This is a genomic window from Streptomyces sp. NPDC048278, assembly GCF_040652195.1.
GTDB lineage: Bacteria > Actinomycetota > Actinomycetes > Streptomycetales > Streptomycetaceae > Streptomyces.
On sequence record NZ_JBEZLP010000002.1, the window covers coordinates 284689 to 511515 of the forward strand.

The window sequence follows — 226827 nt, forward strand, 5'->3', positions numbered from 1 at the left end:
AGGGCTCAGGTGAGGCGCGGGCCAGGGCTCAGGTGAGCTGTGCGGTCCGGACGACCGTGATGACCACGGCCGCGACCAGCACCAGCGCACACGTGCCGTACTGGATCAGGTTCCGCCGCTCGCGCGGGGCGTGCACCATCGCGTAGCCGGTGACGACACCGGCGACCAGGCCGCCGATGTGGGCCTGCCAGGCGATGCCGCCGCTGAAGGAGAAGATCAGGTTGATGACGAGCAGGGCGATGACCGGCCGCATGTCGTAGCGCAGCCGGCGCACCAGGACAGCGGTGGCACCGAAGAGGCCGAAGATCGCGCCGGACGCACCGAGCGAGGCAGAGGTCGGGGAGACCAGCAGATAGGTGAGCGCACCGCCCGCGAGGCCGGAGACGAAGTAGAGCGTGAGGTAGCGGACCCGGCCGAGGGCCGCTTCCAGAGGACCGCCGAGCCACCACAGGCTCATCATGTTGAACGCGATATGCCAGACGGCCTGGTGCGCGAACATCGACGTCACCATGCGGTACCACTCGCCGTCGACCAGCCCCATGGTCGGGGCGTACGGCTTCGGCGGCCACTCGCCGATGAGGACGAGGTGGTCGGCGAGCGACGGCTTCACCTGGATGGCCAGGAACACCGCCAGGTTGATCCCGATGAGGATCTTGGTGACCAGCCGGGGGTCCGCGGTGACTGTGCCGCCCGCGATGGTGCGGGGGCGGGACGCGGCCGACGGCGGGCCGGTGTGACCCTCCGTGGTGCCACGGACGCAGTCGGGGCACTGGAAGCCCACGGAGGCGCTGACCATGCACTCGGGGCAGATGGGGCGCTCGCAGCGGGTGCAGCGCACGCCGGTCTCCCGGTCCGGGTGCCGGTAGCACTTGGGCAGGCTGTGGGCGTCGCGCGCGCTGCCTGTCGCCTGGTCCTCCATGGGGTCCCCTCGCTCGTCGTGGGCAGTGTTCCGCCCCGCCCATCCTTACGGACGAGCGGGGCGTTTGGTTCCCTTCGGGTGCTTCCCTTTCGTACCCGGTCAGCCGGCGCGCTGGGTGACGACGACCGTGTCGATGACGACGTCGTTGACCGGCCGCTTGTTGGGTCCGCTGACGGGGACGGCGGCGATGCTGTCCACGACCTTCTGGCCGGCCGGATCGGCCACCTCGCCGAAGATGGTGTGCTTGCGGTTGAGGTGGGGAGCGGGGTTGACCGTGATGAAGAACTGGGAGCCGTTGGTGCGCGGACCCGCGTTGGCCATGGCGAGCAGGTAGGGGCGGTCGAAGCGCAGGTCGGGGTGGAACTCGTCCTCGAACTTGTAGCCCGGGCCGCCGATGCCGGTGCCGAGCGGGTCGCCGCCCTGGATCATGAAGCCGCTGATCACCCGGTGGAAGACGGTGCCGTCGTAGAGCGGGTCGGTGGAGACGGCGCCGGTGGCCGGGTGGGTCCACTCACGCTCACCCTGCGCCAGTTCGACGAAGTTCCTGACCGTCTTGGGCGCGTGGTTCGGGAAGAGCCGGACCTCGATGTCGCCGAGGCTGGTCTTCAGGGTGGCGTAGAGCTGCTCGGCCACGATCCGCCTTCCGTTGTGCTCGGATTCAGTGCCCCCGATCCTCGCACGGTACGGCGGGTCCGATGCCCGGCCGGAGCCTCCCGGTCCAGATCCTCACGAATCACTTGCGGAACCCCTTCTGCCATGCGGGGGCGCACAGCGCCGATCCGTGGCATTGTCGTCGACAAGCCCCCCTTAGCTCTGGTTGCACCCGTATGCCCGTCCTCGCGCGCCTCCCGGCCTGCGGACAGGCATGATCCGTAAAAGGGTGGAAAGTCGAAATACCGTACGCCACCGAGGAGGAGGAAACCCGTGACCCGCAAAGACAGCGTGCGCGCCGCGACCAGTTCGGCGAAGGACAGCGTGCGGCACGCCGCGGAAGCGGTGGCGCCCTACGCCGACACGGCCAAGGAGCGTGCCGCGTACTACGCACAAGAGGCACGCGTACGGCTCGCGCCCGTGGTGTCGCAGGCCGCCGAGCAGGCCCGCGTCCAGTACGACGCCCGTCTCGTGCCGCGCCTGGAGCAGGCCCTCACCCATGTGCCGCCGAAGATGGACCAGGCCGCGCACGACGCCGCCGACCTGACGCGCAAGGCGGCCCGGCAGGCCGCCGACTACTCGCGTCCGAGGATCGAGCAGGCGGTCGCGGCGGCCGGTCCGGTCCGTGAGGAGGCGACCGCGCGGGGTGCCGCGGCGCTGGCCGCGCTGCGTGGCAACGTGTCGGCCGAGGACATCGAGAAGCTGGCCCGCCGGAATCAGCGGCGCTCGACGTGCGGCCGTGCGTTCAAGGCGTTCGCGGTGTTCGGCGTGCTGGCCGGTGCGGCCTTCGCCACCTGGAAGTGGTGGGACAAGCAGGCCAACCCCGACTGGCTGGTCGAGCCGCCGGCCGCCACGGAGGTCCCGGACGCGGGCCGTCTCAGCTCGGTGGACGGCACGTCTCCCCTGGACCCCGAGGTCCAGGCAAAGGAGGCGGAGGAGCACGGTTCCCGCTCCCGGGACGACAAGAACCGCTGAGCCCGCCGGACCGCTCTTCGCCCGGCCCCCGTTTCACGTGAAACCAGACGTCCGCCCGCCCCGATGGGCACAGCGCCCCTCTGACCGTGCTTGACGCAGGTCAGGGGGGTTTCCCATGGGCTGAGCGACCGACCCGAACTCCGTGTCCCGCCGGACGACTTCACGGCCGTCTTCGCGCGGCTGCCCGGCACAAAAGAACCCCCCTGACCGCGTTTCCGCAGGTCAGGGGGGCTGTACGAGTGGAGCCTAGGGGAGTCGAACCCCTGACATCCGCCATGCAAAGACGGCGCTCTACCAACTGAGCTAAGGCCCCGTACGGGAAGCGACCGGCCAGCGGAAGATCCGCGGAGTCGGTGCCGCAGACCAGAGTACCGGGTCACCCCCCGAACCTCGCAAAAAGATTGGGGGTCCCCGCAGATGACCACTCTCCGTAAGATGCTCGACGGGGTTCGCTGTAGCGAACCGTGGTTTTTTTGGGGAAGCGATGGGGAGACGCAATGGACGCCGCACAGCAGGAAGCCACCGCCAGAGCGCGGGAGCTGCAGCGGAACTGGTACGGAGAGCCGTTGGGGGCGCTCTTCCGTAAGCTCATCGACGACCTGGGGCTCAACCAGGCACGTCTCGCGGCGGTCCTCGGACTGTCCGCGCCCATGCTGTCGCAGCTGATGAGCGGACAGCGGGCGAAGATCGGCAACCCGGCCGTGGTCCAGCGGGTGCAGCTGCTCCAGGACCTCTCGGCCCAGGTCGCGGACGGCAGCGTGAGCGCGGCCGAGGCGACCGAGCGCATGGACGAGATCAAGAAGTCCCAGGGGGGCTCGGTGCTCAGCAACACCACGCAGACGACGAGCGGTTCGGGGGCACCGACCGTCAAGCGCGTGGTCCGTGAGATCCAGTCGCTGCTGCGCTCGGTGGCCGCCGCCGGCGACATCATCGACGCGGCGGACACGCTCGCTCCGACCCACCCGGAGCTGGCGGAGTTCCTCCGGGTCTACGGTGCCGGCCGCACGTCGGACGCGGTCACGCACTACCAGTCGCACCAGAGCTGAGCCACGGCCCGGCGCACCGGAGGGGGTCCGGTGAACCGGGCGGGGCCAGGCTCTGGCAGCGGGGGTCACGCGAGAGGGGTCGTATCGCTCATCCGGGGGAAGCAAGGGGGGTAACAGGCAGGGGGTGGCAGGGGAACCCGAGGGGGAGGGGTACGGGCAGTCATGGGTGAGGTCTTCGCGGGCCGGTACGAACTGGCCGACCCGATCGGTCATGGCGGAGTGGGCGCCGTCTGGCGTGCCTGGGACCACCGGCGCAAGCGCTACGTGGCGGCCAAGGTGCTCCAGCAGAGCGACGCCCACGCGCTCCTGCGCTTCGTGCGGGAGCAGGCGCTGCGCATCGACCATCCCCATGTGCTGGCTCCGGCCAGCTGGGCCGCCGACGACGACAAGGTCCTGTTCACGATGGACCTGGTCGCCGGCGGCTCGCTGGTCCACCTCGTCGGGGACTACGGTCCCCTGCCCCCGCTGTTCGTCTGCACCCTCCTCGACCAGCTCCTCGCCGGCCTCGCCGCGGTGCACGCCGAGGGCGTGGTCCACCGGGACATCAAGCCCGCCAACATCCTGCTGGAAGCGACCGGCACCGCCCGTCCCCGGCTGCGCCTGTCCGACTTCGGCATCGCCATGCGGTTCGGCGAGGCCCGGCTGACCGAGACCAACCTCGTGGTCGGTACGCCGGGTTACATCGCCCCCGAACAACTTCTGGGCGCCGAGCCCGACTTCACGGCCGACCTGTTCGCCGTCGGCCTGGTCGCCCTGTACCTCCTGGAGGGCGCCAAGCCCGACGCCAAGGCGCTCGTCCAGCACTTCGCCGAACACGGCACCCCAGGAGCGCCCAAGGGCATCCCGGACCCGCTCTGGCAGGTCGTCGCCAGTCTTCTCCAGCCGGACCCACGTGCCCGGTTCCGCACGGCCACGGGAGCCCGCAGGGCCCTCGCCGAGGCCCGCGAGCTCCTCCCGGAGACGGACGCCGACAACGAGTCGATCGAGATCTTCGACCAACTGGGCCCGCTGCCCACGGGGTTCGGGCCGACAGGTCCGCTGCGGGTGGCTTCGGGGGTCGACACGGCGCACGGGGCGCACGGGACTTCGACGGGGTCTGACGCGCAGGGGACATGGACGGGTTCAGGAACGGGTCCAGGGACGGGTCCAGGAACGAGTTCTGGGACAGGTCAAGGGACGGGGACCGCTCGGGGAGCGGTGGCACCGGGTCCGGACACGACGACTGTGACGGGGGCGCGGGCGGCAGGTGCCGCCCCGGGCCGGCAGACCGCAGCGGAATGGGCCGCTCAGGAATCGCCCGCCGCGGCGGGCACGGCGGCAGGTACGGGTACGGGCTCGGGTATGGGCTCGGCACCCGGGTCGGGCACGGGCCCGGATGCGAGACCGGCCGCGCCGGCCGGAGCGGGGCAGGGCCCGGCGTCGGGTGCGGGCCCGGCCACCGCGGCACCCGAGGCCGCAGACGGGACGGGGACGGGGGCCCCGGCGGGAGCGACGGGCGTCGACAGGTCGGCCCCCGGCTCCATGTCCGACACCGGCAGTTTCCGGCTTCCCCCGCCCGGGTCACCGGTCACCCCGACCTCCACCGCCGGACGGCCCGGCCCGGCCGCGCCCTACCCGTCGTACGCCCAGCCACAGGCCGCCCCGGTCGCGCAGCCCCACACGCCCTGGCCGCCCGCGCAGCCGCTCCCCCCGGTCCAGCCGCCGCACACGGACACCCCCACCCCCACCGCCACGTACACCGCGCGGGACGCGCAGACCGCGACGCCGTCGGTCCGTACCCACGGCCGGCGTCGGCGGCGGGCGCCCCGGCCCGGTCCGCCCGCCAGAGCGGCCGTGCCCATCCTTCTCCTCGCGCTGGCCTGTTACGCCGTCGGTTTCTGGGCGCTGACCCGGCTCTGAGCGCGCCGTGCGGTCAGGGTCCACACGCCGAGGACGAGCAGCAGGGCGGTGCCCGTGCCGATGCCGCCCGCCGCGAGCGCCCGCATCGCCGTGTCGTCGTCGCCTCCCGCGGTCAACAGGCCCCCTCGGTCCCAGGACACGCCGAAGATCCCTTTCGGGACGGATGAACCGGCGTACCCGGGACCGGAGTTCGGGGTGCCGTCGACACGGACCCGGAGGGTGACGCCGTACGGCCCCTGCCCGAAGGTGTCCGCGGTCTGCCCGGTGAGGTGGACGACGAGGTAGTAGGCGCCGGCGAAGCGGACGGCGTTCTCCGTGCCGGAGGCCGCGTACCGGTTGGCGTAGGCGACGGGCGGCAGGGGGTCGAGGGAGGACGACTTCTGGGTGCCGTCGTAGCCGAGGGAGACGTCGTCGACGGGGCCGCGGACGGGGTTGTAGAGGGAGAGGTTGAGCGCGGCGCTGACATAGCCATGGGCGTCGCCGCCGGAGCTGCCGAGGTCGACGGTGGCGTGGAGTTGCTGGCCCCAGTCGACCGGGACGGCGTAGTAGAGGGTCTGGCCGGGCGTGATGCCGGTCTGCCAGACGCCCTGTTCCAGGGTGCGGGCCGCGCTGAAGCCGGCGCCCCCGGTGCGGTGGCGGGGGTCCGAGGTGAGCGGCTCGGGTGACGCGGAGTTCCAGGCCTCGGGGGCGGTGGTGGCGCCTGCCTTGGCCAGGGCCGGTTCGGTGACGGGGGCGATCTCCAGGTCCCAGCTGCCCGGGGTGGTCGTCCGTGAGCCGGACACGATCCGCTCGACGACCACGTAGAAGGTGCCGGCGCCCTGGCACAGCGCCCTGCCCGCGTCCCGCCGCCCCACCGCGGTGACCGGCCGGGGGCTGAGCCCGGCGCCGAAGCGGGCGCTGTCGTAGTCGCAGGCGGTGCCGTTGGCGTCCTCGATCGAGACCTCGATGCCGTCGCTGGCCGAGACCGTGGCGGCGGCGGGCGGAACGGCGGTGACGGGGACGTAGGCCGTGGTGCCGGCGGTGAGTTCGAGGCGGAAGTACCGCTCGCCCTTGTCGGGGAGGGTGCTGCGGTAGGTCGTGCCGGGATCCAGCGGTACGGCGTCCGTGGTGCTCGCCGCTCCGGTGACGGTACGGGCGTCAGGGGCGAAGGCGTAACCGCCGACACCGTCCGCCGAGGAGGCCGCGGCGGCCTCGGCGGCGGCCGAGGCACCGGAGGCCGGCAGCAGTGCCGTCAGCACGAGGACGGCCGGCACGCAGATGCCCCGCCATGCCGCCGTACGCCACCGCCGTGTCACGCGCGCCCCCAGTCGTCGTCCGCCGACCACCGCCGCCGACATCACGGCCCGGCCGGGCCCCATACTGCCCCGCCCGCCTCCGCGCCACCCGACGATCCGCACGACCGTCCGAAACGCCCCTCCTGAAACGTCCTTCTCGGAAGGCCCCCCGCGAAACCCCCGCATCGCGCCGCGCGGCCGTCCCGGAAACGCAAAACCCCGACCGCGTCGGCGGCCGGGGTCTCAGTGTCGTCTGTTGTCGGTACTCACGAACCCGTGGGCACGGAGTCAGTCGCCTCCGTCCACAGATCCTGCTCGGCGCGATCCGCCTGGATCTGGCGGTACACGAGGAGCCCGCCGATGGCGGCCAGTGCGACCAGGAGAAGCTTCTTCACCGCGCGACCTCGTCTCTTCCTTGACGTAGGGGACCTCTGGCGCCCGACTATACACACCGACCGATATCGATCGGTGACCTGGCATCCGACCCCCAACTCCGGCCTGCCGCAAGGCGTTGGACGCGGTCGGACCGCTCCGATCGGAGGGTGATCACACCCCCACGGACGGTTACTTTGCTCCCCCTCGACTGCGTTCATGACCCTTTCTTGGGATTTTTCCCACGCCATGCGCCCATCCGTGCGGTGTTCATCAGAACATCGACGCGCCACAGGCCGACGTCCCCCACTTCGCGACCCCCATACACATCATGAGGAAAGTACGCAAATCGCCCAACCCGAAAGTGAGGGGCCATGGCCCGGAACTCCAAGGTCATGAAGCTGTGGACCGCCATCGTCACCGCCTTCCTCGCGCTGTGCACGGCGCTCGGATTCGTCTCCGCCACCACCGCCGCCGCGGTACCGCAGACCGAGACCCCGCGCAACAGCACGGGCGAGGAGCACGGCACGGACCGGGTGACGATCCCGGCACAGACCCACTGGCTCTGGTCCCAGGCAAGGTCCCTCCCGCCCACGATGAAGCAGCGGATCCGGGCCGAGGCCCACGGCAAGACCCCCAGCTGCCGCCAGCGCCCCCTGGACACCACCGAGTCGGAAACCCCGGCCGAACCCCCCGCGGCACCGCTGGACTGCTGAGCCACCCCGGCTGAAGACGGATCGGACGCAACGGCGCAGGGCGACTTGCGTACGTACCAGCGCCTACTGCGACACAGACCCGCGACCGGCATCGATCCGGCCGCGGGCCTCCGCACGTCCACGGACGGGATCTCCCGACTCCTTCCCGGCTCCCTCACTACCTTCCCGGCTCCCTCACGACCCTCCCGGCTCGCTCTCCCGACCTCCCGGCTCTCTCGACTCCTCAACTCCTCTTCAGGAGTCGTACGCTGATCACGTGCCCAAGGCCTACGAGGAGATCGCCGACGATCTCCGCCGCTCCATCCGGCAGGGCGAGCCCAAGCCCGGTGCCCGGCTCCCCTCGGAGTCAGAGCTGGCCCGCCGCTACGGCCGCAGCGTGCCGACGGTCCAGAACGCACTGCGGCTGCTGAGCGCCGAGGGCCTGATCGACAAGCGGCACGGCAGCGGCACCTTCGTGCGCCGCCCCCGCACCCGCGCGATCCGCGACAACGGACGGCACCAGTGGGAGAAGGACCGCGCCCGGATGCCGGAGGCCACCCGGGCCGAGACCGGCGCGACCGAGCGCGACACCGGCCTGGTCATCGACGACCTGGTGTTCTTCGCCCGCTACCGCGAGCTGATCGCGCCCAGCGACCTCGCCGACGCGTTCGGGGTGCCCGAGGGCACCGTGCTCCTGGAGCGCACCTACCGGACCCGGCACGCCGCCGAGTCCGCCCCCTTCAGCCTGGTCACCTCCTACCTCGTCCGCGACCTGATCGCGGCCAACCCTGACCTGCTGGACGAGGCCAACGAACCCTGGCCGGGCGGCACCCAGAACCAGCTGCACACCGTCGGCATCGAGGTCGACCGCGTCGAGGAGCGCTTCACCGCCCGGCCGCCGACGCCGGAGGAGGCCCGGGAGCTGGACCTGCCGGCCGGCACCTCGGTGATCCTGCTGCGCAAGACGTCGTACGACGTCCGCGACCGCATCGTCGACATCACCGCCGTCACGCTCCCCGGCGACCGTACCGAGCTGCTTTTCACCACACACCTGGAGAGGTGGTGAGCGCTGCCGTGACCCGGCGCGTCACCGTCGTCACCGCGGTCCACGCGCCGTCGGCCCGCTTCCTGCCCGAGGCGTACCGGTCGCTGTGCGAGCAGCGCCTGCCGGACGGGTGGGAGTGGGAATGGCTGGTCCAGGAGGACGGACACGGCGAGGAGGTCCGCACCCACGTCCCCGACGACCCGCGCGTGTCGTTCCGGCAGGGCCGCGCCGGTGGCCCCGGGGTCGCCCGCACCATGGCGCTGGCCCGGGCGCAGGGGTCGTACGTCAGGGTCCTCGACGCCGACGACCAGCTGCCGCCCGGCGCGCTGGGCCGTGACCTGGCCGCGCTGGAGACCCGTCCCGACCTCGGCTGGGCCACCTCACGGGCCCTGGACCTGCTGCCGGACGGCTCCACGGCCGGTTTCCCCGGCGACCCGGAGGAGGGCCCGATCGAGCGCGGGACGGTGCTCGGCCACTGGTCGGCGAACGACTTCCGCGCCCAGGTGCACCCGGCTACCCTCTGCGTCCGCCGCGAGCTGCTGCTGGCCCTCGGCGGCTGGATGGCGCTGCCCGCCTCCGAGGACACCGGGCTGCTGCTCGCCCTGGACGCCGTCAGCCGGGGCTGGTTCTCGGCGGAGGTCGGGCTGCTCTACCGCAAGTGGGAGGGCCAGGTCACCGGCCGCCCCGCACACACCGACCCGGTGGAGCGGGAGGCCCGCATGACGGTCGTGGCGGCCAGGGCGCGAGCCCTGGCCGGACTCGGCTGGCGGTACGGCTGACGTCCACGCCTGCGGTACGGCTGGCGCCCACGCCTGCGGTACGGCTGGCGCCCACGCCGTTGCTACGGCTGACGTCCACGGGAGCGTGCCGCGGCGCCGCTCACAGGGTCGCCGCGTCCACCCGCGAGAACACCAGGTCGCTCTCCTCGGTCACCGGACGGTCCCAGCGGACCGGGACCACCGGTTCGCCGTACAGCGCGCGGGGGTAGCTGTCGGCCGCGTAGCTGTTGGCGAGCCGGTAGACGTGGTACCCGGCGTCGGTCATGGTGCGCAGCAGCTCGTCGGCGGAGTCGCCCAGCTGCGCCATCCGGTCGGGGGTGACCTCGACGGTGATCTCGGCGTCCGGGCGGAGCTTCTCCAGCAGCGGGGCGAGCCCGCGCACCACCGCGCCCTCGGCGCCCTCCACGTCGATCTTGACGACCCGCGCGGTCTCGATCTCCTCCGGCCTGAGCAGTTCCGGCAGCGGTACGGCCTCGATGTCGAAGCTGGACTCGGCCGGGCCGTCCCACGGGACGATGCTGTTGGCGCCCATGTTGCGGGAGCTGGCGAGCACGAAGGTCAGGGTGCGGTGGGCGTCGGAGACGGCGGCGTTGACCGCGCGGATGTTCCGGCAGCCGTTGAGCGCGCTCTGCTGTTCCAGGCGGCGGTGGAAGGCGGGGGAGGCCTCGACGGCCACCACCCGGCCCTGCTCCCCGACCAGCCGGGAGGCGAGGACGCTGAAGACGCCGATGTTGGCGCCGACGTCGACGAAGCAGTCCCCCGGTGCCAGCCGGCCGCGCAGCCAGCGGGTCATGTGCGGCTCCCACACCCCGAAGAGGTAGAGGTAGCGCTGGATGAGGTCCTGGGTGTCGACCGCGAACCGCTCACCGGAGAGCGTCTCGACGACGCGCCGGCGGGGGTGGTCGCGGAGGTACGGGTTGAGCGCGCGGGCCGCGCGGGTCTTGCCCCAGGGGCCCGGGAAGTCGCGGACGTAGCCGCGGCCGAGGGTGGCCAGGAGTTCGGTGAGTTCCGTGCCGGTGCTGCGCATCCGCTAGTCAGTGACCTTCTTGCCGTCGATCCGGATCGCCTGCGACGGGCAGCGTTCGGCGATGTCCCGGATCAGTTCGTCGTCGTCCCCGGGCTCCCCGGGCTCTCCGGGCTCCCCGGGCTCTCCGGGCCCCTCGCGTCCGGGCAGGACGAAACCGTACCCGTCCGCGAAACCGAACACGGAGGGTGCCCGGAAGGCGCACTCGCCCGACCCGTAACAGACGTCGGCATCGACGGAGACCTTCATGGAAGGTCCCCTGCCCAGCAGGGGACCCGCTGAACCGGACGCGCCGAACCGGCTCCGTGACCTAGGTGAAGGGCAGCTCCAGCATCCGGATCGCGTTGCCGCGCAGCAGCTTGTAGGCGACCTCGGGGTCCAGTCCGCCCACGTGCTCCTGGGCCACCCGCTTGGTCTCCGGCCAGGTCGAGTCGACGTGCGGGTAGTCCGTCTCGAACGTCGCGTTGTCCACGCCGATCGTCTCGATCGCCTCGATGCCGTGCCGGTCCCGGAAGAAGCAGCAGAAGATCTGCCGGTAGTAGTACGTCGAGGGCGGCTCCGGGATCAGGTCCTTCACCCCGCCCCAGGCGCGGTGCTCCTCCCAGACGTCGTCGGCGCGCTCCAGGGCGTACGGGATCCAGCCCATCTGGCCCTCGCTGTACGCGAGTTTCAGCCGGGGGAACTTCACCAGGACCCCGGAGAAGAGGAAGTCCATCATCGAGGCCATGGCGTTGTTGAAGCTGAGCGAGGCCTGGACGGCGGGCGGCGCGTCGGGCGAGGCGGCCGGCATCTGCGAGCTGCTGCCGATGTGCATGTTGACGACCGTGCCGGTCTCCTCGCAGGCCGCGAAGAACGGGTCCCAGTAGCCGGAGTGGATGGACGGCAGGCCCAGGTAGGTGGGGATCTCGCTGAAGGTGACCGCCCGGACGCCGCGCTCGGCGTTGCGCCGGATCTCGGCGACGGCCAGGTCGATGTCCCACAGCGGGATCAGGCACAGCGGGATCAGCCGGCCGCCGCTGTCCCCGCACCACTCCTCGACCATCCAGTCGTTGTAGGCGCGGACACAGGCCAGCGCGACCTCCTTGTCGTCGGCCTCGGCGAAGGTCTGCCCGCAGAAGCGGGGGAAGGTGGGGAAGCAGAGGGAGGCCTCGACATGGTTCATGTCCATGTCCTTGAGGCGTTCCTTCGGGTCCCAGCAGCCGGGCCGCATCTGCTCCCGGGTGATGCCGTCGAGCGTCATCTCGTCCCGGGAGAACCCGACGGCCGCGATGATCCGCTTGTACGGGAAGAGCAGGCCCTCGTACTCCCACCAGTCGGTGGTCTGGCCCGCGGGGTCCGTGGTGAAGCGGTACTTGCCGCCGACGTAGGCGAGTTCGCCGATGCCGGCCGTGAAGGGCTTGGGCCCCTTGTCGCGGTACTTGCCCGGCAGCCACCGCTCGAAGAGGTGGGCGGGCTCGATCACGTGGTCGTCCACGCTGATCACCCTGGGCAGATCCTGGGTGCCGGTCGCGTTCTCTGCCATGCCTACCCCCTGCTGCCTGCGGAGTTCCGAAATTATCTGACGGTCCATCAGATCAGCCGTCGGCATTCAGGCTAGGCCCAGGAGCCCGCACCAGCAAGGCCCACCGCACCCCGCGCCCCGCCTGACACCTGGAGCCTGCCGCCTGCCGCCTGACACCGTCGCCCCTCACTCCTCACCCCTCACCCCCCGCCCGGAGTTCGTCCCGCCCTCCCTCTTGCGACGCGCGCCGCCTTCCGCTGAACTGACGAACCGTCAGACAAATGCCACGGGGACGCCGGGGAGGGCGCGGGATGCGATCAGCCTTGCTGAACGGTGCCGAATGGTTCGCGGTGCTCCGCATCGGGCTCGGTCTGTGGTGGCTGGAGAGCTGGCGGCACAAGGACAAGAAGCAGTGGTTCGGCGGCGGAGGCATCCGGTGGGCGGCCGGTGTCGCGGAGAAACACCGCTGGTCGGTGGTCCGGCGGGGCTTCGACACCGTCGTCGCGCCGCGCCCCCGCCTGATGGCCTACGTCGTGGCCTACGCGGAGCTCTCCCTGGGCCTCGGACTGGTCGCCGGCTTCCTCACCCCGATCGCGCTGGCAGCCGGGTTCCTGCTCAACCTGATCTACCTGGTCCTCATGATCCACGACTGGGCGGAACAGGGGCAGAACCTGATGATGGCCCTGATCTCCGTCGTCGGCCTGTTCGCCATGAGCTGGCAGAGCTGGTCGCTGGACTCGGCACTGGGCCTCTTCGGCTAGCGGGGACGACGCTCACGCCCGAAGGGGCGCGGGGAACTGCGCGACCAGCCCCTACGTACCCGCAGTGACGCTCCGCCCCAGCACGGTATCCCTCGGCGAGGAGGCACAGATGACGACCGACCCCCCGAACTCCCCCTCCGGTCCTCCCTTGATGTCCCCCTCCGGCTCCCCTTCGGCGGAAACCCTGAGACAGCTGCACGCGGCCCGCGCCCGCAGCGCGTACGAGCGGGCGGTGGCCGCCTGCCGCCACGCGGGGATCGACCCCGACGCGGCCCAGACCGTCCCGACCGGTCCGGTGGGCCGGGCCGCGAACGCGCTGCGGCTGTCCGCCCAGTCGCTCACCGCGCTGGCCGCTACCGCACCCGACCCGGCGGCGGACGCCCGCTGCGCCCGCAACGCCGCCGCCACCGCGGCGCTGGCCGCGCAGGTGGCCGCCGCCCTGGACGACCGCGCCGAGACGGCTACGGCCCTGCGCGCGGCCCTCACCGCCTCCCAGGCCGCGGCGACGGCGGCCGGCGGTACGGCGGCGGGACAGGACGCGGCGCTGACCGCGAAGGCCGACGCCATGGAGGAACACGCGGTCGAGGCGGCACGTACGGCCGGCTGGATGTGATCCCGTGCCGTTCGGCACCGGTCCCTCCCCACGTGGGGACCGGTGCCGAACGGCGCGGGAGTGGGAGGGCCGCCGCTTGGGCCGGAGGCCGGCCCGGCGGGCGGGAGCAGCTCGCGTCGTACGGCCACTCCGGCGAAGGGCCGCCGGTCGAAGGTGACCGAGAACGTGCGGTGCCGTGAGCTGTCCCTGCGCATGCTGAGCTGGTCGGCCGGTCGGGGCGCCCCCGATCACCGCGTTGCTGCGGTGAAATCCTGCCAGTCGAGGGGCCCGAATGAGGAGGGCAGGACGTCCGGTCCAGGGCTTCGCCGCAGGTCAGCCGTATAAAGTGGGTTTTCCGGTCCGGATGGCCAGCAGCGGCGGAAGTAAGGGGTGGAGAGCCTTGGGTCCCGACGCAGGGGCACGGACAGCCTTCGCGGAACGCCTCGCGTTGCTGTACAAGGAGGCCGGCAATCCTCCGCTCAAGCGCGTCGCCGAGGCGGTGGACCGACTGCATCGCGTCGACGAGCGGGGCCGGCCCGTCCGGGTCTCCGCGCAGCGGATCAGCGACTGGCGGCGGGCGAAGAACGTGCCCGCCCAGTTCGTCGCCCTCTCCGCCGTCCTTCAGGTCCTGATCCCTCAGGCCCGTCGCGCCCAGCCGGCGCCGGTGTCCGCCGGGCTCTACGACATGGTCCAGTGGCAGAAGCTGTGGGAGCGGGCCGTGGCCGATCCGGTCGGCGACCTGCCCGCACCGGAGACCGAGGAGACGGAGCAGCCGCCGCCGGTCGACAGCGTCTGCCCGTACCGGGGCCTGGCCTCCTACCGCCGCGAGGACGCCCGCTGGTTCTTCGGACGGGAACGCAGTACCGACGCACTGGTCGCCCAGCTCCGTTCCGCGGAGACGGAGGGCGGTCTGGTGATGCTGGTCGGCGCCTCGGGCGCGGGGAAGTCCTCGCTGCTGAACGCCGGCCTCGTCACCGCGCTCCAGAGCGGCGCCCTGGCCGACGACGCGGACCGCGACCGCCCGCGCCGCATACTTCAGCTCGTCCCGGGTCCGGACCCCGTGAAGGAGCTGACCCGCCGGATACCCGAGCTGGCCGAGCCGACGGACCTTGCCGATCCCGACGCCGTACGAAGGGCGGTCACGGCTTGGGCCCGCCAGGCAGCAGCGACCGAGCGCACAGCGACCGAGCCCGCGGCGACCGGGGACACGACGGCCGGGCAGACGGCGGCCGGATCGACCGTCGATGTTTCACGTGAAACACGACCGCCCTCGCGATCCCATCCAGCCGACCCAGGCCTGCCGGCCCGTCCGATCATGATCGTCGACCAGTTCGAGGAGACCTTCACCCTCTGCGCCGACGAGGCGGACCGGCGTTCCTTCGTCCAGCTCCTGCACGCGGCCAGCACCCCCTCCGCCCCCGGAGAACCGGCCCCCGCACTGGTCGTCCTGGGTATCCGTGCCGACTTCTACGAGCAGTGCCTCGGCTACCCGGAGCTGGCCGACGCGCTCCAGCACCGGCACATGGTGCTCGGCCCGCTGACCACCGCCGAACTGCGCGAGGCCGTGACCGCGCCCGCCAAGGCCGTGGGCCTGGAGCTGGAGCCCGGTCTCGCCGAACTGATCGTCCGCGAGGTGAGCGCGGACGGCCCGCGCGGCGCCCATGACGCCGGCGTCCTCCCCCTCCTCTCCCACGCCCTGCTCGCCACCTGGCAGCGCCGCAAGGCGGGCCGGCTGACGCTGGCCGGTTACCGGGCCGCCGGCGGCATCCAGGGCGCCGTCGCGGCGACCGCGGAACGCGCCTGGTCGAGCCTGGACCCGGCCGCCCGCACCGCGGCCCGGCTGCTCCTGCTCAGGCTGGTACGGCTCGGCGAGGACACCCAGGCGACCCGCAGACGCGGCACCCGGCGCCAGCTGGCCGCGGAGTCCACCGACCCCAGCAAGACGGAGGAGTCACTGGAGGCCCTGGTCCGGGCCCGGCTGGTGACCCTCGACGCGGACACCGTGGAGATCACCCACGAGGCGCTGCTGCATGCCTGGCCCCGGCTGCGTGAGTGGCTCGACGAGGACCGCAACGGCAATCTGCTGCGCCAGCGCCTGGAGGAGGACGGCCGGTCCTGGGAGGAGTCGTCCCAGGACTCCGCGCTCCTCTACCGAGGATCCCGCCTGGAACAGGCCCACACCTGGGCGAAGTCGGCCGGCGACACCTTCCTGACCCGCAGCGCGGTGGAGTTCCTGGCGGCCTCGGTACGGCTGCGCCGGCGTACGGTCTGGCTCAGCCGGGCCGCCGTGTCGGCGCTGGTGGTGCTCGCGCTGCTGGCGGCCGGTTCCGCCGTGATCGCCCGGCAGCAGCGGGACGACGCGGTCTTCGAGCAGGTGGTGGCGGAGGCCGACCGTTTCCAGTACTCCGACCCGTCGCTCTCCGCCCAGCTCGACCTGGTGGCCCACAACCTGCGCCGGGACGACGAGGGCGCCAGCAACCGCCTGATCTCCATCGTCAACGCCCCGCTGGCCACCCCGCTGCTCGGTCACACCGGCGCCGTCTACCTCACCACCTTCAGTCCCGACGGCAAGGTCCTGGCCACCGCCGCCTACGACCGCACGGTCCGGCTGTGGGACGTGAGCGACCCGACCCGGCCGAAGGCCCTGGGCAAGCCCCTGCTCGGTCACACGAGCTGGGTCTCCAGCGCGGTCTTCAGCCCGGACGGCAAGACCCTCGCCAGCGCAGGCGACGACGGCACGGTCCGCCTGTGGGACGTCTCCGACCCGAGGCACCCGACGTCCCTGGGCTCCCCGCTGGCCGGCCACGACGGCACCGTCTACCTGGTCGCCTTCAGCCCGGACGGCAAGACGCTGGCCGCGGCCGACGAGGACCACACCGTCCGCCTGTGGGACGTGCACGACCCGCGCCGGCCCGCCGCGCTGGGCGCCCTCACCGGCCACACCGAGGCCGTGCGCTCCATCGCGTTCAGCCCCGACGGCCGCACCCTCGCGGCCGGCAGCGACGACAACTCGATCCTCCTGTACGACGTGTCCGACCCCCGCCGCCCCGAGCGCGTCGGCGCTCCGCTCACGGGACACACCGGGACCGTGCACTCGGTGGCCTTCAGCCCGGACGGCCGCACCCTCGCGAGCGGCAGCAAGGACGACACCGTACGGCTGTGGGACGTCGGCGACCGGGCGCACGCCAAGGCTCTCGGCGCGCCGCTCACCGGCCACACCGGGCCCGTCTGGTCGGTGGCCTTCAGCCCCGACGGTTCCATGCTCGCCGTGGGCAGCGCGGACTCCACGGCCAGCCTGTGGAACGTCGGCAACCCGGCCTTCCCCTCCCAGGTGGGCGAGCCGCTCGCGGGCAGCAGCGGCGAGATGTACGCCGTCGGCTGGAGCCCCGACGGGCACACCCTCGCCACCGGCAGCGGTGACGGCAAGGTGCGGCTGTGGTCGATCCCGGGCTCGGACATGATCGGCGCGGCGGGAGCGTTCAGCCCCGACGGCAAGGTCCTGGCCACCGGCGGCGGCGACAGCCGGATGCGGCTGTGGAACATCACGGATCCGGACCGGCCCACCGCGCTCGGCACGCCGTTCACGACCGGGTCGCGGGACCTGCGGTCGATGGTGTTCACCCGGGACGGCCGCACCCTGATCATCCTGACCAGTGAGAACAACCTCAGCTGGGTACAGCTGTGGAACGTCTCGGACCCCGCGCGTCCCGTCCAGTACGGTGCGCCGGTCCGGCTGGACACCCGGTACGCCGGTGCGGAGGCGCTGGCGCTGAGCCCGGACGGGCGGACCGTGGCCGCCGACTACGACGACCGCACGGTCCAGCTCGTGGACATCAGCGACCCGGCCCGTCCCAAGCGCCTCGGGGAGCCCCTCAGGGGCCACACCGGGTACGTCAACGCGCTCGTCTTCAGCCCGGACGGCAGGACCCTGGCCAGCGGCAGCGCGGACGGCACCGTCCGCCTCTGGAACGTCTCCGACCGGACCCGTGCCACGCTCCTCGGCGAGCCCTTGAAGGGCCACCTGGGGCCCATCAACACCCTCGCCTACAGCCCCGACGGCCGCACCCTGGCCAGCGGCAGCGACGACGACACGGTCCGCCTCTGGAACGTCTCCGACCCGGCCCACGCGACCCGTCTCGGCCCGGTCCTCACCGGCCACACCGAGGCGGTGGTCTCCCTGACCTTCAGCCGGGACGGCCGCACCCTGGCCAGCGGCGGCAACGACAACACGGTCCGCCTGTGGAACGTGTCGTCCCCGTCCGCGGCCCACCCCATCGGCCAGTCCATGAGCCCCAACGCCAAGACGGGCAACTTCCTCTCCTTCAGCCCGCGGAGCAACATGCTGGGCGTCTCCAGCGGCGCCGACACCGTCCGGCTGTGGAGCCTCGACGTCGACCGGGCGGTCAGCCGCATCTGCGCGGTCACCCGCAACGTCCTGACGCCCGCCAAGTGGCGCGAGTACCTCCCCCGCCTCGCCTACGACCCGCCCTGCGACACCTGATCCGCTCCCAACCCTGACCACCTTTGAGTGATCCCGATCACAACTGCTCACGACGGCCGAGAAGTTGACTCCCACCGCACAGGCCACCTTGTTAGGCTGGCCACAACCCGGTCGCTGGTGCATCCCCCGTCGCCAGCGACCGGGCTTTTCCATGCCCGCCCCCGCTACATCCCCGGGACGCCAAAGACCCCCGATCCATCCGGATCGGGGGTCTCAGTACTGGTGGGGCTAACAGGATTTGAACCTGTGGCCTCATCCTTATCAGGGATGCGCTCTAACCAACTGAGCTATAGCCCCGCCGCGCTCTGCGGTGTATGTCCCGCGCGCTGACTCCTGAAGATTAGCGCACGACCGGGGCAGTCCCAAAATCGGTTGTCGGGGGACCGACAGCCGAGGTTTGAAGTCCGGTTACTCGTCCTCGGCCAAGGTCAGCTCGATGCCGCCGACGAAGCCCGCGGAGAGGTTGTAGATGAAGGCTCCGAGGGTCGCCAGCGCCGTCGCGAGGACGACGTCGATGACCGCGATGATCGCCGTGAACGTCAGGACGTGCGGGAGGGAGAGGAAGGCCTGGAGGTCGAAGCCGTTCGACTCGTTGGAACCGGTCGCCTCCGAGATCGTGCCGCCGACCGTGGAGAACACGCCCATCGCGTCCAGGACCATCCACAGCACCGCCGCCGCCACGATCGAGCAGATGCCCAGCGCGATGGAGAGCAGGAAGCTGACCTTCATCACCGACCAGGGGTCGGCCTTGGCGACCCGCAGCCGGGCCTTGCGGGTGCGGGGCGCGGTCCGCGCCCCTGCGGCGCCCGTACGCGGCCGTCGTACGGCCGCTGCGGGCGCCTGTGCGGCCTGCTGGGCCGCCGGGTAGGCCTGCGGCGGGTGGTAGGGCCCGGCGGGCTGCTCGGCACGCCGTTCCCCGGGCAGCGGGGAAGCCCCCTGCTGCGGCTGCGCGGGCGCCGGCCGGTCGCCCGGCGCGGCCGGCCCTCGGGTGTCGGTCACAGTTCCCCCCTGCGATCCCGGTGCGTCCGGCGCGGGCGCCTTCGCGGGCGCCTTGATCGCCTTCAGCTGGGTCGTGTGCGTGTCCGCCTGCTGCGGCGCACCGCCCCCGTCGGACGCGGCGGAGCCACGGCCGCCGCCGTCCGCATCCGTACCCGTCGAGGTACCGGCCGATCCGGCGCCCGTGGCTCCGCTCACGATGACTCACTCCTCGTGCCTACTCGGCCGAGGGCGCCTCACCCTCGTCCGTGCCGCTGGTCGCGACACCCTCGGCGGTCTCGTCCACGGCGTCCTCGCCGTCGACTTCCTCCGCCTCGCTGCCGGCCTCGGCGTTACGTGCGATGCCGACGACGGCATCGCGCTTGCCCAGGTTGATCAGTTGGACGCCCATGGTGTCACGGCCCGTCTCCCTGACCCCGCTGACTCGCGTGCGAATCACACCGCCGGACAGGGTGATGGCGAGGATCTCGTCGTTCTCCTCGACGATCAGCGCGCCGACCAGTGAACCGCGGTCCTCCACGATCTTGGCGGCCTTGATGCCGAGGCCGCCGCGACCCTGGACGCGGTACTCGTCGACACGGGTCCGCTTCGCGTACCCCCCGTCGGTGGCAGTGAACACGAACGTACCGGGTCGAACAACATTCATCGACAGAAGTTCATCCCCCTCACGGAAACTCATGCCCTTGACACCGGAGGTGGCCCGGCCCATGGGTCGCAGAGTGTCGTCGGAGGCGGTGAACCTGATCGACTGCGCCTTCTTGCTGATCAGAAGCAGATCGTCGTCCGCCGAAACCAGCTCGGCACCGATCAGTTCGTCGTCGGAACCTTCCTCGCTCTCCCGCAGGTTGATCGCGATGACACCACCGGAGCGAGGCGAATCGTAATCCTTCAGAGGCGTCTTCTTGACCAGACCGGCCTTGGTGGCGAGCACCAGGTAGTCCGCCGCGTCGTAGTCGCGGATCGCGAGGATCTCGGCGATCGCCTCGTCCGGCTGGAAGGCCAGCAGGTTCGCCACGTGCTGACCACGGGCGTCCCGGCCGGCGTCCGGCAGCTCGTAGGCCTTCGCCCGGTACACCCGGCCCTTGTTCGTGAAGAACAGCAGCCAGTGGTGCGTGGTCGAGACGAAGAAGTGGTCGACGATGTCGTCTTCCTTCAGCTTCGTGCCGCGCACGCCCTTGCCGCCGCGCTTCTGCGCCCGGTAGTCGTCCGTCTTGGTCCGCTTCACATAGCCACCGCGCGAGACGGTGACCACGATGTCCTCCTCGGCGATCAGGTCCTCGATGGACATGTCACCGTCGTAGGGCACCAGCATGGTCTTGCGGTCGTCGCCGTACTTCTCGACGATCGCGGCCAGCTCCTCGCTGACGATGCCGCGCTGGCGGACCGGCGAGGCCAGGATCGCGTTGTACTCGGTGATCTTCGCCTGGAGCTCGTCGTGCTCCTGGATGATCTTCTGGCGCTCCAGGGCGGCCAGCCGGCGCAGCTGCATCTCGAGGATCGCGTTGGCCTGGATCTCGTCGATCTCCAGGAGCTGCATCAGGCCCGTGCGCGCGATCTCGACCGTGTCACTGGCCCGGATGAGCGCGATGACCTCGTCGATCGCGTCCAGCGCCTTGAGCAGACCGCGCAGGATGTGCGCCCGCTCCTCGGCCTTGCGCAGCCGGAACTTCGTCCGGCGGACGATGACCTCGATCTGGTGCGTCACCCAGTGCCGGATGAACGCGTCCAGGGAGAGGGTGCGCGGCACGCCGTCGACCAGGGCCAGCATGTTGGCGCCGAAGTTCGACTGGAGGTCGGTGTGCTTGTACAGGTTGTTCAGGACGACCTTGGCGACCGCGTCCCGCTTCAGCACGATGACGAGGCGCTGGCCGGTGCGCGAGGAGGTCTCGTCGCGGACGTCGGCGATACCGCCGACCTTGCCGTCCTTCACCAGGTCGGCGATCTTCTGCGCGAGGTTGTCGGGGTTGGTCTGGTACGGCAGCTCCGTGACCACCAGGCACTGGCGGTTCTGGATCTCCTCGACCTCGACGACCGCGCGCATGGTGATCGAGCCGCGGCCCGTGCGGTAGGCCTCCTCGATGCCCTTGCGGCCGACGACGAGGGCGCCGGTCGGGAAGTCCGGGCCCTTGATCCGCTCGATCAGCGCGTCCAGGAGCTCCTCGTGCGAGGCCTCCGGGTTCTCCAGGCACCACTGGGCGCCGGCCGCGACCTCGCGCAGGTTGTGCGGCGGGATGTTGGTCGCCATGCCGACCGCGATACCGGCGGAGCCGTTGATCAGCAGGTTCGGGAAGCGGGCCGGCAGGACGGTCGGCTCCTGGGAGCGGCCGTCGTAGTTGTCCGTGAAGTCGACGGTCTCCTCGTCGATGTCGCGGACCATCTCCATCGACAGCGGCGCCATCTTGCACTCGGTGTACCGCATGGCGGCTGCCGGGTCGTTGCCCGGGGAACCGAAGTTGCCGTTGGAGTCGACGAGCGGCATGCGCATCGACCACGGCTGGGCGAGGCGGACCAGGGCGTCGTAGATGGAGGAGTCGCCGTGCGGGTGGTAGTTGCCCATGACGTCGCCGACGACACGGGCGCACTTGTAGAAGCCGCGCTCGGGGCGGTAGCCGCCGTCGTACATCGCGTACAGGACGCGGCGGTGGACGGGCTTGAGACCGTCCCGGACGTCCGGCAGCGCACGGGACACGATGACGGACATCGCGTAGTCGAGGTACGAGCGCTGCATCTCCGTCTCGAGCCCGACGGGCTCGATGCGCATCACGACGTCGCCGCCCTCTTCAGGGGTGACGGGAGTGTTCTCGTCGGCCATTGCTGGTGAAGATCCTTCCTGGTGCGGTCAGCTGAGACCGACTCAGATGTCGAGGAAGCGGACGTCCTTGGCGTTGCGCTGGATGAACTGGCGGCGGGCCTCGACGTCCTCGCCCATCAGGACCGAGAACAGGTCGTCGGCCTGGGCGGCGTCGTCGAGGGTGACCTGGCCGAGGACCCGGTGGTCGACGTCCATGGTGGTCACGCGCAGCTCCTCGGCGTTCATCTCGCCGAGACCCTTGAAGCGCTGGATCGAGTCCTCCTTGACCCGCTTGCCGCGCTGCCGGCCCAGCTCCAGGAGGGCGTCGCGCTCGCGGTCGGAGTAGGCGTACTCGACCTCGTCCCGGCCCCACTTGATCTTGTAGAGCGGGGGACGGGACAGGTACACGTGCCCCTGCTCCACCAGGTCGCGCATGAAGCGGAACAGGAAGGTCAGCAGCAGGGTGTTGATGTGCTGGCCGTCGACGTCGGCGTCCGCCATCAGGATGATCTTGTGATAGCGGAGCTTCTCGATGTCGAAGTCCTCGTGCACACCGGTGCCGAAGGCCGAGATCAGCGCCTGGATCTCCTGGTTCTGCAGGATCTTGTCGATCCGCGCCTTCTCGACGTTGAGGATCTTGCCCCGGATCGGGAGGATCGCCTGGTACTGCGGGTTGCGGCCGGACTTGGCCGAGCCGCCGGCGGAGTCACCCTCGACGATGAAGATCTCGCACTTGGTGGGGTCGTTCGACTGGCAGTCGGAGAGCTTGCCCGGCAGGGACGCCGACTCCAGCAGGCCCTTGCGGCGGGTGAGGTCGCGGGCCTTGCGGGCCGCCACGCGCGCGGTGGCCGCCTGGATGCCCTTGCGGATGATGTCCGCGGCCTCCACCGGGTTGCGGTCCAGCCAGTCGTTCAGGTGCTCGTAGACCGCCTTCTGCACGAAGGTCTTGGCCTCCGTGTTGCCCAGCTTGGTCTTCGTCTGGCCCTCGAACTGCGGCTCGCTCAGCTTGACCGAGATGATCGCGGTCAGACCCTCGCGGATGTCGTCGCCGGTGAGGTTGTCGTCCTTCTCGCGGAGCAGCTTCTTGTCGCGCGCGTACTTGTTGATCAGCGAGGTGAGCGCCGCGCGGAAGCCCTCCTCGTGGGTGCCGCCCTCGTGCGTGTGGATGATGTTGGCGAACGAGTAGACGCCCTCGCTGTAGCCGCTGTTCCACTGCATGGCGACCTCGAGGGACAGGCTCTTGTCCTTGTCCTCGGCCTCCAGGTCGATGACGGTGGGGTGCACCACGTCTCCCTTGCGGGAGTTGAGGTACTTCACGAAGTCGACGATGCCGCCCTCGTAGTGGTACGTGACCGTCTTGACCTCGGCCTTCTCGTCCGCGCCCGCCTCGTCGGCGCCGGCGACGGCCTTCGCCGACTCGCGCTCGTCGGTGAGCCGGATCGTCAGGCCCTTGTTGAGGAACGCCATCTCCTGGAAACGCCGCGACAGCGTCTCGAAGGAGTACTCGGTGGTCTCGAAGATGTCCGGGTCGGCCCAGAACGTGACCGAGGTGCCGGTCTCACCGGTCTCCTCGTGCTTGGCCAGCGGAGCCGTGGGAACGCCCAGCTTGTAGTCCTGCGTCCAGCGGTGGCCGTCGGTCCTGATCTCGACGGACACCCTGCTCGACAGCGCGTTCACGACGGACACACCCACACCGTGCAGACCACCGGAGACGGCGTAGCCGCCGCCGCCGAACTTGCCGCCCGCGTGCAGCACGGTCAGCACGACCTCGACGGCCGGCTTGCCCTCGGACGCCACGATGCCGACGGGGATGCCACGGCCGTTGTCGACGACACGCACGCCGCCGTCGGCCAGGACCGTCACGTCGATGGTGTCCGCGTAGCCGGCCAGAGCCTCGTCGACGGAGTTGTCCACGACCTCGTACACGAGGTGGTGCAGGCCGCGCTCACCGGTCGAGCCGATGTACATACCGGGTCGCTTGCGGACCGCGTCCAGCCCTTCGAGCACGGTGATGGCGCTGGCGTCGTACGAGGCGGAGGCCGGGCCGGAACCAGCGGCCTCACCGTGCGCGCCGGCGTCGGTGGACGGGATGTTCTCGTTGGGGTTGCCGGAATCGGCCACGAAGCGCCCTTTCTGGCACAGCACGAGCCGGGCTCGTCGGCGGGTTGCCGGAGCGGCTGCGGCATGTTGCGTTGGTAAGCCTTGATCAGCGTTGCTCAGCTTTTCCCGGACGGTCCCCACGTTCGGGGCGGGATTGTCTTCCAGTCTACCGGTAGCGCCGACAGTGATGGGGGTTTGCCGGTACCTGAGTCCGCATGTGCCGCCCTGAACCCGCCTGTGCCGACTCCCGATATGCGGATGGGGGCTCCAAGAGGCTCACGGAGGCACTCAGCGCTTCCGGCTGTCAACCCTTGGCTACTCCGGCGTCAGGTCGCGATTCGCATCCGCGTGCGGTCGTACGACGATCAGCCGGGCGGGCCGTGGAACGGCCCCGCACCCGGCTGCGATCGTGACGTAAGTCACCCGTAGGTGTCCCCGGGGCCCGTGCTCCCAGGGGCCCGCAGCGGGCCGTAGCGCCGGGCAGGACCGCCGGGATTGAGCACCTTGATCAGGCGTACGGTGCCGTGCCCCAGGTCCTCGTTCAGGCGGGCGACGAGCGCGGGCGCGAGGTGGCGCAGCTGGGTCGCCCAGGCGGTGGAGTCGCACTGGACGACCAGCACCCGCTCGTCCTCGTCGTACCGCTGCGGCACACAGTGCTTGGCCAGATCGTCGCCGACGATCTCCGGCCAGCGGCCCATCACCCCGCCGACCGCGGCCGGCGTCTCCCAGCCGCGCTCGGTGATCAGCCGGTTGATGGCGGACCCGAGCGCCATGGGGTCGCGGCCGTCGGCGCGCGCGCCGGAGCGCAGGCCACCGCGGCGCGCCTGCTTCTTCTGCTGCGCCGCGTCGCCTCGCGCGCGTGCCGCCTCCTTCGCCGCCCGCAGCGCCACGCGCGCGAGGTCGACACCGGAGGGTTCGTCCTTGGGCGCGGGTCCGTCGGTGCTCATGCCCGTTCCACCGTCCCGTCGGCGACCGCGTACCGCACACCGGCGAGGACGTGCGGTACGTCGTCGTCCACGGCGGCGGTGACCAGCACCTGCTCGCCGGGCGCCACCAGCTCCGCCAGCCGCTCCCGGCGCCGGGCGTCGAGCTCGGCGAACACGTCGTCGAGCACCAGCACCGGCTCGTTCCCCTCGGCCCGCAGCAGGTCGTACGACGCCAGGCGCAGCGCCAGCGCGTACGACCAGGACTCGCCGTGCGAGGCGTACCCCTTGGCGGGCAGCTGCCCCAGCTTGAGCACCAGGTCGTCACGGTGCGGGCCGACCAGGGTCACGCCCCGCTCGATCTCCTGCTTGCGGGCGTCCGCCAGGGCCGCCATCAGCTGGGGGTACAGGTCCTCGCGCGTGTGCGCCTCGCCGGGCGCCGACGGCTTGTACTCCAGCGCGACGGGACCGCCCCCCGGCGCCAGCTGCTCGTACGCCTTGTCGGCCAGCGGCTGGATCGCGGCGACGAGGTCGAGCCGCTGGGCGAGCAGCTCGGCGCCGGCCCGCGCCAGGTGCTGGTCCCACACGTCGAGCGTGGACAGGTCCATGGACCGCCCGCCGTGCCGCCGGGCGAGGGCGGCGGTTTTCAACAGGGTGTTCCGCTGCTTGAGGACACGCTCGTAGTCCGACCGGACACCGGCCATCCGCGGCGAGCGCGCGGTGATCAGCTCGTCCAGGAAACGGCGCCGCTCACCGGGATCGCCCTTCACCAGCGCGAGGTCCTCGGGCGCGAACAGCACGGTCCGTACGATCCCCAGCACGTCACGCGGTCTGACCTGCGAGGACCTGTTGATGCGGGCCCGGTTGGCCTTGCCCGGGTTCAGCTCCAGCTCGACCAGCTGCTGCCGCTCGCCCTGCCGGACCTGCGCCCGGATGATCGCCCGGTCGGCGCCCATGCGGACCAGGGGGGCGTCGGAGGCGACCCGGTGGCTGCCGAGGGTGGCCAGATAGCCGACGGCCTCGACGAGGTTGGTCTTGCCCTGGCCGTTGGGGCCGACGAACGCGGTCACGCCCGGGTCGAGCGGGACCTCGACCCGGGCGTAGGAGCGGAAGTCGGCCAGCGACAGATGCGTGACGTGCATGGTGTTCCGCCGACCTCCCCGTGACCTGCTGTTTCGTCTCTGCTGGGTGCTGCTTCTGTGCTGTTTCCCGGTACTACTTCGCGGCTACGGCGTGGCCGCCGAACTGGTTGCGCAGCGCGGCGATCATCTTCATCTGCGGCGAGTCGTCCTGCCGGGAGGCGAACCGCGCGAACAGCGAGGCGGTGATCGCGGGCAGCGGCACCGCGTTGTCTATGGCGGCCTCCACAGTCCAGCGGCCCTCGCCGGAGTCCTGTGCAAAACCCTTCAGCCGGTCCAGGTGCTCGTCCTCGTCGAGGGCGTTCACCGCGAGGTCGAGCAGCCAGGAACGGATGACCGTCCCTTCCTGCCAGGAGCGGAAGACCTCGCGCACGTCCGTGACGGAGTCGACCTTCTCCAGGAGCTCCCAGCCCTCGGCGTAGGCCTGCATCATCGCGTACTCGATGCCGTTGTGGACCATCTTCGCGAAGTGGCCCGCGCCGACCTTGCCGGCGTGCACCGAGCCGAAGTCGCCCTCGGGCCTGAGCGCGTCGAAGACCGGCCGCACCTGCTCGACGTGCTCGGCTGCGCCGCCGTACATCAGCGCGTAGCCGTTCTCCAGGCCCCAGACGCCGCCGGAGACCCCGCAGTCGACGAAGCCGATGCCCTTGGCGGCCAGCTCCTCGGCGTGCCGCTCGTCGTCCGTCCAGCGGGAGTTGCCGCCGTCGACGACCACGTCACCGGGCTCCAGGAGCTCGGCCAGCTCGTCGATCGTGGACTGGGTCGGCGCCCCGGCCGGGACCATCACCCACACCACGCGCGGCCCGCTGAGCTTGCCCACAAGCTCTTCCAGGCTGTGGACATCGGCGAGGTCCGGGTTGCGGTCGTATCCGACGACGGTGTGGCCCGCGCGGCGGATCCGCTCGCGCATGTTGCCGCCCATCTTGCCGAGGCCGACGAGACCGAGCTCCATCAGTTGGTTCCTTAGGTTGCGGTGTGGCAGGAGAGGCACGTGCGTGCCTGCGTCCGAGCCTAATCCCGGCCCTTTGCGCACAGTTGTGGGCATAGCCGCTCACCTGGGGAAACCCACCGGACGCCGGTGCCGGATACCCACAGGGGACACCCGGCACCGTGCACAGCTGTGGACAACTCGGCCGCTGGTCAGCCGCTGAGCCGCACCGGCATGATCAGGTACTTGTACGCGTCGTCCGACTCCGCGTCGAGCGCGGGCCTGCCGCTGAGCAGCGCCGGCTTCGTGGACGTCGTGAACGACAGCTGGGCCACCGGCGAGTCGATCGCGCTCAGGCCGTCGAGCAGGAAGGTCGGGTTGAAGGCGATGGAGACGTCGTCGCCCTCCAGCTGCGCGTCGACCCGCTCCACAGCCTGTGCGTCGTCGCTGGAACCGGCCTCCAGGATCAGCACGCCCTGCTCGAAGCTGAGCCGCACCGGGGTGTTCCGCTCGGCGACCAGGGCGACGCGCTTGACGGCCTCCACGAAGGGGGCGGTCTCGATCACGGCCACGGAGTTGAACTCGGTCGGGAACAGCGACCGGTACTTCGGCAGGTCGCCCTCGAGCAGCCGCGTGGTCGTGCGGCGGCCGGCGCCCTCGAAACCGATGAGCCCCTCGCCCGCGCCCGAGCCGGAGAGCGCCAGGATGACGCTGTCGCCGCTCGTGAGGGCCTTGGCGGTGTCCAGGAGCGTCTTGGCGGGCACCAGGGCGACCGCGGAGGCCTCCGGGTTCTCCGGCTTCCACAGGAACTCGCGGACCGCGAAGCGGTAGCGGTCGGTGGAGGCCAGGGTGACCGTGTCGCCCTCGATCTCGATGCGCACACCGGTGAGCACCGGCAGCGTGTCGTCACGCCCGGCGGCGATGGCCACCTGGGAGACCGCGGAGGCGAAGACCTCGCCGGGGACCGTGCCCGTCGCGTTCGGCATCTGCGGCAGGGACGGGTACTCCTCCACCGGCAGGGTGTGCAGCGTGAACCGGGACGATCCACAGACCACCGTCGCCCGTACACCGTCTGTGGAAATCTCCACCGGCCGGTTGGGGAGCGCACGGCAGATGTCGGCGAGCAGCCGCCCGGAGACCAGGACCGTGCCCTCCTCCTCGACCTCGGTCTCGACGCTGACCCGCGCGGAGACCTCGTAGTCGAAGCTGGACAGGCTCAGCTGCCCGTCCTCGGCCTTCAGGAGCAGGCCGGCGAGGACCGGCGCCGGCGGACGGGCCGGGAGGCTGCGTGCCGCCCAGGCCACTGCCTCCGCGAGTACGTCGCGTTCCACCCGGATCTTCACCGTAAGCCCGCCTCCTGCTGTTGCCGGGGCTTCTCGCCCTGCTGCGTCTTCTTCGTCGTCTGTCTCGGTGTCGTCGGCCCCTGGGAGGGGAAGAACACCGGGGACCAGTCTGACGCACCGCACTGACAGCTGGTGCCTCTCGGGGTCAAGTCGTGACGAGGCGCGGTCAGGAGCCGAAGAGCGAGTTGTACACAGGGCCCTCTTCGAAACGGATTCCCAGCTCTCTCTAGTTGTCAGTAGTAGTAGGGGCTGTGGATACCGTGGATAACCTCGTTTGCCCAGCTCAGGGCGGAGATTTTGTCCACTGCCCCTGTGGGTGACACCGGTGGACAACTGGGTGTTGCTGTGGAGAACAGAAAGTTCTGCACACACCATGCACAGCCCGAGGGGAGTTCTCCCCAACACCGTCCCCAGCTTTACCCACCTTTCCCACAGCCCAACCCGGCACCTTTGTGTGACGCCTTTCACTCGACACGGTGAGCGGGCGCGTCACGTTGCCGAACAGTGGACAGCGGTGTGGAGAAGCTGGGGATCGCTGGGGACAACTACCCCTCAGCCTGTGGGCTACCGGTGGACAACTTCGTCCACAGTCTGTGGATCCCGCCTTCGTCCACAGACTGTGGAGATCCGTCATCCACGATTCCACAGCCCCTTGAGCTGCCCTGATGCCGTTTCAACCCCCAGCCTGTGGACGACGTTCGGGACAACTTCACAGTCCCCAGGGTGTGGACGCAAGAAAGTCGGCAAATCTGTGGAGGACGCCCGTAACCCGGCCGGAAATCGAACAGCGGACCTCGGTGCAGCGCCCCTGCAGGGGCGCGGGGAACTGCGCGACAAGCCCCCACCGGGCCGCAGCGACCCACTCCCGAACCACCCCAGGACGCCAAAAGGCGCCCCCGGGATCTCTCCCAAGGGCGCCCTGAACGCCGTAGGACTAGCCGTTCTTGATGCGGTTGGTCAGCTCCGTCACCTGGTTGTAGATCGACCGCCGCTCCGCCATCAGCGCCCGGATCTTCCGGTCGGCGTGCATCACGGTCGTATGGTCCCGGTTCCCGAACTGCGCTCCGATCTTCGGCAGCGACAGATCCGTCAGCTCCCGGCACAGGTACATCGCGATCTGCCGCGCCGTGACCAGCTGCCGCCCGCGCGAGCTCCCGCACAGGTCCTCGACGGTGAGCCCGAAGTAGTCCGCGGTCGCCGCCATGATCGCCGTCGCGCTGATCTCCGGCGTGGAGTCCTGCCCCCCGGGGATCAGATCCTTCAGCACGATCTCGGTCAGCCCGAGATCGACCGGCTGCCGGTTGAGCGACGCGAACGCCGTCACCCGGATCAGCGCGCCCTCCAGCTCGCGGATGTTGCGCGAGATGCGGGAGGCGATGAACTCCAGCACCTCCGGCGGGGCGTTGAGCTGCTCCTGGACCGCCTTCTTGCGGAGGATCGCGATCCGCGTCTCCAGCTCCGGCGGCTGGACGTCGGTGATCAGACCCCACTCGAACCGGTTCCGCAGCCGGTCCTCCAGGGTGACCAGCTGCTTGGGCGGCCGGTCGCTGGAGAGCACGATCTGCTTGTTCGCGTTGTGGAGCGTGTTGAAGGTGTGGAAGAACTCCTCCTGCGTCGACTCCTTGTCCGCGAGGAACTGGATGTCGTCGACGAGCAGGATGTCCATCTCGCGATAGCGCTTGCGGAAGCTGTCGCCCTTGCCGTCGCGGATCGAGTTGATGAACTCGTTGGTGAACTCCTCCGAGCTCACGTACCGCACGCGCGTGCCCGGGTAGAGGCTCCGCGCGTAGTGCCCGATCGCGTGCAGCAGGTGCGTCTTGCCGAGTCCCGACTCCCCGTAGATGAAGAGGGGGTTGTACGCCTTCGCCGGCGCCTCGGCGACGGCGACCGCCGCCGCGTGCGCGAAGCGGTTGGACGCGCCGATGACGAACGTGTCGAAGAGGTACTTCGGGTTCAGGCGGGCGGTCGGCTCACCGGGGCCGCCGGCCGGCGCGGGTTTCGCACCCAGCGGTCCGGGCCCACCGGCGCTCGGCAGGTCCGGCCGCCCGGGCCCGCCCCGGTGCCCCTGGCCCGGCCCGCCCGGGGACTCGGGCAGCTCACGGCGCCCGGAGTCCCGGTCGTAGTCGGGCCGGTCATGCGCGGGCCGGTCATGACCGGTCCGGTCATGCGGGGATCGGTCATGCGGGGATCGGTCATGACCGCCCCGCTCGTAGTCGGAGCGGTCGTAGTCGGGCCGGTCGTAGTCCGGGCGCGGCGGTTCGTACTCGGCACGCTGCTGCTCGTACGGCGGCCGGTCCAGCGGCTGCTGCGGGCGGTACTCCTGGGCGTACGGATCCTGGCCGCCGTAGCCGTCCGAGCGGTACGCGTCCTGCGACGGCGAGGCATAGGGATCGCGCTCCGGGAAGCCGAGCCGCGGCTGCTGCCAGCCGTACTCGTCCTGCCCGGGGCGCGGCCAGGCGCCGGGCTCGGGACGCTGGTACTCGGAGGGGTAGGCGGGACGGGCGGTGGGCAGCTGGTCGCGACCGCCCTGGTCCGGCAGCTGGTCGGCGCGGTGCCGGCCGTACCCTCCGTCGTACTGCGACGGCGCGGGCTCGGGCTCGTCGTAGCGCGGCTTCTGCACGGGGGGCGCCGGCGGGGCCGGGGGCTCGCCCGCGGACTCGTCCACGGTGATCGCGATCCGGATGGGGCGCCCGCACTCACGGCTCAGGGTCTCGCTGACGATGGGGGCGAGACGGCCCTCCAGTACGTTCTTCGCGAATTCGTTCGGTACGGCGAGCAGAGCGGTGTCCGCGACCAGCGCGAGCGGCTGGCAGCGCCTGATCCAGTGTTCGTCCTTCGCCTCCACACCCTGACCGCGGCCCTCACCGAGGAGCTGCTCCAGTACTCGTGGCCACACTGCGGCAAGATCGGCAGGTACGTCAGCCACAGGGCACGCTCTCTCACAGGTCCCACGAACGTGTGGTTCGAGGACGGGTCGGGATGAAAATCAGGTCGGGCGGGGATAAAGGAACGAATCGGAGTTCAGCCACGGTAGTCAGCGTGGCGGCTGCGGTTCAAGTTGTTGTCCCCAGGCTGTGGATAGTGTCTCTCCGTCACCGCTGGTTTGACCGAATGGCGTAGCCCCGCGTACCGTAACCAGGTCGAGTTGTCGATGGCTGCTGCCGCCTGCCTCCGATGGGCACAGATCGCTGAAGGTGATCGGGAAGCGGTGCACTCGGGCGTGATGCGAGCTACTCGTGGGCGCACGGTGACAGCCAGGACGGCACCCGCCACACCGATTTGATTTCTGGAGCCCCCGAGTGAGCAAGCGCACCTTCCAGCCGAACAACCGTCGTCGTGCCAAGACCCACGGCTTCCGCCTGCGGATGCGTACCCGTGCCGGTCGCGCGATTCTCGCGAACCGTCGTGCAAAGGGTCGCGCCAGCCTGTCCGCCTGATCCCGGTCAGGTCATGACGTCGTGCTGCCTACCGAGCATCGGCTGAGGCGGCGCGAGGACTTCGCGACCGCGGTACGACGGGGGCGCCGGGCAGGTCGCCCGTCCCTCGTCGTCCACCTTCGTAGCGGTGCCACGGACCCGCACGCGCCTGGGGAGAGCGCTCCCCCGACGCGTGCGGGTTTCGTCGTGAGCAAGGCCGTGGGTGGTGCCGTGGTGCGCAATGCCGTGAAGCGCAGACTGCGTCATCTGATGCGTGAGCGAGTCGCCCTGTTCCCCCCCGGTAGCCTGGTAGTCGTACGAGCGCTGCCCGGAGCGGGCGACGCCGACCATGCACAGCTGGCCCGAGACCTGGATGCCGCCATCGAGCGGCTGCTGGGAGGGGGCGCGCGATGAAGTACCCGCTGCTGGCTCTGATCAAGCTGTACCAGTGGACGATCAGTCCACTGCTGGGCCCGGTGTGCAAGTACTACCCGTCGTGCTCCCACTACGGCTACACGGCCATCGACCGGCACGGTGCGATCAAGGGCACGGCACTCACGGCCTGGCGCATCCTGCGGTGCAATCCGTGGTCGCTGGGCGGTGTGGACCATGTTCCGCCGCGCAAGCGCCCGCGGTGGCACGAAATGCTGCGTGACGCCTGGCGTGCACGCAGGGGCGGGCCCTCCGCCGCCGAACCGGCCACCGAGGAGAAGCCTCCCTCCGAGCTTCCTTCGAGCCCGGCCGCAGAGACTTCGTCCCATGCCCAAGGAGCATGATTAGTGGACACGATTGCCAGCCTCTTCAGCTTCATCACGACACCCGTCTCATGGGTCATCGTCCAGTTCCACTCCGTGTACGGGAAGATCTTCGGTCCCGACACGGGCTGGGCCTGGGGCTTGTCCATCGTGTCCCTGGTGATCCTGATCCGGATCTGCCTGATCCCGCTCTTCGTGAAGCAGATCAAGGCGACGCGGGCCATGCAGACGCTGCAGCCCGAGATGAAGAAGATCCAGGAGCGCTACAAGAACGACAAGCAGCGCCAGTCCGAAGAGATGATGAAGCTGTACAAGGAGTCGGGTACCAACCCGCTCTCCTCGTGCCTTCCCATCCTGGCGCAGTCCCCGTTCTTCTTCGCCCTGTACCACGTGCTCAACGGCATCGCGACGGGCTCGACGATCGGTGTCATCAACGAGTCGCTGCTCAACAGTGCTCGTAAGGCCCACATCTTCGGGGCACCGCTCGCCGCGAAGTTCACGGATGGCTCCTCGAAGGTGGAGGCGCTCGGTGCCTCCCTCACGGACGTCCGGGTCGTCACCGCGGTCATGATCGTCCTGATGTCCGCGTCGCAGTTTTACACGCAGCGCCAGCTGATGACGAAGAACGTCGACACCACGGTGAAGACGCCGTTCATGCAGCAGCAGAAGATGCTGATGTACGTCTTCCCGGTCATGTTCGCCGTCTTCGGTATCAACTTCCCGGTCGGTGTCCTCGTCTACTGGCTGACCACCAACGTGTGGACCATGGGCCAGCAGATGTACGTCATCCGCAACAACCCGACCCCGGGTTCCAAGGCCCAGGCCGCCTACCTGGAGCGCCTCACCAAGCACGTCACGCACCACGGCAAGACCCGCCGGCGCAGCGAGAAGACCATCGTCAAGGCGATCGTCGCCAAGGGCCGTGACCGCAACGAGTTCGAGCGCTCGTTCATCAACGCGCTGACCAAGTCCGGCCTCGTGGCCCAGGCCGACGGCACCGTGGTGAAGGGCGAGGCCCAGGCCGTCGCGCAGACCGAGGACGGCGTCACGACCACCGGCGCCGCCAGGCGCCAGCAGCCCAAGCGCCAGACCAAGGCCCAGCGGCAGTCCGGTACGACGAAGGCGGGCGGCGACTCCGTTTCGGCTTCTTCGGACGCGTCGGATTCCGTCGACGAGGCGGACACGACGACCTCGCTGGAGAACTCCGACGAGCCGCAGGACGCCAAGCCGGCCGCCAAGCAGGCCCCGAAGGGCGGCTCCAACGGCCGCAGCAGGGCCCAGTCCGGTCAGCGCAAGGGCGGTCCGCAGCGCCCCAAGTCCCCGTCCAAGAAGTAAGAAGGAGCCCATCCCGTGACGGAAGGCACCACCTCCGCCGCTGCCGAGGGTGCAGACACCCTGACCCGCCTGGAGCAGGAGGGCGAGATCGCGGCGGACTATCTCGAAGGTCTGCTGGACATCGCCGACCTCGACGGCGACATCGACATGGATGTCGAGGCAGACCGCGCCTCCGTGTCGATCATCAGCGACTCGAGCGGCCGGGACCTGCAGAAGCTGGTCGGCCGCGACGGCGAGGTGCTGGAGGCGCTCCAGGAGCTGACCCGCCTGGCCGTGCACCGGGAGACCGGTGACCGCAGTCGGCTGATGCTCGACATCGGGGGCTACCGCGCCAAGAAGCGCGCCGAGCTCTCCGAGCTGGGCGCCAAGGCCGCCGCCGAGGTCAAGAACACCGGCGAGCCCGTGAAGCTCAAGCCGATGACCCCGTTCGAGCGCAAGGTCGTGCACGACGCGGTCAAGTCCGCCGGACTGCGTAGCGAGTCCGAGGGCGAGGAGCCGCAGCGGTTCGTCGTCGTACTGCCCGCCTGAGCGGTCCCCCCGTTGTACCGGCCCCGTCTGTTGAGCAGGCGGGGCCGAACTTTGTCAGCCTGGTAGTTCTGGTGGCCGGTGCGCGGAGCATCGGCGCTGTACGGAAGGACGGTCCCCGTGACGGAGGCTGCGGAGCTCCCCCCGGCGCCCGAACAGGCGCGGGAAGTGTTCGGCGAGCGCTTCGCCGATGCGGTCCGCTACGCGGAGCTGCTCGCCGAGGCAGGCGTGCAGCGTGGTCTGATCGGCCCACGGGAAGTGCCCCGCCTGTGGGAGCGGCACCTGCTGAACTGCGCGGTGCTCTCGGAGGCCGTCCCCGAGGGGGTGACGGTCTGCGACGTGGGCTCCGGAGCCGGCCTGCCGGGCATTCCGCTGGCGCTGGTCCGGGAGGACCTCAACATCACCCTGCTGGAGCCGCTGCTTCGGCGCACCAACTTCCTGACCGAGGTCGTCGAGCTGCTCGGCCTGGACCATGTGACCGTGGTCCGTGGCCGCGCCGAGGAGGTCATGGGCAAGCTGCCTCCGGTGCATGTGGTCACGGCCCGTGCGGTGGCCCCGCTGGACCGCCTGGCCGCCTGGGGCGTCCCGCTGCTGCGCCCCTACGGCGAGATGCTCGCCCTCAAGGGAGACACGGCGGAGGAGGAGCTGAAGGCCGCGGCCACGGCGCTGACGAAGCTCGGTGCGGTGTCCACGTCGATCCTGCATGTGGGTGAGGGCGTGGTGGATCCGCTGTCGACCGTCGTCCGCGTGGAGGTCGGAGAGAGCCCGGGCGGCGTGCGCTTCGCGGCCAAGCGGGCGAAGGCGGCTCGTACCGGGAGGGCACGTAGGCGCCGCTGATCCGTCCTGACGACCAGACGTACTCCACACAAGCTGCCAAACCTACGCATGACGGAGTGTCGCGGCTTTTCGGTACTGCTTGCTGTGCATCGTGTTTCACGTGAAACGTCGCTCACTGCTGCACGGCATCATCGGTCGGACCCGCGCCGCGGCCGAACCACGCGACCGAAAATCTCTCGGAGCCCTCGGAGAGGGAGCCTCTGGTGACGCTCCGTCCCCCTTGAGGGGCACGGAGTTGTCCACAGAGGTGGATTTCTCCACAGAACAACAGGCCTCACTGGTTCACGACCCCGAAGACATGGGAGGCTCTGTTCATTGCGAGCCTGAAGTCGAGGAGAGTGAATCCTTGCGGTCCGACGCCAACATCGCGGGACCGATGACCGATCCGGTCCCCGGTCCCCGTACCGAGTCGATGGGGGCGGATGTTTCACGTGAAACACCGCCTCCGATGGACGACACTCCCATCGGTCGTGCTGCCCAACTTGCGGTGGAAGCTCTCGGCCGCGCCGGCGAAGGACTGCCACGTCCGGAGCAGACCAGAGTCATGGTGGTCGCCAACCAGAAGGGCGGCGTTGGCAAGACGACGACGACCGTCAACCTTGCCGCGTCGCTGGCTCTGCACGGTGCCCGTGTCCTGGTGATCGACCTCGACCCGCAGGGCAATGCCTCCACCGCGCTGGGCATCGACCACCACGCCGAGGTTCCGTCCATCTACGACGTGTTGGTCGAGAGCAAGCCGCTGGCGGAGGTTGTCCAGCCGGTGGTGGACGTCGAAGGTCTCTTCTGCGCCCCCGCCACGATCGACCTCGCCGGTGCGGAGATCGAGCTGGTGTCCCTGGTGGCACGGGAGAGCCGGCTTCAGCGGGCGATCCTGGCGTACGAGCAGCCGCTGGACTACATCCTCATCGACTGCCCGCCCTCACTCGGCCTGCTGACGGTCAACGCGCTCGTCGCGGGCGCCGAGGTGCTCATCCCGATCCAGTGCGAGTACTACGCGCTGGAGGGCCTGGGCCAGCTGCTGCGCAACGTCGACCTGGTACGGGGGCACCTCAACCCCAACCTGCATGTGTCGACCATCCTGCTCACCATGTACGACGGCCGGACGCGCCTTGCCTCCCAGGTCGCGGACGAGGTGCGCAGTCACTTCGGCGACGAGGTGCTGCGGACGAGCATTCCCCGCTCGGTCCGTATCTCCGAGGCGCCGAGCTACGGGCAGACGGTACTGACCTACGATCCTGGATCGAGCGGTGCCCTCTCGTACCTTGAGGCGGCCCGAGAAATCGCGCTGAAGGGCATCGGGGTCAGCTACGACCCGACGCAGGCCCATATCGGCGCTCAGAGCAACCCGAACATGGTGGAGGGGATCCAGTGAGCGAGCGACGGAGGGGGCTGGGTCGTGGTCTCGGTGCACTGATCCCAGCTGCCCCGACCGAGATGACCCCGGCCCAGACGGCCGTGGGGGGAACGGTAGTGCCGTCCCCCGCTGCGGCTCCGGTGCTGACGACTGACCGTGGCGTCGCCGCGGCCAAGGTGACGACGCTGCCGGCTGTTTCACATGAAACCGAGGAGCCCTCGGTATTCGGGGTGGGAGCGGAGATGCCCGCTCCTCCGATGGGCGCCCACTTCGCGGAGATCCCCCTCGACGACATCACGCCGAACCCGCGTCAGCCGCGTGAGGTCTTCGACGAGGACGCTCTGCACGAGCTGGTGACCTCCATCCAGGAGGTCGGCCTCCTCCAGCCTGTCGTCGTCAGGCAGCTGGGCCCCTCCCGCTACGAGCTCATCATGGGTGAGCGGCGCTGGCGAGCCTGCCGAGAGGCCGGCCTGGAGGCGATCCCGGCAATCGTCCGGGCGACGGACGACGAGAAGCTCCTCCTGGACGCGCTGCTGGAGAACCTGCACCGCGCTCAGCTGAACCCGCTGGAAGAGGCCGCCGCCTACGACCAGCTGCTCAAGGACTTCAACTGCACGCACGACCAGCTGGCCGACCGTATCGGGCGCTCCCGCCCCCAGGTCTCCAACACCCTGCGGCTGCTGAAGCTCTCCCCGGCGGTTCAGCGCCGGGTGGCCGCCGGAGTCCTGTCGGCCGGGCATGCCCGGGCGCTGCTCTCCGTCGACGACTCGGAGGAGCAGGACCGGCTGGCCCACCGGATCGTCGCCGAGGGACTGTCGGTGCGAGCCGTCGAGGAGATCGTGACCCTCATGGGCTCGCGGCCCCAGACGACGACCCGCGCCAAGGGACCGCGGGCGGGCGCCCGGGTCTCTCCGGCCCTCAGCGACCTTGCGACCCGGCTCTCGGACCGCTTCGAGACACGGGTGAAGGTCGACCTGGGGCAGAAGAAGGGCAAGATCACCGTCGAGTTCGCCTCGATGGAAGACCTTGAGCGGATCCTGGGCACCCTCGCCCCCGGCGAGGGACCGGTTCTGCACCAGGGCCTCCACGACGGCGACTCCACGGCCTCCGAGGACTCTGTGGAGTCCGTGGAGTCCGACGACTGACCTCCCGGGCGTTTCCCGCCCGGTCGGCGCCCTGTCGCCCAGAGAGCGGACCATGTCCGGTGTGCACCGGAACACGGTCCGCTCTTTGCTTTCAGGCGGTATCGATGGAAACGCTGTGTGGATACGATGCGTTCGGTATGGCGCATCCACCGGACAGCTGGCAGCACCTCTGAGAGAGGCGGGGGCCATGCGATCGATGAGCCGCACCGGACTGGTGAGCGCGGGTCTGGGACTGGGCGCGACCGTCGGATTCTTCGGCAGTCTGCTCAGGGAACGCAGCGCTCTGACAGCCGCCCGCGACGCTGCGGGCGAAGGAAGCGAGGAACAGCCTTCATGGGGCGTCGGCTCGTACCGCTCACGCTGGACAACCTTCAGGACCTTCCCCAGCGCTGTCGCTCGTGCGTCTTCTGGGAGCTGGATCCCGTCAGCAGCGAAGCAGCGGTGAGAGCGGGTACAGCCGCGCTGGAGAAGGAATCCTGGATCTCTGCCGTCCTGCTCGACTGGGGATCGTGCGGCCGAGTGGTCTATGTCGACGATGTACCGGTCGGCTTCGTGCTCTACGCCCCGCCCGCCTACGTCCCCCGCTCCACGGCCTTTCCCACAAGCCCGGTGTCCTCGGACGCCGTCCAGCTCATGACCGGCTTCATCATGCCCGGATATCAGGGGCAGGGGCTCGGACGCGTGATGGTGCAGACGGTTGCCAAGGATCTGCTGCGGCGGAGCTTCAAGGCGATCGAGGCGTTCGGCGACGCCCGCTACAAGGAGGCGGCCTGTCTGCTGCCTGCGGAGCACCTGCTGGCTGTGGGCTTCAAGACGGTCCGCCAGCACCCCTCGCACCCTCGGCTGCGGCTGGAGCTGCGGACGACGCTCTCCTGGAAGGAAGACGTGGAGCTGGCGCTCGACAGGCTTCTGGGGGCCGTACAGAAGGAGCCGGCGCTGCGACCGCTCTGAGCTCCTCAAAGCGAATGGGCCAACCCTCAGGGGTTGGCCCATTCGTGTTTCACGTGAAACATCACTCGGCGATGAAGTCCTCGAGGTCGCGGACGAGCGCGGCCTTCGGCTTGGCGCCGACGATGGTCTTGGCGACCTCACCACCCTGGTAGACGTTCAGGGTCGGGATCGACATGACGCCGTACTTGGCCGCCGTGTTCGGGTTCTCGTCGATGTTCAGCTTGACGATCTCGATCTTCTCGCCGTGTTCGGCGGCGATCGCCTCAAGCGACGGGGCGATCTGGCGGCACGGGCCGCACCACTCGGCCCAGAAGTCCACCAGGACGGGCTTCTCGCTCTTGAGGACGACCTCTTCGAAGTCGGCGTCGGTCACATGCTTCAGAGTGCCGGCCACGGCGGGCTCCTTTACTTGATCGTGCGGTGGTGGGGTGGAGGGGGAAAGGTCAGACGGAGGTCTTCTCGTGCGCGGCCTTCTCCTCGTCCGCGAGGGCGGAGAGGAAACGCTCGGCGTCGAGAGCGGCGGAGCAGCCGGTACCGGCCGCGGTGATCGCCTGACGGTAGGTGTGGTCCACCACGTCACCGGCGGCGAACACCCCCGTCACGTTCGTGTGCGTCGAGGGCGAGGCGACCTTGAGGTAGCCCTCCTCGTCGAGGTCCAGCTGGCCCTTGAAGAGCTCGGTGCGCGGGTCGTGGCCGATCGCGATGAACAGACCGGTTACCGGCAGGTCGGAGAGCTCGCCGGTCTTCACGTTGCGCAGCTTCAGACCGGCCAGCTTCTGCTCGCCCTGGACCTCGGCGATCTCGCTGTCCCAGGCGAACTTGATCTTCGGGTCGGCGAAGGCGCGCTCCTGCATCGCCTTGGAGGCGCGCAGGGTGTCCCGGCGGTGGACGATCGTCACGGACTTGGCGAACCGGGAGAGGAAGGTAGCCTCCTCCATCGCGGTGTCGCCACCGCCGATCACGGCGATGTCCTGGTCCTTGAAGAAGAACCCGTCACAGGTGGCGCACCAGGACACGCCGCGCCCGGAGAGCGCGTCCTCGTTCGGCAGACCGAGCTTGCGGTGCTGGGAGCCGGTGGTGACGATGACGGCCCTCGCCTGGTGGACCGTGCCGGCGGTGTCGGTGACGGTCTTGATCTCACCGGTCAGGTCGACGGAGACGACGTCGTCCGGAATCAGCTCGGCGCCGAAGCGCTCGGCCTGGGCCCGCATGTTGTCCATGAGATCCGGGCCCATGATGCCGTCGCGGAAGCCCGGGAAGTTCTCCACCTCGGTGGTGTTCATGAGGGCACCGCCCGCGGTGACGGCCCCCTCGAACACCAGGGGCTTCAGCGACGCGCGCGCGGTGTAGAGCGCCGCCGTGTAGCCGGCGGGCCCGGAGCCGATGATGATCACGTTACGGACGTCGCTCACGGCTTGATTCCTCGTCTCTGGTCTACGTCATTCGACCGGTGGGAGCTTCCGTCAGAAACTCTCACCCCACCCAACGGATCCTAAGGGGCGCGCATTCCCGGTGTGTCCGGGCACACGGGCATCCCACACCGTACGGATTTCCAGGCTGGGGCGAGACGATGCGTGGAGCCGGTCAGGCCGTCCCCGGGGGACGTTCAGGGACGGGCCAGGGACTCCGTCAGGAGAACCTTGCCGGGGGAGGCTGACCCCGTCCGGTCGCAGGACGCGTCGACGACGTAGGCCGTCACCCGGGAGGCATCGGAGGTGTCGGGGAGCACGACGAGGTAGGCGTCCTGCCCCTCGTAGGTCCCCTTCTTCGCACCGAGGACAAGATCGGTCTGGCTGATGCCCTGGCGCACGCACACCGGCACCTGTGTCGTGGGCTGGAGCTTGACCGTCGGACTTGGTGTCGAGCTCGGCTTGCCGCTGGGCTGGGACTCGACGCTGAAGGGCTTCTGGGAGCCCCGCTGCGTGCTCGGCTTCGTGCCGAGGAGATCCTTCACCTGGCCCTGAAGCGTGGTCTTGGAGAAGGCTCCGGCGGACGTCGTCGGCTTGCCCTGAGCCGTCGGGGTCCCGTCGCCGCCGAGAGACTGCAGGAAGTAGGAACCGGCGCCGAGAACGGCGGCGGTGAAGACCGCGCCGAGGACGACCGTGCGGCGGCGTCGGCCGTGATGTCCGCGGTCCTTGCGGCCGGGACCGGCGGAGGCACTCGGGCGCCCGGCAGGGCGATCCGCCGGGGACTGTGTCTCACGGGGAGATGTTTCACGTGAAACATGAGCCACGGGTGCCGTCACGTTCAACGGAGCCTCGGCAGCGAGGGCGGCGTCGATACGGCCCGCGACATCGGCCGGCATGCGCGGGGGGCTCGGCAGCGCACCCAGCAGACCCCGGATCTCCTCCAGCGAGGTGTGGACGTCGGCGCAGAGTTCGCAGCCGTCCAGGTGCTGTCGTACTTCCTCCGTCCGGGCGGGTGGGAGCAGACCCTCGGTGAGGTCGGAGATCTCCGCGACGTCCGGGTGCCCGGTCGTGTCTGTCGTCGAAGTCATGCTCGCCCACCTCCGCCCTTCACTGCGGCTGGATCACTCGGCCCGGTGTCCTGCGGGCCCCCGTCCTGAGGCCCCGCTGCGGGTGGGACGGATGTCCCCTCCGCCCGGTTCCGTGCCGGGTCCCGGTCGTTTTCGTCACCGGTGCTTTCCGGCCGTAGATGGGTGAGCAGCGGGAGGAGTCTGGCTCTGCCGCGAGCGCAACGGCTCTTCACCGTCCCGGTGGGTACATCGAGGATCCGGGCCGCCTCGGCGACCGGATAGCCCTGCATGTCGACGAGGACGAGCGCGGCACGCTGGTCGTGGGGCAGGGTGCCGAGCGCTTCCAGGAGCTGGCGGTGCAGATCGTTCCGCTCGGCCGGAGCGGAGGCCGATTCATGCGGTTCCAGCAGTTGCTCCAGCCGCTCGGTGTCGTCGACGGGAGCGGTCTTGCGGGAGGCCGCCTTGCGCGCGCGGTCGAGGCAGGCGTTGACCGTGATCCGATGCAGCCACGTTGTGACGGCCGACTGGCCCCGGAAGGTGTGCGCGGCCCTGTAGGCGGACACCAGGGCGTCCTGGACGGCGTCAGCGGCCTCCTCGCGGTCCCCCAGGGTCCGCAGGGCGACCGCCCAGAGCCGGTCCCGGTGCCGTCGCACGATCTCACCGAAGGCATCGGGGTCGCCTTCCACATGGCGGGCGAGCAGATCCTGGTCGCTCACTCCGCCGTATCCGGCGCCCTCCGCCATCTGCCCCCTCCGCCTTCGGTGCCGCCGGTGAGACGTCAGCCGGTGAACTTCACCTCGGTGACGGCCTGCTTGTAGCCGGCCTGTGCGTACGCGTCGGGATCCGCACCCGAATTCGGCACGGCGGTGATCCACATGAGCACGTACTGGCTCTTCACCTTCTTGCTGACCTTCACCGTGGCGGTGTTCCCGGTGGTGGTGACGCTGCCGATCTGCGTCATCGAGCTGATCGACCCCGGGTTCAGCGAGTCGGCGGCGTACAGCGCGACCGTTGTGTGATCGCCAGAGTAGCGAAGGGAGATGGTTCCCGTGGTGACTTCCTTGGCGGAGCCCAGGTCGTAGACGATTCCCACACCAGGCTTGTACGGAGCCAGCTCCGGGCCGCTCACGAAGGTGTTCGTCCTCCAGTACGTCGAGGTGCTGCCGTCGTACGTCTTGCCGACGTCGTTCGGATGCTGGGCATCGCCCTTGGCGACGTACTCCTGCGCGTCCTGGATCTTTATCGCGGCGGCGGGCGCCGGGCTGGCGCTGTTCTTGTCGCCGTCGTCCGTCGTCTGGGTGTTGGTGGTGTCTCCGCCGGACTTGTCGCCCTGGTCCATCAGGGCGTCCGCGAGCTGCCAGCTGCCCAGGCCCAGGGCGGCGATGAGAAGGGCCGAGACGGCCCACTTCAACGCCTTGCCGGTACGGCTCTGCAGCGGTGGCGGCGGGGCCTGGAGCGGCTGTGTCACGCCGGGCGGCGTGGGACGGCCGTAGGTGCCCTGCTGGTACGTGGTGCGCTGGTACTCGGGCGGTGCCGTGAACGCCGGCTCCGGCGGACGGATGCGGGGCATCTCGCCGATCGCCTTCACCAGCTCCTCCGGCGTGGTGCACGCGGACTCGTGGCGGGAGGCGGTGGCGCCGTCGTTGACGAGAGCCCGCATGGCGAGCTCGGACAGGCCGCGGTGGACACCGGCACGCACCTGGTCGGGTGCGATCAGGCCGACGTCCTTGGGCAGCCCGGCCAGACCGTAGGCGTCGCTCTCGTAGGGCCAGCGCTGGGTCAGCGCCGCGTACAGCAGGGCACCGATCGCCTCGGTGTCGGTGCGCTGCGGGGTGTCGGAACTGATGCCGCGCAGCGCCGCGTTCACCGCGAGGCCGCGGATGCGCCACTGCCCGGTGGAGGTGCGCAGCACCGCGTTCGGGTTCAGGCGCAGATGGGCCAGCCCCTCGCGGTGCGCGGCTGCCATGGCGGAGGCGATCTGACTGACCATCTGGTACGCGTCGTGAGGCTCCAGCGGTCCGGCCGCGAGCAGCGCGGTCAGCTCCGTCGCGTCCGGCAGCCATTCGTGGACGACGTAGACGAGGTCGTTCTCCTCGACGGCGTCCAGCACCTGCACGAAGCGCGGGTCCCCGAGGAGTGCGGCGGAGCGGGCGGCGGCCAGCACCGCACGGGTCCGTGGATGGTCGGCGGGCAGGATATGGACGCCGACGGCACGACGAAGTTTCTCGTCGACCGCGCGCCAACTGCTGAATCCGTCCAGACGGGTGACGCACTCCTCAAGACGGTAGCGTCTGGCGAGCTTGTGCCCGCTGTGCAGTTCAGGGGGCGCGGCCTGCTTCTCAGCACCCGCGGCCATGCCGTTTCCCTGTGCTTCGTCGCTGTCCGTGTCCCGCTCCGGGTTCTTGGCCACCCCGTCGGCCGTGGACTGGTCCGCCTTGGCGGTCAGCGGCTTGTCACCGCTGTTGTCTGCCACGTCGACGGCAGCCGTGCTCCGTTCCGCCACCGTCGTTCCTGCCTCCCCATCCGTTGCACGCTGTCCGACGCCGAAACCAATTGTGCCCACAGTCCCCCGCTATGCACGACACGCGGCGGCGAACGATGGTTGTGCGCTTACCCCCGCCTCAGCGCCCCAGACGCCCGCGCACCATGCCCACGAGGGAGTTGAGCTCCTCGATGCGCATGCGGCGCGCGGCGACGTAGAAGACGCCGAGCAGGACCGCCCCGCCGGCCAGCAGCGCGGCGAAGGAACCGATCACGCCCTGACCCAGAGTGTGGCCGATGCCGTAGCAGGCCGCACCACTGAGCAGCGCGGCCGGTACGGAAGCGATGCAGAGCCTGGCATACGTGCGGGTGACCCGGGAACCGTCCAGGTCGCCGCCGAGCCGCTTGCGCAGCCGCCGCCAGGCCACCCCGACACCGATCGCGTAGGCCACACCGTAGGAGGCGGCCATGCCGGCCACCGCCCAGCGGGCCGGGAGCAGCAGGTAACAGGCGACCGAGGCGCCCGCGTTGACCACCGCGACGATGACCGTGTTGTAGAAGGGGGTGCGGGTGTCTTCGTAGGCGTAGAAGGCGCGCAGGACGACGTACTGCACCGAGTAGGGGATCAGGCCGAGGGCGAAGGCCATCAGCATGAACCCCATGTTGGTGGCTTCGCTGATGCCCGAGGAACCGAAGATCAGGGTGCACATCGGGATGCCGAGGGCCAGGAAGCCGAAGGAGATGGGGACGATCGCGACGGCGGTCGTCCTGAGGCCCTGGGAGATGTCGTCGCGGACGGCGCCCGTGTCGTTCTCGGCGGCCGAGCGGGAGATGCGGGGCAGCAGGGCGGCCATCAGGGAGACCGTGATGATGGCCTGCGGCAGGCCCCAGATCAGCTGGGCGTTGGCGTAGGCGGCGAAGCCGGTGCCGTCGACCGGGGAGCTCTTGCCGGCCGAGGTCGACAGCTGGGAGACGACGAGCGCGCCCGCCTGGTTGGCGAGGACGAACAGCACGGTCCACTTGGCGAGGGTCGCGGCCTTGCCGAGGCCGTGGCCCCGCCAGTCGAAGCGCAGCCGCAGCCGGAACCCGGTCTCGCGCAGGTAGGGGATCATCGCCAGGGCCTGGACCACGAGCCCGAGGAGCACGCCGAGGCCGAGCAGCCGCTGGCCCTCCGGCGGGATGGTCGTGACCTTCATGCCGGAGTGCGCGGCCGTGCCGTACACCCAGATGAACAGGCCGAGGGTGACGATGATGACGATGTTGTTGAGGACCGGGGTCCACATCATCGCGCCGAACTTGCCGCGCGCGTTGAGGATCTGACCCATCACCACGTGGATGCCCATGAAGAAGATCGAGGGCAGGAAGTAGCGGACGAAGGTGATGCCGACCTCGTTGGCCGCCGGGTCGCTGGCGACCGAGTCGGACAGCAGGCGGATCAGGAACGGCGCGGCTGCGATGGTGGCCGCGGTGAGCAGGCCCAGCGCCACCATGACGAGGGTCAGCAGACGGTTGGCGAAGGCCTCGCCGCCGTCCTCGTCCTCCTTCATGGCCCGTACCAGCTGCGGTACGAAGACGGAGTTGAGGCCGCCGCCGACGGTCAGGATGTAGATCATCGTCGGCAGCTGGTACGCGACCTGGAAGGTGTCGCCGAGCAGACCGACGCCCAGCGCGGAGACGATCAGCGCGGAGCGGACGAAGCCGGTGAGCCGGGAGACCATCGTGCCCGCCGCCATCACGGCGCTCGACTTGAGCAGGCCCGCGGCCTTCCCGCCCTTCTTCGCGGGCGCGGACACCGTGGCGGACGCCGGGGCCCCGGCGGGTACGGCACCGAGGTTCAGGGTCTGGTCGACCGCGGCCGGCGGCGTCGGTGCCTGGTACGGCGGAACCTGCCCGGGCCCTCCCGGGGCGACCGCAGGACCCGGCACCGCCGGGGGCTCCGACGGCAGCCGGCCGCCGTCCTGCTGCGGACTCCGGTAGCCGTTCTGCTGCTGGCCCGGGTAGCCGCTCTGCTGGTCGCGGAAGAGATGGGCGAAGGCGTCCGGCTCGTGGTGCTCCTCACCGGAGTGCGAGACCAAATCGTCCACGCCCACGAACTGGGTCGTGCGGGGGTTGTCGCCGTACGGGAGGTACGGGCTCGGGGCGTCCGGCTCCGGCGCCGGGGTCTGGGCCCACACGTGCGGGTCGGGGGCGTACGGGGACTGGGCGGGCTGCCCGTACAGCGGCTGCTGCGGGTAGCTGCCCGGAGCCGGCGGGGGGTGTGCGGCACGGTCGTAGAGCGCCTCGGCGACCGGGTCCTGGGCGGAGAGGTCGCGTGCCCGGTAGGGGTCCTGGTTATAGGCGTCCTGGAGGTACATGTCAGCCGCCTGCTGCGGCGGGACCTGGCCGGGCTCCGGCGGCGGCTCGGGGTAGCCCGAACCGGCCGCGCCCTGGCCGCTTTCACCGTCGTACGGCGCGTTCATGGTTACCCCTGCCTCATCGTCCCGGGCCCACCGGCCACGACATCGCTCAACGGTCCACTCTCTCACCCGTCTCGGACGGGTCGGCGCTTTCCGGTGCGGTGTCCGGTGTCGGGTCACTCGGCTGCTCCGGGTCGTCTTCCCGGGACCGGGCGACGGACTCCTCCTGGAGACGATCCCCACGGGCAACGGGGTTCCCGGGCCCGTCGGCGCCCCCGGTGACCTCGGGGCTTCCGGCCTCCGTGACGTCGGAAGTCTCCGGGGCGTCGGGAGCCTCCGGGGCGTCGGGAGCGTCCGGGGAGTCCCCGCCCGTCTCGTCGGGGCTGTCGCCCTCCTCGGCCCGGCGGGCGGCGGCCCGCTTGCGCTGGGTGTACATCCGGAAGCCCGCGAGCACCAGCAGCAGCACGCCGCCACCGATGACCAGCATCACCGTCGGTGTGACCTCGGTGACCTTCACGTCGAACCTGACGGGCGCGCCGTACTCCTGGCCGTCCTCGGTGTAGAGCTGGGCTGTGACCTCGACCCGGCCGTTGGCATTGGCCGAGGTGGAGAACTTCACGGACTGGCTGTGGCCGCCGGAGACCTCGACCGGCTGCTCGTAGTAGGGCTTGCCGCCGATCTCCAGCCGGGTCGGCATGGTCGAGGTGAGCCGCAGGACGAGGTGGTCGACACCCTGGACCAGGTTGTTCTGCACGGTTACCGGGATGGTGGCGCTGCGCCCGGAGAGCTTGGTCTCGGACTTGTCGATCAGCTTGACCTGGCCGATGAGGTCGTCGAGCCAGGACTCCACACTCGTACGGAAGCTGTCCGCCGCGCTGCCGCGACCCCGCCACGACGTGGACATCTCGCGGTTTATGGCCCGCCCGAAGGGGGTCACCACCCGCGACTCGTCGGTGAGGATCACCTGGAAGTTGTCGAGCTTGTCCTGGGTACGGGCGATCTGCTCGAAGGCCGTCCGGGGCAGTTCCTGCTTGCGCAGCGAGGACGGGTACGCGGACGACGAGGGGATCTTCGTCGTCGCCCCGGGGTCGGGCTTGTCCTTGGCGGCTGCCTCGAGGTCCTGGGACTGCGACCAGTTGCCGTCCTGGAGGGCGGTGATCGCCGTCGCCATGGCCTGGGCCTGGCTTGCCGTGGGCATCCGCTGCGGGGCGACGACGATACTGCGCTGCTTGCCGGTCTGGGTGTTCAGCGCGAGGCTCTGGGCGAGGAACTGCTGCACCGCGAGGGTGGCCGAGTCGGCGTTCGTCAGATCGCCCTCGAACGTCGTGGACAGCCGCGCGTCGGCGACCACCGCCGTAGTGCCGCCGCCGATCGGGCGCGCCGCCGAGGGCGTGTAGGTCAGCCCGCCGGTCTCCTGGAGGCTGTCGCTGCGGGCGATCACCTTGTCGGCACCCGCCGAGGTGGCGACCTTGATGATCGAGGGGTCGACGGCGCCGTCCACGGGCCACGCGAAGTCCGTGTTCGGTGTGACATGGAGCACAGTCTTCACGGTGGTGGCGGCCACGTCGGTCGCGTCCTTGAGGTGGCTCAGCGAGCCGGTCACGCTGGTGCCGTTGTGGGCGAGGGAGGCCAGGTCCGGGTCGGCGAAGGGAAGGGCCACCACCTCCTTGTCCGTCACCGCGTCCTGCAGGTTGGCCAGGAACTGCTTGGCCACCGCCTGATGGGTGCCGGCCGTGGTGGTGTCGCCGGTGCCCTGGATCCGGTAGTTGCGGGTCATCGCGTCCACGGAGGCCAGCAGATCCGGGTCGATCACCCAGGTGACGTCGAGATCCTTGCCGAGCGCCAGCATCTGGGCCAGCCGGCCGCCGGGCGAGATCTCCTTGGCGAGGTCGTCGTTCTGGAAGACGGGCGTCTGCAGTTCGCCGGCGCCCGTCTTCGCCGTCACGTGGACGGTGGAGATCAGCGGCCAGAGATACGTCGTCTTCGTCTTGGTGTCGGCCTCGGAGGACTGCCACGGAAGGAACGTCCGCTGGATGCCGAGGACCTGGTCCCACTGCTGCGCGGCGGTCTTGCCGGACAGTGAGACGCCGAACTGGTAGACGCCGTCCTGACCGAGGTCCAGCTTGTCGACCGGCACGGAGATGCTGAAGTGCTCGGCGACCCCCGAGGGGAGCGATTCGAAGTCCTCGGTGTACTTGCCGCCGACCTCGGTGCCCAGACCCGACTGGAGGTCCTCCGAGTGCCGGGCGGCCGTGTCGATCTCGGAGCGCGTGCTGAGCAGGCCGCCCATCCGCAGGTCCACGTGCGCGTCCGTGACCGCCTGCTTGCCGTTGTTGGTCACCGTGCCGGACACCGTCAGCGTGTCCCCGTCACTGGGGGCGCTGGGGCTCAGCGAGTCCAGGGCGACGGACACCGTGTCCGAGCCGGCCGCCTGGGCCGGCTCCGCCATGGGCAGCTGCGTCAGTCCGGCCAGCAGGGGCGCACCCGCGAGCAGTGCCCCGGTGCGCCGCAGCCAGCGGCGGGCAGGTGAGGGCGTCCCCTGGAAGTCTGCCGCCTCGGCCACGCGCTCGTCCGTCCCTCGTCGTCAGTGGTCGTCGGTATGTGCGTCCACGCATGGTAACGAGGTGCGCTGAACGGAAGTGCCGCGGTCTGCTCCTCAAGATCGGGAGAGGAGGTCGGCCCGTCCCCTATATCCAGTATCGTCGCGAGACTCTGTTAAGCGCCGAACGGATGCGCTTGTGCGATTACGGAGTGAGATGTCCCACCCCTCCGCGGGGGACGCTCTATCGGGGTGCTGCCGGAATATGGAGGCGCTTCGGACCGTCGGGGGCACGTACCCTGTTCTGTTGTGCCGAACGCCAATGAAGACACTCCTACTGTCCTGAGCCAGGCGCAGCAGCGCGCCGTGAGCGAACTGCTGCGGGTGGCGCCCGTCGCCGACGACCTCGCCCGCCGATTCCAGGAGGCCGGGTTCTCCCTCGCCCTGGTCGGCGGCTCGGTTCGGGACGCGTTGCTGGGCCGGCTCGGCAACGACCTGGACTTCACGACCGATGCCCGCCCCGAGGACGTACTGAAGATCGTCCGGCCCTGGGCGGACGCCGTCTGGGAGGTCGGGATCGCCTTCGGCACGGTCGGCGCGCAGAAGCAGGGCTACCAGATCGAGGTCACCACCTACCGCTCCGAGGCATACGACCGCACTTCGCGCAAGCCTGAGGTGTCGTACGGGGACTCCATCGAGGAGGACCTCGTCCGCCGTGACTTCACGGTCAACGCGATGGCGGTGGCGCTTCCGGAGAAGGAGTTCATCGACCCCCACGGCGGTCTGGAAGACCTCGCGCTGCGGGTGCTGCGCACCCCGGGGACGCCCGAGGACTCCTTCTCGGACGACCCGCTGCGGATGATGCGGGCCGCCCGGTTCGCCGCCCAGCTCGACTTCGAGGTGGCCCCCGAGGTCGTCGCGGCGATGAAGGACATGGCCGGCCGTCTGGAGATCGTCTCGGCCGAGCGGGTCCGGGACGAGCTCAACAAGCTGATCCTCTCGGCCCACCCCCGCAAGGGGCTGACCCTGCTCGTCGACACCGGCCTCGCCGAGCATGTCCTGCCCGAGCTGCCGGCCCTGCGGCTGGAGAGCGACGAGCACCATCGGCACAAGGACGTCTACGAGCACACGCTGATCGTCCTGGAACAGGCCATGGCGCTGGAGGAGGACGGCCCCGACCTCACCCTCCGGCTCGCCGCGCTGCTGCATGACATCGGCAAGCCGCGCACCCGGCGCTTCGAGAACGACGGCAGGGTCTCGTTCCACCACCACGAGGTGGTCGGAGCGAAGATGACCAAGAAGCGCATGACGACGTTGAAGTACTCCAACGAGCTGGTGAAGGACGTCTCGCAGCTGGTCGAGCTCCATCTGCGCTTCCACGGCTACGGCACCGGGGAGTGGACGGATTCGGCGGTCCGTCGCTATGTCCGTGACGCGGGCCCCCTGCTGGGCCGTCTGCACAAGCTCACCCGGTCCGACTGCACCACCCGTAACAAGCGGAGGGCCGCGGCGCTCTCCCGCGCCTACGACGGTTTGGAGCAGCGCATCGCCGAACTCCAGGAGAAGGAGGAGCTCGACGCGATCCGCCCGGATCTCGACGGCAACCAGATCATGGAGATCCTGGGTATCCGTCCCGGCCCGGAGGTCGGCAAGGCCTACAAGCACCTGCTGGAGCTTCGGCTGGAGAACGGTCCGATGGGGCATGACGCAGCGGTGACCGCGCTCAAGGAGTGGTGGGCCGGGCAGGGCTGAGGGTGCACGGCGTGGTCATGTTTCACGTGAAACATGACCACGCCGTGATGCAACGAGGGGCGATGTTTCACGTGAAACATCGCCCCTCGCGCTCGAAGCGGGCCATGGCTGCGGCAACCGCTGCGTAGACCAGGGCGACCGTGATGACGAGGGTCGCGGAGCGGCCGTCCGGTGGAAGCATCAGCGCGGCTACAGCGGCGGCCCCGACGAAGGCGACGTTGAAGAGCACGTCGTAGACGGAGAAGATCCGGCCGCGGAAGCCGTCGTCGACGGACGACTGCACGAGGGTGTCCGTGGCGATCTTCGCGCCCTGGGTGATGAGTCCCAGGACGAAGGCGGCGACGAGCATGGGAACGGTCGTGAACGCGAGGCCCAGGGCGGGCTCCAGTACGGCGGCCGACGCGGCGCACACGACGATCCAACGGCCGGGACCGAGCCGCCCCGCGGTCCATGGCGTGATCACGGCCGCTGCGAAGAAGCCCGCGCCGGAGATGCCCAGGGCCAGCCCCAGCAACCCGAGCCCGTCGTCCGGGTCGGAGGAGAGGGCGTAGCGGCACAGCATCAGCACCAGGACGAGCAGCGCGCCGTAGCAGAAGCGCATCGCCGTCATGCTGACCAGTGCCCAGGCCGCCTCACGGCGACGCGGTGCGGCGAGATGCCGAATCGCCTCCAGGAGGTCGCGTGCCGTGGTGATCACCGCGGCCCCCAGGCTCGGCTGGGCCGGCTGCCGGTCCGGGCCGAGGAGGTCAGGGGCCATGGACAGGGACGCGAGGGCCGCGCCCAGGTACAGCGTGGCACCCAGCAGCACCACGGCGGCGTCGGAATCCGAGGCCGCCAGCCGTACGGCGAAGGCGAGGCCGCCGCCGGCGGTCGCGGCCAGGGTGCCGGCGGTCGGGGAGAGGGAGTTGGCGAGCACCAGCCGGTCGGTGTCGACCACCCGTGGCAGTGCGGCGGACAGACCGGAAAGGACGAAGCGGTTGACGGCCGTGACGCAGAGGGCGGAGGCGTAGAAGAGCCAGTCGGGGACGTGGCTGACCATGAGGACGGCGGTGGCCGCGGCCAGCAGCGCGCGCAGGAGATTGCCGTAGAGGAAGATCTGGCGGCGGCGCCAGCGGTCCAGCAGGACGCCGGCGAAGGGGCCCACGAGGGAGTACGGGAGGAGCAGGACGGCCATGGCAGAGGCGATCGCGGCCGGCGAGGTCTGCTTCTCGGGGGAGAAGACGACGTAGGCGGCGAGGGCGACCTGGTAGACGCCGTCGGCTCCCTGGGAGAGCAGGCGTATGACGAGTAGACGGCGGAAGTTCCGCAGGCTCAGCAGGACACGCAGGTCGCGGACGACGGGCATGGGGCACAGCCTCACATATGGGGCCGCAGACAGGAGAAGGGTCCCCGGATCGGATGACCCGGGGACCCTTCTGAGCCCTGGCAGGAGCGATTTTTGCGAGCTTGAGCGGTGGAGCTTCAGCGCCCGGCGGTGTGCCGGGTCAGCGCTCGACGTCGCCGCGGATGAACTTCTCCACGTTCTCGCGGGCCTCGTCGTCGAAGTACTGGACCGGCGGGGACTTCATGAAGTAGCTGGACGCGGAGAGGATCGGGCCGCCGATGCCGCGGTCCTTGGCGATCTTCGCGGCGCGCAGGGCGTCGATGATGACACCGGCGGAGTTCGGGGAGTCCCAGACCTCGAGCTTGTACTCCAGGTTCAGCGGGACGTCGCCGAAGGCGCGGCCCTCCAGGCGGACGTACGCCCACTTGCGGTCGTCGAGCCAGGCGACGTAGTCGGACGGGCCGATGTGGACGTTCTTCTCGCCGAGGTCCCGGTCGGGGATCTGGGAGGTGACGGCCTGCGTCTTGGAGATCTTCTTGGACTCCAGGCGCTCACGCTCGAGCATGTTCTTGAAGTCCATGTTGCCGCCGACGTTCAGCTGCATCGTGCGGTCCAGGATGACGCCCCGGTCCTCGAACAGCTTCGCCATGACGCGGTGCGTGATGGTGGCGCCGACCTGCGACTTGATGTCGTCACCGACGATCGGCACACCGGCCTCGGTGAACTTGTCCGCCCACTCCTTGGTGCCGGCGATGAAGACCGGGAGGGCGTTGACGAAGGCGACCTTGGCGTCGATGGCGCACTGGGCGTAGAACTTCGCCGCGGCCTCGGAACCGACGGGCAGGTAGCAGACGAGGACGTCGACCTGCTTGTCCTTGAGGATCTGGACGACGTCGACCGGCTCGGCCTCGGACTCCTCGATGGTCTGACGGTAGTACTTACCGAGACCGTCGAGGGTGTGGCCGCGCTGGACGGTGACACCGGTGTTGGGCACGTCGCAGATCTTGATGGTGTTGTTCTCGGAGGCGCCGATGGCGTCCGCCAGGTCGAGGCCGACCTTCTTGGCGTCCACGTCGAACGCGGCGACGAACTCCACGTCCTTGACGTGGTATTCGCCGAACTGCACGTGCATCAGGCCGGGGACCTTGGACGCCGGGTCGGCGTCCTTGTAGTACTCGACGCCCTGCACCAGCGATGCGGCGCAGTTGCCCACGCCGACGATGGCTACGCGAACCGAACCCATTCCGGTTGCTCCCTGTGTGTACGAGTGAGGCCCTGAACGGGTCTCACGTGGCGGTGTCGTCGGACGCATCCGGCCGGAGAGAATCTCCGGACCGGGGCAGGGCGTCCGGCGCTCCATTGGTGGTGTTCTGCTGAGCGGACCCCCCGGAGGCGGAACCCTTGAGGTCCCGTCCGGCCCGCTCGCTCTCGATGAGCTCGTTCAGCCAGCGCACTTCGCGCTCCACGGACTCCATCCCGTGGCGCTGGAGCTCAAGCGTGTAGTCGTCGAGGCGCTCCCGGGTGCGCGTCAGCGAGGCGCGCATCTTCTCCAGGCGCTCCTCCAGCCGGCTGCGGCGGCCCTCCAGCACCCGCATCCGCACATCGCGCGAGGTCTGCCCGAAGAAGGCGAACCGCGCCGCGAAGTGCTCGTCCTCGTACGCGTCGGGGCCGGTCTGGGACAGGAGCTCCTCGAAGTGCTCCTTACCTTCGGCCGTCAACCGGTAGACGATCTTGGCGCGGCGGCCGGCGAGCGGCGCGGCGAGGGCGTCCTCGGTGGTGCTGCCCGGTTCCTCGATCAACCAGCCGTTGGCGACCAGCGTCTTGAGGCAGGGGTAGAGCGTTCCGTAGCTGAAGGCACGGAACACGCCGAGGGACGTGTTGAGGCGTTTCCGCAGCTCATAGCCGTGCATCGGGGACTCGCGGAGCAGGCCGAGGACGGCGAACTCAAGGATGCCGGATCGCCGGCTCATGGTCGCCTCCTCTCGTCCGCGGTTCGCTTATCTCGCTTCGATGTATCGACTCGATACATCACGACGATAGATCGGCTTCCCTCGTGCGACAAGGGGGACGGCGGTGAACGGGATCACATCACCAATTCGTTGGAGGCAACTTGCCTGATTTGGGGTGAACTTCGGGGCTCGGCGGGTTTTGGTGGTGCGTAGTCTGTGCGGCATGCACACCACCGGGAACCAAGTGACGCCTGGGGGGCGTCCACGTCCTCGGTGCCGTACGGGTGAATGCAGGACCGACCACATCCGTATTTCGGGGGGACCGGAAATCAGCCGCCGTTCCAGGCGCCCACGGGTGCGCCTGCCCGAGGAGTAATCGTTCGATGAGCGAGCACCGTCGCAAACCGCCGCCGCCGCAGGGAGGCGGACGTGCCGCGGCCCGACGCGGCCAGTCCGGACCGTCTTCCAGCCGCCGCGCGGCTCCGCGAGGCGCCACCGGGTCTCTTTCCGACTCCTATGGGTCCAGTTCCTATGGGTCGGACTCGGGCTCGGAAGGTGAGGAGCGTCCGTACGGCAGCCGTGCCGAGGCACGCCGGGCGTCGCAGAGAAGTACGGGAAACAGCCGCCGCAGAGCGGCCGACAACGGAAGCCACGGTCCGGGTGGTCCTGCCGGGCCGGGGCGTGGCAGAGGCCGGGCGTCGACGGCGCCCGGCAAGAAGCGTCTGATCGACTACCCCAGGGCGAACAGATTCGGCTGGCGCCGCTGGGTGCCCTCCTGGAAGCTCGTCTCGGGGCTGTGCATCACCTTCTTCGGCAGCCTGGTGGCGCTGGTCGGCGTCAGCTACGCCATGGTGGGTGTCCCGAACGAGAACACGGCGGCGCAGTCCCAGAACAATGTCTACTACTGGGCCGACGGCAAGCAGATGGTCGCGACGGGCACCGGCGTCAACCGGCAGAACGTCAACATCGCCCAGATCCCCGAAGCCATGCAGAGCGCCGTGATCTCGGCGGAGAACAAGAGCTTCTACACGGACCCGGGCGTCGACTTCAAGGGCATCGCTCGCGCTCTCGTCAACATGGCCCAGGGTGGTGAGACGCAGGGTGGTTCGACGATCACCCAGCAGTTCGTCAAGAACACCTACCTGAGCCAGGACCAGACGCTCACCCGTAAGTTCAAGGAGATGTTCATCTCCATCAAGGTCGGCACGAAGTTCAGCAAGTCGCAGATCATGCAGGGCTACCTGAACACCTCGTACTTCGGCCGTGGTGCGTACGGCATCCAGGCCGCCGCCCAGACCTACTACGGCGTGGACGCGAAGGACCTCACCCCGAGCCAGTGTGCCGTCCTGGCGGCTCTGCTCAAGGGCGCGACGTACTACGACCCCGCCGGCAACCCGGACATCGACCCCGCAGCCTCCCAGAAGGCCAATTACCAGCGCTCGCACGAGCGCTGGGCCTGGATCCTCGAGGAGATGCACAAGGACCAGCGCCTGACGGACGCCGAGTACCAGACGGCCGTCAAGAAGTACCCGCTGCCCCAGGGCCGCAAGGCGGTCAAGGGCATGACCGGCCAGATCAGCTACCTCGCCGACACGGCCAAGAAGTACGTCCTCGCGCACTCCAACGTCACCGAGACGCAGTTCGACCAGGGCGGCTTCCAGATCTACACGACCTTCGACAAGGACAAGGTCAACGCGCTGACTGCGGCCGTGCAGAAGGTCCAGAAGGCGCGGCTGGACCCGAAGAACCGCGAGAAGGACAAGTACGTCCAGTTCGGTGCCGCCTCGGTGGTTCCCAAGGACGGCGCGATCGTCGCCCTGTACGGCGGTGCCGGCTACGAGAACAACCACTTCACCAACAACGCCGACACCTCCGGTGTCCCCGTGGGTTCGACGTGGAAGCCGTTCGTGCTGGCGGCTGCCATGCAGGACGGGACGTACAAGACCGACGGCGTCGGGGTGTCGCCGCTGAGCAAGTACAACGGCGACGACAACCTCAAGGTGCGCAGGCCGGACGGTACGTACTACCTGAACAAGGACAACTCGATCTTCCGTCAGCGGAACGAGAGCGAGTACCCCTGGGGCTACATCACCCTGCGCAAGGCGATGGAGCAGTCGATCAACACACCGTTCGTGCAACTGGGTGTGGATGTGGGACTCACGAAGGTACGGGACATGGCCCATGCCTCTGGGATCCTGACCGACAGCATGCTGCAGGGCTTGAACCCGTCGTTCGCCATCGGTACGTCCACCCCCAGCGCCATCCGCATGGCCGACGCCTACGCGACCTTCGCGGCGTCCGGCGAACATGTGGACCCGTACTCCGTGACCGCGGTCAAGCAGGACGGGCAGGATCTGAGCGGTTTCGACAAGCCGAAGCTGAGCAGGGCGATGGACGAGAACGTCGCGAACAACGTCACGGACGTCCTGCAGAACGTCATCCAGAACGGTACGGGTACCAACGCCAAGGCCCTGGGCCGTACGGCGGCGGGCAAGACCGGTACCACCGACAGCAACAAGTCGGCCTGGTTCGTCGGCTACACCCAGCAGCTGGCGACGTCGGTGGCGATGTTCCGGGAGAACCCGAAGGACGCCGAGCTGCTCTCCATGAACGGCACCGCCGGCGTGGCGTCCATCCACGGTGGTGACATTCCGACCTCGGTGTGGACCGAGTACATGAAGTCCGCGCTCAAGGGCAAGAACGACCCGGGCTTCCCGGACGCCACCAAGATCGGTGACATCGCCGACGAGCTGGGGATGCCCTCGCCGACGCCGAGCCCGAGCATCACGCCGAGCGAGACGCCCAGCGAGACGCCGAGCGCCACCCCGAGCGAGACGGTGACCTCTCCTTCGCCCACGGTGACGGAGACCTGCCAGTTCGCCTGGAACTGCTCGACCGACGGCGGTGACACCAGCGGCAGCACGTCGGGGACGACGTCCTCGCCGTCAGCCACGGAGACAACCGGCGAAAGCGACACCAGAGGTAATGCCAACGGCGGAAACCTCTTCGGCGGATCAACCGGCTAGCCGCGCGGTCTGCCGGCTGGTGACCATTTCGCCCGCCGAAGTCTGTTTCACGTGAAACATGGGCCGCCGCACCCGGCGAGGTGCGGCGGCCCTCGGCGTATTCCTAGGGAGGTACGGCAGGATGGGCCCCATGCCCAGTGCAGAGACGACGCCCGCAGGCGTGCGTGAGCCGGAGCCGGTGCGGCCGACCAGGGATGACGAGGTCGCCGCCGCCGGGAGTGAGCTGATCGGCGGCCCCATCGGGCGGCGTGCCCTGCTCGGCGCGTCCTGGTGGACGCCGCTACGCGTGGTCGTCATCGTGGCGGTCGGGATGTTCGCCCTCGGCATGGTGCAGAAGATGCCCTGCTACGACAGCGGCTGGTTCTTCGGCGCGAGTTCCCAGTACACCCACGCCTGCTACTCGGACATTCCGCACCTCTACCAGGGGCGTGGTTTTGCCGACGGTCTGGTGCCCTACTTCGACAAGCTCCCCGGCGACATGGACTACCTCGAATACCCGGTGCTGACCGGTGTCTTCATGGAGGTCGCCGCATGGCTCACGCCGGGCAGCGGCAGCATCCAGCTTCAGGAGCAGGTGTACTGGTTCGTCAACGCCGGGATGCTGATGCTGTGCGCCGCGGTCATCGCGGTGTGCGTGGTCCGTACGCACCGCCGACGGCCCTGGGACGGTCTGCTGGTCGCCCTGGCGCCCGCCTTCGCGCTGACCGCCACCATCAACTGGGACCTCCTGGCGGTCGCTCTGACGGCCGCGGCGATGCTGATGTGGTCCCGGAGCCGCCCCCTCGCCTTCGGCGTCCTCCTGGGGCTTGCCACGGCCGCCAAGCTGTACCCCGTCTTCCTGCTGGGGCCGCTGTTCCTGCTGTGCTGGCGCGCGGGCAAATGGCGGGAGTTCTTCGTCGCCACCGCCGGCGCGGTGGTCGCCTGGCTCGTCGTGAACCTGCCGGTGATGATCTTCGCCTTCGACGGCTGGTCGAAGTTCTACACGTTCAGCCAGGAGCGGGGCGTCGACTTCGGTTCCTTCTGGCTGATCTGGGCGCAGAACACGACCACCCCGCCGAGCACCGACTTCGTGAACACCGCGGCCACGGTCCTGGTGCTGCTCTGCTTCCTGGGCATCGCCGCCCTGGCCCTCACCGCCCCACGCCGGCCCCGCTTCGCCCAGCTGGCCTTCCTGGTGGTGGCGGCCTTCATCCTCACCAACAAGGTCTACTCCCCGCAGTACGTGCTGTGGCTGGTGCCGCTGGCCGTCCTGGCCCGGCCCAAGTGGCGGGACTTCCTGATCTGGCAGGCCTGCGAGGTGGCGTACTTCCTGGGGATCTGGATGTACCTCGCGTACACGACCAGCGGAGACGCCCACAAGGGCCTGCCGACCGACGGCTACCACTGGGCCATCGCCGTGCACCTGCTGGGCACGCTCTACCTGTGCGGCATGGTCGTGCGCGACATCCTCATGCCCGAGCGGGACGTGGTGCGCCGCACCGGGGAGGACGATCCCTCAGGCGGGGTGCTGGACGGCGCGGAGGACGTCTTCGTGCTCGGCGCGGCGGCCCGTTCCCCGCGCCATGCGGCCCACTTCGAGGGGCCGCAGGTGGAATGGGGAAGCCAGTCCCCCGAGGACAGTTCGCTCTGAGCGAACACCCCAGCTTCTGAAGGGAGAAAGGGCCGTACACGGAGTCCGTGTACGGCCCTTTCGATGTCCGGGAGACCTCAGCGGTCCACGATCCGGTCGAACTGGGTCGTGGTGTGCCGCAGATGGGCCACCAGCTCCTCGCCGACCTTCGGCTCCGGGGCGTCCGTGGGCACGAAGAGGATCGACACCTGCATGTGCGGCGGCTCCGCGAACCAGCGCTGCTTGCCGCCCCAGACGAACGGCGAAAGGTTCCGGTTCACCGTGGCCAGGCCGGCCCGTGCGACGCCCTTGGCGCGCGGCATGACGCCGTGCAGGGCCTTCGGGGCCTCCAGGCCGACCCCGTGCGACGTACCGCCCGCCACGACCACCAGATAGCCGTCCGAGGCCGCCTTCTGCTGCCGGTAGCCGAACCGGTCGCCCTTGGCGACGCGGGTGACGTCCAGGACCGCCCCGCGGTACTCGGTGGCGTCATGGTCCCCCAGCCACAGCCGGGTGCCGATCCGGGCCCGGAACCGGGTCTGCGGGAACTGCTGCTGCAGCCGGGCGAGTTCGTCGGCCTTGAGGTGGCTGACGAACATCGTGTGCAGCGGCAGCCGGGCCGCACGCAGCCGGTCCATCCAGCCGATGACCTCCTCGACGGCGTCCGAGCCGTCGGTGCGGTCCAGGGGCAGGTGGATGGCGAAGCCCTCCAGCCGCACGTTCTCTATGGCCGAGTGCAGCTGCGGCAGATCCTGCTCGCTGATGCCGTGCCGCTTCATCGTGGACATCACCTCGATGACCACGCGGGCGCCCACCAGGCCGTACACGCCGTCGATGGACGACACCGAGCGGATCACCCGGTCCGGCAGCGGCACGGGCTCCTCACCCCGCCGGTACGGGGTCAGTACCAGCAGGTCGCCGCCGAACCAGTCCTTGATGCGCGCGGCCTCGTACGTCGTGCCGACGGCGAGGATGTCCGAGCCGAGCCGTGTGGCCTCCTCCGCCAGCCGCTCGTGCCCGAAGCCGTAGCCGTTGCCCTTGCAGACCGGGACCAGGCCCGGGAACTGCTCCTGCACGTGCTTGTGGTGCGCCCGCCAGCGCGCGGTGTCGACGTAGAGCGTGAGCGCCATGGCCGGACCTGGAACCTTTCTGGGTGGCTGGGGTTGCCAGAGGACTGCGGTGTGTCAGGGCTATAGAAGCACGGAGCGTGACGTCAGCGGCGCGACATGTAGATGTCGAGCGCCTTGTGGAGCAGCTTGTTCAGCGGGAAGTCCCATTCGCCGAGATACTCCGCGGCCTGGCCGCCGGTGCCCACCTTGAACTGGATCAGGCCGAAGAGGTGATCCGTCTCGTCCAGCGAGTCGGAGATGCCGCGCAGGTCGTAGACGGTGGCGCCGAGCGCGTAGGCGTCGCGCAGCATCCGCCACTGCATGGCGTTCGAGGGCCGCACCTCACGGCCGATGTTGTCGGAGGCGCCGTAGGAGTACCAGACGTGCCCGCCGACGATCAGCATGGTCGCCGCGGACAGGTTCACCCCGTTGTGCCGGGCGAAGTACAGCCGCATCCGGTTGGGGTCCTCGGTGTTGAGGGCCGTCCACATGCGCTGGAAGTACGACAGCGGACGCGGCCGGAAGTGGTCGCGCACGGCCGTGATCTCGTACAGCCGCTGCCACTCCGCCAGATCCTGGTAGCCGCCCTGCACCACCTCGACGCCGGCCTTCTCGGCCTTCTTGATGTTGCGCCGCCACAGCTGGTTGAAGTTCTTGTGGACGTCTTCCAGGGAACGGTTCGCCAGCGGCACCTGGTAGACGTAGCGCGGCTGGACGTCGCCGAAGCCGGCGCCGCCGTCCTCGCCCTGCTGCCAGCCCATCCGGCGCAGCTTGTCGGCCACTTCGAAGGCGCGCGGCTCGATGAAGTCGGCCTCGATGTCGCGCAGCCGCTTCACATCCGGGTTCTGGATGCCGGCCTTGATGGAGTTGGCCTCCCAGCGCCGGATGATCACCGGCGGGCCCATCTTCACCGAGAACGCGCCCTGCTGCTTGAGGTGGGCCAGTATCGGCTGGAGCCATTCGTCGAGATTCGGCGCGAACCAGTTGATGACCGGGCCCTCGGGGAGGTACGCGAGGTAGCGCTTGATCTTGGGCAGCTGGCGGTACAGCACCAGGCCCGCGCCGACCATCTCGCCGGTGCGCTCGTCGAACCAGCCGAGGCTCTCCGAACGCCACTCCGCCTTGACATCGGCCCAGGCCGGGACCTGCATGTGGCTAGCCGCCGGCAGACTCTGGATGTACGCCAGATGCTGTTCGCGGCTGATGGTCCTCAGGGTCAGGCTCATGTCGGGGCGCTCCTCGGGCTGGTGTGTCCCCATGGGTACAGGGGCTCCGGCTCTCGCGCCGAAGCCTACTGCGCCTCGCCCGCGGCCTGACTGGCCGTACGGCACCTACGCCCCGGCTCCCGCCAGGCCGGGGCGCTCCACGGTTGTGCGGGGGTGCCGGCTCAGCCGAACAGGCCGCCGTGCGCCATGCCGATGAAGAAGCCGATGCCCGAGGCACCGAGACCCAGGATCAGGCCGAAACGCTCGCGTGTGGTGATCGAGACCCACTGCCCGTACAGACCGGTCATGAGGCCGATCAGGCCGGTCCAGGAGCTGAGCAGGTGCAGGCTGTGGAAGAACGACGTGATGAAGGCGATCAGCCCGAGCGCCAGCGTCACTGCCATCAGTGAGTCCTGGAGCGGATGGGTCTTGCCGTCGGTGGCGAACAGGGATCCGGCGGTGTTGGGTCGCAATGCCTGTGCCATGGGGCACCTCCTGCGGAAGGTGGCGCATCGTAGCGCCGTTCACACCCGATGTGTACAGATTGAGGGCCCTGGCCGCCGGATTTCAACCGGAAGCGGGTGTGCGGGTAGTCTGTAGCGTCTGCACCGGTGTCTGCCCAGGCCCTGCCCGGGATCCCAGAGGGAACCCCCGATTGTCAGTGGCTGCCGATACCGTTGCGTACGCATCACAACCCTCCTGCCACGGAACGACCGTGGCCGCTGAGTCCAAAGGAGGTGGGTTCCACATGCGTCACTACGAGGTGATGGTCATCCTCGACCCCGATCTGGAGGAGCGCGCTGTCGCCCCCCTGATCGAGAACTTCCTCTCCGTCGTCCGTGAGGGCAACGGAAAGGTCGAGAAGGTCGACACCTGGGGCCGTCGTCGTCTCTCGTACGAGATCAAGAAGAAGCCCGAGGGCATCTACTCGGTCATCGACCTGCAGGCCGAGCCTGTGGTCGTCAAGGAGCTCGACCGCCAGATGAACCTGAACGAGTCGGTCCTCCGGACCAAGGTCCTCCGCCCCGAGACCCACTGAGCTCTCCGCTCAGCCGATCTCGGGATTTCGAGTAGCAGCACAAGCAGCCAGCAGCAAACCCGCCGAGAGGTTCCCCCATGGCAGGCGAGACCGTCATCACGGTCGTCGGCAATCTTGTCGACGACCCCGAGCTGCGCTTCACCCCCTCCGGTGCGGCGGTCGCGAAGTTCCGTGTCGCGTCCACCCCCCGCACCTTCGACCGTCAGACCAACGAGTGGAAGGACGGCGAGAGCCTGTTCCTGACCTGCTCGGTCTGGCGTCAGGCGGCGGAGAACGTCGCGGAGTCGCTCCAGCGAGGCATGCGCGTCATCGTGCAGGGCCGGCTGAAGCAGCGGTCCTACGAGGACCGTGAGGGTGTCAAGCGCACGGTCTACGAGCTGGACGTCGAGGAAGTCGGCGCCAGTCTGCGGAGCGCCACGGCCAAGGTCACCAAGACCGCCGGTGGTGGCGGTCGCGGTGGCCAGGGTGGTTACGGCGGCGGCGGTGGTGGTGGCCAGGGTGGCGGCGGCTGGGGCGGTGGCTCCGGCGGCGGCAACCAGGGAGGCGCCCCCAACGACGACCCCTGGGCTTCCGGCGCTCCCGCCGGTGGCGGCAACCAGGGCGGTGGCGGCGGCTGGGGCGGTGGCTCCGGCTCCGGCGGCGGTGGCGGCTACTCGGACGAGCCCCCCTTCTAGAGGGCTCGTATCCCCACTTCTTGATCACACAGGAGAAACACCATGGCGAAGCCGCCTGTGCGCAAGCCTAAGAAGAAGGTCTGCGCTTTCTGCAAGGACAAGGTCACGTACGTGGACTACAAGGACACGAACATGCTGCGGAAGTTCATTTCCGACCGCGGCAAGATCCGTGCCCGCCGCGTGACCGGCAACTGCACGCAGCACCAGCGTGACGTCGCCACGGCAGTCAAGAACAGCCGTGAGATGGCGCTGCTGCCCTACACCTCCACCGCGCGCTAAGGGAAGGGTGACCGACTCATGAAGATCATCCTGACCCACGAGGTCTCTGGCCTCGGCGCCGCCGGCGACGTTGTCGACGTCAAGGACGGCTACGCACGCAACTACCTGATCCCGCGGAAGTTCGCGATCCGCTGGACCAAGGGTGGCGAGAAGGACGTCGAGCAGATCCGTCGTGCTCGCAAGATCCACGAGATCCAGACCATCGAGCAGGCCAACCAGGTGAAGGCCCAGCTCGAGGGCGTCAAGGTCCGCCTGGCCGTCCGTGCCGGCGACGCCGGTCGCCTCTTCGGTTCCGTCACCCAGGCCGACATCGCTTCGGCGATCAAGGCTGCCGGTGGCCCCGAGGTCGACAAGCGCCGCATCGAGGTCGCTTCGGCGATCAAGACGCTGGGCGCTCACGAGACGTCCGTGCGTCTGCACCCCGAGGTGGCCGCCAAGGTCAACATCGAGGTCGTCGCGGGCTGACGCTGCGCTCCGCACGAGCCGTAGCTGCATAAGGGCCGCACCCGTAACGGGTGCGGCCCTTGTCTTTTGGTCGACTCTCGTCTCTTTTGGTCGGCTCTCGCCGTCGACAGCGGTGTCGAGTCGCGGGTGTTTCACGTGAAACGTGACAGCCCGCGATGTTTCACGTGAAACCGTCGGCAGCGCGCTTCTGTCAGCGCGTCGCGCCGGTCACGATCCATCGGCCGGAGCGGGCGCGCAGCCAGAGGGTGAGCATCCTTACGGCCATCATCAGTGTCATGGCTCCCCAGAGCGCCGTGAGCCCGCCGCCTAGGGTGGGGACGAGCAGCGCCACCGGAGTGAAGACCGCGAGCGTGAGGACCATGGCCCCGGCAAGATACGGCCCGTCTCCGGCGCCCATCAGGACACCGTCGAGGATGAACACCACGCCGGAGATCGGCTGCGAGAGCGCCACGATGAGCAGTGCGGGCAGCGCAGTGCTCTTCACGGCGGGGTCGCCGGTGAACAACGGGAGGAAGAGCGGTCGGGCGGCGATCACGAGCAGGCCCAGGACCACTCCGGTGGCGATGCCCCACTGCACCATGCGTCGGCAGGCATCGCGGGCGCCGACCGCGTCACCCGCGCCGAGATAGCGGCCGATGACGGCCTGTCCGGCGATCGCGATTGCGTCCAGGGCGAAGGCCAGCAGGCTCCACAGGGACAGCACGATCTGGTGGGCGGCGATATCGGCGTCGCCCAGCCGGGCCGCCACGGCGGTGGCGATCATCAGGACGGCCCGCAGTGAGATCGTCCGGACGAGCAGGGGCACACCAGCCTGTGCCGAGGCCCGTATCCCGGCGGCATCGGGACGCAACGACGCCCCGTGCCTGCGGGCACCCCGCACGACGACGGTCAGGTACACGGCCGCCATTCCGCACTGGGCGATGACCGTGCCCCAGGCGGAGCCGGCGATGCCCAGTCCGGCCCCGTAGACGAGCGCCGCGTTGAGTCCGGCGTTGGCGATGAACCCCGCTACGGCGACGTACAGCGGTGTCCGGGTGTTCTGGAGGCCGCGCAGGACGCCGGTGGCGGCGAGCACGACCAACATGGCCGGGATGCCGAGGGAGGAGATCCTCAGATAGGTGACCGCGTAGGGAGCCGCGGTGGCCGAGGCGCCGAAGACGTCCACGATGCCGGAGGCGAAGGGCAGAACGACGGCGATGACTGCGGCACCGAGCAGCAGTGCCAGCCAGATGCCGTCCATCCCCTGGCGGACGGCCGCCTGGAGATCGCCTGCGCCGACCCGGCGGGCGACGGCGGACGTGGTGGCGTAGGCGAGGAAGACGAAGATGCTCACAGCGGTGGTGAGGAGAGCCGAGGCGATTCCGAGGCCGGCGAGTTGCGCGGTACCCAGGTGGCCGACGATCGCGCTGTCGGCCATGACGAAAAGCGGCTCGGCGACGAGTGCGCCGAAGGCCGGGACAGCCAGTGCGATGATCTCTCGGTCGTGCCCCCGTCGGGTGGCCTCGGAGGTCGCGGGAGCCTGTGACATGGGCGCTAATCTAATCGTCCACAGGTAAGTGATGCAACTGATCTGTGACCCTTACCTGCCCCGGTGTGGCCCGCGGTGTCGCGCGTTGTTCGAAGGGATCTTGGCCCGACTGGGAAAGTTTTTCTTCTGCACAGCCGGTGGATGGGAAAAGTGCAGGTCAGGCGATGTTGTGGATGACGATCGAGGGCTTGTTCACAGGGCTGTCCACCGTGTCGTGCACAGGTTTTGGCGGGTTCTCCACAGCATACGGGCGGTCGTCCACATGGCCTGTGGATAACCAGATTGGCTGACGGTGCCCGCGGGCCTAACGTGGTCCGGCACCCGCTCCTTGTCGCGGCCTCGGAAACCTCACAAAACCGACGCGTCCAGAACCGGAATGGGGCGTCCTGGTTGTCAGTGCCGTGCCGTAAAAAAGAGGGCATGGCGAGGTCCGCGGTGCGGACGGGAGGAGGTGTCTCGGTGAGCATTTCCGAGCCCTTGGACGATCCGTGGGCCGACGCCGGTCCGGGTGATCGTCTGCCCGCCTCCCGCCGGCGGGACGAGGGCGGTCGAGGCCGGGACGACCGGCACGACCGGGGCCGGGACAGTGGGGACTGGGACGGCGGGGGCGCCACTTTCGAGCGGGTTCCCCCGCAGGACCTGGACGCCGAGCAGTCCGTGCTCGGCGGCATGCTCCTCTCCAAGGACGCCATCGCCGACGTCGTCGAGATCCTCAAGGGCCACGACTTCTACAAGCCCGCGCACGAGACGATCTACCAGGCGATCCTCGACGTCTATGCGAAGGGCGAGCCGGCCGACCCCATCACCATCGCCGCCGAGCTCACCAAACGCGGCGAGATCAACAAGGTCGGCGGCGCCTCCTATCTGCACACCCTCGTCCAGACGGTACCGACGGCGGCGAACGCCGAGTACTACGCGGAGATCGTCCACGAGCGGGCCGTGCTGCGCCGCCTGGTCGAGGCCGGCACCCGCATCACGCAGATGGGATACGCGGCCGACGGCGACATCGACGAGATCGTCAACAGCGCCCAGGCCGAGATCTACGCCGTCACCGAGCAGCGGACCAGCGAGGACTACCTGCCGCTCGGCGACATCATGGAGGGCGCCCTCGACGAGATCGAGGCGATCGGCTCCCGCACCGGCGAGATGACCGGTGTGCCCACCGGCTTCACGGACCTGGACTCGCTCACCAACGGCCTGCACCCGGGCCAGATGATCGTCATCGCCGCGCGTCCCGCCATGGGCAAGTCGACCCTCGCTCTGGACTTCGCGCGGGCCGCGTCCATCAAGAACAACCTGCCCAGCGTCATCTTCTCCCTCGAAATGGGCCGCAACGAGATCGCGATGCGTCTGCTGTCCGCCGAGGCCCGGGTCGCCCTGCACCACATGCGCTCCGGCACGATGACCGACGAGGACTGGACCCGGCTGGCCCGCCGGATGCCGGACGTCTCGGCCGCCCCGCTCTACATCGACGACTCGCCGAACCTGTCGATGATGGAGATCCGCGCCAAGTGCCGTCGGCTGAAGCAGCGCAACGACATCAAGCTCGTGATCATCGACTACCTGCAGCTGATGCAGTCCGGCGGCAAGCGGTCCGAGAGCCGCCAGCAGGAGGTGTCGGACATGTCGCGAAACCTCAAGCTGCTGGCCAAGGAGCTGGAGGTGCCGGTGATCGCGCTCTCACAGCTCAACCGTGGTCCCGAGCAGCGCACGGACAAGAAGCCGATGGTCTCCGACCTGCGTGAGTCCGGCTCCATCGAGCAGGACGCCGACATGGTCATCCTGCTCCACCGCGAGGACGCCTACGAGAAGGAGTCGCCGCGCGCGGGCGAGGCCGACATCATCGTCGGCAAGCACCGAAACGGCCCGACCGCGACGATCACCGTGGCCTTCCAGGGCCACTACTCCCGCTTCGTGGACATGGCACAGACCTGAGCGGACCCATAGCGCAGACCTGCTCCGGGCCGAGCCGGCACCGACCTGGTCCGTGCCGGTGAAATGGACTCGACGTAGGTCCGTGCGCCCGATGGACTGGGCGCATGACGACATTCCAGGAAGAGCTGCTCCCCGCCACCCGACGGGCGCTGCTGCATCGGATCGCCGTGGCCCAGTCGGACGGCCGCGCGCCTTCGCTGGCGGCGGCGGTCGTGCGAGGCGGGCAGGCCGTCTGGCACGGGGCGCGGACCTCGGTGGACGGGCATGGGCCGGACGAGAACGTGCAGTACCGGATCGGCTCGATCACCAAGACGTTCACGGCCGTTCTGGTCCTCCGGCTGCGTGACGAGGGGCTGCTCGACCTCGGTGACCCGTTGGAGAAACATCTGCCGGGCACCGGCGCGGGGGAGGCGACCATCGCCGAACTTCTCGCGCACACCGGCGGCCTGGCGGCCGAGTCACCCGCACCCTGGTGGGAGCGCACCCCGGGCTCGCTGCGTCCGGAGCTCAGCGACGTCCTCGGCGAGCAGCCCCTCCTGCACCCCGTCGGCCGCCGCCATCACTACTCCAACCCCGGCTACACCCTGCTCGGTGCGCTGGCCGAGGAACTTCGCGGTGCCCCCTGGGAGGAGGTACTGCGGCAGGAGGTGCTCCAGCCTCTGGGCCTCGACCGCACGAGCGCCCAGCCGCACGCGCCGCACGCGGGTGGCTGGGCGGTGCATCCCTGGGCCGACGCCCTGCTTCCGGAGCCGTCGGAGGACCTCGGGCGGATGGCACCGGCCGGGCAACTCTGGTCCACTACCGGCGACCTGGCCCGCTTCGCGGTGTTCCTGGCGGCCGGGGACGACCGAGTGCTGAGCGCCGAGTCGGTGCGGGAGATGCGCACCCCGGCAGCTCCCGCCGAACCCGCCGACGTGCTGGACGGCGCCACCTACGGCCTCGGCCTGCAGATCCAGCGCCGTGACGGGAGGCTGCTGGTCGGGCACTCCGGCTCGCTGCCCGGCTTCCTGGCCAACCTCACTATCAGCGTGGACGACGACGTGGCGGCCGTCGTGCTGGCGAACTGCACCTCCGGCCCGCTGCTGTCCGCCACCGGTGCCGACCTCGTCCGGATCGTCGCGGAGGCCGAGCCGCGCATTCCCGAACCCTGGCGCCCTCTGTCCCAGGTCGATCCGTCCGTCCTGGAGCTGGCAGGCCCTTGGTACTGGGGCACCCATGCCTTCGTACTACGGGTGGCGGCCGACGGGCTTGTCTCACTGGGGCCGCTGACCGGCGCCGGCCGCCGAGCCCGTTTCCGTTCCAACGGGGACGGCACCTGGACCGGCCTGGAGGGCTACTACGCGGGAGAGTTGCTACGGCCCGTACGGCGCCCGGACGGCACCACAAGCCATCTGGACCTCGGATCGTTCGTGTTCACACGTCAGCCGTACGACGAGGCGGGTCCTGTGCCCGGTGGGGTGGACCCCGAGGGATGGCGGGGGATCGGCTAGCGGACGACAGAGCGGGGGCGGTGTTTCACGTGAAACACCGCCCCCGTGCGCATGCTCCGCTCGGCTGTGAGCCGTCGGGGTTCAGATTTCGAGCTTGAAGCCCGTGTGCGACGCGGTGAAACCGAGCCGCTCGTAGAAGCGATGGGCGTCGACCCGGGACGTGTCCGAGGTGAGCTGGACCAGCCGGCAGCCCTGGCGGCGCGATTCGTCGATGGCCCACTCGATGAACCGGGTGCCCAGCCCGCTGCCGCGCTCGTCGGCGTGGATACGCACGCCCTCGATGATCGACCGGGTGGCACCGCGCCTCGACAGCCCCGGTATGACCGTGAGTTGGAGGGTGCCGACGACGCGGCCTTCACGGACGGCGACGACCAGCTGTTGGTTGGGGTCGGCACTGAGCCGTTCCAGGGCGCTCAGATAGGGCGTCAGGTCGTCCGGCGTCTCCCGCTGGGCGCCCAGCGGGTCGTCGGCGAGCATGCCGACGATGTCCGGGACGTCGTCGGCGACCGCGGTGCGTATGTCAAGGTCTCCCATACCCGCAGCCTATGCGGGCACGTGCAGTGACTCCACGGCCCGGACCAGGGGAGCCAGGTCCGGGTTCCTGGCCGCCTCGTCGAGGGATTCGCGCAGTGCCGTGTCGTTGGTGGGGCGGGCCTCTTCCAGCAGCGTGAGGCCTGCCTCGGTGACGTTGGTGTAGATGCCGCGGCGGTCGGTCGGGCAGAGGTAGCGCTCCAGAAGACCGCGGTCCTCCAGACGCGTGACCAGCCGGGTGGTGGCGCTCTGGCTGAGTACGACCGCGTCGGCCACCTGCTTCATCTGCAGATGGCCCCCTTCGCCGTCGTGCTGCCGGCTGAGAACGTCGAGCAGGGAGTACTCGCGCACGCTCAGATCGTGCTTGGCCTGAAGGGCGCGCTCGATGTGCGCCTCGATCCTGCCGTGCAGCAGGGAAAGGGCACACCAGCCCTGGGCGAGGGCGGTGAGCGCGGGGTCCGTCGCTGTCATTGGCGTTTTCCTCCGTCCAGGAGCCGCTGAGACCCAGGATAGAGCAGTCGCGCAATATCCCTCGCTTGCATATAGCCCGCGTATGCAACTATTGTGGACGCACGCAAAGCGCACCTGCAATCGTCTGGGAAGGTCGTACACCCATGCCTCTCGCGCTTCTGGCCCTCGCGATCGGGGCCTTCGGAATCGGAACGACCGAATTCGGGATCATGGGCCTGCTGCCCGAGGTCGCTGGTGACTTCGGGGTCTCCATCCCGACCGCCGGCCTGCTCGTCACCGGCTACGCGCTGGGCGTGGTGATCGGCGCACCGCTGATGACCGTGCTGGGCACGAAGGTGCCTCGCAAGCGGATGCTGATGCTGCTGATGGGCTTCTTCATCGCCGGCAACCTGCTGACCGCCGTGGCCCCCGTCTTCGCCGTCATGCTGATCGGCCGGGTGGTCGCCTCCCTCGCCCACGGCGCCTTCTTCGGGATCGGCTCGGTCGTGGCGGCCGAGCTGGTCGCCCCGAGCAAGAAGGCAGGGGCCATCGCGATGATGTTCACCGGCCTCACCGTCGCCAACGTCATCGGCGTCCCGCTCGGCACCCTCGTGGGTCAGCACGCCGGCTGGCGCGTCACCTTCGGCATCATCGCCGCCCTCGGCGTCGTCGGCCTGGCCGGTATCGCCAAGCTGGTCCCCGAACTGCCCAACCCGCAGGGCGTGCACCTGCGGCACGAGCTGGCCGCGTTCAAGAACACCCAGGTCCTGCTCGCGATGGCGATGACCGTCCTCGGTTTCGGCGGGGTCTTCGCGGCCATCACCTACATCGCGCCGATGATGACCCACGTCACCGGTTTCACCGACGGCTCCGTCACCTGGCTGCTGGTCCTCTTCGGCCTGGGCATGGTCGGTGGCAACCTGGTCGGCGGCAAGTTCGCCGACCGTGCCCTGATGCCCATGCTGTACGTGTCCCTGGGCGCCCTGGCCGTCGTCCTCGCTCTCTTCACTCTCACCGCGCACAGCAAGATCGCGGCGGCCGTGACCGTCACGCTGATCGGCGCCCTCGGCTTCGCCACCGTTCCGCCACTCCAGAAGCGTGTCCTGGACCAGGCGCACGGCGCTCCCACCCTGGCCTCGGCCGTGAACATCGGGGCCTTCAACCTCGGCAACGCCCTGTCCGCCTGGCTCGGCGGCATCGTGATCGCCGCCGGCTTCGGCTACACCTCCCCCAACTGGGTCGGCGCCGCCCTCGCCGCAGCCGCTCTCGCCCTCGCCTTCCTGTCGGCCGCACTGGAGCGCCGCGACAGCGCCCCGAGCGCGGTGGTCACCGGCGGCACGCCCGCAGGACAGCGGGCCTCGGTCCACCACTGACCGCCCGCGCACTTCTCACCGCACGTCAGCACCATCCAAGGAGAACCATGAGCACCACCACCGTCGCCCCGCTCACCATCCAGGACGCCGAGTTCCTGATCACCGAGGCCGGCCGCGCCGCCGAGGCCGCAGGGGTCACCGTCAGCGTCACCGTCCTGGACGCCGGGGGCCATCTGCTGGCCTTCCGGCGGGACGACCGCGCCGTACTGATCTCCGGTGAGACCAGCACCCGCAAGGCCTACACGGCGCTCCAGCTGAACACCCCCACCGCCGACCTCGTCGACGCCGTCCAGCCCGGCGGCCTCTTCCACACCCTGCCCACGGCGCTCGACCGGCCGCTGCTGTTCATCGCGGGCGGTGTCCCCGTCCAGCGCGACGGCCGGCTCATCGGCGCGATCGGTGTCGGCGGCGGTGCGCCCGACCAGGACCACGGCTTCGCCACCGCTGCCGTAGCGGCACTCGTCTGACAGAACCCGGCTCGACGGCGGACGCCGGCTCCCCGAGGGAGGAGCCGGCGTCCGCCGTGCCGCAAGGCCGCTCAGCCCGCCGCGACCGTCAGCGGAGCGAACCGCCGTGTCCAGTCCCCCGGTGGCTCCGTGATCCCGTAGGTCATCACCGAGTTCATGGCGACGGAGGCAAGCCCGTGAGCCTTGGCCCAGGCCAGCAGTTCCTCGTGCCGGACGTCGATGTCGGTACGGAGCGGCCGGTCGGTGCGGGCGGCGAGTGAGGCGATCAGGGACTTCGCCGTCTCCTCGTCGCGGGCGATCAGCGGTCCGACGACATGCGTGTCCATGTTGGGCCAGACGGCCGCGTACCCGACGATCCGCCCGGCGTCCACGGCGACGCGCAGCAGGTCGGAGAACGCGGGCAGCCGGGTGATGAGCAGGGTGCGGTCGACACCGAACACCTCCTCGTCCAGCCGGAGGATGGAACCGAGGTCCTCGGCGGTGGCCGCCCGGGTCACCACCCGGGGCTCGGGCCCGCCCGGCGTGAAGGGGCCGCAGAGCATCTCCGAACGTCCCGTGACCTTGAATCCCAGCTCCTCGTAGAGCGGCCGGCCGTACGGCGTCGCGTACAGGGTCAGCGGAGTCGTTCCCATCGCCGAGACGATGTGCCGCATCAGCCGGCGCCCGATGCCCCGGCGGGCATGTCGTTCGGCGACCAGGACCATGCCGACCGCGCCGAGATGCGGGCGTTCCCTCGGGCCGTACTCCGTGATGACACAGGCGGCGACCAGGCCGCCTCCGGGGTCGTCGATCCCGTATCCCTTCCCGGCCGTGAGGAGCAAGCGCCACTTGTGTTCCTCACGGGGCCACCCCCGATCCTCGGACAAGTCGGCGCAGGCGCTGAGATCGCGTGGCGTCAGTCGGCGGATGGGCAGAGGGGCGTCGGAAGGAGTTGACACGCAGGTCAGGCTTACTGACCGATACCCCCGGCGTCCACCTGTTTCAGGTGGGACGCACGCGCTTTTGGCCATGTCGTGGTCCAGGGCTCAGCCCCTGGACAAGGCAGGGGGCGTTTCACGTGAAACATCGCCGTATGGCCCCTGTGCGGTGCCGCACCAAGGAGTCCTGTGCGCTGCCCGTTAGCCTCGAGCCCATGGCGAGACTTCACCTCTTCGACCTCGACGGCACGCTGCTGCACGGCACCTCCGCACCTGTCGAGATATCCCGTCAACTCGGTCTGGAAGCGGAGACCATGGAGCTTGACCGGGCGATTTCGGCGGGCCGGATCGCTCCGCCGGAGTACGCGGCGCGGGTGTACACCCTGTGGGCCGAGCTGACCGAGGCACATGTGACGGCAGCCTTCGACGGCGCGCCGTGGCTGGCCCGTATCCGGGACGTCTGGGCCGAGATCAGGGCTGTGGGGGACTACTGCGCGGTGGTCTCGCTGTCGCCCTCGTTCTTCGTGGAACGTCTGCTGGGCTGGGGAGCCCATGCGGCCTTCGGATCCCGCTTCCCGGCGGTGCCGTTCGTCGAACCGATGGATCCGGCGGGAGCCCTCACCGCCGCGGGCAAGGTGATGATCGCGGACCGGCTCTGCGAGCAGTTCGGGGTGGGCCGGGCGGACTGCGTCGCCTACGGCGACTCGATGTCGGACAGGGACCTGTTCGGCGTGGTTCCGGTGTCCGTGGCGGTCAACGCGGACGGACATCTCGCCGGTCTCGCGACGTACTCCTACACGGGCCAGGATCTGTGGGATGCCTATGAATTGGCGCGCGGCGCCCGGTAATTGAGGGAACCGATGGTTCGCCCGTTGCCAGTTTCACGGGGGAGACAGGGGGGACTTGTGTGCGCGGCGGCGGCCGGTAGGGTCGACTCCGGTTAACGTCCGGGGCCGGACGCTCCCGGCGGGAGTGATTGCGGCCCATGTCACACTCTCGCCTTACTTGTCCGTACACGGGGAATCGCGGGTTGAATGTGGTCGTGTCGGCCACGGGGCCCGACCGGGGAGAGCTAGCCGTCAACGGGGGAAAGCAAGCACCTTCCGAGTGAAGTGCGCAGACCGACCGCAAGATGTTCGAGGCGAGGGCACACCATGGACGCTCCGACCACCACGTCGGCGGGCAACGACGGGGCCGGCGGAGGCAACTGGTTCACGTCCCACGACGGGCCGGCGGTCGACCCCTCCGCCGGACCTCCGGGCGTGGCGCCGGGGGGCGGGCAGGAACCGCCCCAGGGCCGTCCTCTCGTGCCCGCAGAGCCCCGGGAGCGAATACGGCAGTCGGCGGAGCCGGCACGCCTTCAGGGAGCCTCTCAGGGCCCCTCCGCCGGGCAGCACGCGGCACCCGGCCCCTTCGCTCACGCGACCGGGCACCCCGCACCCGGCTCCTTCGAAGAGCGCGTCCCGCCACCGCGGAGCGCACAGCAGCCGCAGAGCGCCTCCCCGGACGCGGCCCGCGTCCGCGGCACCATGGCCGAGATCGGTCCGATCGCCGACAAGGTCACTTCGTACTTCTACGCGCTGCTCTTCGTCCGCCACCCCGAACTGCGCTCGCTGTTCCCGGCCGCCATGGACACCCAGCGGGACCGGCTGGTGAAGGCGCTGCTCACCGCGGCCGAGCACATCGACAACCCGCCCGTCCTGGTGGAATACCTCCAGAACCTGGGACGCGGCCACCGCAAGTACGGCACCAGGCCCGAGCACTACCCTGCCGTCGGGGAGTGCCTCATCGGCGCACTCAGCAAGTACGCCTCGGGCAGCTGGGATCCCGAGACGGAGGCGGCCTGGGTACGGGCGTACACGACGATGTCCCAGGTGATGATCGACGCGGCGGCCACGGACGAACTGCGCGCGCCGGCCTGGTGGCACGCGGAGATCGTCGCCCACGACCTCAGGACCGCGGACGTCGCGGTGCTCACCCTCCGTCCGGACCAGCCGTACCCCTTCCTCGCCGGGCAGTACGCGAGCGTGGAGACACCTTGGTGGCCGCGGGTGTGGCGGCACTACTCCTTCGCCTCAGCGCCTCGCTCGGACGGCCTGCTCACGTTCCATGTGAAGGCCGTCCCGGCAGGCTGGGTCTCCAACTCGCTGGTGCACCGTGCCCGGCCCGGTGACGTCGTCCGCCTCGGCCCGGCCGGTGGTTCGATGACCGTCGACCACAGGCGGGACAGCGGACTGCTCTGCCTGGGCGGTGGCACCGGCATCGCGCCCATCAAGGCGATGGTCGAGGACCTCGCCGAACGCGGTTCGCGCCGCCCGGTCGAGGTGTTCTACGGCGCCCGCACCGACCACGACCTGTACGACATCGACACCCTGCTCCGGCTCCAGCAGAGCCATCCCTGGCTCGCGGTCCGTGCGGTCGTCGACCAGCGGGCGCACCTCCAGCTGCCCGACGCCATCCGCGGCTACGGCCCGTGGGGCGAGTACGACGCCTATCTCTCGGGTCCGCCCGGCATGATCCGCAACGGGATCACCGCGCTACGGGCCGCCGGCATCCCCGCGCACCGCATCCGGCACGACTCGGTCGAGGAACTGGTCGTCGCCGGCGACTGACCCGTCACCCGAGATCGGGGGCGTGCATGGCCCGCACGCCCTCGATGTTGCCGTCCAGGTAGTGCCGCAGCGACAGCGGTACGAGATGGACCGAGGCGATCCCGACACGGGTGAACGGGACACGCACGATCTCGTACTCGCCGGCGGGCTCGTCGACTTCAGGACCGTGCCGAAGGGCCGGGTCCATGGACTCCAGCCGGCAGACGAAGAAGTGCTGCACCTTCACACCGGTCGCGCTGCCGCTGTCACCGATGTGCTCCACGGTATCCACGAAGCAGGGCACCACGTCGGTGATCTTGGCGCCGAGCTCCTCGTCCACCTCACGGTGCAGGGCTTCGACGACGGTGGTGTCCTCCGGCTCGACCCCGCCACCAGGCGTAACCCAGTAGGGATCGACACCGGGCTTGGTGCGCTTGATCAGAATCAGGTCGTCGCCGTCCAGGAGGACGGCACGGGCGGTGCGCTTGACCACGGGTCGGACGGTCATGGGAGAAATGTGGCCCAGCTGGTTCCACGTGAAACATCGCGAAGCGCCACCGTACGGCCGCATTGAGTCAACCCCGCAGAATGCTCAGCTCCAGTCCGCGGACGCCTGCTGGAGCCATTCGTGCGCACGCGCCACATGCGGCATGGCGAGCGTGCCGGTGCGCACCACAAGGAAGTACGTCCGAAGCGGAGGCACGGCGGGATCGTGCAGTGACACGACCTCGCCGCGGTCCAGGGCGGCCGTGCACAGATACCGGGGCAGCACGGCGAGGCCGGCACCCGCGACCGCGCAGGCGAGGACCGCGCGCAGATCCGGCACCACGACCGTGCCCGAGGCGGCCGGCCGCGTGTCGAAGACGGAGCCCCAATAGCGCGAGACGAACGGCAGTGACTCGTGGACCTCGACGACCGGGAGGTTGTCCAGGACGGCGGCGCCCTTGCCGCGCACCGTGCCGTCGCCGATTTCCTCGGCCCAGCGCGGGGCGGCGACCAGTACATGCTCCTCGTCGCAGAGCGCGGCGGCGGTGAGCAGGGCGCCGCGCGGCCGGACCGTGCTGATGGCCAGGTCGTGATGACCGGCGGACAGCCCCTCCAGGGTTTCCTCTGCGTTCCCGAACGAGGCACGCAGCGCGAAGCCCTGGCCGTCGTCCCCGGCGAGCTCCGCCAGAGCGGGGAGGGCGCGCTCGGCGGTGAACTCGGGCGGTCCGGCGAGGTGCAGGGTACGTACCGAGGAGTCGTCGTCGAGACCGCGTTCCGCTATCTCCACGAGGGCGTCGAGATGCGGGGCGGCCTTGTGGGCGAGTTCGTCGCCGATGGTCGTGGGGGTCACCCCGCGGGCCTGGCGCAGGAAGAGTGGTCGGCCCAGTTGCCGTTCCAGGGTCCGGATCTGGGAGGTCACGGCGGGCTGCGAGAGGCCGAGCAGGGCCGCGGCGCGGGTGAAGGAGCCGGCCCGGTGCACGGTGACGAAGGTGCGCAGCAAGGTCAGATCCATCGCACGCCCTTCCCTTCGGCCTGCCCTTTTCCGCCTCTGGTCAGGCCCTCAACTATAAATAAGTCGATAGGTCTCTGTCGCTACAGTGATTGGACACTGACGCAGAGTCAACTAGCCTTGGTCGCGCGGTTCTTGGCGCGAGAGAACCGGGACGGTCCGAGCCACGAGGGGGGAGGCTCGGACCGTCCGTTATGCGTAGCCGGACCTGCGGGGTCGTTCGCAATCCGGTCACCGGTCCGACTCGTCGAGGGCGCGCAGCACATCGGCCACGAGGTCCTCGGGGTCCTCGGCCCCGACCGAGAGCCGGACGAAGCCGTCCGGCACGTCGTCCCCGCCCCAGCGGCGCCGCCGCTCGGCGGTGGAACGCACCCCGCCGAAGCTCGTCGCATCGTCGACCAGCCGCAGGGACGCGAGAAAGCGCTCGGCTCGCGCGCGCGTGGGCAGCGTGAAGGAGATCACCGAGCCGTAGCGGCGCATCTGCTGCGAGGCGATCTTGTGCGCGGGGTCGTCGGGCAGTCCCGGGTAGCGCAGGGCGGTCACCTCGGGCCGCTCGCGCAGTGCCTCCGCGAGCACCAGTGCGGTCGCGTTCTGCCGGTCCACCCGCAACTGGAGGGTGGCGAGGGAGCGATGGGCCAACCAGGCTTCCATCGGCCCCGAGATCGCCCCGATGATCTTGCGCCAGCGGCGTACGGCGGCCATGGCCGCCGAGTCGCGCCCGGCGACGTACCCCAGCAGGACGTCCCCGTGGCCGGTGAGCTGCTTGGTGCCGCTGGCCATGGAGAAGTCGGCGCCCAGCGCCAGCGGTCGCTGGCCGAGCGGGGTGGCGAGGGTGTTGTCGACGGCGACCAGGGCGCCACGCGCGTGTGCCGCCTCGGCGAGCCGCCGGATGTCGCAGACGTCGAGCCCGGGGTTGCACGGCGACTCGATCAGCAGCAGCTTCGCACCGTCCAGGAGGTCGAGCTGGGCGTCGCCGGCGGTCGGTGCGGTGCGCACCTCGATGCCGTACGCCTCCAGCTGGGCGCGGACCAGCGGCAGCACCTGGTAGCCGTCGGAGGGCAGGACGACCGCATCCCCGGCGCTCAGCTGGGAGAAGAGCACCGCGGCGATCGCCGCCACGCCGGAGGCGAACACCAGCGTCTCGACGCCCGGGTCACCGGGTGCCTCCAACTCGCCGATGGCCCGCTCCAGATGGGTCCAGGTCGGGTTCTCGTCGCGGCCGTAGGCGTACGGGCCGCTCACCTCGCTCGGCAGATGGAAGTGCGCGGCGAAGACCGGCCCGGGCAGAGTCGGCTCGTTCTTGACCGGCTCGGGCAGGCCCGCGCGCACCGCGCGCGTGCCCTCGCCCGTCGTCGCGTCGCTCATGCCGCTGTTCCCTCCGCTTCGGCCCGTACCGCGGTGAGCAGACCCGTGCTCGCCGCCTCCACCATCTCAAGACACTCCTCGAAGCCGTCCAGACCGCCGTAGTACGGATCCGGTACATCGAGGTCGTCGCCTGCCGCAGGGTCGAACGAGCGCAGCAGCCGCACCTTGCGCGCGTCCTCCTCGGTGGGCGCGAGGCGGCGCAGCGCCTTGAGGTGGCCGAAGTCGAGGGCGATCACGAGGTCGAGGCGGGCGAACCAGGACGCCTGGAACCGGCGGGCGGTGTGCTCGCTGTCGTAACCGTGCTCCTCCAGGACGCGGGCGGTGCGCGGGTCGGCGCCGTCGCCCTCGTGCCAGCCGCCGGTGCCGGCGCTGTCGGCCTCCACGCGGTCGTCGAGCCCGGCCTCGGCCACGCGGGCGCGGAAGACGGATGCGGCCATCGGGGAACGGCAGATGTTGCCGGTGCAGACGAAGCAGACGCGGTAGGCCATCGGGTTCTCAGTCCGAGTCGGGAAGGATCATGTTGAGGGCCCAGGACACGATCGAGATGATCAGACCGCCGAGGACGGCCGTCCAGAAGCCCTCCACGTGGAAGCTCAGGTCGAGCTTGTCGCACACCCACGAGGTCAGCAGCAGCATCAGTGCGTTGACCACCAGGGTGATCAGGCCGAGCGTGAGGATGAACAGCGGGAAGGTCAGGATCTTCACGATCGGCTTGACCAGGAAGTTGACCAGGCCGAAGACCAGGGCGACCAGGATCAGCGTCCAGACCTTCTTGGCGGTGCTGTCGCCGGTCAGGGTGATCTTGTCGAGCAGCCATACGGCGACCGCCAGGGCGCCCGCGTTGGCGATCGTCTTGACTACGAAATTCTTCATGTGTCTGATCGTGACAGAAGAGATCGGATGCAAATAGTGAGGCGAGGGCGACAACTGCGATGAAGGCATTCCGGCTGGACGAACTGGAGGCGGAGCGCGCCGCCAACGACGGGGCCTACCTGCAGTTCCTGCGGGAGCGGAACATGTCGGTCGGCCTCTACGCCCTCGACGCGGGCTCGCACGACCCGCAGCAGCCGCACAACCAGGACGAGGTCTACTTCGTCGTCAGCGGCCGTGCCGCGATCACCGTGGGCATGGAGACCACGCAGGTGGCGCGGGGCAGCGTGGTGTACGTGCCGGCCGGGGTGGCCCACAAGTTCCATCACATCAGCGAGGATCTGCGGGTTCTGGTCGTCTTCTCTCCCCCCGAGGCCTGACCCCGGCCTCGGGGTTCCCTAGGGGAAGGGTCAGGGGAGGACAAGGGATCCCGGGCCTCCGTACGCCCCCTTCGCGGCTCTAGCATCGGGTGCAGGACATCGCATCGTGCGGGACGCACGAGACCGTACGTGCCGGAACGCACGAGAAGGCGGAGGACAGGGCAATGCGAGAGATCTTCACGGGTCTGCCGTGGTGGGTGAAGTGGATCGCGGTGCCGGTCATCGCGCTGGTGGTGTTCGGCGGTCTGATCACGGCCGTGATCAGCTGGGTGGTCTTCCTCCTCTTCAAGCTGCTGATCTTCGTGGCGCTGGTCGGCGGCCTGATCTACATCGTGCGGAAGTTCATGTCGAACTCCTCGTCGAAGAGCGACTGGTGAGGACCGCGGGAATCGGTGACCGGTAACAGGAGTCACCGGTTCCCTCGGGCGAGGGAAGTTTCCCGTACGGGCCGACCGGGAGCGTCGGTGGACGGTTAGAGTCGCTGACCCCCTCGCGCTCCGGGAGTGACTCTTGGCCACGCTTGACGCCACCTCCGCACCCACGGAACACCCTCCGCCCCCGACCCGACGCAGTTCCGGCACACCCCCCGTGCAGCGGCCGGCCTCCCCGGCCGTCCCCGCGCAGCCGCATTCGGCCACCCTCATCGGCTCCGTGCAGCGCGCGATGCGCCTGCTGGAGCGCGTCGCCGGACACGAACACGGGGCACCCGCCAAACAACTGGCCCGCGAGACGGGCCTCGCCCTGCCCACCGCCTACCACCTGTTGCGCACCCTGGTCCACGAGGGCTATCTGCGCCGTGACAAGGGGCTGTTCTTCCTCGGTGAGGCGGCGGAGCGGCTGAGCAGCAGCGGGGCGCAGCAGAAACGTCGCAGCGCGGTCGTCGACACCCTTGCCCACTGGCGGGATTCGATCGGTGTCCCGGTGTACTACGCCATGTACCGGGACGGCGAGATCGAGGTCATGAGCATCTCCGACTCCCCGGCCATCCCGGCGGTCGAGGAGTGGGCCGGCTTCCGTGAGACCGGGCACGCGCACGCCGTCGGCCAGTGCCTCCTCTCCCAGCTGGACCAGGACGTCCGCCGCGACCATCTCCGCCGCTATCCCGCGCGGCCCCTCACCCCGTACACGGTCCGTGACGACCAGACACTGCTGCGACGGCTGGAGCGGACGCGGCGGATGGAGCCGGTGGTGGAGCGCCAGGAGTACGCACTGGGGACGGTGTGTGCGGCGATTCCGCTCACCGTCGGCACGACGGCCGCCACGATCGCCATCTCCCTCCCCCTCCACCAGGCCGACCGGCTGCTGCCCGCGGTCCGCCAGTTGCAGGCCGAAGTGGGCCGGCACCTGGGGTCCCTGGCGATCGCTATCAGTATCTGAAAACTCACTCCTTGTGATCTCCCGTGTACTTTCAGCAAGATTTGACCACCATCAAAGGGATAAAACCCGGCCAGTCGGTGTCATATGACGGGGTAGGCATGCGCGAGTCCGTACAAGCAGAAGTCATGATGAGCTTTCTCGTCTCGGAGGAGCTCTCCTTCCGCATCCCCGTGGAGTTGCGCTACGAGACCTGTGATCCCTATGCCGTCCGGCTCACCTTCCATCTGCCCGGGGACGCCCCGGTGACCTGGGCCTTCGGCCGGGAGCTGCTGATCGACGGGGTGGGGAGGCCGTGCGGGGAGGGTGATGTGCACATCGCGCCCGCCGATTCCGAGGTGCTGGGAGAGGTGCTGATCCGGCTTCAGGTCGGCGGCGACCAGGCGGTGTTCCGGTCTTCCGCGCCCCCGCTGGTGGCCTTCCTCGACCGCACGGACAAGCTGGTGCCGCTCGGCCAGGAGGGCTCGCTCGCCGACTTCGACGCACACCTCGACGACGCCTTGGACCGCATCCTGGCCGAGGAGCCGAGCGCCGGCTGAAGCGTCACGGCACGGAGCCGCGCGCCGCTCGGCCGGGCCGTGTGAGGAAGCGCAGGAACGCTTCTGCGCTTCCGTGTGCGGCCTCCTGCCGGAACGCTGTTCCGCCCGTACACCGTCCGCGCCCCCACCTCGTGGACGGCCTTCTCCCGGGCCGTCCACCGCGCCTCACCGCTTGCGGCGCCGCCCTCGCCCGCCGCGCGCCGCGGCAGACGCGGCCGGTGCGGCCTCCACAGGCGCGGGCGTCCCGGTGCCCGGCCGGTCGGCCGAGACCACCAGGGCCGCGAGCAGCGTGGTGACCGGAACCGAGGCGACCAGGCCGATCGAGCCGACCAGGGTGCGCACGATCTCCTCGGCCACCAGCTCGCTGTTGGCGACCGTGGCCACACTGCTCTGCGCGATCGAGAAGAGCAGCAGCAGGGGCAGGGCGGCGCCCGCGTAGGCCAGCACGAGGGTGTTGACGACGGAGGCGATGTGGTCGCGGCCGATGCGGATGCCCGCCCGGTACAGCCCGCGCCAGCCCATCGTCGGGTTGGCCTCGTGCAGTTCCCAGACGGCCGAGGTCTGGGTCACCGTCACGTCGTCCAGGACGCCCAGCGAACCGATGATGACACCGGCGAGCAGCAGGCCGCTCATGTCGATCGAGGGGTACAGGCCGTGGATCAGGCCGGTGTTGTCGTCGGTGTTGCCGGTGAGCGCCGCCCAGTCGATGAACTCCGAGCCGAGCAGACCGATCAGGCACAGGGAGACCAGCGTGCCGAGCACCGCCACCGAGGTCCGGGCCGACAGCCCATGGCAGATGTACAGGGCGATCAGCATGATGGCGCTCGACCCGACCACCGCCATCAGCAGCGGATTCGAACCCTGCAGGATCCCCGGCAGGATGAACATGGTCAGCACCAGGAAGCTGACGGCCAGCGCGACCAGCGCCATCACACCGCGCAGCCGCCCCACCACCACGACGGCGAGCGCGAAGATCCCGGCCAGCAGGGCCATCGGGAACTTCCGGTTCACGTCGGTGACCGAGTACTGCAGGTCCCTGGGCGCGGAGGGCTCGTACGCGGCCACGACCTGCTCGCCCTCGTGCAGCTGCCGCGACTGGTCGGGCTGCACGATCTCGGTGAAGGTACGGCCCTTGTCCTTGCCGGTGTCGACCCGGACCGTGGCCTTCTTGCAGGTGCTGTCCTCCTCCTTCGAGGACGTGCCGTCGGCGGTGGAGGTGTCGCCGGTCGAGCCGCCTCCGGAGGCGTTGACCGACTTGCAGCTGACCGAGACGACCTTGGTGACCGTCGCCGCCTGCGTCTGGCGGTCGAAGCCGACGCCGGTGCGTTCGTGGGGCGGGGCGCCGCCGGGCCACAGCACCACCAGACCGACCACGACCGCCGCGGTGAAGGGGATGAGGATCGCCGCGATGACCTTGCGCAGATGCTTGGAGACGGGTGCGGCGGGGCCGTGGCTGTGGCTGTGCCCGTGCGAGTGGCCGTGACCGCCGCCGGGCCCGGAGCCGCCCTGGTCGGGGCCGGGAGCGGGCGAGTGGCCCTGGGCCTGGCCGTGGCCCCCGTTGCCCTGGGCCTCGTCGTGGCCGTGGGCATGGCCGTTGTCGTGATGGTGGGCGTGGCTGAGAGCCTGCCCGCGGTCGTACTGCTCGCCCTGCCCATGGATGTGTCCGTCACCGGCACCACGGCCCCCGTGGCCGGGTCCGCCGCCCTGCGGGGCGCCGTTGCCGCGCCGCGGGTCCGGGGGCGGATAGGGGTGCTGCTGTGTCGAGGTCACCGCCCGATCATCGCAAGAACGGCAGGGGCCCTCTGTTCACCGCGCCCGAATTGACGCTAGCGTGGAGGCACCTTTGCACACGCGGGAGCTCGGAGCACCGGGCTGAGAGGGCGCTGACCTCCGTATTCGCGATGTTTCACGTGGAACGAGTGATGTTTCACATGGAACGCCGCCCGACGGAAGCCGCTGCGTCGACCGCCGAACCTGTTACCGGGTAATGCCGGCGTAGGGAGTAGGTCTCATGACCAACAAGGACGTACGCACGCCTGCCTTCAGCCAGGACGAACAGCCCATTGCGGGCGAAAAGTCACCAGAGGCCGGGAAGTCCATCGGCTGGCACAAGGGGTATGTCGAGGGCTCTCGCCCCGACCTGCGGGTGCCGGTCCGTCAGGTGCACCTCACCAACGGGCAGTCGGTCACGCTCTACGACACCTCGGGCCCGTACACCGATCCGCTCGTCGAGACCGACGTCCGCCGGGGTCTGTCGCCGCTGCGGGAGAACTGGATCGTCGCCCGGGGCGACACCGAGGAGTACGCGGGCCGGCCCGTCCGTCCCGAGGACGACGGAATCAAGCACACCTCGCCGCGCGGTGGCCTGCGCAACCTGGACGCGGTCTTCCCGGGCCGCCCGCGCCAGCCGCGCCGCAGCCGGGGAGGCGAGGCGGTGACGCAGCTCGCCTACGCCCGCCGGGGCGAGATCACCCCGGAGATGGAGTACGTGGCCATCCGCGAGAACGTTTCTCCCGAGGTGGTCCGCGAGGAGATCGCGGCGGGCAGGGCCGTACTGCCCGCCAACGTCAACCACCCGGAGATCGAGCCGATGATCATCGGTAAGCGGTTCCTGGTGAAGGTCAACGCCAACATCGGCAACTCCGCGGTCACTTCCTCCATCGAGGAGGAGGTCGAGAAGATGACCTGGGCGACCCGCTGGGGCGCTGACACCGTCATGGACCTCTCCACCGGCCGCAACATCCACACCACCCGCGAGTGGGTGCTGCGCAACTCCCCCGTCCCCATCGGCACGGTGCCGCTCTACCAGGCGCTGGAGAAGGTCGACGGCAGGGCCGAGGAACTGACCTGGGAGATCTACAAGGACACGGTGATCGAACAGGCCGAGCAGGGCGTGGACTACATGACCGTCCACGCGGGCGTGCGCCTGCCGTACGTGCCGCTCACCGCCAACCGCAAGACCGGCATCGTCTCGCGCGGCGGCTCGATCATGGCGGCCTGGTGCCTCGCGCACCACAAGGAATCGTTCCTGTACGAGAACTTCGAGGAACTCTGCGAGATCCTCGCCGCCTACGACGTCACCTACTCACTGGGCGACGGGCTGCGCCCCGGCTCCATCGCGGACGCCAACGACGAGGCCCAGTTCGCGGAACTGCGCACGCTCGGGGAACTCAACCGGATCGCCAGGCGTTTCCACGTACAGACGATGATCGAAGGCCCGGGCCATGTCCCGATGCACAAGATCAAGGAGAACATCGACCTTCAGCAGGAGATCTGCGATGAAGCTCCGTTCTATACCCTCGGCCCGCTGACCACGGACGTCGCGCCGGCGTACGACCACATCACCTCCGGCATCGGCGCCGCGATGATCGCCTGGTGGGGCACGGCGATGCTCTGCTACGTCACGCCGAAGGAGCACCTGGGCCTGCCCAACCGGGACGACGTCAAGACCGGCGTCATCACCTACAAGATCGCGGCCCACGCGGCCGACCTCGCCAAGGGTCACCCGGGCGCGCAGGAGTGGGACGACGCGCTGTCCGACGCCCGCTTCGAGTTCCGGTGGGAGGACCAGTTCAACCTCGCCCTGGACCCGGACACGGCCCGCGAGTTCCACGACGAGACGCTTCCGGCGGAGCCGGCGAAGACGGCCCACTTCTGCTCCATGTGCGGGCCGAAGTTCTGCTCGATGAAGATCTCCCAGGACATCCGTCGCGAACACGGTGGGAGCCAGGCCGAGGTCGAGGCGGGGATGGCGCAGAAGTCGAAGGAGTTCGCGGCGGCGGGGAACCGGGTGTATCTGCCGATCGCGGACTGACGGCGGAATCGGGAGCGTGCCGGAGCCCTGGGAAGCGCGGTGTCCGGCGGCTTCCCCGACACGGTCTCGTGGACCGGGTGTCCGGCCTGCGCCCCCTCGGCGGGGGCGCAAGCCGGGCTATTCCGGCAGGTGTTCCGGGCCTCCGAAGTCCGGGCTGGTGTAGTCCGGGCTGGTGAAGCTCGGGCGGGGGGCGGGTGCGGCGCCGTCGTCGGTGCTGAAGCCGGGGCGGTCGTAGCCGAGACGCGGCATCCGGCCCACTGGGCCCGAGGGGGCGGTGCGGCGCAGTCCGGCCGTGCCGGAGTCCGCGGCCAGCGCCTCCCGCAGGAAAGGCAGGATGCCACGCTCCAGCAGGGCGTCCCGCCAGGCCTCCCGGGCCCTGGCCACCTCCCCGTCGGGTTCGCCGTAGGCTCCGGCCTCCAGTGAGGGGCTGTTGCGCAGTGCGGTGAGCAGCAGCCCCACGCCGGCCATGATGATGGCAGCCGCGGTCACGACGCCGAACACCCAGCCCGCGGTGAGCATGGTCTGGGCGAACGCCGGGGCCGGGTCCAGCATCTTCAGGACGTAGCCGACGAGCAGGAAGATCGCCGCGGCGGTGCCGGCGAGCACCGGCGCCAGGACCAGGGCGAGGGCGAAGCCCCCGGCACCGGTGGTCTCGGCGGCCTCGCCGATGGTGGTGGCGAGCCCCAGCGCACCGCCCGGGCCCGGTTCCGCGGAACCGGAGTCCTGGACGGCGGCCGGGGTGGACCGCGCGGGATTGCGCAGTTCCTCGCGGACCTTCACATAGTGCTGGTACTCGGTCGCCGCAGCCGCCGTGATCAGTGCGGTGGCGTTGAGCGCCATGGTGCGCAGCTGTTCGGTGTTCAGATGCTGGCCTATACCGGCCAGTTCGGAACGGTAAGGGGCGGAGCGCAGCGCCTCGTCGAGGATCCGCTCGTATTCCTGGCGGTCCTCGCTGTGCAGGTGCTGCGGAACGCTGTTCATGTGCATCCCCCGATGCTCCGTAGGGCTGGTGGCTCGCACGCCGGCGAGCCGTCGGGCAGAAACGGAGGGGAGCCTGCTACGGATAAACCGATGGTAGAGCCGTTACGGCACGCGGTGACAGGGGGTTGCCGGAAATTGGGGGTGGCCCGTGTGTGACGTCGGGGGGATGAAACTGCCCGCCTGACGCTCAGGCGTTCAGCGGGAGTTGCCTCACCAGCAGCTTTCCGGCCATGGTCACGCCGCCGTCCATGGCGATGGCGAGTCCGTCGGCGTAGACGTGCGGTCCCTCCACAACGGGGCCGCTGCCCTCTTCGCCCTCCTCGGAGCCGACTTCGCCCAGCAGATAGGGAATCGGGCTGTGTCCGTGAACGATACGGGTACCGCCGTACGTATCGAGGAGGGAACGGACGGCGTCTGCACCCCCCTCGTCGCGGAAGGAGAAGCGCTTGGTGAACTTGCGGAAGAGATCCCACACCTCGTCCGCGTCATTGCGCGTGATGGTCTCGCGGACCGTGTCGTTGACCGCCTCGATCGAGTCGCCGTAGTCGAGGTAGGCGGTGGTGTCGGAGTGGACCAGCAGGTACCCGTCGACCTCCTCGACGGCGTCCAGCCGGGCCATCCACTGGAGGTGGTGGTCCTGGAGCCGGTCCATGTCGGTCTTCTGGCCGCCGTTGAGCAGCCAGGCCGCCTGGAAGGTGGCGGTGCCCGCGCCGGAGTTGACCGGTGTGTCGCCGAACCGCTTGGCGCCGAGCAGCAGCAGCTCGTGGTTGCCCATGAGGGCCTTGCAGTAGCCGCCGGCCGCCGCCGCCTCGGCGGACAGCCGCATCACCAGGTCGATGACGCCGATACCGTCCGGACCCCGGTCGGTGAAGTCGCCGAGGAACCAGAGCCGGGCGACGCCCGCGCACCAGTGCCCGTCCGCGTCGATCAGGCCCTGCTCCCGCAGCGCGGCGAGCAGTTCGTCGAAGTAGCCGTGCACGTCACCGACGACGTACAGCGGGCCGGGCTCGTCCGCGGGCTGCGCGGTCGCGGCGGCGGCCGGTTCGACGGACGTCTGGAGCGTGTCGCCGCGGTTGATGACCGGCAGGTCGCGCTGGGTGGGCGTGTACCCGTCCGGATACCCCTCGGGGTACATGTCGTCGAGCGGTGGGACGACGTCACCGGGGTGGCTGCTGGCGGCGTACGGACCGGTCTCGTTGACGTACCCGGGCACCCGGAAGTCGCGCAACGTCGCCGTCCGCTCCGCCTCGGGTCCCTGACCGGCCCCCTGAGTCATCAGACCCCTCCACCATCGCGCCGCATCTGCACCGCTTCGGACTGCCTGGTCGCAGCGGCCCGCGGTGTCGTGGGCCCATCATAGGAATGCCCGTCGCGCCGTGTGATGACCCAGGGGTGGTGAATCCGGGCAGGACTCCAGTTCAGCGTGGCTTTCGCCCCGGTTGGGCAGGGGTTCGACCACCCGCCGACCGGCTGCCGGCCGCCGTCCGAGGACGCCCGGCGGCCGTGCCGCCCCGATCTCCGCGTGTCCGTGCTACTCCTCCTCCGGTGCCCGCGGCGGGCTGACCGTGGTGCGCTGCGCGCGTCGCTGGGAGGAGGTACGCACGATCAGTTCGGTCGGTATCACCTGCTCGACCGGCTGGTCCGACTCGACCCCCTCGATCGCGTCGATGAGCAGCTGCACCACCGCCGTGCCGATGCGGCGCGGCTTCAGGGAGAGCGTGGTGATGGGCGGCTCGGTGTTGGCGTACACGGTCGACTCGCTGCAGCACACCAGGAGCAGGTCGTCGGGGACGCGCAGTCCGTAGCGGCGGGCGGCGGCGAGCAGGTCGGTGCCGTTGGGGTCGAACAGTCCGTAGACGGCGTCGGGGCGGTCCGGCCGGGCCAGCAGCCGGTCGGCGGCGACGGCGCCCGCGCACGGGTCGTGGGCCGGGTAGGCCTCGTAGACCGGGTCCTGGCCGACCCGCTCGCACCAGCGCAGGTAGGCGGTGGTCGACAGGTGCGTGTACGTGTCCGTCGTGGTGCCGGTGAGCAGGCCGATGCGGCGGGCGCCGGCGTCGGCGAGGTGGTCGAGGATGCCGAGGACGGCGGCCTCGTGGTCGTTGTCCACCCAGGCGGTGACCGGGAGCGAGCCGGCCGGGCGGCCGTCGGAGACCACCGGCAGGCCCTGCCGGACCAGTTCGCTGACCACCGGGTCCTGGTCGGAGGGGTCGATGACGACCGTGCCGTCCAGGGCGACGTTCGACCACACGTCGTGGCGCGAGGTCGCGGGCAGGATCACCAGGGCGTAGCCACGGGCGAGCGCGGCCGAGGTGGCGGCCCGCGCCATCTCGGCGAAGTACGCGAACTCGGTGAAGGTGAAAGGTTCATCCCCGTACGTCGTCACGGTCAGGCCGATGAGTCCCGACTTCCCGGTACGGAGGGTGCGGGCGGCGGCCGAGGGGCGGTACCCCAGCCGGTCGGCGACCTCTCTGACGTGGCGCCGGGTGGCATCCGGGAGCCGCCCCTTGCCGTTCAGGGCGTCGGAGACGGTCGTGATGGAGACTCCGGCGGCGGCGGCCACGTCTCTGATGCCCGCCCGGCCCGGCCGGCTGCCTCGCCGAGAGGTTTCCGCGCGGCTCACCTGGTGCTTCCCTGCTGCTGTCATGGCGAGCCGATAGTAGGGCTCATGCGGTGGGGTAGTGCGGACGCATATGCACGCGTTGACAGGCACGTTTCTGCAAGGTCAAACAGGGTCAACTTCCTTAGAAAGAAAGTCAGTTGAACGATCCAATAGGGAGACGTGACTTGTCGGCACGGATGGGCCTGCCAAGTGCCCGATGTCTCGAAGAGGTCTCAACTCACCTGCACGGGTGATGCGCGCCACGGCGTGAGCCACCGGCGCGTAGATATATGTAGGGCGCGCCCCCGATAAATGCGCCTTCGTACGGTGATGCCCGTGATGCCAGTGGGACGGACGGGGTTCGCCGGTCCGGTGCTGCACCGGAACTTCCGCAGTACTCGGCGGCGCCGAATCCTCATAAGGTGAGCAGTATTGGATGCCGGCGGCGCGGACGGTCCGCCGGTGGTCGCGAGGAGGACTGCGGTGAGCGAGACGAGCCCCAAGCTGCGCGCCGAGCTGGAGGGTATCCCCACCTACAAGCCGGGCAAGCCGGCCGCGGCCGGCGGCCCGGTCGCGTACAAGCTCTCCTCCAACGAGAACCCGTACCCCCCGCTGCCCGGCGTGATGGAGTCCGTCACCGCGGCGGCCTCCTCCTTCAACCGCTACCCGGACCTGGCGTGCACCGGGCTGGTGAACGAGCTCTCGGACCGCTTCGGCGTCCCGCTCGGGCACCTGGCCACCGGCACCGGGTCGGTCGGTGTCGCCCAGCAGTTGATCCAGGCGACCAGTGGGCCGGGCGACGAGGTGATCTACGCGTGGCGGTCCTTCGAGGCTTATCCGATCATCACGCAGATCAGTGGCGCCCGGTCGGTCCAGGTGCCGCTCACCCCCGGCGATGTGCACGACCTGGACGCGATGGCCGACGCGATCACCGACCGCACCCGCCTGATCTTCGTCTGCAACCCCAACAACCCGACCGGTACGGTCGTGAAGCGGGCCGAACTGGAGCGGTTCCTTGACCGGGTGCCGGGCGACGTGCTGGTGGTCCTGGACGAGGCCTACCGGGAGTTCATCCGCGACCCCGAGGTGCCCGACGGCGTGCAGATCTACCGTGAGCGGCCGAACGTCTGCGTGCTGCGGACCTTCTCCAAGGCGTACGGCCTCGCCGGGCTGCGCGTCGGCTTCGCGATCGCGCACGAGCCGGTGGCGGCGGCGCTGCGCAAGACGGCGGTTCCCTTCGGTGTGAGCCAGCTCGCCCAGGAGGCGGCGATCGCCTCGCTGCGGGCCGAGGACGAGCTGCTGGGCCGGGTCGGCTCGCTGGTGTGCGAGCGGCAGCGCGTGGTCGAGTCGCTGCGCGGGCAGGGCTGGACGGTGCCCGAGACCCAGGCCAACTTCGTGTGGCTGCGGCTGGGGGAGCGCACGACCGGCTTCGCGCAGCTCTGCGAGGAGCACGGCGTGGTCGTCCGGCCGTTCCCGGGCGAGGGGGCGCGGGTGACGATCGGAGAGACCGAGGCGAACGACATCTTCCTGAAGGTGACGGAGGCGTTCCGCAAGGAGCTGTAGCGTCCGCGGGGCCGCGGCGGGGCACCCCGCGGTCCGGCGGTGTGGGGTGTGCGGGGTCGCACGGCCGGAACGAGGGCCGAGCGGCCCCGTTCGCATGCTCCGGTGGGGCCGGAAGGCTCAAGTGCGACCCCCCTTCGATGTTCGAGAGTGAGTGCGCCATAATGGCTTGTGAATGTGAATGCATTCACAAGCGCGTCCCGTTTGTTCCGTGATGTACGCGACAAAGGGGGCGAAGTGCCGCTGTACCACGGCGACGTAAGGAGACTGACGACGTGTACCTGGCTCTGGCGCCGGAGACACTGGCGCGCTGGCAGTTCGGCATCACCACCGTCTACCACTTCCTGTTCGTCCCGCTGACGATCTCGCTGGCCGCCCTCACGGCCGGCCTGCAGACCGCCTGGGTGCGCACGGAGAAGGAGAAGTACCTCAGGGCGACCAAGTTCTGGGGCAAGCTCTTCCTGATCAACATCGCGATGGGTGTGGTCACCGGCATCGTGCAGGAGTTCCAGTTCGGCATGAACTGGTCCGACTACTCGCGGTTCGTCGGTGACATCTTCGGTGCTCCGCTCGCCTTCGAGGCGCTGATCGCCTTCTTCTTCGAGTCCACCTTCATCGGGCTGTGGATCTTCGGCTGGGACAAGCTGCCCAAGAAGATCCACCTGGCCTGCATATGGATGGTCTCCATCGGCACGATCCTGTCCGCGTACTTCATCCTCGCGGCCAACTCGTGGATGCAGCACCCTGTCGGCTACAAGATCAACAAGGCGAAGGGGCGGGCCGAACTCACCGACTTCTGGGCCGTCCTCACCCAGAACACCGCGCTGGCCCAGGCCTTCCACACGCTGAGCGCCTGCTTCCTCACCGGCGGCGCGTTCATGGTCGGCATCGCCGCCTTCCACCTGTTCCGCAAGAAGCACATCGGCGTGATGAAGACCTCGCTGCGCCTCGGCTTGATCACCGTGGTCATCGGCGGTCTGCTCACCGCGGTCAGCGGCGACACCCTCGGCAAGGTCATGTTCAAGCAGCAGCCGATGAAGATGGCCGCCGCCGAAGCCCTGTGGGACGGCCAGAAATCGGCGCCGTTCTCGATCTTCGCCTACGGCGACGTGAGCAAGGGCCACAACACCGTGGAACTCTCCGTCCCGGGCGTGCTGTCGTTCCTCGCCGACGACGACTTCAACTCGTACGTGCCCGGCATCAACGACACCAACAAGGCCGAGCAGCAGAAGTACGGCGCCGGCGACTACCGGCCCATCGTCCCGGTCACCTTCTGGGCGTTCCGCTGGATGATCGGCTTCGGCATGGCCTCCTTCGCCATCGGCCTGGCCGGACTCTGGCTGACCCGCAAGAAGTTCATGCTGCCCCAGCACCTGCGGGTCGGTGAGGACGAGGTGCCGAACCTGGTCCTCTTCAGGAACAAGGCCCTCAGCCCCAAGCTCGGCAGGCTCTACTGGCTGGTGGCGATCTGGACGCTGGGCTTCCCGCTGATAGCCAACTCCTGGGGCTGGATCTTCACCGAGATGGGCCGCCAGCCCTGGGTCGTCTACGGCGTCCTCCAGACCCGCGACGCGGTCTCCCCCGGTGTCTCCCAGACCGAGATCCTCATCTCGATGATCACCTTCACCGCGCTCTACGCCGTCCTCGCCGTCGTCGAGGTCAAGCTGCTCGTGAAGTACGTGAAGGCGGGCCCGCCCGAGCTCACCGAGGACGACCTCAACCCGCCCACGAAGATCGGCGGCGAGGCCCGTGACGCCGACAAGCCGATGGCCTTCTCGTACTAGGCCGAGGGAGACGCAGTCATGGAACTTCACGACGTCTGGTTCGTCCTGATCGCCGTCCTGTGGACCGGCTACTTCTTCCTGGAGGGATTCGACTTCGGGGTCGGCATCCTCACCAAGCTGCTCGCCCGGGACCGCCTGGAGAAGCGGGTGCTGATCAACACGATCGGCCCGGTCTGGGACGGCAACGAGGTGTGGCTGCTCACGGCGGGCGGCGCGACCTTCGCCGCCTTCCCCGAGTGGTACGCCACGCTCTTCTCCGGCTTCTATCTGCCCCTGCTGGTCATCCTGGTCTGCCTGATCGTCCGGGGCGTCGCCTTCGAGTACCGCGCGAAGCGGCCCGAGGAGAACTGGCAGCGCAACTGGGAGACCGCGATCTTCTGGACCTCGCTGATCCCGGCGTTCCTGTGGGGCGTGGCCTTCGGGAACATCGTGCACGGGGTGAAGATCGACCGGAACTTCGAGTACGTCGGCACGGTCTGGGACCTGCTCAACCCCTACGCCCTGCTGGGCGGACTGGTGACGCTGACCCTGTTCACCTTCCACGGCTCGGTGTTCACCGCACTCAAGACGGTCGGTGACATCCGGGTACGGGCGCGGAAGCTGGCGACCAAGGTCGGGGTCCTCGCCGCCGCACTGGCGCTGGCGTTCCTGCTGTGGACCCAGGCCGACAGCGGTGACGGCAAGAGCCTGGTGGCGCTGATCGTGGCGGTCGCCGCGCTGGTGGCCGCCCTCGGGGCCAACCTGCGGGGGCGCGAGGGATGGGCGTTCGCCCTGTCCGGTGTGACCATCGTGGCCGCCGTGGCGATGCTCTTCCTCTCGCTCTTCCCGAACGTCATGCCGTCGTCGCTCAACGGGGACTGGAACCTCACGGTCACCAACGCCTCGTCGAGTCCGTACACCCTGAAGATCATGACGTGGCTCGCGGCGATCGCCACGCCGCTCGTCATGCTCTACCAGGGCTGGACCTACTGGGTGTTCCGCAAGCGGATCGGTACGCAGCACATCGCGACCGAAGCCGCGCACTGAGTCCGAGGAGTGGGTGTTTCACGTGAAACACCCACTCCGGGTCGAAGGGCATGTTTCACGTGAAACCTATTGATCCCCGTCTGCTGCGTTACGCCCGTGCCACCCGGCTCTTCCTGGTGGCCGTCGTCGGCCTCGGTGTCGTGGGCGCCGGGCTGGTCATCGCCCAGGCCATGCTGATCGCCGAGGTGGTCGTCGGTGCCTTCCAGCACGGTCACTCCGTCTCCGAACTCCGCACTCCTCTGCTGCTGTTGGTGGCTGTGGCCGTCGGCCGGGCGCTGGTCTCCTGGCTCACCGAACTCGCCGCGCACCGGGCGAGCGCGGCGGTCAAGTCCGAGCTGCGGGGCCGGCTCCTCGACCGGGCCGTGGCGCTCGGTCCCGGCTGGCTGAGCGGTCAGCGGACGGGGTCGCTGGTCACCCTCGCCACGCGCGGGGTCGACGCCCTCGACGACTACTTCTCGCGCTACCTGCCGCAGTTGGGGCTGGCGGTGGTCGTACCGGTCGCGGTGCTGGCGCGGGTCGTCACCGAGGACTGGGTGTCCGCGGCGATCATCGTCGGGACCCTGCCGCTGATCCCGCTCTTCATGGTCCTGATCGGCTGGGCGACCCAGTCCCGGACGGAACGTCAGTGGCGGCTGCTGTCCCGGCTCTCCGGCCACTTCCTGGACGTGGTCTCCGGCCTTCCCACGCTGAAGGTGTTCGGCCGGGCCAGGGCGCAGGCCGAGTCCATCCGCCGGATCACCGGCGAGTACCGGCAGGCGACCATGCGGACGCTGCGGATCGCCTTCCTCTCGTCGTTCGCGCTGGAACTGCTCGCCACGCTGTCGGTGGCGCTGGTCGCCGTGACCATCGGCATGCGGCTGGTCCACGGCGACATGGACCTGTACATCGGGCTGGTCATCCTGATCCTGGCGCCCGAGGCGTATCTGCCGTTGCGGCAGGTGGGCGCCCAGTTCCACGCGGCGGCGGAGGGGCTGGCGGCGGCGGAGGAGATCTTCGCGGTACTGGAGACGCCGGTGCCGGTGCCCGGGGCCGGTGCGGTGCCCAGCGGTGCTGCTCTGGCCTTCGACGGGGTGACGGTCCGCTACCCGGGGCGCTCGGCGGACGCGGTGACCGACGTGTCGTTCACGGTCGAGCCCGGGGAGACCGTCGCACTGGTCGGCCCGAGCGGTGTGGGCAAGTCGACGCTGCTGAACGTCCTGTTGGGGTTCGTGCGGCCGGCGCGGGGGCGGGTGCGGGTCGGGGACGCCGATCTCGCCGACGTCGACCTGGCGGAGTGGCGGTCGCGGATCGCATGGGTGCCGCAGCGACCGCATCTGTACGCCGGGACGATCGCCGAGAACGTACGGCTCGCGCGCCCCGACGCGGACGACGACGCCGTCCGGGGGGCGCTGCGGGATGCGGGGGCGCTGGAGTTCGTGGAGGCGCTGCCGGAGGGGGCGGAGACGGTGCTCGGCGAGGACGGGGCCGGTCTGTCCGCGGGGCAGCGGCAGCGGCTGGCGTTGGCGCGGGCGTTTCTGGCAGACCGGCCCGTGCTGTTGCTGGATGAGCCGACGGCTGCGTTGGACGGGGCGACCGAGGGGGAGGTCGTGGCGGCGGTACGGCGGCTCTCCGAGGGGCGGACGGTGTTGCTGGTGGTGCACCGGCCGGCGCTGCTCTCGGTGGCGGACCGGGTGGTGCGGGTCTCCGGCAGCGAGGCACCCAGGGGGCTCCGCCCCCTGGACCCCCAGAACCTTCGCCCACCCACCACCCGACTCGGTCAGTCGGAAGGCGAGGTCGCGGAGGGGCTCGGCGGGCCGGAAAGCGACGGTGTGGAGCGGCTCGGTGGGCCGGGAAGCGAGCACTCGGACCGGCTCGGGCGATCGGGACACGAGGTTGGGGAGCGACTCGGCCAGCGCGAGGGCGAGGCTGCGGAGCGGCTCGCGGGGGCGGGAAGCGAGGGTGTGGAGCGGCTCGGTGGGCCGGGAAGCGACGGTGTGGAGCGGCTTGGAGGGTGGGAAGGCCGGGGTGCGGAGCGGCCCGGAGGGTGGGAAGGCGACGGTGTGGAGCGGTTCGGAGGGGAGGAAGGGGAAGCGGCGGAACAGGGTGGGCGGGGTGTGGGTGGCTTTGTGGAGTCGGGGGGTGGGCGGCCATGGAGTGTGCTGGGCCGGGTTCGAGCCGCCTCCGGGGCCCGGCGGGGGCGGTTGCTGCTTGCGCTTCTGCTGGGGGCTCTCGCGCTCGGCAGTGCCGTCGGGCTGATGGCGACCTCCGGGTGGCTGATCTCGCGGGCCTCGCAGCAGCCGCCGGTGCTGTATCTGATGGTCGCCGTGACGGCCACGCGGGCCTTCGGCATCGGGCGGGCCGTGTTCCGGTACGGCGAGCGGCTGGTGTCGCACGACGCGGTGCTGCGGATGCTGGCCGACACGAGGGTCGCCGTGTACCGGCGGCTGGAGCGGCTTGCGCCCGCCGGGCTGCGGGCGACCAGGCGGGGCGACCTGCTCAGCCGGCTGGTCGCCGACGTGGATACCCTGCAGGACTACTGGCTGCGGTGGCTGCTGCCCGCCGGAGCCGCGGTGGCGGTGTCCGCCGGGGCCGTGGGCTTCACGGCATGGCTCCTGCCCGAGGCCGGGGCCGCGCTCGCGGCGGGGCTGCTGGCGGCCGGTGTCGGCGTTCCGCTGGTGACCTCGGCCGTGGCCCGGCGCACCGAACACCGGCTGGCACCGGCCCGCGGGCTGCTCGCCACCCGGGTCACCGACCTGCTCACCGGCACCGCCGAACTGACCGTCGCCGGTGCGCTGCCGGCCCGTACCGACGCGGCCCGGCGGGCCGACGGCACGCTCACCCGGATCGCCTCGCGCGGGGCCACGGCCACCGCACTCGGTGACGGGCTGACCGCGCTGCTGACCGGCCTGACCGTCGCGGCCACCGCGCTGCTGGGGGCCCAGGGGGTCGCCGACGGCCGGCTGAGCGGGGTGGTGATGGCGGTCGTCGTGCTCACGCCGCTGGCCGCCTTCGAGGCCGTACTGGGTCTGCCTCTGGCCGTGCGGCACCGGCAGCGGGTGCGCAGGAGCGCCGAGCGCGTCTACGAGGTGCTGGACGCGCCCGAGCCCGTGCGGGAGCCGGAGCGACCGCGTCAGGCGCCCGCCACGCCCTTCCCGGTCGTCCTCAAGGGCCTGACGGCCCGGTACCCGGGGCAGTCGCGGGACGCGCTCGCCGGGCTCGACCTCACCCTGCACGAGGGGCGCAGGGTCGCCGTGGTCGGTGCGTCCGGCGCCGGCAAGTCGACCCTCGCCCAGGTCATGCTGCGGTTCCTCGACCCGGGCGCGGGCTCCTACACGCTCGCCGGCGTCGACGCGTACGGCATGGACAGCGACGACGTACGGCGGCTCGTCGGGCTGTGCGCCCAGGACGCGCACCTCTTCGACAGCTCCGTGCGGGAGAACCTGCTGCTCGCCCGGAAGGGCGCCACCGAGGAGGAGTTGCGGGACGTGCTGGGCCGGGCCCGGCTGCTCGACTGGGTGGACGGGCTGCCCGACGGGCTCGACACCCTCGTAGGCGAGCACGGGGCGCGGCTGTCCGGCGGGCAGCGGCAGCGGCTGGCGCTCGCCCGGGCCCTGCTCGCCGACTTCCCGGTGCTGGTGCTGGACGAGCCGGCCGAGCATCTCGACCTGCCCACGGCGGACGCGCTCACCGCGGACCTGCTGGCCGCCACCGAGGGCCGTACGACACTGCTCGTCACGCACCGGCTGGCGGGCCTGGAAGCCGTGGACGAGGTGATCGTCCTCGACGCGGGTCGGGTGGTGCAGCGCGGGAGCTACGCGGAGCTTGCCGCCACGGCCGGGCCACTGCGGGACATGGCGGAGCGGGAGGCCGCGGCGGATTCGCTGGTCGGAGCCCGCTAGTGCGGTGGCCCGGCGGCCCGGTAGCGCGGTGGCCCGGTACTGCGGTGGCCGGCGCGGCGGGTGGTCTCAGGCGCGGGCGGCGAGCAGCTCCTCGATCACGACGGCCACCCCGTCCTCGTTGTTGGCGACCGTGCGGCCGGAGGCGGCGGCGACCGCGGCGGGGTGGGCGTTGCCCATGGCGTACGACTGGCCGGCCCAGGTCAGCATCTCGACGTCGTTGGGCATGTCCCCGAAGGCGACGACCTCCGCGGGCGAGATGCCGCGCTCCGCGCACTCCAGGGCGAGCGTGCTGGCCTTGGAGACGCCCGGGCCGCTGATCTCCAGCAGGGCACTGGGACTGGACCGGGTGACGGTGGCGCGCTCGCCGATGGCGAGGCGGGCGAGCGTGAGGAACGCGTCGGGGTCCAGGTCGGGGTGGTAGGCGAGGATCTTGAGCACGGGCTCGCCGGCGCTCGGACCGTCGGCCGCGAGGATCTCCTCGGCGACGAGCAGGTGGTCCGGTATCTCCAGGTGCAGCTTGGGATAGGCGGGCTCCTGGTGGAAGCCGTAGGTCTGCTCGATCGCGTACACGGTGCCGGGCGCGGCCTCGCGCAGCAGCCGTACCGCGTCCAGTGCGTTCTCCCGGGCCAGGTCGCGCACCTTCACGAAGCGGTGGGCGCCGGGGCCGCCGTGCAGGTCGACCACGGCCGCGCCGTTGCCGCAGATCGCCAGGCCGTGGCCGTGGACGTGGTCGCTGACGACGTCCATCCAGCGGGCCGGGCGGCCGGTGACGAAGAAGACCTCGACACCGGCCTCCTCGGCGGCGGCCAGCGCGGCGACCGTCCTCGGGGAGACCGACTTGTCGTCGCGCAGCAGGGTGCCGTCGAGATCGGTGGCGATCAGCCGGGGCGGGGTCGCGAAGGCAGGGGTCTCGGGCTGTCGGGTCGCTGAGGTCACCGGGCTATTCTCGCGCATATGCCCGCACGGCCGTGCGGGCGGGCGCACAGATGAGACACAGACGACTCCGCAGGGCCCTCGGCCGCGCCTCAGGCGAGTTGGGCCAGGGCCTCCATGGCGATCTGCTCGAAGACCTTCTGCTCGGCCGCGAAGTCCGAGTCGGGGATGGGCCAGTGGATCACCAGCTCGGTGAAGCCCAGCTCCTGGTGGCGGCCGGCGAAGTCCACGAAGGCGTCCAGGGATTCCAGGGGACGGCCGCGGTCCGGGGTGAACCCGGTGAGCAGGACCTTGTCCAGACCGGTCACGTCCCGGCCGATCGCCGCGCAGGCCTCGGCGAGCTTGCCCAGCTGCCCGCGGAGCGCCTCCACCGACTGCTCGGGCGTGCCGTTCTCGTACAGCTTCGGGTCGCCGGTGGTCACCCATGCCTGGCCGTGCCGCGCGGCCAGTTTCAGCCCGCGCGGGCCGGTGGCGGCGACCGCGAAGGGCAGCCGGGGCCGCTGCACGCAGCCGGGAATGTCGCGCGCCTCGTGGGCCGAGTAGAACGCGCCCTCGTACGTCACGGAGTCCTCGGTGAGCAGCCGGTCGAGCAGCGGCACGAACTCGGCGAACCGGTCGGCGCGCTCGCGCGGGGTCCACGGCTCCTGGCCGAGCGCGGTGGCGTCGAAACCGTTGCCGCCCGCGCCGATGCCGAGGGTGAACCGGCCGCCGGAGATGTCGTCGAGGGAGATCAGCTCCTTGGCGAGGGGCACCGGATGCCGGAAGTTCGGCGAGGTGACGAGCGTGCCGAGGCGCAGCCGGTCGGTGACGGCCGCGGCGGCGGTCAGCGTCGGGATCGCCCCGAACCACGGGCCGTCCCGGAAGCTGCGCCAGGACAGGTGGTCGTAGGTGTAGGCGGTGTGGAAGCCCAGTTCCTCGGCCCGCGTCCAGGCGGCGCTGCCGCCCTCGCTCCAGCGGCGGTACGGGAGGATCACGGTGCTCAGACGCAGACTCATGCGTCCGAGACTAAGGGGACCCGGTGACGGCGGACGAAACGGTCACCGTATGCGGCTGTTCAGCCACGGCGTGAGCAGGCCGACGGTGAGGTGCTCCTTGTAGGTGCGGTCCCCGGGCAGGGGCACGACCAGCCATGCGGCGGGCGGGAAGCGGCGGGTCCGGACGTGGGCCAGGCCGCCGAAGACGGAGCGCAGGAACGTGGGCACGTCGTCGCGCGGGACGTCGTGGTACTCGACGCCTTCGACGGTGATCAGCGCGTCGTCGTCGGGGTAGAGCCGTACGCTCACCCGGGGCACCCCGCCGAACTCGGCGTACGCCTCGTGCGGCAGCGAACCGTCCGGGTCCAGGGTGACGCCGAAGCCCGCCGCGCTGCGGCGCGAGGTCTGGTCGGCGCCGATGTCATGGGTCACCTCGATCTCGCGGCCGTACTCGGCGGCGATCGCGCGGACCGCGGTGACGGCCGCCTGGGTGGTCGGAAGGTGCTCCTGGCGTCCTGGTACTCCGAATGGTCCATACCACTCATGATGCCGGGGTCAGTGCGGATCGGGGAAGCGCAGGTACTTCGGCGGTACGGTCCGCGTCAGCCACACCCCGTTCGCGCTGATGTGGAAGACGTGCCCGTCCCGGTGCATCGCGCCCGTGTCGACCGACAGCACGACCGGGCGTCCGCGTCGGGCACCGACCCGTGTCGCGGTCTCCCGGTCCGCCGACAGATGCACGTCGTGCCTGTTCATCGGCTTGAGGCCCTCGCTCCGGATCGCCTCCAGGTTCCGTGCGACGGTGCCGTGGTAGAGGTACGGCGGCGGGGTCGCCGGGGGCAGTCCGAGGTCGACGTCGATGCTGTGGCCCTGGCTGGCGCGGATCCGGGTGCCCTCGATCGCGAACCGCTGCTTGTCGTTGGCGGCGACGACGTGGTCCAGTTCCTCGCGGCTGACCGGGAAACCGTGCGCCGCCACCGCCGCGAGCAGCGTGTCGATCTCCACCCAGCCCGCCTCGTCCAGGCGGAGCCCGATGCGTTCGGGCTGGTGGCGCAGGTGTTTCGAGAGGTACTTCGACACCTTCACGGTGCGCCGCTCGTCCCGCGTTCCTTCGTTGTGTCTCGCGTTCATGCCATCAGCGTGCCGGGCGAGACGCGGATCACGCAGATATTTTTTGCCGCAGGTTTGATCCACAACCAAGTGCGGTTATCCACAAGGAAATTGGCCGAGTTGTGGACAAGTACTGGGCATTTCACGGTGTTTCGTCAAGATCGTTAACAGGGCGGTGATCTGTGGCGAGGGTGTCCAACTGTCGTGCCCCGACCTCGCGTTCGGCCGCCAGTGCGATGAACTCCGCGATGCGGTCCGGGCCAACGAGGCGTCGCACGGCCTGAATCGTCCCGACGGGGAGGGACACGGGACGCGTCTCGTCCGGGGTTTTCGGCTGCTCTTCCGCGCCGAGCTGCCGGCGTACCTCGCGGGTCGCGAACAGGCGCATGGCGCGGGCCAGTTCGGCGTCCACCGTCTGCCGGGCCAGGGGGCGCAGGCGCCGTACGAGCGAGGCCGCCTCGGCCGCGCCGGCGTCGGTGCGGTGGCCGGGGTCGTCGAGGTAGCGGGCGAAGACGTGTTCGGTGGTGAACTCCAGGAAACGGGCGGCTATGTGCTCGACCTGGAGTCTCAACTCCCGCAGGTGCTCGGAGATCGCGAGGAGCGGGACGCCGGCCGCGTACAACTCGGCTGCCACGGCGAGCTCCTGGGGGCTCGGGACGAGGAAGGAGCCGGGGTCGTCGGCCACCGGTTCCAGTACGCCGAGGGCCACGGCCTCGGCCACGGCCGCGTCGTCGGGGGTGCCGCCGAAGCGGGCGTCCAGATCCGCGCGGCTCAGGCGCACCGGTTCCTCGTCGGTCCAGGGGCCCTCGGCCTCGGTGACCAGCCCGAGGACGCCGGCCAGGCCGCGGCCGGTGTCCCAGGCGTCGAGCAACTCCTTGATGGAGGCGAGGGTGTAGCCGCGGGAGAGGAGGTCGGCGATCTGGTGGAGGCGGGTGAGGTGGGCGTCGGAGTAGAGGTTGGCGCGGCCCTGGCGTTCGGGGCGGGGGAGGAGGCCCTTGTCCTGGTAGGCACGGATGGTTCGGACGGTGGTGCGGGAGAGGTGGGCGAGGTCCTCGATGCGGAGGGTGGGGGTGGCCGGGGGGTCGGTCATGTGGGGGTTCCTTGGGTGGTGCGGGTGGGGTGGGGCCGGGGGTGGGGACGCTTGCTGGCGCTGGCAGGGTGCCGCTGTGCCCACCCGTGCCGCCCCAGCGGCACGACTGCCCGCAGCTGGACAGCCCCGTAAGGGGCGCGGGGAACTGCGCGAGCGGTCCCCACCGGCCCGCAGCCGAAGCACGGCCCCCTACAACCGTGGCTCCACCCTCGCGAGCCTCCTCAACACCCCCGGCGCCACCCGCGAAAGCACCCGCATCCCCCGTGCCTCCGCCGTCACCGGTACGACCGCGCGGTTGTGTTCCACCGCGTCCAGGATCGCTGAGGCGACCTTCTCGGGCGGGTAGTTGCGCATCGCGTACAGCTTGGCCGAGCGCTGCTGACGGCGGCGCTGTTCCTCCTCGTCGACCCCGGTGAAGCGGGCCGTCGACGTGATGTTGGTGTTGATGAAGCCGGGGCAGATCGCCGTCACCCCGATGCGCCGGGAGGCCAGTTCGGCGCGCAGGCACTCGGACAGCATCAGGACCGCCGCCTTGGAGGTGCTGTAGGCCGGCAGGGCGCGGGAGGGCTGGTAGGCCGCCGCCGACGCGACGTTGACGATGTGGCCGCCCTGGGCGCGGTCCGCCATCCGGGCCCCGAAGAGGCGGCAACCGTGGATCACGCCCCAGAGGTTGACGTCGAGGACCCGCTGCCAGTCCTCCGTCGTCGTCGTGAAGAAGGAGCCCGACAGGCCGATGCCGGCGTTGTTGACCAGCACGTCCAGGACGCCGTACTCGCGGTGGACCTTCTCCGCGAGCTTCTCCATGGCCTGCTCGTCGGAGACGTCGGCCGTCTCCGCCCACGCGTCCGCCGCGCCGGCCAGCCGGGACAGCTCGGCGGTGCGGGCGGCGGCCTCCGCGTCCCGGTCCACCGCCACCACCCGCGCGCCCGCCTCCGCGAACGCGAACGCCGTCGCCCGCCCGATGCCGCTGCCCGCGCCGGTGACCAGCACCAACTGGCCGCCGAACCGCTGGGCATGGCGGTCGGCGGGCTTCGGCTCCGCCCCCGGGCCGTCCTCCACCGACCGCACGAACTCCTCGATCCAGGCCGCCACCTGGTCCGGCCGGGTGCGCGGGATCCAGTGCTTGTCGGGCAGGGTGCGCCGGGTGAGCCGGGGTACCCAGTGCTCCAGGTCGTCGTAGAGCCGCTCGGAGAGGAACGCGTCGCCGAGGGGTGTGATGAGCTGCACGGGCGCGTGCGCGTACGCGTCCTCGCGCGGGCGGCGCAGCCGGGCCCGTACGTTGTCGCGGTACAGCCAGGCGCCGTGTGCCGCGTCGGAGGGCAGGGAGGCCGTCGGGTAGTCGCCCGGCGGGAGCTTCTCGGCCCGTTGCAGGATCCTCGGCCAGGCCTTGCCGAGCGGGCCCCGCCAGGCCAGTTCGGGCAGCGCGGGGGTGTGCAGCAGGTACACGTACCAGGACTTGGCGCCCTGGCCGAGCAGCTGGCCCACCCGGCGGGGGGTCGGGCGCCGCACGCGCGCGTCGATCCAGTGCCCGAAGTGGTCCAGGGACGGCCCGGACATCGACGTGAAGGAGGCGATACGGCCCTGCGTGCGCCCCACCGTGGCGAACTCCCAGGACTGCACCGAGCCCCAGTCGTGGCCGACGAGGTGGACCGGGCGGTCCGGGCTGACCGCGTCGAGCACCGCCAGGAAGTCGTCCGTGAGCTTGGCGAGGGTGAAGCCGCCGCGCAGGGGTTGCGGGGCCGTGGAGCGGCCGTGGCCGCGGACGTCGTACAGGACGACGTGGAAGCGGCCGGCGAGCCGGGTCGCGACCTCGGACCAGACCTCCTTGCTGTCCGGGTAGCCGTGGACCAGGACGACCGTCGGGTCCGCCGGGTCGCCCAGCTCCGCCACGCACAGGTCGACGCCGCCCGTGTGTACCCGGCGCTCGCGCGCGCCTTCCAGTGCCGTCACTTGTCCTCCGCCCAGCGCCGCATGTGCGGCAGATCGTCGTCCAGCCAGAAGGCGCCCTGCTCGGGGTCCCGGGAGTCGGTGACCACGAGGATCTCCTCGAACTTGGCGCCCGTGCCGCGGAAGCCGAGGTGCGGTTCGACCGCCCACAGGCCCGGCTGCGGCGGGTGGTCGGAGAACCGGTACGGCGACCACAGGGGCGACCAGCCCTCGCGGTGGCCGTGCAGCGCGTCGGCCGCGAGCCCCTTCAGGGACTGGGTGCCGAACCCGAAGAGGTGCGGTGACCAGCGGCGCTGCCGCACCCGGTCCACCTTGTGGGCGATCACCCCGAACGGGTACGCGCGGTGCCGGTTGGCGTAGCCCTGGCGGACCATCAGACGGTCCACGTCCTCGTAGATCTCGCGCAGCGGACGCCGCTCGCGCACCTCGCGCAGGATCAGCTCCCGGTGTGCCTCCAGGTCGGCCATCAGCCGGTCCTGCACGGGGTTGGGCCCGAGGGAGCCCGAGTAGCCGATGTCGGCCGTGCAGCCCTCGAACACCGGTGCCATGTCGAGGATGAACGGCATGCCGGGCTCGAGCCGGCGGTCGGTCGGGAAGAACTGCAGCGGGATGCGGAAGTTCGTGAACGCCGTGCGGTCGCCGAACCAGGCGAAGGGGAGGTGGAACCAGTCCCGCACACCCCGCGCGCGCAGCCACTCGCGCTGCATCCGGGCCGCCTCGCGCTCGGTGATCCCCGGCTCCAGCCGGGCGGCGACCGCCTCCGCGCACTCGTACGCGAGCCGCTGCACCCGCCGGAAACCCTGGAGCTCCGTGGTGCGTTCTTCCTTCGATGCCGCTGCCGTCGTCATCCGCCCCGTCCCGTCCCCGTCTCCGTCGACTGCGGTACGTGCCCGTAACTTGACACCGATGAATGTGACAGTTGTTAGAGGCGGCGTCAATAGACGGGGAAAGGCCTGTGGACAACTCTGCGTAACTCTCAAGCAGGGGATCCCCTAGGGCCCCGTAATACTCGAGGCTGACGTCAAGACGGCTCCAAGGTCTGACGACCCCAGTGGCGCGGGTCACTACCTTCTATGGCGTGACTGTGATCGCGACCGAAAGCCTGAGCAAGCGGTTCCCCCGGGTGACCGCGCTCGACCGGCTGTCCGTGGACATCGGACCCGGTGTGACCGGGCTCGTCGGAGCCAACGGCGCCGGCAAGTCCACCCTGATCAAGATCCTGCTGGGTCTGTCCCCCGCGACCGAGGGCCGCGCCGAAGTGCTCGGCCTCGACGTCGCTACCAAGGGTGCCGCCATCCGCGAGCGCGTGGGCTACATGCCGGAGCACGACTGCCTGCCGCCCGACGTCTCGGCCACCGAGTTCGTCGTGCACATGGCCCGGATGTCCGGCCTGCCGCCCGCCGCCGCCCGCGAGCGCACCGCCGACACGCTGCGCCACGTCGGGCTCTACGAGGAGCGGTACCGCCCCATCGGCGGCTACTCGACCGGCATGAAGCAGCGCGTGAAGCTCGCCCAGGCCCTGGTGCACGACCCGCAGCTGGTCTTCCTCGACGAGCCGACCAACGGCCTCGACCCGGTCGGCCGCGACGAGATGCTCGGCCTGATCCGCCGGATCCACACCGACTTCGGCATCTCGGTCCTGGTCACCTCGCACCTGCTCGGCGAACTGGAACGCACCTGCGACCACGTGGTCGTCGTCGACGGCGGCAAGCTGCTGCGCTCCAGCTCCACCACCGACTTCACGCAGTCCACGACCACCCTCGCCATCGAGGTCACCGACAGCGACGAGCACCCGGACGGCACCCGCGCGGTGCGCGACGCGCTCCACGCGCGCGGGGTGGAGACGGACAACGAGGGCGGCGGCCTTCCCGGCGCCGGTCACATCCTGCTGCTCACCGCCGAGGGCGAGGAGACGTACGACCTGGTCCGCGACGTCGTCGCCGACCTCGGCCTCGGCCTGGTGCGCATGGAGCAGCGCCGGCACCACATCTCCGAGGTCTTCACCAGCGACGACGAGCAGCGGAAGGAGGCAACCGTCCATGGCGGTTGACCAGCCCATCGCGGGACCGGGCGACCAGTCCCGTATCCACGACATCGGCTACCGCGGCTACGACGGCCCGCGCCTGGGCCGCGCCTACGCCCGCCTGTCCCTGTACTCGCAGACCCTGCGCGGCTCCTACGGCCTCGGCCGCTCGGTGAAGTCCAAGGTGCTGCCGATGCTGCTGTTCGCGGTGATGTGCGTGCCCGCGGCCATCATGGTCGCCGTCGCCGTCGCCACCAAGGCGCACGACCTGCCGGTGTCCTACACGCGGTACGCGATCATCATGCAGGCCGTCATCAGCCTGTACGTCGCCTCGCAGGCACCCCAGGCCGTCTCCCGCGACCTGCGCTTCAAGACCATCCCGCTGTACTTCTCGCGGCCCATCGAGACCGCCGACTACGTCCAGGCCAAGTTCGCCGCCCTGGCCTCCGCGATGTTCATCCTGACCGGCGCCCCGCTGGTCGTGCTGTACCTGGGGGCCCTGCTCTCCAAGATGGACTTCGCCCATCAGACCAAGGGGTTCGGCCAGGGACTGCTCTCGGTGGCCCTGCTGTCCCTCCTCCTCGCCGGCATCGGCCTGGTCATCGCCTCCATCACCCCGCGCCGCGGCTTCGGCATCGCCGCCGTGATCGCCGTGCTGACCATCTCCTACGGTGCGGTCTCCACCCTCCAGGCCATCGCCGACTCCCAGGGCAGCACCGGGGCCATCCCGTGGATCGGCCTGTTCTCGCCGGTCACCCTGATCGGCGGCCTGAGCACGGCCCTGCTCGGCGGCACCAACACCTTCCCGGGCGGCGACGGACCCTCCCACGCCCAGGGCGCGGTGTACCTGCTCGTCGTCCTCGGCCTCATCGCCGCGTGCTACGGCCTTCTGCTGCGCCGCTACAAGAAGGTGGGACTGTGACCACGCTCTCCATCGACCACGTCTCCCGCTGGTTCGGCAACGTGGTCGCCGTCAACGACGTGACCATGACCATCGGCCCGGGCGTCACGGGCCTCCTCGGCCCCAACGGCGCCGGCAAGTCCACCCTCATCAACATGATGGGCGGCTTCCTGGCCCCCTCCACCGGCACGGTCACCCTCGACGGGCAGCCGACCTGGCGCAACGAGGCCATCTACAAGCACATCGGCATCGTCCCCGAACGCGAGGCGATGTACGACTTCCTCACCGGCCGCGAGTTCGTCGTCGCCAACGCCGAGTTGCACGGCCTCGGCGCCAAGGCCGCCCAGAAGGCCCTCGCCACGGTCGAGATGGAGTACGCGCAGGACCGCAGGATCTCGACGTACTCCAAGGGCATGCGCCAGCGCGTGAAGATGGCGTCCGCCCTGGTCCACGACCCGTCGCTGCTCCTCCTCGACGAGCCCTTCAACGGCATGGACCCGCGCCAGCGGATGCAGCTCATGGAACTGCTGCGGCGCATGGGCGACGAGGGCCGCACGGTCCTCTTCTCCTCCCACATCCTCGAAGAGGTCGAGCAACTCGCCTGGCACATCGAGGTCGTGGTCGCCGGACGGCACGCGGCCAGCGGCGACTTCCGCAAGATCCGCCGCCTGATGACCGACCGTCCGCACCGCTACCTGGTCCGCTCCAGTGACGACCGCGCCCTCGCGGCGGCCCTGATCGCCGACCCCTCCACCTCGGGCATCGAGGTCGATCTCGCCGAGGGCGCGTTGCGCATCCAGGCCGTCGACTTCGGCCGTTTCACCGCCCTGTTGCCGAAGGTCGCCCGCGACCACGGCATCCGGCTGCTCACGGTCTCGCCGTCCGACGAGTCCCTCGAATCCGTGTTCTCTTACCTGGTCGCGGCGTAGGAGGCCGAAGATGTACGACCCCACAGTCGCCCGCCTCACCTACCGGGCCCTGCTCGGCCGTCGCCGGGCCCTCATCCTGGGCGCCCTGCCCCTGCTGCTCATCGCGATCTCCGTCGTCGTCCGCGGCCTCGCCGGTGCCGACGACCAGACGGCCGCCGACCTGCTCGGCGGCCTCGGGCTCGCCACCATGGTGCCGATCATCGGCGTCATCGCCGGCACGGGCGCGATCGGCCCGGAGATCGACGACGGCTCGGTGGTGTACCTGCTGTCCAAGCCGATCAAACGGCCGACGATCATCTTCACCAAGCTGATCGTGGCGATCGCCGTGACGATGGTGTTCTCCGCCCTGCCGACGCTCGTCGCGGGCTTCATCCTCAACGGCAACGGCCAGCAGATCGCCGTCGCCTACACGGTCGCCGCGCTGGTCGCCTCCATCGCCTACGCCGCGCTCTTCCTGCTGCTCGGCACGGTGTCGCGGCACGCGGTGGTCTTCGGGCTCGTCTACGCCCTGGTCTGGGAGGCCCTGTTCGGCTCCCTGGTCCCCGGGGCGCGGACGCTGAGCGTCCAGCAGTGGTCCCTGGCGGTCGCCCACAAGGTGACCGGCGGCGAACTGGTCACGTCCGACGTGTCCCTGACGACGGGCACGGTGCTGCTGGTCGTGGTGACCGTCCTGGCCACCTGGTACGCCGGCCAGAAGCTGCGCTCGCTGAAGCTGGCGGGCGAGGAGTAGACGCCCGCCTTATTGACGGGGGCTTCACCTCTGTCCGGGCACACTGGGCAAAGGGGACGTTCTGTGGAGAGGAACGGGGATGGCAGAGGACTGGGACGGCATCGTTCTGAACGAGGACTTCATACGGTCGGCCGAGACCTCGGAGCCGTCCGCGCGGGCGCGGATGCTGGCCGCGCGCTGGCGCGCGGAGGCGCCGGAACCCCAGCCGTGGCGGTCGGACGAGCCGCCCGCCGGGTGGTTCTTCAGCAAGGGGCGGCGGCGTTGGTGGCGCCGGTAGGTGTTTCTTCGTCTGCGGGTGCGTGGGGGCTGTTCGCGCAGTTCCCCGCGCCCCTCAGGCAGGGGCGCTCACCGCACGTAAATTGAGTGGCACCCAACTCGGCTTACCGGCACAGTTGTTGTGTCACCCCATGAGCCGGGAGAGGAGCCGGACGATGTCCATGCACGACAGTACGTCCCGCTCCCGTCAGGGCAGCCGTCGGCGGATCGCCGTGTAGCTGCCCGGGGCGGCCGCTTCGAGCACGCGACGTCGCTCTCGCGTGGGCCGCCCACCCGGAGGATTGGCCGAGTGGTAAGGCACCGGCTTGCTAAGCCGTGGTCGGGCCTGAAAAGCCCGCGCACGTTCGATCCGTGCATCCTCCGCAGAACTTGTCAGCGTGCGTGAGTGTCCCTGCCTGCCTGAGGGGCGCGGGGAACTGCGCGACCAGCACCCACGCACCGGAGGTCGAAAGACGACCTCAGCCGAGCAGACGCTCCACGACCACCGCGATCCCGTCCTCCTCGTTGGAGGACGTGACCTCGTTCGCCACGGCTTTCAGTTCGTCATGTGCGTTGGCCATGGCCACCCCGTACGAAGCCCAGCCGAACATCGGCACGTCGTTCGGCATGTCGCCGAAGGCGATCGTGTCGGCGGACCTCAGCCCCAGCCGGCGCGCGGCCAGCGACAGCCCCGTCGCCTTCGACAGCCCGAGCGGGAGCAGCTCCACGATGCCCTCGCCCGCCATGGCCACCGTGACGAAGCCCCCGGCCGCCTGCCGGGCCGCTTCCGCGAGCTCGTCGTCGGACAGCTCCGGGTGCTGTATGTAGATCTTGTTCAGCGGGGCCGCCCAGAGGTCGGCGACGTCCGTGAAGGGGGTCGACGGGAGATGCCCCGTCAACGCGTACCCCGGCCCCACCAGCACGTCGCCGTCGAGGCCGTCGCGGCTCGCCGCGAGACGCAGCGGGCCGACCTCGGCCTCGATCTTCGCGAGGGCGATCGCGGCGAGCTGCCGGTCCAGCGTCACGGAGGTGAGCAGGCGGTGCGCTCCGGCGTCGTACACCTGCGCCCCCTGGCCGCACACGGCGAGGCCGTCGTAGCCGAGGTCGTCGAGGATGTACCGGGTCCACGGGACGCCGCGGCCGGTGACGACGATGTGTGCGGCGCCCGCCGCGGTGGCCGCGGCGAGCGCTTCACGGGTACGCGGGGAGACCGACTCGTCGGAGCGCAGCAGCGTCCCGTCGAGGTCGGTGGCGATGAGCCCGTAGGGGAAGCTCACCGGGACACCGGCTCCAGGACCTCCCGGCCGCCCAGGTACGGGCGCAGCACCTCGGGCACGCGCACCGAGCCGTCGGCCAGCTGGTGGTTCTCCAGGATCGCCACGATGGTGCGCGGTACGGCGCAGAGCGTGCCGTTGAGCGTCGCGAGCGGCTGCACCTTCTTGCCGTCCCGCATCCGGACGGACAGCCGGCGGGCCTGGAAGCTGTCGCAGTTGGAGGCCGACGTGAGCTCGCGGTACTTGCCCTGGGTCGGGATCCACGCCTCGCAGTCGTACTTGCGGGACGCCGACGCGCCGAGGTCGCCCGAGGCCACGTCGATGACCTGGAAGGGCAGCTCAAGGCCGGTCAGCCACTGCTTCTCCCAGTCCAGGAGCCGCTTGTGCTCGTTCTCCGCGTCCTCCGGAGCGACGTAGGAGAACATCTCGACCTTGTCGAACTGGTGCACGCGGAAGATGCCGCGGGTGTCCTTGCCGTACGTGCCCGCCTCGCGGCGGAAGCAGGGCGAGAAGCCCGCGTAGCGGCGCGGCAGCTGGTCGGCGTCGATGATCTCGTCCATGTGGTACGCGGCGAGCGGGACCTCGGAGGTGCCGACCAGGTAGTAGTCGTCCTTCTCCAGGTGGTACACGTTCTCCGCGGCCTGGCCGAGGAAGCCGGTGCCCTCCATGGCGCGCGGGCGGACCAGTGCGGGGGTCAGCATCGGGGTGAACCCGGCCTCGGTGGCCTGCGCGATCGCCGCGTTGACCAGCGCCAGCTCCAGGAGCGCGCCGACGCCCGTCAGGTAGTAGAAGCGCGAGCCGGACACCTTGGCGCCGCGCTCCACGTCGATGGCGCCCAGCGCCTCGCCGAGCTCCAGGTGGTCCTTGGGCTCGAAGCCCTCGGCGCCGAAGTCGCGGATGGTGCCGTGTGTCTCCAGGACGACGAAGTCCTCCTCGCCGCCCACCGGGACGTCGGGGTGCACGAGGTTGCCGAGCTGCAGCGCGAGGCGCTTGGTCTCCTCGTCGGCCTCGTGCTGCTCGGCGTCGGCGGCCTTGACGTCGGCGGCGAGCTGGCCCGTCTTCCTCAGCAGCTCGGCCTTCTCGTCGCCGGAGGCCTTGGGGATGAGCTTGCCGAGCGACTTCTGCTCGTTGCGCAGCTCGTCGAAGCGGACGCCGGAGGACCTGCGCCGCTCGTCGGCAGAGAGGAGGGCGTCGACGAGCGCGACGTCCTCTCCACGGGCGCGCTGGGACGCGCGCACACGGTCGGGGTCCTCACGGAGCAGGCGAAGGTCAATCACGCGGCCAAGGCTACCGGTGCGGGGTTGCCCCCCACGAATCACTATCCACACGTGTTCCGAATAGCGGCTTACGTTCCGTTATGGGGGAATTGCCGAGCGTGTCAATAAAAAGTGTCTCACTCCCCGGGACGGGGTAAGGCCGGGACCCGCGGTTGACTGGATTCCCTTGTGGAGAGCGGTACTTGGGGGCGCGGTTGTCCACAGGAATCCACACCCTCCCGAGAGTTATCCACAGGGTGTGTGGATGGGGTGTGGACTTCGGAATCGATCACTTCGCGAGCGGTGTGTGAAGAGAGGAATTCCCGGATCAAACCGGGACAACACCCTCTTTCGAGTGGAAAGGCATCGCTCCAAAAGATGAACCATGGGAAACGAGTGGACGAAGGGTGATGTGGGCCGGCCGGGTCGCACCGACGGCCTGTAGGGCGATTTGTCGACAGACTCATGCTTCGCTGTCGACTTGTCCCCAGGTCGAGATGGGCACCTGTGGATAACCCCTGTGGATAACGAAGATATGAGGGTACGACCGGTTAGAAGCGGCCGTCCTGGCAGCGCGCCACCCAGTCCGAGGCCGCGACGAACTCCTCGTCCGACGTCCCCGGCAGCGTGGGCCCCACGACCTCGCCCGGACTGACGTCCGCCCGCGGGTAGGAGCCCAGGAACCGCACCTGGCGGCAGATCCGCTTCAGCCCCATCAGGGCCTCCGCCACCCGCCGGTCGGAGATGTGGCCCTCGGCGTCGATGCAGAAGCAGTAGTTGCCGATGCCGGCGCCGGTCGGCCGGGACTGCAGCAGCATGAGGTTGATGCCCCGGGTGGCGAACTCGCCGAGCAGGTCGCGCAGCCCGCCCGGGTGGTCGTCGTTCTGCCAGAGCACGACCGAGGTCTTGTCCGCGCCGGTCGGGGCCGCGGGCCGGGCCGGACGGCCGACCAGGACGAACCGGGTCTGCGCGTTCTCCGCGTCGTGGATCCCGGTCTCCAGGGCCTCCAGGCCGTACCGCTCGGCCGCGAACTCGCCCGCGAAGGCGGCGTCGTAGCGGCCCTCCTGGACCAGCCGGGCACCGTCCGCGTTCGAGGCGGCGGACTCCCAGAGGGCGTCCGGGAGGTGGGCCCGCAGCCAGTTGCGGACCTGCGGCTGGGCGACCGGGTGGGCGGTCACCGTCTTGACCTCGGAGAGCTTGGTGCCGGGGCGGACCAGCAGCGCGAAGGTGATCGACAGGAGCACCTCGCGGTAGATCATCAGCGGCCGGCCCGCGACCAGCTCGTCGAGGGTCGTGGTGACCCCGCCCTCGACGGAGTTCTCGATCGGCACGAACGCGGCCTCGGCCTCGCCGTTGCGCACGGCGTCCAGCGCGGACTGCACGGAGACGTACGGGATGAGCTCCCGGGTGGCGGCCTCCGGAAGCGTGCGCAGGGCGACTTCGGTGAAGGTGCCTTCGGGACCGAGATACGCATAGCTCGCTGGCATGTCCCTCACCCTAATGGGCGCAGGGAGGCGCGGCTCACCTGTCTCGTCGGATCCACTCGACCGGGTGGTTTGAAACCCGGATACGCACCAATAGTGATCAGAAACCACTCTGGTAACCAGCCCTCGGTCAGCCCTCCAGGAGCCTCAGCCCTCCAGGAGCCGCTGCCCCACGTACTCCCCGGAGGCCGCACCGCCCGGCACCGCGAACAGGCCGCTCGCCTCGTGGCGGATGTACTCGGACAGCGCGTCGCCGCGGTCCAGCTTGCGTTGCAGCGGCACGAACCCGCGCAGCGGATCCGCCTGCCAGCAGACGAAGAGCAGCCCCGCGTCCGGCGTCCCGTCCGTGTCGATGCCGTCGTGGTACGAGAACGGGCGCCGCAGGATGGCGGAGCCCCCGTTCTGGTCGGGCCGGGTGATCCGGGCATGCGCGTTGATCGGCACGACGTACTCCCCGTCCGCCCTGGCCTTCTCCAGGTCCATCGCCGTCGTTTCGGTGCCCCCGGTCAGCGGCGCCCCGTTCGACTTCTTCCGCCCGATCACGTTCTCCTGGGCCGTGAGCGACAGCTTCTCCCAGTCGTCGAGGAGCATGCGGATCCGGCGCACGACGGCGTAGGAGCCGTTCGCCATCCACGCGGGGTCGCTCGAACCGCCGGCCGGCACGAAGATCCGCCGGTCGAAGTCCGACTCCGTCGGCTTCGGGTTGCGCGTGCCGTCCAGCTGGCCCATGAGGTTGCGGGCCGTCATGGGGTGCGCGGTGGCGCCCGGGGTGCGGTTGAAGCCGTTCATCTGCCAGCGGACCTTCGCCGCGCTGCCCGCGTCCTTCTGGATCGCGCGCAGGGCGTGGAAGGCGACCAGGGCGTCGTCGGCGCCGATCTGCACCCACAGGTCGCCGTTGCTGCGCGACCTGTCGAGGTGGTCGGAGGAGAAGTCGGGCAGCGGGTCCAGCGCGGACGGCCGCTGCTTCTCCAGGCCGGTACGGCTGAAGAAGCTGTTGCCGAAGCCGAAGGTGACCGTCAGCGAGGAGGGGCCCGCGTCCCGGGCCACGTCCGTGTCGTCCTGCGTCATCGGCTCGCCCGCCATCAGCCGCTGGGCCGTCGTCGACCAGCGGCGCAGCAGCGCGGCGGCCTCGGTGCGCCCCGCGCCCGCGGCCAGGTCGAAGGCGACGAGGTGGCCGCGCGCCTGGAGGCCCTCGGTGATGCCCGGTTGATGTTTCCCGTGAAACATCGCCCGGTCGGAGCCCACCGAGCTGAGCGGGGCGGCCTGGGCGGGGGCGGCCCCGTAGCCGACGCCCGCGCCGGCCGCGCCGAGCACGAGGCCGGTGGCCCCGGCGGTGCCGAGCAGCGCGCGCCGGCTGACGCCCCCGGCCGGGGGAGCCTCCGCGGCGGGGGTACGGGCCTCGTGGACGGACTGGGACTGTTCGGACATGGTGCGGGTCAGCCGATCTGCGCGTTCTTGGAGACGGTCACCTGGTCGATGTCGGAGGTCCGCACGGTGACGGAGACCTTCCAGTCGCCGGCGATGGGGATCTGCACGCCGTTGGCCGCCCAGTGCCCGGTGGTGACGTGGTCGGGGTTCACGGGAATCGGCCCGAGCTTCTTGGCGTCGAGGGTGAAGGCGACCTTCACCTCGGGGATGTCGAACGCGCGGCCGTTGGGACGCTGGACGTAGACGTGCATCTCGTTGCTGCCCACGGTCGCGGGGTCCAGGTCGACGCGGACGACGCCCTTGCCGTCCTTGCCGCCGGTGTCGAAGGACATGTCGAGGGTCAGCGCGCCCGAGGACGAGCTCGACGACGAGGAGGAGGACGCCGCGGCGGTGGCGGCCTTGGCGTCCTGCTCGGTACGGCCCGGCTCGGTCTGCGTCAGCACGGTCGTGACCGCGAGCAGGGCGACGGCGACCCCGGCCTCGGCGAGCACCGAGCGGCGCAGGCCGAAGCGGTGCGGGTCGGCGTCCCGGAGCCGCTTCTGCCGGGCGGTGTCCATGGCGGACTGCTGCCGGGCGAGCTGGGCGGCCCGCTCGGGGTCGTCGTCGGCGGACCCGGCCTTGCCGGAGCTGCCGGAGCTGCCGGAGGCGGCAGAGACACCGGAGACAGCAGGGACGCCGGCGCCGGACCCGGCGGCCTTGACGGAGGCCTCCTTCGTGGCAACGGACGCCTTGACCGTCTCCTTCTCCCGCGCCGCTTCCTCCTGCGTCTCTTCGACCGTCTCCGTCTTCGTCTTGGGCGCCGTCTCCGGCTCTGCCTTCGTCTCCGGCTCCGTCTTGGTCTCCGGCTCCGTCACCGCCGCTTCCGCGAGCCGCCCCGTCCACCGTCGCGAGATGGACGCGATGCCGACGAGCAGCGCCACGAGCCCGATCTTGACCAGCAGCAGCTCGCCGTATGCCGTGTCGGTGAACGCCGACCAGGAGCCGAGCTGGCGCCAGGACTGGTAGATGCCGGTGGCGACCAGCGCGAGCACCGACCCGAAGGCGACGCGGGAGAAGCGCTGTACGGCGGCGGAATCGACCGGGGCGTCGGCGGGCGCCCGGTAGAGGGCGACCAGCAGGGCGGTGAGGCCGCCCAGCCAGGCGGCGACGGCGAGCAGGTGGATGACGTCGACCGGCATCGCGATGCCCGGCTGGAGCCCGGTGGAGGCGTGCTCGGCCATGGCCCAGCTCGCCGCGAGCCCGGCGGCCACGACGGTCCCGCCGATGGCGAGCCCGAAGGTCAGGTCGCGCTTCTCCTCTTCCTCGCGCTTGTCGTAGGCACCGAAGAGGACGGCGATGAAGAGGGCAGCCGCCGCGAGCAGCAGCAGCCGGGAGACCAGGGCCGCGCCGGTCTTGGTCTGCAGGACCTGGCCGAGGAGGTTCAGGTCGAAGATGTCGCCGACGCTGCCGGAGGTCGTGTAGGAGCCGCGCAGGAGCAGCAGCCAGAGGGTGGCGGCGGTGAGCGTCAGCCAGCCGCCGACGACCAGGCGCTGCATGGCCCGCACGCCGGAGCCGCGCTGCCAGCAGGCGAGGACGAAGGCGGCGCCGCCGACGAGCACGATGTACCCGGCGTACGACATGTACCGCCCGAAGCCGTAGAGCCAGCCGACGACCCCGCCGCCCGCCTCCTGGTCCCCGACGGAGGCGACGGTCTTGGAGGGCGCCCCGACGGAGAAGGTGAAGGCGCCGGCGACGGGGTGGCTGTCCGCCGAGACGACCTGCCAGGCGACGGTGTACGTGCCCTTGCCCAGCCCGCTCTTGAGCTGCACGCCGTACGTCGTCCCGCTCAGGTTGTCCGGCTTGGCCAGGTCGACCCGCTTGCCCTGGGGGTCCAGGACCCGGATCGAGTTGTCGTTCATGGACACGTTCTCGGAGAACGTGAGCGAGACCTGGTCGGGTGCCTTGGTGACCACCACCCCCTGGGAGGGGTCGCTGCCGGTCAGCGCGGCGTGCGCCGAGGCCGGCCCGGCGCCGGCCAGCAGCGCACCGGTGACGGCGAGGAACAGCAGCACCAGGGTGCGCAGGCGGGGGGTGATGGTCCGCATAAAGGTCGGTCCTCCCTCAGTGTCCGGTCGACGGGTTGTACGTGGCGGACTTCACCGGCATCTCGACGGTGAGCGGACCGGATTCGGCGAACGTGAGTTTCAGGGTGATCGTGTCGCCCTGCTCCGGGCGGTGCTTCAGCTTCTCGAACATCAGATGGTTGCCCCCACTTTTGAACACGAGTTGACCGTGTGCGGGCACCTTGAAGGAGGTGACCTCCTCCATGGCCCCGCCGTTGGTCTCGTGCATGGTGATCTCGCCGGCGGAGGCGCTGGTGACGGAGGTCAGCTCGTCCTGTGTGCCGCCCTTGTTGGTGATCGTCAGGAATCCGGCGGCCATGTCGGCGGAGACCGGCTGCGGCATGTAGGAGGCGCCGACGGACAGCTCGGCCGCCGAAGAGCCCGGGGTTCCGGACGAGGCCGGGCCGCCGCAGCCCGCGAGGGCGGCCAGCGCCCCCGCGATCGCTATCCCGGTCAGGGCGGAGCGCTTGAGGGGTTTCACGGGTTCTCCCCCTGGATCAGCTTGGGGAGGTCCTTGGTGTAGTCGTCGACGGTGGCGTCCTCGCCGTAGAGGACGTAGCCGCCGTCGGTCTTCGGCGAGAACGCGATGACCTGGGTGCCGTGCACCGAGACGACCTTGCCGGTCTTCTTGTCCTTGTGGGTCGGCTCGATGGAGATGCCGAGGGTGCGGGCGCCGGCCTGGATGGTGGCGAAGTCGCCGGTCAGGCCGATGAACTGGGGGTCGATGCCCTTGAGCCACTTGCCGAGCTCGGACGGGGTGTCGCGGGCCGGGTCGGTGGTGACGAACACGACCCGCAGCTTCGCCTGGTCGGCCTTGGACAGCGCCTTCTTGGCGACCGCGAGGTTGTTCATGGTCAGCGGGCAGACGTCGGGGCAGTGCGTGTAGCCGAAGTAGACCAGCGTCGGCCTGCCCTTGGTCTCCGCGCGCAGGTCGTACTTCTTGCCGTGGGTGTCGGTGAGCACCAGGTCCGGCTTCTCGAACGGCGTGTCCAGGACGGTGGCGGCCTTGTTCGAGTTGTCGCCGGAGATCACGGTGACGGGTGACTTCGCGTCGTCGTCGCCGCTGCCGCAGGCGGAGAGGGTCAGAGTGGCGGCGGCGAGCAGCACGGCCGCGGCGAACGTCTTCTTGCGCATACGAAAATGTCCCAGATGTGAGAGATCCGGCACGCACCGGGGGGCCGTACGACAGCTGTCCGACAGCTGCGAGAACTGCTGTGACAGCCACCGCAGCTACTGCGGCAGCTGCCGCGACAGCCGTTGCGACGGTCGCCACGACAGCGTCGCACGACCCCCTGTGCGTGTTACGGACGCGGAGCTCAGGCCTCGGTGCCGGTGGTGGTCCGGCGGCGGCCGGCGAGGACGCCGTAGGCGACCCCGGCCGCGCCGACGACGATGCCGACGACGCCGAGGACGCGGGCGGTGGTGTCGCTGCCGCCTGCGGAGCCGGAGTCGTCGGAGGCGGTGGTCTCGGTCTTGGCGGAGGTCTCCTCGGCGGTGTCCTCGGCCGCGGCGGACCCGTGGTGGTCGCCCGTGGCGGCGGACAGCGCGAGGACCGGGGCCGGGTTCTCCGGCTCGTCCTGGCCCTCCTGCTGGACCTCGATCCAGCGGACGACCTCCTTGTTGGAGTACGTCTGGACGGCCTTGAAGACCAGTTCGTCGGTGTTCTCGGGCAGGGCGCCCACGGAGAGCGGGAACTTCTGGAAGTAGCCCGGCTCGATGCCCTTGTCCTCGGCGGTCCAGGTGACCTTGGTGACCGCCTGGTCGATCTTCTCGCCGTGCATCTCCAGCGGCTTGGCCAGCTTGGACTTGGTGACCGCGATCTTCCAGCCGGCCATCGGCTGCGGCATCACGGACGCGATCGGGTGGTCGGCGGGGAAGTTGACCTCGACCTTGGTGGTCGAGGCGTCGTCGCGCTCGTTGGGGACCTTGAAGTCGATGACCGCGTAACCGCCCTTGGCGGCGGTGCCCTCGGGCTGCACGCTGACGTGCGCGAACGCGGGCGAGGAGACGGCCAGCACGGCCGTACCCGTGACGGCGGCGACGGCGGCGATGCGAGAGGCCTTCACGGTGGAAGCCTTCATGGCGGAAGCCTTCATGGCAGGGAGCACTCCACTCCGAGTGAGTTCTGTCGTTGAGGGGGCGTGCGGAGAACGCACGCGCGCGTGCCGCACGACGGCGGCCGGCCCCTCCGGATCCGGGCAGACCCCGGGGAGTGCTCTGGTCGCGTCGTGTCAGGCGGCGAGAACGAGTACGGCGGCGGCCGGGGGCGGCCCGCGCCGGATCACCGAGTGCTGGAGTGCGACGGTGCGCGGGGCGGGCGGTATGTCCCAGGCGCCGCGACGGGTACGCGCGGGTGGAGCGGATACGGCCACGAGACCGGCGCACAGGGCACGCGTCAGCGCGAGCGCCCCGCGCAGGGAGCGGATCAGCGCCCCCTCGGCGACCCCGTGCGCCGAATCGGCCGACAACCGGATCAGCCGCAGCAGCGCCAGGTCGCCCCGGCGCAGCAGCCACCCGGCCACGACGGCCGCGAGCACGTGTCCGAGCAGCATGGGCACGGACGGCAGCAGCGAGCCGGAGGCCCCGGTGGCGTCCGCGGCGTGGACCGCCCCGCTCGTGCCGGTGGCCGGAGCCGAGGTGCTGAGATGCGCGTCCGTGAGGATCTTGTACGCGTGGGCGGGGCTGATCTGCGCCGCCCCGGCCCCGCACACCAGCCGTGCGGCCCGCTCCACCAGCGAGGCGTCGCCCATGGACATCGACGACGTCGACGCCATGGACGCCATGGACGATCCGGACGCCATGGACGACCCGGACATCGAGCCGCCGGACATCGCGGAGCCACCGTGCTGACCGAGGCCGAACAGCGTGTGGAGGACGGTCTGCACGACCGCGAGCAGCGCCACGATCCCGGGCAGCGAGCGGGCCCGGCCGGCCAGCGGCACGACGAGGGCCAGGGTGCCCAGGAAGCCCGCGCCGAGCGTCCACAGCGGAACGGTCGCGCAGGAGGCCAGGGTGTGCCCCGCCGCGGCCAGCACCACGCAGAGCGCGGCGAACACCGCGGCCCGCAGGAGCCGCAGTCCGCTTCCGGTGCGCGCCGCGCGCGGCTGGGGGGCAGTCATGGCGGGCTCATCATCGCACTGCACCCGCACCCGCTCCGCGTCAGGTCCGGAAGATTCCGTTACGCCCGGAGGGCTTCCGTTGTGCCCGCGGGTGGTGTTCGGCAGAAAGAATCGAAAGATCATCCTTGTGGCGAACCACCCGCTCATACACCGAAACCTCCACCCGCGCATCCCCCGGATGGGCGTTCTCACATGAACGGAGTGCTTACACCCGCGCACGGGTGGCAATAGGTATCGGTATGTCGAGCCGCGGCCAGGAGGCTGGAGCATGAGCATCTGGTGGTCACTCCATCTGCGGCGTGAGGCCGCGAGCGTGCCGCTCGCCCGACGGCTGCTCATCGGCACGATGGAGACGGCGGGCGTCGACCCCGATGTCTCCTACGACCTCTCCGTCGCCCTCAGCGAGGCCTGCGCGAACGCCGTCGAGCACGGCGGGGCCGGCCGTCCCTCGGAGGCGTACCGGGTCACCGCCTATCTGGACGGCGAGAAGTGCCGTATCGAAGTGGCCGATTCGGGGCCGGGGCTCGCTCCCGGGTTCGCCCGTACCCAGGACCTCAGACCCGCCCGTCCCGACGCCGAGAACGGAAGAGGGCTCTGTCTCATCAGAGAACTCGCGGATCACGTCCACATCGGCAACAAGCCGGGCCGCGGCGGCACCGTGGTCAGCTTCGACAAGATCCTCAAGTGGAAGAAAGATCCTTCCCTGCTTTCGGCATGACTCTCGCTCCGGCATAACACCCGCGCTAGGGTGCGCGCATGATTCTCAGAAAGATTAAAGAAAGCCTGCTCATCCCCGGTGTGATATTGCGTCCCATTGCCGTCGGCGACGCGAAAGCGCTGTGTGCCGCATACGTCGGCAACCGACGTCATCTCGAACCCTGGGAACCGGTCAGACCCGAGTCCTTCTTCACCGTCGAGGGGCAGACCGAGCGCATCGAAGGCCTGGTGGGACAGGCTGCCGACGGCCTCGTGGCGCCCTGGCTCATGGAGTCGGCCGAGGACGGCAGGATCGTCGGGGCGATCACTCTTTCCGGGATTTCTCTCGGCCCTTTCTGTAGTTCCTACGTCGGCTATTGGGTGGCCGGTGATCAGCAGGGCCGGGGTCTGGCCACCGCGGCCCTGGAGCGGGTCTGCGAGATCGCCAGGGACGTGGTGGGACTTCACCGGATCGAGGCGTCCACCCTGATCGAGAACACGACCTCCCAACGCGTCCTGAAGAAATGCGGGTTCGAGACGATCGGGGATGCCCCGCAGTATCTGCACATCGATGGAGAATGGCGGGACAGCCGGCTGTTCCAGCGGGTCCTGCACGACCGCGTCCCGGCGCTGTGACCAGTGGCTTCCCGACTGGTTCAGCTTCCTGGGCGTTCACAGGCCGTTGCCAGCTCGCGCCCATGCCCCTGACAAACGACGTTCATAGCTTCGTCGGCCATGACGGGAAACCACAAAAACACGTCGATCACCCGCCGCCGTGCCCTCGCGGTCTCCGGCGGCACGGTGGCGGCCGGCGGCCTCGCGGTCGCCGGCTTCCAGTCGGCCTTCGCCGACACGACCGACAGCACCGACGCGGACGCCACGGCCTCCGCCGGCTCCACCAGCAGTGAGTGCATGACGCTGATGACCAGCGTCACGGAGGGCCCGTACTACCTCGATGGTGCCTTGGTGCGCAAGGACATCACCGAGGGCAAGGCCGGCGTTCCGCTGACCCTGCGCCTGACCGTCGTCGACGCCACCGACGGCTGCACCCCGGTCAAGGGCGCCGCGGTCGAGATCTGGCACTGCGACGCCTGGGGCTACTACTCCGGCTACACCACCGCCAACCCCGGCGGCTCCGCCCCCGCGGAGAGCGAGGAGGGCGACTCCGCCAACGACCAGACCTACCTGCGCGGTTACCAGATCGCCAACGCCAACGGGGTCGTGAAGTTCGAGACGATCTTCCCGGGCTGGTACACCCCGCGCACCTGCCACATCCACGTGAAGGTGCACACGGGCGGCGAGAAGGAGGACGGCACCTACGAGGGCGGCAAGGTCAACTACACGGGCCAGCTCTTCTTCGACGACGACATCGCCGAGGAGATCTTCACGCTGGAGCCCTACTCGAAGCACACCGGCAGCTACACCGTCCTCGCCGACGACATGGTGTACGACGGCGGCGGTGCCTCCAGCGGTCTGCTGACCCTGAAGGCCGTGCACAAGAAGGACCCCTCGAAGGGCTACAAGGGCTCGCTGACCCTGGGCATCGACCCGGACGCCGAGAGCACCGGCGCCGGCAGCGGTGGCGGCGGTACCCCGCCGAGCGACGCGCCGACGGGCACGCCGCCGAGCGACGCCCCCAGCGACAGCGCCTCCCCTTCGGCCTCCGCCTCCTCATAAGGTAAGGGACATGACAAGCCGCGAGGACGACGCGCTGGCGCAGGCCGCCGTGGCCGCGCTCACCGGTCAGCTGGCCCTGGCTCCCAAGCCGGGCCTGCCCGACCCGCGTGACCTGGACGCCCGCAGCACGCGCCGGGAGCACGACAGTCTGCGCTGGTCGGCCAGGGCACTGGCGCCCGGCCTCGCGGCGATGGCCGCCTCCGCCCGCCGTACCGGCGAAGCCACGCCGGTGCTGCGGGCGGAGCTCGGTGCGATCGGCCGGTGCACCGAGCACTCGGTCGGCCTGGCCGGCGGCGGCCACAAGGGCGCCCTGTGGGCCCTCGGCTTCCTGGTCGCCGCGGCTGCCCTGGACCCCCGCGCCAAGGCCCGCGAGATGGCCATGAACGCCCGGAAGATCGCCGCGTTCAACGACAAGGGCGCTCCCAAACGCCCCTCCCGGGGCTCGTCGATCTCCGCGAAGTACGGCGCGGCCGGCGCCCGGGGCGAGGCCAGGGCCGGATTCCCGCACGTACGCAGGGCACTGGACGCGCTGGCGACGGCCCGCAAGGCGGGCGCCACCGAGAACCAGGCCCGCCTGGACGCTTTACTGACGGTGATGTCCACCCTCCAGGACACCGAACTCCTCTACACCGCGGGCCCGTTCGGCCTGCGCCAGGTCCAGGCGGGCGCACGAGCGGTACTGGACGCGGGCGGCACGTCCACACAGACAGGCGCGCAGGCTCTGCGCACCCTTGACACGGACCTGCACGAAAAGGGCTGGAGCCCGCGAGGCAGCGCAGGCCTGCTGGCCGGCGCACTGTTCCTGGACGCCCTGCCCACTCTGTGACGCCCCGACCGGAGCACCCCCGCGCACCCGCGGAACGCAACGATGGCCGGGCACCCACCCAGGTACCCGGCCATTCGCATCACACGTCAGCCCTTCAGCGAAGCCATCCAGCTCTCGACCTCGTCCGACCGCCGAGGCAGTCCGGCCGAAAGATTCCGGTTCCCGTCGGCCGTCACCAGGATGTCGTCCTCGATCCGGACCCCGATCCCCCGGTACTCCTCCGGCACGGTCAGGTCGTCGGCCTGGAAGTACAGCCCCGGCTCGACGGTGAGCACCATCCCCGCCTCCAGGACGCCCTCCACATACGTCTCGGTCCGCGCGGCAGCACAGTCGTGGACGTCGAGCCCGAGCATGTGCCCCGTGCCGTGCAGCGTCCACCGGCGCTGCAGCCCCAGCTCCAGCACCCGCTCCACCGGCCCCTCCACGAGCCCCCACTCGACGAGCCGCTCGGCCAGCACCCGTTGCGCGGCATCGTGGAAGTCGCGGTACTTGGCGCCCGGCTGCACGGCCGCGATGCCGGCCTCCTGGGCGTCGTACACGGCGTCGTAGATCTTCTTCTGGATCTCGCTGTACGTGCCGTCGATCGGCAGCGTGCGCGTGACGTCGGCGGTGTACAGGCTGTGCGTCTCGACGCCCGCGTCCAGGAGGAGCAGGTCGCCCGAGCGGACCGGGCCGTCGTTGCGGACCCAGTGCAGCGTGCAGGCGTGCGGGCCGGCCGCGCAGATGGAGCCGTAGCCGATGTCGTTGCCCTCCACGCGCGCGCGGAGGAAGAACGTGCCCTCGATGTAGCGCTCGCTCGTGGCCTCGGCCCTGTCGAGGACCTTCACGACGTCCTCGAAGCCGCGGACCGTGGAGTCGACGGCCTTCTGCAGCTCGCCGACCTCCCACTCGTCCTTGACCAGCCGCGCCTCGGAGAGGAAGACCCGCAGCTCCTCGTCGCGCTCGGCGGTGACCTTGTCGGTCAGCGCGGCCTGGACGCCGGCGTCGTACCCGCGGACGACCCGCACCGGGCCGGTGGCCTCGCGCAGCTTGTCGGCCAGCTCGCGCACGTCGGCGGCGGGGATGCCGTAGAGGACCTCGGACTCGGTCAGCGAGTGCCGGCGGCCGACCCACAGCTCGCCCTGCCCGGAGAGCCAGAACTCGCCGTTCTCGCGGTCGGAGCGGGGCAGCAGGTAGACGGTGGCCACGTGGCCGTCGTCCTTCGGCTCCAGGACGAGTACGCCGTCCTCCGTCTGGTTGCCGGTGAGATATACGTACTCGACGGACGCCCGGAACGGGTAGTCCGTGTCGTTCGAGCGGGTCTTCAGGTTGCCGGCCGGGATCACCAGGCGCTCGCCCGGGAAGCGGGCGGACAGCTCGGCGCGGCGGCGGGCGGTGTGCCCGGCCTGCTCGACGGGTTCGAGATCGCGCAGTTCCGTGTCGGCCCAGCCGGACTTCATGCTCTCGGCTAGCTCGTCGGACACGCCCGGGTACAGGCCGTTCTTGCGCTGCTTGATCGGCTCTTCGCTCTCTTCCGGGGTCTCCGGGAGCTCGTCGGCCACGTTCATCCTCCTCGACACTGCTGTGGATCCCGTCCATCGTACGTTCGTACCGGACGGGGTCCCAGGGCCGTAGGACTCCGGGCGATGGGGGACTCCCGGCCAGCCCCTCAGTCGAACCGGGCCGCCAGCAGGATCACGTCCTCCTCGCTGTCGGCCTCGTCCAGGCCGTCCGGCAGCACCGTGCGCAGGACGTGGTCGGCGATCGCCCCGGGGTCGTGACGCAGCGCGCGCGGGACGCTCGCGGCGGCCGTGTGCAGCCGGGCGAAGGCGCGGTCCATGGGGTCGCCGGTGCGGTGCAGCAGCCCGTCGGTGTAGAGGAGGACGGTTTCGCCTGCTTCCGCCTCGATCTCCACGCTGGGCGCCTCCCAGCAGGCGAGCATGCCCAGCGGCGCGGAGACCGAGGTCTCCGCGAACTCGGTGCGGTGCTCCCCGATCAGCAGCGGCGGGCTGTGTCCGGCCCCGGCGAGGGTGACCTTGCGCAGCCCGGGTTCGCAGTAGGCGAACAGGGCGGTGGCGGAGCGGGCCGGTTCGGTCAGCCGCAGCAGCAGTTCCAGGTCGGAGAGGACCGCGACCGGGTCCTCGCCCTCCATCACGGCGTACGCCCGCAGCGAGGCGCGCAGCCGGCCCATCGCGGCCACCGCGCTCGGTCCGGATCCGGTGACCGAGCCGACGGCGAGGCCGAGGGCGGCGTCGGGCAGCGGCAGCGCGTCGTACCAGTCGCCGCCGCCGCGCGGGCCGGTGCGGTGCCGGGCGGCGAGCTGGACGCCCGCCACCCGGGGCAGCCGGGAGGGGAGCAGCTCCTCGGCGATGGTCGCCATGCACGCGCGCGTGCGCTCGACCTCCAGCAGCCGGGCCAGGTGCTCGGCCGCGTACCGCACGTACAGGCCGGCGAGGTGGCGCTGGCGCTCGTTCGGTTCGGCCGGCTCGGCGTACAGCCAGGCGACCGCGCCGAGGCGGTCGGCGGTGTCGGTGACGAGGGGGAGCGCGTAGCTGGCGGCGTAGCCGAGGCGGGCGGCGACCTCGCGGTGGCGCGGGTCGAGGCCGTCCTCGGCGAACAGGTCGGGGTGCGCGGTCTCGGCGGCGGCAGCGGTGTCGTACGGCAGCGCGCCGCGCGGGACGGTCTCCAGGTGGCCGAGGTCCGCGCGGCCGAGCCCGAGGCCGAGCGTGCGGTGCGGGCCGAGCCCGTCGGCCGGCTCCAGCACCACCAGGCCGCGCCGGGCGCCCACCAGGGCGGCACCGGCGCGCAGCAGCTCCTGGAGGGCCGGCTCCAGCGCGCCGGTCCGGGTGAGCCGTTCGGTCAGTTCGTGCAGGGTGGTGAGGTCGGAGACCCACCCGGCCAGCCGGTCCTGGAGGACGGTGCCGGGGGCCGTGGCGGCGGGGGCCTTCGGGACGGGAGGTGCGGCCGGGGTGGCCGGAGCGGGGTGGACGGGCGCGACAGTGTGTGCGGGAGTGGGGACCGTTGAATCGATTCCAGCCACTTTCGGAGGGTGCGGGGCGTTCATCGCGTCCGGCTTTCAGACCTGTGCGTATTGCTCAAAAGCATCGCAAACCCCCATGTCCTTCTGCACCGCTGGCAGTGTCTCCACATGTACACGCACTCGTGAGGGGATGTCCAGCATTGTCCTGCCGGGATTCCTGGTGTCCGGGGGCCTCTTGGGGTGTTCTCGAGGTGTTCTCCCGGACGGCTTGCACAAAAACGAAGTTGGCCTAAAACTGACTCGGGCAACGGTTCATTGCGGTCGACTGGGCTTGCTCCACGGAGCGTCACAGCGGTCGTGATGGGTACGTACTCGGAGAAGGCCAGGGGTGGTTGGGGACCACCCGGAACCTGGCGACGGACCCGGGCGTCTTAACCACCGACGACCGTGCCCCATCCTCCCGTGGCGGAGGCGGAGAGAAACACTCGGAACGGCAAAACGCCAGACTTCGCCACCCCCACGCCGTGGCCGTGCTTTTGATAGACGCAGTACGAGACGTAGTGCGAGCAGTGCGAGTAGTACGACGTACGAGCAGTGCGACGTACGAGCTGTACGACGCAGTTCTTGTGAACGCGGGCGCGGCCCCCGCTCGACCCCGAGGGGTTCCCCTTGCCCAGCGCAGGGGTGTGATGCGCCAACAGGTACGCACAGTGCAGTGATCGACACATGGTGTGATGTGGTCCTCGGTGTTGCCAGCGGTGCAACGGAAAGGAACGAGCGCTCATGCGCGAGATCCTCGGAAGGCGACGCAGGCTCCTGTCCAGGCGGAACGACAAGGGGCCTGAGCTTCTCGGCGCGGCCCTGACCTTCGCGACGGAATGGCAGTGGCCCGTACTCCCGGGCGTGGCTCCCGACCCTCAGGGGCGGGCCCGGTGCGCGTGTCCCGACCCCGAGTGCACGGTGCCCGGTGCACACCCCTTCGACCCCGGCCTGCTCGCCGCCACCACCGACGAGCGCATGGTCCGCTGGTGGTGGGGGAACCGGCCGACGGCCCCGATCGTCCTCGCCACCGGAGCCGGTGGCACGGCGCCCTGCGCGGTCAGCCTGCCGGCCCTCGCCGCCTCCCGCGCCCTCACTCTCCTCGACCGCCGCGGCATGCGCCTCGGCCCGGTGGTCGCCGCGCCCACCCGCTGGGCGCTGCTCGTCAAGCCGTACTCCATGGAGCAGCTGGGCGAGCTGCTCTACGCCAAGGACTTCGTCCCCGGCTCGCTCCGCTTCCACGGCGAGGGCGGCTATCTCGCCCTGCCGCCCTCCGAGACCGGGCAGGGCGCCATCCGCTGGGAGCGGGCCCCGCTGCCCGGCTCGGCCAAGCCCTGGGTGCCCGATGTGGAGGCCGTGGTGGACGCCGTGGTCGACGCCCTCACCCGTACGGGTGTGAGCGCACCCGAGTTGTAGGGGTGTCGGGCGCGAGAACCCGGCTTGTCGCGTCCGTCTCGTTACCCTCCGCACATGAACGTGCGTCTACTCGCCCTCGCGGGCGTCATGGTGTGCGCGGTCGCGCTGCCGCTGGCCGTGGCGTCCGCAGGACAGGTGGGCGAGGCCGGCGCACACCCCGCCCGGCACGACGACGAGAAGCTGCCGGTGCCCGTCCGGTCCCCCCTGGTGCTCGGCCTGGGCCTGGCCACGGCCGCCCGCTGCGGTCCCGAACTCACCTCGCCCGACGGCGTCGAGGCGCAGACCTGCGTGATGGCCCAGGGCGCGGACACCTGGGCGCGCACCTACTACCGCAACGCCACCGGAGCGGCCCTGGAGGGCGTGCTGAGCCTCCTCGGCCCGAACGGCCGCACCGTCCAGACGCACTGCGCCGCCGATGCCGCCGCCGACGACGAGCCCGCCACCTGTGAGACGCCCCGGGAGCACACCCGGGGCACGCTGGACGCCTACACGGCCGTCACGGAGTTCGCGGCACGCGACGACGGCGGCCCACTGCTGCTGCGCTCCGCGAGCAACTCGGGGGACGCCGGTGCCGGGGACTCTGCTGCGGGCAACTCCCAGCAGTCAAACGGGAGTTGACGAATCGCTGCGGTCCGTACAGCGGACGCGGGCATGAAAAGGCCCGGTTGCTGGCGACGGGGGATGCACCAGCAACCGGGCTACTGAGACGGTAACAAGAGATCGGCGGTTCGCAAATTCGATCTCGGCTATTCGGACACGTATTTGCTTGCCGTGTAGGGAAGTTGTGACAGGAGTCACCCGGGCCGACGGGCCTGGGGCGGCTGACCGACCGGTCAGCCGCGACCCTGTGCCCGGGCTGCTCGCCGGCTGATCGTCAGCTGAGCGTGACCTGTCGGTTGGTCAGTCCGCCGCGGGCCCGCCGCTCGTCCGCGGTGAGCGGTGCCTCCGAGGCCAGGGCGGTCACGAGCCGCTCGGCGAACTCGGCGGCCGGCTTCTCCACGTCCTCCGCGCCGACCCCGCTCGGCAGGTCCCAGACCGGCACGGTGAGGCCGTGGGCGCGGAAGGAACCGACCAGCCGGGTCCCCTCGCCGAGGCCGGACCGGCCCGCCGCGTGCAGCCGCGCGAGAGCGTCCAGAAGCTGCTCCTCGGGGTACGGCATGACCCACCGCAGATGGTTCTTCCCGGGCGTCTCGCACCAGTAGGCGGAGTCGACGCCGGTCAGCTTCACCGTCGGGATGGCCGCCGCGTTGGCCCGCTCCAGGGAGGCGGTCACGTCCGGGGTGGCGTTCTCCGCGTCCTGCACCCAGAACTCGAAGCCGTCGTGCACAACTGGCTCGAACGGGCCCTTCGGGTCGAGCAGGTCCTGCAGCCGGGGGCTGTCGGCGGGGGCGCGGCGGCTCTGCACCGGGGTGCCCGGCTCGGCGGCGAGGGCGCGCCGGAGGGTGTCGGCGAGGTCGCGGCTGATGTCGCCGGAGGCCGTGTCGTTCTGCAGGCCGAGCAGGACCGTGCCGTCGTCGCGGCGCAGCGCCGGCCAGGCCATCGGCAGCACGGTGGCGAGCGTGACCGAGGGGACGCCCTCGGGCAGACCGTCCTTCAGGGTCAGCTCGACGGTGGCGGCGGGGACCAGCTCGCGCAGCGCCACCCAGTCGCCCTCGCCGGCCAGCCCCTCGAACGGGCGGTGCACCAGCTCGGTCGTCGCGTGCGCCGCGGCCCGGCCGTGGCAGGCCTTGTAGCGGCGTCCGCTGCCGCAGGGGCAGGGCTCACGGGCACCGACAACCGGGATCTCGCTATCGCTGAGCTCCGGCCGCGTGGCCGTCGTCTGGGGTCGCTTCTTGGCCATCTGGGTGTCTCCCGGTTACGGCTCGTCTCGTACGGGCGGAGCCTAGCCGTTCATGCCCTGGACCACGGGAACCTGTGGACAACGGCGCCGACACCGGACCGTACGGCCCATGCGTCCCGCGCCGGTCCTGACTCAGTCGAGGTCGTCGAAGGCGTCCGCGAAGTCCAGGTCGGCCATCTCCGGGACCGAGGGCGCCATGACGCGCGTGGCGAAGGCGTCGCGGCGGTCGTGGGTGCCCGGACCGCGCACGTCCTTGTGCACCACGACCCAGACGGTGACCTCGCCCCGGGCGTCGTCCCGGACGCCCCAGTCGTCGGCCAGGGCCGTGATGATGTTCAGCCCGCGTCCGCCGTGCGCCGTGACCGACGGGGTCATCGGGGCCGGGCGGGTCGGGCCGCCGCCGTCCGTGACCTCGACGATCAGCCGGCCGCGCGTGTCGACCTGCCAGGCGGCCCGGACGTCGCCGTCCCCGGCCAGCGCTTCCCCCAGGGGACGCCCGTGTTTGCAGGCATTGCTCAAAAGTTCGGAAAGGATCAGAACGGCATCGTCGATGACCGATTCCGACAGACCGCCCGTGCGCAACTGATCGCGCATGCGGTGTCTCGCCTTCCCCACGCCCGCAGGGCCATGGGGTACGGCCATGCTCGACGACGTGGGCACCTCCTGTGCCACCACCAACGCCACCCCCGAGACCTCCTTTGCCCCACGCCACGGTGTGGATGCCCCATTGGCCTGAACCGGAAACCGGCCAATGAATGTCCGGTGACGCATTCGCAACGAACGAATACGCATCGAACGCGCCGGAGCACTCCCTGTCACACGTCGTCGCCGGATCCCCCGGAAAGGGCTGCGTGTGGCTGGATTTCGATGGTGTGGCCGAGAAGTGAGGATGCTGTGGACGGGCTGTCGGGTCAAGAGGTGCGAGGCGTCCTTACTCGACTCTTTATCTGAACCCTGGTCAGAACGGGTACCCGGGCACTGTCCCCGGGACCCTCAACGCCCCAGCCGGCTCAGCACCGCCGCCGGGCGGTTCGTGATGATCGCGTCGATGCCGAGCTCCACGCAGAGGTCCACGTCCTCCGGCTCGTTCACCGTCCAGACGTGCACCCGGTGCCCGTTGTGCTGCAACCGCTCGACGTAGGCCGGGTGATTGCGCACGATCCGGATCGAGGGCCCCGCGATCCGCACCCCGGCCGGCAGCCGCCCGTCGCGCAGCCGGGGCGAGAGGAACTGCAGCAGATAGACGGTCGGCAGCGTCGGCGAGGCCGCCCGCACCCGGGCCAGCGACCGCGCGGAGAAGCTCATGACCCGCACCGGCGACTCGGCGGGGGCGGCCGGTGCGTCCAGCCCGAACCGCTTGAGCAGGACAAGCAGCCGCTCCTCGACCTGCCCCGCCCAGCGCGTCGGGTGCTTGGTCTCGATCGCCAGCTCCACCCGCCGCCCGGCGTCCGCGACCAGTTCCAGCAGCCGCTCCAGCGTCAGTACGGAGGTGTCCGCACGGTCCTCGGGCCGGAACTCCCAGTCGGGCTCCTCGTCCCGTCCGCGCCAGGCCGGCCCCTTGCGCCACGAGCCGAAGTCCAGCGCGGCCAGCTCCGCAAGCTCCAGGGCCGAGACGGCGCCCCGCCCGTTGGACGTGCGGTTGACCCGCCGGTCGTGGACGCACACCAGGTGGCCGTCGGCGGTGAGGCGTACGTCGCACTCGAGGGCGTCGGCGCCGTCCTCGATGGCCTTCCGGTACGCGGCCAGCGTGTGCTCGGGGGCGTACTCGGAGGCCCCGCGGTGCGCGACGACCTGGATGCGATGCTGTGGTGCGTGGGTCACCGCGACATGGTGCCACCGAGCGGGGGTGCCTGGGGGCACCCCGGATGCCGGTAAAGAGAACTTTTGTCGGACAAGCACTATATAAAGGTTGTCCGTGTACCCACAGCCACCGCTTATGGTGCTCTGACGGCCTGTGGGAAAAGCTGACGGCATACAAAAGCACATGCACAGCTGAATCGCGCCGGACCGACAGCAAGCGTGAAAGAGCGTGACCGAGTGCGACCGAGAAGAAAAGCCGTGGACCGAGGAGAGAAGCTGTGAGCACCGAGAACGAGGGCAACCCGGTACCCCCGGCCCCGTCCGCACCTCCTGTGCCGCCGTCGTCTCCCGCTGCCTCGCCGCAGGCAGCAGCGTCCGACGGCGGGGAAGCGCCGACCGCCCCGATCCCGCCGACGCCCCAGAGCGCGCCCGCCGCACCCGCCGGCGACCCCTACGGGACCGCACCGCAGGCCCCGGACAGCGCCTGGCCGCCCCCGGCCCCCGCGACCCCCGCCTACGCGACCCCGTCCTACGCGGACCCCGGCGCGGGCGCAGGCGCCGCCTGGGGCTCGACGTACGACCAGCAGCACCAGCAGTACCAGCAGCAGCCGTTCCAGCAGCCGCAGCCCGCGCCGAAGAAGGGCGGCGGACGCGGCGGTCTGATCGCCGCCGTCCTGGTGGCCGCGCTGGTCGCGGGCGGCCTCGGCGGCGGCCTCGGCTACACGCTGGCGAAGAACAACGACGACAGCGGCTCCACGACCATCTCCTCGACCTCCAGCGGCGGCGCCACCCAGGTCAAGCGCGCCGCCGGCACCATCGCGGCGGTCGCGCAGAACTCGCTGCCCAGCACGGTCACCATCGAGTCCGAGGGGACCAACGGAGAGGGCGGCACCGGCACCGGCTTCGTCTTCGACAAGCAGGGCCACATCATCACCAACAACCACGTGGTCGCGGACTCCCTCGACGGCGGCAAGCTGACCGCGACGTTCCCCGACGGCAAGAAGTACGACGCCGAGGTCGTCGGCCACGCACAGGGCTACGACGTCGCGGTGATCAAGCTCAAGAACCCGCCGTCGGACCTGAAGCCGCTCGCCCTGGGCGACTCCGACAAGGTCGCCGTCGGCGACGAGACGATCGCGATCGGCGCCCCCTTCGGCCTGTCCAACACGGTCACCACGGGCATCATCAGCGCCAAGAACCGCCCGGTCGCCTCCAGCGACGGCAGCTCCACCAGCAAGGCGTCGTACATGAGCGCCCTGCAGACCGACGCCTCCATCAACCCGGGCAACTCCGGTGGCCCGCTGCTCGACGCCTCCGGCGCGGTGATCGGCATCAACTCCGCGATCCAGTCCGCCTCCAGCGGCGGCCTGGGCAGCACCGGGCAGTCGGGTTCGATCGGCCTCGGCTTCGCCATCCCGATCAACCAGGCCAAGTACGTGGCCCAGCAGCTGATCAAGACCGGCAAGCCGGTCTACGCGAAGATCGGCGCGTCGGTGTCGCTGGAGGACGGCACCTCCGGCGCGCAGATCACCGACTCCGGCTCGGGCGGCTCCGCCGCGGTGGAGTCCGGCGGTCCCGCGGACAAGGCCGGCCTCAAGCCCGGCGACGTCATCACCAAGCTGGACGACACGGTGATCGACAGCGGCCCGACCCTGATCGGCGAGATCTGGACCCACAAGCCCGGCGACAAGGTCGAGATCACCTACAAGCGCGACGGCAGCGAACACACGACCACCGTCACCCTCGGCTCCCGCGTCGGCGACAACTGACCCGCACCCCGCACCCGCCCGCACGAACGGGAGCGGTCTGAAGGACAGATGTGCTGTGCGGAAGGGGTGCCTCTCACCGAGAGGCACCCCTTCCGCATGAGGGCCGCGCTGTGCGAGACGAGCCCCGACCGGTCCGCCGGGGTTCTCCGGCGCCAGAACCGCCAGAGGCGGCACCCCATGGCCCGAAACCAACGACCTGATCGCGTTGGATTCTGTTGCCCCTCACCTCTTGTCCAGACCTGAGGCGCGAATCCGTGCGCGTTTCCGACGGCCGATTCGACGGCCTTTCCGCAGGGGGATTGACCCACAACGTGGAGTGGGCGTAGAAAGGCCCCGCACGTTGGAACACGTTCATTTGTGGTCGTTTCTGTTGTAGGTCGTGACATCGTCACCGCAAGGAACACGCCAGCCCATCGGGGGTCTGTTCCACATCGACGGCTCGGCTGAAGCCGCCTCGCTCCGCTGTCCTCCTCGGGGCTCCGCCCTGCCGCCCATCCCGTGCAGCACACTTCGAAGAAGAGGTGACCCAGCATGTCAACGTCCCGATTCCATGGCCTTCCGGACGGCATCCAAGGAACCGAGCACACCGGGGTGTTGTCCCGACGAGGTCTCCTCAAGGGCGCGGCGCTCACCGCGGGAGGCGCGCTGCTGTCCTTCGGCACGGCTCAGGTGGCGCATGCGGCGGACTCGTCGATCACGGCGACGTCGCCGGACGGCAAGAACACGATCACCATGTCCTTGACCGGTGGGGTGCTCAGCTGGTCGGTGAAGCGCAGCGGCACGACTGTGCTCAACAGCTCGGTTCTGGGCCTGACGCTCGGCGACGGCACGTCTCTCGGCACCGGCGACGTCTCGGTGACCAAGTACCAGCACTGGACCCGGGACAGCACCTGGACCCCCGTCTTCGGCCGCAACTCGACGATCCGGGACTACTACCAGGAGATGCGATGGAACCTCCAGGACGGCACAAGCGGCGTCAACTTCTCTGTTCAACTCCGCGCCTACAACACGGGCGTGGCCATGCGCTACGTCCTGCTCGACACGGGGAGCGCCACCATCTCCGACGAGTTGACCACCTGGGCCTTCCCCGACAGCACCACGATCTACAGCGCCCGTGACGAGGACGCCTACAGTGCGGTGGCACCGGACGCCATCCCCTACACGGGTACGTCCAGCACCGACTACGGATACCTGAGCGACCTGCCGTTGCTGGTCACCCTCGACAGCGGTCTCCTCGCCACGGTCTGTGAATCGTCCCGGGTCAACTACCCGCGGTCGATGGTCAGTTCGGTCACCGGAGAGAGCAACACCCTCAAGACGTACCTGATGGAGAAGTCCGCTCGCTCCGCCGGCACGACCCAGACCACCTCGACCGTCACGACACCCTTCACCACGCCCTGGCGGGTGCTGGTGCTGGGAGACGAGGCGACCGACCTGGTGGACAACGCCGAACTGGTGCTCAACCTGGCTCCGGCGTGTGCCCTGTCGGACACCTCCTGGATCAAGCCGGGCAAGGTGTTCCGCTGCGAGCTGACCACCGACGCCGGAACCGCCGGAGTGGACTTCGCCGTCGCCCGGAACCTGGACTACGTCGAGTACGACGCGGGCTGGTACGGCCCGGAGTTCACCACCACCGACGCCACGGTCGCGATCGACGCCATCGACCTGACCACGGTGATCGACTACGCCACGGAGAACGGTGTCGGCGTCATCCTCTACGTCAACCGCATCGCGGCGACCGACCCGGACACCCTGTTCGCCCTGTACAAGAGCTGGGGTGTGGCCGGTATCAAGCTCGGCTTCATCAACGACGGCACCCAGACCATGACCAACCAGATCATCACCTGGGCCAAGACCGCCGCCAAGTACGAACTGCTGATCGACATGCACGACGACGTCCGCTCGTGGGGCTACGAGCGGACCTACCCCAACTGGATCAGCCTGGAGGGCGTACGGGGAAACGAGCACTTCCCCACCGCCACCAACAACATCCTGCTGCCCTTCGCCCGCAACATCGGCGGCCCGATGGACTACACCATCTGCTACGGCCAGTCCCGTGACCTCACCACCAACAACCACCAGATGGCCATGGCCGCCGTCTACTACCAGCCCCTGAACTTCCTGTACTGGTACTCCAAGCCCTCGGCGTACTCGACCACCTCCCATTGGCCCGGCCTGGCCTGGTTCGACGCCGTGCCCACCACATGGGACGAAAGCCAGGCGGTCGCAGCCTCGCTCGGCGAGTACGTCGCGGTGGCCCGTCGCAGCGACACGACCTGGTTCCTCGGCGTGATGAACAACGAGGATGCGCGGACCGTTTCGATCCCCCTGGACTTCCTCGACGGCGGCGTCTCGTACACGGCCACGATCTACGCCGACGGGACGGCCGGAAGCACTCCGCACGCGACCCCGACGGTCGTCACCAGCCAGACGGTGACCGCCGGCACGACCCTCAGCGTGGCGATGACCAGCGCCGGCGGACAGGCGGTGATCCTGACCCCGGTCAGCTGACCGAGCCCGACCAGAGTTCTGCGGGGCATCCATCAGACCTGGTGAACCCCGTGTGGACCAAGCCCACCGCAGATCCGTCGAGGCCGGTATTCTGTACCCGCTCCGCCCCTGGTGGGCCGGGGCACAGGTGGGTTGCCCGAGCGGCCTAAGGGAACGGTCTTGAAAACCGTCGTGGCGCGAGTCACCGTGGGTTCAAATCCCACACCCACCGCTTGATGCGAACGGCCCCTGACCAGGTGAGACGGTCGGGGGCCGTTGGCGTTTGTGGTGTTCGGTGGACCTGACCCGGGGGCGTCTCGGGTGCGGGGATACGATCACCGGCCATGAAGCGTTCGATGATCGCGCTGGTCGGGGCGGGGGCGATCACGCTCGCCGTGGGCGGGTACGCCGTCGGGGCGACGCGTGACGGTGGTGGGTCCGGGCGGTCCGCTGCCTGCGCGCAGGTGGAGAAGGAGTTCACCGGGCGGGCCGGCCGGCTCAGGGAACAGATGGAACGGGAGTACCGGGACGAGGACTACGCCGATTCCGTCAATGCGGACATGGAGTCGACGCAGGTGAGGATCCTCGGTCTGATGGTGGACCAGAACCCGGCCTGCTTCGACGCCGGGACCCGTGCGACGGCGACGTACCTGCGGCAGCACCGGACCGAGGGCGAGGAGGACGCCGCCGCGTGTGAACTCACCGGCGTCCCCGCCAGGAAGTGCAGCATCGCGGTTGGCTGAAACGCGGCTCCCCGTGGGGTCAGCCGGCGAGCCAGTCGTTGATGTGTTTCTCCCACTGTCTGTCGTCCGTCGTCTCCATGAACTCGCGGCGGTTGACGAGCAGGTAGATCTCGCCTCGGGAGGGGGTCGCGGTGGTGAGGATGAGGGGCTTGCCGGCGTTGAGGAGGCCGCCCAGGAAGCGGCCGTAGAGGTCGGTGTAGCGGGTCTCGGCGGTGGTGATGTCCGTGCGGGTCAGGACGAGGGAGCCGGTGTCCGACCAGCCCGTGAGGACGAGCCGGTCGGGGTGGAGGAGGATCCGCCCGCGGCGCTGGAAGAGGGCCTTCTGGCTGACCAGCGCCGCGGCCCTGTCGGCTCCCTGCCTGCGGCTGAGCTCGTCGGCGGTGGCCGCGATGTAGTCGGCCTCGGCGAGCGGGGTGTCGGCGGTGTTCATGGGGTTCTCCAGTAGTGCCAGTAGTGCCGGTAGTGCCAGCAGTGGGGGTCAGGACACGGTCAGGGAGATGTGCTGGTGCAGGCGGTCCGCGGCGCTGCCGACGCCGAGGGTGAACGTCCCCGGCTCCACCACGGTGCGCAGCCGTTCGTCGACGAGGGTGAGGTCCCGCGCGGCCGTCACGGGGAACGACACCGTGACGCGTTCCCCCGCCGCCACCCGCCTCTTGGCCACGCCCCGCAGCCGGAGGCGCGGCAGGGAGACGCTCGCCCGGTCGTCGGTGACGTACAGCTGTACGACCTCGGTTCCGTCCCGTCCGCCCGTGTTTGTGATGTCGACGTGGAGGCGGGTCCGGCCGTCCCGCGTGATGTGGGTGTCGTCCAGCCGGATACCGCTGTGCCGGAAGGTCGTGTAGCCGTGGCCCGATCCGAACGCGTACAGGGGCGTGGACGGCATGTCGGTGTAGGGGCCCGCCTCGGCCCGGGCGTGCTTCTGGTCGTAGGTCAGGGGCAGCTGGCCGACGTCACGGGGGAAGGTGACCGGCAGGCGGCCGGTCGGCTCGGTCGTCCCGAACAGCACCTCCGCGACCGCCTGGCCGCCCGCTTCCCCCGGCAGCCAGGCGACCAGCAGCGCCGGCAGGTGTGCCGCGGCCCACGGCAGGGCCAGGGCGCGGCCGGTGACCAGCACGGCGACGGTCGGGGTGCCGGTGGCGTGCACCTCTTCGAGCAGCTGCTGCTGTACGCCGGTCAGGGCGAGGGACGCGGTGTCCTTGAGCTCGCCGTCGGTACGGTCGGGCGAGAGGTAGCCGCCCCTGGTCCGCTCGCCCACGACCACCACCGCGACGTCCGCGTCCTGCGCCGCCGCACGCGCGGCGGCGAAGCCGGAGGTGTCCGTTCCGGTGACGTCGCAGCCGCGCTCGTACCGGACCCGCACCCGGTCGCCGAGCAGGCGGGTCAACGCCTCGCGGATCGAGGGGGTCTCGTGCAGCGCGGGGTAGGCGCTGTAGTCGCCCAGGAGGTTGAGCCCGTCGTCGGCGTCGGGGCCGATCAGCGCCACCGTACGGACCCGGTCGGCGGCCAGCGGCAGCAGCCCGCCCTCGTTCTTCAGCAGCACCGTCGACTCGCGTGCGGCGCGCAGCGCCAGGGCCCGGTGCGGTAAGCAGTTGACGACCCGTTCCGCCCGGGCCGCGTCGACGTACGGGTTCTCGAACAGGCCCAGGCGTTCCTTCAGGGTGAGGACGCGCCGTACGGCACGGTCGAGCAGCGCCTCGTCGACCCGTCCCTCCCGTACGGCCGCGGCCAGCCGGTCGAGGTAGATCCCGTCCCAGGACAGACTGATGTCGACCCCGGCGGCCAGCCCGAGCGCCGCCGCTTCCTGGGCGGTGCCCGCCACGTGTTCCCGGATCAGGCCGTGCAGGTCGTTGCCGATCACCACGCCGTCGAAGCGGAGTTCGTCCCGCAGGAGGTCGGTGAGGTACGTGCGTGAACCGTGGACCACCAGCCCGTCGATGGTCTGCTCGCTCGCCTCGGTCATCAGGGCCCCGGCCTCCGTGAAGCCCACCCGCCACGGCTCCAGGTGCGTCTGGCGGAAGGCGCGTTCGCCGATCTCGATCGAACTGGTCTCCAGGCCGCCGACGTTCGGGGACTCCATGGGGAAGGTGACCAGGGACGTGACCACCGACTCGTCGGAGGTGAGGTCGTTTCCGGCGCCCTGCATGGCCGGCACCAGCGCACCGACCATGGCGGCCGTCAGGTACGGGTCCTCGCTGAACGCCCAGATCCCGCGGCCGTAGCGCGGGTCTCGGTTCAGCTCCGCGGTGATGGTGCTCAGCGCGTGGATCCCGACCGCGCGGGCCTCCCGGGCCACCGCCGCGTACACCTGGCCGATCAGGTCGGGGTCGAACGTCGCGCCGAGTGCCGGCCCCTCCGGGAAGATCGTCGAGCCGGGGCCCACGGAACCGTGCGTGCCCTCGCTGATCTGCAGCAGCGGAATGCCGAGCGCGGTGTCCCGGGCGAGGCGCTGCAGCCGGTTGTGCTGCTCGGCCTGCTCGCGGGGCGTGAGCGGATGCGGCACCTCGAAGGAACCGAACAGGGTCTGGTCGACCAGGCCGAAGAAACCGCCGCCCGGGCCGAGCCGCAACCGCCCGGTCCCCGTACCGACCACGGTCCGGCCGCGCACGTACGCCTCCCGGTGCTCCGCCGTGCCGGTCGGGTTCGTGGGATCGCCGATCAGTTCCTGCGGGAGGCAGACGGGGACGTTCAACTGGGCGATCTTGTCGGCCGTCGTCATACGGGTCAGCAGGGCCTCGACCCGAGAGGAGCCGGATCCGTCCGCCTGCCGGTCCGACGCCGGCCGCGATCCCGGGGCCGGGGCCGGGGCCTGGTCCGCGGCCTGGTCCGGGGCCGCGCCGGTTGTCACCGCGGCGGCGGTGGAGGCAGCGGCGGCAGCGGCGGCGCCCATCAGCGCACGCCGGGAGATCTTCGCCTGATCCATACCGCCAGCATGGCCAGCCGGCCCCGACCGGTTCAGTTCCCGAAAGTCTGCGTCCGCACATCTTTCGTAGCCGCCTCGGCCTTCCCAAGTCGCAGAGCGGAGAGCGCTGAAGACCGGGGATCGCTGAAGACCTCGGATCGCTGAAGACCGGGGATCGCTGGAGGCCGCAGACGCCGGTGCTCAGACCTCGTAGTCCTCCGCCAGCTCCTCCCAGGCCACCTCCCGCAGCCCCTGGTTCGCGTCGTGGCCGGACGGTGGCCGAGGTGTGGCCTGGAACCAGACGATCGCGAGGGACGAGCCGTGCAGGACCGGTTCGTTGTCCGGCGAGACGGGTTCGGATTCGAACAGGCCGATGCAGGCGACCGGCGGGAGCAGCTCCACCGGGCCGAAGGGGAGGGTACGGCCGACGTCGTCGTCGGGGTGTTCGCGCGGGGGCGGGACCAAGTGGGTCGGGGTGCGGGGGTACTCGGCCACGGCCGCCGTCAACAGGCCTTTGACACGGCGGTCGTTGAGGGCCCGGTGCGGATAGCCCTCCAGCAGCCCGCCGTACGTCGACGAGAGCCGGAGGTGGGAGAGGCCGATCGAGCGGCCGGAGGCGAGGACGACACGGGTCAGGGGCATGAGCGGCAGGTTAGGCGGCGGGGCGGCTGGGCGCGTTCGATTTTCAGGACCCCCAGAACCCCTTTCAGGACCGCCAGGACCCCCACAACCGCTCAGGACCCCCAGAACCCCTCAGGGCTCTCGGTCGCTCAAGGCCGGCGGCCGGTCATGCGGGCCGCCGATGCGATCGTCGCGCGGGCCTCCTGCTCCGTCAGGCCCGTGTGGACCGCCGCGTCGATCAGCGGGGCCCGCAGGGCGCGGCCGATGCCGTTCTCGTAGGCGCGGCACGCCGCCCAGAAGAGGCGGGTGTTGCGCTGGCCCTCGTGGGCGGAGAGGACGAACTGGACCAGGCCCTGGCCGCGGTTGCCGACCGAGGGGTGGGTCGCGGGGTGGGGCGCGCGCGGGGGCGGGAGCAGGAGGCGGAGCAGGGACGGGGGACAGGGCGCGGGGACCAGGTGCTCGGTGCCGGGGGCGGTGGCGTAGACGCCGTGGTCGGTCCGGGAGCCGGGGCCGACCAGGTAGCCGCCGGCGCCCCGGATGTCGATGCCGGGGGCGAGCCGGCCGGCCGAGTTGGGGACGACGGCGTCCGCCGGTCCGGTCAGCCAGAGGTGGCGGCCACCGCTCGGGGTGAGGACGACGACCGTCGGCGGGATGGTGAACAGGTGCCGCAGGGCCAGTTCGCGCAGGGCGGACGTGGAGTCCGTACCGCACTTCACGTCGAGGTCGACGCCGATGAGGTGGTGCGGGGGCAGCCCGCAGGCGATGCCGTAGCCGGTCGCCCAGGGGGCCGCGGCGAACAGTTCGCGGATGCGGGACGGGTCGGTGGTGGCGTCGTACACCCCGTGGCCGGGGCGTCCGCACTCGCCGTGGCAGGGCGGCAGCACGGGGTCGGGGTCGGAGTCGGGGGCGTGGCGGTGCGGGGAGCGCAGGGCCGGGAGTTTCGTGCGGGACAGGGGGATGACGGCCAGGCCGCGCTCGGCGGCTGACAGGGCGTGTGCGAGGGCCAGCGTCGTGGCCTGCCGGTCGGTGGTGGCCATGCCTCCATGTTCGTACGTACGTTCGAAAAAGGGAAGAGGGCGCCGGCGTGACACGCCGAGGGCGGCGACTCGGTCGCGGGTCGGGGCCGGAACGGTTTTCCCCTTGGGGGGCCTGATGTGCGCTGATGTCCTGACTGGTCATGACTGGGGTGGTACTCGACCAAAGATGGTGAAAGGGGTTTATCGACTTGTCATCACGCTTGAGGGCGAATAAGGGCTTCCGGGCTGGTTCGACAGGGATTCGGTGGGCAACTCTGGTCTCGCGACGTCGATGACACCCACCGAGGCGGTCGGCCAACTGCCCCGGGAAAAGCCTTACTTGACGGACCTCCGGCACAGCCGGGCTCTGAGAGGAAACAACATGGCAAGCATCCGTACCGCCCGCGTTCTCGCCGCCGTCTCCGCCCTCCCGCTCGCCGCCGCCCTCTTCACCGGTGTCGCGGCTGCGGACAACGGTGCGATCGCGGACAACGGATCGAGCGCCAACGTCGGCACGGCCGGCATCATCGGCAGCGGGGTCGGCCACGACAACAACGGCAACTCCTCCACCACCCAGCAGAACGCGGTGGGCAACGGCGCCTCGAACCAGAGCAACACCGCTCAGGTCAACGGCTCCGCGTGGACCGCGATCCAGCAGGGCAACGAAAACGTCGCCGTCCACTTCACCCAGCTGTGGTAGGCCCCGCCTGAACCCTGGTGGGGTGTGGTCTGTGGGGATGGGCGTGCGTCCGCGCGGCGGTGCTTCGGCACCGCCGCGCAGGCGTTTCCGGCTCCTTCCGGCGGCCCGCTGCCGACTCCTCTGGACCTTGACACCACACCGAATCTGACGGACAGTCAGAAACCATGCATCTGGCTCCCACCGAACGCCAGCAGCGGCTGCGCGCCGAACTCCGCGCCTACTTCGGGTCCTTGGTCCCGTCCCCCGCCCCCGAGGACCCCGCCGAACGCCGTACCCTGCTGCGCCGCATCGGCGCGGACGGCCTGCTCGGCCTCGGCTGGCCCGTCGAGTACGGCGGTCAAGGGCGGGGCGCCGACGAGCAGTTCGTGTTCTTCGACGAGGCGTACCGGGCCGGCGCCCCCGTCTCGATGGTCACCCTGAACACGGTCGGGCCGACGCTGATGAAGTACGGCAGTGCGGCGCAGAAGGCCCGCTTCCTGCCCGGCATCCTCCGCGGTGAACTCGTCTTCGCCATCGGCTACAGCGAGCCCTCCGCCGGCACCGACCTGGCCGCGCTGCGCACCCGGGCGGCGCGGGACGGCGACGGCTGGCGGATCGACGGGCAGAAGATCTTCACCTCGGGCGCCCAGCACGCCGACTGGATCTGGCTCGCCTGCCGCACCGACCCCGAGGCGCCCAGGCACCGCGGCATCTCGATCCTCCTCGTCCCCACCGACGCGCCCGGGTTCTCCTGGACGCCGATCGAGACGGTGGGCGGGCAGGTCACGACGGCGACGTACTACGACGGGGTCCGCGTCCCCGCCGACAGCCTCGTCGGTGCCGAGCACGACGGCTGGTCGCTCATCACCAACCAGCTCAACCACGAGCGGGTCGCCCTGGCCGCGACCGGCATGCAGGCCGAGGACTTCTACGCCGCCGCGCTCACCGCCGCCCGCACCCCCGATCCGGTGACCGGGCGGCGCCGTGTTGACGAGCCGTGGATTCGTTCCCGGCTGGCCGAAGCGCATGCCCGGCTGGCGGCGAACCGCCTGCTCAGCTGGCGTCTGGTGGGGGACGCGGGGGCGGGCAGGGTGGCCCCCGCGGAGGCCAGCGGGGTGAAGTTCGCGGGAACGGAATCGGCAGTCGCGACGTATCGCATGTGTCAGGAGATCGTCGGCGAGGCGGCATTGGTCCGGTCCGGCTCACCGGGGGCGTTCGGGGACGGCGGGCTGGAGCGGCTCAACAGGGCGGCGCAGATCAACACGTTCGGGGGCGGGGTGAGCGAGGTGCAGCGGGAGATCGTCGCGACGATGCGGCTCGGGATGCGGAGGGGTGGCCGTGGCCGGGGGGACTGACGAGCTGGGGGCGCGGCTCAAGGCGTACGAGGGGCAGCCGGCCTCCCGGGCGGGCACCGGCAAGGACCCGGTCAACCTGCCCATGATCCGGCACTGGTGCGAGGCGATGGGCGACACGAACCCGGCGTACGCGGGGCCGGACGCCATCGCCCCGCCCACCATGCTCCAGGCCTGGACGATGGGCGGCCTCTCCGGGAACACGGCACGCACCGGCGCGTACGACGAGATGTCCGCCCTGCTCGACGCGGCGGGCTGCCTCTCGATCGTCGCCACCGACTGCGAGCAGGAGTACCTGCGCCCGCTGCGGCCGGGCGACAAGCCGGCCTTCGACACGGTGATCGAGTCGGTGTCCGGGCGCAAGACGACGAAACTGGGCACGGGCTACTTCGTCACCACGCGCACGGACGTCCGGGTCGGCGGGGAGCTGGTCGGCGTCCACCGCCTCCGCGTCCTCAAGTACGCGCCCGCCGGGAAGCCGGCCAAGGCCCCGCCGCGCCCCCGCCCGGTGGTCAACCGGGACAACGCGGGCTTCTGGGAGGGCGTGGCCGAGGAGCGCCTCCTCGTCCAGCGCTGCACCGGCTGCGGCACCCTGCGCCACCCCTGGCTGCCGGGCTGCAACGCCTGCGGCTCCCCCGACTGGGACACGGTCGAGTCGGCCGGCGAGGGCACGGTCTGCTCGTACGTCGTCATGCACCACCCGCCCTTCCCGGCCTTCGACCCGCCCTACGCGGTCGGCCTGATCGAGCTCACCGAGGGCGTGCGGATGGTGAGCAACGTGGTGGGGGTGCCGTACGACAAGGTGCGGATCGGCCTGCCGGTACGGGTGGAGTTCCGCCGGTACGACGACGAGGGCGGGGCGTTGACCCTGCCCGTCTTCCGGGTCCTCGGAGAGGAGGTCTGACATGGACTTCACGCCCACCGAGGCGCAGGCCGAGGCGCGCGACCTGGCCGCCAGGATCTTCGCCGACCTCGCCACCCACGAGCGGCTGCGGGCGGCCGGCACCGGCAGCGACCCGGAGCTGTGGAAGGCCCTGTGCGCGGCCGGACTGGTGGCCGCGGTGGAGGAGCTGGGCCTGCTGGGTCTGGTTCTCCTCCTGGAGGAGCAGGGGCGGACCACGGCCCAGGTGCCGTACGCGGCGAGCTGCGTGTACGGGCAGCTGGCCGTCTCCGCGCACGGCAGCGACGAACAGCGGGCGCGGCTGCTGCCGGGGATCGGGGACGGGTCGGTGGTGGTGACCGGGGCGTTCCCCGCCCAGCAGGGGGTGCGGGCCGCGGAGGCGGGGCCCGCGGGGGAACGGCCCTCCGTACAGGGCGGGCGGCTGAGCGGCACGGTCCCCGTCGTCCCGTGGCTGCGGGACGCCACCCATGTCCTGGTCGCGGACGCCGGCCGGCGGCTGTGGCTGGTGCCGCTCGGCGAAGACACGGGCACCGGCACGGGCACGGGCACCGAGGAGGTCGAGCTGACCGCGCCCTGGTCGGCGGGGCGGCTCACGCTCGACGCGGCCCCCGCCGAGATGCTGGGCGGTGCGGACGCCTGCGCCGACGTCCTGGCCACCGCCCGCACCGCCTTCGCCGGGCTCCAGGCGGGCGTCTGCGCGGGCTCCCTCGCCCGGGCCGTGGCCCACACCAACACCCGGGAGCAGTTCGGGCGCCCGCTCGCCACCCGGCAGGCCGTCCAGCTCCGCGCCGCCGACGCCCACATGGACACCGAGGCGATACGGGTGACGGCGTACGAGGCGGCCTGGCGGCGGGACGCCGGACTGCCGTACGCCACGCACGCGCTGACCGCGGCCTGGTGGGCGTCCGAGGCCGGGCAGCGGGTCGTGCACACCGGCCAGCACCTGCACGGCGGCGCGGGCGCGGATGTCGGCCATCCCGTGCACCGGCACTTCCTGTGGGGCCGGCAGCTGGACGCGTATCTGGGCAGCGGGGGCGAAGTGCTCCAGGAACTGGGGGAGTTGATCGCGCATGACGACTGAGACGAGATGGCCGGCCGTGGGCGCCGCCCTGCCGCCGCTGGAGATCCCGATCACGCGGACGCTGATCGTGGCGGGGGCGATCGCGTCCCGGGACTACCAGGACGTGCACCACGACGCCGAACTGGCCCGGCGCAAGGGCTCCCCGGACATCTTCATGAACATCCTGACGACCAACGGCCTGGTCGGCCGGTACATCACCGACCACTTCGGCCCGACGGCCGTGCTCCGCAAGGTCGCCATCCGGCTCGGCGCGCCCAACTACCCGGGCGACACGATGGTGCTGACCGGCCGGATCGAGGAGCTGGACGACGAGACGGGGACGGCGACGGTCCGGGTGGTCGGCGCCAACGGCATCGGCAACCACGTGACCGGCACGGTGACCGTCACCTTCACCGAGGTCACGGTGACCGTCACCCTCACCGGCGAGGCGGACTCATGAGCGTGCGGGGCCGGGACTCGCTCGGCGGGCGGGCGGCGGTCGTCGGCATCGGGGCCACCGAGTTCTCCAAGGACTCGGGGCGCAGCGAGCTGCGGCTGGCGGCGGAGGCGGTGCGGGCCGCGCTGGACGACGCGGGGCTGGCCCCGGCGGACGTGGACGGGATGGTGACGTTCACGATGGACACCAGCCCGGAGATCACCGTGGCGCAGGCCTGCGGGATCGGCGAGCTGTCCTTCTTCTCCCGCGTCCACTACGGGGGCGGCGCGGCCTGCGCGACCGTCCAGCAGGCGGCGCTGGCGATCGCGGCCGGGGTCGCCGAGGTCGTCGTCTGCTACCGCGCCTTCAACGAGCGGTCGGGCCGCCGCTTCGGCTCGGGCGTGCAGCACCGGGAGCCGTCGGCGGAGGGGGCCGCGCTCGGCTGGGTGCTGCCGTTCGGGCTGCTCACCCCCGCGTCCTGGGTGGCGATGGCGGCGCAGCGCTACCTGCACACCTACGGGCTGACCCCGGAGGCGTTCGGGCACGTGGCGGTGACCGACCGCGGCTACGCGGCGACCAACCCCGCCGCCTACTTCCACGGCCGTCCCATCACCCTCGCGGACCACGCGGCCTCCCGCTGGATCGTCGAGCCGCTCCGGCTGCTTGACTGCTGCCAGGAGACGGACGGCGGACAGGCCCTCGTCGTCACGTCGGTGGAGCGGGCGCGCGACCTGCCGCATCCGCCGGCCGTGATCGCGGCGGCGGCGCAGGGCGCGGGCCGGGCCCAGGAGCAGATGACCAGCTTCTACCGGGACGACCTGACCGGGCTGCCGGAGATGGGCGTGGTGGGCCGCCAGCTGTGGCGCACCAGCGGACTCGCCCCGGCCGACATCGACGTGGGGATCCTGTACGACCACTTCACGCCGTTCGTACTGATGCAGCTGGAGGAGTTCGGGTTCTGCGGGCGGGGGGAGGCGGCGGACTTCGTGGCCGAGGCGCGGCTGCCGCTGAACACGCACGGGGGCCAGCTCGGGGAGGCGTACCTGCACGGGATGAACGGGGTGGCGGAGGGCGTGCGCCAGCTGCGCGGCACCGCCGTGAACCCGATACCGGGGGCGGGCCGCGTCCTGGTGACGGCCGGCACGGGCGTACCGACGTCCGGACTGGTCCTGACCTCGGACGACTGATCCCGCCACCGGGCCGCGCGATGCGGACGGGCGGGCTCTCCCGGGCCCCGGACGGGTGAGCCGCGGCCCCCGTCCTCCTCCCCCTGAGGGGTAAACCCGCAGGAGTTCCGCTCGCGTACTCCACCTTCAGGAGGTGTAGCCAGCCCCACCCCTACAACCTGAGGGGGACTCGGCTTCGGGACCTGCGGCCGATCCGCGGTGACACCGCCCGCTCATAGCGTGGAGCCATGACCACACCCGTCTGCACCAGCGCTTCGGACGCCGCCGCTGTCTCGGTGCGGCAGACCCGCCCGTACGCCCGCCCCGCCCGTCCCTCCTATCCGTCGTTCGCGTCGTACGTCAGGGCCCGCCAGCCCGTCCTGCTGCGCACCGCCCGGTCGCTGACCGCGAACCCGAGCGATGCCGAGGACCTGCTCCAGACGGCGCTCGCCAAGACGTACGTGGCCTGGGAGCGGATCGAGGACCACCGGGCCCTCGACGGCTATGTGCGCAGGGCGCTGCTCAACACGCGGACCTCGCAGTGGCGCAAGCGCCGGGTCGACGAGTTCGTCTGCGACGAGATGCCCGAGCCCGAGACGGCGCCCGGCGAGGACGACCCGGCCGAACGGCAGGCACTGCACGACGCGATGTGGCGGGCCATCATGAAACTCCCGGCGCGGCAGCGGGCGATGGTGGTGCTGCGGTACTACGAGGACCTGAGCGAGGTGCAGACCGCCGAGGTGCTGGGGGTCTCGGTGGGCACGGTGAAGTCGGCCGTGTCGCGTGCGCTCGGCAAGCTGCGCGAGGACCCCGAGCTGGACCTCGCCCGGTAGCGGCCCGGGGCGTCCGGCGCGACCGAACCGGCTTTGTTGGCTTTCTCCTAGTGACATACCGCCCGGTATGTGAGCAGAATCAGCGCAGCCCCTTTACCACCGAGTAGGCAATGTCGCCCCCGGGAGGACGCCGTGCTGAGCACCATGCAGGACGTACCGCTGCTGATCTCAAGGATCCTGACCCACGGGTCGAGGGTTCACGGCGCATCACAGGTGATCACCTGGACCGGCGAGGGCGAGGCGCACCGCCGCAGCTTCGCCGAGATCGGCGACCGCGCCGCCCAGTTGGCGCACGCCCTGCGGGACGACCTCGGAGTCCGGGGCGACGACCGTGTGGCCACCCTGATGTGGAACAACGCGGAGCACACCGAGGCGTACTTCGCGATCCCCTCCATGGGCGCGGTCCTGCACACCCTCAACCTCCGCCTGCCCGCCGAGCAGCTGGTCTGGATCGTCAACCACGCCGCGGACAAGGTCGTCCTCGTCAACGGCTCGCTGATCCCGATGATCGCGCCCCTGCTGGCCAAGCTGCCGACCGTCGAGCACATCGTGGTCTCCGGTCCGGGCGACCGCTCCCTCCTCGCCGGCGCCACCGCGGCCGTCCACGAGTACGAGGAGCTCCTCGCCGGGAAGCCGACGACGTACGACTGGCCGGAGCTGGACGAACGCCGGGCCGCCGCCATGTGCTACACCTCCGGCACCACCGGCGACCCCAAGGGCGTGGTGTACAGCCACCGTTCGATCTACCTGCACTCCATGCAGGTCAACATGGCCCAGTCGATGGGCCTGACCGACCAGGACATCTCCCTGGTCGTCGTGCCGCAGTTCCACGTCAACGCCTGGGGCCTGCCGCACGCCACCTTCATGACCGGCGTCAACCTGCTGATGCCGGACCGCTTCCTCCAGCCCGGCCCGCTCGCCGAGATGATCGAGCGCGAGCGGCCCACGCACGCCGCCGCGGTCCCCACCATCTGGCAGGGCCTGCTCGGCGAGCTGACCGCCCGCCCCCGGGACGTCTCCTCCCTCGGCCAGGTCACCATCGGCGGCGCCGCCTGCCCGCCCTCCCTCATGACCGCCTTCGACAAGCTGGGCATGCGGGTCTGCCACGCCTGGGGCATGACCGAGACCTCCCCGCTCGGCACCATCGCCCGCCCGCCGGCCCACGCGGTCGGCACCGCGGAGGAGTTCGCGTACCGCCTCACCCAGGGCCGTTTCCCGGCCAGTGTCGAGGCCCGGCTCAGCGGCCCCGGCGGCGAGCGCCTCCCCTGGGACGGCGAGTCGGCGGGCGAGCTGGAGGTCCGCGGACCCTGGATCGCGGGCGCCTACTACAACGGCCCCGACGCCGAACCCCTGCGTCCCGAGGACAAGTTCAGCGAGGACGGCTGGCTGAAGACCGGCGACGTCGGCACCATCTCCCCCGACGGCTTCCTCACCCTCACCGACCGCGCCAAGGACGTCATCAAGTCCGGCGGCGAGTGGATCTCCTCGGTCGAGCTGGAGAACGCGCTGATGTCCCACCCGGACGTCGCCGAGGCCGCGGTGGTGGCCGTCCCCGACGAGAAGTGGGGCGAGCGCCCGCTGGCCACGGTCGTCCTGCGGGAGGGCTCCACGGCCACCTTCGAGACCCTGCGCATCTTCCTCGCCGAGGAGGGCAAGATCGCCAGGTGGCAGCTCCCCGAGCGCTGGACGGTGATCGAGGCGGTGCCGAAGACGAGCGTGGGCAAGTTCGACAAGAAGGTACTCAGGAGGCGCTACGCCGAGGGCGAACTGGACGTCACGAGCCTCTGACGCCCGGCAGCCCTTGAGCGCCCCGCTTGAAGCGCCCCGCAAGGGGCGCGGGGCGGCAGTCGATGTGCGGCTGCCGCCGCGCGGGCGCGACCAGCCACGAACAACCTGTAGTCGGCTGGCGGCAGTTCTCCGACGGCGCTCCCTCAGTTGGTCCCGATCCTGGCCAGCAGATCCACGATCCGGCTCTGCACCTCGGCACTCGTCGACCGCTCCGCCAGGAACAACACCGTCTCTCCCGACGCCAGCCGCGGCAGATCCGCCTGGTCCACCGCCGCCGTGTAGACGACCAGCGGCGTCCGGTTCAGCTGCCCGTTCGCCCGCAGCCAGTCGATGATCCCGGCCTGCCTGCGGTGCACCTGCATCAGGTCCATCACCACCAGGTTCGGCCGCAGCTGCCCGGCCAGCGTCACCGCGTCCGCGTCGCTCGCCGCCCGCGCCACCTGCATCCCGCGCCGCTCCAGCGTCGACGTCAGCGCGAGCGCGATCTCCGCGTGCTCCTCGATCAGCAGCACCCGCGGCGGATGCTGCTCGCTGTCCCGGGGCGCGAGTGCCTTGAGCAGTACGGCGGGATCGGCGCCGTACGCCGCCTCGCGCGTCGCCTGCCCCAGTCCGGCCGTGACCATCACCGGCACCTCGGCCGCCACCGCCGCCTGCCGCAGCGACTGGAGCGCGGTCCGGGTGATCGGCCCGGTCAGCGGGTCCACGAACAGCGCCGCCGGGAACGCGGCGATCTGCGCGTCGACCTCCTCGCGCGAGTTCACGATCACCGGCCGGTAGCCGCGGTCGCTCAGCTCCTGCTGGGTGGTGACGTCCGGCGCGGGCCACACCAGCAGCCGACGCGGGTTGTCCAGCGGCTCCGGGGGCAGTTCGTCGTCCATCGGCTGCGGGCGCGGCGGGTCCGCGACCTCGACCGCCCCGCCCGGACCGTCCAGCGGCTCCGGGCCCTCGGCGGCGTTCACGTCGGGTGCGCCTATCGCGTACGACCGTCCACCGCCCTCGGTGGCCCCCACCAGCCGGGACTGCCCGGCCAGCGACGGCTGCGGCAGCGGCTGGGCGGCGACCGGCTGCTCGGTCGGCGGATGCGGACGGGCGGCGGCCTGCGCGGGCTGCGCTGCCTGCACGGACTGCACGGACTGTTCGGCCCCCGGCTGCTCGCCGGCGGTACCCGGGTCGGGCCGGGTGCCCAGCTTGCGGCGCCGCCCGTTGCCGCCCGGCTGGTGCGGGGGCGGGGTCGGCGTCGGCTGCTGTACCTGCGCGGCCTGCCGCGAGAACGGCACCCCCTGCCCCAGCGTCCGCACACTGAACGCCCGGCCCTGCGTGGAGTCCGGGTCGACCGGTGCCGGTGCCGCCGCAGCCGCCTCGGCGGGCAACGGCTGGGCGGCTCGCGCCGGTTGGGCGGCGGAGGCGTCGTCGGAGCCCGGCCACTGCTGCGGTACGGGCGCCACCGGCGCGGCCTCCGCCGGAAGCGGCAGAGGAAGCGGCTGGGCGGCAATCGGCTGGGCGGCAATCGGCTGGGCGGGAAGCGGCTGGGCGGGAAGCGGGACGGCGTCAGCGGCCGGGGCGGCCTGCCCGGGGACCACCGGAGCCGCCCCCAACTGCTTCTGCGGCGGCTGCGGCTGGTTCTGCGACGCCGCCTGCGCCGGTACGGCCGCGCCGGGCAGCGCCTGCGGGACGCCGGGGACACCTGCCGTCGGCGCGACGGGGATACCGGCCGGTGCGACGACCTGGGCCGCCGCGGGCCCGGCCTGCGCCGGGATGCTCTGAGGCTGCCCGGGCGGGACGGGCTGCCCGGACTGGCTGGGAACCCCCTGCGGCTGCACCGCCTGCGCGGGCACCGCCGGTACCGCTGCGGTCGCCCCGGCCGCCGGGGTGTTCTCGGCCGCCGCCGTCGGCTGGCCCACCGCCCGCCGACGACGGCCGGTCGGCGCGTTGGTGGGGTGCGGCTGCGGCGGGGTGTGGTCCTCGGCCTGGTCGTGGGCCACGGCGTCGTGCCGGCCCTCGTCGCCCGCCGCGGCCATCGCCTCCGCCGCCGGCATCGCCTCCATCGCTTCCCTCGCCTGGACCGGCTCGGGGCTGCGGTCGGCCTCGGCGGGCGGCAGCGCGAAGACCGGGCGGGGCCCCGCCTGCTGCTGCTCCGCCCGTTCGGCCGCGGCGGCCAGCGCCCGCCGTCGTCGGCCGCCGGACTGGCTCTCGTCGAACGCCGGCTCGGCTGCCGACTGGGCTCCCGACTGGGCTGCCGGCTCGGACGGCGCCGAGGGCAGCGCGGGCGGCAGCGCCTGCCGCTCGTCGGGCTCACGCCGGGCGCGCCGCCCCGACGCAGGCACCGGCACGGGCACGCCCTGCGGCGGAACGGTGCCGCCCAGTCCCGTACCCACGGCAGCCGCCCCGGCACCCTGTTCGGCGGCTGTCACCACGGCGCCCTCGGCGACCCCCGGGTCGCCGGCACCGTCGGCCGGGCGCCCGCGCCGCCGTCCGGTACCGCCGGACGCCGGCTCCGCGCTCTCGATCGCGGCGGGCCCGCTCTCCGGGCCCCCCGCCTCGGCGGCCCGCCGGCGCCGCCGCCCGGTCGGCGCGGCCGAGGGTTCGCCCTCGCCGCCCGCCTCGCCGGGTACCTCGCTCTCCAGGAAGGCGTCCACGGAGGACCGCCGGGCCCGCCGCCGCCCACCGGCCGCGGGTTCCTCGGCGGCCGGGAGGAGCGCCACCTCGGCACCGGGCGGCGGGGGCACCGCTCCCGCCCCGCCCCCGATCGGCACCTCCAGCACGAACGCGCTGCCGCTCATGCCCGGCACCTCGTGGGTCTGCAGCACCCCGCCGTGGGCCCGCACGATCCCGCGCACGATCGGCTCGTGCACCGGGTCTCCCCCGGTGTAGGGGCCGCGCACCTCGATCCGTACGACCTCGCCGCGCTGCGCCGCCGCGACCACCACCGTGTTGTCCATGTAGCCGCCCGCGGAGACGGGCGCGTTGCCGGTCGCGTCGACGCCGGCCACGTCCGCGATGAGATGCGCGAGCGCGACGGCGAGCCGCTGCGGGTCCACCTCGGCCTCGATGGGCGGCGCGTGCACGGCGAACTGCACGCGTCCGGGCCCGATCAGCTCCACCGCCCCGTCCACCCCGGCGGCCACGACGGCGTCGAGCATGACCTTGGTGCGGTTGATGTCCTCCGACCCCGCGTCCAGCCGCTGGTAGCCGAGCACGTTGTCGATGAGCTGGGTGATCCGCGAGTAACCGGCCGAGAGGTGGTGGAGCACCTGGTTGGCCTCGGGCCACAGCTGCCCGGCGTCGTCGGCGGCGAGCGCGGCGAGCTCGCGGCGCAGCTCGTCGAGCGGTCCGCGCAACGACTGCGCGAGCAGCGTCAGCAACTGCTCGTGCCGCCCGTGGAGAGCCTCGTACCGGTCCTTCTCGCGCTCGCCGAGGGCCGCGTACCGGTCCTCGCCGGCCGCCAGTTCCTCGGCGTGCCGTTCGAGCAGCTCCTCGACCTCGGTGACGTGCTTCTGGCGGAGCGCGGTCAGGTCGGAGGCGTGCTCCTCGGAGAGCCGCTCCAGCTCGTCGGCGTGCGCCTTCTCCTGGGCCGTCTTCTCGTCGACGACGGAGTCGTACGGCCGCCGGTCGGCGAACGTCATCACGGCGCCGACCAGCTGGTCGCCGTCGCGCACCGGCGCGGTCGTCAGGTCGACCGGCACCTTCTTGTCGCCCTTGGCCCACAGCACCTGCCCGCGCACCCGGTGCTTGCGCCCGGAGCGCAGGGTGTCGGCGAGCGGCGACTCGGCGTACGGGAAGGGGGAGCCGTCGGCGCGCGAGTGCAGCACGAGGTTGTGCAGCTCCTTGCCGCCGAGCTCACCGGCCCGGTACCCCAGTATCTGGGCGGCGGCAGGGTTCACGAGGACGATCCGCCCGTCGGTGTCCGTCCCTACGACGCCCTCGCTCGCCGCCCGCAGGATCATCTCGGTCTGCCGCTGCGAGCGCGCCAGCTCGGCCTCGGTGTCCACCGTCCCGGTCAGGTCGCGGACGACCAGCATCAGCAGCTCGTCGCCGCTGTAGCCGTAACCGTCGTACGCCTGCTGTCCGTTCTCCAGGTTGGCGCTGGTGACCTCGACCGGGAACTCGGTCCCGTCGGTGCGCCGCGCGACCATCCGCGTCGGCTTGGTCCGCCCGCGCGGGTCCATGTGATCGGGCCGCCGCATGGACCCCGGGATCAGCCGCGAGTCGAACTGCGGGAGCAGATCGAGCAGCCCGCGCCCCACCAGCGCGGTGCCCGGGGCCTCGAAGGCCTCCAGGGCGATGGTGTTCGCGTTGACGACGGTGCCGTTGGCGTTGACCAGCACCAACGCATCCGGCAGCGCGTCCAGTATGGCTGCGAGGCGAGCAGCGCCTCGGGATGGCCTGCTGCTCACGAGACGCTTCCTCCCTGTTACCGCACCTTGCCGACCGCTCGGGCCATCTTGCCAACCGGCCCGCGGCGTGTCACGCGAGGGAGTCTAAGGGCACCGGTTGCGCTCACGACGCCGGATGAGAGGGAGGTCGCACGACGAAGTGACGACGAACATGTGACCGACACGCTTCGTCTCCGCCATACCTTCGCGAGACCTTTACGGAAGCGGGGCCGCGTCGGTGAATCGTCTGTGGCCGCTCTGGAGGGGGCGCGGGGGCCCGGAGGGGCGGAGGGGGATGCAGAGGCCGAGGGGCCAAGGCCTGCCTGTCCGTCACCCGAGCTCACTCGATGTGCCGAGACCGGGCAGCAGCGGCACCATCCGGTCCCAGCGTCCGATCTCGCAGCCGTTGCTGCGGTCGTACGTCGCGTCGACGGGACGGCCGGCCCAGGTCCCGGTGACACGGGCGGTGGCCGGGCCGCCGTAGAGCATGGTGCAGGCGGTGCCCGGGGCGACCGGCGCGAAGGTGTCCCGGCCCCAGCGGGTGTTCCGGTCCAGCACCCGGCAGGCTCCGCCCACGTCCGGGTGGCTGCCGGCGCCCGGATGACAGGACAGCTCGTACGTCCCGTCCCGCCCGTCCCCGGCGTGCAGCACGGTGACGGTGAGGTGATCGGCCGCGACAGAGGCGACGGCGGCGGAGGCGGGCAGGGCGGGGACGGACCCGAGGGCGGCGGCGACGACGGCCCCGAGGGCGCCCCGCACGGCGAAATACGACATACCCTGCCCAACGCACGCCCCGCCCGGACGTTGCGCGGCGCCCCCGTCGGAGGGAAGGGCTTTGCCCTGCGGCCCGGCTGCCTAGTACCGTGGGAGCCGATTGGTGACAGCACGCTCGACTGTGTCATCATCTGCACGCACCACTCGCGCTCACGCGAGCGGCTGTGCTGGAGGCGTCGCCTAGTCCGGTCTATGGCGCCGCACTGCTAATGCGGTTTGGGCCTTAAAGCCCATCGAGGGTTCAAATCCCTCCGCCTCCGCACCTGACTCAGGGAGTCCAACCGTTTCGGTCTGGGCTCCCTGTTTCGCGTTCATGGTCCCGCCCGGCTGGCGGGAACCCGCCCGATACGACGTTTCCGCAGCTCACAAGGGGTGCGGCTAACGGATTTCACATGGCGGCGGCAGTCATGTAATGTTCTTCCTGTCGCCGCGAGCGGGTCGGAAGAGCCGGGAGCGAAGGCAAAAAACCAAATAACAAGCACTCGTAGCTTAACGGATAGAGCATCTGACTACGGATCAGAAGGTTGCAGGTTCGAATCCTGCCGAGTGCACACAGGTGAGAGGCCCCGGAGAGATCCGGGGCCTTTTGCGTGCCTTACGGGTGAATCCGCCGTTCGCCGATCGGCCTGCGACGTGGCCGCGGGAAGGACCTTCTGCGTACCGGACAGATCACGGGCAGGGAGCGACCCATGCCGAAGTTCCTCATCCAGGCCACCTACACGCCCGAGGGGACGAAGGGCTTGCTGGCGGAAGGCGCGAGCGGTCGTCGTGCTGCCGTCGAGGACGTCGTCGCCGGCCTCGGCGGGACCGTCGAGACCATGTACTTCGCCTTCGGCGAGGACGACTTCGTGTGCATCCTCGACTTCCCCGACGCGGTCTCGATGGCCGCCGTCAGCCTCAGCGTCAAGGCCAGTGGCGCGCTCCGCACCCGGGCCACTCCCCTCCTCACGATCGACGAGATCGACGAGGCCGCCCGCAGGCAGGTCGGCTTCCGGCCGCCCGGCGCGTAGGCCGGGCCGGCTCTCGGCGTCCGGCCTCAGCCTGCCGACGGGCGGATGTCGTCCAGGCTGTCGACGATCGTCACGGAGGCCGGATGTGCGGGCGTGGGCACCTGGACGAGTACGGGGACGTAGACCATGTCGCCGTGTCTGTACTCGGCCTTCCATGAATTCCGGTAACACACGACCACGTTCGGGCTGCGGTGGGCCGCATAGCACCGTTCGGCCCGCGATTCCTGTGCCGGGAGAAGCGCGGTGCAGCAGCAGACCGCGACCACGAGGCCGACGTTCGGAAGGATTGCTCTCCGCATTCTCGTCCGCACCTTTCCAGGTTATTTGTCAGCGTTTCGAATCGTGGAGCTTACGGGCGGCCTCCTGCCGGGAGTGGACGCCGAGCTTGGCGAGTACCGCGCCCACGTGGTGCCCGGCGGTCTTGGGCGTGATGTAGAGGCGGGCGGCGATCTCGGCATCCGACAGACCCTCGTTCAGCAGCTTGAGGACGTCCATCTCCCGGATGGTCAGTCCGTACGGGTTGGCGCGGGTGGCCGCGCGCGGGCCACGCCGGACCGGGCGGACACCGCGGGTACGCATCACGGCGCGGGTACGTGCCACGACCGGCCGGGCGTCGAGGGCCTCGAAGGCGGCCAGAGCCTGGTGCAGCGCCGGCGCGTCGCCGGACAGGCGGGCCAGCGCGGCCTGGTAGGGGCAGCCGAGCCTGTCCCACTGGGCCGCGGCGCCGGCCCAGTCGCCGGCCAGTTCCAGCGTGTAGGGTCCGGCCCCGGCCACCGGCGGGGGATCTCCTCCGACGCGGCCGATCCAGCAGGCCAGGGGTCCGGTCAGCCAGGGATGGCTGCGCTCGGCCAGGGCGTCCAGGCCACGTTGTGCCTCCGCCCGCACCAGCGCGTGGTCGCCGGCCAGCCAGGCCGCCTCGACCCGGGCCTCCCACCCCAGCCCGGTGTCCAGCAGGCAGTCCCGGTCGACCAGACCCGCCGCCTGCTCCAGCAGCGGCCACGCCCTGGCCTTGCCCTGGCGGGCCCGCACCAGGCCCAGGACGGTCAGGGCCAGGGCCTTGACGACCGGTGGCGAGCTGGGAGGGGAGAGGACCTCCTGCGCGGCGTCGGCGGCCTGGGCCCACGAGCCCCGGCTCAGCAGCCCCCAGCTGCCCCAGGCCCTCGTGCACAGCAGGTAGGACAGCAGATCGTGATCGAGGCAGTAGGCCTCCGACCGGTTCACGGCAGCGGCTGTCCGTGCGTCATCGCGCTGCAGCGCGGCGAACCAGCACATGATGAGCGCCAGGAAGCCCGCGTCCTCCGGCAGGTCCTGCGCCATCGCGCTGGACACCGCCTGTTCGCACTCCTCCCAGCCGGAGCCGCCGCTCAGCATGCCCGCCGCCGCGGCATGGAAGCGTGCCTGCACGACCACCCCCGCGTCGCCGAAGCGCTCGCCCAGAGCGATCGCCTTCTCGGCGTAGGCGGCGGTCACCCGCACCTCTTCGTGCTCGTAGCAGGCCAGCTGGCAGAGGTTCAGGTAGGCCCGGGCCAACTCCCGGCTCGGCCCCAGCCCTTCGAGCACCCGCACCGCGTCCAGGCCGGTCCGTCCGGCCTCGACGGTCCGCCCGAACGGCCACAGCCAGCACGACAGCCAGCGCAGGTCCTCGCCCTCGTGCAGCCGGTCGCCCAGAAGGCGGCGCTGCTGCACCGCCTTACGGCGGGAGGCGATCCCCTCGTCCAGCCAGCTGGACAGCAGGCAGGCCTGCGAGTGGCCCTCCAGCAGGGAGGTCCTCCGTTCGAGCGGCAGAAGGTCGGCGTACCGCAGGGCGCGGGCGTACTGGGTGGCCGCCTCCCGGTGCGCGCCCAGCGCGGCGGCGTGGGCGGCTGCGGCGGGCGCGTACTCCAGCACGGCGGTCGGATCCCCGGCGCCCTCGGCATGGTCGGCCAGCAGCGCCAGATCGTCCGCGACGACCGGGCGGGACCGCATCGCCGCCAGCACCTCCTGGTGCGTCCGCAGCCGGTGGGCGGCCGGGACGGACTCCAGCACCGCCAGCCGGGTCAGCTCGTGACGGAACTCGGCCACCTGCCCGTCGGTCCGCACGATTCCACCGGCCACGGCCTCGTCGAGCGCCTCCTCCGAGGCCGGCGCCATGCAGGCCAGCAGCGGTAGCGGGACCCGGCGCCCCAGGACCGCCAGCACGTCGACGACCCTGCGCGCCGCGGCGGACAGGCCGGCCAGGCGGCCCGCGGCGGCCTCCCGCACCGTTGCGGGGATGGACTCCCCGGGGGCGGCCAGGATCTCGGTGACGATGAACGGGTTGCCGGCGGAGAAGTGGTAGAGCCGTTCGGCGTCGACGGTGTGTCCGCCGGCCAGCCGGGCCACGGCCCGACGGCTCAACGGGGCCAGGTCGTGGCGGTGCACCCACGGGTAGCCGGCCAGGGTGCCCAGGAGTGCGGTCACGTCGTGGGTGCGGCCGATCTCGTCGTCGCGGTAGGTGGCCACCACCAGCGCCGGAACGCTCGGCAGGCGCCGGGCCAGGTAACGCAGCAGGTCCATCGTGGCCTCGTCGGCCCAGTGGACGTCCTCCACGACCAGCAGGCTCGGGTAGGAGCTCAGATCGGCGAGCAGACAGTCGAAGACCTCGTCGGACCGGCAGGTGCCGGCCATCGCCCCGGTCAGCGCGGTGCGCACGGGCTGGCCCAGGCGCGGGGCCAGGTCCGTCAGCGGGCCCAGGGGGCGGGGGGTGGCCAGCGGGTCACAGGCGCCGACCAGGATCCGGATCCGGGGATCGGCCAGCTGGGCCAGACGGTTGACGACGCTGGTCTTGCCGATGCCGGCCTCGCCGCGCACAAGGGCGAGTCGTCCAGGGCCGGTCACCGCTTCCTGAAGGTGACCGGCGAGGTTCTGGAGTACGGCCTCTCGCTCTAGCAGGTCCATCACCAGTCAGTTTCCCTCCGCGGCCGGAGCCGCGCAAAAGATCCAGACCGGTCAGGACGGGTCGGCAGCTGGGGTGGTGCGGGGAATTCCGGACCGAAATGTGGGGTGCGCCGTCTGCAACTTGGGGCGGCCACCCGATGTGCCCCCGACTACGGCAGGGGCATGCTGGCGACAGAGTCCCGCTAGCGGGTTTCCCGGTTTATGCGGCTCAAACCATCGTCTCCGGGGCCGAATTGACGCGACTCAATCGAGTCGTCAGGTCGAACCGACTGGAAAATCGGCCCGATCGGTACTCGTCGAAAAGGGATCACCATGCTCAAGAAGATCGCAAAGCGCGCAGCAGTACTGACCGCGTCGGCTGCTCTGGCCGCCGGAGGCGCACTGGCCCCCTCCGCCGCGTTCGCGGCCCCGACGCCGACAGTCGCGCACGTGATGGCGCCGAACGACAACGGAGGCGCGAACAACAACAACAATAACAACAACAACGGCGGAGGCGGAAACAACAACAATAACAACAATAACAACAGCGGCCACAAGGGTGGGCGGCACAACAACAACAATAACAACAACAACAGCAACGGCAGGGGCGCGAACAACAACAATAACAACAACAACGGCGGAGGCGCGAACAACAACAACAACAATAACAACAACGGCCGAGGAGGAAACAACAACAACAATAACAACAACGGCCGAGGAGGAAACAACAACAACAATAACAACAACAATGGTGGCGGAGGAAACAACAACAACAATAACAACAACGGCGGGGGTGGGAACAACAATAACAACAACAATAACAACGGTGGGGGAGGGAACAACAACAACAATAATAACAACAACGGCGGAGGTGGGAACAATAACAACAATAACAACAACAACGGCTGAACTTCGCAGCTCGGCGGCCGGTGAATGGTCACTCGGTCGCCGGGCTGTTCTGTGGGGCGGCGCCTCAGTTCTGGTGGCAGTTGATGTTCTGGTTTCCCGTGAGGGTGTTGCTCGACCCGACCTGCCCCTTCGGGTAACAGATCTGGAAGTTGATGAGTGACTTGCCCAAGAGCGGGAGGATGCCCGTCCCGCCGGCCTGTGTCTGACTGTCGCCGTTGTTGTTGTTATTGTTGTTGTTCGTACCACCCCCGTTGTTGTTATTATTATTGTTCGGACCGCCCCCGTTGTTGTTATTGTTGTTGTTATTGGTGGTCTGGGCCCCGGTCGAGGTGCCGCCCTGTCCGGCCAGCCCCAGCGGGGAGGACGTCCCCAGGAGCGGAATGTCGCTCAGGAGCGAGAGCAGACCCCCGCCGTTTTGGGCCTGGGCCCCACCGGCGCTGAAGAGAATCGCCGCCGTCACGGCAGCGCTGGTCATGGCAAAACGCTTGGCGAGCTTCAATCGACCGACCTTTCGTCGTCCTTGGTGCCGAATCTCCGGCTTAATGGACAGGATGACGAACGGTAGGTGCCGGATGAATACTAGGCACGCTGCAGCGTCCCCCCTTTTCCCCCGTACAGCCCCAGAATTACAGTCGGAGCCCGGCTGGAATCAGCAGGGCTCCGCCGGGTCGTTTCTGTTGAGTTTCTCCAGGTAGTCGTGGGCGAGGGTGGTCGCACGGGTGAACCAGTCGGTGAGGATGGCGAGTTCGTCGGGGGTGTAGTCGGCGAACAGGTCGGTGAGGCGGGCGTAGTGGCCGGCGTAGACCGCCTCGACCCGGGTGACGGCCTCCGGCACTGCGGCGACGCGGACCCGGCGGCGGTCGTCGGGGTCGGGGCGGCGGGTGACGTAGCCCGCGCGTTCCAGGCGGTTGAGGATGCCCGTCACCGCGCCGGTCGTCACATGGGCGCGGCCGGCCAGGTCGCCCGCGGTCAGCAGGGCGTCGCCCGCCTCCAGGACGAAGGCGAAGCAGGTGAGGTCGGTGACGTTCACCCCGAGCCGCCGGGCCAGTTCCTGCTGGCCGATCACGTGGGCCGCGATGAGGTGGTCCATGGCGGACAGCGCCCGGGCCGGGTCTGCGGGGGATCGCGGCTTGCCGTGCATCGTTGTTCCCGTTTCCCTGCGGATCCGAAGATTCCCTTAGCGCGTGAGAGGTATGTGGAGTAAATTTCTCACCCGGTGAGGGATTCTAGTCGTCCTCGCGTCGGACTGGGTGTTTCCGCTGCCTAAGAAGGGGAGACGGGTACGTGAGTCAGCACGACGAAGGTCACACGACAGCAGGGTGGACCGGTACCGCGATCGCGACCGTGGGAAGCGGTCTGCTGGGGCTGGGGGTGTGTACGGTCTCGGCCGTCGCCCTGGTCGCGGGGCTCGCGGTGTGTGCCGTGAGCGTCCTGGTCACCTGGTATCTGCATCTCGCGGGGTGGGGCAAGCCGCCCGGCCCGCGTCCCCGGGCGCAGTGGCCCCTCCGGGTGCGCGACACCGGCGCCCGCGACGGCCACCCCGGGTGCGTCTCCTGCCGGCTGGCGGGCCGGGGGCGGCGCACCGCGTCGGAGCTCCGGCCGGTGTCCGGCGTCGGCGACGCGGATCCGGCCACCGCGGAGGCCAGTGGCTGACCGGTACGGACCGAGGACCACGGCCCGGCTGCCCCGGGTCGTTGTCAGTGCCGCCCTCTACTCTCGCAAGTGATGGCACAGGTGTGGAAATGCTCGGGACTGCGATGGTCGGACGACGGGCCCGTGCTGCGGTGGAGTGGGGGGCGGCACAGTCCGCTCGGGTGGGGGAAGCGGGTGGCCTTCGGGGTCGTGGAAGGGGGTGTGCGGGAGTGCGTGGGGGCGCGCGGGCATGCCTGTCCGGTCCGGACACCCGTGTCGGGCAGGAGCACCGGAGCCCGGTGCGAGGAGTGTGCGCGGCTGGACCGGGCGCACTCCGTGGCCGCCGACACCATCGCCGACGATCCCCGGCCGTACCACGTGTATCTGGCGTGGTTCGGGCCCGGCATGGTCAAGGTCGGGATCACGGCGGTCGAGCGTGGGTCGGCCCGGCTGCTGGAGCAGGGGGCCGTGAGCTTCAGCTGGTTGGGCGCGGGGCCGTTGATGGCCGCGCGGCGAGCCGAGGAGCTGTTGCGGGCCGCGCTTCGGGTGCCGGACCGGATCCCGTACGGCGACAAGCGCGTCGTACGCGCTCTGCTGCCGGCGACCCGGGCCGAGCGGGCGGTGGAGGTCGAGGGACTGCACGCGCTTGCTGTCGCGCTCGGCGGCTGGCCCGAGTCGCTCGTCCCGGAGCCGTGCCAAGTCGTCGACCACATGGCGGTGTTCGGGCTGGCGGGGGTGGCCGCCGCCGTCGGTGAGGTGGCCGAGCTGGTGCCCGGCGGCGTGGTGAGCGGCGAGCTGGTCGCGGCGGCCGGGCCGGATCTGCATCTGGCCACCCGGCGCGGTGTCGTCGTCCTGGACACGCGCTTGCTGCCCGGCTGGGAGCTGACCGCCGCCGCGGGTGCGGAGGAAGGTCAACTCAGGCTTCCGGTAAGGGAGTTCGAGGCTCCGCAGGACGGGCTCTTCTGAGCGTCGGCACGGCTCGGCAGGGCTCGGCGCGGCTCGGCAAGGTCCGGGAGTCCTCCCCGCGCGAGAACCGCTCCGGGTCGGTACGCTCTCATCAGCGGTTCATCGGCGCTTCATCCACGCCCCGGCGGACACACCGGACGTACATGATCCGCACAGCCGGGGCCAGGCGTGATCACGATTTCATGCACGCCTGATGGGATTCCCAGGTGTTCCCTGAGAGGCGCCTGTGCGTTTCTTAGGGAAAACACAGATTACTGAAAGCGTGTTCTCAGAGGACCCCGACAAGGTGTCCACCATGACCACGACCTCGCCCCAGGGGCGCACCGAACTGCTGAGGCCGGACGGGAGCCCCGTCCGAGTGCTTGTGGTGGACGACGAGCTGTCGATCACCGAACTTCTGAGCATGGCTCTTCGTTACGAGGGCTGGCAGATCAGGAGCGCGGGCGACGGCCAGGGCGCCATCCAGACCGCCCGGGAGTTCCGCCCCGACGCCGTCGTCCTCGACATGATGCTGCCCGACATGGACGGCCTCACCGTGTTGGGGCGCCTGCGGCGCGAACTGCCGGACGTGCCGGTGCTGTTCCTGACCGCGAAGGACGCGGTCGAGGACCGGATCGCGGGGCTGACCGCGGGCGGCGACGACTACGTCACCAAACCCTTCAGCCTCGAAGAGGTCGTGGCCCGGCTGCGCGGGCTGATCCGCCGCTCCGGCGCGGCCGACCGGCGGTCCGACTCCGTGCTCGTCGTCGGTGACCTCACCCTGGACGAGGACAGCCACGAGGTCTCGCGGGCCGGGGAGGGCATCCACCTCACCGCCACCGAGTTCGAGCTGCTGCGCTTCCTGATGCGCAACCCGCGGCGGGTGCTCAGCAAGGCCCAGATACTCGACCGGGTGTGGTCGTACGACTTCGGCGGGCAGGCCAACGTGGTCGAGCTCTACATCTCGTACCTGCGACGGAAGATCGACGCCGGCCGTGAGCCGATGATCCACACCCGGCGTGGGGCCGGTTATCTGATCAAGCCCGCCGCGTCATGAGCGGGCGACGACGGCCGCGTACGCAGCAGCGACGAGCGGGAAAGCCGCGCACTCTGCGGACTCGGCTCGTCGTCGTGTCGGTGACGCTGATCGCCGTGGTCTGCGCGGTGATCGGGACCGTCACGACCCTGGTGCTGCGGGACCACCTGTACGGGCAGCTGAACAGCAACCTGCACGAGGTCGCCGCGCGTGTCGCCGGCGGCCCCGTCGGCGGACCCGACGGGAAGGGCAGCCTGCCCTCCAACAAGGTGCCCGGCCTGGACCAGCAGACCCAGCTCGAGGACTTCGTCAAGCAGGGACCCAACCCGCAGCGGACCCTCGCGGCCCAGGTCGAGAACGGGTCGATCACCAGTGCCAAGGTGGGGAACAAGGACGACTCCGCCGGCTACACGCAGATGAAGGCCGGCAACCTCAGCGAGGCCCAGATCAAGGTGATCGGCTCCGTCTCCCAGGACCAGAAGCCGCACACCGTCACCATCCCCGGCCTCGGCAGCTACCAGGTGCAGTTCATCAACGGCAACAAGGGTGACTACTACGTAGGCATCCCGACCTCCGACGTGGACGGCACCATCGGCACCCTGGTCCTGGTCGAGATCAGCCTCACCGTCTCCGGCCTGATCGCCGCCACCCTGGCCGGCACCGTCATCGTCGGCGTCGCCACCCGCCCCCTCCGCCGGGTCGCCACCACCGCCACCCGGGTCTCCGAACTCCCGTTGCACACCGGCGAGGTGAACCTCAGCGAGCGGGTGCCGGAGTCCGAGTGCGACCCGCACACCGAGGTCGGCCAGGTCGGCTCCGCGCTCAACCGGATGCTCAACCACGTGCACGGCGCCCTGCACGCCCGTCAGCAGAGCGAGATGCGGGTACGGCAGTTCGTCGCCGACGCCAGTCACGAGCTGCGGACCCCGCTCGCCTCCATCCGCGGGTACGCCGAACTCACCCGGCGCGGACGGGAACAGGTCGGGCCCGACACCCGGCACGCCCTCGGCCGTATCGAGTCCGAGGCCGGGCGGATGACCCTCCTCGTGGAGGACCTGCTGCTGCTCGCCCGGCTCGACGCGGGGCGTCCGCTGCAGTTCGAGCACACCGACCTCATCCCGCTGGTCGTCGACACGATCAGCGACACGCGCGCCGCCGGCATGGACCACAACTGGCGCCTCGACCTGCCCGACGAGCCGGCACTGGTCGCCGCCGACGCGGCCCGGATCCAGCAGGTGCTGATCAACCTGCTCGGCAACGCGCGCAAGCACACCCCGCCGGGGACCACCGTCACCGCCCGCATCCAGCGGCGTGGGCCGTGGATGTGCGTGGACGTCGAGGACAACGGGCAGGGCATCCCGCCGGACCTGCTGCCGCACGTCTTCGAGCGGTTCGCGCGCGGTGACTCCGCGCGCTCGCGGTCCACGGGCTCCACCGGCCTCGGGCTCGCCATCGTGCAGGCCGTCGCGACCGCACACGGCGGTGCCGTCACCGTGGACAGCGTTCCGGGTCGCACGGTGTTCACGCTGTATCTGCCGGCGCTTGCTCCGGCGGTCCCGCAGCCGTCCCCCGAAACGAACTGGCAATCGCACTCACAGGCACAGCACAGTGCCACCACATGGGTGCAACAGGGCGCTTGACGAGAGTCGATGCCATGCGAACCGACTCTTCTCCCGGCACCCTGCCGGCGCGGGAGCACCTCCCGGCCGGTAACGCCGGTACGCCTGTCCTGGACGTAGTGATCCCCGTCTACAACGAGGAGAAGGACCTCGGCCCATGCGTCCTCAGACTGCATGACCACCTCAAGCGAACGTTCCCGTACGCGTACCGCATCACCATCGCGGACAACGCGTCCACGGACACCACGCCCCAGGTGGCCAAGCAGCTGGAGGCGGAGATCGCCGAGGTCAAGTCGTTCCGGCTGGAGCAGAAGGGCCGCGGCCGGGCGCTGCGGACCGTCTGGTCGGCCTCGGACGCGCCGATCCTCGCGTACATGGACGTGGACCTGTCGACCGACCTGAACGCGCTGCTGCCGCTGGTGGCGCCGCTCATCTCCGGCCACTCCGACCTGGCGATCGGTTCCCGGCTGGCCCGCTCGTCGCGCGTGGTGCGCGGCGCCAAGCGGGAGTTCATCAGCCGCTCGTACAACCTGATCCTGCGCGGCTCGCTGCAGGCCCGCTTCTCGGACGCGCAGTGCGGCTTCAAGGCGATCCGGCGCGATGTCGCGCAGGTGCTGCTGCCGATGGTCGAGGACACCGGCTGGTTCTTCGACACCGAGATGCTGGTGATCGCCGAGCGGGCCGGGCTCCGGATCCACGAGGTGCCCGTCGACTGGGTCGACGACCCGAACTCGACCGTGCACATCGTGAAGACGGCCACCGAGGACCTCAAGGGCGTGTGGCGGGTCGGCAAGGCGCTGGCCACCGGTTCGCTGCCGCTGGACCGCATCACCCGCCCCTTCGGTGACGACCCGCGCGACCGCGACATCCAGGACGTGCCGAAGGGCCTGGCCCAGCAGCTCGTCGGGTTCTGCGTGGTCGGCGGCCTGTCGACCCTCTTCTACCTGGTCCTCTACAGCCTCTTCCGGGAGTTCTCCGGCTCGCAGGTCGCCAACGCGCTCGCGCTGCTGGTGTCGGCGGTGGCGAACACGGCCGCCAACCGGCGCCTCACCTTCGGGGTGCGCGGCCGGGGCGGGGCGGTCCGGCACCAGGCGCAGGGCCTGGTCGTCTTCGGCATCGGCCTCGCGCTGACCAGTGGCTCCCTCGCCGCCCTGAACGCGGCGAGCAGCGACCCGGCGCACTCCACCGAGCTGGCGGTGCTGATCGCCGCCAACCTCGCGGCGACCGTGCTGCGCTTCCTGCTCTTCCGCGCCTGGGTCTTCCCGGACCGCGACGGCACCGACAGCGGCACCGGTACAGGTACCGGCCGGCAGGAGTCGACGGTGGTGGCTCAGCACAACCCGTCGTCCGCGACGTACACGACCGGCGGATACCAGCAGTACCAGCAGCCGTACCAGCCGCAGGGCCCGCTCCCGCAGCGCCCGGCGCACCAGCCGTACGCCCCGAACGGCACCACGACCACCCAGTTCCGCGCCGGTGAAGCCGCGGACGGCACCTGGAGGGACAGCACCATGCAGTTGCAGCCGGTGCGCCCCCACGACACCGAGCCGGGGGACCCCCGATGAGTACCGACACCGACCACGCGGCCCAGTGGGGCCCGCCCCCGACCGCGCCCCCCACGGCTCCCCCGCAGCCGCAGCACGCACCGGACGCACCGGCAGCACCGGACGCCGCCGTGACGGCACCGGCTCCCGGGGCCGGTGAGCCGAAGCAGCCGTTCGTACGGAGACTGTGGCGCGGCCGGCCCGAGGACCCCCGCTGGGTGCGCCCGGCCTTCTTCGGCCTGCTGCTCGCCACCGCGGTGCTGTACTTCTACAACCTGAGCGTCAACGGCTACTCCAACTCCTTCTACTCGGCCGCCGTCCAGGCCGGCACCAAGAGCTGGAAGGCGATGTTCTTCGGCTCGCTGGACGCGGGCAACGCGATCACCGTCGACAAGCCCTCGGCGTTCATGTGGCCGATGGAGATCGCGGCCCGGATCTTCGGTCTGAACTCCTGGACGATCCTCGGCCCCGAGGTCCTCATGGGCGTCGGTACGGTCGCGGTCGTCTACGCCTCCGTGCGCCGCCGGTTCAGCCCCGCGGCCGGCCTGATCGCGGGCGCCGTGCTCGCGCTCACCCCCGTCGCGGCGCTGATGTTCCGGTTCAACAACCCGGACGCCATGCTGGCCCTGCTGATGGCGCTGGCCTGCTACTTCGTGGTCCGGGCCGTCGAGGACGGGCGGACGAAGTGGCTGGTGTGGGCGGGTGTGGCGATCGGCTTCGCCTTCCTCGCCAAGACGCTCCAGGCGTTCCTGATCCTGCCGGCGCTGGCGTTCGTGTACGCGGCCGTCGGCCCGCACAAGCTCAAGAAGCGGATCGGGCAGCTGGCCCTGGCGACGGTCGCGCTGGTCGTCGCCGGCGGCTGGTGGGTCGCGATCGTCGAGTTGTGGCCGGCCTCCTCCCGCCCCTACATCGGCGGCTCCCAGGACAACAGCTTCCTGTCGCTGACCTTCGGCTACAACGGCCTCGGCCGCATCAGCGGCGACGAGACCGGCAGCGTCGGCGGCGGTGGCGGCGGCACGGGCTCGGGCCAGTGGGGCGAGACCGGCTGGGACCGGATGTTCAACTCCGAGATCGGCAGCCAGATCTCCTGGCTGATCCCGGCCGCGCTGATCCTTCTCGTCGCCGGTCTGGTGGCGACCCGCAAGCTGCAGCGGACCTCGGTGACCCGGGCCTCGTTCCTGGTCTGGGGCGGCTCGCTGCTGATCACCATGATCGTGTTCAGCTACATGGCGGGCATCTTCCACCAGTACTACACGGTCGCCCTCGCCCCCTACATCGCCGCCGTGGTCGGCATGGGCGCGGGACTGCTGTGGGAGAAGCGCGCCGAGCTGTGGGCGTCGATCACCCTCGCCGCCGCCGTGGTCTCGGCCGCGGTCTGGGGCTACGTCCTCCTCAACCGCACCTCCACCTACCTGCCCTGGCTGAAGTACCTGGTCCTGATCGGCGGTCTGGCCGCCGCGCTCGGCCTGGTCTTCGCGGGCCGGATCTCGCGGCAGCTCGCCCTCGGCGCGGCTGCGGTCGGCCTGCTGGCCGCGCTGGCGGGCCCGACGGCGTTCACCCTCTCCACGGTGAACTCCGCGCACACCGGCTCCATCCCGACGGCCGGTCCGGCGGGCGCGAGCATGATGGGCTTCGGCGGCGGTGGCGGTCCCGGCGGCGGCCGGGGCGGCTTCGGCGGCGGCACCGGCGGTGGCGGCTTCGGCCAGAACCAGCAGGGCGGCAACGGCACCACGCAGGGCCAGGGCCAGGGTCAAGGCCAGGGCCAGAACGGCACCGGCGGCTTCCCGGGCGGCGGCACCGGTGGTACCGGCGGCTTCGGTGGCGGTATGCCGGGTCAGAACCAGCAGGGCGGCAACGGCACCACGCAGAACGGCACCGGCGGCTTCCCGGGCGGTACCCGGACGGGCGAGACCGGTGGCATGGGCGGCGGTATGGGCGGTGGCGTCGGCGGTCTGCTGAACGGCGCGACCGTCTCCTCCGAGGCCAAGGCACTGCTGCAGAAGAACTCCTCCCAGTACACCTGGGTCGCGGCGGCCATCGGCGCCCAGAACGCGGCGAGCTACCAGCTCTCCACCGGCGACGCGGTGATGGCGATCGGCGGCTTCAACGGCACCGACCCGTCCCCGACGCTGGCCCAGTTCGAGAAGTACGTGGCGGAAGGCAAGATCCACTACTTCATCTCCTCCGGCACCGGAGGCGGCATGGGCGGCAGCAGCAGCGGCACGTCCTCGCAGATCAGCTCGTGGGTCGAGAAGAACTTCAAGAAGGTGACGGTGGGTTCGTCCACCTTCTACGACCTCACGCAGAAGTCGAGCAGCAGCTGACGGGCCCCTGAGCGGCAGGCGAAGGGCGGTGACCTCCTCGGTCACCGCCCTTCGGCGTGCCCCGCGCTGCCCGGGGAAATCGCGTTGTACGCCGTATAGTGACTGTTCTACGGTGTACAGCATGACTTCTCAGGGCCACCCCCAGCGCTGGCTGATCCTCGGTGTGATCTGTCTGGCGCAGCTCACCGTGCTGCTCGACAACACCGTCCTCAACGTGGCCATCCCCTCCCTCACCCGGGAACTGCACGCGGCGACCGCCGACATCCAGTGGATGATCAACGCGTACTCACTCGTCCAGTCCGGCCTGCTGCTCACCGCGGGCAGCGCGGCCGACCGCTACGGCCGCAAGAAGATGCTGATCGCGGGCCTGGTCCTGTTCGGCGCCGGTTCGCTGGCCGCGGGCCTGGCGGGCACCACCGGCCAACTGGTCGCGGCGCGGGCCGGCATGGGCGTGGGCGGCGCGCTGCTGCTGACGACGACCCTGGCCGTGGCGATGCAGATCTTCACCCCCGACGAGCAGCCCAGGGCCATCGGCATCTGGAGCGCCGTCAACGCGCTGGGCTTCGCCGCCGGTCCGCTGATCGGCGGGTTCATGCTCAACCACTTCTGGTGGGGCGCGATCTTCCTGATCAACCTCCCGGTGGCGGCGCTGGCCCTGGTCGCCGTCATCGCCCTGGTCCCCGAGTCCAGGAACCCGCAGGGCGACCGCCCCGACCTGCTCGGCGCGCTGCTCTCCACGGTCGGCATGGCCGCGCTGGTCTTCGCGATCATCTCCGGCCCGGAGCACGGCTGGACGTCGGCGCGGGTGCTGGGCACGGGTGCCGTGGCGGTACTGGCGCTGAGCCTCTTCGGGTACTGGGAGAGCCGGATCCCCTACCCCATGCTCGACCCGCACTTCTTCCGGGACCGCCGCTTCACGGGTGCGGTCGCTGGCGCGGTCCTCATCACCTTCGGCATGGGCGGCGCGCTGTTCCTGCTCACCCAGCACCTGCAACTCGTGCTCGGCTACGGCGCGTTGGAGGCAGGCCTGCGGACGGCGCCGCTCGCGCTGACGGTCGTCGCCCTCAACTTCAGCGGCCTGTCGGCCAGGTGGGCGACGCGGCTGGGCACACCGGTCGCGATCGCGCTCGGCATGCTGCTGATGTCGCTGGGCCTGGTCTCCATCGCCGTACTGGACGCGAGCGGTTACGGTGGCACGCTGCTCGGGCTGCTGCTGATCGGGGCGGGGTGCGCGATCGCCAACCCGGCGATGGCGCACGCCATCATGGGCGCGATTCCTCCGGAGAAGGCCGGGGTGGGGGCCGGGATCAACGGCACGCTGGCGGAGTTCGGGAACGGGTTGGGGGTGGCCGTGCTCGGAGCCGTCCTGAGCTCTTCGGTGGCGTCGGGGAGGTCGTTGTCGGCGGGGCTGGGGGCGGGGCAACTGGTGGGGGCGGCTGCGGTGGTCGCCGGGGGGTTCGTGGCTGCGGGGCTTCTCAGGAAGGCGGAGAAGAATGTCGCCTGAGGGGGTGCGGGTACCTGTCCATCGGCGGGTGCGGGCTCATTGTGGCTGGTCGCGCCCACGCGGCGGAGCCGCATATCGGACACAGTCCCGCGCCCCTGAAGGGGCGCAGGAGCTCTAGCATTTTGAGAAGTGACCGTGGAGGAGGGTGTCGCTTATGGCGCGGGCCAGTGTGTGGCTGGAGGAGAAGGCCGGTAAGGGCGGGCGTAGCGGGCAGCCGTCGGGGCTGGACCGGGCCAGGATCACCTCCGTCACCGTGCGGCTCCTCGATGCCGACGGGCTCGACAGGTTCTCCATGCGGCGGCTGGCGGCCGAGCTGAAGGTGACCGCCATGTCCGTGTACTGGTACGTCGACACCAAGGACGACCTGCTCGAACTCGCCCTGGACGCGGCCTTCGGCGAACTGGCGCTGCCCGACGCCGCCGCCGGCGACTGGCGGGAGCAGTTGCGGGCGCTGGCCACCGGGTACCGCGCTCTGCTGGTCCGCCACCCCTGGCTCTCCCCGCTGGCCGGTCGCTACCTCAACATCGGCCCGCACTCGCTCGCGTTCTCCCGGGTGGTCCAGCAGGTGGTCCGCCGCGCCGGCCTGCCCGCCCACGGCGTGACCGGCGCGATCTCGGCCGTCTTCCAGTTCGTCTACGGCTACGGCACGATCGAGGGCCACTTCGCCGAACGCGTGGCGGCGGCGGGCATGACCCAGGACGAGTACTTCAACACCGCGATGAACGCGGTGACCGAGACCCCGGCGACGGCACAGATCATCGAGGAGTCCCGGGACCTCATGGCGGCGAGGGGCGGCGACACCGTCGCCGAGATGCTGGACAGGGACTTCACGTTCGCCCTGGACCTGCTGGTCGCCGGCATCGAGGCGATGGTGGACAAGGGCGCGTGACCGGCTGCGGGTGCGTGGGGGCCGGTCGCGCAGTTCCCCGCGCCCCTGACGGGCGCTCCGGCGGCACCCCTTGTCTTTTGGGGGCGCGGGGAACTGCGCGGGCAACCACGCACGACCCGCAGCCGCGCACCGAGCCGCGCCCCCGCCCCACTACGCGTCCGGCGAAGCCAGTCGCGCCGGGAAGCCCCCGGTGGCCACCGGCCCCCACTTCTCCGGTGTCACCCGGATGATGGACTTGCCCTGCTTCACCATCGCCGCCCGGTACTCGTCCCAGTCCGGGTGCTCCCCGGCGATGTTGCGGTAGTACTCCACCAGCGGCTCCACCGACTCGGGGGAGTCGATCACCTCGGCGCGTCCGTCCACCTGCACCCAGGGCCCGTTCCAGTCGTCGCTCAGGACGAGCAGGCTGACCCGCTCGTCCCGCTTGGCGTTGCGCGTCTTGGCCCGTTCGGGGTACGTGGAGACGACGATGCGCCCGGAGTCGTCGACCCCGCAGGTCAGCGGCGACCCCTGCGGGCTGCCGTCGGCGCGCCGGGTGAGCAGGATCGCGCGGTGGCGGGGTCGTACGAAGTCCAGCAGTTCGTCGAGGGAGACGGCGGTGTTCGTCGCGATGTTCGGTGCCATGGCGTCAGCCTAGGGGCGCGAGGCTCGCTCAGCCTGTCCCTGCGAGGCTCAGGTTCACGCCTGGGGCAGGGACTCGCCCTGGACGGCCTGGATCTCCAGCTCGATCTTGAGGGTGGTGCCGATGGCGGCGATACCGGCTTGGACGACCTGGTTGTAGTTCATGGCGAAGTCCTCGCGGTGCAGCTCCGTCGTCGCGCGGAACGCGGCGCGCGTGCCGCCCCACGGGTCGGCGCCGGTGCCGAGGTAGGAGAGGGCGAGGTCGACCGGTCGTACGACACCGTGCAGGGAGAGCTCGCCGTGCACCGTCCAGCGGTCGGAGCCGGCCGCCGTCAGGCCCGTCGAGGTGTAGGTGATCTCGGGGTGGCGTTCGACGTCGAGGAAGTCGGCGGAACGCAGGTGGGTGTCGCGCATGCCGTTGCCTGTGTCGATGGAGTCGGCCCGGATGACCGCGTGGACACGGGACTTGGTGACGTCGTCGGGGGCGATCTCGATCCCCACGGCGAAGTCCGTGAACCGGCCGCGGACGCTGGAGATGCCCAGGTGCTGGGCGACCGCGCCCACGGTGGAGTGCGCGGGGTCCACCGTCCAGGGGCCCGGCGGGGGCAGTTCGGTGCCGCCCTGGCGCGCCAGCGTCACCGTGCCGACCTCGGCCCGGCCGCTCGCGGTGACGATGGCGCTGGAGGCGGCGGGCGCGTAGCCCAGGGCCGTGACGATGACGGTGTACGCCCCCGGCGCGAGCGGGTTCGGGTCGCGCACCGTGCCCTCGTCGTCGGCCTCGGCGCGCAGCACCTGGCTGCCCGTCATGTCGGTCACCGTGACGACCGCGTGCGACACGGCCCATCCGTCCCGGGTGCGGATCCTCGCGGTCAGTCCCATCCCGTTTCTCCCTGCAAACACTCGAACAGTCATGTGGTCATACGGTCAAACGATTACAAATTGGCCTCATGGAACCGGCCCGCGGCGGGCGCCTCCTTGTGGGCGCGCCCGCCACGGGCCGGAGTGCAAACTACTCGCCCGGGTGGGAGAGCTCGATGTCGTGGCCGTCGACACCGGCACCGGTGACGTTCAGGGCGGTGGCGACCGGCGGGTAGCCCGTCGCGATCACCGTGTAGTCACCGCCGTCCAGGTCGGCGAAGGCGTACGCGCCGTCCAGGCCGGTGGTGGACGTGCCGACCACGTTGCCCGCCGCGTCCACCAGGGTCACGCGGGCGTCGGCCAGCGGGCCGTGCGGGGCCCGTACGACACCCTGGAGCTGGGCGCCGGCGTCCAGGTCGACCTCGATCCGGGTGACCCCGGTGCCGCCGATCTCGACCGGCAGGGCGCGGGGCCGGTACCCGGCCGCGTTCACCGCGACCGTGACGACGCCCGGCACCAGTTCGCCGAACCGGAAGTCGCCCTGCTCACCGGTGGCCGCGGTGGCCAGCAGGTCGCCGCGCACGTCGGTGACGATGACCATCGCGTCCTTGACCGGGAGCGCGCTCCCGGCGCCGCGGACGACGCCGCTCAGGCCGCTGGTGCCGCTCAGCAGGATGTCGTAGGGCACCGGCTCCTCGCCCACCACGACCGTGGCGGCCTGCGGCTGGTAGCCGTCGGCGGAGGCGATCAGCACGTACGAGCCCGCACCGGGCGCGTCCAGCAGGTAGGAACCGTCGAAGCCCGCGACCGCGCGGCCCAGCTGGCGGCCGGAGAGCGAGATCAGGGTGACCGCGGCGTGCGCGACCGGGGCGCTCTCGGCACCGCGCACGTAGCCGTGCACCGGGGTCGACCCGGAGCCCGCCGACTGCTCGGGACCGGCGATGGTGGCCACGGCGGTGAACCGCCCGGCGGTCTCCGGGGCGACCGCGGTCTCCGCGGTGCCGTTCACGACCGGGACGGCCCAGCCGGGAACCTGCTGCTCCTCGCCGGGAGCACCGACGGGAGCACCGACGGAGGCGCCGACGGGAGCCGGGACCGGAGCAGTGACGGGGGCGGGCGCCGTCTCCGGGCTTTCCGCGTTCCCGCCCTCGGCGGCCTGGGCCAGTCCGCCCTTGGTCCGCAGCGGGACCTCCTTGATGAACAGGCTGATCAGGAACGCGAGGGCCGCGAGGCCGCCGGCGATCAGGAAGACGTCCGCGATGGCGTGACCGTAGGCGCTCTCCACGAGGGTGCGCACCGGCTTCGGGTACGTGCCCAGGTCCGGGATGCTGTCCGTGGACGAGCTGGAACCGGTAAGGGCCGCCTGGTACTTGGGGGAGAGGGAGGCGATGCCGTCCGTGATGTAGTGCGTGATCCGGTTGGCCATCACCGCGCCCAGCGCCGAGACGCCGACCGCACCGCCGAGGGACCGGAAGAAGGTGACCGTGGAGCTGGCCGAGCCGAGGTCGGACGGGGCGACCTGGTTCTGCGTGCAGAGCACCAGGTTCTGCATCATCATGCCGATGCCGAGGCCCATCAGCGCCATGAAGATCGACATCTTCCAGTACGCCGTGTCGTAGCGGATGGTGCCGAGCAGGCCGAGGCCCGCCGTCACCAGCACGCCACCGCTGACCAGCCACGCCTTCCAGCGTCCTGTGCGGGTGATGAACTGCCCCGAGACGGTGGAGGAGATGAACAGGCCGCCGATCATCGGGATGGTCAGCACACCGGACATCGTCGGGGACTTGTCGCGGGCCAGCTGGAAGTACTGGCTGAAGAACACCGTGCCGGTGAACATCGCGACACCGACGAACAGCGAGGCCAGCGAGGCCAGGGTGATGGTGCGGTTGCGGAACAGCCGCAGCGGGATGATGGGTTCCGCGGCCTTCGACTCGACCAGGACGAAGATCAGGCCGAGGACGATCGAACCGCCGACCATCGCGCCCGTCTGCCAGGAGATCCAGTCGTACTTGTCACCGGCGAAGGTGACCCAGAGCAGCAGCACGGAGACGGCGGCGGCGACGAAGAACGCGCCGGCCCAGTCGACCTTGACGTCCCGCTTCACGACCGGCAGGTGCAGGGTCTTCTGGAGCACGATCAGCGCGATGACGGCGAACGGGACGCCGACGTAGAAGCACCAGCGCCAGCCCAGCCACGAGGTGTCGGTGATGACACCGCCGAGCAGCGGGCCGCCGACGGTGGCGACGGCGAAGGTCGCGCCCAGGTAGCCGGAGTAACGGCCGCGCTCGCGCGGCGAGATCATCGCGGCCATGACGATCTGGGCGAGCGCCGAGAGACCGCCGACGCCGACGCCCTGCACGACACGGCAGGCGATCAGCATGCCGGGGTTCTGCGACAGACCGGCGACCATGGAGCCCGCGACATAGATGACCAGGGCTATCTGGACGAGCGCCTTCTTGCTGTACAGGTCGGAGAGCTTGCCCCACAGCGGGGTGGTGGCCGTCATGGCCAGCAGCGAGGCGGTGACGACCCAGGTGTAGGCGGACTGGCCGCCGCCGAGGTCGCCGATGATGTGCGGCAGGGCGTTGGTGACGATCGTCGACGACAGGATCGCCACGAACATGCCGAGCAGCAGCCCGGTGAGGGCTTCCATGATCTGCCGGTGGGACATCGGGGCCTGCTCGGCGGAGCTGACGGCGCCGCCTCCCCCGTGCTTCGCGTGGGCCCGCACACCGGCTGGTGTGGTCGTTGCCATGGGCTTCCTTTTCTACGTCTTAAGCGGGTGTACGGGTGGTCGTCGGTTCGAGTACGGGCGTGGGGGCGCGGGCGGCGGAGGTGACCGTGACCTTGTCCGTGGCCTCCGCCGTGGCCTTCGGCGTGCCCGTCGGGGCGGGTGCCGTGCCGACGGCGGGCCGGGCGTGCGGGCCGGTGGCCCGGCAGTCGCCGAAGCTGTCCCGGAGCCGGGTCATCAGCCGGATCAGCTGGTCGACCTCCTCGTCGCTCCAGTCGCCGAGCCGCTCGGCGAGCAGCTCGGTGCTGCGCCGGGACAGGTCCACCAGGGTCGCCTCCCCCGCGGGGGTGAGGTGCAGGATGCGGGAGCGCTTGTCCGCCGGGTCGGGGGAGCGCTCGATCCAGCCGCGCTCGGCGACGTGCGCCACGTGCCGGCTGGTCACGGACATGTCCACGGCGAGCAGCTCGGCGAGCTTGCTCATGCGCATGGAGCCGTGGCGGCCGAGCAGCGTCAGCACCGCGGCCGAGCCGGTCGGGCACTCGGGCGGCAGAATGCGGCCCAGGTCCCGCTTCACGGCTCCGACGGCGCTGAGCTGACGTGCCAGCTCCTCGAACTGCGCCTGCTCCGCCATCCCGCACACCTCCTCATGACCGTATTCGTTGCTTGGGGCAACCATAGAACTGCTTGGTTGCCACAGGCAAATAAATCGGCGAGGGTGGGTATAAAAACTTGGCAAAGACAAGTATTGCGAACGTAAACACGCAGGTGGGACGAGTCGGATGCGCGGGAGGCCCCCCACTTGGGCCGGACCCCCGGATTCGCTAGTGTCTCGGGCCATGGCTAACACCCAGGGCCCCCAGGGCAACTACGACCCCGCCGGCAGCACCCAGATGTTCCGCGCGTTCGTCGACGAGGCCCCGCAGACTCCTCAGCAGACGGCGACCACCTACTCCTCCTCCGGCCCGCGCCTCGGCCTGATCCTCGGCATCGTCGCCGCGGTGGTCGTGGTGGCGGCGGTGGCCTGGCTCGCGCTCATGTAGCTCGTGCCGCTCACGCAGCCCGTGCGGCTCGTGCCGCTCGTGCAGGAGGGCTGACGGTACGGCGAAGCGGACCCGGGGTCGTGTGCCCCGGGCTTTCGTCGTGCTCAGCTCCAGTCGACGGTCACGACCCGGGTCTCGACGTGCATGCCGAGCGGCACCCGCCAGTCGTCCACACAGACCGTCCAGGTGCCGACCTTGCGGGAGCCGGGCGCGACCGGGACCGGCAGGGGCTCCGTCGAGGTGACCGTCGACCAGTCGATGCCCAGCAGGTCGACGATGTGGGTGCCGAGCGTGACCGTGCCGGAACGGGCCGCCGTCCCACCGGAGTTGGCGAAGGCGACGGTCACCTTCTCGCACCAGCGCCGGTCCGTGGCCTCGCGGGTGGGGGTGCTCCAGGTGAGGGCGGCGGGCGAGGGCGCGGCCGAAGAGGTGCCCGGCTGTGGTGAGTTCGGCGCCGTCGGGTCGCCGTGCGGTGGCCGGGCGCCGTCGGGGCGGGACGGGGACGGCGCGGCCGACCGGGGTGAAGCCGACGGACCGGCAACGGAGCTGGCCGTGCCGGTCGTGCCCGGCGATCCGGCGGACCCGGATGCCGCACCGCCGGTCGACCCGCCGGCCGTGCCGCTCCGTGTCCCCTTCGCGCCGTCCAGCGGGACCAGCGTCACCGACCCCGTCGGCCGTGCCGACGTGCTCGCCTCGGCGCCCGCGGCGCCCACCGCCGTATAGCCGCCGGTGCCGGCGCCCGCGCACGCCGTGAGTGCCGAGGCCAGGCAGGCGGCGACCGCCGAGGCCGCGGTGACGGTGCCCCACCGGCCGCCCGACGCCCTGCGTCGACGCGTCGGGTCGGCCGCCGGTACCACGGGGGCGTCGGCCCGGCGGCCACTCGGTGTTCTCGGCGTCCCTGCCGGCCTCGCCGTCCCTGCTGTCGTCGCTGTCCTACGGATCTGCGTCCTGCGGAGAGGCATCGCGCCAGTGTGGCTGACACTCCGTCAGTAAGGAACCCGTAGGCGCGACTTCAGTCCGAGATCAGGCCCTCGCGGAGCTGGGCCAGGGTGCGGGTCAGCAGGCGGGAGACGTGCATCTGGGAGATGCCGACCTCCTCGCCGATCTGGGACTGGGTCATGTTCGCGAAGAAGCGGAGCATGATGATCCGGCGCTCGCGGGGCGGGAGCTTGGCGAGGAGCGGCTTGAGCGACTCGCGGTACTCGACGCCCTCCAGGGCCGTGTCCTCGTAGCCGAGGCGGTCGGCCAGGGAGCCCTCGCCGCCGTCGTCCTCGGGGGCCGGGGAGTCGAGGGAGGAGGCGGTGTACGCGTTGCCGACGGCGAGGCCGTCGACCACGTCCTCCTCGGAGACGCCCAGGACGGCCGCCAACTCCGTCACCGTCGGCGAGCGGTCCAGCTTCTGGGAGAGCTCGTCGCTGGCCTTGGTGAGGGCCAGGCGCAGCTCCTGGAGGCGGCGCGGGACGCGGACCGACCAGGAGGTGTCGCGGAAGAACCGCTTGATCTCGCCGACCACGGTCGGCATCGCGAACGTGGGGAACTCCACGCCCCGTTCGCAGTCGAAGCGGTCGATCGCCTTGATCAGGCCGATGGTGCCGACCTGGACGATGTCCTCCATCGGCTCGTTGCGGCTGCGGAAGCGGGCTGCCGCGTAGCGCACGAGGGGGAGGTTGAGTTCGATCAGGGTGTCCCGGACGTAGGCGCGCTCGGGGCTGTCCTCTTCGAGTGCGGCAAGGCGCAGGAACAGGGAGCGGGACAGGGTGCGGGTGTCGAGGCTCTCGGAGACGGCCGGAAGCTCCTGAGCCGGCGGAGCCTCCAGCGCCGGAGCGCCGTCGATGGCGCCTTCGACGCTGTCGAGCACGTCGATGGCGTCGAGCTCCTTGGGCGCTGCCTCGCTTTTCGTGGGCATGAGCACCTTCGAGCTGCCCTGGTCTGCGGACATGCCACCCCCTTTGGGTCGCGGGACGGTCGCGGCGGCGTTCCCTGCTAGGAACGATGCCTTCACCTGAATACCGGAGCCGGGGCCCCGGCAAACGCGCTTCCCGCAGAATGTCACATGTCGGCAACACGCTGTAGTGACATGTCGACATGCGAGATGCGAATCCGCCCTGGAAGAAGGGGGTCTGACGGTTTTTCGACCCTCAACTGTCGGGAAGTGCGCTGGTGAGCGATTCGCTCGCGCTGGTGATGGCTCGATCCTGTTTGCGGTTACGGTCTCACCAAGTCGCCCGGAGCGGATCTCGGACCGGTAACGGGCCCCTGGGACGGGCCTCTCGGCGGGCCTGGGGGCGGGCTCTAGGCCTCGATGCGGTTGGCCGAGCGCAGGCGCTGGAAGCTGCGGGCCAGGAGGCGCGAGACGTGCATCTGGGAGACGCCGAGCTCCGCGCTGATCTGGGACTGGGTGAGGTTGCTGTAGTAGCGCAGCAGCAGGATCCGCTGCTCCCGTTCGGGGAGTTGGACGAGCAGGTGGCGGACCAGGTCGCGGTGTTCCACGCCGTCCAGGGCCGGGTCCTCGTAGCCGATGCGGTCGAGGAGGCCTGGCAGCCCGTCGCCCTCCTGCGCGGCCTCCAGGGAGGTCGCGTGGTACGACCGGCCGGCCTCGATGCAGGAGAGCACCTCCTCCTCGCTGATGCGCAGCCGCTCGGCGATCTCGGCGGTGGAGGGGGAGCGGCCGAAGGCGGTGGTCAGGTCCTCGGTCGCGCTGTTGACCTGGACCCACAGCTCGTGCAGCCGGCGCGGTACGTGCACGGTGCGGACGTTGTCCCGGAAGTAGCGCTTGATCTCACCGACGACGGTCGGCATCGCGAAGGTCGGGAACTGCACGCCCCGGTCCGGGTCGAAGCGGTCGATGGCGTTGATGAGCCCGATGGTGCCGACCTGGACGACGTCCTCCATCGGCTCGTTGCGGGAGCGGAAGCGGGCCGCCGCGTAGCGCACGAGCGGGAGGTTTGCCTCGATGAGCGCCGCGCGCACGCGGTTGTGCTCCGGGGTGCCCGGCCTGAGGCCCTTGAGCTGACCGAAGAGCACCTGGGTCAGCGCCCGGGTGTCGGCGCCCCGCCGCTTCTCCGGGGCGGGGGCGGCGGCTTGGGCGGGGGGCTGGGCGGGATTCTGGACGGGAGCCTGTGCGGCGGCCTGAGCGGGGGTCTGGGCGGGGGCCTGGGCGGGGGCCTGGGCGGGGGTCTGAGCTGGGGCGGGCGCCTCTTCCTGGGGCGGCGCAGAACTGGCCGACACGGTCAACGCCACCTCTTCATCGGTCAATCATCCGTCAAAAGCGGTCATAGCATCACAAGACATGTGCACTGTGTGCAAGCACCTGGTAACGTCGTGTTGGGTATTAATACGGGCAAGTTGAGGCATAAGGCGCAGCAAAGCCCCCCGCCCGGCGGGCGGAGGGCTCAGGATCCGGAAGCGGCCGTACGGCTCAGAACTCGTAGTCGGCGATCACCCACGTGCCGAACTCCCGCCACTGTGCCGCGGCTGCCTGGTGGGCCGGGTGCTCCAGGTACCGCTTCAGCGCGTCCCGGTCCTCGACCGCCGAGTTGATCGCGAAGTCGTACGCGATCGGGCGCTCGGTGATGTTCCAGCCGCACTCCCAGAAGCGCAGCTCCTTGATCTGCCCGGCGAGGTCGGCGAAGGCCTGGGCGCCCGCGACGGCCCGCGGATCGTCGCGCCCGACGCCCTCGTTGAGCTTGAAGAGGACCAGGTGGCGGATCATGGGTACTCCCGGTACGTCTATTTCGCCCCGTCGGCCAGCCAGGTGAAGAAGTCACCGACAGCCTTCGCGGCGTCCGATATGCCCTGAAAGACTATCTGGACCCAGTCCGCCGCCCTGGGCGGGTCCGTGATGATCACGTAGAGCGCGAAGATCACGAGTACGTAGACGGCGATCTTCTTGGCGTTCACCGCCACCTGGCCTCTCCCCTGTCACTTCCCCCGGGTTCCCCCGGTTGCCGGGCGCGAGTGTAACCCTCCGATCGTTTTGTATGACCAACGGCGCGATGGGTGACGGTTTTTTTCTCGGCCGGTTCTTTCCCGACCGGTCGCGTGAACCGATCGCGGGGTCCGCTCCGATGAAGGGCCGAGGCAACGGAGGCGAACCCGGGTCGGCCGGGATCGAGAGGGAGAGCGCAGATGCTGATGACAACGGTGGCCTTCGGGCTCGTGGCCCTGCTGATCGTGCTCGTCGTGGCGGCACTGCTCGACTGTGTCCGCACGCCGGCGGAGCGGGTCAGGTACGTCCCGAAGTGGCTCTGGCTGCTGTTCCTGCTGCACACCCCGGTCTTCGGGGCCCTCGTCTGGAACTACGCGGGCAAGCGCCCCGAGCCGACGGCATAACGCCTGAAGGGCGGCTCCGATGCGGAGCCGCCCTTCAGACGACAGCGGTAGCGGAGGGATTTGAACCCTCGGTGACTTGCGCCACACTCGCTTTCGAGGCGAGCTCCTTCGGCCGCTCGGACACGCTACCGAGGGAGACCTTACAGCACGGTGGGCCGTGCTCCGAAATCGGTATTCGGGGGCCGGGGAAGGCGCCTCAGCGGGTGCGGAAGAAGTCCGTGAGGAGGCGGGCGGATTCGTCCGCGAGGACGCCCTCGACGACTTCGGGGCGGTGGTTGAGGCGCCGGTCGCGGACGACGTCCCAGAGGGACCCCGCGGCGCCGGCCTTCTCGTCACGGGCGCCGTAGACGACCCGGTCCACCCGGGACTGGACCAGGGCGCCGGCGCACATCGTGCAGGGTTCCAGCGTGACGACCAGGGTGCAGCCGGTGAGCCGCCACTCCCCCAGCGCCGCGGCGGCCCGGCGCAGGGCGAGCACCTCGGCGTGCGCGGTGGGGTCGCCGGTGGCCTCGCGTTCGTTGTGCCCGGCCGCGAGGACCGTCGTACCGTCCGGGGACAGCACGACGGCGCCGACGGGGACGTCCCCGCCCCGTACGGCCCGGCCGGCCTCGTCCAGGGCGAGCCGCATCGCGGCCCGCCAGCGGTCACGTACCGGGTCGGGGGACCCGGGGGCCTCGTGGAGGGTCAGCGGACGGTCTCCAGGACGTCGGAGGCGCCCAGGGCCTCGGCGATCTCGCCGAGCGCGTCCTCGTCCAGGGTCAGCAGCTCCTTCGCGCTCACGCCCAGGTCGTCCAGGATCGCGGCGTCGCCGACCGGGCCGGCCGGCACGGCGGAACCGTCCGCGTCCTCGTCCTCCTCGGCGTCCGGTTCACCGTCCTCGGTGCCGTCGAGGTCGAGGGCGTCCAGGTCGTCGGCTTCGTCCTTGGGCTCCCTTCCGAGCAGTTCGTCGGTGAGCAGGAGCTCGCCGTACGAGCTGCGGGCGGCGGCGGCTGCGTTGGAGACGAAGACCCGGGGGTCCTCCTCCCCGTCGACGCGCACGACGCCGAACCACGCGTCTTCCTGCTCGATGAAGACGAGCACCGTGTCGTCGGCCTCCGAGGCCGATTCCCGGGCCAGGTCGGCCAGGTCCGACAGGGTCTCCACATCGTCGAGCTCTGTGTCGCTCGCTTCCCACCCGTCTTCGGTGCGCGCGAGCAGTGCGGCGAAGTACACCGTGACTCTCCCACTGGTCTTAGGCGTGCCGGTTGGGGGTCCCCCCGGCGGAGGTTCTGGGCGGGGAGAGCTGTGCTCCGAGCCCCGCCCACTCGGAATCGTGGCAGAAACAAGGCGTTCAGGGGACGTCTTCGGCTCCCTGTGTCTGGCAGTTTTGATCGCACGTATGCAAAGAGCCATCCATGCGTCCGTCAACGCAGTCACCAGCGCACTCGTTGCCGCCACCTGCGGATCGTACGCGGGTTTTCCCGCGGCCCACGCACGGCCTTCCCCGTGACGGACCGCAACGCGCCACAAGGAGTGGATCTTTGCCGAAGGATCGGCTTTACGACTCTTGCCGAGTCTTGCCAACTCTTGGCGAGTCCTGCGGACTCCAGCCGGTCTTGTCGGGCTCCTGCCGGACTTGTGAGTTCCCGCAGTTCCTGCGGTTTTTACCGATTCCTACCGGCGGAACGTCCGCATCCGCATCGCGTGCCGCAGCCGGGCGGCCTTGGCGCGGCGGGGCTGGACCCGGTCGCGCAGCGCCCGCGCCTCGGCGAGCTCGCGCAGGAACCGGGCCCGGCGGCGGCGCCGCTCGGCCTCCGTCTCACCCTCGGGCGCGCCGTACGGACGGTCCGGCCGTTCGGGCGGCCAGGGAAGCTCGTCCACGGTCGCATCACCCCCGGTCCGACACCTCCACTTTCCCCCGGATGGGCGGTTTGATGCCAGGGCGGGCGAGCGCGGGCGTGCGCGAGGTGTGAGGGGGCGCGGTTACTGTTGTGGACATGCGTCTCCACGTCGTCGACCACCCCCTGGTCGCCCACAAGCTCACCACGCTGCGCGACCAGCGCACCGACTCCGCGACGTTCCGGCGGCTCGCCGACGAACTGGTCACCCTGCTCGCCTACGAGGCGACGCGGGACGTGCGGACCGAGGCCGTCGACATCCAGACCCCGGTGGCCGCCACGACCGGCGTCAAGCTCGCCCGGCCGCGCCCGCTGGTGGTGCCGATCCTGCGGGCCGGGCTCGGCATGCTGGACGGCATGGTGCGGCTGCTGCCGACCGCCGAGGTGGGCTTCCTGGGCATGATCCGCAACGAGGAGACGCTCCAGGCGTCCACGTACGCCTCGCGGATGCCGGAGGACCTCTCCGGGCGCCAGGTCTACGTCCTGGACCCGATGCTGGCCACGGGCGGCACGCTGGTCGCGGCGATCCGCGAGCTCATCCGGCGTGGTGCGGACGACGTGACGGCGGTCGTCCTGCTGGCCGCGCCCGAGGGCGTCGAGCTCATGGAGCGGGAGCTGGCGGGGACGCCGGTCACGGTGGTGACGGCGGCGGTCGACGACCACCTCAACGAGCACGGGTACATCGTGCCGGGGCTGGGCGACGCGGGAGACCGCCTGTACGGGGCCGCCGAGTAACCGCCGGTCCGTCCCTGCGGGGCGTGCGGGCGCTTCGGCGCACCGCGCTCCGCATCTTTGACCGCCGCGACCGCGCGCGGCCACGGCGGCGGTGTTCGGCGGTGTCTCGCTGTGCCCGGCGGGGTGTGCGGGCGCTTCGGCGCCGTGGGTGCGCGGATGCGCCGGTGGCTGCGGTTCGTCGTGGCTGGTCGCGCAGTTCCCCGTGCCCCTTCGGGGCGGCTGTTGAGCCGCCTGTTCCACGTGCTCACTGTCCCTTTGACCGCCGCGGCGGTGCCCTGGTCTCAGCAGCTCTTCTTCGAGGTCGCTGTCGTCGGTTTCGGGGCGGAGAGGGCTGTGATGGCCTTGGTGGCCGTGGCCTGGGGGGTGAGGGTCTTGAAGGCGTTGCCGATGATCAGGTCGACGGTGGTGCCCTTGCGGCCCGCCTCCGTGCGCTGGTCGGCCGCCGTCACCTGGGTGGCCAGGACCGGGAGCGAGGTCTTCAGGGCCGTGGCCGGGCCGAGCAGTATCGCCGTGCCCTTGACCTTCTGGTCGAACTTCGCCGGCGCGTTGCCGACGTCGCCGATCTTGAAGCCGCGCTTCTTCAGTTCGTCCGCGGTGTCCTTGGCCAGGCCCGTGCGGGTCGTGGCGTTGTAGACGTTCACCGTGATCTGGGCCGGCTTCGGGAAGACCGCGGCCGACGCGCCGGCCGCGGGGCTCGGGCTGGCGGCGGCCTGCTTGACGCAGTCTCCGGCCGCGCCGGCCGCCGAGGCCGTCCCGCCGTCGCCTGTGAAGACGTCGATGAGCTGCAGGGTGCCCCAGCCGACCAGGCCGAGCGCGGTGACGGAGGCGACCACGGAGAGGGCGAGCCGGGCACGCCGTCGGCGCGGGCGCATGCGAGGGTATTTGTCCCCTGTGATCCGGTACTGGCCGCCCATGCCGGGGGGAGTCAGCATGCTCATGAGCGCAGCGTAGTGCGCCGCGGGTGCGTTGACTAATAGATGATCATCCGACGGTGCTCGGTCCAACCCGAAAGGGGCAACCGGCGGCAAATGCCGGATGGCGCGCGGGTGTCAGTCGAGTTCGAGCACGCGCGCGTGCAGCACCTGACGCTGCTGCAGGGCGGCGCGGACCGCGCGGTGCAGCCCGTCCTCCAGGTACAGGTCGCCCTGCCACTTCACGACGTGCGCGAAGAGGTCGCCGTAGAACGTCGAGTCCTCGGCGAGGAGGGTCTCCAGGTCGAGCTGCCCCTTGGTCGTCACGAGCTGATCGAGGCGGACCGGGCGCGGCGCGACGTCCGCCCACTGCCGGGTGCTCTCCCGGCCGTGGTCGGGGTACGGCCGGCCGTTTCCGATGCGCTTGAAGATCACACGGAAAGCCTACCGGTCCAGACGTTCCGGGCGCAGCCATGGCGACCGAGTGCGACGCTGGAAAAGACACCGTAAAGGTCATCAAGTGGGCTAAACAGGAACAGGGGGTCCGATGACGAGTGCCGGTGACGCCGACGCAGCGGGCGTCAACGACCCCGCGGGCGTCGACGAGCCTGCGGGCGTCGACGAGCCTGCCGGTGTCGACGAGCCTGCCGGTGTCGAGGACCCCGCGGGCGCGGAGGACCCCGCGACCGCCGTCGATCCGGTGGTCGCCGGGATCGCCGCCGGGTACGCCTTCGCCGGTCAGGCGCTGGACCTCGGCGCCGTACTCCGGGACGGCCGGTGCTTTCCCGGCGCACAGGTCCGCATCCCCCTCGCCATGCTCAACCGCCACGGCCTGGTCGCAGGCGCCACCGGCACCGGCAAGACCAAGACGCTCCAGCTGATCGCCGAGCAGCTCTCGGCGCACGGCGTCCCGGTGTTCCTGGCGGACGTCAAGGGCGACCTGTCCGGCGTCGCGCGGCCCGGGCAGGCGAACGACAGGGTCGAGGGGCGGGCGGCCGAGGTCGGCCAGCAGTGGACGGCGACCGGCTTCCCCGCCGAGTTCCTCGCGCTCGGCGGCCTCGGCCACGGCATCCCCGTCCGCGCCACGATCACCAGCTTCGGCCCGCTGCTGCTCGCCAAGGTGCTCCAGCTCAACCGGACCCAGGAACAGTCCCTCGGCCTGATCTTCCACTACGCCGACACCAAGGGCCTGGAGCTGATCGACCTCAAGGACCTCAGGGCGGTGGTCGCCTTCCTCACCTCCGCCGAGGGCAAGGCGGAACTGAAGGACATCGGAGGCCTTTCGACGGCCACCGCCGGGGTGATCCTGCGCTCGCTCACCGCCTTCGAGGCCCAGGGCATGGCGGACTTCTTCGGCGAGCCGGAGTTCGACACGGCCGACCTCCTGCGTACGGCACCGGACGGCCGCGGCATCGTCTCGGTCCTCGAACTCCCCGCCGTCCAGGACAGACCCCTCCTCTTCTCCACCTTCCTGATGTGGCTGCTCGCCGACCTCTTCCACGACCTCCCCGAGATCGGCGACGCCGACCAGCCGAAGCTGGTCTTCTTCTTCGACGAGGCGCACCTGCTCTTCGACGACGCCTCGAAGGCGTTCCTCGACTCGATCACGCAGACCGTACGCCTCATTCGCTCGAAAGGGGTCGGCGTCTTCTTCGTGACGCAGACCCCGAAGGACGTACCGGCCGAGGTACTCGGCCAGCTCGGCAGCCGCGTCCAGCACGCGCTCAGGGCCTTCACCCCGGAGGACCAGAAGGCGCTGCGGGCCACCGTGCAGACCTTCCCGAAGTCGTCGTACGACCTGGAGGAACTGCTCACCGGGCTCGGCACCGGCGAGGCGGTGGTGACCGTGCTCGGCGAGACGGGCGCCCCGACACCGGTCGCGGCGACCCGGCTGCGGGCCCCCGAGTCGCTGATGGGGCCGGTGGCCGCGGCGGAGCTGGACGCGGCGGTGCAGGGGTCCGCGCTCCACGGACGTTATGCACAGGCTGTGGACCGGGAGTCGGCGTACGAGAAGCTGCAACGGACGCCGACGGCCGGGCGACAGGCCCCCGAAGCCCGCAGGGAGGAACCGCCGTCGCTGGTCGAGCAGGTGGTCGGCAGCGGGATGTTCAGGTCCCTCGCCCGGTCCGTGGGCACGCAACTCGGCCGTGAGATCACCCGGTCGCTGTTCGGTACGGCCCGCCGCCGCAGGTGAGCCGGGCACCCGCGGACGGGTCACCCGGCTCAACTCCGGCTCAACTCCGGCTCAGCACCGGTTCAGCTCCGCGGGATCAACCGCGTTTCTCGTCCTGCGGCAGAGGCCTCGGCGGCTCGGCCGTCTTCGTCTCCGGCTTGGGCATGCTGCGGACGGCTTCCGCGCGCAGCAGGGCGCGCAGGACCGCGTACGGGTCTGAGGACATGACTGTGTTCCTTGCGTAGAGCTGACTGACCTGGGGGAGTGCGGGACAGGCCGGTCGGTCAGCAGCGCAGGACCACGGTGCGCAGGAGGGGCGTGGCGTACGGCGGACGGGGTGCCGTCGGGGAAGGGCGGTGCGGGTCCGCCGGGCCGGCGGGCGCCGGGTCGGGGAGCGGCGCGGGGCGCTGGGGTACGTCGGCGCGGTGCACGGTGCGGGCGGGTGGCCGCAGCGGGAGGTCGGGGACGTCGTGCTCGACGGTCTCCGCCGAGACGGCAGGGGAGGCCGCGGCGAGCGCCTCGGCCGCCGTCGGGACGCCGGCCAGCAGCAGGACGAGCAGCAGCACGAGCGCCCGCGGCCAGGCGGGGCCTGACCGTGGGCGACGTCCGGCCGGGAGACCGCTGCTCATACCGGTCATCTCCCCACAGAGTGGGCGGTGTTCATCGCACCAGACGCGAGATCCGCTCGCTCGGCGTACCTGCGGGGCGCGAGGTTGACGAAACGGAGGGGGTGGCAAGGCTCGCGTCGCGCACAAGGCCCGCGTCGCGCACAAGGCTCGCGCCGCTCACAGAGCCCGCGCCGCTCACAAAGCCCGCGCCCATAAGGCCTGCGCACGCCAGGCCCGCGTCCACGAGGCCTGCGCTGACGAGGCCGGTGTTCGCGTGGTTGGTGTTCGTGAGCCCTGCGTCCATGAAGCCCGCGTCCATGGAGCCCGCGTTTGCGAGGCCTGCGTGTGTGGAGCCGGAGCCGGAGTCGGAGTCGGAGCCGGCGTTCACAGGGTCTGTGGGATCTGCTTGGCGCGGCTGCGGATGCCGAAGGCCGTGACGATCTCGACGATGCCGACGACGACCAGCCAGATGCCGGCGACGAGGGTGAGTACCGCGACCGACTTGAACGGCGAGACGATCAGCACGACGCCGGCGACGAACGTGACGATGCCGAGGAAGACCTGCCAGCCCCGCGCGGGCATCCGCGAGTCGGAGACGGCGGCCATGGTCTGCGTGATCCCGCGGATCAGCCAGCCGATGCCGATCCACAGGGCGAGCAGCAGGATCGACTCCAGCGGGCCGCGGAAGCAGAAGAGGCCCAGCACGATCATCAGCGCGCCGCTGATGAAGGCCAGCACCCGCAGCGCGGTCGACCGGTGCGTGCCGAACGCGGCGATCAGCTGGAAGACACCGGCGATCAGCAGGTAGATGCCGAAGAGCACACCGGCGGCGAGCAGCGAGGCGCCGGGCCAGACGAGGACCAGGACGCCGAGGATCAGGGAGGCGATCCCGGTGAGCAGGACGATCTGCCAGGCGGCCCGGGAGAGGGCGTGCAGCGGTCCCTCGAGGGGCGGTTCGGGCTCATGCCGGGCGGTGCCGGTGGCGTGCGCCTTGCGGTCGTCGGCGGCGGGGCCGGTGCTGGGGGGCTCGGTCATGGTTCCAGCTGAGACCGGGTGCGGCGCCGGTGCCAGCAGGGAGAGGCTGATCGGATGACGCCCGGAGCCCCACGGCGGCCCCCGGCCTACGACGTGGCCCCGCCCTTCGCCGTCTTCGCTGCCTTCTCCGCCTTCGCCGCCGCCTTCATCTCCTGCTTGTGGGCCCGTACCTTCGCCAGCGACTCGGGCCCGGTGATGTCGGCCACCGACCGGTACGCCGCCGGCTCCCCGTACGCCCCGGCCGCCTCCCGCCACCCCGTCGGCGTCACCCCCAGCTGCTTGCCCAGCAGCGCCAGGAAGATCTGTGCCTTCTGCTTCCCGAACCCGGGCAGTTCCTGGAGCCGCCCGAGAAGCTCCGCCCCGCTGTCGACGTCACGCCAGATGCCCTCGGCGTCACCGTCGTAGTGCTCGACGAGGTACTGGCACAGCTGCTGGATGCGCTTCGCCATGGAGCCGGGGTACCGGTGCACGGCCGGCTTCTCGGAGAGCAGCGCGCCGAACGCCTCCGGGTCCTGGGCGGCGATCTCGTGCGCGTCCAGGTCGTCCGTGCCCATGCGCCGGGCGATGGTCGCCGGCCCCTTGAACGCCCACTCCATCGGCACCTGCTGGTCGAGCAGCATGCCGATGAGCGCGGCGAGCCTGCTGCGGCCGAGGAGTTCGTCGGCCTCGGGGTCCTGGGCGAGGTGCAGGGCGGGGGAGTCGGCGTTGGCGTCCATGGCTCGATGATCCCGTGCCCGGACCGCCGCCGCGCGCTCGCCGCCGCCCGCCCTCCCCCGGCCTCCTCGACTCCCTCACCCCTCGCGTACGATTCCTCCGCGATTCAGCTTAGGTAAGGCTAACCTCAGACAAGGGGGTCACCGGGTGACCATCGAGACGTACCGCGACGCCTGGGGCATCCCGCATCTGCGGGCGGCCGACGCCCTCGAACTCGCCCGCGCGCAGGGCCGGGTCACCGCCCGGGACCGGGCCTGGCAGCTGGAGGTGGAACGGCACCGTGCGCAGGGCACGTCGGCGTCCTTCCTCGGCGCCCCGGCCGTCGCCTGGGACGTCTTCGCCCGCCGGGCCCGCCTGGCGGACACGGCGCGGCGCTGCTTCGAGGCGCTGGAGGGACGGGACCCGGAGACGGCGGACTGGGTACGGGCGTACGTGGCCGGCGTCAACGAGGGCCTGCCGGCCGGCGCCGCCCGCACGCCGGAGTTCGCCCGCACCGGCCTGGCCCCCGGCACGTGGGAGCCGTGGCACCCGCTGGCCGTCTGGCTGGCCACCCACATCCTGTTCGCCGGTTTCCCGGCCAAGCTGTGGCGCGAGGAGGCGATACGGCACCTGGGCGAGGAGGCGATCCCGCTCTTCGCCACGGACGGTCCCGCCACCGCCGGCAGCAACGGCTGGCTCCTTGCAGGTTCCCGCACCACCACCGGCCACGCCCTGCTCGCCGGCGACCCGCACCGCTTCATCGAAGCGCCCGGGGTCTACCAGCAGATCCACCTCTCCTGCCCGGAGTTCGACGTCGTCGGCCTCGCCGTCCCGGGCGTCCCCGGCATCGCCCACTTCGCCCACACGGGCACGGTCGCCTGGTCCATCACCAACGCGATGGCCGACTACCAGGACCTCTACCGGGAGCGCCTGCGGCGCACCGAAACCGACGTACAGGCCCTCTCCCCGAACGGCATCTGGACCCCGACCACCCGCCACACGGAAACCATCGAGATCTCCGGCAACCCCCCACTACACATCGAACTCCTCGAAACACCCCGGGGCCCGGTCATCACCGGGCGCCCGGGGGAGGCAACGGAAGCGGAGGAGGCAGCGGAGGCGGTAGAGGCAACGGAAGCGACGGAGGCAGCGGGGGCGGTAGAGGCAACAGAGGCGGCAGAGAAAACGGAAGCGACGGAGGCGGAGGTAGCGGAGGCGGCGGAGGTAGCGGGGGCTGCGGAGGCGGTAGAGGCAGCGGAGGCGGGGGCTGCGGAAGCGGCGGGGGCCGCGGAGGCGGGGGCTGCGAGGGCAGTGGAGGTGGCGGGGAGCGGTGGCGGTCTGGCGCCGGTGGCCGCCGATGGCGCTCAGCCCCCACAGGGGCCACCCGCACCCGACGACGAAACCCGCACGGGTGGTGCGGGTGGGAGGACATCTGCCGATGGCGAAGCCGAGGCGTTGGCGTTGCGCTACCCACCCCGCGTCACCGGAGACCTCGGCTTCAGCGCCCTCCTCCCGCTGCTCCGCGCCCGCGACGTCACCGACGTCGACAGGGCCTTCGACGCCTGGACCGAGCCCGTCAACGTAGTCCACGCCGCCGACACCGCCGGAGGCACCCTGCACCGCGTCGCCGGCCGCGTCCCCGTCCGCTCCCGCACCAACCGCACCCGCCTCGCCCCCGCCTGGCTCCCCGGCCACGACTGGCAGGGCTGGCACGAGATGCCGTACGGCGACCTCACCGACGGCGTCGCCGTGATGGCGAACCAGCGCGGCCCGGCCACCCCCCTCGGCGTCGAGTTCGCCCCGCCCCACCGCGCCGACCGCATCCGCGCCCTCCTCGACGAGCGCCGCACCTGGTCCGCCGCTGCCCTGCCCGTGATCCACACCGACACCCACCTCGCCTCCGCCGCCCCGCTCCTCGACCACCTGGCGGCCCTCGACGGCCTCGACGACCTCACCCCCGAGGCCGCCGCGCTCCGCGACCGGCTCCTCGCCTGGGACCGCCGGATGGACGCCGGCAGCACCGACGCCGCCGCCTACGCGGCCGTACGCTCCGCCGTCGTACGGCACCTCGCCGCCCACCCCGCCTTCGCCGCGCTCGCGGACCCCCCGGCCCACCCCGAGGTCCTGCTCCCCTGGCTGGCCCTCACCCCCCGTATCGCGTTCGCCCTCGAACACCTGCTGCGGGCAGAGGAGTTGTACGGCGTCGACCGTCCTGCCGTCGTACGCGCGGCCGTGGAGGAGGTCGCGGCCGACGCGCCCACCGGCACCTGGGGGGACACCCACCGCCTCGCCCCCTGGCAGGCGCTGCCCGACCCGGCGCCGTACGACGGACCGGCCCTCTCCGGCGACCACGACTGCGTGCTGTGCACCTCCGCCGTCCCCGGCCTCACCGACCGCTCCGCGCGCGGCCCGGCCGCCCGCTACGTCTGGGACCTGGCCCGCCGCGACGACAGCCTGTGGGTGGTCCCGCTCGGCGCGGACGGCGTCCCCGGCACACCCCACCACACCGACCAACTCCCCTTGTGGCTCAAGGGAGAACTCGCCCCGGTCGTCACCGACTGGGACCGCCTGGACCTCGTAGAGGAGACCGAGAACGATGGCTGAGCAGCCCCCCGCCCCCTTCCCTCTGCCCACCCCCGCGCGCGGCTTCGCGCACACCGTCCCCGGCTTCGGAACCGTCCGCCTCCGCCCCCTCGACCCCGCGCGCGACGCGGCCGTCGTCCACACCTGGGCCGACACGGAACGCGCCGCCTTCTGGGGGATGACCGGCCTCACCCGCGCCCAGGTCGCCGAGATCTACGCCCACATGGCGACCCTCGACACCCACCACGCGTACCTGGCCGAGAAGGACGGCACCCCGGTCGGCCTCCTCCAGACGTACGAGCCGGCGGCCGACCGGGTGAGCGAGTGCTACGACGTCCGCCCCGGCGACATCGGCGTCCACGTCCTCCTCGCCCCGGCCGGACCCGAGGGCCCCCGGCCCGGCTGGACGGAGGCCCTGCTGACCGCCTTCACGGCGTACGTCCTGCTCGCGCTCGACCGGCACCGCGTCGTCGTGGACCCCGACGTCCGCAACGAGAAGGCGATCGCCCGCTTCCGGCGCCAGGGTTTCGAGCTCGGCCCGGCCGTCGTCCTCCCGGAGATCGACCTCCCCGACGTCCACCTGCCCGAAAAGCGCGCTCAACTGGCTTTTCTCCCGAGGCCGGTAGCCTTCCCGGATGTCCTCCCCGACGCTGACCCCCGATGACCTCATCGCCCACTACGGCCTGGAGCCGATCCCCCGCGAGGGCGGTCTGTTCCGGGAGACCTGGGCCGGTCCCGCCCGCGCCGACGGCCGCCCCGAGGGCACCGCGATCGTGGTCCTCCTCACCGCCGACGACTACTCGGCCCTGCACCGCCTCCCCACCGACGAGATCTGGCACTTCTACCTGGGCGACCCCCTGGACCTCCTGCTCCTCGCCCCCGACGGCACCGCCCGCACCCCCGTCCTCGGCCCCGACCTGCGGGGCGGCCAGCACCTCCAGCTGACCGTCCCGGCCGGCACCTGGATGGGCGCCCGGGTGGCGACCCCCGGCGCCTGGACCTTCTTCGGCTGCACCATGGCCCCCGGATTCACCTTCGAGGGGTACGAGCACGGGAACGCGGCCCACCTCACGGCGCGTTACCCGTCCGAAGCGGCCCGCATCACGGAACTCTGCCGTCCATGACGAACAACCTCTTGGAAGGACAGACCGCCCTGGTCACGGGCGCGAGCGGCGGCATCGGCCGGGCCATCGCCCGGCGCCTGGCGGAGGAGGGCGCGGCGGTGGCCGTGCACTGCCGTACGGCGGTACGCGCGGCGCAGGAGGCGGCCTCGGACATCGTCGCCCTCGGCGGCAGGGCGACGGTCGTACAGGGAGACCTGAGCGATGAGGAAACCTGCCACCGCGTCGTCCGCGAGGCCGCCGCGTGGGGCGACGGCCGCCTCACGGCCCTCGTCAACAACGCGGCCGTACAGCCCGTACAGCCCCTGCCGGGCATGACTGCGGCCGACTGGCGCGCGGTCGTCGACACCGACCTCACCAGCGTCTTCGCCTGCACCCAGGCCGCCGCCGAGATCATGCGGGCCCAGCCCGGCGGCGGCACGGTCACCCACATCGCCTCCATCGAGGCGACCCATCCGGCCGCCGGTCACGCCCACTACAGCGCGGCGAAGGCGGCGGTCGTCATGCACGCGAGATCGGCGGCCCTGGAGTACGGCCCCTCCGGCATCCGCGTCAACTCCGTCTCCCCGGGCCTGATCGACCGGGAAGGCCTGGCGGAGGCCTGGCCGGAGGGGGTCCGGAGATGGCAGGACGCCGTACCCACGGGCCGTTTGGGCACCGCGGACGACGTGGCCGACGCGGTGGTCTTCCTGACCTCACCCCTCGCATCCTGGATCACCGGCCACGACCTCGTGGTCGACGGAGGGGTATCCGCTCGACCGACGTGGTGATGAGCGCCCCCGCAAGGGGCGCGGGGAACTGCGCGACCAGCCACGACGAGTCCGCAGACAAAATGAGCGCTACAGGCTTCCCAACCGTATGACCAGAGAACGCGTGTTTCCGAACTCGGAGCGGGTGACGTGAGCGAAGGACACGACCAGCGGCAGATGCCGACCGGCAACCACAGGGTTCTGCGCGCCTTCGCGCTCCTCGGCGCCCTCCTCGCCGCCCTCCTCCTCGCATCGGCCGCCCCCGCCTCCGCACACGCCGCCCTGCGCGGCAGCGACCCCGCCGACGGCGCCGTACTCAAGTCGTCGCCGGGGTCCGTCACCCTCACCTTCACCGAGGCCGTCGGCCTGCTCGACGACTCGTTCCGGGTGTACGACCCCACCAACCACCGGGTCGACACCGGCGAGGCCGAACACGGCCCGGCCGGCTCGGACACCGCCCGGATCACCTTCCCGAAGAAGCTGGGCACCGGCACGTTCACCGTGGCCTGGCGGGTCGTCTCGGCGGACAGCCACCCTGTCTCCGGCGCCCTCACCTTCTCCGTGGGCAAGCCGTCGGCGACCACGACGACCGTCTCCACCGGCCCCGTCGAGAACCCGCTCACCGGCAGCCTCTACAACATCGGCCGCTACGTCGCGTACCTCGCCGTGGCCCTGCTGATAGGCGCCCTCGCCTTCCTGGCCGTCTGCCGTCCGCCGGACCCCGCCCCGCTGCGCACCCCGGTCCGCACGGCGTGGTGGGTGCTGCTCGCCGCCACCCTGTTCCTCTTCGTCCTGCGTTCCCCGTACGAGGAGGGCACCTCCCCGGCGGCGGCCTTCGACCTCTCCGCCCTCGCCAAGTCCGCGACCGGCCGCCCCGGCCTCACCCTGCTGGCCAGGGTGGCCCTGCTGGCGCTCATCGCGGCCCTCCACCTCCTGCTCCGCAAGCGCGTGAGCCGCGACAACCCGTCCCGCCCGCTGCTCGCCATGGCCGCCGCCCTCGCCGTCGCCCTGGCCCTGACCTGGGCGGCGGCGGAACACGCCTCGGCCGGCATCCAGGTCCCGCTGGCGATGACGTCGTCGGTCCTGCACCTGCTGTCGATGGCGCTCTGGATGGGCGGCCTCGCGGCCCTCCTCATCACCCTCCAGCGCTCCGCGACCCCGCTGCCGGCCGCCGTCGTCACCCGTTTCTCCCGCGTGGCCTTCGTCTCGGTGACCGTCCTCGTCGTCACCGGCGTCTACCAGTCCTGGCGCGGCCTCGGCTCCTGGCAGGCCCTCACGGACACGTCGTACGGCAGGCTCCTCCTCGTCAAACTCGCCGGGGTGACCCTGCTGCTGGCGGCTGCCTCCCAGTCCCGTCGCTGGACGGCGAAACTGGCGTCGCCGGCGCCGGTCGTGACGGCCCCCGAGCGCGTCCCGCTGCCGGTCGGCGCCCCGGCGGACGCATCGGCTCCACCGGCCGCATCGGCCCCACCGGCTTCACCGGCTTCACCGGCCGAGGAGGCGGACACACCGCCCCTCGACGAGCCTCCCGCCACCCCCGGCGTCCCCGCCACTCCCGGTGCTCCGGCCACCCCGGCCGGCCACCACCAGGCCGCCCTGCGCCGTTCGGTCCTCGCCGAAGTCGCCGTCGGCGTCGCCGTCCTGGGCATCACCACGATCCTCACCGGCACCCTGCCCGGCCGGGCCGCGGCCGAGGCGGCCGAGCAGGGAACGTCGTCGGTCGCCACCGGCATCCCCGCGGCCTCCGTCGCCACGGTCCCCTTCGACGTCGGCACCCCGAACGGCTACGGCAAGGTGCAGATCACCCTGGACCCGGGCCGGGTCGGCGCGAACTCCGTACAGGCGGTCGTCTTCGGCCCCGACGGCGGCATCTCCGCCGTCCCCGAACTCCGGCTCTCCTTCACCCTCGCCGCCCAGAAGATCGGCCCGCTCCCCGCCAACGTGACCGACCGCGGCGGCTACTGGGCGGCCGACTCCGTCAACCTCCCGATCGCGGGCGAGTGGACGATGGCGGTGACGGTACGGGTGTCCGACCTGGACCAGGTGACGGTGACGAAGAAGATACGCATCGCCGCCTAGCCGCGCCGTTCCCCGCCGCCGCCCCCGAGCCCGACCGCACGGGCGCGTCCAGACGTGTTCAGGCGCCCACGGTCCCGTCGACGCCCTCGCGCAGGAAGTCGGCGTGCCCGTTGTGGCGGCCGTACTCCAGCAGCACGTGCAGCATCACCATCCGCAGCGACACCTCCTCCTCCCACCTCGGCTGGTACCCGGCCCGGTCCAGGGAGTCGGACGCGCGCTCGATACGGCGCGAGGTCTCCACCTCGGCCTCCCAGGCCGTGAACGCCTCTTCCCTGGTCGACCGGCTCGCGTCGTACGCCGCCTGGAAGTCGATCTCGTCGGACCACACCATGGGCGCGTCCTTGTCCTCGAACACCCGGCGGAACCAGGCGCGTTCCACCTCCGCCATGTGCCGCACCAGACCGAGCAGCGACAACGTCGACGGCGGCATGGACCGCTGCCGCAACTCCTCGTCGGTGAGTCCTTCGCACTTCATGGCGAGGGTCGCCCGGTGGTAGTCGAGGAAGGCCCGCAGCATGTCGCGTTCACTGCCGAAGCTGGGCGGTCCTGTGCGGTCGTCGCTGGTCACTGGCCGTACTCCTCGTCGGTCTCGCTCATCCCGTATCCGGTATCCCGCATGCGGTGCGCGGTGCGCGGTGCGCGGTGCACCGGGTGCCGTGCGCTGCTCCATGCTGCGTCATCCATCGGGCGGTTCCCCCCGGCTATCTGTCCTTGTCCTTTGCCTTGTCCTTGTCCTTGCCGTTGTCCTGGCCGCCGTTCGCCTGGCTGTTCCCGGGGGTGCTCTTGGCGGACCTGCCGGTGCCGGTCAGCTGCTCGGAGCAGTAGGCGGCGACCCTGTCATCGCCCCCGGCCGCCGTGACGAGCCGCTGCCAGGCCGTCGAGTCGAGGGCCTTGCCACGGCCCTGGACCTGTTCGTAGGCACGGCAGTGGGCCGCGGTGTCCTGGGCGTTGGCGGGCCGGTCCGTGGGCCGCCCGCCGCCGGCGGACGAGGACGGTGACGAGCCCGCGTCGCCCGGCCGGTCCGGGGCGACGGCCGAAGGGCGCGCGGTGCCCCGGCCGGTGCCGCTGCCGCTGCCGGTGGCATCGGTGGAGGAGCCGACGGCCGCGACCGCCACACCGCCCAGGGCGAGCCCCGCGAACACCACGCCGAACGTCAGCTTCACCGGACGGCGGGACCGCCGCTTCTCCGCAAGCCGCCGCCAGTCGTCCCGGCGCCGGGTCCGGGTGCGCGCCGGTCGCCCGCCTGCGGAGTGGGCGGCCCGGAAGGCGGCCACGGCCCGCTGCTCGGCGTCGGGGGCGAGATCGTCCGCGCGGATGGCGGTCGCGAGGACCGACTCCAGCACACCCGCGTCACCCGCGTCACCTGGGTTACCCGCGCCACTCGCGCCCGCGGGGCCGGACAGGGCATCGCCGGTCTGCGTACGCCGACGGCCCGGTGCTCCGCCGCCGCTCCGCCGCTCGCTCATGTCCGATTCCGTTCCCTGTCCGGCCGTTCCGTCCTCGTGCGGTGTGCCGAGCCCGGTGTCCTTCCGCCGACCACCGTCACCGACGTTGTTCATGTCGACTCCCCAAGCGTGCGGGAAGCCTCATCCGTCACACCCTGCTCCGCTGCACCGCCGATGCCCAGCTGACGGGCGAGGCGTTTCAGGCCGCGGTGCGTCGCGGTGCGCACCGCTCCGGGGCGCTTGCCCAGCACGCGTGCGGCGGCGGGACCGTCCAGGCCGACGACGACCCGCAGCAGCACGGCCTCGGCCTGGTCCCGCGGGAGTCCGCGGACGAGTTCCAGGGCCCGCTCGGTGGAGATCGACTCCAGGGCCTGCTCGGGGGTGTTGTGCGGGCCGGCCAGGTCCAGCGCCTCCAGGTCGGTCCCGGCCGCCTGGGGCCGCACGCGGCGGCGCCGCAGATGGTCCAGCGCCCGGTGCCTGGCGATGGTCGCGGTCCAGCCGCGGAAGCCGGCCCCGTCGCCCTTGAAGCGCCCGATGTCGCGGGCTATCTCCAGCCAGGCGTCGGACGCCACGTCCTCGGCGTCGTCGCCGACGATCCCGCGGAGGTAGCCGAGCAGGTTCGGCTGCACGATCCGGTAGGCGACCGCGAAGGCGGCCTCGTCGCCCTCCTGTGCCCGTGCGACCGCAGCGCCCAGATCCCCGTCGTACTCCTGTACGCGCCGGGGTTGCCGTACCTGGCCCAAGATTGCCCTCGTTCGCACCGATCACAGCCGAGTCCACGTCGCCCGCCGCGCTCCGGTCGCGTCGACGGCCCCATCGTGACCAGCGTGCGGACTCACAGAAGTGTCACAACATCCCGCGAGCGCGCGGTGGTGACGGTGGTGGCGCTGGTGACGGTGGCGGCGGTGCGGGGTGATGCTTCCGCTCCCCCGTGCGCTCCTTCTTGCATGAGTGCGTACCTCCGTCTGCGAGCGGTTCCGGCCCCTGCCCTGCGCAACAGCCCGACCTGGCTCGAACGGCTCTTCACCGGCACCGCCGAAACCGTCCTGCCCCCACCAGGGCTGCACTGCGAGGACGTGCTGGACCAGTGCCGCCCTGACCAGGGGTGCATCTACGCCGACGCGTCCCCGCACGGCCCGGACGTGGTGCTCGGCGGGCACCCCGTGTTCCGCGCCGACCGGCACGGACCGCCGTTGCTGGTACTGACGGCCGCCCGGACCCGCGGGGTGGCCGGATTCTTGACGACCGCCGACTTCGACGAACTCTGGAACACCGCCCGGCACACCCTCCTGCCCCGCTACGGAGGCGAGCCCGCGGAGCCCGAGACACGCCGCGCCTTCGCCGAGGCACACCAGGAACTGACGACGTTCTACGCCCACACGGCCGAGCACGGGGACGCGGTGGTGAAGTGGCCGGCCGAGGCGTGAGCGGCGGGAGACGCAACGGGGACTCCGGTCATACCTTCTTGACGACGACGGTCTCCGGGAGGAGCTTCTCCAGGTCGTCCACATCCGAGGTGAAGACGGTGACGTGCCCCTTCTGCCGGCGTGCGATGACAGCGAGCACGGCATCGATCGCGTACTTGTGACCGTGCAGCTTGGCGCCGGCCAGGAGCCGACGGGCCTGGCGGGCCTCGTCCTTTCCGATGTCGACGACTTTGAGCCGGGAGAGCACCCAGTCCCAGCGCTGTTCGGTGGTTCTGCCGTCGAACGCCTCGACCAGTGTCATGGGGGACGTGATCACCTCGGCCTCACCTCGGGCTGCGAGGTCGAGCCAGGCGATCATCTTCCGGTCGCCGCGCACGGCCAGGGACAGGGCTTCGCAGCCGAGTACGAAGACGCGCAGTGGCCGCTGCCTGTGCTCACCGGCTCGCTTCGTCACGCAGCTTCTCCGGCGTTGCGGCCCCCGGCGGGGTGGCGGCGCTCGTGCTCGGCGTCGAGTTCGTCCAGTTCCGCGAGCGCTGCAGCGTGCTCGTCCTCGGTGACCGGACCGTGCTCCTCCTGCAACCACTCGACCAGCTCCAGCAGCCGATCCCGATCGCGCTTGAACCGCAGCGCTTCGGCCACATACGCCGAAAGTCCCCGCTCAGCCGCGTCGGCACGGATCTCGTCGAGCAGATCTTCGGGGATCGTCACAGTGACTTTCTTCGTCGCCATACAAGTCACCATACTCCTGGTATGAATGCCCCTACCAGGTCACCACGGTCCGTAGGACTCCGTAGGACAAGGAAGCCAAGGACCAATCCGCGAGCCCTGCCCACGCGTGATCGCGGACTCGTACCGCTTCACTCGGCCAGTGGTGTGGTGTGGTCCACTGAGCCGGAACACGGATTATCACGAGCACAGATCATGGGGTGGGAGGCGATCCGGGGAGCCCCGGATACGCCCCTGTGGATAAAAACCAGGGACAACGGCGACTGAGGAAAACGTCGAAGGGCCCCCTGTTTCCAGGGGGCCCTTCGACAACGTGCCCGGTGAGGCACTGGCGGAGGATACGAGATTCGAACTCGTGAGGGGTTGCCCCCAACACGCTTTCCAACTGTGGTGGTGGGGTGTTGGCGCGAGTGCAGGGGCGTTCACCTGCGTTCATGGACGGCTGGCTGCCGGTGCGGGGACGGCTTCGGATCTCGCCTGAACGGCCGTGAACGGGGCTGAATGAGACGGAAACTGAGACGGCCGCCCATGGTCCTAGAGCTGACCTTGCCACCATGGCGCGTCTAGGCTGTCAGCCGGGATGACCCTGGCTCTTGCCAGAATTTTCCCGTCGAGGGCCCACACGAGGGCACGCAACTCGCGCGCGCTCTTCCTGGGCAGTGCGTGAAGCACGGCTTCGAGGTGCTCACGGAAGCCGGCGCCGTAACACCCGCACTCAGGGATTCCGCAATCGGGACCCGTGAGGGGGTCTACAAGGTGCCTGAGGGGGCCATGAGCATAGGCCTGCCAGTGCCAGAACGCTTCTTCCGTGGCTTCGGGCCAGAAGCGGGTTCGCTCCAGCCGACGCAGGTCAGCTGTGCAGCCGCCGGACAGGCGATCAATGAACGGATACCGTCGCCGCCTCCAGGGGCGGATAGGGAGATCGCCCCGCAGGGCTGACGGGCGCCTACGCGGCATTGCCCCTTCGGTTGTCGGTCATGGGGGCAAGTTACAGAATCACGCGTCTGGTGGCCACCGCGTATCCTGTGGCCGAAGCCCTGAGCTTGGGAAGCTAGGGGCGCTTACGAGCAGCTGCCCGGCTGACCTGCGACGAAGCCATGTCGGAGCTGGGGCGTCCGCCGCGCTGATCGCCGGTGCTCCCCGTGGTTCCCCGCACGACCTGGCACGGGTCTGGCACGGCCCCTTCGTCGAGCAGCACGGCAAGTTCCCTCAGGTCGTTCGCGACCATGACCTGAGCGAGGCGTCCGGCGATGGCCACGACTTCTGGCCAGACGGAGGCTTGGAGGTACTCCGCGTCGGTGTCGTTGGGCGCCTCGGCCGCCGCGGCGTTCAGCGCGACACCGAGCTCTCTCATCAGGACAACCTCTTCGTCACTTCGGAGGCTGACGCCGAGGTACCGCTCTGGCTCGTCGGCGTCGCAGAAGTCGTCGAAGAGGGTGTGGAAAACATGGTCCAGGTCTTCGAACGCTGACGGGTCGAGCCACACGTCCCGCTGCCATGGTGGATTGGCCAGGGCCAACACAACAGGCACGACGTGGACTCGGTGGTTCGCTATGAGGCGGGCGGGTTCGCTCACGAGTCCGAGCGTAGCGACCACGGCTGGTGGCGCTGACGCTCCTGGAACACCGCTTTAGGAGCGAGGTTAGGCGAGTGCCCCTCTGACCTGCGGACTGTCCACTTGGGCGGACCGAGGAACAGTCACCCGCCGGCCTCTGCCGTTCCCCGTGGCTCCCTGCTGGATCTGGCACGGATGTGGCACGGAGAACTCCTGATCCGTAGCTCTACAGAGATCGGCCATCAGCGGTCATACAGGCTGCCGGAAGGCCCTTGACGGCCGGTGTGGCGCGCTACCGGTTGCTGGGGTTGCTGTACTTCGCTGCTGTACTGCAACCACTGGACCTCATCCCTATCAGGTCGATCACGCGACCCCGGCGTGCTGGGCCACTCGGACTTCTGCCTGCGTAGCCGGTCCGCTGAGGTTCATTGCTGGTCGGCGCTGCCGTTGGTGCCAGACGTCAGTGAGCTACTTGACAGGTTGTTGCCGATGCGGCGGGTCTCACAGCAACAAGAGAAAGACCACTATCGCCCAACTCACCACTCCGACAACCGAAAATACCTTGAAGGTCTTGAGCCAATCCGTCTTAATGCGATCAAACCAGCACACGATTGCGGCAAAGGTGGAAAACATGCCGATCGCGCAAAACGGTATAGCGGCGAAAAAGTACCATATACGCATAATTCCCCCACGGTTAAATACTCCAGATCGGAGAGTACAAGCGCAAGGTCACCTGCAAAGCCCCACCCACCACTCACCCCAGCTCCCATCCCGTCTGCCGTCGGCCCACACACCGTGGAGTGGGCGTGGTTCATGGCGTCCAGGTGGAGCGCGCCACTGTACGAACGACCTGGACGCCATGGGCCGCGTCTGCTCGGCTCTGCCTGGGTCGATGGCAGACGGGATGGGAGCACCCCGCGCACGCCACTGTCCGCCGGCACTCGCGAACGGCGCCCCCGCCATCTCGGAGCCTGAGCGCCCCCGCCGGAGGCCGTTCTGACCAGTCGCCGCTCTCTACGGTGATCGACCCATGGCCCGGCCCTGGCCCCGTGGGCGCGCGTCGGCGCAGCGCGGGCGGAGCGGGCCGAAGGCAGGAGCGGCGCCCGCGGCGGAGCCGGGAGCGCGCCCGGCGGAGCGGAGCGCAGCCGGCTTGAACCAGTAGAGAAAGTTGTAACTCACTCGGGCCTGTGAGGCTTGAAGGCGTATGCGCAGGCTGGGGGTTCGGCCTCTTGGCGGTGTGCCAGCGGCAGGAAGATGACTGGCCGGATTGTCCAGGTGATGCGGGTGCTGGCCTGGGTGACTGACACCGTGGAGGGTTCTAAGCGCAGGAGGGCTCGTCGGGTTTCGGCGCGGCCGTCGTGGAGCCAGGCCCAGACCTCATCCGAGGCGTCCGGGTCGAGTGCGGGTGAGATGGTGCGCAGGGCGATGGCGACCCATCTGTCCGCCTGAGGTGCGGAGTAGGCGTCGAAGGATGCCCGGAGTGCCGGCCACCGCGTCCCGTCGGTGAGGTCTTCGGTCCAGCACTCGCACCAGAAACCCCGCCGGGGCTTGTCCATCAGCACGGGTGGCCTCCCCGCTGGGCGTTCACGAAGAGTTCCGCGGTGACCGTGTAGCCGCCGCCCGCGCCCTGGACGACGACCCTGTGCGCGAGAGCGCTGACCATGCCCAATCCTCGGCCGTGTTCGGCGTCCTGGTCCTGGTGCTCGACCTTCGGGGCGCCGCCGCCTCCGTCGTCCGTGACCGACAGTGCGATCACCTGCGGTGCCACCGCCAGGGCCAGGTGGAAGCTTCCGCGTTCCCCGCCGCTGCTCGTGTGGAGGAGCGCGTTCGTGCTCAGCTCGCTCACGATCAGGGCTGCGTCGTCTGCCAGGGGCGATCCGCGCAGGATGTCTCTCGTCCAGCGGCGGGCCCGGCTGACCTCTTCGGGAAATCCTGGGCAAGTCAGTCCCCAGACTCGGACTCGACTCGTATACTCGTGCATACAAGTTCCTTCGTGCTGGTAGGCCGCCATGTGCAGCGGGTTCGGGCTAGACGAGTTTCACGCCGTCATGGGCGCGGACGGCCGGCGGGGTCGTGGCGTCGAGTGCGTCGGTGACGCGGATCGCGTATGCCTCGTCGGCAAGCTCGGAGACTTCTTCACGGGTGGCCCAGCGCAGGGCGCGGGTCTCGTCGCCGGTCGTGGGCGTGCCGTCCGCGGCCTCACAGCGGAAGACCAGGGAGACGATCAGGCCCGTCATGTTCTTGTAGACGCCGGTGAGAGTCGCCGGGAGGGCGATCTTGATGCCGGTCTCTTCGAGGACTTCGCGTTGCAGGGCCTCGGGGATGGTCTCCTCGCGTTCGAGGACACCGCCCGGCGGCTCCCACTTGCCGTTGTCACGGCGCTGGATCAGGAGGGCCCGGCCCTGGGCGTCGACGACGACCCCGGCGACGCTCACGGAGTGCGGGCGTTCTGTGCTCACGTTCCTCGGCCCTCCCGGATGGCTAGGCTCTCCACCGTAGCAACTTCACTCGCCCACTCGTCTAGATACCTAAAGGAGTACACACAGTGAGTCCTCTTTCTTCGGGCCTCCTCGGAGATCTCGACCCCACGAGCGATCGTGCGGTCTTCCGGCAGATCGCCGACCAGCTGCGCGAGGCGATCGACCGTGGGCGATTCCGCGAGGGCGAGAAACTGCCCTCCGAGGCGGAACTGGTCGAGCATTACGGGGTCTCCCGGATGACCGTCCGCAACTCCTTCTCCGTCCTCACCGGCGAAGGGTTGGTCCACGCCGAGCACGGCAAGGGCGTCTTCGTCCGGCCCCGGCCGCCCGTGCGGCGCCTCGCCTCCGACCGGTTCGCCCGCCGCCACCGCGAGCAGGGCAAGTCCGCGTTCATCGTGGAGGCGGACGCGGCCGGCAGTCATCCGCAGGTCGACAGCCTTGAGGTCAAGGAAGAGAAGGCCAGTCAGGACGTCTCTACCCGGCTCGGGTCCGTGCGGCGTGTGCTGGCCCGGCGGCGCCGGTATCTGCTGGACGGGCGGCCGGTGGAGTTCGCCACCTCCTATCTCCCCCTCGACATCGCCCGCGGCACTCAGATTGCCGAACCCAACCCCGGCCCCGGCGGCATCTACGCCCGCCTCGAAGAGCTCGGCCACCGCCTCGACCACTTCGAAGAGGAGATCCGCGCCCGGATGCCCTCGCCCTCCGAGGTCAAGACGCTCCACCTCGCGGCCGGCGTGCCCGTGATCCACCTGGTCCGGACCGCCTTCGACACCGAGGGGCGGGCCGTCGAGGTGTGCGACACGGTCATGGCGGCGGACGCCTACGTCCTGTCGTACCAGCTTCCTGCCACCTGATCGTCATGGTTTGCGGTGGTGCGCGGGGGACGCTTTCTCAACTCGTACACCCCAACACGCTTACTCGTATAGACGAGTGGGCAAGTTGTGTGGCAGGGTGATCGTCGTGAGCCCGGGAGATCGGGTTCGCAGATCGCTACATGTATAGACGAGTAGATAGGAAGTGTCCTGTGCGCACCATCCGTGTGGAGACCACCGCCGCCACGATCCTGCTGACCGAGGCCCCCGAGCCGAAGGTCCGCGACCGCCAGACCGGCGAGATCGCCAAGGACGCGGTGAGCGGTGAGGCGCTGATGACCATCGGCGTCGTCTACATCGAGGACGGGGAGTCCGCTCTGATCAAGGTCACCGTTCCCGAGGGCGGTGTCTCTGAGGGGCTCGTCCTCGGCTCGCCCGTCTCGCTGCCGGGGCTCATCGCCCGGCCGTGGGAGTCCGTGTTCAACGGCCAGCAGCGCCACGGCATCGCCTACCGCGCCGCCGCCGTCACCCCGGCCGCCTTCCCGGCCAGCGCCGGGGCTGCCGCCTGATGTCCGACCTGACGACACTCCTGGAGGTGGGTGGTCCCCTCGCCGCACTCGGCGGCGGGGCCGCCTACACCCGGGCCAGGCACCCGGCCCTCTACTGGTCCGCAGTCGGCGGCCCGATGTCCACGGTCCGCCTCCTCAGCTCGTACGGCTCCGTCATGGAAGCCTGCGGCCTGACCGTGGCGCCCTCTCGGCTCAGGGTCCTCGCCGTCAAGGCCACCACCCGGCGGGAGATTCGGCCGGTCCCGCCCCGCCGGGGCATCCTCCGTCCCACCTCAACCGGGCTGCGCTTGCGGCTCCGGCTCGCTCCCGGGCAGGAACCCGCCGACGTCGCCGCCTCGGCTGAACGCCTGCGGCACGCCTGGGGAGTCCACGCCGTCTACGTCACCACCGTCAAACCGGGCGTCGTGGAACTGCGGCTCGTCGGGTACGACGTGCTGCGCCGCGTCCGGATGCCCCGCAAGACCGGCGGCGGCTTCCTCAAGGTGCCGGTGGCGCTGCGCGAGGACGCCATGCCCTTCGTCCGCGACTACCGCACCGTGCCTCATCAACTCACCCTCGGCGCAACTCTGTCCGGCAAGTCCATGTACCTGCGTCACCTCATCTCCGGACTCGCCCGACAAGACGGCGTCGCGCTCGTCGGAATCGACTGCAAGCGGGGCGTCGAACTGGCGCCCTTCGCCGCCCGCCTCTCCGCCCTCGCCACCGACCCCGACGAAGCCGCCGAACTGCTGCCCGTGCTCGTCAAGGAAATGGAGGACCGCTACGACCTGGTCAAGGCCCGCCAGGGCATCGCCCCGGACACCCCCGACGAGGAGATCACCTCCGACATCTGGGGACTGCCCGACGCCCAACGCCCCACCCCCATCGTCCTGTTCATCGACGAGGTGGCCGAACTCTTCCTCACCGCCACCCGCAAGGACGAAGACCGCCGCGACGAGATGGTCACCCAGCTCATCCGCCTCGCCCAGCTCGGCCGCGCGGCCGGCATCTACCTCGAAGTCTGCGGCCAGCGCTTCGGTGCCGAACTCGGCAAGGGCGCCACCATGCTCCGCGCCCAGCTCACCGGCCGCGTCTGCCACCGCGTCAACGACGAAGCCTCCGCCAAGATGGCCCTCGGCGACATCGCCCCCGAAGCCGTCCACGCCGCCTGCTCCATCGCCCCCGAGACACCTGGCCTCGCCGTCGCGGGCGACACCTCCGGCGGCTGGTCCCGCATCCGCACCCCCTACCTCTCCCTCGCCGACGCTGCCGCCATCTGCCAGGACACAGCAGACCTGGTCCCCGACGTTCCCGCCCTCAAGCCCTTCCGGCCCGACGTCCCCGTACGACCGCTCACCACACCGGGCCCGGTCGTGCAGCCGCACCCCGTCACCGACTGACCCACCCCCGGCCTCTCCGCGCCATGCCCCTACCCCTCCCATGCCCGAAACCGGAAGGAGCCGCATCATGCGCGCCCAGCTGGCCCGCGTCGACGCGGTGCTCGTCCAGGCGCTCATCGCCGCCGCACTGTCCTTCGCCCACCTCCACGACGTCGCCTCAGCCGCCGGCCAGGACGGATGGAAAGCCTGGGCCTACCCCATCTCCGTCGACCTCCTGCTCGTCGCCGCCTGGCGCCGACTGCGCACCGGCACCACGAAAACCGCCGCCTGGTGCTGGTTCGTCATCGCCCTCGTCGCCTCCCTCGGCGCGAACATCGCCACCGCCGGCCTCCTCGACCTCGGCAACGTCCCCGCCTGGCTGCGCATCCTCGTCGCCGGATGGCCAGCCGTCGCCTTCCTCGGCGGCACCCTCCTCGCCCACACGACACCAAACGCCCCCGCTGTCGTAGAGACCACCGACGGTGACCAGGAGCAAGAGCCCGAACCGGCTCCCAAGACACAGGCCGACGAACAGCCACCCGCACCCCCAACCCCAACCGTCCCGGTCCCGGCCGCCCTCGTCGCACACGCCCGCAAGGTCGCCACCGAGCACCACACCCGCACCGGCAACCCCATCGACACCCCGACCCTCCGCGCCCGCCTCGGCGTCCCGGCCCCCATGGCCGAAGCCATCGCCGCCCAGCTCTGAAAGGAGAACCAGGACCCGTGACCGCCAACCGCCGCTTCCGCAACGTCACCCGCATCGGCCCCGTCCAGGTCGGCACCGCCTACGACGACCGGGGCCGCGAAAAGCACACCGGCGCCTGCACCGCACCGCGCTGCGGCTTCTCCGCCGACTACGACAGCCGCGCCGCCGCCGAACTCGCCGCCCGTACCCACCGCTGCCCCGTCCGCTGAAAGGACCCCGCACCCCGTGACCCTCAACCTGCCGCTCGTCGTCGTCCTCGGCTTCTTCGCCTGGGCGGCCGTCAAGTACCTCGGCGTCCGCACCTGGATCGTCGTCCTGGTCGCCCTCTTCGGCTTCTGGCTCTCCCACACCTTCCTGGCCCCCGCCATCGAATCCGGCACGCGCTCCGGCGTGACCGTCATAAACGGCTCACATGCCTAGACGAGTAGATAAGGAGAGCCTGACCGTGTTTCTGCCCAAGTACCCCGACAGCCCCACCCCGCCGCCCTCGCGCACCCACACCCAGACCGAACCGGCCCCCGTCCGGCGCTCCGCGCTTCCGGCCGTCTCCGTCAGCACCGGCGCCGTCGTCGCCGTGCTCACGGGCGGCGTGGTCCTCACCGCGCTGCTCACCGCCGTCGCCGTATCGGCCGTCTCTGTGGCCATCGCCGCCGTGGTCCTGCGCTCCCTGCTGCGCGAACACAACCGGCGCTGATCCCTCTGCCCGACCCCTGGGGCGGCCACGACACCGCCAAGCATCCGGCCGCCCCGGGGCCCGTCACTCCTGACCGAGCCAGCCAGAAGGAGCCAGCCATCTTCACCCGCACCACCCCGCCCCCGCTCCGCGAACTCACCAACCTCGCCGCAGGCGGCACCCTGCCCGGTATCCTCCGCCAACTCTCCGGCCTCGGCGGCTGCACCAACCCCATCCGCCTCGACGGCCACCGCACCGAATACGACGTCGACACCACCACCGGCGAGATCGGCCGCATCCTCCAGCACCTCGACTCCACCGACCTGCCCGCCGGCCAACTCCTCGTCCGCTGCAACAACCGGCGCACGACCCGCTGCCCGGCCTGCGCCGAGGTCTACCGCCGCGACACCTTCCACCTCATCTCCGCAGGCCTACGCGGCGGCAAGGGCACCCCGGAACACGTCGCCGCTCACCCCCGGGTCTTCGCCACCTTCACTGCCCCCGGCTTCGGCCCCGTCCACAACCGCCGCACCAACGGTCGCGCCTGCCGCTGCGGCACCCACCACGACCAGGACGACGACGCCCTCGGCACCCCGCTCGACCCCGACACCTACGACTACGAAGCGGCCGTTCTCTGGAACGCCCACGCGGGAGCCCTCTGGCGCCGCTTCTCGATCTACCTCCGCCGGGAGGTCGCCAAGCGAGCGGGCCTGTCCCAGCGCCGTCTACGCGACCACGCCCGCGTCTCCTTCGCCAAGGTCGCCGAATACCAGAAGCGCGGCGCCGTCCACTTCCACGCCGTCATCCGCCTCGACGGCCCGCAAGGTGGCGACACACCGCCCCCGGCATGGGCCACCGCCGAACTCCTCACCGACGCCATCCAAACGGCCACCGCCAAGGTCCGCGTCGACGGGCCGACCCTCGACGGCCACACCCACACCTTCACCTTCGGCCGCCAACTCGACGTCCGCACCATCCGATCCGCCGACTTCAACGACGGCCAGGAACTCACCGAACGCGCCGTCGCCGCCTACATCGCCAAGTACGCCACCAAGGGCGCCGAGACCGCCACCGGGGCCCTCGACCGGCCGCTGAAGTTCGCCGCCGAACTCGCCCAACTCGACATCAGCGACCACGCCCGCCAACTCATCCGAACCGCCTGGACCCTCGGCGCCCGCAAAGACCTCGAACATCTCCGCCTGCGCGCATGGGCCCACATGCTCGGCTTCCGCGGCCACTTCTCCACCAAGTCCCGCCGCTACTCCACCACCCTCGGCGCCCTCCGCGACGCCCGCGCCGCATGGCGCCGAGCACAAGCGGCAGCGGCCAACAGCCCCGCGACCACCGAGACGACGTACGTCCTCGCGCACTGGGTCTTCGCCGGCACCGGCCTCAGCGCCGCCGAGACCTGGCTTGCCGCATCCCTCGAACCCGCCCCCGGAACGGAAGGAGAACCAACGCATGGCTGAGCCTCGACTCGCCACCGCGCCCGAGACCTCCGACCAGTCCTTGGTCCTCCTGACGGTGGAGGAAACCGCCCGCCGACTCCGTATCGGTCGTACGACGTGCTTCCGTCTCGTCCTCGCGGGAGAGATCGAGTCGGTCACGGTCGGGCGACTCCGCCGGATCCCTGCCGACGCCGTACCCGCCTACGTGGCCAAGCTCCGCCACCGACCCGCCCACGCGGCCTGAGAGGGACGACATGGCAGAGCAGAAGCGCACCCGCCAGCCCAACGGGGCCTCGACCATCTACCTCGGCAAGGACGGCAAGTGGCACGGGCGGGTGACAGTCGGCGTCCGTGATGACGGCAAGCCCGACCGCCGCCACATCGAGCGCAAGACCAAGGCCGAGGTGACCAAGGCGGTCCGCGAAATGGAGCGGGCGCGGGACGACAGGAAGCTCAGGAAGCCGGGGCAGAGCTGGACGCTCCAAGCCTGGCTTGAGCACTGGGTCGAGAACATCGCCAAGCCGTACGTTTCCGAGAACACGTACGACGGTTACGAGGTCGACGTGCGCGTTCATCTCGTGCCTGGCCTCGGCGCTCACAAACTTGACCGCCTGGAGCCGGAGCACCTGGAGCGCTTCTATCGGAAGATGCAGGCTTCCGGGAGTTCCGCCGGCACCGCTCATCACGCGCATCGCACGATCCGGGTCGCCCTCGGCGAAGCGGTCCGACGCGGGCATGTCGTCGCCAACGCGGCCGAGATCGCCAAGGCTCCCCGATTGGAAGAGGAGGACATCGAGCCGTACACGATCGAGGAGGTACAGAGCCTCCTCGTCGAGGCGGCCAAGCTTCGTAACAGTGCGCGCTGGGTCGTCGCCCTGGCGCTTGGTCTCCGCCAGGGTGAGGCGCTCGGGTTGCACTGGGAAGACGTCGACCTGGACGCGGGGTACGTCCGCATCCGCAAGAACCGGCTCCGGCCGAAGTACGCGCACGGCTGCGGCGGCGAACCCTGCGGCCGGAAGGCGGGCTACTGCCCCAAGCGGGAACAGACGCGCCGCGAGCACAAGTCCACCAAGTCCCGCGCGGGCCGACGCACCATCGGCCTGCCCGATCCGCTGATCAAGATTCTCCGCCAGCACCAGGAAGCCCAGGAGCGGGAGCGGGGCGCGGCCGGTGCCGACTGGGAGGGCAAGGGGTACGTCTTCGCCTCGCCGGTCGGCGGACCGCTGAGCCCCAACACCGACTTCCATGTCTGGAAGAGGCTTCTCCGGGACGCCGGCGTACGAGACGGCCGTCTCCATGACGCTCGCCACACCGCCGCGACCGTCCTTCTGATCCTCGGCGTCCCGGACGTCGTGATCGACTCGATCATGGGTTGGGAGCCTGGGGGAGCGGCCCGGATGCGCGCTCGGTACATGCACGTGACGGGGACCATGCTCCGCAAGGTCGCGCAGCAGGTCGGCGACGCTCTTTGGGAGCTCCCGGAAACGAACTGAGACGGAAACTGAGACGGAGAACGTCGAAGGGCCCCACTGCGAACAGTAGGGCCCTTCGACGTATTGCCCGGTGAGAGCAATGGCGGAGGATACGAGATTCGAACTCGTGAGGGGTTGCCCCCAACACGCTTTCCAAGCGTGCGCCCTAGGCCTCTAGGCGAATCCTCCGCTGGGAACATTACATGACCGAGAGGAGTGCTCGCGAACTCGTTCTGAGCTGCTGACGTCGGGTACTCTGTGCGGAGCCCCTCACGCGGCGCTATCTGACTGAACTCCCCCAGGGCCGGAAGGCAGCAAGGGTAGGTTGGCTCTGGCGGGTGCGTGGGGGGCGCTTGCGTTCCCCGGGTGGGAGCCTTCGGCGGGGTGGGTTGTCAGTGGGCGCCTATAACCTCGTATGCGTGTCGTCTCTCGCGCTGTACCGCCGCTATCGCCCGGAGTCGTTCGCCGAGGTCATCGGGCAGGAGCATGTCACCGACCCGCTGCAGCAGGCGCTGCGGAACAACCGGGTCAATCACGCGTACCTGTTCAGCGGCCCGCGCGGATGTGGCAAGACGACCAGCGCGCGGATCCTGGCGCGGTGCCTGAACTGCGCACAGGGGCCCACGCCGACCCCGTGCGGGGAGTGCCAGTCCTGCCAGGACCTGGCGAGGAACGGCCCGGGATCCATCGACGTCATCGAGATCGACGCGGCCTCTCACGGTGGTGTGGACGACGCCCGTGAGCTGCGGGAGAAGGCCTTCTTCGGGCCCGCCTCCAGCCGCTACAAGATCTACATCATCGACGAGGCCCACATGGTCACGTCGGCCGGTTTCAACGCGCTGCTCAAGGTCGTCGAGGAGCCGCCGGAGCATCTCAAGTTCATCTTCGCCACGACCGAGCCCGAGAAGGTCATCGGGACCATCCGGTCGCGGACCCATCACTATCCGTTCCGGCTGGTGCCGCCGGGCACGCTGCGGGACTACCTCGGCGAGGTGTGCGGCAAGGAGCAGATCCCCGTCGAGGACGGCGTGCTCCCGCTCGTCGTGCGCGCCGGTGCCGGGTCCGTGCGTGACTCCATGTCCGTCATGGACCAGCTGCTCGCCGGGGCCACCGAGGAGGGCGTGACCTATGCCATGGCCACCTCGCTGCTCGGCTACACCGACGGATCGCTGCTCGACTCCGTGGTCGAGGCCTTCGCGACCGGGGACGGCGCCGCCGCCTTCGAGGTCGTCGACCGGATCATCGAGGGGGGCAACGACCCGCGCCGCTTCGTCGCCGACCTGCTGGAGCGGCTGCGGGACCTGGTGATCCTCGCCGCCGTGCCGGACGCGGTGGAGAAGGGGCTGTTCGACGCCCCCGCCGACGTGCTCGAACGGATGCAGGCCCAGGCCGGCACCTTCGGCGCCGCCGAGCTCAGCCGCGCCGCCGACCTCGTCAACGAGGGGCTGACCGAGATGCGCGGCGCCACCTCCCCGCGCCTCCAGCTGGAGCTGATCTGCGCGCGCGTGCTGCTGCCGGCCGCGTACGGCGACGAGCGGTCCGTGATGGCCCGCCTCGACCGGCTGGAGCGGGGCGTCAACTTCTCGGGCGGGGGCGGTGCGCCCGCCATGGGGTACGTCCCCGGACCCGAGGCACACCTGCAGCCTCCGGCACCTGTGCAGCAGGGAGGAGGCCCGGCGGCGGCCCGGGCGGCCGTACGGGGGGGAGGGGCGCCGACCCCCGCTCCCGCACCGACCCCGACCCCCGCTCCGGCACCGACCCCGACCCCGGCTCCGGCACCGACCCCGACCCCGGCTCCCGCTCCCGTCCCGTCCTCGGTGGCTGCGCCCGCACCTGCACCTGCGCCGGAGCCCTTCGCGCCCACCCCGCCTCCCGCCGCCGCTCCGGCCGCTCCGGCCGCTCCCGCGCCCGGTGCCTGGCCGACGGCTGCGCCCGCGGGTGGCGGCGGCGCCCGTCGCCCCGGCGGCTGGCCCACGGCCGCGGCCACGGGCGGCGGCGCTCCGGCGCCCCAGCAGGCCCCGCCGCCCCCGGTAACCCCGGCGGCCTCCCCGGCGCCGGCCCCTGCCGCCGCTCCGGCCCCGGCACCCGCCGCCGCCCCTCCCGGTGGCCTCGATCCCCGTGTGCTCTGGCCGAACATCCTGGAGGCGGTGAAGAACCGCCGTCGCTTCACCTGGATCCTGCTCAGCCAGAACGCCCAGGTCGTCGGCTTCGACGGCACCACTCTCCAGATCGGCTTCGTCAACGCCGGCGCCCGCGACAACTTCGCGAGCAGTGGCAGCGAGGACGTGCTGCGGCAGTCACTGGGCGAGCAGTTCGGCGTGCAGTGGCGGATCGAGGCGGTCGTCGACCCGACGGGCGGTGGCGGCGCGGCGCCGCCCGTCGGCATGGGGTACGGCGGCGCGCCCGCGGCGTCCGGCTACGGCAGCCCGGCCCCCGCGGCCCCGGCCCGCCCGGCGCCCGTCCAGCAGGCTCCGGCGGCGGCCCCGGCCCAGAGCACCCCGCCGCCCGCCCCGAGGGCAGCGGCCCCTGCACCCGCCGCGCCGGAACCGCCGCCGGTGTCCCCCGAGGACGACATCCCGGAGGAGGACGACCCCGACCTCGACGAGTCGGCCCTCTCCGGCCACGAGCTGATCGTGAAGGAGCTGGGGGCGACGGTGATGGAGGAGATCCAGAACGAGTGACGCGGGGCGGGCACCGACGCCTGGGAGACGGGCGGCGGCGGCTTGTCGGGCGGCTGCGGGCCCGTGGGGGTTGCGCGCGCAGTTCCCCGCGCCCCTGGGGTGCCCAGCGCGTCCGGCGCAGCGATGCGAAGCCTTTCACCGGGCTGCCTGCGCCTGGCAGATGGGCGGCTGCGGGCCCGTGGGGGTTGCCCGCGCAGTTCCCCGCGCCCCTGGGTTGCGCAGCGGATCCGGCGTAGCGAAGCGAGGCTCCCATCGGCCTCCTGGAGCCGTCGTCTGAAGAGCCGCCACCCCCCAGCCCGCCCGGCGTTTGAGGACGAGGCCGTTCAGGCCGAAGTGGGGGTTTTGGGGGCGGCAGCCTCCGAGAGGGGGTCGGCTCAGCGGGCGGCCACTCCTCGGCCGAGGCACCTTGGAGGAACCTCCAGTCGGACTGCCCGGCTACGCTGGCCCCCGTGAAGGTCCTCGTCATCGGCAGCGGCGCCCGCGAACACGCCCTGTGCCGCTCACTGTCCCTCGATCCCGACGTCACCGCGCTGTACTGCGCCCCCGGCAACGCCGGCATCGCCGAGGTGGCCGAGCTGCACCAGGTCGATGCCCTGGACGGCGGGGCCGTGGCCGCGCTGGCCCTGGAACTCGGCGCCGACCTGGTCGTCGTCGGCCCGGAGGCCCCCCTGGTCGCCGGGGTCGCCGACGCCGTGCGCGACGCGGGTGTCCCGGTCTTCGGCCCCTCCGGGGAGGCCGCGCGGATCGAGGGGTCCAAGGCGTTTGCCAAGGACGTGATGGCGGGGGCCGGAGTCCCCACCGCCCGTTCGTACGTCTGCACAAACGCCGAGGAGGTCGCCGAGGCGCTGGACGCCTTCGGCGCGCCGTACGTCGTGAAGGACGACGGTCTCGCCGCCGGCAAGGGCGTCGTCGTCACCGACGATCTCGACGCCGCCAAGGCGCACGCCGCCGCCTGCGAGCGCGTCGTCATCGAGGAGTTCCTGGACGGCCCCGAGGTCTCCCTCTTCGCGATCACCGACGGCGAGACGGTCCTCCCGCTCCAGCCCGCGCAGGACTTCAAGCGCGCCCTCGACGGCGACCAGGGGCCGAACACGGGCGGCATGGGCGCCTACTCCCCCCTGCCCTGGGCCGACCCCAAGCTCGTCGACGAGGTCCTGCAGACCGTTCTGCAGCCGACCGTCGACGAGATGCGGCGGCGCGGCACCCCGTTCTCCGGGCTGCTCTACGCCGGCCTCGCGATCACTTCGCGCGGCGTGCGGGTCATCGAGTTCAACGCGCGCTTCGGCGACCCGGAGACCCAGGTGGTCCTCGCCCGCCTGAAGACCCCGCTGGCCGGTGTCCTGCTCGCCGCCGCGAACGGCACGCTCGCCGACCTGCCGCCGCTGCGCTGGCGCGACGACGCGGCCGTCACCGTCGTCGTCGCCTCGCACAACTACCCGGACACCCCGCGCACCGGCGACCCCATCACCGGCCTCGACGCCATCGCCGCCGAGGACGCGCCGCACGCCTGGGTCCTGCACGCGGGGACGAAGCGGGCCGGCGACGACATCGTCAGCGCGGGCGGCCGGGTCCTCTCCGTCACGGCGACCGGCGCGGACCTGGCCCAGGCCCGTGAGCGGGCGTACGCCGCGGTGGCGCGGATCGGCCTCGACGGCTCCCAGCACCGCACGGACATCGCCGCGAAGGCGGCGGAGCAGGTCCAGGAGGCCTGACGCCCTTCGCTTCCCTTCGCTTCCCTTCGCTTCCCTTCGCTTCCCTTCGCTTCCAGCGACCCTTTCCTGATCAGGCCCCGGATACCGAAATCCGGGGCCTGATCGTTGCTGTCTGTCGATCACCTCTGACCAAAGCCATTCCATCGAGTGACCGATGCCGTATCCGGCTGACGGGGGCCGAGGCCCCAACTAGGGTGCGGCGCAGGCGTTCCGGCACTTGGCCCACCGGCATTGCGATGTCGGTGGCGGGTGCCACAGTGGGGGAGTGAGCAACAGCCAGGACAGGCCGAGGACAGCAGGGAGGGGGTGAGGTCCGGACGTGACCAGTACCGGTATCGGTGCGGAGGCGGGAGCGCAGGCGGCGCGTACCCGGGCCCTCGCCGTGCTGCGCATCCGCGGCCGGGCCCTGGCCGTGGCGCTGCTGCCCGCGGCGGCCACGGTGATCCTGCTGGCCGGCGGCTCCACCGGCCACTTCGTCGGCCGCGGCTGGGACACCGCCCGCTGGGTCGTCGGCGCCCTCGCGGTCCTCGTGCTGCTGGCCGCCGCCGGCGTCGCCCTGGTCGTGGCCCGCGCCCGCCCGGCCGTGAGCCCCACGGTCGCGATCCCGGAGGAGTCCGCTCCCGACCTGTACCGGATGGTGCGCGACCTGGCCGACCGCCTCGACGTGCCGGCGCCCTCCGCCATAGCGCTCACCCCGGACTGCGACAGCTGGCTGGAGGACCGCACCCACCCGGCCCACGGCCCGCCCGCGCCCAAGAGCGGCGACGAGCTCGGCACCCCCGGCCTGCACCGCCGTACCCCGGCAGCACCCGTCCTCGTCATCGGCTCCCCGTTCCTGTGGTGGATGCGCGTCGGTGAGCTCCGCGCGGTCCTCGCCCCGGTCGTCGCCGGTACGGGACCCTCGGCGCACCCGGACATAGCGGCGGCCCGCCGGTTCGTCAGGGGCCTGGACGCGGCGGTGGCGGTCTCCGCGGCGCCCGCCCGGCGCCCGGCCACCCGCCTGGTGTGCGCGGGCATCGCATGGGTGGCCCGGCTGCTGCTGCGCGGCTGCCGGGAGCATGCCGCGCTGATGGAGCGAGGGGTCGCCGCCGCGGCGGCCGAGCGGGCCCAGGCAGTCGACTACGGCCTGCGGATCGTCGCCCAGGAACAGGTCGGCCTCGCCTACGCGGGCTGGGACCGGCTGCTCACCCGGGTCGCGCTGCCCGCCTGGCGGATGGGCCGGTGGCCCTCCCGGCTGGACGCGGGCGTGGTCGCGGCCCTCACCGAGCTGTCCCGGCGCGACCGGCTGGCCGAGGGCTTCGCCTCCCGGCTGGGCGAGCGGCCCGCCTGCGACCTGCTGGAGGAGCCGGGGCTCGTGGACGAGGCCGCCTCGCTGCTCGCCGCCCGCCTCTTCCACGGCGGCCCCGCCGAGCCGGGTCCGGACTGGTCGCCGGTTGCCTGGCAGGAGTACCCGGACGAGGTCGTCGACCGCACCTGGCGCACCGAGGCGGCCCGCCTGCACCGCGTCCTGGACGCCCTCGGCGTCCGCGCCACCCTCGACCCCGGCGCCCCCGACCCCGGCGGCCCCACCCTGGCCCGCGTCCTGGACCACCTGACCGACCCGACGGCCCCCGGCAGCCGCCGGTACCCCCCGGCGTACGACGACTCCCGTACGTCTTCCGGGTGCGACGGCGACCCTCGCACCTCCGGCTACGACGACTCCCGCACGTCGTCCGGCCACGACGGCGACCCTCGCACGCCTTCCGGCTACGACGAGGACCCTCGCGCCTCCGGCTACGGCGACGACTCCCGCACGTCCTCCGGCCACGACGACGTCCCCCACACCCCCGGCCACGACGACGTCCCCCACACCCCCGGCCACGACGACGTCCCCCACACCCCCGGCTACGAACCGGAGGCGGACGAACCCACCGGCACGGAACGCAGCGCCGCGCTCGCCGCCGGCCTCACCGCGGCCCTCGCCCGCGAGGAGCACGAGGGCGCGCACGCGAGCACGGCCGAGACCGCGCGCCCCGGCTGCCCCGCGGCCACCGGCCAGGGCGGCTCCGGCGGCCCCGTCAGCCCCCTGTGGGACGACGGGGCGCTGCCCCTCTTCCCGCTCCAGCCCCCGCGCACCGCCCGCGAACTCCTCGCCGACCACGTCAAGGCGATGGTCTGCTGCGCGGCCGTGGACACCGCGGGAGCCACCCCCGGCCTGGACTGGCTCGACGGTCCGGCCCTGCTGGTCGACGGCGAACGGGCCGCCGACCTGACGCCCAGAGTCCTCAGCCTCATCGAGGAGGGAGACCCGGCCCCGCTGCGGGCCTGGCTGGTCGAATCCGGAATACGTCCCGAGAAACCGGTTCGACTGGCCTGACCTCGGCTTTTCGACGCTTTAGCGGAGCAAAGTGTTCCACTTCAGGCAAATTCGCAACGAACCGTGACTGTACGCGTGCGTTATGTGATGTGCTGGGACCGTTCGCGGAAGTGGCAAGCGCATCCGACATAAGACAGACGCCACAGTCCAGCGCGACACGGCTCAGCGCGGCTCAGCTCAGCACAGCAGGACGCCGCACCGCACCGCACGACATCGCACCGCACGACACAGAACCGCACCGCACGCACACATCGCATTTCGGCTCGTATCAGCACACTTCACGGGGGCACGAGGGAGGGGAGCCACCATGGCATCGGACCACATCCGCCGCTGGGAGTCGGGAGCACTTGCGCACGCCGTCACGGACCCCTTCGGCCAGGGTCCCGTTCCCTGGCTGCGCGGCAGCGAGACCTATTTCGACGACACCGGTCACGTCGTCCCCTGGTACGTGGACCCCAGCCGGCCACAGCCCACCGGCGAGAACCCCCGGGTCCCGGCCCCGCGCACCGCCGTCGGCGGCCCGCGCTCGGCGGACGACGTGCACCGTCAGATCAAGGGGTTCACCTCGACCGGCGCGGTGACCCCGGGCGAGGCCGTCGACTTCCACATCACGGTCGACCCGCCGCAGGAGTTCAGCGTCGACATCTACCGCATCGGCCACTACGGCGGCGACGGCGCATCGAAGATCACCACCAGCCCCCGGCTGTCCGGCATCGTCCAGCCCCCGCCGCTGGCCGCCGACCGCACGGTCTCCTGCCACCACTGGTGGCTGTCCTGGCGGCTGCAGGTCCCGTCGTACTGGAGCATCGGCGCGTACGTCGCCGTGCTCACCACGGCGGACGGCTACCGCTCCCACGTGCCCTTCACGATCCGCGACAACCATCCCGCCGACCTGCTGCTGCTCCTGCCCGACATCACCTGGCAGGCGTACAACCTCTACCCCGAGGACGGCCGTACCGGCGCCAGCCTCTACCACGCCTGGGACGAGCGGGGGCGGCTGCTCGGCGAGGCCGACGCGGCGACCACCGTCTCCTTCGACCGCCCGTACGCGGGCGCCGGCCTGCCCCTGCACGTCGGCCACGCCTACGACTTCATCCGCTGGGCCGAGCGCTACGGCTACGACCTGGCCTACGCCGACGCCCGCGACCTGCACGCCGGCCGCGTCGACCCGACCCGCTACCGGGGCCTGGTCTTCCCGGGCCACGACGAGTACTGGTCGCCGCAGATGCGCCGCACGGTCGAGCTGGCCCGGGACAGCGGCACGAGCCTCGTCTTCCTCTCCGCCAACACCATGTACTGGCAGGTGGAGTTGGGCCCGTCGCCGTCCGGGGTCGCGGACCGGCTGCTGACCTGCCGAAAACGCAGGGGCCCGGGAAAGCCCGCGCTCTGGCGCGAGATCGACCGGCCCGAACAGCAGACGGTCGGCATCCAGTACGCGGGCCGGGTGCCCGAGCCGAACCCCCTGATCGTGCGCAACGCCGGGCACTGGCTCTGGGAGGCGACGGGCGCGCACGAGGGCGACGAACTCCCGGGCCTGGTGGCGGGCGAGGCCGACCGGTACTTCCCGCGCACCGCGCTGCCGGAGCACGAGGAGCGCATCCTGCTCGCCCACTCCCCCTACACGGACAACGACGGCGTCCTGCGCCACCAGGAGACCTCTCTCTACCGCGCCCCCTCCGGCGCCCTGGTCTTCGCCGCCGGCACCTTCGCCTGGTCCCCGGCCCTGGACCGCCCCGGCCACATCGACCCCCGTGTCCAGCGCGCCACCGCCAACCTCCTGGACCGCATCTGCAAGCACGACTGATGCGCACAGGTGTCCGCGCGGCCCCGCTGTCCGTGCGCAACCCGGCATACGGGAGAATCGAGGGCACCTGTACAGAACCACGGGGAGGAACCGTGTCCGGATTCGTCGAAAAGCCCGAGCCCGTGGAGGTGCCGGGTCTGGTGCATCTGCACACCGGCAAGGTGCGCGAGTTGTACCAGAACGCGGCCGGAGACCTCGTGATGGTCGCCAGCGACCGCCTGTCCGCCTACGACTGGGTGCTGCCGACCGAGATCCCCGACAAGGGCCGGGTGCTCACCCAGCTCTCCCTGTGGTGGTTCGACAAGCTCGCCGACCTGGTCCCCCACCACGTCATCAGCACCGAGCTGCCCGAGGGCGCCCCCGCCGACTGGGCCGGCCGCACCCTGATCTGCAAGTCCCTGAAGATGCTCCCGGTGGAGTGCGTGGCCCGCGGCTACCTCACCGGCTCGGGTCTCGCCGAGTACCAGGAGTCCCGCACGGTCTGCGGCCTCGCCCTGCCCGAGGGCCTGGTCGACGGCTCCGAGCTGCCCGCCCCGATCTTCACCCCGGCCACCAAGGCCGAGGTCGGCGAGCACGACGAGAACGTGTCGTACGAGGAGGTCGCCCGCCAGGTCGGCGCCGAGACCGCCGCCCAGCTGCGCCAGGCCACCCTCGCGGTGTACGGGCGGGCCCGGGACATCGCCCGGGACCGGGGGATCATCCTCGCCGACACGAAGTTCGAGTTCGGCTTCGAGAACGACACCCTGGTCCTCGCCGACGAGGTCCTCACCCCGGACTCGTCCCGCTTCTGGCCGGCCGACGCATGGCAGCCGGGCCGCGCCCAGCCGTCGTTCGACAAGCAGTACGTGCGCGACTGGCTGACCTCGGCCGAGTCCGGCTGGGACCGGAAGAGCGAGCAGCCCCCGCCGGCCCTGCCGGAGCAGGTGGTCGAGTCGACCCGTGCCAAGTACATCGAGGCGTACGAGCGGCTGACCGGCCAGAGCTGGAGCTGACGGTACGAAAAAGACCCCGGTCCAGTGGACCGGGGTCTTGTCCCGAGCGGACGACGAGGCTCGAACTCGCGACCTCAACCTTGGCAAGGTTGCGCTCTACCAACTGAGCTACGTCCGCATGCGCCGTGGCGCGAGAGCAACTATACCCAACCTCGCTCCCGCGCGAGACGCACTGCCGCATGACGGTTCTCGGCACCGAGTTTGGTGACGGCCGAGGAGAGGTAGTTCCGCACGGTCCCCGGCGACAGCGCGGCCCGCTCGGCGATCTCCGCGACCGGTGCCCCGTCGGCCGCCAGCTCCAGCACCTCCGCCTCCCGCGCGGTCAGCGGCGAGTCCCCGGCGGAGATCGCGTCGGCGGCCAACTCCGGGTCGATGTACCGGTTTCCCGCGTGCACGGTCCGGATGATCTCGGCGAGCCGCTGCGCACTCACCGTCTTCGGGACGAACCCGCGCACTCCGGCGGACAGCGCCCGCTTCAGATGGCCGGGCCGCCCGTGCCCGGTGACGATCAGCACCTGGCAGCCGGGCAGTTCGGCCCGCAGCGATGTGGCGACCCTCACACCGTCGGCGCCCGGCATCTGCAGGTCCAGCACCGCGACATCGGGCCGGTGGGCCTGCGCCATGGCCAGCGCCTCGGGTCCGCTCGCCGCCTCCGCGACGACGACCAGATCGTCCTCGAGACCGAGCAGCGCGGCCAGCGCACCCCGGATCAGATGCTCGTCGTCCGCGAGCAACAGCCGTACCGGAGACGTCATGAAGTGACTCCACTCACACTCGTATCGGCCTTCGTGCGACCGGACAGCGGCACCGAGGCCACCACCCGGAACCCGTCCGCCCCGACCGGCCCGGCCTCCAGCGTCCCGTCGACCACCGCGAGCCGCTCCCGCAGCCCGGCCAGCCCGGACCCGCTGCCCCCCTTGCTCCCGCGCACCACGACCCCGTCGTTCTCCACCGTCAGCACCACGCATCCCTCCCGCATCCGCAGCCCCACCACACACCGTCCCGCGTCCCCGTGCCGCAGCACGTTGGTGGTCGCCTCCCGCACCACCCAGCCGAGCGCCGACTGGACCTCGGCGGGCAGTCCTGTGGCGTCGCCCGTCACCTCGCAGCTGAATCCCGCCGCCGTCAACACGCCCTGCGCACCGGCGAGTTCGGTGCCCAGGTCGGCGTCCCGGTAGCCCCGTACGACATCGCGTACCTCCCGTTGCGACTCCTGCGCGATCCGCTGCACCTCGATCATCTGCTCGACGGCCTCGGGCCGTTCGCGCCGGGCCAGCTGGACCGCCAGCTCGCTCTTGAGGGCGATGACGGCGAGGTTCCGGCCGAGGACGTCGTGCAGATCGCGGCCGAACCGCAGCCGTTCCTCGGCGACGGCGAGCCGGGTCCGGGTCTCGCGGGCCTCGTCGAGTTCGTAGACGGCGTTCAGCAGCCAGAGGGAGAAGATCGAGGTGAAGGCGAGGAACGCGCCGCCGAGGAACACCACGAACGCGGTGAACAGTGCGGCCACCGGGGGGTAGCCGAGCGGGAAGGCGACCGCCCCTGCCCCGCAGGCGAAGCCCGCGACCAGCGACAGCACCCGCTTCCGGTTGTGCACCCCGATCGCCATGGTCCCGGCGCCGAAGGCCAGCACCCCGGTGAAGACGCTGCTGCCTGCGGCGTCCACGTCCGGCCCCGACCCGTACCTGCGCAGGACGAGGGCGGCGACGGCGAAGACGTAGGTCGCCGCCGCGAGCGCCCACAGCAGCCGCACCGGCTGCCCCCGCCGGCCGCGGGTCCAGTCCAGGGCCCGGGAGGCGGTCACCGCGCAGAGCAGCGCGTGGACGACGACCATCGCCATCAGCCAGCCCGCGACCCCCGGCCCGGCCTGCGCGAACACCGGCAGTCCGAGCGCCGCGACCTCGATCACCGCGAAGAAGTGGAACGACCACCGTGTGTATGTCTCGACCTTGGCGGGAGTGGTCTTCTCCCGCCACCAGCCGCCTGCTGCCCCGTTCATCCCGCTCCCGTTCCCCTCGTTCCTCTCGCTTTCCTCGGCTCGCTTCCCGCGGCGTTTCCCTCAGCGCCGGGGTTCCCAGCGGAACCACCGCCGTACAGCAAACACCGCGACCAGGGTCCAGGCCAGCGCGATGAGGACCGTGGTCAGGGCCTGGCCCGCGCCCAGTTCTCCGGTCCAGCCGGCCCGGACCAGGCGGACGGCCGGGGAGAGCGGGAGGAGTTCGCAGACCTTGGCGACCCGGTGGGGCAGGGTGTCCGCGGGCATGGCGATGCCCGAGCCCAGCAGGGAGACGAAGAGCAGGGGCAGCGCGGTGACCTGGGCGCTCTCGGTGGTCCGGGTGAAGGCCGAGGTGAGCGCGGCGAGAGCGGCACTGAGCAGCAGGCCGAGGAGGAGCCCGAGCAGCGTGAGGTACGGCGCCTTGGGCGCGCCCGTGTCGAGCAGCACCATGCAGCCGGCGGCCAGCAGCAGCGCCTGGGCCAGGCCGAGGCAGACGGCGGGCAGGGCGGTGCCGGTGAGGATCTCCGCGTCGGACAGCTCACCGGTGCGCAGCCGCTTGAGGACGAGTTCCTCGCGGCGGGCGACGAACGCGCCGACCAGTGAGCTGTAGACGGCGAAGAGGAAGGAGAAGCCGATCGCCGCGGTCAGCATCAGCGTGCCCGCGTTCAGCCCCTTCTCCTTGAGGTCGAACTGGTCGAGCGCGGGCCGTACCGTGACCGGGAGGGCGAGCGGCACGAGCAGTGCGGTGAGGACCGCGCTGCGGTTGCGGCCGAAGAGGAGCAGCTCGGCGCGGGAGAGGGCGCGCAGCCGCGCCGTGACCATCGTGTTCATGCGGCCGTCTCCTTCGCGATCCCCAGGAACGCCTCCTCGAGTGAGGCGGACCGCACCTCCAGCCGGTGCAGTTCGACCCCGGTCCGTTCGGCCCACCCCAGCACCCCGGCAGCGGTCCGCTGCACCTCGCGGGTCCGCAGCCGTACGAACCTTCCGTCGAGTTCGTGGCCGCACACGCCCAGGCCGGCGAGCGGCGGCAGGTCCCCGAGGAAGTAGCCCGTGGGCAGTTCGAAGGACATCCGCGCGGGCCGGCCGGCGGTCACCTCGCCCGGTGTCCCGGTGGCCGCGATGCGCCCCTCGTGCAGGATCGCGAGCCGGTCGGCGAGGTCCTCGGCCTCCTCCAGGTAGTGCGTGGTGAGCAGGACGGCCGTCCCGTCGTCGCGCAGGGTGCGCACCAACTCCCAGGTGTCCCGGCGGCCTTCGGCGTCGAGTCCGGTGGTCGGCTCGTCCAGGAACAGCACCTCGGGCCGGCCGAGCAGCGCGAGTGCCAGGTCGAGGCGGCGCCGTTCGCCGCCGGAGAGCTGCTTGACCCGGACGTCGGCCCGGCCGCCGAGCCCGACCAGGCCGAGCGCCTCGGCCTCGGGCCGGGCTCCGGTCGTACAGCCGGCCCACATCCGGACCGTCTCGGCGACGGTCAGCTCGGAGGGGAAGCCGCCCTCCTGGAGCATCACCCCGGTGCGCGGGCGGACGGCGGCCCGTTCCCGGTGCGGGTCGTGGCCCAGTACCCGTACCCGGCCCCCGTCCGGCGGTGCGAGTCCTTCGAGCAGTTCGACCGTCGATGTCTTTCCGGCGCCGTTGGTGCCGAGCAGCGCGAAGATCTCCCCGCGGGCCACGGAGAAGGTGATTCCGCGGACCGCCTCGAACCCGCCCCCGTAGACACGCCGGAGATCTGTGACCTCAATCACGCGTTCGTAGTCCATGACTCCAGCGTCCCCGCGGCCGGCGTCCGGGAGCAGTGCGCGGTGTCATCGCTCGCCATGACAAATGTCAGAGGGCCTCTCGGCGGAGGAGATGCAGGAGACCCAGGAGGTCGGCGCACGAAAAAACCCCAGTCATATGACTGGGGTTTCCTCTATGAGCTGGAGCGGACGACGAGGCTCGAACTCGCGACCTCAACCTTGGCAAGGTTGCGCTCTACCAACTGAGCTACGTCCGCACTGCCCCCGACCGGCTCCCACCGATCGGTGCGAGCACCAGCCTACCTGATCCACAAGCATGCTCAGGACGGCGGTGCAGAGCGGGTGACAGGAATTGCACACTGCGCCTTCCCCCTGGAAGGGGGATGTTCTACTACTGAACTACACCCGCATGTAGTCCGTGGGCTCCGGCTTTTCGGCCTTGCCCCTCGGCGTGCTCCAGACATTAGCTGATCAGCAGGGGGGTAGCGCAAGTCGACTGCCCCCAGGGGCGGCTGACGCACCCTGAGAGCAGCCGGCCACCCCTGTCACTGGGCGGCGCTGAACGCCTCGTACACCTTCTTCGGGATGCGACCGCGGGCCGGGACGTCCATCTTGTTCGCCTGCGCCCAGGCGCGGACGGCCGCCGGGTCGGGGGCGACCTCCGTCTGCTTGTACGCCTTGCCCGACTTCGACCGCTTGCGGCCGGCCACCACGTAGGGCTCCAGGGCCCTGCGCAGTTTCTTGGCGTTCGCTTGATTCAGATCGATCTCGTACGACTTGCCGTCGAGTCCGAAGGCGATCGTTTCCGCCGCTTCCGAGCCGTCGATGTCGTCAAAGAGAGTGACCACGACCTTCTGCGCCACGAATATTCGGTCCCTTCGTGTGGCACGTCTATACAGCTCATCGACAGCGCATCGGCGATGACCGCGACGGCGGAAGATGACGTGCCGAGTATCGGCTATTGCCAATTCATTTGTACAGTGCCTGGCAATACAAAGTGAAGCCCGACTAAATCCGTCCGCGTGTCACCAGCGCAATAGATGTCGTGGACGAACCCGGGGAACTTTCCCAGAACTTTTCGTGAGGATCCTCCGCTGTCACCCGATCGTGATGCGCCTCACGTAGTTTCCTACAACTCTACCCGCGTAGAAATTTTGTGCGGGTAGTCTGAAGACACCGGTCGGAGACCACCGACGGGTATCACGGGTATCTGCTCAGCAGTCAGCACCACAACACCGGGAGTGCCAGTGGCACGCGTCGTAGTCGACGTCATGCTCAAGCCGGAGATCCTCGACCCCCAGGGCCAGGCGGTCCAGCGTGCGCTGCCGCGCCTGGGTTTCGAAGGCATCTCCGATGTCCGTCAGGGAAAGCGATTCGAACTGGAAGTTGACGGGCCGGTCGACGAGGCCGCGCTCGCCCGCATCCACGATCTTGCGGAATCCTTCCTCGCCAACACCGTGATCGAGGACTTCACGGTTCGCGTCGACGAAGTCGCGGAGGCGGCGAAGTGACCGCTCGTATTGGCGTCGTCACTTTCCCGGGAAGCCTCGACGACCGTGACACCCAGCGCGCGATCCGTCTCGCTGGTGCGGAACCGGTCGCGCTCTGGCACAAGGACAAGGACCTTCACCAGGTCGACGCGGTGGTCCTTCCCGGTGGTTTCTCCTACGGCGACTATCTGCGGGCCGGTGCCATCTCCCGCTTCTCGCCGGTGATGGAGACGGTCATCGAGCAGGCGAAGGCCGGGCTGCCGGTCCTCGGTATCTGCAACGGCTTCCAGGTCCTCACCGAGGCGCACCTGCTCCCCGGCGCGATGCTCGGCAACGACCACCTCCACTTCATCTGCCGCGACCAGAAGCTGCGGGTGGAGAACACCTCCAGCGCCTGGACGACGGACTACAGCGCGGGCCAGGAGATCCACATCCCGCTGAAGAACATGGACGGCCGGTACGTCGCCGACGAGTACACGCTCGACAAGCTGGAGGCCGAGGGCCGCGTCGCCTTCCGGTACGTGGTCCGCGGCGAAGCCGCTGATGGATACGGCAATCCGAACGGCTCGCTGCGCGACATCGCCGGCATCACCAACGAGGCCGGGAACGTCGTCGGCCTGATGCCGCACCCCGAGCACGCCGTCGAGCCGCTGATCGGCACCGGCCGCACGGACGGCCTCCCCTTCTTCACCTCGATCCTCAAGAAGCTGGTCAACGCATGAGCCGGACGCCTCTGGACACGGTCGAGCACGCGGCCGAGACCCCCGACGTCGAGCTGCCCTGGGCCGAACTGGGCCTGAAGAAGGACGAGTACGAGCGGGTGGTGGAGATCCTCGGCCGCCGCCCGACCGGCGCCGAGCTGGCCATGTACTCGGTCATGTGGTCCGAGCACTGCTCGTACAAGTCCTCCAAGGTCCACCTCCGCCAGTTCGGCGAGAAGGCCCCGCAGTCGGACGCCCTGCTCGTCGGCATCGGCGAGAACGCGGGCGTGGTCGACGTCGGCCAGGGCTACGCGGTCACCTTCAAGGTCGAGTCGCACAACCACCCGTCGTACGTCGAGCCCTACCAGGGCGCGGCGACCGGTGTCGGCGGCATCGTCCGCGACATCATCGCGATGGGCGCGCGTCCGGTGGCCGTGGTCGACCCGCTGCGCTTCGGCGCCGCCGACCACCCCGACACCAAGCGCGTGCTGCCCGGAGTCGTCGCCGGCATCGGCGGCTACGGCAACTGCCTGGGCCTGCCCAACATCGGCGGCGAGGTCGTCTTCGACGCCTGCTACCAGGGCAACCCGCTGGTCAACGCCGGTGCCATCGGCGTCATGCGGCACGAGGACATCCACCTCGCCAAGGCCTCCGGCGCGGGCAACCAGGTCATCCTGTACGGCGCCCGGACCGGCGGCGACGGCATCGGCGGCGCGTCGATCCTGGCCTCGGAGACCTTCGACGACGCCAAGCCCTCCAAGCGTCCGGCCGTCCAGGTCGGCGACCCCTTCCAGGAGAAGCTGCTCATCGAGTGCACCCTGGAGGCGTTCCGGGAGAAGCTCGTCGTCGGCATCCAGGACCTCGGCGCGGCGGGTCTGTCCTGCGCCACCTCCGAGCTGGCCTCGAACGGCTCCGGTGGCATGACCGTCACCCTGGACGACGTCCCGCTGCGCGACTCCACGCTCTCGCCCGAGGAAATCCTCATGAGCGAGTCGCAGGAACGCATGTGCGCGGTGGTCGAGCCGGCCAAGGTCGCGCGCTTCCTGGAGATCTGCGAGAAGTGGGACGTCATCGCCACCGTCATCGGTGAGGTGACCGACGGCGACCGCCTGGAGATCTTCTGGCACGGCGAGAAGATCGTCGACGTCGACCCGCGCACGGTCGCCCACGACGGCCCGGTCTACGAGCGCCCCTACGCCCGCCCGTCCTGGCAGGACGCCCTCCAGGCGGACGACGCGAACAAGCTGCCGCGCCCGGCGACGGCGGAGGAGCTCAAGCAGCAGGTCCTCCAGCTGGTCGGTTCCCCGAACCAGGCCTCCAAGAAGTGGATCACCTCGCAGTACGACCACTTCGTGCAGGGCAACACGGTGCTGGCCCAGCCCGAGGACTCGGGCATGATCCGCATCGACGAGTCCACGGGCCTCGGCGTCGCCATCGCCACCGACGGCAACGGCCGCTACGCCAAGCTCGACCCGTACGCGGGCGCCCAGCTGGCCCTCTCCGAGGCGTACCGCAACGTCGCCACCACCGGTGCCAAGCCGCTCGCCGTCTCCGACTGCCTGAACTTCGGCTCGCCCGAGGACCCGGCGGTGATGTGGCAGTTCGCCGAGGCCATCCGCGGTCTCGCCGACGCCTGCCAGCAGCTCGGCACCCCGGTGACCGGCGGCAACGTCTCGCTCTACAACCAGACGGGCGAGGTGGCCATCCACCCGACCCCGGTGGTCGCCGTCCTCGGCGTGATCGACGACGTGGCCCGCCGCACGCCGGTCGCCTTCCAGGAGGAGGGCCAGCTGCTCTACCTCCTCGGCGACACGCGTGAGGAGTTCGGCGGCTCGGCCTGGTCCCAGGTCGTCCACGACCACCTGGGCGGCCTGCCCCCGAAGGTGGACCTGGAGCGCGAGCGCCTCCTCGCCGAGATCCTGATCTCCGCCTCCCGCGACGGCATGATCGACTCCGCGCACGACCTGTCCGACGGCGGCCTCGTCCAGGCGGTCGTCGAGTCGGCCCTCCTCGGCGGCAAGGGCGCGCGCCTGGTCGTCCCCGACGGCCTCGACGCCTTCACCTTCCTCCTCTCCGAGTCGGCCGGCCGCGCCGTCGTGGCCGTCCCGCGCTCCGAGGAGGTCCGCTTCAACGACATGTGCGGCGCCCGGGGCCTCCCGGCAACCCGCATCGGCGTCGTGGACGGCGACTCGGTGGAGATCCAGGGCGAGTTCACCCTCTCCCTGACGGAACTCCGCGAGGCCCACGAGGGCACGATCGAGGCGCTGCTCGCGTAGCCGGCCGTACGCCGACGAAGGCCCCGCCCGGGTTCATGTCTCCGGGCGGGGCCTTTTCGCGCTCAGGGCAGGCGCCCCATCCTTCTGGCATGTACTTGCGAAACGTCACCCAGAACGACGTGGACGCCTACCTCCGCATGCGCTGCGACCCCGTGATGATGAAGGACCTCGGCGGGCCGTTGCCCAGCGAGGGAATCGCGGACAAGGTGCGCCGGGATGCCGAGGAGGCGGCGGCCGACACCTCCTGGATCAGGATGATCGTTCCTGACCCCGGCGCTCCCGGGGTCGTCGCGGGGAACGTGTGTATCTGGGCGCACGGCGAGGGCGGGGAGCCGTTGTCGGAGATCGGGTGGATGGTGCTGCCCGAGTTCCAGGGCCGCGGGCTCGGCAGGCTTGCCACCCGCGCCCTCCTCGAACAGGCCCGGGACGAGGACCGCTGGGGGGACGTCCACGCCTTCCCGGCGGCGGCCAACGGCCCTTCGAACGGCATCTGCCGGTCCCTCGGTTTCCGCCTGCTCGGCGAGATCGACGTCGACTTCGCCGACCGGGTCATCCACAGCAACCACTGGGTGATCACCCCGGCTTCCGACCTCGCCCCCTGACCGCCCCCAGCTCAGCGGTCCCGGTGGATCAGGCGGGCCCGTACCGCGGTGCAGTCAATAGCAAGTTCGGTGAGGAGTTCTGCTGCGGGGTCCGGGCGTTCGCAGCCGAGGAGGGCCAGGAGCAGGTGTTCCGGGGTGATGCGGTGGCTGTGGGCCTTCTTCGTCTCGGCGAGGGCGCGGGGGAGGACGGCGCGGGCGCCCGAGGTGAAGGGGGTGCGTTTGCGGGACACGGGGATCGGGGCCCGCTCGACGCCCCGGACGTCGACGCCGACCACGGCCAGCGCGGACCGGTCGAGGGCGTCGAGGGCGGCGCGGGCGGTCTCCAGGTCGGTGCCGAGGGCGCGGACCGCGCCGGGATCGTGGAGCACGCCCAGCAGGAGGTGCTCGGTGCCGATGCGGCGGTCGCCGCGCAGCGTGGTTTCTTCGAGGGCCGACGCGACGGTCGCCCGGGCCTCTGCCGCGAACTGTTCGAACATGCTCGTCTCACTTCCCGTACTTGGCGTGGACGGACTGCCGGGAGACGCCCAGGGCGTCCCCGATCTGCTCCCAGGACCATCCCTGTTCCCGTGCGCGCACCACGGCCGCCGCTTCGACCTGCTCGGCCAGCCGGTGCAGGGCACCCACCGCCCGCAGTCCCACCGCGGGGTCGTGCGACCTGAGACGTTCCGAGAGCTCTTGTGTCTCCATGTCTGTCAGTCTGGATTGACACCCTGAGAGATGTCAATCCAGGCTGACAAAAAATCCCCGGCCCGTCGGACCGCCGCAATACGCTCACCGCCATGCCCCCTGCCAAGAAGCGCCCCAGGACGTACGACCCCGCCAGAACCCGTACGGCGGTTCTCGCCCAGTTCGCGAACGTGCGGGACGCCGTCCGCACCCTCGGCCCCGAGCAGCTCGCGCTCCCCACCCGGCTGGCGGGGTGGACCGTACGGGACCTCGTCGCCCACATCGGCATGGCGGTCACCGCCGTCCACCGGGCCCTGGACCAGCCCGAGCCGGCGAAGCCCGACGCGGTGCTGCTGGACTGGCCGTTCGGGACCTCCGGCAACGCCGCCGCCATCGACGACTTCACCCGGCGCCTCGCCGTCGGCCACTCCGACCTGGACGCCTACCTCGCCGACGCCGACGGCGGCCTCCGTGCCCTGCTCGACGCGCACCCCGGCACCCGGCTGCTCGCCACCAACGTCGGGGCCCTGTCCCTCGACGACTACCTCGTCACCCGGGCCGTGGAGCTGGTCGTCCACGCCGACGACCTCGCCGCGGCGGTCCCGGGACTCGACATCCCCCACGACCGGCAGGCCCTCGCCGCCTGCACCCGGCTGCTCGCCGACGCGCTCGCGGTCAAGGCGCCCGGCGGCTCGACCGAGGTGCGGGTGCCGCCGTACGCCGTCGTGCAGTGCGTCGAAGGGCCCCGGCACACCCGGGGGACCCCGCCGAACGTCGTCGAGACCGACCCGCTGACCTGGATCCGGCTGGCCACCGGACGGCTGGGGTGGCAGGAGGCCGTCGCGGACGCCAGGGTCAGCGCCAGCGGGGAGCGGGCGGACCTCGGGGCGTACCTGCCCGTCATGGGGTGAGGGAACCGATCACCCGGGGCGCGCCGTCGAAACGGTATGTACAGGTACGGGTTGAAACAGCGCATGCGCCGTACGACCCTTGCGAGGGTGGTGGCCGCCGCCCTGATCGCTCTGCTCGCGGTGGCCTGTGGCGGTGGGAGAGGCGGAACCGTGGGGACTGCGCCGGCCGTGACCGGGATCGACTGGACCGTCGACAGTGTGACCGTCGACGGCGCCACCCAGCGCGCCCCGGCGCA

General features: G+C 70.7%; 209 protein-coding genes, 11 tRNA genes, 1 other RNA gene and 1 riboswitch (1 of these 222 only partly in view). Of the genes, 109 read left to right on the top strand and 112 right to left on the bottom strand.

Translation table 11 applies throughout. The features are described from left to right. Window positions 1-28: 28 nt before the first annotated feature. Window positions 29-919 carry a rhomboid family intramembrane serine protease gene (locus AB0D74_RS04825; protein ID WP_362580600.1) on the bottom strand — a complete coding sequence of 297 codons (891 nt, stop codon included), beginning with the start codon at window positions 917-919 and terminating at the stop codon, window positions 29-31. 99 nt (window positions 920-1018) lie between these two features. Beyond that, on the bottom strand, window positions 1019-1552 hold the full coding sequence (locus AB0D74_RS04830) for a peptidylprolyl isomerase (RefSeq protein WP_362580602.1): 534 nt from the start codon (window positions 1550-1552) through the stop codon (window positions 1019-1021). Between the two features lie 291 nt (window positions 1553-1843). Here AB0D74_RS04830 and AB0D74_RS04835 point away from each other — a divergent pair, with 291 nt between their 5' ends. Continuing rightward, window positions 1844-2545, top strand: a complete 702-nt coding sequence (locus tag AB0D74_RS04835; RefSeq protein ID WP_362580604.1) for a DUF5324 family protein — start codon at window positions 1844-1846, stop codon at window positions 2543-2545. A 240-nt stretch (window positions 2546-2785) separates the two neighbouring features. On the opposite strand, the gene AB0D74_RS04840 is transcribed toward AB0D74_RS04835, so the two are convergent. Next, window positions 2786-2858: transfer RNA gene (locus tag AB0D74_RS04840), tRNA-Ala, on the bottom strand. 184 nt (window positions 2859-3042) lie between these two features. Between AB0D74_RS04840 and AB0D74_RS04845 the strand changes: the two genes are divergently transcribed. Both AB0D74_RS04845 and AB0D74_RS04850 read left to right on the top strand, forming a co-directional pair. Continuing rightward, the gene (locus tag AB0D74_RS04845) at window positions 3043-3591 is read left to right on the top strand and encodes a DNA-binding protein (protein ID WP_089100435.1); all 549 of its coding nucleotides are present in this window, start codon (window positions 3043-3045) and stop codon (window positions 3589-3591) included. Between the two features lie 162 nt (window positions 3592-3753). Next, window positions 3754-5490, top strand: a complete 1737-nt coding sequence (locus tag AB0D74_RS04850; RefSeq protein WP_362580606.1) for a protein kinase — start codon at window positions 3754-3756, stop codon at window positions 5488-5490. Here the strand turns inward: AB0D74_RS04850 and AB0D74_RS04855 are convergent. Continuing rightward, window positions 5454-6785, bottom strand: a complete 1332-nt coding sequence (locus AB0D74_RS04855; RefSeq protein WP_362580608.1) for a hypothetical protein — start codon at window positions 6783-6785, stop codon at window positions 5454-5456. The two genes, AB0D74_RS04850 and AB0D74_RS04855, sit on opposite strands and share 37 nt — an antisense overlap. A 245-nt stretch (window positions 6786-7030) precedes the next feature. Further along, a complete protein-coding gene (locus AB0D74_RS04860; protein ID WP_003999697.1) occupies window positions 7031-7159 on the bottom strand; it encodes a DLW-39 family protein in 129 nt (42 codons plus the stop codon). A 351-nt stretch (window positions 7160-7510) separates the two neighbouring features. Here AB0D74_RS04860 and AB0D74_RS04865 point away from each other — a divergent pair, with 351 nt between their 5' ends. The 3 genes from AB0D74_RS04865 (at window position 7511) to AB0D74_RS04875 (ending at window position 9655) form a co-directional block, all read left to right on the top strand. Next, window positions 7511-7852: a DUF6344 domain-containing protein gene (locus AB0D74_RS04865; RefSeq protein ID WP_362580610.1), complete on the top strand. Its 342-nt coding sequence runs from the start codon at window positions 7511-7513 to the stop codon at window positions 7850-7852. Window positions 7853-8108: 256 nt separating this feature from the next. Then, a complete protein-coding gene (locus AB0D74_RS04870) occupies window positions 8109-8897 on the top strand; it encodes a GntR family transcriptional regulator (protein WP_362580612.1) in 789 nt (262 codons plus the stop codon). Window positions 8898-8905: 8 nt separating this feature from the next. Beyond that, on the top strand, window positions 8906-9655 hold the full coding sequence (locus AB0D74_RS04875) for a glycosyltransferase family 2 protein (RefSeq protein ID WP_362581001.1): 750 nt from the start codon (window positions 8906-8908) through the stop codon (window positions 9653-9655). Window positions 9656-9755: 100 nt separating this feature from the next. Here AB0D74_RS04875 and AB0D74_RS04880 read toward each other — a convergent pair whose 3' ends face one another. The 3 genes from AB0D74_RS04880 to AB0D74_RS04890 all read right to left on the bottom strand — a co-directional run bounded on the left by AB0D74_RS04880 (window position 9756) and on the right by AB0D74_RS04890 (window position 12201). Beyond that, window positions 9756-10682: an FkbM family methyltransferase gene (locus tag AB0D74_RS04880; RefSeq protein ID WP_362580614.1), complete on the bottom strand. Its 927-nt coding sequence runs from the start codon at window positions 10680-10682 to the stop codon at window positions 9756-9758. A 3-nt stretch (window positions 10683-10685) separates the two neighbouring features. After that, on the bottom strand, window positions 10686-10928 hold the full coding sequence (locus tag AB0D74_RS04885; RefSeq protein ID WP_362580616.1) for a ferredoxin: 243 nt from the start codon (window positions 10926-10928) through the stop codon (window positions 10686-10688). A gap of 61 nt (window positions 10929-10989) precedes the next feature. Beyond that, entirely contained in the window at window positions 10990-12201 is a 1212-nt protein-coding gene (locus AB0D74_RS04890) for an amidohydrolase family protein (protein ID WP_362580618.1), read from the bottom strand. Between the two features lie 290 nt (window positions 12202-12491). Here AB0D74_RS04890 and AB0D74_RS04895 point away from each other — a divergent pair, with 290 nt between their 5' ends. The 3 genes from AB0D74_RS04895 (at window position 12492) to AB0D74_RS04905 (ending at window position 18034) form a co-directional block, all read left to right on the top strand. Beyond that, entirely contained in the window at window positions 12492-12941 is a 450-nt protein-coding gene (locus tag AB0D74_RS04895) for a DoxX family membrane protein (RefSeq protein WP_362580620.1), read from the top strand. Window positions 12942-13050: 109 nt separating this feature from the next. After that, window positions 13051-13554 carry a hypothetical protein gene (locus AB0D74_RS04900; protein WP_362580622.1) on the top strand — a complete coding sequence of 168 codons (504 nt, stop codon included), beginning with the start codon at window positions 13051-13053 and terminating at the stop codon, window positions 13552-13554. A 379-nt stretch (window positions 13555-13933) separates the two neighbouring features. Beyond that, window positions 13934-18034 carry a hypothetical protein gene (locus AB0D74_RS04905; protein WP_362580624.1) on the top strand — a complete coding sequence of 1367 codons (4101 nt, stop codon included), beginning with the start codon at window positions 13934-13936 and terminating at the stop codon, window positions 18032-18034. Between the two features lie 220 nt (window positions 18035-18254). On the opposite strand, the gene AB0D74_RS04910 is transcribed toward AB0D74_RS04905, so the two are convergent. The 9 genes from AB0D74_RS04910 to dnaA all read right to left on the bottom strand — a co-directional run bounded on the left by AB0D74_RS04910 (window position 18255) and on the right by dnaA (window position 31180). Beyond that, a tRNA-Ile gene (locus AB0D74_RS04910) sits at window positions 18255-18331 on the bottom strand. 111 nt (window positions 18332-18442) lie between these two features. Next, window positions 18443-19228: a DUF3566 domain-containing protein gene (locus AB0D74_RS04915; RefSeq protein WP_362580625.1), complete on the bottom strand. Its 786-nt coding sequence runs from the start codon at window positions 19226-19228 to the stop codon at window positions 18443-18445. Between the two features lie 19 nt (window positions 19229-19247). Continuing rightward, window positions 19248-21842 carry a DNA gyrase subunit A gene (gene gyrA / locus AB0D74_RS04920; RefSeq protein WP_362580626.1) on the bottom strand — a complete coding sequence of 865 codons (2595 nt, stop codon included), beginning with the start codon at window positions 21840-21842 and terminating at the stop codon, window positions 19248-19250. A 42-nt stretch (window positions 21843-21884) separates the two neighbouring features. After that, entirely contained in the window at window positions 21885-23966 is a 2082-nt protein-coding gene (gene gyrB, locus AB0D74_RS04925; RefSeq protein ID WP_362580628.1) for a DNA topoisomerase (ATP-hydrolyzing) subunit B, read from the bottom strand. Window positions 23967-24340: 374 nt separating this feature from the next. Continuing rightward, on the bottom strand, window positions 24341-24868 hold the full coding sequence (locus AB0D74_RS04930) for a DciA family protein (protein ID WP_362580630.1): 528 nt from the start codon (window positions 24866-24868) through the stop codon (window positions 24341-24343). Then, complete coding sequence (recF, locus tag AB0D74_RS04935; RefSeq protein ID WP_362580632.1) at window positions 24865-25986, bottom strand: DNA replication/repair protein RecF; 1122 nt, start codon at window positions 25984-25986, stop codon at window positions 24865-24867. The genes AB0D74_RS04930 and recF overlap by 4 nt, the downstream gene beginning before the upstream one ends. 73 nt (window positions 25987-26059) lie before the next feature. Then, window positions 26060-26935, bottom strand: a complete 876-nt coding sequence (gene gnd, locus AB0D74_RS04940) for a phosphogluconate dehydrogenase (NAD(+)-dependent, decarboxylating) (RefSeq protein WP_362580634.1) — start codon at window positions 26933-26935, stop codon at window positions 26060-26062. A 188-nt stretch (window positions 26936-27123) separates the two neighbouring features. Next, a complete protein-coding gene (gene dnaN / locus AB0D74_RS04945; RefSeq protein ID WP_362580636.1) occupies window positions 27124-28254 on the bottom strand; it encodes a DNA polymerase III subunit beta in 1131 nt (376 codons plus the stop codon). Window positions 28255-29188: 934 nt separating this feature from the next. Beyond that, window positions 29189-31180 (bottom strand): chromosomal replication initiator protein DnaA, encoded by a 1992-nt coding sequence (gene dnaA / locus AB0D74_RS04950; RefSeq protein ID WP_362580637.1) that lies wholly within the window; start codon window positions 31178-31180, stop codon window positions 29189-29191. A 373-nt stretch (window positions 31181-31553) separates the two neighbouring features. On the opposite strand from dnaA, the gene rpmH reads away from it, so the two are divergent. The 9 genes from rpmH to AB0D74_RS04995 all read left to right on the top strand — a co-directional run bounded on the left by rpmH (window position 31554) and on the right by AB0D74_RS04995 (window position 38572). Beyond that, window positions 31554-31691 carry a 50S ribosomal protein L34 gene (gene rpmH, locus AB0D74_RS04955; RefSeq protein WP_015659252.1) on the top strand — a complete coding sequence of 46 codons (138 nt, stop codon included), beginning with the start codon at window positions 31554-31556 and terminating at the stop codon, window positions 31689-31691. 21 nt (window positions 31692-31712) lie between these two features. Next, entirely contained in the window at window positions 31713-32084 is a 372-nt protein-coding gene (gene rnpA, locus AB0D74_RS04960; RefSeq protein WP_362580638.1) for a ribonuclease P protein component, read from the top strand. Beyond that, a complete protein-coding gene (gene yidD / locus AB0D74_RS04965; RefSeq protein ID WP_093500828.1) occupies window positions 32081-32446 on the top strand; it encodes a membrane protein insertion efficiency factor YidD in 366 nt (121 codons plus the stop codon). Before rnpA ends, yidD begins: the two co-directional genes overlap by 4 nt. A 3-nt stretch (window positions 32447-32449) precedes the next feature. Beyond that, on the top strand, window positions 32450-33760 hold the full coding sequence (gene yidC / locus AB0D74_RS04970; RefSeq protein ID WP_362580640.1) for a membrane protein insertase YidC: 1311 nt from the start codon (window positions 32450-32452) through the stop codon (window positions 33758-33760). 15 nt (window positions 33761-33775) lie between these two features. Next, on the top strand, window positions 33776-34288 hold the full coding sequence (locus AB0D74_RS04975; protein ID WP_362580642.1) for a R3H domain-containing nucleic acid-binding protein: 513 nt from the start codon (window positions 33776-33778) through the stop codon (window positions 34286-34288). Between the two features lie 117 nt (window positions 34289-34405). Continuing rightward, complete coding sequence (gene rsmG, locus AB0D74_RS04980) at window positions 34406-35122, top strand: 16S rRNA (guanine(527)-N(7))-methyltransferase RsmG (RefSeq protein WP_362580644.1); 717 nt, start codon at window positions 34406-34408, stop codon at window positions 35120-35122. Window positions 35123-35420: 298 nt separating this feature from the next. Further along, window positions 35421-36494, top strand: a complete 1074-nt coding sequence (locus tag AB0D74_RS04985) for a ParA family protein (RefSeq protein WP_362581003.1) — start codon at window positions 35421-35423, stop codon at window positions 36492-36494. Then, window positions 36491-37621: a ParB/RepB/Spo0J family partition protein gene (locus AB0D74_RS04990; RefSeq protein WP_362580646.1), complete on the top strand. Its 1131-nt coding sequence runs from the start codon at window positions 36491-36493 to the stop codon at window positions 37619-37621. Before AB0D74_RS04985 ends, AB0D74_RS04990 begins: the two co-directional genes overlap by 4 nt. A 333-nt stretch (window positions 37622-37954) precedes the next feature. Then, window positions 37955-38572: a GNAT family N-acetyltransferase gene (locus tag AB0D74_RS04995; RefSeq protein WP_362580648.1), complete on the top strand. Its 618-nt coding sequence runs from the start codon at window positions 37955-37957 to the stop codon at window positions 38570-38572. A 61-nt stretch (window positions 38573-38633) separates the two neighbouring features. Here the strand turns inward: AB0D74_RS04995 and trxA are convergent, their stop codons facing one another. The 7 genes from trxA to AB0D74_RS05030 form a co-directional block, all read right to left on the bottom strand. After that, complete coding sequence (trxA, locus tag AB0D74_RS05000; RefSeq protein WP_362580649.1) at window positions 38634-38966, bottom strand: thioredoxin; 333 nt, start codon at window positions 38964-38966, stop codon at window positions 38634-38636. A gap of 49 nt (window positions 38967-39015) precedes the next feature. Then, complete coding sequence (gene trxB / locus AB0D74_RS05005) at window positions 39016-39984, bottom strand: thioredoxin-disulfide reductase (protein ID WP_362580651.1); 969 nt, start codon at window positions 39982-39984, stop codon at window positions 39016-39018. Window positions 39985-40178: 194 nt separating this feature from the next. Continuing rightward, on the bottom strand, window positions 40179-41069 hold the full coding sequence (locus AB0D74_RS05010; RefSeq protein ID WP_362580653.1) for an anti-sigma factor: 891 nt from the start codon (window positions 41067-41069) through the stop codon (window positions 40179-40181). Beyond that, window positions 41066-41791: an RNA polymerase sigma factor SigM gene (gene sigM / locus AB0D74_RS05015; RefSeq protein ID WP_362580655.1), complete on the bottom strand. Its 726-nt coding sequence runs from the start codon at window positions 41789-41791 to the stop codon at window positions 41066-41068. The genes AB0D74_RS05010 and sigM overlap by 4 nt, the downstream gene beginning before the upstream one ends. A 35-nt stretch (window positions 41792-41826) precedes the next feature. Further along, window positions 41827-43551 carry a protein kinase family protein gene (locus tag AB0D74_RS05020; RefSeq protein WP_362580657.1) on the bottom strand — a complete coding sequence of 575 codons (1725 nt, stop codon included), beginning with the start codon at window positions 43549-43551 and terminating at the stop codon, window positions 41827-41829. A gap of 118 nt (window positions 43552-43669) precedes the next feature. Then, window positions 43670-45988 carry a murein biosynthesis integral membrane protein MurJ gene (murJ, locus tag AB0D74_RS05025; RefSeq protein ID WP_362580659.1) on the bottom strand — a complete coding sequence of 773 codons (2319 nt, stop codon included), beginning with the start codon at window positions 45986-45988 and terminating at the stop codon, window positions 43670-43672. Between the two features lie 46 nt (window positions 45989-46034). Further along, the gene (locus AB0D74_RS05030) at window positions 46035-48488 is read right to left on the bottom strand and encodes a DUF6049 family protein (RefSeq protein WP_362580661.1); all 2454 of its coding nucleotides are present in this window, start codon (window positions 48486-48488) and stop codon (window positions 46035-46037) included. Between the two features lie 285 nt (window positions 48489-48773). On the opposite strand from AB0D74_RS05030, the gene AB0D74_RS05035 reads away from it, so the two are divergent. Next, a complete protein-coding gene (locus AB0D74_RS05035) occupies window positions 48774-50216 on the top strand; it encodes a CCA tRNA nucleotidyltransferase (protein ID WP_362580662.1) in 1443 nt (480 codons plus the stop codon). A 67-nt stretch (window positions 50217-50283) separates the two neighbouring features. Here the strand turns inward: AB0D74_RS05035 and AB0D74_RS05040 are convergent, their stop codons facing one another. From AB0D74_RS05040 to AB0D74_RS05050, 3 genes are all read right to left on the bottom strand, one after another. Next, on the bottom strand, window positions 50284-51561 hold the full coding sequence (locus AB0D74_RS05040) for an MFS transporter (protein ID WP_362580664.1): 1278 nt from the start codon (window positions 51559-51561) through the stop codon (window positions 50284-50286). 139 nt (window positions 51562-51700) lie between these two features. Further along, window positions 51701-52783: an inositol-3-phosphate synthase gene (locus tag AB0D74_RS05045; protein WP_362580666.1), complete on the bottom strand. Its 1083-nt coding sequence runs from the start codon at window positions 52781-52783 to the stop codon at window positions 51701-51703. A 43-nt stretch (window positions 52784-52826) separates the two neighbouring features. Then, window positions 52827-53510, bottom strand: coding sequence for a PadR family transcriptional regulator (locus tag AB0D74_RS05050; RefSeq protein WP_362580669.1), 684 nt, complete (start codon window positions 53508-53510; stop codon window positions 52827-52829). A 746-nt stretch (window positions 53511-54256) separates the two neighbouring features. Between AB0D74_RS05050 and AB0D74_RS05055 the strand changes: the two genes are divergently transcribed. Together AB0D74_RS05055 and AB0D74_RS05060 are read left to right on the top strand one after the other, a co-directional pair. After that, window positions 54257-56515: a transglycosylase domain-containing protein gene (locus tag AB0D74_RS05055; RefSeq protein WP_362580671.1), complete on the top strand. Its 2259-nt coding sequence runs from the start codon at window positions 54257-54259 to the stop codon at window positions 56513-56515. Window positions 56516-56645: 130 nt separating this feature from the next. Continuing rightward, window positions 56646-58145 carry a glycosyltransferase 87 family protein gene (locus AB0D74_RS05060; protein WP_362580673.1) on the top strand — a complete coding sequence of 500 codons (1500 nt, stop codon included), beginning with the start codon at window positions 56646-56648 and terminating at the stop codon, window positions 58143-58145. A gap of 77 nt (window positions 58146-58222) precedes the next feature. Here AB0D74_RS05060 and AB0D74_RS05065 read toward each other — a convergent pair whose 3' ends face one another. The 3 genes from AB0D74_RS05065 to AB0D74_RS05075 all read right to left on the bottom strand — a co-directional run bounded on the left by AB0D74_RS05065 (window position 58223) and on the right by AB0D74_RS05075 (window position 60923). Continuing rightward, window positions 58223-59254 carry an alanine racemase gene (locus AB0D74_RS05065; RefSeq protein WP_362580675.1) on the bottom strand — a complete coding sequence of 344 codons (1032 nt, stop codon included), beginning with the start codon at window positions 59252-59254 and terminating at the stop codon, window positions 58223-58225. Between the two features lie 83 nt (window positions 59255-59337). Further along, window positions 59338-60459: a peptidoglycan bridge formation glycyltransferase FemA/FemB family protein gene (locus AB0D74_RS05070; RefSeq protein ID WP_362580677.1), complete on the bottom strand. Its 1122-nt coding sequence runs from the start codon at window positions 60457-60459 to the stop codon at window positions 59338-59340. 161 nt (window positions 60460-60620) lie between these two features. Continuing rightward, on the bottom strand, window positions 60621-60923 hold the full coding sequence (locus AB0D74_RS05075) for a hypothetical protein (protein WP_362580679.1): 303 nt from the start codon (window positions 60921-60923) through the stop codon (window positions 60621-60623). A gap of 263 nt (window positions 60924-61186) precedes the next feature. Here AB0D74_RS05075 and rpsF point away from each other — a divergent pair, with 263 nt between their 5' ends. The 4 genes from rpsF to rplI all read left to right on the top strand — a co-directional run bounded on the left by rpsF (window position 61187) and on the right by rplI (window position 62895). Further along, on the top strand, window positions 61187-61477 hold the full coding sequence (gene rpsF, locus AB0D74_RS05080; RefSeq protein ID WP_093500872.1) for a 30S ribosomal protein S6: 291 nt from the start codon (window positions 61187-61189) through the stop codon (window positions 61475-61477). Between the two features lie 77 nt (window positions 61478-61554). Beyond that, the gene (locus AB0D74_RS05085) at window positions 61555-62151 is read left to right on the top strand and encodes a single-stranded DNA-binding protein (protein WP_362580682.1); all 597 of its coding nucleotides are present in this window, start codon (window positions 61555-61557) and stop codon (window positions 62149-62151) included. Window positions 62152-62193: 42 nt separating this feature from the next. Further along, a complete protein-coding gene (rpsR, locus tag AB0D74_RS05090) occupies window positions 62194-62430 on the top strand; it encodes a 30S ribosomal protein S18 (protein WP_003949403.1) in 237 nt (78 codons plus the stop codon). 18 nt (window positions 62431-62448) lie between these two features. Further along, window positions 62449-62895, top strand: a complete 447-nt coding sequence (gene rplI, locus AB0D74_RS05095) for a 50S ribosomal protein L9 (protein WP_184967858.1) — start codon at window positions 62449-62451, stop codon at window positions 62893-62895. Between the two features lie 190 nt (window positions 62896-63085). Here the strand turns inward: rplI and AB0D74_RS05100 are convergent, their stop codons facing one another. Then, on the bottom strand, window positions 63086-64423 hold the full coding sequence (locus AB0D74_RS05100) for an MATE family efflux transporter (RefSeq protein WP_362580684.1): 1338 nt from the start codon (window positions 64421-64423) through the stop codon (window positions 63086-63088). 459 nt (window positions 64424-64882) lie between these two features. On the opposite strand from AB0D74_RS05100, the gene dnaB reads away from it, so the two are divergent. Together dnaB and AB0D74_RS05110 are read left to right on the top strand one after the other, a co-directional pair. Further along, a complete protein-coding gene (dnaB, locus tag AB0D74_RS05105; RefSeq protein WP_362580686.1) occupies window positions 64883-66358 on the top strand; it encodes a replicative DNA helicase in 1476 nt (491 codons plus the stop codon). Window positions 66359-66462: 104 nt separating this feature from the next. Further along, complete coding sequence (locus AB0D74_RS05110) at window positions 66463-67848, top strand: serine hydrolase domain-containing protein (RefSeq protein WP_362580687.1); 1386 nt, start codon at window positions 66463-66465, stop codon at window positions 67846-67848. Between the two features lie 81 nt (window positions 67849-67929). On the opposite strand, the gene AB0D74_RS05115 is transcribed toward AB0D74_RS05110, so the two are convergent. Both AB0D74_RS05115 and AB0D74_RS05120 read right to left on the bottom strand, forming a co-directional pair. Further along, entirely contained in the window at window positions 67930-68382 is a 453-nt protein-coding gene (locus AB0D74_RS05115; RefSeq protein WP_362580689.1) for a GNAT family N-acetyltransferase, read from the bottom strand. Between the two features lie 9 nt (window positions 68383-68391). Then, window positions 68392-68850: a MarR family transcriptional regulator gene (locus AB0D74_RS05120; RefSeq protein ID WP_362580691.1), complete on the bottom strand. Its 459-nt coding sequence runs from the start codon at window positions 68848-68850 to the stop codon at window positions 68392-68394. Window positions 68851-68993: 143 nt separating this feature from the next. Between AB0D74_RS05120 and AB0D74_RS05125 the strand changes: the two genes are divergently transcribed. Next, a complete protein-coding gene (locus AB0D74_RS05125; protein ID WP_362580693.1) occupies window positions 68994-70202 on the top strand; it encodes an MFS transporter in 1209 nt (402 codons plus the stop codon). A gap of 47 nt (window positions 70203-70249) precedes the next feature. After that, complete coding sequence (locus AB0D74_RS05130) at window positions 70250-70669, top strand: heme-binding protein (RefSeq protein ID WP_362580695.1); 420 nt, start codon at window positions 70250-70252, stop codon at window positions 70667-70669. Between the two features lie 71 nt (window positions 70670-70740). Here AB0D74_RS05130 and AB0D74_RS05135 read toward each other — a convergent pair whose 3' ends face one another. Next, window positions 70741-71607: a GNAT family N-acetyltransferase gene (locus tag AB0D74_RS05135; RefSeq protein WP_362580696.1), complete on the bottom strand. Its 867-nt coding sequence runs from the start codon at window positions 71605-71607 to the stop codon at window positions 70741-70743. A gap of 194 nt (window positions 71608-71801) precedes the next feature. Between AB0D74_RS05135 and AB0D74_RS05140 the strand changes: the two genes are divergently transcribed. Next, a complete protein-coding gene (locus tag AB0D74_RS05140; RefSeq protein ID WP_362580698.1) occupies window positions 71802-72434 on the top strand; it encodes an HAD-IB family phosphatase in 633 nt (210 codons plus the stop codon). A 306-nt stretch (window positions 72435-72740) separates the two neighbouring features. Beyond that, window positions 72741-74198, top strand: coding sequence for a globin domain-containing protein (locus AB0D74_RS05145; RefSeq protein WP_362580700.1), 1458 nt, complete (start codon window positions 72741-72743; stop codon window positions 74196-74198). A gap of 4 nt (window positions 74199-74202) precedes the next feature. Here the strand turns inward: AB0D74_RS05145 and AB0D74_RS05150 are convergent, their stop codons facing one another. From AB0D74_RS05150 to AB0D74_RS05170, 5 genes are all read right to left on the bottom strand, one after another. After that, on the bottom strand, window positions 74203-74685 hold the full coding sequence (locus tag AB0D74_RS05150; protein ID WP_362580702.1) for an NUDIX hydrolase: 483 nt from the start codon (window positions 74683-74685) through the stop codon (window positions 74203-74205). 84 nt (window positions 74686-74769) lie between these two features. Beyond that, window positions 74770-75675: a LysR family transcriptional regulator gene (locus AB0D74_RS05155; RefSeq protein ID WP_362580704.1), complete on the bottom strand. Its 906-nt coding sequence runs from the start codon at window positions 75673-75675 to the stop codon at window positions 74770-74772. A 228-nt stretch (window positions 75676-75903) separates the two neighbouring features. Next, window positions 75904-77037, bottom strand: a complete 1134-nt coding sequence (locus tag AB0D74_RS05160) for a cystathionine gamma-lyase (protein WP_362580706.1) — start codon at window positions 77035-77037, stop codon at window positions 75904-75906. Further along, the gene (locus AB0D74_RS05165) at window positions 77034-77525 is read right to left on the bottom strand and encodes a low molecular weight protein-tyrosine-phosphatase (RefSeq protein ID WP_362580708.1); all 492 of its coding nucleotides are present in this window, start codon (window positions 77523-77525) and stop codon (window positions 77034-77036) included. The genes AB0D74_RS05160 and AB0D74_RS05165 overlap by 4 nt, the downstream gene beginning before the upstream one ends. Window positions 77526-77532: 7 nt before the next feature. After that, window positions 77533-77910, bottom strand: coding sequence for a phage holin family protein (locus AB0D74_RS05170; RefSeq protein WP_362559478.1), 378 nt, complete (start codon window positions 77908-77910; stop codon window positions 77533-77535). A gap of 59 nt (window positions 77911-77969) precedes the next feature. Here AB0D74_RS05170 and AB0D74_RS05175 point away from each other — a divergent pair, with 59 nt between their 5' ends. The 4 genes from AB0D74_RS05175 to AB0D74_RS05190 all read left to right on the top strand — a co-directional run bounded on the left by AB0D74_RS05175 (window position 77970) and on the right by AB0D74_RS05190 (window position 80200). After that, window positions 77970-78287: a cupin domain-containing protein gene (locus AB0D74_RS05175; RefSeq protein ID WP_089100494.1), complete on the top strand. Its 318-nt coding sequence runs from the start codon at window positions 77970-77972 to the stop codon at window positions 78285-78287. Between the two features lie 164 nt (window positions 78288-78451). Then, on the top strand, window positions 78452-78664 hold the full coding sequence (locus tag AB0D74_RS05180; protein ID WP_089100495.1) for a DUF5326 family protein: 213 nt from the start codon (window positions 78452-78454) through the stop codon (window positions 78662-78664). A 211-nt stretch (window positions 78665-78875) separates the two neighbouring features. Further along, window positions 78876-79664, top strand: coding sequence for a helix-turn-helix domain-containing protein (locus AB0D74_RS05185; RefSeq protein ID WP_362581005.1), 789 nt, complete (start codon window positions 78876-78878; stop codon window positions 79662-79664). A 98-nt stretch (window positions 79665-79762) separates the two neighbouring features. Next, on the top strand, window positions 79763-80200 hold the full coding sequence (locus tag AB0D74_RS05190; protein WP_362580710.1) for an SsgA family sporulation/cell division regulator: 438 nt from the start codon (window positions 79763-79765) through the stop codon (window positions 80198-80200). A 165-nt stretch (window positions 80201-80365) separates the two neighbouring features. Here AB0D74_RS05190 and AB0D74_RS05195 read toward each other — a convergent pair whose 3' ends face one another. Then, a complete protein-coding gene (locus AB0D74_RS05195) occupies window positions 80366-81970 on the bottom strand; it encodes a YibE/F family protein (protein ID WP_362580711.1) in 1605 nt (534 codons plus the stop codon). 71 nt (window positions 81971-82041) lie between these two features. After that, window positions 82042-82219: riboswitch (TPP riboswitch) on the top strand. Here AB0D74_RS05195 and thiC point away from each other — a divergent pair. Beyond that, entirely contained in the window at window positions 82212-84014 is a 1803-nt protein-coding gene (gene thiC, locus AB0D74_RS05200; protein WP_362580713.1) for a phosphomethylpyrimidine synthase ThiC, read from the top strand. (Overlaps the previous riboswitch by 8 nt.) Window positions 84015-84131: 117 nt before the next feature. Here the strand turns inward: thiC and AB0D74_RS05205 are convergent, their stop codons facing one another. The 3 genes from AB0D74_RS05205 to AB0D74_RS05215 form a co-directional block, all read right to left on the bottom strand. Further along, a complete protein-coding gene (locus AB0D74_RS05205) occupies window positions 84132-85001 on the bottom strand; it encodes a hypothetical protein (RefSeq protein ID WP_362580715.1) in 870 nt (289 codons plus the stop codon). A 181-nt stretch (window positions 85002-85182) separates the two neighbouring features. Then, window positions 85183-86271 (bottom strand): metallophosphoesterase, encoded by a 1089-nt coding sequence (locus AB0D74_RS05210; protein WP_362580717.1) that lies wholly within the window; start codon window positions 86269-86271, stop codon window positions 85183-85185. Between the two features lie 255 nt (window positions 86272-86526). Continuing rightward, on the bottom strand, window positions 86527-87639 hold the full coding sequence (locus AB0D74_RS05215; protein ID WP_362580719.1) for a LacI family DNA-binding transcriptional regulator: 1113 nt from the start codon (window positions 87637-87639) through the stop codon (window positions 86527-86529). A 438-nt stretch (window positions 87640-88077) separates the two neighbouring features. Here AB0D74_RS05215 and hisC point away from each other — a divergent pair, with 438 nt between their 5' ends. The 4 genes from hisC to cydD all read left to right on the top strand — a co-directional run bounded on the left by hisC (window position 88078) and on the right by cydD (window position 95842). Beyond that, window positions 88078-89157 carry a histidinol-phosphate transaminase gene (gene hisC, locus AB0D74_RS05220; RefSeq protein WP_362580721.1) on the top strand — a complete coding sequence of 360 codons (1080 nt, stop codon included), beginning with the start codon at window positions 88078-88080 and terminating at the stop codon, window positions 89155-89157. Window positions 89158-89429: 272 nt separating this feature from the next. Beyond that, window positions 89430-90938 (top strand): cytochrome ubiquinol oxidase subunit I, encoded by a 1509-nt coding sequence (locus AB0D74_RS05225; RefSeq protein ID WP_362580723.1) that lies wholly within the window; start codon window positions 89430-89432, stop codon window positions 90936-90938. Window positions 90939-90956: 18 nt separating this feature from the next. Then, window positions 90957-91964, top strand: a complete 1008-nt coding sequence (gene cydB / locus AB0D74_RS05230; protein WP_362580725.1) for a cytochrome d ubiquinol oxidase subunit II — start codon at window positions 90957-90959, stop codon at window positions 91962-91964. A 50-nt stretch (window positions 91965-92014) separates the two neighbouring features. Then, complete coding sequence (cydD, locus tag AB0D74_RS05235; RefSeq protein WP_362580727.1) at window positions 92015-95842, top strand: thiol reductant ABC exporter subunit CydD; 3828 nt, start codon at window positions 92015-92017, stop codon at window positions 95840-95842. A gap of 66 nt (window positions 95843-95908) precedes the next feature. Here cydD and AB0D74_RS05240 read toward each other — a convergent pair whose 3' ends face one another. The 7 genes from AB0D74_RS05240 to AB0D74_RS05270 all read right to left on the bottom strand — a co-directional run bounded on the left by AB0D74_RS05240 (window position 95909) and on the right by AB0D74_RS05270 (window position 102744). Beyond that, a complete protein-coding gene (locus AB0D74_RS05240; RefSeq protein ID WP_362580729.1) occupies window positions 95909-96796 on the bottom strand; it encodes an HAD-IIB family hydrolase in 888 nt (295 codons plus the stop codon). A gap of 71 nt (window positions 96797-96867) precedes the next feature. Then, window positions 96868-97770, bottom strand: a complete 903-nt coding sequence (locus tag AB0D74_RS05245) for an LLM class flavin-dependent oxidoreductase (RefSeq protein WP_362580731.1) — start codon at window positions 97768-97770, stop codon at window positions 96868-96870. A 42-nt stretch (window positions 97771-97812) separates the two neighbouring features. Further along, window positions 97813-98211, bottom strand: coding sequence for a hypothetical protein (locus tag AB0D74_RS05250; protein WP_362581007.1), 399 nt, complete (start codon window positions 98209-98211; stop codon window positions 97813-97815). Window positions 98212-98304: 93 nt separating this feature from the next. Further along, entirely contained in the window at window positions 98305-98880 is a 576-nt protein-coding gene (locus AB0D74_RS05255; protein ID WP_362580733.1) for an RNA 2'-phosphotransferase, read from the bottom strand. 121 nt (window positions 98881-99001) lie between these two features. After that, the gene (locus AB0D74_RS05260; RefSeq protein WP_362580734.1) at window positions 99002-99949 is read right to left on the bottom strand and encodes a MerR family transcriptional regulator; all 948 of its coding nucleotides are present in this window, start codon (window positions 99947-99949) and stop codon (window positions 99002-99004) included. Window positions 99950-100138: 189 nt separating this feature from the next. After that, window positions 100139-101899, bottom strand: a complete 1761-nt coding sequence (locus AB0D74_RS05265) for an SDR family oxidoreductase (RefSeq protein WP_362580736.1) — start codon at window positions 101897-101899, stop codon at window positions 100139-100141. Then, a complete protein-coding gene (locus tag AB0D74_RS05270; protein WP_362580738.1) occupies window positions 101896-102744 on the bottom strand; it encodes a M24 family metallopeptidase in 849 nt (282 codons plus the stop codon). The genes AB0D74_RS05265 and AB0D74_RS05270 overlap by 4 nt, the downstream gene beginning before the upstream one ends. Window positions 102745-102980: 236 nt before the next feature. Between AB0D74_RS05270 and AB0D74_RS05275 the strand changes: the two genes are divergently transcribed. The 6 genes from AB0D74_RS05275 to AB0D74_RS05300 all read left to right on the top strand — a co-directional run bounded on the left by AB0D74_RS05275 (window position 102981) and on the right by AB0D74_RS05300 (window position 107118). Next, window positions 102981-103946, top strand: coding sequence for an ABC transporter ATP-binding protein (locus AB0D74_RS05275; RefSeq protein WP_362581008.1), 966 nt, complete (start codon window positions 102981-102983; stop codon window positions 103944-103946). Next, on the top strand, window positions 103936-104841 hold the full coding sequence (locus AB0D74_RS05280) for an ABC transporter permease (protein ID WP_362580740.1): 906 nt from the start codon (window positions 103936-103938) through the stop codon (window positions 104839-104841). The genes AB0D74_RS05275 and AB0D74_RS05280 overlap by 11 nt, the downstream gene beginning before the upstream one ends. After that, window positions 104838-105749 (top strand): ABC transporter ATP-binding protein, encoded by a 912-nt coding sequence (locus tag AB0D74_RS05285; RefSeq protein WP_362580742.1) that lies wholly within the window; start codon window positions 104838-104840, stop codon window positions 105747-105749. Before AB0D74_RS05280 ends, AB0D74_RS05285 begins: the two co-directional genes overlap by 4 nt. Before the next feature lie 10 nt (window positions 105750-105759). Then, on the top strand, window positions 105760-106479 hold the full coding sequence (locus AB0D74_RS05290; protein WP_362580744.1) for an ABC transporter permease: 720 nt from the start codon (window positions 105760-105762) through the stop codon (window positions 106477-106479). A 79-nt stretch (window positions 106480-106558) separates the two neighbouring features. Then, window positions 106559-106756 carry a hypothetical protein gene (locus AB0D74_RS05295; protein ID WP_355724499.1) on the top strand — a complete coding sequence of 66 codons (198 nt, stop codon included), beginning with the start codon at window positions 106559-106561 and terminating at the stop codon, window positions 106754-106756. Between the two features lie 274 nt (window positions 106757-107030). Further along, window positions 107031-107118: transfer RNA gene (locus AB0D74_RS05300), tRNA-Ser, on the top strand. A gap of 95 nt (window positions 107119-107213) precedes the next feature. On the opposite strand, the gene AB0D74_RS05305 is transcribed toward AB0D74_RS05300, so the two are convergent. The 9 genes from AB0D74_RS05305 to AB0D74_RS05345 form a co-directional block, all read right to left on the bottom strand. Continuing rightward, entirely contained in the window at window positions 107214-108011 is a 798-nt protein-coding gene (locus AB0D74_RS05305; protein ID WP_362580746.1) for an HAD family hydrolase, read from the bottom strand. Beyond that, complete coding sequence (serS, locus tag AB0D74_RS05310) at window positions 108008-109285, bottom strand: serine--tRNA ligase (protein ID WP_355724507.1); 1278 nt, start codon at window positions 109283-109285, stop codon at window positions 108008-108010. The genes AB0D74_RS05305 and serS overlap by 4 nt, the downstream gene beginning before the upstream one ends. Before the next feature lie 530 nt (window positions 109286-109815). Then, window positions 109816-110751 carry a prephenate dehydratase gene (pheA, locus tag AB0D74_RS05315; RefSeq protein ID WP_362580749.1) on the bottom strand — a complete coding sequence of 312 codons (936 nt, stop codon included), beginning with the start codon at window positions 110749-110751 and terminating at the stop codon, window positions 109816-109818. A 144-nt stretch (window positions 110752-110895) separates the two neighbouring features. Then, window positions 110896-112176, bottom strand: a complete 1281-nt coding sequence (efeB, locus tag AB0D74_RS05320; protein WP_362580751.1) for an iron uptake transporter deferrochelatase/peroxidase subunit — start codon at window positions 112174-112176, stop codon at window positions 110896-110898. A gap of 8 nt (window positions 112177-112184) precedes the next feature. Next, window positions 112185-114260, bottom strand: coding sequence for a copper resistance protein CopC (locus AB0D74_RS05325; RefSeq protein WP_362580752.1), 2076 nt, complete (start codon window positions 114258-114260; stop codon window positions 112185-112187). A 16-nt stretch (window positions 114261-114276) separates the two neighbouring features. Continuing rightward, on the bottom strand, window positions 114277-114759 hold the full coding sequence (locus AB0D74_RS05330) for a copper chaperone PCu(A)C (RefSeq protein ID WP_362580754.1): 483 nt from the start codon (window positions 114757-114759) through the stop codon (window positions 114277-114279). Beyond that, a complete protein-coding gene (locus tag AB0D74_RS05335) occupies window positions 114756-115412 on the bottom strand; it encodes an SCO family protein (RefSeq protein ID WP_362580756.1) in 657 nt (218 codons plus the stop codon). The genes AB0D74_RS05330 and AB0D74_RS05335 overlap by 4 nt, the downstream gene beginning before the upstream one ends. 182 nt (window positions 115413-115594) lie before the next feature. Next, on the bottom strand, window positions 115595-116344 hold the full coding sequence (locus AB0D74_RS05340) for a YcnI family protein (protein ID WP_362581010.1): 750 nt from the start codon (window positions 116342-116344) through the stop codon (window positions 115595-115597). A 165-nt stretch (window positions 116345-116509) separates the two neighbouring features. Further along, window positions 116510-117397, bottom strand: a complete 888-nt coding sequence (locus AB0D74_RS05345) for a hypothetical protein (RefSeq protein ID WP_362580758.1) — start codon at window positions 117395-117397, stop codon at window positions 116510-116512. Window positions 117398-117665: 268 nt separating this feature from the next. Between AB0D74_RS05345 and AB0D74_RS05350 the strand changes: the two genes are divergently transcribed. The 4 genes from AB0D74_RS05350 (at window position 117666) to AB0D74_RS05365 (ending at window position 120596) form a co-directional block, all read left to right on the top strand. Next, on the top strand, window positions 117666-118115 hold the full coding sequence (locus tag AB0D74_RS05350; protein WP_362580760.1) for an ATP-binding protein: 450 nt from the start codon (window positions 117666-117668) through the stop codon (window positions 118113-118115). 38 nt (window positions 118116-118153) lie between these two features. Further along, window positions 118154-118729 carry a GNAT family protein gene (locus tag AB0D74_RS05355; protein WP_362580762.1) on the top strand — a complete coding sequence of 192 codons (576 nt, stop codon included), beginning with the start codon at window positions 118154-118156 and terminating at the stop codon, window positions 118727-118729. A gap of 99 nt (window positions 118730-118828) precedes the next feature. Continuing rightward, entirely contained in the window at window positions 118829-119770 is a 942-nt protein-coding gene (locus tag AB0D74_RS05360) for an intradiol ring-cleavage dioxygenase (protein ID WP_362580764.1), read from the top strand. A 10-nt stretch (window positions 119771-119780) separates the two neighbouring features. Then, entirely contained in the window at window positions 119781-120596 is an 816-nt protein-coding gene (locus tag AB0D74_RS05365) for a triphosphoribosyl-dephospho-CoA synthase (RefSeq protein WP_362580765.1), read from the top strand. A gap of 86 nt (window positions 120597-120682) precedes the next feature. Here the strand turns inward: AB0D74_RS05365 and AB0D74_RS05370 are convergent, their stop codons facing one another. Continuing rightward, window positions 120683-122143, bottom strand: a complete 1461-nt coding sequence (locus tag AB0D74_RS05370; RefSeq protein WP_362580767.1) for an aminopeptidase P family protein — start codon at window positions 122141-122143, stop codon at window positions 120683-120685. A gap of 101 nt (window positions 122144-122244) precedes the next feature. Further along, a complete protein-coding gene (locus tag AB0D74_RS05375; RefSeq protein WP_362580769.1) occupies window positions 122245-123639 on the bottom strand; it encodes a PP2C family protein-serine/threonine phosphatase in 1395 nt (464 codons plus the stop codon). Window positions 123640-124338: 699 nt separating this feature from the next. Between AB0D74_RS05375 and AB0D74_RS05380 the strand changes: the two genes are divergently transcribed. Together AB0D74_RS05380 and AB0D74_RS05385 are read left to right on the top strand one after the other, a co-directional pair. Next, a complete protein-coding gene (locus AB0D74_RS05380; protein ID WP_362580771.1) occupies window positions 124339-125010 on the top strand; it encodes a bifunctional DNA primase/polymerase in 672 nt (223 codons plus the stop codon). Between the two features lie 54 nt (window positions 125011-125064). After that, complete coding sequence (locus AB0D74_RS05385) at window positions 125065-125628, top strand: hypothetical protein (RefSeq protein ID WP_362580773.1); 564 nt, start codon at window positions 125065-125067, stop codon at window positions 125626-125628. Window positions 125629-125884: 256 nt separating this feature from the next. On the opposite strand, the gene AB0D74_RS05390 is transcribed toward AB0D74_RS05385, so the two are convergent. The 3 genes from AB0D74_RS05390 to AB0D74_RS05400 form a co-directional block, all read right to left on the bottom strand. Then, window positions 125885-126850, bottom strand: coding sequence for a DUF5926 family protein (locus AB0D74_RS05390; RefSeq protein ID WP_362580775.1), 966 nt, complete (start codon window positions 126848-126850; stop codon window positions 125885-125887). A gap of 132 nt (window positions 126851-126982) precedes the next feature. Then, the gene (locus AB0D74_RS05395) at window positions 126983-127621 is read right to left on the bottom strand and encodes an ATP-binding protein (protein WP_362581012.1); all 639 of its coding nucleotides are present in this window, start codon (window positions 127619-127621) and stop codon (window positions 126983-126985) included. Between the two features lie 222 nt (window positions 127622-127843). Then, the gene (locus AB0D74_RS05400; RefSeq protein WP_362580777.1) at window positions 127844-128671 is read right to left on the bottom strand and encodes a glycerophosphodiester phosphodiesterase; all 828 of its coding nucleotides are present in this window, start codon (window positions 128669-128671) and stop codon (window positions 127844-127846) included. 257 nt (window positions 128672-128928) lie between these two features. On the opposite strand from AB0D74_RS05400, the gene AB0D74_RS05405 reads away from it, so the two are divergent. The 4 genes from AB0D74_RS05405 to AB0D74_RS05420 all read left to right on the top strand — a co-directional run bounded on the left by AB0D74_RS05405 (window position 128929) and on the right by AB0D74_RS05420 (window position 133652). Beyond that, entirely contained in the window at window positions 128929-130419 is a 1491-nt protein-coding gene (locus AB0D74_RS05405) for a trypsin-like peptidase domain-containing protein (RefSeq protein WP_362580779.1), read from the top strand. Window positions 130420-130950: 531 nt separating this feature from the next. Further along, a complete protein-coding gene (locus AB0D74_RS05410) occupies window positions 130951-132930 on the top strand; it encodes a glycoside hydrolase family 97 catalytic domain-containing protein (RefSeq protein WP_362580780.1) in 1980 nt (659 codons plus the stop codon). A gap of 126 nt (window positions 132931-133056) precedes the next feature. Further along, window positions 133057-133141: transfer RNA gene (locus AB0D74_RS05415), tRNA-Ser, on the top strand. Between the two features lie 112 nt (window positions 133142-133253). After that, window positions 133254-133652 carry a hypothetical protein gene (locus AB0D74_RS05420; protein WP_362580782.1) on the top strand — a complete coding sequence of 133 codons (399 nt, stop codon included), beginning with the start codon at window positions 133254-133256 and terminating at the stop codon, window positions 133650-133652. 19 nt (window positions 133653-133671) lie between these two features. Here AB0D74_RS05420 and AB0D74_RS05425 read toward each other — a convergent pair whose 3' ends face one another. From AB0D74_RS05425 to AB0D74_RS05440, 4 genes are all read right to left on the bottom strand, one after another. Continuing rightward, window positions 133672-134082, bottom strand: coding sequence for a hypothetical protein (locus tag AB0D74_RS05425; RefSeq protein ID WP_362580784.1), 411 nt, complete (start codon window positions 134080-134082; stop codon window positions 133672-133674). A 48-nt stretch (window positions 134083-134130) separates the two neighbouring features. Beyond that, window positions 134131-136572: a glycoside hydrolase family 3 C-terminal domain-containing protein gene (locus AB0D74_RS05430; protein WP_362580786.1), complete on the bottom strand. Its 2442-nt coding sequence runs from the start codon at window positions 136570-136572 to the stop codon at window positions 134131-134133. Between the two features lie 180 nt (window positions 136573-136752). Continuing rightward, window positions 136753-137193, bottom strand: a complete 441-nt coding sequence (locus AB0D74_RS05435; RefSeq protein WP_362580789.1) for a hypothetical protein — start codon at window positions 137191-137193, stop codon at window positions 136753-136755. Window positions 137194-137321: 128 nt separating this feature from the next. Beyond that, complete coding sequence (locus tag AB0D74_RS05440; protein ID WP_362580791.1) at window positions 137322-138209, bottom strand: bifunctional DNA primase/polymerase; 888 nt, start codon at window positions 138207-138209, stop codon at window positions 137322-137324. 361 nt (window positions 138210-138570) lie between these two features. On the opposite strand from AB0D74_RS05440, the gene AB0D74_RS05445 reads away from it, so the two are divergent. From AB0D74_RS05445 to AB0D74_RS05480, 8 genes are all read left to right on the top strand, one after another. Further along, window positions 138571-138888 (top strand): hypothetical protein, encoded by a 318-nt coding sequence (locus tag AB0D74_RS05445; protein ID WP_362580792.1) that lies wholly within the window; start codon window positions 138571-138573, stop codon window positions 138886-138888. Window positions 138889-139052: 164 nt separating this feature from the next. Then, window positions 139053-140222, top strand: a complete 1170-nt coding sequence (locus AB0D74_RS05450; RefSeq protein ID WP_362580794.1) for an acyl-CoA dehydrogenase family protein — start codon at window positions 139053-139055, stop codon at window positions 140220-140222. Continuing rightward, a complete protein-coding gene (locus AB0D74_RS05455) occupies window positions 140206-141123 on the top strand; it encodes a bifunctional MaoC family dehydratase N-terminal/OB-fold nucleic acid binding domain-containing protein (protein ID WP_362580796.1) in 918 nt (305 codons plus the stop codon). The genes AB0D74_RS05450 and AB0D74_RS05455 overlap by 17 nt, the downstream gene beginning before the upstream one ends. A 1-nt stretch (window position 141124) precedes the next feature. After that, window positions 141125-142201: an acyl-CoA dehydrogenase family protein gene (locus AB0D74_RS05460; RefSeq protein ID WP_362580798.1), complete on the top strand. Its 1077-nt coding sequence runs from the start codon at window positions 141125-141127 to the stop codon at window positions 142199-142201. Beyond that, window positions 142191-142640: a MaoC family dehydratase gene (locus AB0D74_RS05465; RefSeq protein ID WP_362580800.1), complete on the top strand. Its 450-nt coding sequence runs from the start codon at window positions 142191-142193 to the stop codon at window positions 142638-142640. Before AB0D74_RS05460 ends, AB0D74_RS05465 begins: the two co-directional genes overlap by 11 nt. Next, entirely contained in the window at window positions 142637-143803 is a 1167-nt protein-coding gene (locus AB0D74_RS05470; protein WP_362580802.1) for a lipid-transfer protein, read from the top strand. Before AB0D74_RS05465 ends, AB0D74_RS05470 begins: the two co-directional genes overlap by 4 nt. A 227-nt stretch (window positions 143804-144030) precedes the next feature. Further along, window positions 144031-144615 (top strand): SigE family RNA polymerase sigma factor, encoded by a 585-nt coding sequence (locus tag AB0D74_RS05475; protein ID WP_362580804.1) that lies wholly within the window; start codon window positions 144031-144033, stop codon window positions 144613-144615. A gap of 132 nt (window positions 144616-144747) precedes the next feature. Next, window positions 144748-146403, top strand: coding sequence for a long-chain fatty acid--CoA ligase (locus AB0D74_RS05480; protein WP_362580806.1), 1656 nt, complete (start codon window positions 144748-144750; stop codon window positions 146401-146403). Between the two features lie 143 nt (window positions 146404-146546). Here AB0D74_RS05480 and AB0D74_RS05485 read toward each other — a convergent pair whose 3' ends face one another. Both AB0D74_RS05485 and AB0D74_RS05490 read right to left on the bottom strand, forming a co-directional pair. Then, entirely contained in the window at window positions 146547-150797 is a 4251-nt protein-coding gene (locus AB0D74_RS05485) for a PAS domain-containing protein (protein WP_362580808.1), read from the bottom strand. Window positions 150798-151106: 309 nt separating this feature from the next. Then, the gene (locus AB0D74_RS05490) at window positions 151107-151550 is read right to left on the bottom strand and encodes an SSI family serine proteinase inhibitor (RefSeq protein WP_362580810.1); all 444 of its coding nucleotides are present in this window, start codon (window positions 151548-151550) and stop codon (window positions 151107-151109) included. Between the two features lie 169 nt (window positions 151551-151719). On the opposite strand from AB0D74_RS05490, the gene AB0D74_RS05495 reads away from it, so the two are divergent. The 3 genes from AB0D74_RS05495 to AB0D74_RS05505 all read left to right on the top strand — a co-directional run bounded on the left by AB0D74_RS05495 (window position 151720) and on the right by AB0D74_RS05505 (window position 152560). Then, window positions 151720-151810 (top strand) — tRNA-Ser (locus AB0D74_RS05495). 218 nt (window positions 151811-152028) lie between these two features. Further along, window positions 152029-152101, top strand: a tRNA-Arg gene (locus tag AB0D74_RS05500). A gap of 138 nt (window positions 152102-152239) precedes the next feature. Next, a complete protein-coding gene (locus AB0D74_RS05505) occupies window positions 152240-152560 on the top strand; it encodes a GYD domain-containing protein (protein WP_362580812.1) in 321 nt (106 codons plus the stop codon). Window positions 152561-152887: 327 nt separating this feature from the next. On the opposite strand, the gene AB0D74_RS05510 is transcribed toward AB0D74_RS05505, so the two are convergent. Continuing rightward, window positions 152888-155476 carry an AAA family ATPase gene (locus AB0D74_RS05510; RefSeq protein ID WP_362580814.1) on the bottom strand — a complete coding sequence of 863 codons (2589 nt, stop codon included), beginning with the start codon at window positions 155474-155476 and terminating at the stop codon, window positions 152888-152890. Window positions 155477-155788: 312 nt separating this feature from the next. Between AB0D74_RS05510 and AB0D74_RS05515 the strand changes: the two genes are divergently transcribed. Then, entirely contained in the window at window positions 155789-156364 is a 576-nt protein-coding gene (locus tag AB0D74_RS05515; protein ID WP_362580816.1) for a hypothetical protein, read from the top strand. 64 nt (window positions 156365-156428) lie between these two features. Here the strand turns inward: AB0D74_RS05515 and AB0D74_RS05520 are convergent, their stop codons facing one another. Both AB0D74_RS05520 and AB0D74_RS05525 read right to left on the bottom strand, forming a co-directional pair. Next, window positions 156429-156839 (bottom strand): hypothetical protein, encoded by a 411-nt coding sequence (locus AB0D74_RS05520; RefSeq protein WP_362580818.1) that lies wholly within the window; start codon window positions 156837-156839, stop codon window positions 156429-156431. Between the two features lie 174 nt (window positions 156840-157013). Further along, window positions 157014-157505 (bottom strand): MarR family transcriptional regulator, encoded by a 492-nt coding sequence (locus tag AB0D74_RS05525; RefSeq protein ID WP_362580819.1) that lies wholly within the window; start codon window positions 157503-157505, stop codon window positions 157014-157016. 143 nt (window positions 157506-157648) lie between these two features. Here AB0D74_RS05525 and AB0D74_RS05530 point away from each other — a divergent pair, with 143 nt between their 5' ends. From AB0D74_RS05530 to AB0D74_RS05565, 8 genes are all read left to right on the top strand, one after another. Next, entirely contained in the window at window positions 157649-158017 is a 369-nt protein-coding gene (locus AB0D74_RS05530; RefSeq protein ID WP_362580821.1) for an HGxxPAAW family protein, read from the top strand. Between the two features lie 72 nt (window positions 158018-158089). Continuing rightward, window positions 158090-158962: a DUF2797 domain-containing protein gene (locus tag AB0D74_RS05535; RefSeq protein WP_362580822.1), complete on the top strand. Its 873-nt coding sequence runs from the start codon at window positions 158090-158092 to the stop codon at window positions 158960-158962. A 295-nt stretch (window positions 158963-159257) separates the two neighbouring features. Further along, on the top strand, window positions 159258-159998 hold the full coding sequence (locus AB0D74_RS05540) for a response regulator transcription factor (protein ID WP_046727718.1): 741 nt from the start codon (window positions 159258-159260) through the stop codon (window positions 159996-159998). Beyond that, window positions 159995-161617, top strand: coding sequence for a HAMP domain-containing sensor histidine kinase (locus AB0D74_RS05545; protein ID WP_362580823.1), 1623 nt, complete (start codon window positions 159995-159997; stop codon window positions 161615-161617). The genes AB0D74_RS05540 and AB0D74_RS05545 overlap by 4 nt, the downstream gene beginning before the upstream one ends. A 14-nt stretch (window positions 161618-161631) precedes the next feature. After that, a complete protein-coding gene (locus tag AB0D74_RS05550; RefSeq protein ID WP_362580824.1) occupies window positions 161632-163161 on the top strand; it encodes a bifunctional glycosyltransferase family 2/GtrA family protein in 1530 nt (509 codons plus the stop codon). Beyond that, window positions 163158-165464, top strand: coding sequence for a glycosyltransferase family 39 protein (locus tag AB0D74_RS05555; protein WP_362580825.1), 2307 nt, complete (start codon window positions 163158-163160; stop codon window positions 165462-165464). The genes AB0D74_RS05550 and AB0D74_RS05555 overlap by 4 nt, the downstream gene beginning before the upstream one ends. A 121-nt stretch (window positions 165465-165585) precedes the next feature. Further along, window positions 165586-166968, top strand: a complete 1383-nt coding sequence (locus AB0D74_RS05560) for an MFS transporter (protein ID WP_362580827.1) — start codon at window positions 165586-165588, stop codon at window positions 166966-166968. Between the two features lie 154 nt (window positions 166969-167122). Then, window positions 167123-167857 (top strand): TetR/AcrR family transcriptional regulator, encoded by a 735-nt coding sequence (locus tag AB0D74_RS05565; RefSeq protein ID WP_362580829.1) that lies wholly within the window; start codon window positions 167123-167125, stop codon window positions 167855-167857. A gap of 150 nt (window positions 167858-168007) precedes the next feature. Here the strand turns inward: AB0D74_RS05565 and AB0D74_RS05570 are convergent, their stop codons facing one another. From AB0D74_RS05570 to AB0D74_RS05585, 4 genes are all read right to left on the bottom strand, one after another. Then, window positions 168008-168481 (bottom strand): PPOX class F420-dependent oxidoreductase, encoded by a 474-nt coding sequence (locus tag AB0D74_RS05570; RefSeq protein ID WP_351485599.1) that lies wholly within the window; start codon window positions 168479-168481, stop codon window positions 168008-168010. A 54-nt stretch (window positions 168482-168535) separates the two neighbouring features. Next, window positions 168536-169357 (bottom strand): YceI family protein, encoded by an 822-nt coding sequence (locus AB0D74_RS05575; protein ID WP_362580831.1) that lies wholly within the window; start codon window positions 169355-169357, stop codon window positions 168536-168538. 130 nt (window positions 169358-169487) lie between these two features. Then, window positions 169488-172091 (bottom strand): MFS transporter, encoded by a 2604-nt coding sequence (locus tag AB0D74_RS05580; RefSeq protein ID WP_362580833.1) that lies wholly within the window; start codon window positions 172089-172091, stop codon window positions 169488-169490. 19 nt (window positions 172092-172110) lie between these two features. Next, entirely contained in the window at window positions 172111-172698 is a 588-nt protein-coding gene (locus AB0D74_RS05585; RefSeq protein ID WP_362580834.1) for a MarR family transcriptional regulator, read from the bottom strand. A 205-nt stretch (window positions 172699-172903) separates the two neighbouring features. On the opposite strand from AB0D74_RS05585, the gene AB0D74_RS05590 reads away from it, so the two are divergent. Next, window positions 172904-173107 (top strand): hypothetical protein, encoded by a 204-nt coding sequence (locus AB0D74_RS05590; RefSeq protein ID WP_362580836.1) that lies wholly within the window; start codon window positions 172904-172906, stop codon window positions 173105-173107. 104 nt (window positions 173108-173211) lie between these two features. Here the strand turns inward: AB0D74_RS05590 and AB0D74_RS05595 are convergent, their stop codons facing one another. Further along, a complete protein-coding gene (locus AB0D74_RS05595) occupies window positions 173212-173454 on the bottom strand; it encodes a hypothetical protein (RefSeq protein ID WP_362580838.1) in 243 nt (80 codons plus the stop codon). Window positions 173455-173476: 22 nt separating this feature from the next. Here AB0D74_RS05595 and AB0D74_RS05600 point away from each other — a divergent pair, with 22 nt between their 5' ends. Then, window positions 173477-173830: a hypothetical protein gene (locus tag AB0D74_RS05600; protein WP_362580840.1), complete on the top strand. Its 354-nt coding sequence runs from the start codon at window positions 173477-173479 to the stop codon at window positions 173828-173830. Window positions 173831-174119: 289 nt separating this feature from the next. Here AB0D74_RS05600 and AB0D74_RS05605 read toward each other — a convergent pair whose 3' ends face one another. The 4 genes from AB0D74_RS05605 to AB0D74_RS05620 form a co-directional block, all read right to left on the bottom strand. Then, window positions 174120-175046 (bottom strand): RNA polymerase sigma factor SigF, encoded by a 927-nt coding sequence (locus AB0D74_RS05605; RefSeq protein ID WP_362580842.1) that lies wholly within the window; start codon window positions 175044-175046, stop codon window positions 174120-174122. Window positions 175047-175399: 353 nt separating this feature from the next. After that, window positions 175400-176335, bottom strand: coding sequence for an RNA polymerase sigma factor SigF (locus AB0D74_RS05610; protein WP_362580844.1), 936 nt, complete (start codon window positions 176333-176335; stop codon window positions 175400-175402). Between the two features lie 190 nt (window positions 176336-176525). Then, window positions 176526-176819, bottom strand: coding sequence for a Dabb family protein (locus AB0D74_RS05615; RefSeq protein WP_362580846.1), 294 nt, complete (start codon window positions 176817-176819; stop codon window positions 176526-176528). A 17-nt stretch (window positions 176820-176836) separates the two neighbouring features. Further along, a complete protein-coding gene (locus tag AB0D74_RS05620) occupies window positions 176837-177013 on the bottom strand; it encodes a hypothetical protein (protein ID WP_362580847.1) in 177 nt (58 codons plus the stop codon). 222 nt (window positions 177014-177235) lie between these two features. On the opposite strand from AB0D74_RS05620, the gene AB0D74_RS05625 reads away from it, so the two are divergent. Beyond that, complete coding sequence (locus AB0D74_RS05625) at window positions 177236-177439, top strand: PLDc N-terminal domain-containing protein (RefSeq protein WP_362580848.1); 204 nt, start codon at window positions 177236-177238, stop codon at window positions 177437-177439. A 45-nt stretch (window positions 177440-177484) separates the two neighbouring features. Here the strand turns inward: AB0D74_RS05625 and AB0D74_RS05630 are convergent. The 4 genes from AB0D74_RS05630 to AB0D74_RS05645 form a co-directional block, all read right to left on the bottom strand. After that, window positions 177485-177569, bottom strand: a tRNA-Ser gene (locus AB0D74_RS05630). A 66-nt stretch (window positions 177570-177635) separates the two neighbouring features. Next, window positions 177636-178067, bottom strand: a complete 432-nt coding sequence (gene tadA, locus AB0D74_RS05635) for a tRNA adenosine(34) deaminase TadA (protein WP_294006499.1) — start codon at window positions 178065-178067, stop codon at window positions 177636-177638. A gap of 56 nt (window positions 178068-178123) precedes the next feature. Continuing rightward, entirely contained in the window at window positions 178124-178651 is a 528-nt protein-coding gene (locus AB0D74_RS05640; protein ID WP_362580849.1) for a hypothetical protein, read from the bottom strand. A gap of 441 nt (window positions 178652-179092) precedes the next feature. After that, window positions 179093-179299 carry a hypothetical protein gene (locus AB0D74_RS05645; protein WP_362580851.1) on the bottom strand — a complete coding sequence of 69 codons (207 nt, stop codon included), beginning with the start codon at window positions 179297-179299 and terminating at the stop codon, window positions 179093-179095. Between the two features lie 116 nt (window positions 179300-179415). Between AB0D74_RS05645 and upp the strand changes: the two genes are divergently transcribed. Next, window positions 179416-180051 carry a uracil phosphoribosyltransferase gene (gene upp / locus AB0D74_RS05650; RefSeq protein ID WP_189262743.1) on the top strand — a complete coding sequence of 212 codons (636 nt, stop codon included), beginning with the start codon at window positions 179416-179418 and terminating at the stop codon, window positions 180049-180051. 281 nt (window positions 180052-180332) lie between these two features. On the opposite strand, the gene AB0D74_RS05655 is transcribed toward upp, so the two are convergent. Together AB0D74_RS05655 and AB0D74_RS05660 are read right to left on the bottom strand one after the other, a co-directional pair. Continuing rightward, entirely contained in the window at window positions 180333-180989 is a 657-nt protein-coding gene (locus AB0D74_RS05655) for a LytR C-terminal domain-containing protein (protein WP_362580853.1), read from the bottom strand. 111 nt (window positions 180990-181100) lie between these two features. Next, the gene (locus AB0D74_RS05660; protein ID WP_003999914.1) at window positions 181101-181397 is read right to left on the bottom strand and encodes a type II toxin-antitoxin system VapB family antitoxin; all 297 of its coding nucleotides are present in this window, start codon (window positions 181395-181397) and stop codon (window positions 181101-181103) included. Window positions 181398-181509: 112 nt separating this feature from the next. Between AB0D74_RS05660 and AB0D74_RS05665 the strand changes: the two genes are divergently transcribed. Beyond that, a complete protein-coding gene (locus AB0D74_RS05665) occupies window positions 181510-183156 on the top strand; it encodes a helicase HerA-like domain-containing protein (protein WP_362580855.1) in 1647 nt (548 codons plus the stop codon). A gap of 76 nt (window positions 183157-183232) precedes the next feature. Here the strand turns inward: AB0D74_RS05665 and AB0D74_RS05670 are convergent, their stop codons facing one another. From AB0D74_RS05670 to AB0D74_RS05685, 4 genes are all read right to left on the bottom strand, one after another. Beyond that, window positions 183233-183361: a hypothetical protein gene (locus AB0D74_RS05670; protein WP_362580857.1), complete on the bottom strand. Its 129-nt coding sequence runs from the start codon at window positions 183359-183361 to the stop codon at window positions 183233-183235. A 58-nt stretch (window positions 183362-183419) separates the two neighbouring features. Further along, window positions 183420-183764: a hypothetical protein gene (locus tag AB0D74_RS05675; protein WP_362580859.1), complete on the bottom strand. Its 345-nt coding sequence runs from the start codon at window positions 183762-183764 to the stop codon at window positions 183420-183422. 363 nt (window positions 183765-184127) lie between these two features. Then, the gene (locus tag AB0D74_RS05680) at window positions 184128-184778 is read right to left on the bottom strand and encodes an HdeD family acid-resistance protein (RefSeq protein WP_362580861.1); all 651 of its coding nucleotides are present in this window, start codon (window positions 184776-184778) and stop codon (window positions 184128-184130) included. An 86-nt stretch (window positions 184779-184864) separates the two neighbouring features. After that, complete coding sequence (locus tag AB0D74_RS05685) at window positions 184865-185494, bottom strand: HhH-GPD-type base excision DNA repair protein (protein WP_362580863.1); 630 nt, start codon at window positions 185492-185494, stop codon at window positions 184865-184867. 145 nt (window positions 185495-185639) lie between these two features. Here AB0D74_RS05685 and AB0D74_RS05690 point away from each other — a divergent pair, with 145 nt between their 5' ends. The 5 genes from AB0D74_RS05690 (at window position 185640) to AB0D74_RS05710 (ending at window position 192003) form a co-directional block, all read left to right on the top strand. Further along, complete coding sequence (locus AB0D74_RS05690) at window positions 185640-188075, top strand: penicillin acylase family protein (RefSeq protein ID WP_362580865.1); 2436 nt, start codon at window positions 185640-185642, stop codon at window positions 188073-188075. Beyond that, a complete protein-coding gene (locus tag AB0D74_RS05695) occupies window positions 188068-188718 on the top strand; it encodes a GNAT family N-acetyltransferase (RefSeq protein WP_362580866.1) in 651 nt (216 codons plus the stop codon). Before AB0D74_RS05690 ends, AB0D74_RS05695 begins: the two co-directional genes overlap by 8 nt. Beyond that, on the top strand, window positions 188705-189178 hold the full coding sequence (locus AB0D74_RS05700) for a cupin domain-containing protein (protein WP_362581014.1): 474 nt from the start codon (window positions 188705-188707) through the stop codon (window positions 189176-189178). Before AB0D74_RS05695 ends, AB0D74_RS05700 begins: the two co-directional genes overlap by 14 nt. Continuing rightward, a complete protein-coding gene (locus AB0D74_RS05705; RefSeq protein ID WP_362580868.1) occupies window positions 189175-189945 on the top strand; it encodes an SDR family oxidoreductase in 771 nt (256 codons plus the stop codon). Before AB0D74_RS05700 ends, AB0D74_RS05705 begins: the two co-directional genes overlap by 4 nt. Window positions 189946-190101: 156 nt before the next feature. Further along, window positions 190102-192003 (top strand): copper resistance protein CopC, encoded by a 1902-nt coding sequence (locus tag AB0D74_RS05710; protein ID WP_362581016.1) that lies wholly within the window; start codon window positions 190102-190104, stop codon window positions 192001-192003. A gap of 58 nt (window positions 192004-192061) precedes the next feature. Here AB0D74_RS05710 and AB0D74_RS05715 read toward each other — a convergent pair whose 3' ends face one another. The 3 genes from AB0D74_RS05715 to AB0D74_RS05725 all read right to left on the bottom strand — a co-directional run bounded on the left by AB0D74_RS05715 (window position 192062) and on the right by AB0D74_RS05725 (window position 194191). Next, window positions 192062-192571 (bottom strand): DinB family protein, encoded by a 510-nt coding sequence (locus tag AB0D74_RS05715; RefSeq protein WP_362580869.1) that lies wholly within the window; start codon window positions 192569-192571, stop codon window positions 192062-192064. A 133-nt stretch (window positions 192572-192704) separates the two neighbouring features. Beyond that, window positions 192705-193562 carry a hypothetical protein gene (locus tag AB0D74_RS05720; RefSeq protein ID WP_362580871.1) on the bottom strand — a complete coding sequence of 286 codons (858 nt, stop codon included), beginning with the start codon at window positions 193560-193562 and terminating at the stop codon, window positions 192705-192707. Further along, on the bottom strand, window positions 193559-194191 hold the full coding sequence (locus AB0D74_RS05725; RefSeq protein ID WP_362580873.1) for an RNA polymerase sigma factor: 633 nt from the start codon (window positions 194189-194191) through the stop codon (window positions 193559-193561). Before AB0D74_RS05725 ends, AB0D74_RS05720 begins: the two co-directional genes overlap by 4 nt. A gap of 204 nt (window positions 194192-194395) precedes the next feature. Between AB0D74_RS05725 and AB0D74_RS05730 the strand changes: the two genes are divergently transcribed. Next, window positions 194396-194875 carry a DUF1877 family protein gene (locus AB0D74_RS05730; RefSeq protein ID WP_362580875.1) on the top strand — a complete coding sequence of 160 codons (480 nt, stop codon included), beginning with the start codon at window positions 194396-194398 and terminating at the stop codon, window positions 194873-194875. Window positions 194876-194903: 28 nt separating this feature from the next. On the opposite strand, the gene AB0D74_RS05735 is transcribed toward AB0D74_RS05730, so the two are convergent. The 6 genes from AB0D74_RS05735 to AB0D74_RS05760 form a co-directional block, all read right to left on the bottom strand. Beyond that, window positions 194904-195329, bottom strand: coding sequence for a PIN domain-containing protein (locus AB0D74_RS05735; protein ID WP_362580876.1), 426 nt, complete (start codon window positions 195327-195329; stop codon window positions 194904-194906). Then, window positions 195326-195604 (bottom strand): CopG family transcriptional regulator, encoded by a 279-nt coding sequence (locus tag AB0D74_RS05740; protein WP_362580877.1) that lies wholly within the window; start codon window positions 195602-195604, stop codon window positions 195326-195328. The genes AB0D74_RS05735 and AB0D74_RS05740 overlap by 4 nt, the downstream gene beginning before the upstream one ends. Before the next feature lie 1048 nt (window positions 195605-196652). Further along, the gene (locus AB0D74_RS05745) at window positions 196653-197177 is read right to left on the bottom strand and encodes a hypothetical protein (RefSeq protein WP_362580879.1); all 525 of its coding nucleotides are present in this window, start codon (window positions 197175-197177) and stop codon (window positions 196653-196655) included. A gap of 1154 nt (window positions 197178-198331) precedes the next feature. Continuing rightward, the gene (locus tag AB0D74_RS05750) at window positions 198332-198712 is read right to left on the bottom strand and encodes a hypothetical protein (RefSeq protein ID WP_362581018.1); all 381 of its coding nucleotides are present in this window, start codon (window positions 198710-198712) and stop codon (window positions 198332-198334) included. Then, window positions 198712-199137 (bottom strand): ATP-binding protein, encoded by a 426-nt coding sequence (locus tag AB0D74_RS05755; RefSeq protein ID WP_362580881.1) that lies wholly within the window; start codon window positions 199135-199137, stop codon window positions 198712-198714. Before AB0D74_RS05755 ends, AB0D74_RS05750 begins: the two co-directional genes overlap by 1 nt. Window positions 199138-199183: 46 nt before the next feature. Further along, window positions 199184-199591: an NUDIX hydrolase gene (locus AB0D74_RS05760; protein WP_362581020.1), complete on the bottom strand. Its 408-nt coding sequence runs from the start codon at window positions 199589-199591 to the stop codon at window positions 199184-199186. A 110-nt stretch (window positions 199592-199701) separates the two neighbouring features. On the opposite strand from AB0D74_RS05760, the gene AB0D74_RS05765 reads away from it, so the two are divergent. The 10 genes from AB0D74_RS05765 (at window position 199702) to AB0D74_RS05810 (ending at window position 206698) form a co-directional block, all read left to right on the top strand. Beyond that, entirely contained in the window at window positions 199702-200490 is a 789-nt protein-coding gene (locus tag AB0D74_RS05765) for a GntR family transcriptional regulator (protein ID WP_351317021.1), read from the top strand. Between the two features lie 170 nt (window positions 200491-200660). Continuing rightward, a complete protein-coding gene (locus AB0D74_RS05770) occupies window positions 200661-201017 on the top strand; it encodes a hypothetical protein (protein ID WP_351317015.1) in 357 nt (118 codons plus the stop codon). Further along, window positions 201017-202396, top strand: coding sequence for an FtsK/SpoIIIE domain-containing protein (locus AB0D74_RS05775; RefSeq protein WP_362580884.1), 1380 nt, complete (start codon window positions 201017-201019; stop codon window positions 202394-202396). The genes AB0D74_RS05770 and AB0D74_RS05775 overlap by 1 nt, the downstream gene beginning before the upstream one ends. Window positions 202397-202463: 67 nt before the next feature. Then, window positions 202464-203084 carry a DUF2637 domain-containing protein gene (locus tag AB0D74_RS05780; RefSeq protein WP_362580886.1) on the top strand — a complete coding sequence of 207 codons (621 nt, stop codon included), beginning with the start codon at window positions 202464-202466 and terminating at the stop codon, window positions 203082-203084. Window positions 203085-203101: 17 nt separating this feature from the next. Further along, entirely contained in the window at window positions 203102-203293 is a 192-nt protein-coding gene (locus tag AB0D74_RS05785) for a mobile element transfer protein (RefSeq protein WP_362580888.1), read from the top strand. Between the two features lie 16 nt (window positions 203294-203309). Next, on the top strand, window positions 203310-203504 hold the full coding sequence (locus AB0D74_RS05790) for a hypothetical protein (RefSeq protein WP_132888888.1): 195 nt from the start codon (window positions 203310-203312) through the stop codon (window positions 203502-203504). Window positions 203505-203529: 25 nt separating this feature from the next. Then, a complete protein-coding gene (locus tag AB0D74_RS05795; RefSeq protein ID WP_362580890.1) occupies window positions 203530-203778 on the top strand; it encodes a SpdD protein in 249 nt (82 codons plus the stop codon). Window positions 203779-203939: 161 nt separating this feature from the next. Further along, entirely contained in the window at window positions 203940-205226 is a 1287-nt protein-coding gene (locus AB0D74_RS05800; RefSeq protein WP_362581022.1) for a replication initiator, read from the top strand. Beyond that, window positions 205219-205449 carry an excisionase family DNA-binding protein gene (locus tag AB0D74_RS05805; RefSeq protein ID WP_362580892.1) on the top strand — a complete coding sequence of 77 codons (231 nt, stop codon included), beginning with the start codon at window positions 205219-205221 and terminating at the stop codon, window positions 205447-205449. Before AB0D74_RS05800 ends, AB0D74_RS05805 begins: the two co-directional genes overlap by 8 nt. 10 nt (window positions 205450-205459) lie before the next feature. Continuing rightward, on the top strand, window positions 205460-206698 hold the full coding sequence (locus tag AB0D74_RS05810) for a tyrosine-type recombinase/integrase (RefSeq protein ID WP_362580894.1): 1239 nt from the start codon (window positions 205460-205462) through the stop codon (window positions 206696-206698). 80 nt (window positions 206699-206778) lie between these two features. Here the strand turns inward: AB0D74_RS05810 and AB0D74_RS05815 are convergent. Then, window positions 206779-206866: transfer RNA gene (locus AB0D74_RS05815), tRNA-Ser, on the bottom strand. A gap of 72 nt (window positions 206867-206938) precedes the next feature. On the opposite strand from AB0D74_RS05815, the gene ffs reads away from it, so the two are divergent. The 6 genes from ffs (at window position 206939) to AB0D74_RS05845 (ending at window position 216222) form a co-directional block, all read left to right on the top strand. After that, window positions 206939-207037, top strand: an RNA gene (gene ffs, locus AB0D74_RS05820) — signal recognition particle sRNA small type. A gap of 59 nt (window positions 207038-207096) precedes the next feature. Continuing rightward, window positions 207097-209358 (top strand): DNA polymerase III subunit gamma and tau, encoded by a 2262-nt coding sequence (locus AB0D74_RS05825; RefSeq protein ID WP_362580896.1) that lies wholly within the window; start codon window positions 207097-207099, stop codon window positions 209356-209358. Between the two features lie 449 nt (window positions 209359-209807). After that, complete coding sequence (purD, locus tag AB0D74_RS05830) at window positions 209808-211070, top strand: phosphoribosylamine--glycine ligase (protein ID WP_362580898.1); 1263 nt, start codon at window positions 209808-209810, stop codon at window positions 211068-211070. Between the two features lie 319 nt (window positions 211071-211389). Then, entirely contained in the window at window positions 211390-213426 is a 2037-nt protein-coding gene (locus tag AB0D74_RS05835; protein ID WP_362580900.1) for a hypothetical protein, read from the top strand. 307 nt (window positions 213427-213733) lie between these two features. Continuing rightward, window positions 213734-215230 (top strand): N,N-dimethylformamidase beta subunit family domain-containing protein, encoded by a 1497-nt coding sequence (locus AB0D74_RS05840; RefSeq protein ID WP_362580902.1) that lies wholly within the window; start codon window positions 213734-213736, stop codon window positions 215228-215230. Between the two features lie 92 nt (window positions 215231-215322). Beyond that, entirely contained in the window at window positions 215323-216222 is a 900-nt protein-coding gene (locus AB0D74_RS05845) for a phosphoribosylaminoimidazolesuccinocarboxamide synthase (protein ID WP_362580904.1), read from the top strand. A 45-nt stretch (window positions 216223-216267) separates the two neighbouring features. On the opposite strand, the gene AB0D74_RS05850 is transcribed toward AB0D74_RS05845, so the two are convergent. From AB0D74_RS05850 to AB0D74_RS05885, 8 genes are all read right to left on the bottom strand, one after another. After that, window positions 216268-216340 (bottom strand) — tRNA-Gly (locus AB0D74_RS05850). Between the two features lie 22 nt (window positions 216341-216362). Next, window positions 216363-216977, bottom strand: coding sequence for a response regulator transcription factor (locus AB0D74_RS05855; protein WP_362580906.1), 615 nt, complete (start codon window positions 216975-216977; stop codon window positions 216363-216365). Continuing rightward, complete coding sequence (locus AB0D74_RS05860) at window positions 216974-218218, bottom strand: histidine kinase (RefSeq protein WP_362580908.1); 1245 nt, start codon at window positions 218216-218218, stop codon at window positions 216974-216976. Before AB0D74_RS05860 ends, AB0D74_RS05855 begins: the two co-directional genes overlap by 4 nt. A 60-nt stretch (window positions 218219-218278) precedes the next feature. Next, window positions 218279-219046, bottom strand: coding sequence for an ABC transporter permease (locus AB0D74_RS05865; protein ID WP_362580910.1), 768 nt, complete (start codon window positions 219044-219046; stop codon window positions 218279-218281). Beyond that, complete coding sequence (locus AB0D74_RS05870) at window positions 219043-219966, bottom strand: ABC transporter ATP-binding protein (protein WP_362580912.1); 924 nt, start codon at window positions 219964-219966, stop codon at window positions 219043-219045. Before AB0D74_RS05870 ends, AB0D74_RS05865 begins: the two co-directional genes overlap by 4 nt. 160 nt (window positions 219967-220126) lie before the next feature. Next, window positions 220127-220202: transfer RNA gene (locus tag AB0D74_RS05875), tRNA-Gly, on the bottom strand. Window positions 220203-220282: 80 nt separating this feature from the next. Continuing rightward, window positions 220283-220354 (bottom strand) — tRNA-Gly (locus AB0D74_RS05880). A 136-nt stretch (window positions 220355-220490) separates the two neighbouring features. After that, the gene (locus AB0D74_RS05885) at window positions 220491-220808 is read right to left on the bottom strand and encodes an Lsr2 family protein (RefSeq protein WP_351706462.1); all 318 of its coding nucleotides are present in this window, start codon (window positions 220806-220808) and stop codon (window positions 220491-220493) included. A 384-nt stretch (window positions 220809-221192) separates the two neighbouring features. Here AB0D74_RS05885 and purS point away from each other — a divergent pair, with 384 nt between their 5' ends. The 4 genes from purS to AB0D74_RS05905 all read left to right on the top strand — a co-directional run bounded on the left by purS (window position 221193) and on the right by AB0D74_RS05905 (window position 225014). Then, a complete protein-coding gene (purS, locus tag AB0D74_RS05890; RefSeq protein WP_093501106.1) occupies window positions 221193-221456 on the top strand; it encodes a phosphoribosylformylglycinamidine synthase subunit PurS in 264 nt (87 codons plus the stop codon). Then, on the top strand, window positions 221453-222157 hold the full coding sequence (gene purQ, locus AB0D74_RS05895) for a phosphoribosylformylglycinamidine synthase subunit PurQ (protein ID WP_362580915.1): 705 nt from the start codon (window positions 221453-221455) through the stop codon (window positions 222155-222157). Before purS ends, purQ begins: the two co-directional genes overlap by 4 nt. After that, window positions 222154-224412: a phosphoribosylformylglycinamidine synthase subunit PurL gene (gene purL, locus AB0D74_RS05900; RefSeq protein ID WP_362580917.1), complete on the top strand. Its 2259-nt coding sequence runs from the start codon at window positions 222154-222156 to the stop codon at window positions 224410-224412. The genes purQ and purL overlap by 4 nt, the downstream gene beginning before the upstream one ends. 89 nt (window positions 224413-224501) lie before the next feature. Next, on the top strand, window positions 224502-225014 hold the full coding sequence (locus AB0D74_RS05905) for a GNAT family N-acetyltransferase (RefSeq protein ID WP_362580919.1): 513 nt from the start codon (window positions 224502-224504) through the stop codon (window positions 225012-225014). 11 nt (window positions 225015-225025) lie between these two features. On the opposite strand, the gene AB0D74_RS05910 is transcribed toward AB0D74_RS05905, so the two are convergent. After that, complete coding sequence (locus AB0D74_RS05910) at window positions 225026-225490, bottom strand: Clp protease N-terminal domain-containing protein (RefSeq protein WP_362580921.1); 465 nt, start codon at window positions 225488-225490, stop codon at window positions 225026-225028. A 7-nt stretch (window positions 225491-225497) separates the two neighbouring features. Continuing rightward, a complete protein-coding gene (locus AB0D74_RS05915) occupies window positions 225498-225701 on the bottom strand; it encodes a helix-turn-helix domain-containing protein (protein WP_093501116.1) in 204 nt (67 codons plus the stop codon). A gap of 92 nt (window positions 225702-225793) precedes the next feature. On the opposite strand from AB0D74_RS05915, the gene AB0D74_RS05920 reads away from it, so the two are divergent. After that, window positions 225794-226591 (top strand): sterol carrier family protein, encoded by a 798-nt coding sequence (locus tag AB0D74_RS05920; RefSeq protein ID WP_362580923.1) that lies wholly within the window; start codon window positions 225794-225796, stop codon window positions 226589-226591. Between the two features lie 150 nt (window positions 226592-226741). Then, window positions 226742-226827, top strand: partial view of an META domain-containing protein gene (locus tag AB0D74_RS05925; protein ID WP_362580925.1) — the beginning only. Its footprint extends 262 nt past the window's final position; 86 of the gene's 348 nt are visible here — the first part of the coding sequence; the start codon lies at window positions 226742-226744; the stop codon falls past the right edge of the window.

Bases quoted from the DNA above. Each gene is read 5' to 3' on its own strand.
- AB0D74_RS05870 (WP_362580912.1), bottom strand. From the start codon at position 219,966: ATGGACTACGAACGCGTGATTGAGGTCACAGATCTCCGGCGTGTCTAC.
- AB0D74_RS05190 (WP_362580710.1), top strand. From the start codon at position 79,763: ATGCGCGAGTCCGTACAAGCAGAAGTCATGATGAGCTTTCTCGTCTCG.
- AB0D74_RS05805 (WP_362580892.1), top strand. From the start codon at position 205,219: ATGGCTGAGCCTCGACTCGCCACCGCGCCCGAGACCTCCGACCAGTCC.
- AB0D74_RS05445 (WP_362580792.1), top strand. From the start codon at position 138,571: ATGGCAAGCATCCGTACCGCCCGCGTTCTCGCCGCCGTCTCCGCCCTC.
- AB0D74_RS05325 (WP_362580752.1), bottom strand. From the start codon at position 114,260: ATGCGGACCATCACCCCCCGCCTGCGCACCCTGGTGCTGCTGTTCCTC.
- AB0D74_RS05335 (WP_362580756.1), bottom strand. From the start codon at position 115,412: ATGCGCAAGAAGACGTTCGCCGCGGCCGTGCTGCTCGCCGCCGCCACT.
- AB0D74_RS05360 (WP_362580764.1), top strand. From the start codon at position 118,829: ATGACGGGAAACCACAAAAACACGTCGATCACCCGCCGCCGTGCCCTC.
- AB0D74_RS05050 (WP_362580669.1), bottom strand. From the start codon at position 53,510: ATGAGCCGGCGATCCGGCATCCTTGAGTTCGCCGTCCTCGGCCTGCTC.
- efeB (WP_362580751.1), bottom strand. From the start codon at position 112,176: ATGTCCGAACAGTCCCAGTCCGTCCACGAGGCCCGTACCCCCGCCGCG.
- AB0D74_RS05430 (WP_362580786.1), bottom strand. From the start codon at position 136,572: ATGGATCAGGCGAAGATCTCCCGGCGTGCGCTGATGGGCGCCGCCGCT.
- AB0D74_RS05750 (WP_362581018.1), bottom strand. From the start codon at position 198,712: ATGGACAAGCCCCGGCGGGGTTTCTGGTGCGAGTGCTGGACCGAAGAC.
- AB0D74_RS05450 (WP_362580794.1), top strand. From the start codon at position 139,053: ATGCATCTGGCTCCCACCGAACGCCAGCAGCGGCTGCGCGCCGAACTC.
- AB0D74_RS05590 (WP_362580836.1), top strand. From the start codon at position 172,904: ATGGCTAACACCCAGGGCCCCCAGGGCAACTACGACCCCGCCGGCAGC.
- AB0D74_RS05860 (WP_362580908.1), bottom strand. From the start codon at position 218,218: ATGAACGGGGCAGCAGGCGGCTGGTGGCGGGAGAAGACCACTCCCGCC.
- cydD (WP_362580727.1), top strand. From the start codon at position 92,015: ATGTTTCACGTGAAACCTATTGATCCCCGTCTGCTGCGTTACGCCCGT.
- AB0D74_RS05695 (WP_362580866.1), top strand. From the start codon at position 188,068: ATGGCTGAGCAGCCCCCCGCCCCCTTCCCTCTGCCCACCCCCGCGCGC.
- AB0D74_RS05420 (WP_362580782.1), top strand. From the start codon at position 133,254: ATGAAGCGTTCGATGATCGCGCTGGTCGGGGCGGGGGCGATCACGCTC.
- AB0D74_RS05075 (WP_362580679.1), bottom strand. From the start codon at position 60,923: ATGGCACAGGCATTGCGACCCAACACCGCCGGATCCCTGTTCGCCACC.
- AB0D74_RS04845 (WP_089100435.1), top strand. From the start codon at position 3,043: ATGGACGCCGCACAGCAGGAAGCCACCGCCAGAGCGCGGGAGCTGCAG.
- AB0D74_RS05370 (WP_362580767.1), bottom strand. From the start codon at position 122,143: ATGAACGTGGCCGACGAGCTCCCGGAGACCCCGGAAGAGAGCGAAGAG.
- AB0D74_RS05425 (WP_362580784.1), bottom strand. From the start codon at position 134,082: ATGAACACCGCCGACACCCCGCTCGCCGAGGCCGACTACATCGCGGCC.
- AB0D74_RS05520 (WP_362580818.1), bottom strand. From the start codon at position 156,839: ATGACCAGCGCTGCCGTGACGGCGGCGATTCTCTTCAGCGCCGGTGGG.
- AB0D74_RS05470 (WP_362580802.1), top strand. From the start codon at position 142,637: ATGAGCGTGCGGGGCCGGGACTCGCTCGGCGGGCGGGCGGCGGTCGTC.
- rpsR (WP_003949403.1), top strand. From the start codon at position 62,194: ATGGCGAAGCCGCCTGTGCGCAAGCCTAAGAAGAAGGTCTGCGCTTTC.
- AB0D74_RS05775 (WP_362580884.1), top strand. From the start codon at position 201,017: ATGTCCGACCTGACGACACTCCTGGAGGTGGGTGGTCCCCTCGCCGCA.
- AB0D74_RS05290 (WP_362580744.1), top strand. From the start codon at position 105,760: ATGTACGACCCCACAGTCGCCCGCCTCACCTACCGGGCCCTGCTCGGC.
- AB0D74_RS05525 (WP_362580819.1), bottom strand. From the start codon at position 157,505: ATGCACGGCAAGCCGCGATCCCCCGCAGACCCGGCCCGGGCGCTGTCC.
- AB0D74_RS05505 (WP_362580812.1), top strand. From the start codon at position 152,240: ATGCCGAAGTTCCTCATCCAGGCCACCTACACGCCCGAGGGGACGAAG.
- AB0D74_RS05115 (WP_362580689.1), bottom strand. From the start codon at position 68,382: ATGGGAGACCTTGACATACGCACCGCGGTCGCCGACGACGTCCCGGAC.
- AB0D74_RS05120 (WP_362580691.1), bottom strand. From the start codon at position 68,850: ATGACAGCGACGGACCCCGCGCTCACCGCCCTCGCCCAGGGCTGGTGT.
- cydB (WP_362580725.1), top strand. From the start codon at position 90,957: ATGGAACTTCACGACGTCTGGTTCGTCCTGATCGCCGTCCTGTGGACC.
- AB0D74_RS04825 (WP_362580600.1), bottom strand. From the start codon at position 919: ATGGAGGACCAGGCGACAGGCAGCGCGCGCGACGCCCACAGCCTGCCC.
- AB0D74_RS04880 (WP_362580614.1), bottom strand. From the start codon at position 10,682: ATGCGCAGCACCGGCACGGAACTCACCGAACTCCTGGCCACCCTCGGC.
- AB0D74_RS05160 (WP_362580706.1), bottom strand. From the start codon at position 77,037: ATGAGCGACGCGACGACGGGCGAGGGCACGCGCGCGGTGCGCGCGGGC.
- AB0D74_RS05380 (WP_362580771.1), top strand. From the start codon at position 124,339: ATGCGCGAGATCCTCGGAAGGCGACGCAGGCTCCTGTCCAGGCGGAAC.
- AB0D74_RS05155 (WP_362580704.1), bottom strand. From the start codon at position 75,675: ATGGATCTGACCTTGCTGCGCACCTTCGTCACCGTGCACCGGGCCGGC.
- AB0D74_RS05545 (WP_362580823.1), top strand. From the start codon at position 159,995: ATGAGCGGGCGACGACGGCCGCGTACGCAGCAGCGACGAGCGGGAAAG.
- AB0D74_RS05555 (WP_362580825.1), top strand. From the start codon at position 163,158: ATGAGTACCGACACCGACCACGCGGCCCAGTGGGGCCCGCCCCCGACC.
- AB0D74_RS05060 (WP_362580673.1), top strand. From the start codon at position 56,646: ATGCCCAGTGCAGAGACGACGCCCGCAGGCGTGCGTGAGCCGGAGCCG.
- AB0D74_RS05460 (WP_362580798.1), top strand. From the start codon at position 141,125: ATGGACTTCACGCCCACCGAGGCGCAGGCCGAGGCGCGCGACCTGGCC.
- AB0D74_RS05920 (WP_362580923.1), top strand. From the start codon at position 225,794: ATGCCCCCTGCCAAGAAGCGCCCCAGGACGTACGACCCCGCCAGAACC.
- AB0D74_RS05385 (WP_362580773.1), top strand. From the start codon at position 125,065: ATGAACGTGCGTCTACTCGCCCTCGCGGGCGTCATGGTGTGCGCGGTC.
- AB0D74_RS04850 (WP_362580606.1), top strand. From the start codon at position 3,754: ATGGGTGAGGTCTTCGCGGGCCGGTACGAACTGGCCGACCCGATCGGT.
- AB0D74_RS05755 (WP_362580881.1), bottom strand. From the start codon at position 199,137: ATGCACGAGTATACGAGTCGAGTCCGAGTCTGGGGACTGACTTGCCCA.
- AB0D74_RS05180 (WP_089100495.1), top strand. From the start codon at position 78,452: ATGCGAGAGATCTTCACGGGTCTGCCGTGGTGGGTGAAGTGGATCGCG.
- AB0D74_RS05550 (WP_362580824.1), top strand. From the start codon at position 161,632: ATGCGAACCGACTCTTCTCCCGGCACCCTGCCGGCGCGGGAGCACCTC.
- AB0D74_RS05145 (WP_362580700.1), top strand. From the start codon at position 72,741: ATGGACGCTCCGACCACCACGTCGGCGGGCAACGACGGGGCCGGCGGA.
- AB0D74_RS05170 (WP_362559478.1), bottom strand. From the start codon at position 77,910: ATGAAGAATTTCGTAGTCAAGACGATCGCCAACGCGGGCGCCCTGGCG.
- AB0D74_RS05085 (WP_362580682.1), top strand. From the start codon at position 61,555: ATGGCAGGCGAGACCGTCATCACGGTCGTCGGCAATCTTGTCGACGAC.
- AB0D74_RS05270 (WP_362580738.1), bottom strand. From the start codon at position 102,744: ATGACGACGGCAGCGGCATCGAAGGAAGAACGCACCACGGAGCTCCAG.
- AB0D74_RS05580 (WP_362580833.1), bottom strand. From the start codon at position 172,091: ATGGCAACGACCACACCAGCCGGTGTGCGGGCCCACGCGAAGCACGGG.
- AB0D74_RS05255 (WP_362580733.1), bottom strand. From the start codon at position 98,880: ATGAACGCGAGACACAACGAAGGAACGCGGGACGAGCGGCGCACCGTG.
- AB0D74_RS05855 (WP_362580906.1), bottom strand. From the start codon at position 216,977: ATGACGTCTCCGGTACGGCTGTTGCTCGCGGACGACGAGCATCTGATC.
- AB0D74_RS05575 (WP_362580831.1), bottom strand. From the start codon at position 169,357: ATGGGACTGACCGCGAGGATCCGCACCCGGGACGGATGGGCCGTGTCG.
- AB0D74_RS05240 (WP_362580729.1), bottom strand. From the start codon at position 96,796: ATGCGCGAGAATAGCCCGGTGACCTCAGCGACCCGACAGCCCGAGACC.
- AB0D74_RS05130 (WP_362580695.1), top strand. From the start codon at position 70,250: ATGAGCACCACCACCGTCGCCCCGCTCACCATCCAGGACGCCGAGTTC.
- murJ (WP_362580659.1), bottom strand. From the start codon at position 45,988: ATGAACGCGCCGTACGACGGTGAAAGCGGCCAGGGCGCGGCCGGTTCG.
- AB0D74_RS05045 (WP_362580666.1), bottom strand. From the start codon at position 52,783: ATGGGTTCGGTTCGCGTAGCCATCGTCGGCGTGGGCAACTGCGCCGCA.
- AB0D74_RS05410 (WP_362580780.1), top strand. From the start codon at position 130,951: ATGTCAACGTCCCGATTCCATGGCCTTCCGGACGGCATCCAAGGAACC.
- AB0D74_RS05625 (WP_362580848.1), top strand. From the start codon at position 177,236: ATGCTGATGACAACGGTGGCCTTCGGGCTCGTGGCCCTGCTGATCGTG.
- AB0D74_RS05865 (WP_362580910.1), bottom strand. From the start codon at position 219,046: ATGAACACGATGGTCACGGCGCGGCTGCGCGCCCTCTCCCGCGCCGAG.
- AB0D74_RS05040 (WP_362580664.1), bottom strand. From the start codon at position 51,561: ATGCCCGTCGTCCGCGACCTGCGTGTCCTGCTGAGCCTGCGGAACTTC.
- AB0D74_RS05365 (WP_362580765.1), top strand. From the start codon at position 119,781: ATGACAAGCCGCGAGGACGACGCGCTGGCGCAGGCCGCCGTGGCCGCG.
- AB0D74_RS05780 (WP_362580886.1), top strand. From the start codon at position 202,464: ATGCGCGCCCAGCTGGCCCGCGTCGACGCGGTGCTCGTCCAGGCGCTC.
- AB0D74_RS05395 (WP_362581012.1), bottom strand. From the start codon at position 127,621: ATGCGTCACCGGACATTCATTGGCCGGTTTCCGGTTCAGGCCAATGGG.
- purL (WP_362580917.1), top strand. From the start codon at position 222,154: ATGAGCCGGACGCCTCTGGACACGGTCGAGCACGCGGCCGAGACCCCC.
- AB0D74_RS05720 (WP_362580871.1), bottom strand. From the start codon at position 193,562: ATGAACAACGTCGGTGACGGTGGTCGGCGGAAGGACACCGGGCTCGGC.
- AB0D74_RS05515 (WP_362580816.1), top strand. From the start codon at position 155,789: ATGCTCAAGAAGATCGCAAAGCGCGCAGCAGTACTGACCGCGTCGGCT.
- AB0D74_RS05140 (WP_362580698.1), top strand. From the start codon at position 71,802: ATGGCGAGACTTCACCTCTTCGACCTCGACGGCACGCTGCTGCACGGC.
- AB0D74_RS05280 (WP_362580740.1), top strand. From the start codon at position 103,936: ATGGCGGTTGACCAGCCCATCGCGGGACCGGGCGACCAGTCCCGTATC.
- AB0D74_RS05615 (WP_362580846.1), bottom strand. From the start codon at position 176,819: ATGATCCGCCACCTGGTCCTCTTCAAGCTCAACGAGGGCGTCGGGCGC.
- AB0D74_RS05680 (WP_362580861.1), bottom strand. From the start codon at position 184,778: ATGACCGAGCCCCCCAGCACCGGCCCCGCCGCCGACGACCGCAAGGCG.
- AB0D74_RS05355 (WP_362580762.1), top strand. From the start codon at position 118,154: ATGATTCTCAGAAAGATTAAAGAAAGCCTGCTCATCCCCGGTGTGATA.
- AB0D74_RS05665 (WP_362580855.1), top strand. From the start codon at position 181,510: ATGACGAGTGCCGGTGACGCCGACGCAGCGGGCGTCAACGACCCCGCG.
- sigM (WP_362580655.1), bottom strand. From the start codon at position 41,791: ATGGCGGAGGGCGCCGGATACGGCGGAGTGAGCGACCAGGATCTGCTC.
- AB0D74_RS04930 (WP_362580630.1), bottom strand. From the start codon at position 24,868: ATGAGCACCGACGGACCCGCGCCCAAGGACGAACCCTCCGGTGTCGAC.
- thiC (WP_362580713.1), top strand. From the start codon at position 82,212: ATGACCAACAAGGACGTACGCACGCCTGCCTTCAGCCAGGACGAACAG.
- AB0D74_RS05560 (WP_362580827.1), top strand. From the start codon at position 165,586: ATGACTTCTCAGGGCCACCCCCAGCGCTGGCTGATCCTCGGTGTGATC.
- recF (WP_362580632.1), bottom strand. From the start codon at position 25,986: ATGCACGTCACGCATCTGTCGCTGGCCGACTTCCGCTCCTACGCCCGG.
- yidD (WP_093500828.1), top strand. From the start codon at position 32,081: ATGAAGTACCCGCTGCTGGCTCTGATCAAGCTGTACCAGTGGACGATC.
- AB0D74_RS05345 (WP_362580758.1), bottom strand. From the start codon at position 117,397: ATGACTGCCCCCCAGCCGCGCGCGGCGCGCACCGGAAGCGGACTGCGG.
- AB0D74_RS05165 (WP_362580708.1), bottom strand. From the start codon at position 77,525: ATGGCCTACCGCGTCTGCTTCGTCTGCACCGGCAACATCTGCCGTTCC.
- AB0D74_RS05065 (WP_362580675.1), bottom strand. From the start codon at position 59,254: ATGGCGCTCACGCTCTACGTCGACACCGCGCGCTGGCGGGCGCACCAC.
- AB0D74_RS05475 (WP_362580804.1), top strand. From the start codon at position 144,031: ATGACCACACCCGTCTGCACCAGCGCTTCGGACGCCGCCGCTGTCTCG.
- gnd (WP_362580634.1), bottom strand. From the start codon at position 26,935: ATGGAGCTCGGTCTCGTCGGCCTCGGCAAGATGGGCGGCAACATGCGC.
- AB0D74_RS05810 (WP_362580894.1), top strand. From the start codon at position 205,460: ATGGCAGAGCAGAAGCGCACCCGCCAGCCCAACGGGGCCTCGACCATC.
- tadA (WP_294006499.1), bottom strand. From the start codon at position 178,067: ATGCGGCTCGCCCTGGACGAGGCCGGCCGGGCCGTACGGGGCGGGGAC.
- AB0D74_RS05110 (WP_362580687.1), top strand. From the start codon at position 66,463: ATGACGACATTCCAGGAAGAGCTGCTCCCCGCCACCCGACGGGCGCTG.
- AB0D74_RS05840 (WP_362580902.1), top strand. From the start codon at position 213,734: ATGGCATCGGACCACATCCGCCGCTGGGAGTCGGGAGCACTTGCGCAC.
- upp (WP_189262743.1), top strand. From the start codon at position 179,416: ATGCGTCTCCACGTCGTCGACCACCCCCTGGTCGCCCACAAGCTCACC.
- AB0D74_RS05535 (WP_362580822.1), top strand. From the start codon at position 158,090: ATGGCACAGGTGTGGAAATGCTCGGGACTGCGATGGTCGGACGACGGG.
- AB0D74_RS05465 (WP_362580800.1), top strand. From the start codon at position 142,191: ATGACGACTGAGACGAGATGGCCGGCCGTGGGCGCCGCCCTGCCGCCG.
- AB0D74_RS05905 (WP_362580919.1), top strand. From the start codon at position 224,502: ATGTACTTGCGAAACGTCACCCAGAACGACGTGGACGCCTACCTCCGC.
- rpsF (WP_093500872.1), top strand. From the start codon at position 61,187: ATGCGTCACTACGAGGTGATGGTCATCCTCGACCCCGATCTGGAGGAG.
- AB0D74_RS05390 (WP_362580775.1), bottom strand. From the start codon at position 126,850: ATGGCCAAGAAGCGACCCCAGACGACGGCCACGCGGCCGGAGCTCAGC.
- AB0D74_RS05730 (WP_362580875.1), top strand. From the start codon at position 194,396: ATGAGTGCGTACCTCCGTCTGCGAGCGGTTCCGGCCCCTGCCCTGCGC.
- AB0D74_RS05245 (WP_362580731.1), bottom strand. From the start codon at position 97,770: ATGAGTCTGCGTCTGAGCACCGTGATCCTCCCGTACCGCCGCTGGAGC.
- AB0D74_RS05910 (WP_362580921.1), bottom strand. From the start codon at position 225,490: ATGTTCGAACAGTTCGCGGCAGAGGCCCGGGCGACCGTCGCGTCGGCC.
- AB0D74_RS05710 (WP_362581016.1), top strand. From the start codon at position 190,102: ATGCCGACCGGCAACCACAGGGTTCTGCGCGCCTTCGCGCTCCTCGGC.
- AB0D74_RS05565 (WP_362580829.1), top strand. From the start codon at position 167,123: ATGGCGCGGGCCAGTGTGTGGCTGGAGGAGAAGGCCGGTAAGGGCGGG.
- AB0D74_RS05215 (WP_362580719.1), bottom strand. From the start codon at position 87,639: ATGACAGCAGCAGGGAAGCACCAGGTGAGCCGCGCGGAAACCTCTCGG.
- AB0D74_RS05260 (WP_362580734.1), bottom strand. From the start codon at position 99,949: ATGACCGACCCCCCGGCCACCCCCACCCTCCGCATCGAGGACCTCGCC.
- gyrA (WP_362580626.1), bottom strand. From the start codon at position 21,842: ATGGCCGACGAGAACACTCCCGTCACCCCTGAAGAGGGCGGCGACGTC.
- AB0D74_RS04890 (WP_362580618.1), bottom strand. From the start codon at position 12,201: ATGGCAGAGAACGCGACCGGCACCCAGGATCTGCCCAGGGTGATCAGC.
- AB0D74_RS05675 (WP_362580859.1), bottom strand. From the start codon at position 183,764: ATGAGCAGCGGTCTCCCGGCCGGACGTCGCCCACGGTCAGGCCCCGCC.
- AB0D74_RS04885 (WP_362580616.1), bottom strand. From the start codon at position 10,928: ATGAAGGTCTCCGTCGATGCCGACGTCTGTTACGGGTCGGGCGAGTGC.
- AB0D74_RS05070 (WP_362580677.1), bottom strand. From the start codon at position 60,459: ATGAGCCTGACCCTGAGGACCATCAGCCGCGAACAGCATCTGGCGTAC.
- AB0D74_RS04895 (WP_362580620.1), top strand. From the start codon at position 12,492: ATGCGATCAGCCTTGCTGAACGGTGCCGAATGGTTCGCGGTGCTCCGC.
- AB0D74_RS05125 (WP_362580693.1), top strand. From the start codon at position 68,994: ATGCCTCTCGCGCTTCTGGCCCTCGCGATCGGGGCCTTCGGAATCGGA.
- AB0D74_RS05210 (WP_362580717.1), bottom strand. From the start codon at position 86,271: ATGACTCAGGGGGCCGGTCAGGGACCCGAGGCGGAGCGGACGGCGACG.
- AB0D74_RS05435 (WP_362580789.1), bottom strand. From the start codon at position 137,193: ATGCCCCTGACCCGTGTCGTCCTCGCCTCCGGCCGCTCGATCGGCCTC.
- AB0D74_RS05685 (WP_362580863.1), bottom strand. From the start codon at position 185,494: ATGGACGCCAACGCCGACTCCCCCGCCCTGCACCTCGCCCAGGACCCC.
- AB0D74_RS04865 (WP_362580610.1), top strand. From the start codon at position 7,511: ATGGCCCGGAACTCCAAGGTCATGAAGCTGTGGACCGCCATCGTCACC.
- AB0D74_RS05010 (WP_362580653.1), bottom strand. From the start codon at position 41,069: ATGACTTCGACGACAGACACGACCGGGCACCCGGACGTCGCGGAGATC.
- AB0D74_RS04985 (WP_362581003.1), top strand. From the start codon at position 35,421: ATGGGAGGCTCTGTTCATTGCGAGCCTGAAGTCGAGGAGAGTGAATCC.
- AB0D74_RS05350 (WP_362580760.1), top strand. From the start codon at position 117,666: ATGAGCATCTGGTGGTCACTCCATCTGCGGCGTGAGGCCGCGAGCGTG.
- pheA (WP_362580749.1), bottom strand. From the start codon at position 110,751: ATGCCAGCGAGCTATGCGTATCTCGGTCCCGAAGGCACCTTCACCGAA.
- AB0D74_RS05510 (WP_362580814.1), bottom strand. From the start codon at position 155,476: ATGGACCTGCTAGAGCGAGAGGCCGTACTCCAGAACCTCGCCGGTCAC.
- AB0D74_RS05585 (WP_362580834.1), bottom strand. From the start codon at position 172,698: ATGGCGGAGCAGGCGCAGTTCGAGGAGCTGGCACGTCAGCTCAGCGCC.
- rplI (WP_184967858.1), top strand. From the start codon at position 62,449: ATGAAGATCATCCTGACCCACGAGGTCTCTGGCCTCGGCGCCGCCGGC.
- AB0D74_RS05740 (WP_362580877.1), bottom strand. From the start codon at position 195,604: ATGGCGACGAAGAAAGTCACTGTGACGATCCCCGAAGATCTGCTCGAC.
- AB0D74_RS04995 (WP_362580648.1), top strand. From the start codon at position 37,955: ATGGGGCGTCGGCTCGTACCGCTCACGCTGGACAACCTTCAGGACCTT.
- AB0D74_RS05205 (WP_362580715.1), bottom strand. From the start codon at position 85,001: ATGCACATGAACAGCGTTCCGCAGCACCTGCACAGCGAGGACCGCCAG.
- AB0D74_RS05605 (WP_362580842.1), bottom strand. From the start codon at position 175,046: ATGTCCGCAGACCAGGGCAGCTCGAAGGTGCTCATGCCCACGAAAAGC.
- AB0D74_RS05670 (WP_362580857.1), bottom strand. From the start codon at position 183,361: ATGTCCTCAGACCCGTACGCGGTCCTGCGCGCCCTGCTGCGCGCGGAA.
- AB0D74_RS05915 (WP_093501116.1), bottom strand. From the start codon at position 225,701: ATGGAGACACAAGAGCTCTCGGAACGTCTCAGGTCGCACGACCCCGCG.
- AB0D74_RS05540 (WP_046727718.1), top strand. From the start codon at position 159,258: ATGACCACGACCTCGCCCCAGGGGCGCACCGAACTGCTGAGGCCGGAC.
- AB0D74_RS04900 (WP_362580622.1), top strand. From the start codon at position 13,051: ATGACGACCGACCCCCCGAACTCCCCCTCCGGTCCTCCCTTGATGTCC.
- AB0D74_RS05655 (WP_362580853.1), bottom strand. From the start codon at position 180,989: ATGAGCATGCTGACTCCCCCCGGCATGGGCGGCCAGTACCGGATCACA.
- AB0D74_RS05175 (WP_089100494.1), top strand. From the start codon at position 77,970: ATGAAGGCATTCCGGCTGGACGAACTGGAGGCGGAGCGCGCCGCCAAC.
- AB0D74_RS05295 (WP_355724499.1), top strand. From the start codon at position 106,559: ATGGCAGAGGACTGGGACGGCATCGTTCTGAACGAGGACTTCATACGG.
- AB0D74_RS05150 (WP_362580702.1), bottom strand. From the start codon at position 74,685: ATGACCGTCCGACCCGTGGTCAAGCGCACCGCCCGTGCCGTCCTCCTG.
- AB0D74_RS05375 (WP_362580769.1), bottom strand. From the start codon at position 123,639: ATGAACGCCCCGCACCCTCCGAAAGTGGCTGGAATCGATTCAACGGTC.
- AB0D74_RS05705 (WP_362580868.1), top strand. From the start codon at position 189,175: ATGACGAACAACCTCTTGGAAGGACAGACCGCCCTGGTCACGGGCGCG.
- AB0D74_RS05490 (WP_362580810.1), bottom strand. From the start codon at position 151,550: ATGTCGTATTTCGCCGTGCGGGGCGCCCTCGGGGCCGTCGTCGCCGCC.
- AB0D74_RS05100 (WP_362580684.1), bottom strand. From the start codon at position 64,423: ATGTCACAGGCTCCCGCGACCTCCGAGGCCACCCGACGGGGGCACGAC.
- AB0D74_RS05440 (WP_362580791.1), bottom strand. From the start codon at position 138,209: ATGGCCACCACCGACCGGCAGGCCACGACGCTGGCCCTCGCACACGCC.
- AB0D74_RS05570 (WP_351485599.1), bottom strand. From the start codon at position 168,481: ATGGCACCGAACATCGCGACGAACACCGCCGTCTCCCTCGACGAACTG.